This window comes from Methanogenium marinum (assembly GCF_028912405.1).
GTDB lineage: Archaea > Halobacteriota > Methanomicrobia > Methanomicrobiales > Methanomicrobiaceae > Methanogenium > Methanogenium marinum.
In genome coordinates this window covers 1440799-1671484 of the sequence record NZ_JAKELO010000002.1, presented here as the reverse complement: position 1 = coordinate 1671484, position 230686 = coordinate 1440799, and the positions used below count along the sequence as shown (strand labels likewise).

Below are 230686 nucleotides of genomic sequence, written 5' to 3'. Positions count from 1 at the left end.
ACAATACCACATCATTCCTATCACCTCTTCCGGTGAGAAAAATTCCCGGTATCGGAAAAAAAGCAGAAGAACGACTTGCATCACTGGGCATCACAACCGCAGGAGACCTCGCAAAAGCAGACCCCGGTCTGCTCAGAACAAAACTCGGAAAATGGGGTTTCGTAATGCATGCACGTGCCAATGGTATCGATGATACCCCTGTTGCAGACAGAGGTGAACGGAAATCCATTGGTAAGGAACGAACCTTTCCCAAAGATGTGACAGACGCACAGTACATATGCCAGACCCTTACCTCTCTCACAGCAGAGGTATGCAGGCGCCTCAGGAAGGATGGGAGACGTTGCAGTACGGTAACCGTGAAAATTCGTTACCGGGGATTTATAACCCGGACAAAGGCATCATCTTTCAGCCATGCAACTGACCGCGATGACCAGATTGAACAAACAGCTCAATCACTTATTCTTCCGTTTCTCACCACCACTCCGGTCCGTCTGATTGGTATCTCTGTCTCCGGGCTTGAACGGACAGGTGACGGGCAGATGACACTGGATGCGTTTTCAGAAAACTCAGGATGACCGTAATCCAAAAGAAAACAGCTCATTTCGAACATAAAATAAGATAAAAACAGGTGCTACAGGGACAAATAAGATAAATTGCTACACTCTCCCCAGACACTCTCAGGAACAGACTTCATGAGTAACGCTGGGCACATCATAGGCAATTTCCCTGCAAATACCAATAAAAAGACAAAACGAGATAAAAATATATGGATCGGACAAAATGCTCATGCGAGATCTGTTCCAGCATCACCTCCCGAAGGGGAACCATATCCGACCAGACTGCATCTCCTGCAGTTATCCGAATACATGAAAATTTAAAAATTCATACTGTTTTCATCAATCCAAAGGCCCATCCACAGCCAAAATCATCACATTTTTCGGACATATTAAATACCACATTCACATACCATTGCGATAGTGAAAAACTATGACCGATATCATTGAAAACGAGACAGCAGGAGCAATGGATTTCACCCCTTCATGGTGGACTTTTGTTCTCATGGGAATCATTGCAGTTATATTTGGCATATTCTGTGTGATCATGCCAGGATATGTGACGCTCTTTTTAGGCTACTTCATCGGTGCTTTTGTGGTGGTCTGGGGAATTATTACAGTCGTGCAGGCTTTAAAACCGCACGAAGGCGGAACAGGACGTTCGATTGCACTCATAATTCTGGGTGTGCTTTCAATTATCCTCGGCCTGATGGTATTCACCAGTATCCTCAGTGCATGGTTCCTCATGACCTACCTTATTGCCTTCTGGGCATTCCTGACAGGATTTACGAATATATTCCAGGCATTTACCGGGAAAGACAGTACCTGGTACAAAGTGCTCCTCATCATTGCAGGCATCATCGCAATCCTCCTTGGATTCTATGTAATGATATACCCACTGATGGCAACGGCAACCGTCATCTATGTTATGGGCATATTCCTGATTGCGTGGGGTATCGTTGTTACGATAACCGGCCTTATGGCACAGAAATAATCATACCTTTTTTCGGTTTCCCCTGGTTGTCTCAAATCATCTCTGGCACCGGATGGTGAAATCCGGCGATGAATCCTCCATATTTGTCTGATGGCACTCGTGTGACACATACCTGCACACAATGAATATTGTGCATCTGCCACCGATGAAAACATGCAGGTATTTTAGCGGGCAGCACCATACGTATTATTATTATGGAATGGACTATCAGATCAGAAGAACCGGATGACGCTGCAGGTATTGCTGCGGTTCTCACTGATGCATTCAGCCGGGAGGACGAGGCCGAACTGGTCTCTCTGATCCGTAATTCTGATACCTATGATCCTGAACTCTCACTTGTCTGTATTGAGGATGAAACCATCGTCGGTTACGTGCTCTTCTCGCCGGTGGTTATCCGTGCGAAAGACTGCGATGAGACACCTGCCCTCGCTCTTGCCCCCATGGCAGTGCTTTCAAAATTCCGGAACCAGGGAATCGGCACCGCACTCATTGAAGAAGGCATTCACCGATCCTACCAGAAAGGAACGAAAATCATCGTTGTACTCGGTGAGCCTGGATACTACCGCAGATTCCGGTTTGAATCAGCAAAAGCGCATGAAATAAAACCGCCATGGGAGGTTCCCGAAGGAGCATTCATGGTCCTCAGCCTCGAGACAAATGCCCTCCGTGACGTACATGGGGTTGTACACTATCCGGAAGCGTTCTCACACACGACAAACACACCACAATAAAAATCCGTGAGGAAACACAGACACATGGCACGCATACTCTCTGAGAAAGACCAAAAAATTCTTAAAAAATGTGCACCAGAGTGCGATGACCTGCTCTGTTCAGGGTCAGGAGTCACCTATCGCTCTGTCCTGCCACCTGTTGCAAACCATTATGCGACGAATGCAGATGACTTCAGAGAACGAATAAACCGCCTGACAGCAGATGAGCTTGAATATCTCACTACGCTCATCACCACCGGCGAAGAGAGCCTTTGTTGCCTTCCTCCCGACTACTTTGCCGCCCTTCTCGAACAGGTAACAGAGCAGCTTGGCAAAAGTGTCCGGCGTGAAATGCTGAATGCGTATCGCAGTGGTGATGACTGTTTTATCTAAGCCACAACCACAAATACTCTCCAATCCCGGAATACGTTTCAGGAATGTCCCGGATAAAAGATAGATATGATTCCCTTGAGCAGAAGATACAGATATGAAACCAGAGATATTACACAGGAGAGTAAAATAAAATGAGAATAACAATTCGCAGTTTTGCCCGCTTCCGTGAGATATTCGGAACAGAAAAACTGATTGAAACCGACAGTTTCGCCTCGCCTAAAACCGTGCTTTCACTCCTTTGTAAAGAGAAAGAGTGCAGAGACACACTCTTTACCCCGGATGGCACACTTCATCCACACATTACCATAACCCTTAACGGGAGGCGGTTATCTACCGGAGAGACAGATGAAACAACGCTTGCAGATGGTGATACACTGGTGATCTATCCACCAGTATCAGGAGGATAAAAATACATGATTTCCATACAGAAAGATGATATTGACATTGGAGCACTCATACAACAGTCGCGTAACACCCATATGGGTGCTCAGGTAGTCTTTGTAGGCACCGTGCGTGACGATGGTATTGAGGCAATCGAATTTGAGGCAGACCGAACCACAGCAATCGCTGATCTCACCACAATTGCAGCGGAAGCAACCGAAAAACATGGGCTCATTTCAGTTGATATCATTCACCGGGACGGTCTCCTCCAGACAGGGGAGACAATTTTGGTCATTATCGCAGGTTCCGCTCATCGTGAGGAGGGATTTGCCGGGTGCCGGTATATTATTGAAGAGATTAAACGATATGTGCCGATCTGGAAAAAGGACATCACTGCCAGTGGTGACTCCCGCTGGCATGATTAGGTGCCGGTGAAAAACCAGCAGATATCAGAAGGACTGAATATCCGGAAGATTTCACCTTCTTCTTCGCCCTCAGACTCTTCAATCACAACAGTAGCGGCCACATATATTTTACGGGAGAAAATAGGCGTACCCCGAAAATAGTCCTTTGCATCAGCATATAAATACAGCAAAATCAGGTATTTTTTGAGTGAAATGACTGATTTTCACCACAAAACTCAATAAACAAAATCCGATATACTCCTGTCAGGATGGCAAGTGCCAGCGGCCCGTACAGAAAACCCATCACCCCCATAATAGCAATTCCACCAAACAGGGCAATAAATATCAGGACAGCATTCATTTTTGAGCGTTTTCCCATAAAAACGGGGCGCAGATACCAGTCAGGAATAGCACACAGGAGAGGCCAGCCTATCAGCAGTATCAGTGCCACTCCAAAGTAATCCCCGAGAGATAAGGCATAGACGGCAAGAAATGCTACGATAATAACCGGCCCAAATACGGGAATTAATGCAAATATCGCACAGACAATCGACCAGAAGAGTACATGCCCATATCCGAGGAAGGTGAAGAACGGCAGGGCAGCTATAAAGACAATCAGAGCGATTCCCACGTGGACAATGATAAGGGAGTAGAGTGTGTCTGAGAGGAGCACATTGAGAATAGAGAGTTTTGGTCTCGATTCTTCCGGTACAAGAGCCCATATTTGATGAAAAATCTGTTCCCCGTACAGAATACAGAGATACAGGAAGAGGAAGAGAATCATGAAAATGATTGAGTAATAGGCGGTTGCACCAAGAATTTCACCAATAGAGCCTGTCACTGCAGCGATGATACTATCGACAATTGACTGAATATCCAGGACAAACGGGTTGACAGACATGCCAAATACCCCCCCACCTATGGAAAGCCAGGCAAAGATGCTATTAAAGACCTCCTGAATATACTCCCCGTTTGCAAAGATGACACCAAAGGAGACCAGCAGCATAACCACAATAAAGATGACCACGCCGGTTGTGATGAAAATGGATGAAAGCGACGGTCGGATATGCTTCTTCAGCCCATTGTGAAAGGGTATCAGAACCACTGCAAGTGCTCCTGCAATAATGATGGGATTGAGCAGTTCACGGAACACCAGAGTGATCAGGAGAACCAGAAAAACCAAAATGGCAATGACAAACCAGTCTCTTCTCCTTCTTCCGTCATTCATTGGGGGGCTATACTTCATACCCGGTTATAATACTATCGTCAGCAGGATTACTCACGGGGGAGAGGAGTATAATACTCACACCAGGTTCTCTCTCTCTCTCTCTCTCTCACATAACACGAGTAAAGGCGTCCGCATAATGTGAGAGGCCTCCCTGTGCATTGTCTCTGTATCTGTGGACAGGAGGTATGGATACATTGACGGGTACTATTTTGACGGGACACATGTTCGTATCCAAAATATATCAGAAATCAGGCATGACATATCCAATGCCAGACATTCCGGCATGACATTCTTCTCTTTGATGGTCATTCCCCCTTGTTTTCGGTTATTGCTCACAGATAGAGAGAGAGATACAAAATTGAGAAGTCAGATTCACCAGGACATGACCGAATAGACACAAAATCAGTTCAATTTACAAATGAGCTTATTATATCAGAGGAAAAGTGGTAAAACCATCTATACCCTGCCATATCTTTATTATCCTGACATGCGATTGGGTGATACAAGACAGGATGTTTATATGAAAGATGGATGGCTGGTTACACTGACGGTCGAGATGCGGGTTCGTGGAGCTGATTCAAGGCGGGAAGCCGTATGGAGCGCTGCAGAACATCTTGAAAATGCAATCCGCAACTCTGTTGATGTTACCTACTCTGCAGATGCGAAACGTATCAGCCAGTTCGATGAAGAACCAATATTTGGAACACAATGGGATTAAAAATCAAATTGAGCAGTCCTGACTACTGATAATCACACAAGAATTGTAACTTCATCTATTTTAGCCGGGATCGTTCGGATGACGGTGACAGCAGTACCTACAGGGGGAATAAGAGTGATAGTGATCTTTTCACCTGCCAGTGCCGCATCCGATTCCTGCAAACGGATCACAATAGTCGCCTGTTCATCTGACTGGATGAGATATGAATCCCCGGCAGAAGATACATCAGCTATTGTCCACATCCCTGGAAGAGGTGGCGTACCCGATATAAGAGTGCTGTTTGGCTGGATGGCCAGAATTTTTTCAGACGTCATATATGTAATTGTGCAACCGCTGAGATCTACCGCCCTTCCTCCCCCGACAGACTGACCAACCGTAAAGCGCAGCATATCCACAGCATCCCGGCCGGGTGCCCGGTAGCCATATACATCACCGGCGAGCATCATGGATGATGCAGACTGTTCCACACCTGCATAGATGACCTTCTGTGCCGTATCTGTTGCAAAAAAACCGGAATTCAGAATGATGAACGAAAATACTGAGGCAACAATGACAAAAGCGATCAGGATAATGGCACCCTCAAGTCCGGTAAACCCGGCATCATCACATCGCCTCTTTTGTATCTGCACCTGATTTCCCCCTCAAAAAGAGCACCGTATGCCCTCATCAGTTGATGCATTTCTGCCCATATAGCATATCGCATACCACCCTTCCGGAGATGATAAGTAAGGTATTTCTCATTCGCACACAAGAGAAAAATATGGAATTACAGGAAACAGGATCAGGCATTGCAGGAATGCTTCGTCCGTTCAAGAAATATATGGTCGAATCGGGGATTGCAGACACAGATCAGGTAGTTTTTTACGGTTGCCCTGGAACGTGCACACCATTCGTTGAACTTCTCACGTATGCAGTCCGTGACCTGCCCTTTGAATTTATTTTTGTTCCCCGGCTGGACGAATCGTCAGCGAAAGTCCTCAAACCGGTTGCCCACGTAGGTATGCAGGTTACATCCCATGCCCCGGAAACCTTTGATCCCAAGGTCATTGTGATAATGGGAGGTCTTGCCATGCCAAATGAGCCAGTAACAGCTGAGATGGTTCAGGAAAAAATTGCAGGATATGATGCTAAAATTGTGGGCATCTGTTTCATGGATATGTTCCGGCGTGCCGGATGGCTGGAGAAAATAGCCTTTGAAATGGTCATCAATGCCCAGATGGATCCGGTTGAAGTCTGGAAATGAACTATTATCCAGTCATTTCATCAGAGATCACCGGAGAATACAACCTCTTTTTTTCCATCCGTATATGTCGCTGTGGCAACCACATGCTCAATTGCAGATGGGGTCCCGTTATACGCTTCCCTCGCCATAATAAACGATTCATGGCGTGAAGGATATACCCATTCCATCGTATGAAGGCCGCCCGTGTCTTCAACAGCCACCAGAATCGTTGCAACCTCATTTTCCATGAGACCACCATCAATCTCCACTTTATACCCTCCCCCATATGCAGATACGGAGAGAATCAGATTCTCAGAGGGGGCAAATATGGGGACCAATTCTGTGGTAGAAACGGGTGTTTCATCCGGAAGAACAGTTGGAAGAGGGGTCGGAGTTGCCACCAGAATATCTCCTGAACCTTGTCCTGGCAGGCCATATATGAGAATAGCAAGGCCCAGTACCACAAAAATCATGACTGCCAGCCCGGCAGTCATGGAACGTCTCCGTGACGTGGGTTTGGATTCAGTATATGAAAACGAAGCAGATGGACATGATTTATTTTTGGAATCATCAGGGGATACACTTTCTATCGGAGCAGAAGATTGTCCTGGTGAAGGGACACTACCCGATGAGGAAGCAACGGAAGGACGAATCCGGCCATTCCCTGTGACGGATAGTATCTCATCTTCAGAAGGGGCATTTTCCATATCATTCTCTTTGGATAAATCTTCCTCCCATCTCTCAGACAGGGTGTCTTCATCAGACATAGTCCTGTCCGCCATATCAGTACGTGATGACGTAATTTGACAATCCGGACTCTCATCCGGCAACTCACCTTCCTCTGCCTCAATGATGGCAGGCTGGCTCACATCACCCCCCCACCCTCTGGCACCTTCCCGGACCGGACCAAATGGTGTGTGTGCGTCTCTCGTATCCTCCGCAACAATGAACGGAGTATATTCACTCCCACCATGATTGTGCGACACTGAAATTTCAGTACCACATTCCGGGCAGACATGTAACCCCACCGGAATATTTGCACCGCAGTTCGGACAGAACATATATTTTACCAATGTAATGTGAACACTCTAATTACAATATCTTTCGTTCCTCATGCCATCTGTATTGTGTCAGCCAAAAAAATGCAGGAATAAACCATTAACAGGAGCATATGCAATATTCCACCCCCAGAAGAAACCAAAAAATACCTCCCCTCTTATCTGTTCTTCTCATCCGGGGACATTGTCAGCAAAAACTGCGATATTTTATACAAAATTTTTACTGAGTGCACGTTCCTTCAGCAGGCAACAAAAGGAGACAAAAAAAAGAAAAAATTAGATGTATGGATTGCGCAGACCTTTGTCAACGCCAAAGGTTGCACGCTCATCCAGATGCTTCTGGTTCTTTGTGATCTTCTCAGTTGCGAGTTTGGTCACAAGATCCAGACCTGGCTTGACATCTGCAATAGGCTTGGTCTCGAAGTATCCTGCTTCGATTGCCTTGCCCCAGATTGTTTCACCGGCCTTTGTGCGGGTGAAGACTGTGGACCATCCGTCGGGGCTTCCGACAGATCCGGTTGAGACGTCAGCAAGATTTGCGACATAGTCCAGACAAACATGGCAGCCAGGCTGCTCAAACTTGTGGGTCAGCTTGAGCGGGATCTGTGAGACTGCACCACGTGAGGTGTACACAGAGAATTTACCCTTGCCAATGTCCATTTTAGCAGCGCTCTCCATCTTCACATTACAGAGGTCTTCCACCATGGTCTCGAGACTCTGGTAGGAGAAGTTCTCCATACAGAATATACCAATTGCAAGAGCAACCTTGGATCCGACAGACCGCATACCCATTGGGTAGAGCTGAGCCTTTCTGATAGCCTGAATCTGGCACGGTGTGCCAACGATTCCGACCTTATCAAGACCATACGAACGGGTTGCCTCTTTAATCATTGACATGTTCGGGCAGATGGTGTAGCGAGTGCCGCGTGCTTCCATCAGTTCTGCAACCGTAGTTGCAACAACAGGCTCCGGATTGTATGGCTCATCGCCCTGTCCTGCAACAACAGCACCATCAATGATGCCCTCTTCGAGTGCAAATGCAAAGAGCTGGGTGACAATTCCACCGTCCTGTGAGGCGGAACGAATTGACGGGTCAGCTGCACGTGCGGATACACAGTTCTTGTAATTTCCGAGAACCATTTTACTCATCTCCCTTGCCCATAGCAGCATCAATTGCTTCGCCGATTGCCTCAAACTGGTTCATCACATCAAAGTTGAAGAAACTGCGTGGACACTGTGCGTAGCATGCACCACATTTGATACACAGATCACAGTCAATGTTCGGCTTTCCGTATGACATTGTAATTGCACGAACAGGACAGGTTGCAACACAGGTGCCGCATCCCATGCAGAGACCCTGGTTTATAACATCAAACATCAGGTCACATCCACATGCATCTGTACCTCGCTGTGCGAGATCCATGAGAGGCTTGAGGTATGCTGCTGCAAGTTCCTTCTGTTCATCGCTTCCTCTGAGGAGCAGGTATGCCATCACAGCAACATTCTTGATTGATTCCGGTGAGGGTGGGCATGCCGGCAGGTAGACATCTACGTTGATCAGGTCACCGATCGGAACGTAGTTCTCATGCTGGGGCTGATTCCACTGTCCCCCCCGGGCGAACCGGGTAATGTTACCATATGCGGCACAGGAACCGAGTGCAACAACAATAGTTGCATTCCTGCGTGCCTTTTTAATATCCTCCACAGAGTGTGGGTCGTTTATACAGACTGACCCCTCGACAAGTGCCACATCCATCTTTGGGATGTCACGCACATCTGCGAGAGTCAGACAGTAATTGAGATCTGCATAGTTGTCAAGCAACGTAAACAGACCTTCATAATTATCTGCGAGAGACACGAGACATCCGGTACATCCAGACATGTGCACGTGCCCAATCGTAATTTTTTCAGCCACAGGCTTTTCCTCCATCTCTTGTATTTCAGGCTTTTTTTCAACCTTCACATCGCTGGGTTTCACAACCGGTTTTTCCTCAGGCATGACCTTGGGGACAGTCACTGATTCTGGAACCATAACCGGTTCGGGAACGATGACTGCCTCAGGGGATGCCTCAGATTTTTCCGGTTTGCTCCCCGTGAAGATTTTCTTCAGATTTGATAGTAGTCCCATATTCCACCCCTACTTCGGCAAGTGCCATCTGCACTGCCTTCGGAATGGCCATTGTAACTTGTTCCGTGAGCCAGTAATCGACATCCTCAGATTCATTATCAATATCGGATATCGCGATGCTCGCAGGCTGGCACCCAAGTATTATCACTTCAGTCCGTTTTGAGAGTTCAGTCAGCGGGTCCTTAAACCCTCCCCATGAATGCGGATCAAGATACCTCCCCGTCTCTTCATTGGCCAGAAAGTCAGGAGAGACTTTCGTCATCTGACCAGGGTTACCACCGAAATCAAGAATATCAACGATGACCATCTTCTCGACCGGCTGTTCAGCCTCTGCGACCATGGTGAAAAGGAAATGCGGCCCCGCAAGGCCCACGTCCAGAACTTTCAGGTCACCATTGTCCGGAAGGGACAGTTTTTTGATTTCTGATACCACTGCAGGCCCGAATCCATCATCTGTATAGAGAGGATTACCAACACCCACAATCATCTGTCTCGCATACCAGTCAAGCATCTGACTATCTCACTGGAACAGTTTCTGGGCCACTACCTTCTTTGAATCATCGACCACCATCATGTGGGTTGCACAGGACACACATGGGTCGTAGGCACGCATGATGACTTCAGTGAGCTGCCACGGTGCACCCTCAAGTGCCCGGCTGACAGTCGGGAAGTTCCAGGTGGTCGGGACAAGGAGCGAATACCACTGTACTTTGCCGTCCTTTACCTTGGTAAGGTGGACATCAGTTCCACGTGGTGCTTCATTTGCAGCCCAGCCAAGTGTTCCATCACCCTGCGGGATCTCATCTGCGAGGACTTTCCCGTTGGTGTCAAGTGCTTCAATAGCATCCTGCATGCCGTACAGACAGTCCATATATTCCATCTGTCGTGCAATCTGCAGGCCCATTGCGCCCTTGCGGTCATAGTTCCGGAACATTGCAAGACGTGCACGGGGACCAGTCTCAATGGGAGCTCCATCATAGAGTGGGACACCAGTGCATGCTTCCATTGCCGGCCACACCTTGGTACCAACAGGAGTAGTGCCACCAATTGGGTAGTCAGGATCTTCGAGGGATACTTCGAGTTCACCCTGATACCAGTCCCATGGACGGACTTCTGTCCAGCGCTCAGGATACCACTTCTGGTCCAGATCAAGTGATGAGGAACCATAAAGTGTATCTGACGCCATGTAACCCTGGTCGTGGAAACCAAACTTCTGGGTCTTCTCGACTTCTTTGCCACCGGCAACAGATGCCATGGGGCGGTCATCCCAGTCCTTGAAGACAGAGATCATGAAATCCATGTGGTCACGTGCAAGGGGAATAGCCTCTTTTACAAGATCCTGGATCTTAATCTGTGCACGTGGGGAGATGTTCTTGTACATACCACCAACACGGGGGTTGGACGGGTGAATAGGTTCTCCACCGACGATCTCACCAATAGTCTGAGAAACTTCACGGAGTTTCTGGATTCTGAGTGCCACGCTGCGTACTGGTTCTTCGGGAGTGAACGGGTTGATATGGGTGTCCGTTCCCGGGATGTACATGTCAGGCAGTGACAGGATGTTATGCAGTGCATGACTTGCAACACGGTTTGCACACTGAAGGACGACTCTCAGAAGGTATGCATCATCGGGAATGATACAGCCAATCGAGGCTTCCATTGCTTCAGTACCTGCAAGGGTGTGCGCAATCGGACAGATACCACAGACACGGGAAGAAATCTTCGGTGCCTGGTGCATACTCTTACCGATGGCGAGTTTCTCAATGCCCCGTACAGGTGTAAGACTGAGCCAGTCACCGCGGGTAACGACACCGCTGTCGTCAACCTGCATCGTAAGCTTGGTGTGACCCTCATGTCTTGTGGTTGGGGAAATCTCTACAACTTTCGACATAAATTATCGCCTAATTTTTAAATTTTGTTCTTCTGGCTATTCAAACACATACGCATGCAAGAAATCACATACTGTGTGTTGCAACACACGTACCCGCTAAGAAGTACGTATGAGTTATGTGAATGACTGGTTAAAAATAAGTTTCGTTAATTGCACGGGTTTTGTCAAAAAGGTTATGTTGATAAAGTTCCTTTTTCCGGAAAAATTCTCGATATAATGAACCTCTTATTTGCAAAAAAGTTGGGATTTTTGATTAAATTGAAAAATAAGGATTAACTAGCTTTTATTTCAGCTTTCAGTTCAGCAATGGTTGCCTTGCGCTCTGCATAGGCATCATGCTGATGAATACTTTCCTCATTTGTCTGCTTGATAGTGATGACTGAATCACCCGGCAAATAAGAGAATTTCTCAACCACATGTTTGGCCATCTCACGGACACAGTCTTCCACAAACCGGGCATTGCTGTGTGCCGCAAAGACCACGTGACTCTCATCACCGCGTTTCAGAAGTTCATAGATACGGGCACTCATAGAGTCTTTCAGGATATCTATGATGGTCTCGAGTTCAACACGCTGGTCGTCATCCGTCTCGATTAAGAGGAACCCTTTGCCACGTTGGTTATGAGTGGCCATTGGGATCTCATTTAAAAATTCCTGTATTTTATCCTCACTAATCTCAAGATTACGCAGTTTTGCCGAAGCAAGTTCCTTCATAATATTCTGAGCACAGGGACAGGCAGTGATACCGGTCACTTCGGCACCGATCATCTTTCTGACAATAGGTGTTCCATTGTTTCTGTCAGCAACCGCACTGGCATGCACCTCGACGACCTCGTGACATTCCGTCTTTGTTACCGGCGTCTCACGCTTCACCATATACAGACTCTTCATCTTCACTTCTGTACGGTCTGCATACTCGTGATGGTCAAGGAGTTTGCGGGCAACAGCATTGCATACTTCTTCAATACCATTTACTTCACCCTCAATGGCCTGCTGGAGCACTTCATCAATCACCTCAAAATTACGGGAGAGATTAGCTCCTTTCAGGCTGCTGGGGAGATCCACATATACATTAAATGTTGATATGAAAATGACCGGGCGTTTTCCCGGACGTGCGACTTCAACGAGTTTCTTGACATTTTTGACGCCGACCCGGGTAAGGTTGATTCTGACTTCGGGCTGGGTTGATTGTGTATCAGGCAGTTCCATGTTAACCTCGAATGAAAAAAGCAGATTTCAGGTAAGAATTCTGCTGATAAATATTCCTAGTGTTAGGTTTTTTATTCTATGCTATAATAGTTATGAAGGAAACCTGAAACAGAAAGGGATGAGAAAATGATACAGAAATACTACGAATCCGATGCAAAGCTCGGAGATCTCGGGAATTGCCGGATTGCAGTCATCGGATATGGATCCCAGGGACGGGGTCAGGCACTCAATCTGCGCGATTCAGGACTGGATGTCATCATTGGTCTGCGCCCCGGAAAAAGTTGGGAAAAAGCATCTGAAGACGGCTTTGAGGTCTTTGATGTGGCAACCGCAGTAGATATGGCAAATGTCGTGATGATCCTCGTTCCTGATGAACTTCAGGGCGATGTGTACCGTGCCCAGATCATGCCAAATATCAAAGAAGGGGACTGTGTGATGTTCTCCCACGGTTTCAACATACACTACGGGCAGATAGTTCCCCCACCCACAGTTGATGTCATTATGGTAGCACCGAAAGGACCCGGACATATGGTTCGGAGGGTCTTCACTGAGGGAGGTGGCGTCCCGGCACTCATTGCAATCCATCAGGATGCAACCGGAAAGGCCAGACAAATTGCTCTTGCGTATGCAAAAGGAATCGGTGCCACACGGGCAGTTGTCCTTGAGACAACATTCCAGGAAGAGACAGAGACTGATCTCTTTGGTGAACAGGCAGTTCTCTGCGGTGGCATGACTGCACTCATTCAGGCAGGATTTGAGACCCTTGTGGATGGAGGATATGCACCTGAGATGGCATACCTCGAGGTGCTACATGAGTGTAAACTCATCATTGACCTCATCCATGAAGGTGGATTTACAAAGATGCGTGATTCCATCTCCAACACTGCTGAATATGGCGACCTCACCCGTGGCCCGCGTGTCATCGGCCCGGAGGCATATGAAGCAATGGAAGAAATACTCACAGAAATACAGAACGGAGAGTTCGCTCGTGAATGGTTGCTTGAAAATCAGATCAATCGACCGGTATTCACTGCACTGAAACGGCAGGGTGAAGAACTTATGATTGAATCGGTTGGCCGTGAAGTCCGCGGACTTATGCCACAGTTCCGGAATTTATCTAAATAACCCTTTTTTTCCCTGAAAAACTTCGTGGTTTATCCTTACACAATATCTGAAACAAAACGTTTCATGCACAATTTTCAAAAAAAATATGGTGACCGGCTTCACCCCTGTACCATGCCGGTTCTGTTTACTCAACAGGTGTTGACTTGAAAAACCCGGATCCAACCTCTGCCTGTGCAAGCATCTCTTCTACCCAGATACGGGCAATGGCATTGCCAACCTGGTAGGCAATAACCTCTAAAGACATCAGACTTGAATCCGGAATGATATCAGTATAGTTCGACCCCAGCAGGATAAACCCGATAGAGGCGTTGTTGTAGATAATGGGAATGATGAGAATTACCTGTACCCGCTCCTTTTCGGGTGTAAAACCGAGCATATCCGGAAGATCAGAATAGCGGGCGTAGATATATTCCCCCGCTGCAACACGGCGGGCCAGAGGGGCATCCTTCCCTATTACATGCACTGAGGAAAGGAATGCATCAGAAAAACCGGTGGCACATGAAAGGACATAACTCTCAGTATGGGCGTCCTCAAGATAGAGTGCCCCAAATCCCATCTCTGCCACCCGTGATGCAGTATCAAGGCAAAGGGATACCGCATCATCAAGAGACCGGGCCGCTGCAAGAGAGAGCCCCAGGTCACGCTGAGCGATGAGCTGTTCCTCCATCTGCTTCCGGTCAGTGATGTCATAGAGCGTCCCATGCACTGATGCAATCTTACCGCTCTTTTTTCGGACATAATTGCATGATTCCTGTACCCAATGAACATCCCCTTCTCGTGTGATAATGCGATATTCACTCACACTCACAACCGACGGATCTGCCCGTGCATCTTCTACTGCCTGAGAAAGGATCGGCAGGTCATCCGGGTGTACAATGGTGTCCCAGCTGAAATCACCAGACATGAACATCTCAGCCGGATAACCGGTGATCCTCTCCACTGCACCATTCGCATAGATGATACGATTATCCGCACGCCGCTGCAGGATGATGCCGGTAAAATTCTCGATAATGAGGCGATAGCGTTCCTCACTCTCATTAAGATCCCGTTCAAGATTTTTGTTCTTCACCATTCGCCTGACCTGCAGGGCCAGTTCAGCAAACTCCGCCTTTGGATCATCACCTTTTGGCAGATAATAATCACACCCGTTTCTCAGGGCTGAGATCACAACATCTTCCTGCCCTTTTCCGGTGTACATCATAAACGGCATCTCCGGATACCGGATACGCACCTTCTGCAGAAATGCAATGCCGTTCATGCCAGGCATCTGGTAGTCTGATATGATACCATCTATCTTTGTGGTGCGGAGGATCTCCATAGCCTCCTCTGCTCCCAGCGCGGTGATCACCTTCAGATCGCCTGTCCGCTCGAGAAAGACCTGACCCAATTCAAGAAGACTTGGTTCATCATCCGCGAGAAGTATTGTCATCATTGTGTGGTATCCCCCTATTTTTTAGTAAATTACTGTGTGTATTCTGCCCCTTCTACTCAGCATACATTACTGATGTCAGCGCGTCCAGTGCTGCTTCTGTTTCCTGAAGTGTGAACCTAATAGTCATTCCACTTACAGATATGATAAGTCCATCCCCACCTACAGCACCGATTTCAACTGCGTCAAGTCCTTCTGCAAGAGATTTATCGGCATAAGCAATCAGGAACCTGCCCGAAGATTCATCAAAGAGAGCAGATATTGCATCACCCGCAAGGCTGACTGTGGCAGCAGGTGCACACTCCGCAAGGGCTGCGATTAACCCCCCTGCCGAGATGTCTGCTGCAAATCCACCATTTTGTACAAACAAGCGTATTTTTTCAAGGATCGAGGGGTCAGCCATTTCCGGAGCCTCGCCACCGCAACCGGTCACGATATCCAGTACTGAACCACCCAGAGCAGGAGCAGACGTCCCGGCAATGGCAAGCGTGGCCCCATCTGCCGGCAGTGTGTACCGGATTACCGGTCCCTTTCCTGCCATCCCAATGGAGGGAGTCGGAAGAATCCGTGTTCCAAACTCATCACTCTCGTTATAGAGTGAGACATTGCCACCCACCACCGGAGCGCCGATGGCAATTGCCATGTCGCCCATACCCCGGACTGCCTCACCCAGCTGCCAGTAGATCTCCGGGTGAACAGGGCTTGCAAAGTTCAGGCAGTTCACCACGCAGAGAGGATTACTGCCAACACAGGCAAGATTTGCAGCATTTTCATACACCGTGTTTGCAGCCCCTTCATATGGTTTCAGTTCAATATGACGCGGGGAACAGCCACAGGAAAGAGCGAGAGCGCTATCACCAAGACGGAGAAGGCCGGCCCCGCCTGCAACAGACACCGTACGCAGCTGCACATCGTGGTCATACTGGCGGGAGATCCAGTCTTTGCGGGCCACATCAGGATGGGAAAGAACCGAAAGGCAGAGATCTTTGAGATCCCCTCCCGGTGCCTGGTAAGGACGTTCATGTGAATATGGTTCAGCATGCCATGCCTCACCGGGCGCCCCTTCAACCAGCAGATCAATCGGCAGGTCACATACCATGTTTCCTTCAAAGGTGACAATATAGCGTGCCTCTTCTATAACTTCACCAATATCACGCCATTGGAGACTGTACTTCTCCATGATAACGGCAAGTGCCGGAATATCATCTTTTGCGACCTCCATGAGCATCCGCTCCTGGGATTCGGCAAGCATAATTTCAACCTCATTCATGCCATTCTCCCGCAGATGAACACAATCTGCCTCAATGCGGGCCCCATAACTGGAGGACATCTCAGATGATGCACCCGCAAGTCCTGCCGCACCCAGGTCACGACATGCCACTATCTTCCCGGTGGCTGTCATCTCAAGTGTGGCATCGATGAGCAGTTTTTCTGTGTAAGGGTCGCCAACCTGAACACAGGGCCGGTCTTCAGCCTCTGCATCCTCTGAGAGGTCACGGGAGGCAAACGATGCCCCGCCGAGGCCATCTCTCCCTGTTGCTGCACCATAAAGAACCAGCCGGTTGCCCGGCTTCTTTACACGGGCGGTGAGGTATTTATCCGGATCAACAATTCCCACACAAACAACGTTGACAAGGGGATTGCCGGAATAACCTCTGTCAAATGTCACTTCTCCCCGGACGACCGGGACACCGATACAGTTACCGTAGTCACCAATTCCCTGCACTACATGCTCAAGCAGGTACCGGTTCTTCTCTTCGGTGATCTGGCCAAAGTAAAGGAGATCCATAAGGGCAATTGGTTTGGCCCCCATGGAAATGATATCCCTTACAATACCACCAACGCCAGTTGCGGCCCCGTCAAAGGGGTCCACATAGCTGGGATGGTTATGAGATTCCATGCCGATTGCAAGTGCAATATCGTCAGAATATTTTACAATGGCTGCATCATCCCCAGGCCCCAGAAGGACATTTTCACCGGTAGTTGGCAGAGTCTTCAGGAATGCTTTTGTTGAACGATAACTGCAGTGTTCACTCCAGAGATTTTCAAAACAGGCGTATTCGAGCGGAGTTATTGGCCGCTTCAGTTTTTCTTCAAGATAGGCAAGGTCACCGGCAGATACCATGATGCAAAATGGTTTGACACCTGCGCTAATAATGATGCGCATACGGCATCCTACCGATAGGCAGGGACAGAACGTGTGGCCCGGATAGCACGGAGGAAATTTTTTTGCCGGAACACAGGGCGCCAAAAAACACTATTAATACATTACAGTACAAATGGTACCAGCATGCCTGATCCATATGAAGCGCTGCTTGACCATGCCTATGAAAATATCACTGAGACCTCCGGTGATGAGGGACGGTTTACTGTTCCTCCGGCAAGGGTGTTTATTGAGGGGAAAACAACTGTCCTTGAGAACTTCGGAGAGATCGCATCGATTCTTCGCCGTGAACCAGACCATCTGATGAAATTTATGCTGGGTGAACTGGGGACATCCGGCAAGATAGACGGAAACCGGGCGGTCTTCAATGGTAAGTTTGAAATTGACCTGATCAAGAACCTGGTGAAGAAGTACACAGAAGATTACGTCATGTGTTCCGAGTGCGGAAAACCTGACACCCGCCTCGTAAAAGACGGACGTATCACCCTTCTGCGTTGTGATGCATGTGGCAGTCACAGGCCAGTCAGAAAGCGCCGTGCACGTCCGGAATCAGTGGCAAACCAGCTGGAAGAGGGCAAAGAGATGACAGTTGAGATTCAGTCCATATCAAAGCGCGGGGATGGTGTGGTCAGAATCGGCAAGTACACAATGTATGTCAGCGGTGGAAAACCCGGCCAGAAATTAGCAATCCGAATCACCCGTGTGGCCGGATCAATCGTCTTCACCGAACGATTATAAGTTTCTCTCCCTTTTTTTCAGATTTTGAACCTTTCTAAAACAGTATATTTCCCTTAGCCATGCGTTTTGGCTGGTTTGGGTGCTTTAGCTCATTTTCTGCCAGGATGTCTAAAATGATCTGCAGGCATTGCTATCCTGCTGAATCAAAAAAATAAGAGTATTTTATCTAAGACTGTGCAATTGCTTCCAGCAGCTCAGCACAGTCTGCACTGATTCGACGTGCTGCATCGATGATGACAGAAATGGGTTCTACACCATCTTTGGTTGAAACAAATAACTCTGGATCAGTGAAATCGAACTTCGGATTATAGGATGCCATATCCACACGAGTATCTGTGAGAATCTCATGAGTTAGGGCATTCATATATGTGTGGCTCTCACCGACAAAGAGGATCTTCACGCTGTCGGGATTGAGCTCAAGAATTTTGATCTCCATAAGTACGCAATAGTTCTGTGAATGAACGGCTAAATATATATGGGTGACCCCCGGCAGATGGGACAGGAACCACCCTCCATGGAATACAATGAGTGATATCTCTCAGAGCACAAATGTATCCCCATCATACCCGATATGCGGCGCATCCCACCCAATTTTATGGGAGAGATGAACAAGGCGGAAATCCTTTGCATGCAATTCGCCGGCAAGTGATACTGCTTCTGAATAGTTCATGTGCTTCGGGTGTACGATCCCATTCGGAAAGAGCGCGTCAGCAAAGAAAAGATCACATCCATCCAGGAGATCTTTCGTCCGTTGGGGAATGTCAGGGTTTGTATCAGCTGTATACCCGACACGTGTCTCACCATCTTCAATCAGAAGGCCAAAGGTCGGGGCGGGAGGGTGATTCACTTCTCCAAGGGTGATCGTTAACCCACCGAGGGTGAACGGAACATACGGCTCCTGAGGGTGGGCAGTAAACCGAATGAAATGAAACTGATTCTGCATATATTCCACTACCACAGGGGCGCCATACCCGGGCGGATATCTCTGGACACGGTAAAAGTCATTAAACCCTGCAAAGTGATCATAGTGCCCATGTGTCCAGATCACAGCATCAATATGAGGGGAACCTGTCTGGAGCAGCTGGCGGCGGAGATCAGGTGAAGTGTCAATGAGGAGGGTGAACCCCTCATGTTCCACCAGAAGAGAGGTGCGGAGACGTTCCCTCCCCGATGCAGCACCTTCGGTACAGATCGGACAGGTGCACCCGACAAGAGGAGTTCCGGTGGTATCACCGGTTCCGAGAAGTGTGATTTTCACGGTCATATAAACAGACACCCGAAATTCAGATATTGCTCCGGATGATATGACGGTTCTTGAGATTCTGCATCCCGACTTCAATATCCTCAGCAGTTACCTTATGACGGTTGTCTGTGAGGGCAGACATGATCGCTTCTTTGACCATCATCCGCAGGTCTGCACCAGAAAATCCTTCGGTCTCCTCAGCAACGGAATCAAAGTCGCATTCACACTCAATCAGGGACGTGACCGCACGCAGGATGTTCCCCCGCATCACCTGGTCAGGCATTGGGAACTCCACAACATCATCGAAGCGCCGCCATGCCGCTTCGTCCAGCAGGGCAGGATGATTGGTTGCGCCAATGAGAAGGACGCCGTTTTTGACAAAACTGACCATATCAATGTTTTTCAGGAGCATATTTACTGCCCGCTTCATTGCAGCGTTATCATCAGTGAGACGGGACTTTGCAACAAAATCAAACTCATCTATAAAGAGTATACAGGGAGCAAGACGCCGGGCAAGCTCAAATATGCGGTCGATATTCTTGGAGGTCTCTCCCAGATACTGAGATGTGATCATCGCAAGACGGACTTCAAGGAGGGGCATATGCAGTTCACGCGACAGAGCGAGGGCAAGAGATGTCTTACCGGTGCCGGGAGGACCTACAAAGAGAAGTTTTCCAAACTCATATATCCGGTGATCACGTAGGAAATCGCGATTTTTGAGTGCCACATCGATTTTTTTGATCGTGTCCATCTGCCCCCTCGTGCAGACAAGATTATCCATACTAAACTCCATCTCATCCGGTGCGTAGATGATGATCAGGTCACGGGCATTGCGCATCTCCTCAGACTCGGCAACGATTGGGGCAATCTTTGCCTCAATATACTCAACAGAGTCTTCAAAACGGCCTGTCTTCTTCAGTGCATCCTGATAGGAAAACGTCCCTATATTGTTTTTTTCTGCATATTGTGCAAGTGCAGGATTCTGCTCTATTGATTTTTTACCCCCTTTCTTCACAAACCATTGCATCGCAGGTGCAAGCGTGGTGATGGAGAGCCGCTGCCCAAACTCATCATAGTCAACGAAGGGATTTGTGCGCAGGTGCCCATAAGCGCCGCTCACCCCCATCTCCCGTTCAAGGAGACCTTCGCTTATCACCAGCGGTCGTTTGAATTCTGACGCTGCTCCGGACACACCGGTTATTTTCCGTAATTTCTGCGGCAGATCATTCTTCGAGATCTCGGGGTATTCATTGGCGACTGCGGCCGTCAGGAGAATCTCCATGAGATCAAGAACCATTGAATCAGCATCATCAGACATGCGTAACAGGAGATATACTACGCAGGGAACAAAAAAGGTTGGCTAAAGAGTTGTTGCCACACAGCCATCTTCAGTGACAATAAGAGTATGTTCTGTCTGAGAGATAAGTGACCCGGGAATATCGTGAAGGACTGGATAACCCCGCACCACGCCACTCCTCTTCAGGGCGGAGAGTGCTAAGTCAATCTTATCACCCGTCAGCCAGCGTCGGGAAAACGGCAGGGAGCGCCGATCGCGGATCTGGTTCATGACCCGTTTCGCGGATGCAAGGCGAACCCCACGGTTTGCTATCTGGCTGTAGATCATAGTACGGGCACTGTCAGATACCATCCCTGCCCCAGTGGATGCAAATGGTTCAACTGCAAACACCATACCTTCTTCGAAGACTGCCCCCCCTTTCATGGCAACATTGGGGATCATCGGTTCACCGTGGAGATAATATTGAGAGAGGCCGTGACCGGTGAGATTTGCCACTGGCCGGAACCCTCGTGATTCTATTTCATGCTGGATAACTGTGCCCAGTTCCCCTGCAGTGACACCCGGGCGCACCAGTGCAATGGCTGCATTGAGAGCTTCCCGTGATGCTTCGACGAGGAGAGCATTATCTCCAAGGTCAACGGTCTGTGCCGTGTCCGCCACATACCCATCAATATGCACCCCAAGGTCAACTTTTACCACATCTCCTTCAGAGAAGAGACGTTCATCCCCCGGCCCCGCGGTATCATGGGCAGCATCCTCATTTATAGAGATATTAAGCGGAAAGGCAATCCCGGCACCTTCATCGAGGATAGCCTGTTCAATGGTGTCCACAAGTTCCAGAATTGAAGCGCCCGGGACAACCATTGCGGCAGCTTCCTCACGGAATCGCTTCGCAAGTGCTCCGGCTTCCATATATGCAGAGTAAATATCATCGTTCATACGATCAGTCTTCTCTTGTATTTCGTGTAACAGACGAAACCATCTTTGGTTATAACACCAAGATCCTCGATCCGGACACCCCCGGCATTCCGGTAATAGAGACCCGGTTCAACAGTGACCACATTTCCCGCCACAAGCGGGGTGTCAGCCCGTGGGGAGAGGGATGGCCCTTCGTGGATCTGCAGGCCAACTCCGTGGCCCAGACTGTGGATAAACCCTTCATCTCCGGTTGCATATCCCCGTTCAGTAAAAAGGTCAAGTACAGCATTGTGCACCTCTGCACCGGTTACCCCCGGCCTGAGCATCTCTTCTGCGAGGGTCTGCCCGTCACGAACGGTGTCATATATTTCCTGTATCTCAGGGGACGGTTCCCCTTTCACAAATGTCCGGGTCATATCAGCAAAGTAGCCGGTCTTTTCATCCTGTGGGAATACATCAATGAGAATTGGTTCGTCTGCGAGAAGGGTGCCCGACCCGGGATTGTGCGGCTGGGCTGTTTCTTCTCCGCATGAAACAATGGTATCGCGTGCGGTGTATCCATGACGGAGGAGCCAGCAGTGCATCTCCCGTCGAAGGGTATCGGAGGTCAAGGGGGCACCCTCATGCCAGAGAGCACCGTCTTTTACGGTGGCATGCCGGATGATATCTTCAGCAAGTGCCATTACCTCGTTTGTACGTTCCTGGGCTGCCCGGATTGCATCACACTCAAGGGAACTTTTTACTTCCCGCATGTTTTCAACCGTGTTGGTATCAACAGTGACCCTACAGAATGACCGGATATCTTCAGCCATTGCAAGCGGGAAGGTGCCAGGGACGATGATATCTCCGCCTGCATATTCATATGCCATGCGTGCGGCGGCCCGGTAGGGACTGACCTCCTTTTCAAGATAAGTAAAAAATCCTGCATCGCCACGGGTAATCGCATCACAGGATGCTTCGTCCTGCGCCCGCCCGATCTCCATCTGCGGGACAATGATTACTCCTTCTTCTCCTCTTTTTTTAATATAAAACAGGGGATCTGACGTGACAAACTCCGTCAGGTATCTCATATCAGGATCCTGGGAAGAGGCATAGATGGCATAGGCTGCCGCTCCTGCTCTCTCAATGGCCTCATCGAGTGTGTCCATGCCTGAATATAGATGACCAAAGCACAAGTAATTTTATCCTGACGGGTTGATATATGGACAATGGACGAGTCAGCAAAGCAGATATTCAGGATGAAATTTGCAAAGCTCACCATGGTTCTAAACGGTATTTTTCTCCTCGCGGCACTTTCCATCCTTGCTGCATTCAGGGTAATCCCCGTCTACAGTTACCAGATCGCAGGTATTTGCGGTGTGGGAGCGATTGTGCTGGCACTGTATTTCAGGACCGCTTACCAGAGTGACAAGGAATGGCTGATGGCCCAGGATAAAGAAGCCGGGAAACCAGGGGAACCATCCGGTAGTGCAGGGGAACATACAGGCGACAGTGATGCTTGATAAGATCCGGTCTGAAGTTGAACTGGTGGGACGTCACCTCAGGGTAGTGCGCATCGTAGCAGAGAATCAGCCGATTGGTATCATGAAACTTGCGGAACTCACGGGGCTGCCGGCACACCGGGTGCGCTACTCACTAAAGGTGCTCGAGGGCCAAGGGTATATTCAGGCATCGCCTGCGGGCGCAATGGCGACAGAAACAGCCAAACAGCGAATGGAAACGCTTGATTCTGAGATTGATGACATCATTGTCCTTCTTGAAACAATGCGTAAAGAGAACACAACAAATCAATAATCTTAATATCCCTCACTGTGACCTTGTATAGCACACAGGTTGTGCATGCCTCCATAACTCAGTTGGTAGAGTGTCTGGCTGTTAACCAGAATGTCACAGGTTCGAGTCCTGTTGGGGGCGCTTTCGCTATCATATTCTTTTTGCAATAATGATTTGATGTGCATTTTTGAAATTTATTCCGGGCAGTTTAATCGTAATGACTTCCATGGAACGTTATTTAACCCGGATTAACCGCTTCAGGAAAGACAATTTCAGAGATATAATACCATTTTATAAACCGTAGAACAGATATCTCCCTGATGGAAAGTTACCAGGATACACTCACCAACATCCGGGAATATCTTCAGGAGAAACATCCACAAAAAATTTCTATTTCAGCAATCTCAAGGAATCTGGGGATTCACAGAAGTACTGCTTCAAAATATCTGGAAATACTCAGACTGAATGGTCAGGTAACGATGTGCTGCTATGGCAAATCGAAACTCTATACCATATCTGACAGAATACCCACCACATCTCTTTTTGATTGTATTAATGAGATTATCGTCATCATAGATTCGAATTCACGGATTTTAATGGCCAATAAAAGTTTTTTTTCAAAATTCAATATCAAAAATGAGAGAGAACCCATTGGAAAAAATATCCAGGAAACAGGATTGGATATTTTTTCTGACATCGCGATTCAGAAAAATATTGACAGAATGGTTCAGGGAAAAACGTTTCTTGATGATATGTTGCATCTCGATGACAAAACCAACCGGATATATGCAATAAAATTTATCCCAACGGTTTCTCATGATGGAAATCAGAGCATTATGATCTCCCTGAACGACATAACGGATCAAAAACAGACGGAAGAAGCGCTCTCCATCAGTGATGAAAAGCTACGAACAATCTTCAAAAGAGTCCCCAGTGGAATCTTATTCTTCAATGAAGAGGGAAACATCATCAATGCGAATGCGGCAGCCCTCAGTCTCCTGGGAATTGAAGATTACCATGAACTAATAGGGACAAATCTGTTCAACCTCGTCTGCCAGAAAGATAAGATAAAAAAAGGGCTGATGTATGGAAAAGCAGGAGGAACCGAAATCACCTGTGATTTTGATCTCCTGAAGAGGGACAACATCATTTCTTCATCCAGATCGGGGAGAGGCTATTTTGAAGCAGCGTTCACCCATATCGCAAGTGAAACCGGATCGCAGGAATTTGCCCTTTTATTCATGGATGTTACAACAGACAGAATGGCAAAAATTGAACTCAAATTTAATGAATCGCGCTATCGCTCATTCTTTAATGGTACCTGCACCGGTGTTCTAATTTACCAGCCTGCTGATAAGGGAGATGATTTCATCATCAAAGATGTCAACAATGCCCTTGAAATCATACTGCAGGTGAAAAAAGAAGAATTAATCGGGAAAAAACTCTTTGAAGAATTCCCCGATCTCCCGATTAATAGTGTCCGTGAAGCACTTAACAGGGTTGATAATACAGAGATTCCGGAGATTGTCCCCCCTCTCCAGTACATCAAAAATGAAAATTCCCCTTGGCTGACTCACTTTATTTTTAAACTGCCAACAGGTGAAATTGCTTCATTTATGATGGACATTTCAAAAGAACTGAGCAAAGAAGTGACATCTCAAAAAGTTCACGTCAATTGTTTTACATAATTACAAATTTGCCCATATCATTTTGTGAAATACTGGTATTTTCAATCAAAAGCTGAGAATTGATGTTTTTTGCTCATTTCGGAAAAATATTTAGATATATAAAAATAACCATTATTGACCACCATTAGAACCTCCAATAATCCATTAAAATCTCTCACACTGGTTTTTTTTGTCAATAAATCCCAAAAAACGATTATATCTGTTAAAAAAAGACATATTTGAGTTAAACAGAGCGTAACCAGAAGGAGCTCGTCAGAGATATAATTCTATTGACCATCAATAAAAGAGATAAATATATACAAGATACTTCAATCATAAAACGTGTAGGTTTGTACCTGCACAGAAAGATGGCACGGAAGGCTTTAGCTTTCGCATGGACAGGGAATATCTGAAATTCGCTCTTGAGAACTAGCATAATCGCAAGCAAATATCAGTATCCACCCTTATCCAGACATGGTTTGGAGACAACCACTATTTATAAATTTGGTTCAGGATCCATGCATTGAGACTCATCCTCCGTGCGGGAGTCGATAAACATGGAAACAAAAGTAGGTTATTTTGCATCACTGGAGCAGTACACTCCAAGGGACGCACTTGAACAAGCTGTCAGAGCAGAGAATGTCGGATTTGACTCAATCTGGGCGGATGACCATTTCCACCCATGGTATCACACAAATGCCCAGTCAGCACAGGCATGGGCATGGATGGGAGCAGCACTCGAAGCGACGAAGGATATTTTCTTTTCAACCTGCATAACCTGCCCGATTATGCGATACAACCCGGCAATTGTTGCACAGACATTCGCAACACTGCGCCAGATGTATCCGGAAAGAGTCGGGGTTGCTGTTGGTGCCGGTGAAGCGATGAATGAAGTACCGGTCACTGGCGAATGGCCAAGTGTACCCGTGCGCCAGGCTATGACGGTTGAGGCTGTCGGTGTGATGCGGCAACTCTGGGGAGGCAAAGAACCCGTCAACTTTAAAGGCGAGTATTTCACTCTGGACAAGGCATTTTTGTACACCAAACCAGAAAATGAAGTCCCACTATACTTCAGTGGGATGGGCCCAAAAGGAGCACGACTGGCCGGGAAATATGGGGACCACCTGATGACAGTTGCGGCAGACCCGTCTGTCCTGAAAAATGTTACCATTCCGAACTTTGAGAAAGGGGCAGCCGATGCAGGAAAAGATCCAAGCAAGATGGAGCGTGCAATGCTGATATGGTATTCTGCGGATCCTGACTATGACAAAGCAATTGAAGGATTGCGCTTCTGGGCAGGCTGTCTGGTGCCTGCAATGTTCAAGTACAAGGTCTATGACTCAAAGGAGGTTGAAGCACACGCCAATCTTGTCGGACATGACACCATAAAAGAAAACTACATGGTAGCAACCGACGCAGAAGAGCTGATCAAGGAAATCGAGAGATTCAAAGAAGCCGGCATCACCCACTTCTGTCTTGGAAACTCCAGTCCGGACAAAAACCTTGGCATTGATATATTCAAAGATGTCATTCCGAACGTTAAGGACTGATCGGAAGTGGGAACAACAACTTTCACATATTTTTTTAGTTTTATCCGGAGGTAATTCTTATGGAAAGAACACAAATCGTCAAACAATTCGATGAAGGAACGATCATATCGCCCCAGACAGAAATTCAGTCAGGCAGTCTGGAATGGTATGAACATCCTGCATTCAAAGGAGTATATCTCAAGGATCTCATCCCGGGATCAGATACCAATGGGCAGTTCAGCTGCCATATCGTCAGGATTGAAAAAGGATGTGAAGTCGGCGACCACTCTCATGAAACCCAATGGGAATTCAATGAATCACTCCAGGGAAACGGGGTATTTGTCCTTGGAGGCAAAAGGATTCCCTTTGGCTCTAATTATTCGTTTGTCACCCCACCAGGTGTGGAACACACAGTCATTGCAGAAGACGAAGATCTCTATATATTAGCTAAATTTATCCCGGCTCTCTGAAGAGTTTCCAGAGAGCCATATATTTTCCAGTATAGTACAGAATCACCGAAACACCTCTTATCAGACAATAACCAGATTCAACATTTTTGATAGTCCATTTTTGAACAAAGCGGTTTTTGTACGATATGTGTTTTTTGAATGTTAATTGATGGCAAAAATCGTACAGACAGCCCGTTCACCGGGATGATGGACAAAGTGAGAAATACTCCAATATGAATAATTTTGGTGATACAGTCAGTTTCATCTGGTCGGTTGCAAATCTCCTCCGGGGACCTACCACCCGAACCAGTACAGGGATGTCATGCTCCCGATGATTGTGCTACGACAGATGACGGAATCGCCGTCATTATGAGTTCACACTTCCCGGAACACAGTTTCATTATCCCCCAGCGGGTGGCAATCATGAAAGACCGCCGGTTCATCGCAGTCGGTGATGCAGATGGATGTTATCACCCCGGCAATTCTGCAGCAGGCATACGGCATTGATATGACGGTAACCCATGTTGAGGAAGTGGGACGGCGATCTGTGTCCCGTCTGCGATGGCGGCGAGGGAGAAAAATACAATTAGGCATGTATAGGGGGAGAAAAGGAATCGGCACCTCCTGTATTATAGGAATTCATCACCTGTCAGACACCAATTCCGGCACCCGCCTAAGAGGCACAGACAGCCAAAAAAAGCAGATTATTTACTCTTGTATACAAACATAGGATTGTGATCAGATGGATGAACCTGAATTAGAGAAAATCATCGCATTTCTTGATCTTGGTACCAATTCTGTACGACTTCTTGTTGTCCGACTCAATACAAACTACTCCTACACTATCCTCACCCAGCAAAAGGAGCAGATTCGTCTTGGTGAAGGGGGATTTACTGATGGACTTCTCACACCAGAAGCAGTCGAACGCACGGTGAATATCTGCGGAAAACTCGTCTCACTGGCACGGGGGTTTGGGGCAACAGATATCATCGGAGTTGCCACCTCAGCAACACGGGATGCCAGAAACCGTGGCATGTTTCTCCAAAGGCTTTTTGATGAGGCAGATATTGAAGTAAAGGTAATCTCAGGCGAAGAAGAGGCACGCCTCATCTATCTCGGGGTGGCGGGCGGAATAGAACTCACAGACCGAAGAGCCCTCTTCATTGATATCGGGGGTGGAAGCACTGAGGTAAGTGTAGGTGATGCCAGGAACTGTTACCTGCTGAAAAGTCATAAACTGGGTGCGATACGCCTTAAAAACCTCTTCTTTCCCAATGGTGCAGACAGTCCTGTCGAACCAGAACGGTATGCCGAGATCTGCACCTATATCGGGGATACCATGGATCACACAATCCAGAAGGTAAAAAAAGAACAGATTGACCTTTCCATCGGGAGCTCCGGAACAATCGAAAATCTTCAGCAGATCGCACACAATCTCTATCACCGCGATGAAAAAAGACAGGTTATGCCAATACTCCTCTTAAAAGATCTCAAACGGCTCACCTCCACACTCTGCCTTCTCCCCCTTGCCGAACGGCGGCACCTTCCAGGGATCAATCCAGAACGGGCAGATATCATCATCGCTGGTGCTGCAATCCTTGAAACCATTATGGAAGAAATGGGGATTCAGGAGATACAGGTGAGTGACCAAAGTCTGGGAAATGGTCTTCTTGCCGATTATCTATCAAATATTCCGGGATTTCCAGACGCAGAGGAAAGCTCGGTCCGGCGGCGAAGTGTTACTCAGCTTGGCCGGGCATGCCAAATCGATGAAATTCATGCAGAGACAGTCACACGGCTTGCCCTGGCACTCTTTGATTCTGCGAAGAAAACAGGCCTGCATACCTTCGGCGCCTCCGAACGCGAACTCCTGGACTACGCCGCGTTCCTGCATGATGTCGGCAATTTCATCTCCTTCTCCGGCCACCACAATCACTCACGCTATATCATCTCACACGCGCCGCTCCCCGGGTTTGACCGGCACGAAATCGCAATCATCGCAAATATCTGCCGGTATCACCGGAAGAAGATACCAAAAAACCATGACAATGTTATGCAGGATCTCGACCCTATGGCAAAGTCTATCGTCAAAGTCCTTTCCACTCTGCTCCGGATTGCAGAACATCTTGACCGGAGCCATTTGGGTCTTGTAAAGAAGGCAGTATTTACGCCGGCAGACAAATACACAATTCAACTTGAGATTACCTGCAGGGGTGACTGCAGTCTCGAAAGGTGGGCAGTTGAGGCGGATACAAAGGCATTTTCAAAGGTTTTCAGGCGGGACATTCTGGTCTCAGTCACATCAACTGAGGACTAAATCACACCCCCTCTTCACTGATATATCTTTTATCATGACTCTTTTTCCACTACCCCTGTATAACACGTCCCACCAAACCGCCCGTTTTTTGTCCCATAGCCACAAAACACTCTCCTGAGCAGGAATACCTTATGCAACCACCATACACAGAACTCATCAGTCTCCCCGTCTATCCCTGGGGCCGCAGTATTTTCGGGGGGGGATGGGAAAATGTAGCGGAATTCTGCCGAAAAGAAGGACTGAACGGCGTGGAAGTCTATACCGGTTATGAGGAGGTTTCACCCAAAGAACTCCCGGAGGAACTGGTAAAAAGTGTCCATCTTCCCTTCCACTCCGGCTGGCTTGAGATGCTGGAAGAAAATGAACAAAATACCAGAGATAAGATAAAATCCGGAAAAAAACCCGGTCACAATGTCACGCGGTTTCAGACACCGTTCTTTGCCTGCAGCACACATCAGGATTTCATTGCCGCCCTCAGGCTCCAGCTCGAGCGGGCCGCCTGCATTCGTGCGGATTATGCAGTATACCACATCGGATATTATCACACTGCAGAGATGTTCACACAGACCTACGCAAGGGATGATGGTGAGGTGCTGGAACGTTCCGCAGATTTTCTCAATGAACTGGTCTCCGCTTTCCCAAGCGGGGAACCACCCGTACGCCTCCAGTTTGAGAACCTCTGGTATCCAGGCCTTACCTACACCGATCCAGACGCCATCCTCTCTTTTATGGACCTCCTGGAGTTCTCGAACTATGGGTTATTGCTTGATACCGGACACCTTATGAACCGTATCACCACCTCTGACGCAGAGGCGGACTGTATCACCGCCGTCTGTGAATGCATCGAAACCCTGCCTCCGGAGATAATCAACAAAATTGATGTACTCCACCTTCACTGGAGCGGTTCATACTCCCTCCGGCAGGAACGCATACGCCGGGGAATCCCAAACGGGTTTCATTCGATGCAACGCCATGAACAGGAGGCGTTCGCATTCCAGCATGCGATCCTCACCGACCAGCACCGGCCCCTCTCACTCCCGGAAGCACAGGCGATGGTAGAGATGATTGCACCCTCGGTGGTCGTCCACGAATGTATCCCAAAGACCCTTGACGAACTAAAGGAATTTCTTACAATGCAGCGTGGTGCACTGCAACAAAAGAAATAGGAAACCGGGATATCCCCAAATCTTTGGACCATGAGAACACAGTAGCAATGATACAAAAAAAGAAGAGGGATTATCGGGAATCATCCTCAACCATCCATCTCTTTCTTATGCCACTTTTTTTCTGAAAATAATGATGGCAGAGGTTCCCTTACCCTATGGACGCCCGGGAAAAATCACGATTCTGCACGATTTCATCAGACGTAATGCCATAGAATCTGCGATAAAATTCCCGTTCCTCCTGCTCCAGATCAAATGAAAATATCTCCGGATGAATGGTATTTGCGATATACATGAATCCAAGAATCCAGCGGGGGCTGCCAAAATCCCAACCCGCCGGGACATTATAGATAGTGCCGGAACGGGTGGCCTCTGTCACAATTCCATGAGTTGCACAATAGTGGATATAATCCGATACGGGTGAAGAGAGGAATCCGGATATAAACATATAGTCAGGATTAAACAAATTGAGTTCTTCTGCCGGGATATTCACGCCCGGTTTTCCCTTCCGCTCTATGCGTTTATTCACACAGGTGCCACCTGCCGCTTCAACAAGATTGGTTTCAAACCGCTCGGCATTGAGAGCAAAGAGAGGATACCCCATCGAGTAGTAGACAGTCGGGCGGCTGGACACACGGGCAGCGCCTTCAGTGATTATCTCCACCCGTTCCTGAATGTATGAAATTAGTGTCCGGCCCTCTTCCTCTCTGCCTGCCCGGCTCGCAAGGTCTTCAATGAGCCCAATCCAGGAATCAATCTGCTGGATGCGGTCATGCATGCCACGGATGAAATCCTCCCGTATAATGTCACCAAGAACATCACCCAGTTCCCCGTCATCCCGAATCCCAAGGGTGACAAGAATGGCATGGGCCATCTCAATTGCCCGGGTGGTTCTATACCCGCCAAGCATGCCGAATTCGGTGTACTGCTCTCTTGATATCGGGCCGCGGATGGGTGCCTGCCACCCACAGGTACATCTGCCGTCATCAGAAATGGAGTCCGTCCTGCATCCCATGGGACCATAGAATTCCCGTGCAATGACAGTCTTTCCACAGGCAGGACATATGGTGTTGAGATACTCCGTTCCTGGCGAATTAAAGAGATATACATGATTCATCACCTCCCTGAGACGAACAGATATATTCTCTGATGCAGCAATGGTTGGTTCAAGATCGGGTGCCGCTTCTCCGAACGGCACAAACCGCATCACCTGTATCGGGATGTCCGGGGATACCGCCGCCACACGCTTTGCGGCACTGGTGATCTCGTCATCCGCACCATTGATGTACATGGCCGAAACTTCCACATGCACACCGGCATCATGCAGAATGCCAATATTGCGGTACACCGGATCTGAGGACGCAGCACCACATTCACGGTACCGATCATCGGAGGAGCCCTTCAGGCCAATATTGACAAAGTCAAGATATGGTATCAGCCCCCTCAGGGCCGATTCAGTAAAGTATCCGTTTGTTGAGCACCCAACATAGATTCCTGCCTCCTTTGCTTTCTGTGCAAGAGCGAGGAACGAATAGTACGAGACTGTCGGGTCATTCAGACAGAATACAATCCCAATGCATTCCTGCTTTTTGGCACGCTGTACCACCATCTCCGGTGTTGCTGACTGAAGAGCACCTGCAACCGCATCAGCATGTGATGTAAGGGTTTCTGAGATGCACCCCGGGCAGGTAAAGTTGCACCCGACGGTGCTCACCTGAAAGAACTTTGATTTCGGGGCAAAATGCACCATCGGCATCGTCTCGATGGTGATGGGGAGCATCGTCAGATAGGATTCCGGAAACCGTTCCACAATGGTGTCATTCCGGTTGATGTACATCTTACACCTCCCACTCCTCCCTTCAGCAATTTCACAGCAATTTTCGCATATCGTGCATTTCATAAGAGTGCCCCGGGTTCTGTCTTTGAGATCACAATCCAGAAGCCTTCGTCCCCAAGAATTATTTCATACCCGGGTATACCGATTTCATCGAGCATGGCACGGAACCGCCCCACATTCCCCGGTGATATATTTTTTTTGTTGAATTTTTCCCAGTCCGGATTCTTTTTTATCATGGCAAGAGAGATCTCATCCCGCAGTTCCTTGTTGCCAAAACCGCCTCCAATGTAGGTCTTCCCACCAGGTTTTAAGATACGGTATACCTCCCGGAAAGCGGTGTGTATATCATCCCAGAAGAACATTGAACCCCGGCTGATGATGAGGTCGGCAGAGTCATCATCGAGCGGCATCGCATGGACATCTCCGCAGAGGAGACGAATCCGCTCAGAAAGACCTGCTTCATTGATATTGCGTGAGGCAGCCTCATGCATGTCATCAGAATAGTCCAGTCCGATAACAAAGAGATCTGACTGCCGTGCAACAGCAATTGAAAGACTGGCCGGACCGCTGCCAAGGTCGACACAGGTGCCGGTCGTAATCCCAAATCTTCGGATGATATTTTCTGCAATGACAGGATATATCGGCGCAAATATAGTTTTTGCGATTTCATCCATACCACTGGCTCCTTTTTTTTCAAATTTTTTCTTTGTTTCTGACATAAGAATAGTCCTATAGTATATGTGTTCAACAGAGGAATGACACTCAAACAGCAATACAGGTTAACTTTCTGATTTGGTAAATGACAAATTGTTGTGGACTTAGCATAAACATGACGATTCAGACAGTGAACACCGGTTAATGCATCTTTTGCAGGATTCAATTGAAATCTTCAGCAATACTGAATCATCTTCAACGAGCAAAATGCCTCTGCTGGATATACAGTGGCAGAAAATACGGGGATTAAGCATTCAGAATACACTTATTCAGAATACATTGAGATCATACGATTTTCTCTCATTTTTCGGGAAATGTCCGTATGAATCGACATCAAACTCCCCGATAACCATATAGTAAAATTATCCGCCCACAAAAAATGCAACGAGAATATCCAAATTCTGCCTTCGGAAACTCATTTGATATTTGCCACACTGCCCCAATGCCTCAAACGAGTCTGAATATAAAATTGCAATTCTAAATCCAAAAAATCTGCATTAATTTAATCCACATATGAAAACTGCAGAGGAATCCTAAAACTATGTTAATTTAATATAATTATAATTTCGCGCAATTGAGTAAAAACACTTATCCTATTTAAAAATAAAAACCGTTCAAGCCATTTCTGGCAGACGTTATTCATTGAAATAAATGAGAGGAATTATATGGAAAAATCAGTTTTATCAATCATTCTTGCAGTCGGCGTGGCTGTTGTGGTAGTTGCCGGTGCTGCTGTACTATTAGGTACTGGCAGCAGCGATTCAGCAGAAATGCCACATGTAGAGATGCCCAGTGCATCGGATTCATCCGGCAGTGCCGGAGCAGGAGCACCATCCCAGGGAAACGTAGCCCCTGAGGCCACACAGGCTCAGACAGAATCCAACGCAGCGGATACTGACACGGAAAAACCTACTGCAACATCTGCGACAGAAGAGCCAACAGAAGAACCCACACCTGAAGAGACTGTGGAACCAGAGGCTACCGTTTCAGTTGGGATGGCGGCATATGAGGCGGATGACGATGACAGTTCCAACACACCAACATCACGGACGGTCACTGACATGAACGGCAACACGGTCACGATCCCCTATAATGTGAAACGGGTTGTCTGCCTGTATGCCCCGGCAGCAGCGATGGTCATGGCCATGGACGATGGTCAGGCCAGATTCCTTGTCGGTGTTGACGGCGATGCACGGGATGACGAAGGATTTAACACCATTGACCCCACCATGGCAAAGAAAACCGTCGTTGTCGAGGCAGACGGCAGTCTCAACAAAGAGACCCTGCTTTCCCTTGACCCCGATGTCATCATCGCAAAGACCTGTGGGCCGGCACCGGACTTTGAAGGGATTGGCGTCCCCGTCGTATGGATCAATACTGCAAGTCTCGCCAATGTCGACACCGCCCTGACCCTCATTGGTGACGTGCTTAACAGACATGACCGGGCAGCAGAACTTGTTTCATATCTGGACACAAAGAGAAACGCTGTGCTTGACGCCACCTGTGACATCCCCGCCTGTGAACATGAAGGACTTTACCTCTCCGGCAGTGCACCCCTGAAGACCTTTGCCGGAGGCAAGTTCCATGAAGAGTGGACAAACGGCGCCGGTTGTGATCTGGTATCATCTGAACTCGTTGGAAATTACAAACCAACCGTCAGCATAGAGACTATCATTGGCTGGAATCCTGATCTCATCATCCTCTCAAACAGCCTGTGCACGGACGATGTGTTAGATGATCCCGCATGGAAGGACATCAGTGCTGTTGAACATCACCGTGTCTACTGTGTCCCACGATTCGTTGGCGACTGGGCAAGCCCCGTTCCGGAGTCCGTTCTCGGTATGATGTGGATTGCAAACGGCACATACCATGACTGCATCGACTTAGACATGGTGCAGGAGACAGAGGACTTCTACAAAGAGTTCTACAACTACGACATGAGTGACGACGATGCATGTGAACTGATGGGTGCATTCCCGGCATGCCGGACGAAAACCATCACTGACATGGCGGGCAATACGGTCACAATCCCATACGATGTCCAGAAGGTAGTCGCTGTCTATGCACCGGCGGCTGCGATGATTATGGCAATCGATGAAGGCAGTGCGGAAAGGCTGGTCGGTATCGACAGTTGTGCACAGGTCGACGAAGGATTCAACGCAATTGACCCCACTATTGCAAGTAAAGCCGTTGTCGTTGCAGCCGGCAGCAGCGACGCCAATAAAGAGATGATACTCTCACTGAACCCCGATGTCATCATCGCAAAGACCTGCTTACCCATTACCGGCCTGGACGATATCGGTGTTCCGGTAGTAAAGATAGACCCTTCAAGCCTCACCAATGTCGACAGTGCGATAACTCTCCTCGGCAACGTGCTTAACAAACCAGACCGTGCAGCAGACCTGGTCTCATACCTCGACGACAAGCGTGCATCGGTCACTGATCTTACCGATGGTATCGCAATGGATGACCGCAAGGGACTGTACCTCTCCGGCAGTGCTCCCCTGAAGACTTTTGCTGGTGGAAAGTTCCATCAGGAATGGACTGAGGGTGCAGGATGCCGACTGGTCTCAGCCGATCTTGTCGGCAATTACAAACCGACCGTCAGTATCGAGACCATCATCGGATGGAACCCAGATATTGTCCTGCTCTCAAACACGCTGGACCCGTCAGTTGTACTGAACGACGCCACCTGGCAGGACATCAGTGCTGTTGAGAATGACACAGTATACCGCGTACCACGCTTCGTCGGTGACTGGGCAAGCCCTGTCCCGGAGTCTGTGCTTGGTATGATGTGGGTTGCAGATGGTGCCTGCCCTGATGTTGTTGACCTTGATATCATCGAAGAAACAGAGGCATTCTATAATGAATTCTACTTCTATGAAATGGATGACGCAGAGGCAAAGGAAATTATCGGCCCATTCGTGCAGATACCCGCAGCAGCCTGAATTATCAGGTCAAAAAGAACAAAAAACGGGTTATTACCCCACCATTTTTTAAAATCATCTGAAATAGCGTTTGCACAGGAATAATCAAATGAAAAAAAGCCTGATACAAAAATAGCAGGGATGTCTTATGGAGAAAACAGAAATTTCAATGAAAATACGACAGCCCCTCTTTCCATTCGAAAAAACCGTGTTGGACTGTTTCCAATAATATCCAACCAATTCTGTTCCAACACCCTTTTTCTCAGAAAATGTGACAGAATCAAAAGGAGTCCAAAAACCATGGTATCGATGAAATATCACCAGTATCCAACAGACGGAAGGGAAAAACCAGAATGACCTCACACATAAAACCGGACTAAAAAAGATGAACACAGAAGAAGCACGTCAGTTCAACTCCATTTTAAAAACCGCTTTCGCACCGGTAAATCCAGCTGTCGCCCACCAAATCACAGAGAATTGTGGCATAACCAAAGGCACAGCAATTGATATCGGAAGTGGGCCCGGACATCTGGCCATTGAACTTGCCCGGCTCACCTCACTTACCATCTATGCCCTGGACATCTCAGAGGCAATGTTTCCGATAGCCACAGAGAACATCCAAAAAGCAGGACTTTCTGACCGGATAATTCCGGTAACAGGAAATGTCATGGAGATGCCCTTTGCCGATGCATCAGCAGACCTGATCATAAGCAAGGGATCCGTCTTCTTCTGGGAGGATACAGCAACGGCATTCCAGGAGATACAGCGGGTGCTGACACCCGGCGGAAAAGCATTTATCGGCGGTGGATTTGGGACGGAAGAAATCCTTTCCAGAGTGAAACAGACGATGGACACCATTGACCCCATATGGATAGTTGGCGTCAGAAAACGGCTTGGAAAAGAGACTGCAGACCGTTTCAGGTATGCACTTGAGACAGCAGGGATACAGGACTACAAAATCATCCACGACTCATGGCAACTCTGGATTATATTCGGAAAGGAGAATGCCCAATGAAACTGAATGAGAGAGCACGGGGGCTGGGAGTTGGCATATCCCTTTTTGCCCTCGTAATACTGGTCTTCTTTGTCTCACTTTTTATGGGCCGATATGCAATTGAACCTGCAACAGTCATTACGATCCTTCTTTCTGCCGTGAATGATGCGTTGCCATTTTCTCTGGTCGACATCCCACAGACATGGCCCGATGTGATGAACACGGTCATCCTCAGGATCCGCCTTCCCCGCATCTGTGCCGCAATGCTCGTCGGTGCGGGCCTTGCAGTCTCAGGCGCCTCGTTTCAGGGACTCTTCCGCAACCCGCTTGTCTCACCCAGCATCCTTGGTGTGGCGGCAGGGGCTGGATTCGGTGCCGCACTGGGCATTCTTCTCTCAGATTCAACGGTGGCCGTTCAGTTCCTGGCCTTCGTATTCGGTATTATCTCAGTCACCGCCACCTACATGCTCTCCCGTGTCTACAAGACCACAACTACCACACTCGTCCTCGTCCTCTCAGGTATTATTGTTGGTGCCTTCTTTACCGCACTCATATCACTTGCAAAATATGTGGCAGATCCGGATGAAGAACTCCCTGCCATCGTCTTCTGGCTGATGGGGAGCCTTGCAGATGTGAGTACAGGCGACCTCTTTTGGGTGGCAACAACGATCATCGCAGGCAGCATTGTCCTGCTCCTTATCCGGTGGCGGATCAATATCCTTGCGATGGGTGAAGACGAAGCAAAGTCCCTTGGCGTTAACACCCGCATGATGACCGGGGTGATCATTGTTTCCGCAACATTCATCACCGCTGCTGCAGTCTGTATCGCAGGGCTTGTCGGGTGGGTCGGCCTTGTCGTGCCCCATATCGCCCGGATGCTTGTCGGCCCGGACTACAAAAAGATCCTGCCGGTATCAATAATGATCGGTGCCGCCTATCTTCTCGCGGTCGATGATATTGCACGGACACTGACAACAGCAGAAATTCCCCTTGGCATTCTTACGGCCATCATCGGGGCACCGGTCTTTGCCTATCTGCTGCGGTTCCGGAAGGTGGGATGGGAATGATTCTTGAAGTCAGCGATGCAGCATTCTCCTATGACGGCGAACGCATGATCTTTGAAGATATCTCGCTTACCATCGGGAAGAACGAGTGCCTTTGCATCCTTGGTCCGAACGGCACTGGCAAGTCAACCCTCATCAAATGTCTTGTCGGCCTGATGCCACTGTTACACGGGAGCATTCTTTTAAACGGGCATGAAATTGGAGAACTCAGCAGAGCGGATATCGCAAAGCAAATTGCTTATGTCCCCCAGGGCCATCAGGTCGTATTCCCGTTCCCCGTGCAGGAATATGTGTTGATGGGACGTTCCCCTCACATCTCTCTTTTCAGTTCCCCAGGTGAAGAAGACCGCAAAATCGCAGAGGATGCCATCGACACTGTCGGCATCACTCATCTCGCTAAACGACCCGTTTCTGAGATCAGCGGCGGCGAACTCCAGCTGGTTCTCATCGCCCGGGCCCTCGCCCAGCAGCCTGAGGTGATGATACTTGATGAACCGACTTCACACCTTGATTTCGGCAATCAGGTCCGGGTGCTCCGTCTCATCGAAAAACTGGCACACGAAGGGATTGCCATCATAATGAGCTCCCACTTCCCGGATCACAGTTTTATTATCCCCCAGCGGGTGGCAATCATGAAGGACTGCCGGTTCATCGCAGTCGGTGACGCTGACATGGTCATCACCCCGGCAAATCTGCAGCGGGCATACGGCATTGATGTAACGGTCACCCACGTTGAAGAAGTGGGTCGGCTGATCTGTGTGCCATCTGCATGCAGACAAGAGAAGTGAAAACGTTCAGGTGGACTCTCCACTCCTCATACAAAAGATGAACAGGCGAGTGCTAAAACAGTCTGGAGAATCTCTCAATAAACTGGTCGCAACCTTCTCCGGTGGTGAACCACCAGTCCGCCTCCAGTTTGAAAACCTCTGATATCCAGGTCTCACCTACACTGACCCTGACTCCATCCTTTCTTTCATGAACTTCTTAGAGTTTTCGAACTATGGATTTCTGCTGGATACCGGCCACCCCATAAACCTCATCACCACTTCAGATACAGAAGCGGACTCCATCACGGCCATGCGCCAATGTATCAATACCCTGCCCCCGGAAATAATCAACCAAATTGATGTCGTTCACCTCCACTGGAGCGGCTCATACTCCCTCCGGCAGAAACGCATCCGTCGGGGTATCCCGAACGGATTTGACACGATGCTGCGCCACGACCAGGAGAAATTCGCATTCCAGCATGCCATCATCACCGACCAGCACCAGCCGGTTTCCCTCCCGGAGGCACGGATGATGGTGGAGATAATCACCCCCTCGGTGGTCATCCATAAATGCATCCCGAAAACATTGGATGAGCTGAAGGAGTTTCTTGTGATGCAGCGTGGTGCGCTTGAACAAAGATAGGAAAAAATTGATTTGTGTATCTGATTACCTGCTGGATGCGGTCATGCAAGTGCCCCGGGTTTTGTCTTTGAGAGCACAATCCATAACCCTTCATCCCCAAGAATGATCTCGTACTCCGGCACCCCGATTTCATCGAGCATGGTGCGGAACCGTTCCACATTCTCAGGTGAGAACGTTTTTCTGCTAAATTCCTTCCAGTCTGGATTCGCTTTGTTCTTTGTGATGTATATTTCGTCTCGCAACTCTTTGTTGCCAAATCCGGCCCCGATATAGGTCTTGCCGCCGGGTTTTAATATGCGGTATATTTCCCGGAAGGCAGTGCGGATGTCGTCCCAGAAGTGCATAGAGCCCCTGCTGATGATGAGGTCTGCAGAGTCATCATCAAGCGGTATGGCATGCACATCACCGCAGAGGAGATGAATCCGATCAGAAAGGCCTGCTTCATTGATATTGCGTGCTGCTGCATCATGCATGTCATCAGAGTAGTCCAGCGCGATAATTGAGAGATTGCTCTGGCGTGCGACAGCAATTGCAAGGGATGCCGGACCACTTCCAATGTCAACGCAGGTGCCTGTTGTAATCCCAAGTCTTCGGATGATATTCTCTGCGATGACCGGATATACCGGGGCAAAGAGAGTCTTTGCAATCTCATCCATATCGCGTGAACCTTTTTTATCGACATTTTTCTTTGTCTCTGACATAGGAATGGTCCTTTTGTTATGCATACTCACCACAGGAACTAAATGCAGTATCAATTGATGTTACCATCTAACATAAATAAATGATATAATTTTGAATGGTTGCCGGAAAAATGACGATTTAATAACGTAATTAACGGAGACCATGAAGAACCAATTTCCCGTTTTCACTTCTCATGATGAGATAAAAGGATATAAACAGGGTGAATTTCCATGCAAAATTTTCGTCAATACGCCATTCACACATCATAAGAGAAAGCATCTGGTCATTTTACCCGTCATTCCCCGCACAAACCTTTATACGCTTCCCACCTGAGTAAGGGGCATATGGCAGAAGAGAGACAGGCACACCCCCCACCGAATGGTTAGAAACGGGCCAGCATATCCGTCCGACACGTTGTATTAATCCTCTCCGGCAAAGGGGGTGTCGGCAAAACAACCGTTGCCGCCAATCTCGCGTTTGCCTTTGCAAACCACGGCTTTATAACAGGGCTTCTGGACATCGACATCCACGGGCCGGACATCCCTAAGATGCTTGGGATTGAAAGGCGAAAGATGGCTTCATATGATCAGAAGCATATGGAACCAGTGCCAGTGACAGGCAATCTGGGAGTGGTCTCGATGGCTTTTTTTTGCCCGAAACAAGTGCCCCTGTCATCTGGCGGGGGCCGATGAAGACCGCAGCCATTCGGCAGTTTCTCGAAGATGTCCACTGGGGAGAACTCGATTATCTGGTTGTCGACCTCCCGCCGGGGACGGGAGACGAGGCCCTGACGATCGCCCAGTTTGCCCCAAACATTGCAGGAGCAGTCATTGGCACCACCCCGCAGGACGTGGCCATTCTGGACATCACAAAGGTGGTGAAGTTCGTCCAGACAATCGGGCTGCCTGTTATAGGCATCATCGAAAATATGAGCGGCATGGTCTGCCCCCACTGTGGCAAAGACATTGACCTCTTCGGGAGGGGCGGTGGTGAACGTGCTGCAAAGGAGATGGACGTCCCCTTCCTCGGCGCCATCCCGTTGGATCCTGCGATTCGCAAAGCGGCCGATGAAGGACGGCCGTTTCTTATCCGCACCCCCGGTATGCCAGCAGATAATCCCACCTGGGTGCAGGTCGATTCTGTAATGGAAAACCTTGTGCGGGTCATCGAAGAAGGTGATGCGGGGGGCCGTCGCGAGGAGATGCCCCTGCATCCCGCATGGAAAAAACAGCCGGGATAAACAATAGTATCCAGTGGCCAGTCGCCCTGACCTGACATCCATATCAAAACCACCTCGCAACCCATGCCACAGGAACAGGCTGATAGACTGTCAATATATTATTCGGAAGAACAGACCAGACCGAATGAAACATTAGAATTGACATAAAATATCAATTAAACTGAAAATTTGCAAAATAAGAGAAACAAGAGGTTTATTACCCTCCACAAGCATCTCTCAATAGATATTTCAGGGGAGTTTCAATTGAAGGAAGTTGCGTATCAATGCCCAAAATGCGGAAAAGATCAACTGCATGCAGAAGAACCTGATGAATACGAGATCTGGCTCAAGTGCCATTCATGTGATTTCTTTATGGGCATGAGCAAAGACGACTGGCACCGGATGGAAAACAGTCCCAACGTCAACCAAAAGATCAAAAAGGCAGCTGAAAAATACGCCTGAGTCCGACAAAAATCACCCATATTTTTCAGGAGCAAAGGCTGTAAATGGTGGTCCATTCAGTTGTAACATTATTTTTCTCATCCCAGCAGATAGTGCACCGTCCACTGGGTATAGCGAAACAGACTGATCTGCGAAAAAATCTTCAACCAGCCGAGTTTCTTCTCATCCGAATCAAAATACGACCACTCATCAAGCAGCCGAATCCCCGGATGCCACTCCTCCATTTCTTCACTTCGGCGAATACCGGACCGAAAAACTGCATCCTTCCCAATGTGCAGGCGGCGTCGCATCTTATACTCCGCCAGTGTGTTCAGCGGTTTTGTGATCCATATCGAATTCACAACCTCACAGACAAGTTCGGAGCCGGAAAAGTGTTCCCGGAGCCTGAGCACCAGGGACTTCACCGCCTCTCCTTCGAGGTACATAAAGACACCTTCTGCCAGAAAGAGGAACGGGCCTGCATGTGCAGAAACAACAGACATCCATGCATCATCCAGGACTGACGATGCAATCAGGTGATATCTCTTGGTCTCCGTAAAAAACCGCTTTTTGAGTGAGATGACCTCAGGAAGGTCAAGATCATAGAAGTCCACCAACCCGTTATCAATACGTAGAAAGCGGGAGTCAAGCCCGCACCCAATGTTTACCACCACCCCGTCAGGATATTTCACCAGGAAATCCAATACATACTGATCGTATTTTCTGGCACGGATGGCAATATGCACCACCAGTTTCGGGTCTACCATACCTTTAGCCAGCGTCCGTTCCAGCGGGCTTTTGGAACGGGACAGAATAGGATCAAGAACCGTAGAGATTTCTACGGATTTCGGGTCATACAATATCGGGTCTTCTGACCGGGTTTCAATGGCATGGCAATAGAGAGTAATAAGCGAAGTCGCAGCCACATCCCCCAACTCAATCTCCGGCACCATCATCCCCCACAGGGAATGCATCCGCGGGAAATAAAAAATGCTGTGCTTCAGGCACGCCTTCTCGGGACCATGCCCATAAAACAAATTATTCCCCTGAATATTCCGGCATGAGTATTCCCCGGCATTCAGATGGGGAAGAAACAGTGCACACTACCGGTTTCCAAACGCAATAAACGGACGGAGTTGTTCTGCACACTGCGTCAGTTCTGCAATAATCTCATCCTGATCCAGTGACAGGATATCAGATAACGGAATCAGATACTCAAACCGAAGCGCCATAAATGCATCCGGTTCCGGCGTTTTCTTCGCATCCCTGCCCTGATAGAATGATTTGTAATAGGCAGTCGCGTCCTCACCATACCGGGGGTCAATCTCCATTGTGGTAAGCCCTTTTCGCATTGCCTTATCAAATCCGGTTCGTACCCCATCGATGCGTTTCATGACTGAGGCAGCAGATGTCTGACTCTGACTGAATTTGACCACCAGCTGAAAGTAATATTCATCCCATCCAACAGGGCCAAGAGGTATTTTCGTATAGAGGCGGGAAGTGAACCGCCGGTCAGGAGGGAGGGACGCAATAAGGTCATTAAATTCTTCAGGATTTTCTTTCAGATTTTGATAAAATGCACCAATACTTGTCGGGTATTCAGTATTGGTAATAATCTGAACATTACGCTTCCCGATAAAAAAATTCAGGAATGTATCCTTCTCTTCTGCCGGCGTATCAAAGAACGCGATATGGACATAATTGAAGTCCCGTTCATCATACCCGATTCTTGATGTACGAAATCCCAGTTCATCCCTCAAAACCTTATACAGAGGTTTTATTTTTTCTTCCACAAACCGTTCTGAACGCTCTGCATGAGTGCGTTTTTCGTATTCATTCATCTCCGGAAGATGGCAGAACACATCAAAATCCTCCAGTGAAAAGTATTCGGTTTGTCCGCTCGTCATAACGCATCCGTTGTGCTGAGTGCATATCATTATTTCGAACGATGAAACAGAAAAACGCTGTTTTCAGGAGAGTTCTCAATGAATCTGAAAAACAGGATATCGTATATTCATTGACACCAGCGCTGACAATGTGCAGAATAAAACTATAAACAAAGATAAACAGCACTCCTGCCGCAAAAAAAAGAGAGGAAGAGGAGGGGGACTAAGAGATAAGAACCCGTAAAGGTTCATTTCAGATTAGTTCTGTATTCCGTAAACAATATTCACCGTTGCGGTGACATCAAGGGTACCTGCCTCAATGGGTGTGGGTGCATATGCCTTTGCAGACTCCATGCCACCAAATGACATCGTATCCGCCGCATAGTTCATCGGTGTTGAACTGCCGTAGGTTGTGACATCCTGCACGCCGATGATGGTCACACCAAGGGCGCCCGCGAGAGTATCTGCATCGCCCCGTGCCTGGGCAACTGCGGCAATCAATGCCTGTGCACGCAGGGACTGCGCCTTCTCGTCACTGATAGTAAACCGGACAGAGTTCACATTGTTTGCGCCGCTCATCACCGCAGTGTCGATTATTTCACCGGCACGGCTGACATCGCCGGAGGTGACAGTCACCGTGTTTGAGACCACATATACCTCTTTTTTGCCGGCAAAGATGCTGTCATCATCCGGTGTCCGGGAGTACATACTGTACCCGGATGTTTTGATATCCTCTGAAGCAATACCCAGTCCTTTCAGGGCGCTAATGACAGCACTTGTCTTCTGTGCATTCTCCTGCTGAGCAGTGACGGGGTCGGTGTGAGTCGTCTGGACACCAGCAGAGATGATTACTTCATCAGGAGCAGTAGTTATCGATCCAGTGCCTGACACGGTAATTGATGGCATATCCCCACTTTCTGCAGCGGCAACCGGGATTACCAGGCAGCATACCGCGAGGAGGCAGATGCTGAACCATTTCATCTTCATTGTCATATTTGTCATATCCACTAATAGGCAGGATTTGAATATAATCATGTCTTTGACTTCGAAATAGTTCGCACATACGAGAAGCCCACACACGCCTTATTATCTCAGACGTCATATCACTTCCACATCAGAATGATAGATCCAACTCTCATCATCGTCGTCATCGGTGTCGCCGCCTTTGCCATATCCGGTGTTATCGCAGGCGCCCGGCAGGATGCAAACATTCTCACCGTTCTTGTGCTTGGTGTAGTTACCGCAATCGGCGGAGGGACGGTCCGAGATATTATCCTAAATATCCCGGTATTCTGGGTGAAAGACTTTACAATCGTCTGGATTGCCATTCTCTCGTCCCTTTTGGCATTCCTCTTTTCATCATTCTTCCGGGAAAGGATATGGAAGATACTGCGTTACGCGGATGCAATCGGTGTCGCCTTCTTCACTGTTGCTGCGATAAACAAAACTCTGGCACTTGGCCATACCGGAGAAGTTGCGGTTATTATGGGGTTTATCACTGCCTGCACGGGGGGTATTCTCCGGGATCTCCTCACTGGAAGACCTCCTCTGGTGATTGCATCAGACGAACTCTTTGTTACCCCTGCACTGCTGGGAGCGATCCTATATGTACTCCTGCTTGACATTGCCCCGCAGTACACCACACAATGGTCAGTCATCTCCATCTGCTTCATAATTGGATTCAGAATCATTGCTATTGAAACAGGACTTCAGTTTCCCAAATGGTTGCAGATGCGACCTGGAAAACAGGCAAAAAAATGAGGTGAAGAGACATTTTAGTCCTCTTCCCTACAAAAATATCATTACACCAACTCCGTATCCAGGTGCGTTACCTGCATTCACCGACATACGCAGTGTAAAAACATGTATCCTGTTCCTCCATGCAGAGATATCCTGACAAAGAAAGAAAAAATTGTGTCCCAGTGCCTGACACAAAGAAAATACGTCTCCAGATTATTGCATACTGTCCATGTTAACGGCGGATTTCCCGCTCAGCTGCACGGCAGACCACTTCAATATCGCGAAATAACGGTTCGTCCATACCGGATTTTACCACCCCGCAGTCAGTTGCCACCACATGGCAGGCAGGCACAAGGCCACACAATTCTGCTTTTTTTCTTCCACAGAAATCTTCACACCCGTCAATGACAATGACTTGCAGGGAACCAGGATCCAGTCCTTCCGGCACCGCCAGGGACTCTGCCCCTGCTGTGGAAATGTGGTAATCAACCAATTCCGGATTGCGCTGACGCAGCATCACTGCCGCACGTGTTGTGCATTTGCCGGTATTTGACAGACCGGAACAGGTGACAAGGACAACCGGACTCTCCGCGTTATCCATTCCGACCACCATTCCCCGAACCTTCAACAACCTTCGCATTCATGGAAGAGCAGAATTCACCAGATTCAGTCAGGCCATAGACAATCCATGTCCCTTTTGCAGTACCGGAAATCATCCCCGCCTCCTGGAGAATCTTCAGGTGATAGGAGAGTTTTGACTTGGTAATTCCCAGCGTTTCCCGGATGATACAGGCACAGAGAGGCTGAACCCGAAGCAATTCAAGGATTTTGATACGATACACATCTGCACAGGCATGATGAAATGTCCGTACACGCACAATACTCATATCATCCGGCAGGGCTGCAAGGAGACCTTCCAACCCCCCCTTTCCGCCAATCGTCTCCAGTGCCTCAGCCGGTATTTCACTACAGCATGATGGTTTCATTGTATATTCCCGCAGTATGTCAGTCAGCCGGCAGATGTATGCGCAGGTGCATCACCTCATCCACCTACAACCTATTGTTCAAGATTTTTTGAATTACTTTTATATATTATCATCGCTTAGTTTAGTTCAACAAAACTTGAACAACTGGAGAATAACCATGACAGACTATATCACCGGAGCACTGATCTCCGGCCTGAATGCAGTTATCGAGTATCTCGCCGCTCATACGATAACCTGCCTTGTTCCGGCATTCTTTATTGCAGGTGCAATTGCTGCATTTGTCAAAAAAGACGCTATACTCAAGTATTTCAGTCCGGATGCAAAAAAATCAGTATCATACGGTATCGCATCGATATCGGGTATTGTGCTCGCCGTATGTTCCTGTACGATTCTCCCGATGTTTGCAGGAATAATGAAGAAAGGCAGTGGTATCGGGCCTGCCATCGCCTTTCTGTATGCCGGCCCTGCGATAAACATTCTCGCGATCATCTACACCGCAACCGTGCTGGGGGTGGATATCGGTATTGCGCGTGCGGTCTTTGCTGTTGCGATGGCCATCGCCATCGGCCTTATCATGGCGGCCATATTCAAAGACCACGACAAAGAAGCGAGAGCTGCCGCAGCACAGATGGCTGGGGTGGTGACAGGGGGAGAAGAGCGCCCACGCTGGGTGAACCCTGCATTCTTCGTGATGCTGGTGCTTGTACTCATCATCGGTGCTTCACAGCTCGACATTGTTCTGCGTCTTGCGGTGGTCTACCTCCTTACCCTTGCAATTGCCGTTCTCCTCATCTACAACTTTGAACGTGATGAAGTGACGGAGTGGGGATATGAGATATGGGATCTCGTGAAGAAAATTTTCCCAATCCTTGTTGGAGGAACGTTCGTTGTCGGAGTAATCGCATTCTTCCTCCCTCCTGAGACCTTCCAGCCGTTCTTCGGAACCAATTCTGTTGGCTCAGTCTTTTTAGGAGCAGTCGTTGGAGCGATTCTCTACATGCCGACCCTGCTTGAAGTGCCCATCATCGGCGGAACATTCGGCTACACTCAGGGACTGATGGCAGGCGGCCCGGCACTGGCCCTGCTCCTCGCAGGCCCGACCATCAGTCTGCCCTCCATGCTCGTACTCACGCGGATTATGGGTGCAAAGAAGACGGCAGCCTACGTCACACTGGTGATTGCATTCTCAACAGCAGCCGGAGTACTCTACGGGGCGCTCATTGGATAAGGTAAAAAAATAGGAAAATAGGAAGAAAGAGAGAGTAAATGAACAGGGACAAACCATGCTGTGCGGCCGAAGCGATGCGAAGAATCAGACGGATATCTGTCGGAGGTACCGTCGTCGGCCTTTCCATGCTTGAACAGATATTTCAAGATGTTGCAGGTGCAGACCTTAGCCGGGACACAGATATCCGCAGTGAACTTATTCGGCAGGTAAAAGTCTACAACTATGTGCCGAAACCTGCTGAAAAATCCTATGCGGATGCAGTATTTGAAGAATATCAAAAGGAAAAAAAGAGAGGAGTAAAAATGGTCAAAATTGAAGTACTGGGAACCGGATGCATGAAATGCAAACGCCTCCTGAAAAACGTTGAAAAAGCAGTGAAAGAGACCGGAATTGAATCAGAGATTGTCAAAATCGAGGATATAAACACGATCATGGATCGCGGGGTGATGCTCACACCGGCACTCATCATCGATGGTGAACTAAAGGTATCCGGCCGTGTGGCTGACGTGAAGGAAATTTCAGGCTATCTCACGGAGTGAAGGAAAAATGGCAGATAAACCAACCTGTTCCTGCGGCTGTTCATGTGGAGAGGCACAGCAAACAGAGAAAACCGTTAACCGCATCATCTTCCCCTGTGCAGGGGTGGCAAACACCGGACAAATTACCAACTGTGCCGCAATACAACTCACAGAAGAAGGCTATGGCGGGGCAGCATGTACTGCTCTTCTTGCCACCGGCGCAAAGGGAATTGTTGACGCTGCAAAGGATGCAGACGAAGTAATCATCCTTGACGGATGTCCTGCCCGGTGTGTGGGGAAGATTGCTGAAGCACAGGGAATTTGTGTTGCACAAAATATTGTGGTCACAGAACTGGGCATCGAGAAGAAAGGGTCACGGGAATACACTGAAGACGACATTGAAACGGTGGTCTCCGCCGTTTGGGAAGGGAAAGGGCGGACAGAATAACCAATCATTTTTTCGTACCAATCAGGTAATACAGAATTATCTCTCACAATTGCATTACATCCCTCAATTCGGGACACCAATTGGGAAAGGGCCCATCTGGCCGGATATGAATTTCAGGAGAATCATCCCCCGGTCTCTGAAATACCGGGTCACTCAAAAAGGAAAAACGACATCCCCCTTTCACCTGCCCACATTCGCCATGCCCATTCTCCTCAAAAAAAGGGGAGGAAACCCAGGGATTGATGTCAGGATTTCGCAATACCAGTGCTGAAAAACAGATTAATCAAAGGATCTCATACCATCCCATAAAGGATTTATCAGACCTGAGAGCGACTGTCAGGAGGAGGAACTCCCCCGAATCGGAAGAGATTCCGGAATATTTTGAAAACAATGAAACAATAGTCCTCCCTGACGCAGAAAAAATCCCATAATCAAAAAGAGAAGCACACATCACGCAAAAAGAAAGATAATTTTCCCCTGTCAATCCTACCGATATGAACGATTCAGAACGACGGGGACAGAGAAGGGGAGAGACAGTCATCCGCGGTGACATGAACCGCAGAAGGATTGAACGAAACAGAGACTGCCTGTCCCAATACAAGACCCTTCTCTTTGATCTCCTGTTCGGTGGCAAGGGCATACAGACTGATTCCACAGGAAATCCCCAGCAGATAATACGATTCCCGAGGAGTTATTTTCTCAATTTTTGCCGGGAAACAATTGTATTCATCATCAGCAGTCATACCAGCCCGGCGGACAGACACATCAGCCGCACGGATAAAGACACAGACACGGCACCCATCGGGAATCACATCAGCCGTCCGTATGTTGCATCCACCAACCATGATTACCGAACCACCGGCACCGGTGCCAGACACTGTCCCGTCAAATACATTTTCAATGCCCACAAACCTGCCAACTCTCCGGTTCGGGGGTTTTCTGAAGACTTCGTCACGCTCACCCTCCTGCTCCAGGGTACCATCAATGATAACTGCCACACGGGTGGCAAGCGAGAGAGCCTCCTCGCGGGAATGGGTAACATGCACAATTGTTAGATCGTTTTCCTTGTGGATGGCACGCAAATCTGCAACAAATTTGTCCCGATTCACCTGATCCATCGCAGAGAGCGGTTCATCAAGCAGCAGAATATCAGGTTCTGTCACCAGAGCCCGTGCAAGCGCCACACGCTGCTGTTCACCCCCACTCATCGTATAGGGAGCACGGTCTTTGAGATGCGCAATACCAAAACGACTGAGAACCGCATCCACACGCTTCGCGATCTCCGCTTTCGGCATTTTCTGCAGCTTCAACCCGAATGCGACATTCTCACCGACCGACATATGAGGGAAGAGAGAATAATCCTGATAGACCAGCGCAATCTTTCTTTTCTCCGGTGGGATACCACTCACATCCTCACCATCAATGAGTACTCTCCCGGAATCCGGGTGGTGAAGGCCTGCTATTGCTTCGAGGATGATGGTCTTTCCTGCACCGGACGGGCCGATAATGAAGTAATAATCACCTTTTTTAATCCTGATACTCAGTTCATTCAACCGGAATACTCCCAGCGTCACCGAGACGTTATCAAACTCTATCATCGTATTTTCCCACCCTCTTCATCAGACCACGCAGAATGGCAAAGACCACAAGACAGACCAGAATCATTGCAAATGCCACTGCGGTACTTTCCCTGAGACCTGCTGTCGTGAATTTGTAGTAAATTAGTGTTGAAATGACCATCGGATAGTAGGCGATCATGATGATTGCCGCGAATTCACCGATACCCCGCCCCCATGCAAGAATACTGCCACTAAAGATATGCCGCAATGAAAGCGGAAGGACAACCAGGCGGAATGCCTGAAAACGTGACGCCCCAAGAGTCCTGGCTGCGTTCTCCAGGTGCACCGGGACTTTCTCAAACCCGTCACGCACTGCGTTCACAAAATATGGAGAGGAAACAAAGAACATCGCTGCAACGATACCAGGATATGCACCCTCAAATATGATGCCTATCTGTGAGAATGGTTCACCGATGATACCGCGGCGCATGAAGAGAATATAGACCATAATACCAGCAATAGTGTGAGGCAGCATCACAGGGATATCAACGATGCTCTCTACCACACCTTTCCCTCTGAACTCTGTGCGTGCCAGAATATAGGCAAGAGGAATGCCAAAGATGAGGAGCAACAGAACAGCATTCAGACCCGCCACCATCGTCAGCAGGATGGCATCCACAACCTTTGATTCCGTTGCAACAGAGATGAAGTATGGAAGGTCGGTTATCTGCCTGAGAGTAATAGTGAGGAGGGCAAGAACAGTTAGGATCACAATCATGCTGCCAATAAGGGCAAACGACAGCAGACAGGAATCAGGAACCTTCGATAGTCTCTTCATTCATCTGCTCCGAATAAAAAAAAGGAAAAGAGATTCAGGCGTTCATCTCAACCAGGCTGTCCAGTGCTGCGGGAATGTCAACAAACCCGACCGGAGGATTGATTGGAGGCTGGCCTGCATCTGCCATGATCTGCTGACCGGTTGGACCGATAAGCATGGAGACAAACTCAACACCTGTTTCAGGGTTGTCTGCAGTCTTTGGAACAGTTACGCCGTAGACAATCGGTTTGCCCTTCATCATGCCACCCTCGGTGTCAATCAGCACCTTTGCATAGGTGTCCTTGTAGGCAATGGCTGAGAGATCAATACCCTCAGGCATTTCAATGTATTTCACACCGGATTCAGCATTCTGCTCGGCGACACTGCGGTATTCCCATGCATAGTCAAGGTTTCCGGATTCAAGACCTGCGATTAACTCCACACTCTTGGGTGTAATCGTGACAGGGTAGACAGGTGCGGTTTCATTTGCGTGGACAGTGACAACACCATCTTCAATGGTCTGGTATATCTGTGAATATTCGCCAACGAGATTGTCAAAGATCATATCGTCATTATACTCCATCTCAGCGAGGGTGATAACCATCAGTGAGCGGTATCCGCATGGGTCAAGGTTCGGGTCTGAGAAGCCCCAGGTAACACCATCACGGGCGAGAATCTCGTACCAGTTGTCCGCGGTGACTTCATCAGCAAACGTACTCTCGTCTGTGTAGCAAAGCACCATCTGGTTCTTTGCAAAGGTCACATACCATGATGCGTAATCAGGGATCATCATGTTGGGAATGAGTGAGTAGTCTGCAGATGCATACACATCAGCAACTGCGTCAAGTTCAGTGATCTCTTTAGCGAGTTTTGTGGAACCTGCCGGGTGGAGCTGAACATCAACATTCGAGTGTTCTGCCTCAAATGCAGCTTCCATTTTCTCCATCGGGCTTGTCAGACTGCCAGCCTGATAGACTGTCAGGACAATTTTTTCTTCCGCTGCTGCTGTCTGTTCAGGTGTCTGATCGGCTGCAGGTGTTACAGGTGTTTCACCGCTTCCTGTACAGCCACAAATGAACACAGTCGCACACACCACTGCGACTGCCATAAGAAGTACCAAATTCTTTTTCATCAAATAATAAATACTGTTCAGAAATGTTTAAGTCTTTATACTCAGAACGGACAAAAAACCAAATGGTCAATTTATTTAGTTTAATTTGTTAATTAAATCCAGTATCACACAAAAAACAGGTATTCTTCCGGCAATACGAATCTGGATAAAACGTCACAGAATAATTTCTCCCGGATTCATCAGGACAGCAATACCGCCTACCAGTTCTCTCCTCCAAGAGTCACAGCAGGTTTTATCAGAGCCAGGACAAAGAGTTACATATCATCCGGACATACCGGCGAAAAGATGAGGTCAAAGACAGGTTATGCCAGAACGAAGACGAGAACGCTACACACACCTACGTGCGGCAATCAGGGACAAAAAATCACTGCTGATATCATACTCCGGCGGCATCGACAGCACTGTTCTTGCGGTTGTCGCACGCGATGTACTTGGCAATAATTCCGCCTGCTGCCTGATAACAAGCCCCCTGCTTCCTCCATGTGAAGAAGAAGCCGCCCGTGCCATTGCCGCACGTGAAGAACTGCAACTCTTCGTCAGGGATTCGGATATTCTCAACAATCCCGAATTCAGGATGAACCCAAAGAACCGGTGTGCCATCTGCAAACAGGAGAGTGCCCTAATTCTCCATGGGGTGGCAGATGAAAATGGCCTGAAATGCATTGCAGATGGGACGAATGCCGATGATATAACCAGATACCGGCCTGGTTACCAGACGGGTCTTTCGGCAGGCATCACCCACCCCTTTGTTGAGGCAGGCATCACAAAGGATGACATACGGGCTATTGCAAAGATGCACTCAATACCGGAATATGCGAAGCCATCCTCTTCCTGCCTTGCAACAAGACTGCCCTATGGTGAACCCCTCGAAACACAGCTTCTCACTCGTATTGCACGGGCAGAGGACGTAATCCGTGCTGCCGGGGCACAGCAGGTACGAGTCCGTGTCCATGGAGATGTGGCTCGCATCGAGACCGATCCCGAATCCACAGAACGGATCTTTGTACTCCGTGATGTCGTAAGAAAGGCATTTCATACGCTGGGATTCCGACATGTGGCACTTGACCTTGACGGATTTGAGAGTGGAAGCATGGACTAAAAAAGGGAACAGAACACCCCACGGCAACCATCCATATCAGAATTAATCCCTTCACGAATTGACAAAGCCACAATTATAACTACCTGAATTCCAGCATCAATTGGCCTCCTCGGGGGTCTTCAAAAGTAAAAAACCCAAGTACCTCCACCACCCAGTTTTATTCATGCCCGGAGTGATTGTTCATATTTTTGCCATCCTTCACATTTTTGACCACTCATACACCAATACCTGAGCGCTTGTCAAACCAACGGCATTCTCTGGTGTGAGCATATCTTCCATGTCAAAAGGAACGATGGAATGAGCATGATTGAGGCACAGACAGAGTAAAAATGATTGAGGAAGATAATTAAAATTGCTATTCCCGGTCACTTTTTTTCTCTTCATCAAAAAAGAGCATGTATGTCATGGCAGTCCAACGTTCTTTCAGGACGGCAGTATCAGTCCCGAAGAATAACGCGTGCTTGAGTCCCCCAAGAGAATACATCACAACCTCTGCAAGGCACCGGGGGTCTCCACGGGCAGAAATATTTCCGGCCTTCTGTTCTTCCTGGATGCGTTCAGAGAGGAAAAACAGTCCGTCATCAAAGGCTGTCTGCATTGACCGCTGAATCTCAGGAGTTCGGGATGCGATGCTGAAGAGTTCGGCTTCAACTGAAGGCAGCGCCTCTGATGAGAGCACCATCAGTTCAAACATTAAAGAAAGGCTTTCTTTAAAGGATTTTTCCAGAAACGTATCTTTGAAAATGGCCTTTCCGTCCTCTTCCATTTCGTGAAGAATGGCTTTGAGAAGGGCTTCTTTGTCACTGAAATAGTTGTAGAGTGCAGCACGGGAGATACCAACACGGGCAGCCACATCCTCCATCCTAAGTGCCTGCAGTCCACAGGCATTGACTTCTTCCAGTGCTGATTTCAGAATGCGGCGCCGTACGTCCTCTTTGTATCCTGGTGCAACACGTGGCATAGTAACGAATCTATATGTCGTCCTCACCCATAAATGACACGCACGTCAGCAATGAATATATATTGGTGACACCAATGTCATAATAATGACAACAAAGTCATTAATGAATGGCACACACACTACCGGGTACCTGATAACAAATACGGAACGGTTCCGGGAACGAGTTCGCTCATCCAAAAATCCTCTCCCCGATGAGCCGGATGAAATGACCGCGGTTCGTCTGACAACAGAGATCATCCGTGAGTACATGGGCGAGAAAACAGACGGCCTGATGAATTCATCCGGTCGGCCTCTCGAAACAGAAGCCCTCTGGGACGAAGCCGGATATGAACCACCGCATGACGTGAAGATGCTCGTCGAAATTCTTCACCGTCTCCATGCAGGCACCTGACACACACACTATTTTTTCACCTGCACCATATGCCCGGTTTTTACCAAAACCGGGCTCGAACTCATACAGAAGCCCACATAATTGTGGCAAAAAATAATTTTTTTATAGGTTTAAAACGGATTCAGACGATTTTATTGCCAGCGCCGGGCCCTGCAACACAGGTATAAATATCAGTTATTTTGATGACAAGCATCCCTTTTGCAGGCACATGTGGCATCCGTGCGAGAGTTTCTTTGCGGAATGCCTCAAACTGTTCACCCTCATCTTCATACGTGACGTCACCATGGATCTGGAAACAGCCTTTCACACCTTCTCCCCAGACATAGATAGCAGCTTTCGGGTTTTCCCGGATGTTTGCAACAGTCTTTTGCATGAAGTTGTCCATCACAAGAATCGTTTCCGGGTCCGCGATCGACTTTGCACCCATAGGTGCGACATTGGGGACACCGTCTTTGTCTGCTGTTGCAAGGGGAATTATGCGTAATGCATTGAACGCTTCAATCAGGTCATCCGTTAGTTGTACCATAGTATTACTACTCCAACAGACTATTTGTAGCAGGATACGAAAAAATCTGCGGGAATAATCCCAGGGGATGGCAGGTGTCTGCATGTGTTATGCAAATATTATGCAAATCATTTCATGATTTCAACATTTAACCATGCAAAACCGGACAATATCATGCTAATTTTTTGGGAAATGTCAATACCCAGGTGGTACCCTCGCCACGAACAAGCTCAATCGTTCCGCCCAGCTGGCCGGTCACCACACTCTGCACAATATTCATCCCAAGGGATCGCTGGCGGAAGGGATCTACATTATCGGGAATCCCCACACCGTCATCAGAGATGATTAGAACCTTTTCTTCACCATTGCAATCCATTACAATGGATATTTTTCCGGCATCCCGCCCATCAAATGCATATTTTATGGAATTGGTGATGAGTTCATTGACAATCAGGGAGTAGAGTATACCGGAATTCAGGTCAAGGGTGCAGCCATGCGCATCAACAGAAACCTCAATTGCTTTTCCAACGGAGAAGTTCGGGATGACCTCATTCACCAGTGACATCAGGTGCTCTTGAGCATCAATAGTGGTAATGTTTCGTGAGCGGTAGATGCTCTCGTGAACCATTGCCATAGAAATAATTCGGTTTGCCGTCTCAGTCAGTGAAGATATTGCCTGTTCATCGTCCAGAGTACGCATCTGCATCTGAATCATCGATGAAATTAGGGCAAGGTTATTTTTTACACGGTGATGGACCTCCTGCAGGAGCATCGTCTTCTCTGCAAGCGACTGCTTGAGGGCATCTTCAGCCTCTCTGCGAAGGGAGATGTCAGTCACAAATATACAGGCAAACTCCATTTCGCCAAGATGCACATAATCCACCGTTATCTCAGCAGGGAATGAAGTACCATCTCCACGTTTCTGTACTGTTTCAAACTGCTGATTTTCTCCAACAAATATTCTCTCCCAGAATTCCTCCCACCGGAGGGGAGTGAGGGAAGAATGAATCTCCCAGATTTTCTTCCCGAGGAGGGTTTCTGCAGGGATGCGCAACATTTCAGCAGCCTGAGCATTGACATAGATAAATTCTCCTGTACGGTTGAACCATCCGACACCAATGGTCGCCTGATCCACGGTAAGTCGGGTGACGGTGAGCATCTCCTCATACGCTTTACGTTCTGTAATATCGATGATTGTGCCGATGACAGCCGGCTTCCCGCCATATTCACCAGATGAACCAAATATTTCAACAGGGAATGCAATCCCTGTCAGGGTAAATCCCTGCACCTCCAGATGGATCTCATCCCGAACACCTGCAGTGCACTCTCTGAAGATATCATCCAGCTCACCACGCACTTCAGGTGCGATTATAACCGCAGCTTCCATTCCAATCATCCCTTCAATCGAATACCCAAAGAACCGTGCACAGGTATCATTGACATAGACAAACCTGTTTTCCTGGATAATATAGGTGCCAATACTGGGATTTTCTGCCACGAGCCGGAACTTTCTTTCGCTCTCCTGCAGGGCATTTACTGTCTTAACACGCTCTGTGATATCAATGATAGTCCCAAGGGAACGGAGATAGGTTCCATTGGTGCGGTAGTAGTGACTGCCCCGGCAGAAGAGATGCAGGAGATCACCATTCTCTTCCAGAACAGCACGGAATTCCTCTGAAAATTCACGTTTATTTTCGACAGATTCACGAAACTTCACTGTCAGCCATTCACAATCATTCGGATGTACTTTAAGACCGTCACGTTCAAGGAATGTGAGTTGACAGAGGGGGGCACCCTCATCAGTCCGGGAAAATGTCATAAACGAACTGTCACATTCCCAAAACCTGATATGGGTAATTCGCTGTGCCTCATTCACCTTCCATTCACGTTCGAGGAGTGCGTTTTCGGCTTCCTTTAACCCGGTGACCTCCTGAACAATGCCCACACTCTTCTGTGGCACACCGTTGGAATCAAATATTGTCTGACATCGGCTGTGGAGATACCGTATTCTCCCGTCCGGCAGACGTGCACGATAAACCATATCGAACGGTACATACTCTTTCAGGTGTTGGGAATATGCCTCTTCCACCACTGCACTGTCTTCTGGATATACAAACCCATGGAAAAATTCCCCCAGCGTAGTCGGTGCAACCGTCTCACCAAATCCAATAGTATCCAGAGTGCCACGGTCAAAGGAATAACGGTCTTCAGGGATCTCATACCTCCAGCCCCCAACACGGGCAATGTCCTGAGTCTCCCGCAACTGCTCTTCCCGCTCCGCCAGGGCATCCATTGCCTCACGCTGTTCATTGATATCCATAATAGTGCCGATCATCCGCCGGCCAGTGCCTGAAGGATCGTGCGATACAATAACACCCCGCCCCCTCACCCATCTCCAGGTACCATCTCTGTGACGCATCCTGAATTCACTGAGAAATGGCAACCCTTTTTCAGCAATATAATCCTCCAGAACCTTCCGGAATACTCTACGTTCACGTGGGTGAACCAATGCCATCAGATCTCCAAATGTGCCTGCCTCCATCTCTTTCGGAGCTACTCCCATGATCTCTGCAAACCGTGCATCAAAGACCATATGATCAGACGTCATATCCCAGTCCCAGATGCCCAGATTTGCCCCCAAAACCGCAAGAGAGAGACGTTGTTCACTTTCACGGAGAGCATTCTCCACTATCCGGCGATCGGTGATATCACGATAATAGACACAGGAGAATTCACGGGTGCCCACCTTCACATAGTTTTCTACGACTTCAACAGGGAAAACAGAACCATCGTTCTTCCTGTGCCAGGACTCACGAATCCGGAATTTATTCACTCTGAGATCTGCCCAATGAAGCTGCCACTTCTTTTGAGTATACACAGGATCAATATCACCAACCGTGAGACCGGCAAGGGAACCATCTATCCCGTAGGCATTCACTGCCTGCTGATTGCCATAAATAATCTCCCCATTGGGGGAAATATAAAGGACTTCATCACGTGATGTCTCCACGGCGATCTGGGTCCGGAGAAGTTCCTCTTCTGTTTGCCGTACATCAGTTATGTCCTGCATCGCACCAAATACCGGCGAATAATTTCCATCTTTAATAGTACCCGGCTCAATCCATGCTCTTACCCAAATCTCAGGCCCCCCACGGGCAATAATCCGATATATATTACTGTAAGAACGATTATCCCGTACGGCAGCAGTAATTCCTTTTTCCACCTGCTCACGCTCATCCGGATGGATAAACCCACAGAATTCATGAAATGTGTAGACCGGTTCTTCATCTGAAATGTTCAGGATTTCATAAATTCCGGCATCAGGAAGGATGAGGTCATTTCCCACATCATATTCATAGTATCCAAGGCGGGCAACCTTCTGGGCATCCCGGAGAAGACGATTTGTCCTCCGGAACGCAGTTTCGGCACGCCTACGACGGGTTATATCAGAATGAGTACCTATTAACCGGCCAGGCTTTCCGTCCGGAAGCACACTAATAACCTTTCCATGACTCTTAATCCATCGCCAGGTCCCATCGGCTGCCCGCATCCGGTATTCATTGAAATATTCTTCGCCGGACTGAAAAGTCATATCTGCCAGAATCAGCACAGAATCCCGATCATCGGGATGGAGATGCTCAATCCAGAACGAATAAACTTCACCCGGCAGATCACCATCATACCCCAGCATCGTATACCATTCTGGTGAAACAGTCATAGTCATTTCCGGAAGTCGGATGTCAAACACACCAAGGTTTAGTGCCTCAATCACCAGACGATATCTCCGTTCTGTTTCCAGAAGTGCGGCTTCGGCCTCCTTCAGGGGAGAGATATCAGTAGAAAGCATTCCAACCGCCCGGACAGTGCCATCAGAGGAAAGGACCGGATAAAGGATGGTATCAAAAAAGCGACCTTCGCCCTCATCCTCAAAACGCACTGCCTGCCCACTCTTCAACACTTCAGAAAATGAATCACGCAGAAACGACTGAAATTCATCTGCCCTTCCAGTGAGACTAATGATATTATTCCCCGGAAGAAAATCAAGACCAATACCGGATGCAGCAGCAAAAGAACGATTCGCGGCAATTAATTTCTCATCCGGCCCAGCAAGTGCCTGGTATGCATCAAGTGAATCTACAAGCGAGCAGAGGTCCTGTCTGCTCTGCCGTAGTGCACGAACTGCATTCAGCCGGTCAATGCCGGCACCAGCCTGCGCAACCAGTGCTTCGATAAGGCGGCGTTCAGTATCTGGGATCTCTGGAGTTCCATAAGAAGAAAGCAAAAAAAGGCCCAATACCCCATTACTCCCCATTACAGGCAGAATTCCGATCATCTTTGGATATTCTCCAGACCCCCTGATAACCCCTGCACGGACAAGGTCCTCCACAGATCCATAAACTGGATTCCATCCCGGTATTGCCGAAATACCTTTTGGTGATGCCTTTATTTTTTCATTTTCACTCATGAATCTACCAGAAAAACCGGTACTATAACGATGAGAAAATGACAAACAATCCTTATCAGCAAAATAATATGCCCCAGCATCAAGGGTACTGATCTCCAGTGCAAACCCAATAACAAGTCGAACCGCTTCCTCACTGTCTCTTGCATGGTTTAGAGAAATAGCAACATCCCGCTGAGCTTTTAGTATTCGGTTCCGGTGATATCTTTCAGTCATATCAATTGCAGTAGCAAGAATAATCGGCCCGGACTCAATATCAAAAAGATGGACCTTCACCTCCACCGGAACTTCCCTTCCATCTTTTGCGAGATGAAATGACTCAAGTTCACCATACGTATCAAGATTCTGTCCTTCCAGTCTGGAATGCAGCCACTGGGCGTACGCATCAGGAACAATGTCATAAAGGCTCATTGAGAACATTTCATCCCGAGTGTATCCAACCGCAGCACACATCATGGCATTGACATCCATAAACCTGCCCAGAGTACCATCGGGATTTATTTTTATGGTGAATGCAGCATTGGAAAGATTATCAAAGAGGTTGCGGTAGGTATCCTCACTATTTCTGAGACGGTAGGAGAGATAGGAGACGGTAGCTCCTATAACAAGGAATATCAGCACACGTCCGGCAGCTTCAGAGAGACCAACCCCCGGCACGGTGGGATTGATAATTATCCCATACAACACCAGATACAGAACAGATACAAATACCGCAAACCATACGCCCCGTCGGGGATAACGGTAGGCGAAAAGGATAATGGGAATGTCTATAAGGTGCGGAAAAACGGATTCATACCCTGCATACAGGCTAAATGTGATAACCAGCCCTATGAAAAGTGAAGTTATAACGATCAGGATGTCCCATAAAGATGAATCGTCCGGGATCTTTGCACTGATAAACGACATGAAACTCCTCTGGCTGTTTCTCTCTTGCGCACCATGCAACAGATATCAGTCATTTACAGAAAGACCGAAAGAGCAGGTACAAAACAGCAGCTAAGAGGTAATTTATATCAGGAATATGTTATTCTTTCGGGTTGGCTAATTTCGGATAATTTATCGATTTTTATAAAAATATACCCAGCTTATTGAAATTTTCTGATTAAATCACATAACTCAATACTCTGTGAATATATCATGCAGACCAAAAAGCAGGTATCATCCGGATGGTTTTCAAAACAGATTCGTCGCATTAATTCATAACAGAGTTTGTTATGGTCATAATTATTTATAGCCACACATATGCGGTACACCACCTTCGCCACCGGAATGGCATCCTGGCACCCCTGCAGGGGAACAGAGAAAGAGATACATTGCTTCCGATGATTCCCAACCCATTGAGTTGCCATTCTTTTCACAAAAGGTGAATACGTAAGAACAAAGAATGTGGCAGATAATGTGGTCAGGAAATTTTTGTATCGGCCAAACCCCAGACTTTAAAGAAAATTGAAGAAAAACAGCAACAATCCAGATATGGGAGGAAGCTGTTGTAGGAATGGATTTTATTGGCTATTAAAGGCAATAAGTCACACATCGGTATGACAACGAAACATAAAATAAAGGTCGTTTTGTAGTCCAATTGCCCTCACATCATCTACAGCAAACAGTTCATGCAACACCCCATGAGAGGACTTATATTAATGCATACATCTCCTCATCAGGCAAGAATTACATCGATATAAACGAATATATACAAAACACAGTGACTATTCTCTATATGTGGTTGTTCGCCCCGGAACAGGATAGCAACTCCTAGTAGTGGTTAAATGCGGGTAAATACCAGAAATATCCTCATCATCTGTGCGATAATACTCGCAACCAGCGTTGGATTCATCATCAGTGCTCAGTATTATCTCATTGGTGGAATACAGGAAATAGAGACAGAAGAGATCACCAAAGATCTCAACACAGCCCAGAGAGCTATTGACAAGCAGGGAGATAATCTCGCAGTCACGGTAGAAGACTATGCAGGATGGGACGACACCTATGCTTTTGCATCCGACCTGAATCAGGCATATATCAAGAGTAATCTGGTTCCCTCAACCTTCTACAATGTTGAAATTGAAGCAATCCTGTACTTTGACACTGCAGGGAATCTGCTCCATGGAGATTCGTATGATCCTGAAACTGAAGAGATTCTGCCAATCTCAGCCCAACTGAAAGAGACACTCCAGTCCCTTCCTCTCATCTCCTCACCTGAATATGCCGGAGATGACCTTTCCGGAATACTGAACACACCTGACGGTATCTGGATAATTGCGGTTGAACCCATCCTCACATCATATTATGAAGGACCATCACGGGGCCACCTGGTGATGGCATCCCGGTTTACACCCGATACGGCAGCAGAAATTGCCGCAGATACAAACATCGATGTCAGGGCAGAGCCCCTGCAAAGAGGAAACATCGGAGATGCCTTTGTGGCAGGACAGGATGGCACACTGAATACCACCACACATGTGGTCACTTCAGAAGAAGATATCACAGCAAGTGCTCTGATGTATGATATAGCAGGCACACCAGCCTTTATACTCAGTGTCAACAACCCCCGCGATACATACATGTTCGGCAAAAAGGCAGTTCAGAATTCTGCCATCCTGTTTATTGTCACCCTTATTATCAGTGGAGGGTTTGCCTACCTCTATCTGGGACACCATCTCACCAGAAGAATCGAGGGCATTTCCCAGGGAGTTCGCAAAATTGCAGAGTCAACCATATATCAGGCAAGGCTCGTTGATGACGGGAATGATGAACTGACCGCCATTGTCAGGTCGGTTAACAGCCTACTTGACACCATTCAGGACAATATGACAGAGATTGAAGGAGCAGGAACAGCACTGGAGGACTCCGAACGCAAATACCGTCACCTCTTTGAAGCAGCCAATGAGGCAATATTCATTCTGGATAACAGAGGAATCCTTGAATGCAACAGGGCGGCAGAAGATATGACCGGATCCGACAGGAGTGACCTCACCGGGAAACAACTTCGTGAGATTATGGGCACCTGTTCAACAGATCCGGATGGTAGTATTCTCAAAGAACGCATACACGCTGCGTACGCAGGTGAGCCACAGCACTTCACGTGCGAACGGCATCCGGACACCAATTCTGTCAGGCATTTCAGTGTCTCAGTCTCACGGTTTACGGGGACAGAAACTGAATATCTGATTGCAATTGTGCGTGACATCACCACTTTCGTGAAGAATAAAGAGAGACTGTGTATCACCCAGTTCTCGGTCGATAATGCTGATGATGCAATATACTGGGTAAAAAAAGATGGAACGGTCACATATGGAAACACAGTCGCATCACAAACCCTTGGTTACACTCCTGAAGAACTCACCAGCCTGAAGACATGGGACATAAACCCAACCATTACACCGGATACCTGGCCGTCTGTTTGGAAGCAGATTGCAGATGGCACTCTGGTACATATGGAATCACATCTGATGCGCTCTGACAATTCTGTCTTCCCCATTGCACAGACCAGCAGTTTCCTCTCCACACAGGGTGAGGAGTTTACCTGTTTATTTACCCGTGACATCACAGAAACCGTGGAGATGCGGGAACATGAGAAGGAGGCACTCGGACAGATAGAAGAGAACCTACTCTCTCTTGCCATTCTCAATGACCATATCAGAAATCCTCTGACCATAATAGCTGCAATTGCTGACCTGCAGGAGGGAGAATCACGGGAGAAGATCCTCACCCAGGTTGACGAGATTGATGCAATTGTCCGAAAACTCGATCAGGGATGGCTGGAATCTGCAAAAATCCGCGAATTTCTGGTCAAACACCATGAATTTGAACAGAACAGTGACACAGAAGACCCGGGCAACGATACAGTTGATAAAAATAAATGAAGATGGTCAGGTGACCATCACAGATGAGTCAGGGTCAAAGGGATTGGTCCGCAGTGCAAGAGAGAAGAGATATGGGTAGTTTCTCTTCAGATAGTGCATGTATGAGATCCACTCATGAATCAGGAGCCCGTAGACACGTTTGACATCACCGCCGAGATGAGAAACATCAGAGAGGGGGCACTCGACAATAGCCCCACGACGACTCAGTTCTTCGGTGAGATGAAAGGTAGCCCGCAGGAGTTCGGTGAATTCTTCATGTTCCAGAAGCACCGGGTTCTCCAGCATCCTGATGAGAAAATCCTCCCGGTCAAGAAGGAATGCACGGAGACGTTCGAGGTCAATGGTGCAGGTATCGATATCATATTGGTATGTCTTCATCCGGGCCAACACTGCACTGAAATTTTCCTCATTCCATGCATCAGTCACCACCAATTCAGACCGGATGGACTCAATGTTCGGGTCATGACTCGCAAAACAGGTGATAAGCGTTGTTCCCACACGTGAAAAAAACGTGCCGATGACCATATTCATCTTTTCAAGTTTCTGTTTTCTTTCACGTTCCTCCAGAAGACGATGAATGACAAGGGTGACAATAAGCACCTCAATGGGGAGAAATGCAAGTTCATGCAATCCAAAGACACCGATGTGATGCAGGTCATGAAACAGCAGGAAATGAACAAAATAGAGCATTGCTGAGGCAAAGATTAGGGTGGCAGCAATGCCAATTAACCATTTTTTATCTTTCATACAATTCAGCAACCCGGTTACCAGGTTCCTCCAACACTCCTGTTCTGATACAGGACAGCAATAAAACAAACCCTGCATGGACAGGGAAACATAACTGCAGACTATGCTTCTTCTCTGTCCTCTGTTCTCACGAATCGATACCCGTTTTTCGGGATACGGAGCTCAAACCGGGCTCCTGCACCCACTTCACCAGCCTCATATAGTTCAATGCCGGTCACACCAGCGATTTCACGGGCGATAAAAAGCCCCCCCCCAGACCCTTTTGAAAAACTATGAGAAAATATTTTTTCTTTATCTTTGAGGGGGATCCCGCACCCGTCATCCTCAATAATAAAAATCCCGCTGTCATCTGTCTCTGCGAACCGTACAACAAGTGTTGTTGCCCCTTGTGCGTGCCGGGTATTTTCAACAATGGTCCTGAGAACTTCTACAAAGAGATAGTCTGCATATACCTCCACCATCGGGGATTCATTCCGGTAAATAAGTCTCAGGTTATCCATACCAGTGACGATTTCATCAGCGAGATAGTGGAGGTTCTGCCATTCAGGAGGTTCTGTGCCGAGCATATCATAATTACGGGTTCGGATAATCTGGCGGTTGATAGTCTCTGTCATCTCATTGATCTTCCCTGCCATCACCACCACTTCATCCATTGTGTATTCACCAGTCTTCATCTCCTCTGAATAGAAGAGCAGACCCTGAATCTGGTTGAGAATATCATGCCGGGTGATACCCGCTAAAAGACTTAGTTTCCGGTTAGCCTCCCGGATGGCAAATTCTGCCTGTTTTTTGCCCTGCACATCACGGATAATGCCAACAACCCGTTGAGGACGTCCGGTGTTGTCATACTCCACCACCTTTCCTTCCAGGGCAAACCAGTTCCAGGCATCATCGACAGTTTGTAGTCTCAGTTCTGTTTCAAACTCAATGATACTTCCACTCATAATAGAAAGGCTGATACTTTCAGAAGTGAGGATGTCATCCGGATGAATACTATTGCGACATATATCCGCAGAGATACCTGATGCAGAAGAATGGACACCACCGAAAGATAGCAGTGCAAAAACATCCTCACTCACCGTGAAGCTACTCTCTTCTATATCATAATCCCAGATACCAACCCGGGCGGCATCAATTGCAAAACGCAGAAATTCTTCACTTTCTGTCAGCGATTCAATGAACTGATGCCGTTCGGTATTGTCCCGTATGATGAGCAGAAAGTGGGGGTTTCCCTGATGCATAAACCGGGATACCGATGCCTCTGTGTGAATAGCACCACCCTCTTTTGTGCTGAGAGAGAGTTCTGCAGGAGTGCCCCCGGAAAAAGTTGCACCCGGTTCCAGAAACCGCTGAAAGATCCGTTGGCCGTCTTCCGGTTCACGGGAAAAAAGGAGTGGGAAGATATTTTTCCCTTTGACCTCCACAGCACTGTACCCAAACATCTCTTCTGCAGCAGTATTCCACATCTGAATGTCATACCCACCATTCAGTAAAACAAAAGCCTCACACCCCGATGAGAAGAGTTTTTCAAACATCTCCTCGCGGTTAGAGAGTTCTCCAGTTTTCTCATCCTGCGATGAAATATCCTGAACAGATACAATATACAGGGATGATCCGGGTATTGAACGGACAGAAATAATGGCAGGAATTTTACCTGATTTTTTGGTTTTGAGGGTAATTTCATGGTTTTTTATTCGGAATGCATCAAATCCTCCCGACACATCTTCCCCCTTGGAAATGGCCGGAAGCATGGGATCGTCAATAAACTCCATCCATGTAAAATGTCTCATTTCATCCACAGATACACCCATTATCCTCGCAATTTCTGAATTAGCAAAGATGATACGGGTATCCCGGTCAATTATAACAAGACCGGTTCCTGACATCTCAAAGGCGGTATGGTAGAGATCTGATGAACCGTTCTGTTCATTCTCCGGAATGGCCCTCTCAGGAATTTCACCAGCGACAACACGAATACACTGCTCACCCTGCAAAACAATAGGACAGTATTCCAGTTCCAGCACCGCTCCACTACCGGACACAACTCCTGCTTCAAACCGGACACAACCGTTTTCAATGGCAGACTGGATCAGTGAATCAGGCGTATATGCATTGTTAAAATCAATAAATGAACATAAAGTATGACCAATCACAGAACGTTTTGGCTTTCCAAGCAGAACAGCAAAGCGTTCATTGATATCAAGCACCACGCCATCACTGTCAAGAACAATGAACCCATCACTGGCTGCCTCAAAAAATGAACGATATTTTTTCTCCATTTCACTCAGTGCTTCAGAAGTCTGGTCTGTCCGTCGAACCTCTCTGATGGCCTGTGAAATTGAGAGGAGAGCAGGCATCCCCCGGTACTTTATTACTATGGCATGCACCTCAACCGGAAATACCTGTCCGTCTCGTGTGACATGCAGAGTTTCATATATTCCTCCCCCTTTTTTTAGAAGTGAAGCATGTCGCACCGGAGTCGAATCACGACACTTCGGTGCAACAATGTCGTCAATCCTGAGTCTGAGCATCTCTTCTCTGGTATATCCAAACCTCAGGGGGGCCGGAACATTCACTTCCAGTATCCTGCGGGCCTCATCTGCAATCAGGACATACCCATCTCCTGTTGTATAATCGTTCACTGAGGCTGTCTTCAGTGGAGCACCGTTGCCGCTCCATCCCCTTCCAGGGATCGCAACGGTCAGTGCAAACGGACCGGATGTATCAGATGAGGGAAACAGGGAAAAAAAAGTCCTGAATCCAGATGGTCCCAGTCTCACCTGCAGTGAACAGGCAGTCCCATTGCAGGTCTTTTTGACTGCTACAAGAAACTTCTCACGATCCCCTGCAGAGAGACCAGGAGGAACACCTGTCTCCGGTGCAATACCCACAATATTACGATAGGCCTCATTGGAAAAGAGCAGGCTGCCTTCGGAAGAAAAACCTGCTACCGGGATCGTTTCCCCTCCTATTGTCTCACCAGAATAATCAGGATGCATTCACTGATAACCCCCTGTCAATCAGTTAATAAGATCCGTATTCAGGATACCATAAACGTTCTGTTCGGAAAGGCAACCTGTTATCATAAATAATTCCTGAAATTAAGGACGTATATTTAGTTTACTAAATTCTATCCAAATTTACTGTTAAAATAGAGATTTAAGACCCATAATGCAAAATCATAATGATTTTGAAATTCACCTGCCCTAAACCGTTACACATTACCCGGAGACATTCCATTCACCACGATGATCAACCATCCACTGCTGTGCATCACACGGCGAATTCTTCTCTGATTTCATCCTGACATACAAACCGTCTGTACCCTGCATCCGGGCATTCTCAGTGTCTGAACAATGAACACGGAGAATGGAGAGAAAACGGTCTTTCATCTCCGGACGGGTAACCGGATAAAGCACCTCCACACGACGTTCCAGGTTCCGGGGCATGAGATCCGCACTCCCCGAGAGAACAATATCCTTACCACCCTGATGGAAATAGTATATTCGGGAATGTTCCAAAAACCTCCCAACGATGGAGGAATTCATAATATTCTCAGAAACACCGGGGACACCGGGAACCAGACTGCATAAGCCCCTCACCTGAAGAGTGACCTTCACACCGGCTGCAGAGGCACGGTACAGTGCAGAGATACAGTCGGGGTCAGACAACTGGTTAATCTTAATGATGATATGTCCATTCCCACTCATTTCATGACAGGCAATCTCCTCATCAATCAGGTCAATAATTGCCTCTTTCATGGTGGAATTTTTTCCGAATGATACCAGAAGGCTTCGATACTGACGAATTCCCGGTGGTCCGGTAAGTGCATTGAAGAGATCCCGTACATCTGATGCGATATCAGGATCGGATGTGAAATACCCGATATCGGTGTAGATGCGGGCGGTCGCACTATTGTAATTTCCACTTCCAAGGTGCACATACGTCCGTATCTTCCCCTTCTCACGCCGGACTATCATGCACATCTTCACATGAACCTTCAGGCCGACAATGCCATAAACCACATGCACACCCGCTTCTTCCAGTGCCCGTGCCCAGATGATGTTATTCTTCTCGTCAAACCTCGCCTTCAGTTCAACGACAACAGAAACCTGTTTTCCGGCATTGCGGGCATCGATCAGCGTATCAATGATAGGAGAGTCCTCTCCAATCCGGTAGAGCGTCAGTTTGATTGCAAGCACATCCGGGTCTGCCGCTGCCTGCCGGAGAAAGGTGATGACGGGAGTAAAACTCTCATACGGATGACAGAGCATGACATCACGGGACCGAATAACCTGAAACATATCGGCCCCGTCCTCAAAGAAAGACGGCACCGACGGCATGAATGGCTTGTCCTTCAGGTCAGGACGGTCAATTGAACAGAGCTCTGAAAGGTCAGACGCCCTCAGCGGATCGCAGAGGGAATACAGGTCTTCCGAGGGAACGTTCATATGGGATGCAAGGACAGTCCGCACCCAGGACGGAGTTGATTCACGCATTTCCAGACGAACAACACGCCCCACCCGACGGTTGACGACATTGCGTTCAATCGCAGTCAGGAGGTCAGATGCTTCATCTACTTCAATCTCAAAATCAGCGTCACGTGTCACAGAGAAAGGATACGTAGTGATAGCATCTTCTTCCGGAAAGAGCAGCCTGATGTTCGCTGCGATGAGGTCTTCTAAGAAAACAAAATGATATTCCTTTCCGGCATCGGGATTGCCAGAGTCGGCCACTGCACCGGGTGGGATACGGATCAGGCGGGAGAGCGTCTCTACCGGAACTTTGACGCGGGAGAAAATATGGTTTTCACCATCCCGGTGCAGGACGACAGCCAGATTGAGACTGAGATTTGATATCCGTGGAAAGGGATGACCGGCATCCAGTGCCATCGGTGTCAGAACGGGAAATATCTGCTCTTCAAAGATAGTCGAAAGGACAGCCGCTTCTTCCGGACGGAGGTCATCACAGCTCCTGATAAAGATACCTTCCTGATTAAGCCCTGGCAGGAGATCATCAGTCCAGCAGGCGTGTGCCTCGTCCATCAGGGCACCGGTGGATGTACGGATGGCGGCAAGTTGTTCAGATGGAGTCATGCCGTCCGGCGGTGCTTCCAGTACACCACCCCGCGTCTGACGTCTCAGGCCGGCAACCCGAATCATCACAAATTCATCAAAATTACTGGAAAATATGGAGAGAAATTTAACCCGTTCAAGAAGAGGGTGGCGGTTGTCCCACGCCTCTTCGAGCACCCGCCGGTTGAACTCCACCCACGAGAGTTCACGGTTGAAAAAGAGCCGATGGCTGTTGTTTTCAGTACCATCAGATATTGCTCTCTCTTCCATATTACCTCCAACCGTTACCGGATCTCAACACGGGCGCCTTCCACCATGAAGTATATTTTCTCTGCCATAATACAGGCATAGTCTCCGCATCGTTCCAGATGGCGTGAGACGGTAATACACATAATACCACGGTGAATATTACGGGGGTCTTCCATCATATAGGTAAGGCATTCACGGAATATACCGGTCCTCATCGCATCAACCTTATCATCCCGCCGCCCCAGTGAATCAAGGTCCATCACGGTGGATATACGAAATGCCCTGATGATATCCTCAAGCATGCCCACAACCATATCAGACATCACCCAGAGACTTTGTATCGATACATTCAGGCCGTCATTCAGGTCTTCGAGCACATTCTTTGCAATGTCCTTGCCCATTCTCCCGATACGGTACAGAGAATAGTTCATCACATTATAACAGACAATCCTCCTGAGGTCATCTGCCACAGGATGATAGAGCGTAAATACCCGCATAATCCGCTCTTCTATCTCCTCATGCATTTCAGACAGGATATTTTTTCTATCCATGATATCATTTCCAAGCACGATGTCCGTTGTTTTCAGGCATGTCATCCCATCGGTGAGCATGCCCAGCGAATGCTCTGCCATTGTCAGAATGCGTGCCTGTATTGAATCCAGTTCCGCGTGAAACGCCTCAAAAGTCATATTATCCAAACCTCCCGGTAATGTAGTTATTTGTCAGTTCCTTCTCCGGATTCTCAAAGATTTTTGCAGTCTCCCCGGTCTCAATGAGCTCTCCCATGTACATGAACCCGGTATAATCACTCACCCGTGCCGCCTGCTGCATGGAATGTGTTACAATGATTACGGTATATTGGCTTTTTAGCTCCTCCATGAGAGATTCAATCTTTGCTGTCGCGATCGGGTCCAATGCAGAACAGGGCTCATCCATTAAGATAACATCCGGATTCACCGCGAGGGTACGAGCTATACAGAGACGCTGTTGCTGTCCACCGGAAAGGCCCATTGCAGATGCACTGAGGCGATCTTTGACCTCGTCCCAGAGAGCGGCTTTCCTGAGACTCTCTTCGACAATTTGTTCAAGGGTTTTCCTGTCACGGATGCCATGCATCCGCGGGCCATAGGTGATATTGTCATAGATGGACTTGGGAAACGGATTCGGGCGCTGGAATACCATGCCAACCTGTTTTCTGAGATGCACCGGGTCGATTGCCGGGCCATACAGATCCGTTCCGTGATAGGATATTCCCCCTTCTATTCTACAGGAGGGGATAAGGTCATTCATGCGGTTTAAACACCGCAGAAGAGTGGATTTACCACATCCTGAGGGTCCGATAAGGGATGTGATTGTCTTTTCCGGGAAACTGATTGTGACATTGGTTAATGCCTGATTGTCTCCATACCAGAGATTGACTCCCTGTGTTTCAATTACTGCTGAGGTGTCCATTGTTTACCACCGGATACTTTTCTGATAATGTGTTCTGACTGCGATTGCAACGAGATAAATGCCTACCACCATTGTTATGAGCACCAGTGCAGTGCCATACTGATTGGTCTCTGCACCCGGCACATTGGTCGCAAGGATGTAGAGATGATAGGGAAGAGCCATCACCGGATCAGATAGTGACGACGGAAGGTAGCGTGATGAGAAGACAACTGCGGTGAACATGATAGGTGCTGTTTCACCTGCGGCACGCCCGATTGAAAGAATGGCACCAGTGATAATGCCAGGTATCGCGGGCGGAATGACCACCCGCGAGATGGTCTGCCACTGGGTGGCGCCCAAGGCAAGACTGCCTTCCCGGAAGGATGTGGGGACGCTCCTGAGCGCTTCTTCGGTCGTCCGGATTACTGTCGGAAGAACCATCAGGGCGAGGGTGATTTGTCCCGCAATAAGGCTGATACCTAAGTTCAGGTATAACACCAGAAACGAGAACCCGAACAGACCGAATACAATGGAAGGAGTACCATTCAGGAGGTCCACTCCGGTCCGGATTAATTTCGTGAGGATATTTTCCCGGGTGTACTCGATGAGATAGATGGCCGCACCAACCCCAATAGGGAGCGCAATTGCGATTGCACCCGTTACCAGGTAGAGTGTACCGATGATCGCGGGGAAGATACCGCCCTCACGCCCGAGTGCACGTGGTGCGGTGGTTAAAAATTCCCAGTTTATTGCAGGCAGACCGTTTATCACAATATACCCGAGAATGATGGCAAGCGCTGCAAGCACCACAGCGATAGCCACATACAGCAGAGAAAACGCTATATTCTGCTGGTGCCGCGGCTGAATATGTGATGGAATATACCACAATGCAGCACCGATAAGAGCGAAGACCAACGCCACCAGTGGCGATACAAAAAAAGCCACCAAAAGAAGGATAAAGGCCACCGCTGCAATTTTCAGGTTTTGCTGATAACGGGCGAGGAGTGCAGACAATCTGCCTGGGCCTTTGCCTGACCCGGTCTGTTTTGCATGAATGTGCCCAAGGATTACCGTTGCCGAGAGATTGACTGCGAGGGTAATGAGAAGGAGGAGCAGGGCAACACCAAAGAGGGCATGATAATGGGCACTGCCGATGGCAGTCTCTCCCATTTCTATTCCCAGTGTGCCGGTGAGGGTGCGTATGGGAGAGAGAACATTATAGATGGGGTCAGGAATGATGGCTGCATTGCCGGTCACCATTAAAACAGCCATCGTCTCACCGACCGCACGACCGATTCCGAGGATGAGTGCTGCGGTGATGCCGGAAAGAGCAGAGGGGACAATCACCTGTGAGATGGTCTGCCAGCGGGTGGTTCCTAACGCAAGAGAACCTTCGCGATACTCTTTCGGAACTGCTGAGATGGCATCCTCCGAGACACTGATGATCGTTGGGAGGGCCATAATCCCCAGAAGGACTGAACCTGCAAGCCATGTCTCACCGGTAGGGATGTCAAAGTTCACCCGGATGAAATCGGTGAGGACAATCAGGCCGAAAAAACCATACACAACAGACGGGATACCAGCCAGAAGCTCAGTTGCAGGCTTGAATACTGCCTTTAAACGAGGTGAGGCCAGTTCTGCGATGACAATCGCACATGCTATTCCCAGAGGGGCTGCGATGACCATTGCACCGATGGTCACAAGAACGGTTCCAATCCACAACGGAAGAGTCCCATATGCCGGTATCGCGCCGGTCGGATTCCAGGTCGTGCCAAAGAGAAACTCCACGGGGGAAACCGTTGCAAATATCGGAATACCATCAATGACCAGAAATGCCAGAATAAAGAATACGGTGAGCACACCGAAGACTGCTGTCATAAACCAGACAGAACGGATGAAGCGTTCTTTCAGGTATGAACTGCGGCCTGAGAAGAGCTCAGCTGATACTGCAGGAGTATCGTTTACCACGTGTTCGTTTTCCATAATACACCAAAAAAATGACTGGGAAGGGTGCCAGGTTTATTCAGACTACCGGAACAAAGCCTTCTTTGAGGACAAGTGCCTGAACTTCAGAGCTCATGATGAATGCAAGGTAATCTGCAGAAAGACCTTCAGCTTCACCCATTGTGAACATGTTGAGGCCACGTGCGATGGGGTAAACACCTGATATGACAGTTTCAACGCTTGCATCGACGTTGGTGCTACCAATATTGACAGGAACTGCCTTCACGGTTGCATCAATGTAGCCAAGTCCCACGTAGCCGATTGCGCCGGGGGTCTGTGCAACGGTCTGGCGGACAGCACCATTCGAGTTCTTCTCAAGCTGCCCCATGGTGAAGTCTTCCTCGTCCATTACCGCTTCATGGAAGTATTCCCGGGTTCCTGAGGCACTGTCACGGCCGACAACGACGATTGTCTCATCGGGGCCCCCAACATCTTTCCAGTTAGTGGAATCTCCAAGATAGATGGACTTTATTTGTGCAACGCTGAGATCAGAAACCGTGTTAGACGGGTTGACGATGATTGCGATGGCATCCTTTGCAACGACATGCTGAACCAGTTCAGGGTACGCCTCAGATTCTGAAGATTTCAGGTCACGTGATGCCATACCAATGTCTGCCGTGCCTGCTCCAACAGCTTTCACACCAACGGATGAACCACCGCCGGAGACCTGAATGTCAGCCTCGGGGTGTGTGTCCATGTATGCTTCAGCCGCAAGTTGTGCAATCGGAAGAACGGTTGTTGAACCGGTCACAGAGATAGTCTTAGTCTCTGTCGGGGCAGGACCGGAGTCAGTACATCCGCAGACAAACGCTGTTAGAAGCAGAATTGCTGCCAGTGCAAATGCAATAGATGATTTCGAACGCATATTCATGATGGGTTTCCTCCACACCTAAAAGGTAAAAGAGCATATATAGTTTTGACCGACATTCAACATATAAAGAATATTCAAGTAATTACCCGAATATACAAAAAATACTAAATATATCCAATCGAGAAAAACAATATATCTAATACAGCCAAATACAGATGCAATGGCAGATATGGATATCCGTAAGGTTCAACGGAGTGGCGGGTCCTCGTTTATTGTTTCTCTTCCAAAAAAATGGGTTGATGCAACCAACATTCAGAAAAATGACCCGTTGGGCCTGATTATTCAGAATGACGGCACACTGCTTGTGACACCAAATACCACCGGTGTGCAGGTACAGAGAAAAAAGGTATTTACTGCTGATGCAGGGACTGACCAGACGCTCATTCTCCGCGAACTGGTGGGCGCATATATCTCAGGGTACACTGAAATTATGGTCCGTTCCCAACACCGTCTGCCCGCAGATATTATTGAACAGGTGCGGAATTTCACGGCAATGTCCATCGGGCAGGAGATTGTGGAGGAGACAGATACAGAAATTACCGTAAAAGATCTCCTCAACCCAACAGAGATGCCAATTGAAAACAGCCTGCGCAGAATGGCCATTATCGCAACCAAGATGAGTGAGGACGCAATCACTGCTCTGAAAGACCGGGATCAAACCCTTGCCAGTTCAGTCATTGAACGGGACGGGGATGTAGACCGCCTCCAGTGGCTGGTGGCCCGTCAGGTGAATCTGATTTTTTCTGACGTGAATCTCTCCCGGCGAATGGACATACCGGTTGAAACTGCATCCGTCTACATTCAGATCGCAAAAATAATTGAACGGATTGCAGACCATGCAACCAAAATAGCACGAAATGCTATTGAACTCACGGAATTTACAAATGAAAGTGGTATTAATGAAGCCATCCAGCGTGCAGAACATAATGCTATGGCAATCTTCCGGGCTACAATGGAGGCATTCCATTCCGGTGACCTTGAGAAAGCAAACGCAACCATCGGCCAGACGAAAAAACTTGAGGAACGCTGCCGGGAGGTAAGTCAGATGGCGCTCTCGTTTGATGCCATAAATGCCATTCATTTTGTCTATATCGCAGATTCACTCAGAAGAATGGGAGATTACTCGGCAGATATCTGTGAACATACCATCAACCACATTGTCGGAACCAGCGTCTGATAGCGAGGAAAAAGACAATATCCGGATCTTTCGGTTCTGTTTTTTAGGTTTTCACACCTGCATTGATGTGAAACCCACCAGACAAAAGAGAAGAATGGAAGCATAAACCAACCAAATCCAGTACCAAAATGACAAAAATTCTCAATACATTTTTACCCATTCATGACATAGAGAATATGCACATTTAATTTGGGGCCTGTAGCTTAGTGGTGGAGCGTCCGGCTCATAACCGGACGGTCATGCGTTCGAATCGCATCAGGCCCATTCATTTTTTTGGTTTTACCCGGTATGTGACACTGGTTTTTCCTTTCTCAAAATTCCTAAAACAGCACGGCACGAAATACCGTTTCGGAAAGATTCATACCAGCACAGATGCCAAAAAGAGAGTCGGGTCTGACAAAAATCAGTAAAACTAATTCATTTAAACCGATCCATTGAAAGTGAAAACAGAAAATATTATATTTGGATCATGGTGCGAACCAATCACTCTTCTTTGGTATTCCCGTTCAGTGATTCAATGACTTCATTTGCATTCAGTGATCCAACGACATCGGTTTTCTGGTGGTGACGGAAGTAAAAAACACCCAGAATGGCAACAATGACAGAGCCTGCAAGGACAAACATCATGTCAAGCATTGTGTCATTCAGACCATTCTGCATCAGACCACCAAGGGACCCGCCAAAGAAGGTGTCCATCAGAAACTCAAACATTTCCCAGAATGATCCAAAGGCAACCCCAAACATGATCATAAACCCGACAATGAACGGGGGAGTGAGGTTCATATTCCAGTAGCGGTCAAGGAAGATGACACCTAAAAAGCCGAGCAAGGCAACGGTGATGCCGGAGACCAGATGGGCAATCTTGTCATAATACGGGTAAAACAGATTATAATAACCCTGGACATAGCCGGCATTATGGAACCAGAGAGAAAGGGCAATCAGGAAAAAGACAAACCATGGAAAGTGAATATGCATTCGATGAACGATGATGAAAGGAATCATGGTCCCGATAAACATGATGAGTGCATTGAGAAACCCGCTGATATTCCCCATGAAAAAGGCATAGACACAGTTCAGACCAATGAGGACCTGAAAGAAGTATGCCAGATACATACCATACGGCGTGTCCATAACCGCCTATTACTACCAACGACCATAAATTCATTCCGTCAAAATAAATTTGTCATTCCTTCTTCGTTTAACGTCCAATTCCACAGATATTTCATACAAGCCGGGTAAAGGATCAATCTTCCCTCCCATACGTTTCTCCAAATGGGTTTTTCCTTCCATCACCGGTTTCACCCTTCCCCAAAATTCCCCTAAGGTTTTTGGGTCCATTTCCAGCCATGTGATGAAAAAAATGAAATCACGGATATAATATTCGAATCGGAAGAATTGGTTGCATGGTTCCCTTATCGGACATGAGGAGAACAGTTTCCTGCTTATTCGACTATACAGGGAAACGGTCTCCGGATGTTTCACAGCCGCGTAGCAAATCCGCAATTACCCGGGGTGTGCACCACTGCACGGAGAAAAAAGGATTCTTTGTAAGACCTCATTTTTTGAAATCGAACAGAAAAAAAGATTATTGTATCGTGTCATAGCAGAGAACAGACTTCATTCTTCTTTGACGTCCCCGTTCTTCAGTGAACTAAGGAGTTCATCTCCGTTCATTGACCCCACGATGTCCTCTTTGCGGTGGTGACGGAAGTAAAAAACACCCATAATGGCAACAATGACGGAGCCTGCAAGGACAAACATCATATCAAGCATGGTGTCATTCAGGCCGTTCTGCATCGGCCCGGCAAGGGATCCACCGAAAAATGTGTCCACCAAAAACTCGTATATCTCCCAGAATGCACCGAGTGCTACCCCAAACATAATGGTAAACCCAACGATGAAAGGGGCCGTGAGATTCATGTTCCAGTAGCGGTCAAGGAAGATAACACCCATAAAGCCAATAAGGGCGACCGTGGTGCCGGATACCAAATGGGCAATCTTGTCATAATATGGGTAGAACATCTCATAATAGCCCTGAATATAGCCGGCCGTATGGAACCACAGGGCGAGGGCAATCAGGAAGAAGACGAACCAGGGAAATTGAATGTTCATCCGATGGGCGATGAAGAAGGGAATCAGGGTTACGGCAAACATGATGAGTGCCGAGAAGAACCCCGCCATATTGCCGATAAAGAAGGCATAGATACAGTTCAGACCAATGAGGATCTGGAAGAAGTATGCCAGATACATACCGTATTGCTTTTCCATAGTATTCTATTTACTATCTACGGCTATAAATGCATACCACCATAGAAATTACACTCGTATTTCTCCCTTAAAGTCCAATTCCCCAGATTTTCAGACGAACGGGTAAACAGTAGAAATTATAGGGATGAGAGACCATCTCTGTGCAGATGCTTCCCGCCATTGGCCTGACACTGCCGCTTGAACTCTCCATTTATCTCTTTTTAGTGGCGACGATGTTTTCTATGGGCCTTAGCCTTACGATGCGAAAAATCGTTGAACCCCTTCAGCATCACCGCCGGCTGATGGGGATTGCCCTTTTTATCAACCTCATCCTCATCCCTCTCGCAGGCATCGCAGTTGTACGGCTTCTCCCAATGGACATAAATGTCGCTGCAGGCCTTCTTATTGTTGCCTGTGCACCGGGTTCAACGATTGGGCCAAAACTTGCGGAGTTTTCGAAGAGCAGTATATCACTTGCAATCAGCATCATGTTCTTTCTGAGTGTGTTAGCAATATTTACCACACCTGTCACTCTTACCCTCATCCTTCCGGGTGCCATCACAGAGCAAATTGACTTTTATTCGGTTATGACAACTCTTGTTATCCTTATTTTTCTGCCTATGGTCGCAGGGATGGCAATCACCTCCCGGTGCCGGAATTTCGCCGACCGAATACGAAAAAATGTGTTTTTATTCGCGAATCTCACAATTGTCATATTCGGCATTCTGTTTATCTGGGTACAGGTGACAGGAGAGGTCAGGTTCGTTGATTCATTTTATTCCGTCGGTATCAATGCCACACTGGCAGTCCTCATTTTGGTCGCATTCTCGATGCTGGGAGGCTATCTCCTTGGTGGCCCGGATAAATCCAACCGGCAGATGCTAGCCACCAGTTCTGCCAACAGAAATCTCGGCATATCCCTCCTCGTTGGAGCAAGTGCTCTTGCGGGCCATGGAGAGGCATTTCTAATAATCATTGTCTATGCAATTGTCCAGACGTTGGTATCTGGCTTGATTGCCGTGAAGTGGGGCCAGAAAGTGAGAAAAGAGGAGAGAAGGAAGCGAAAAGAGATGAAATTGAATGGAGAATGAGACAAATTAAAAACTATATTATCTTTTCCTTACAGCTTTTCCAGTTAAAGGATCAATCTCCCCCCTCATTAGTTTCTCCAAATGGGTTTTTTTTCTACCATCACCTGTTTCACCCTTCCTCATAACTCCTCTAAGAGTTTTTGGTTCTCTTGAAGCCATATGATAAAAAAAGAAATCCCAACATATAAATCAATCGGTTCATTCCTTACCAACCATTTGTAAAATTCCTTCTGGATTCTCAACAATAACCACAACATCTGAAAATTCACGTTTGATACCTGTAATAAATTCACAGAAATATTGCGATTCCAAATCAAATTTTGGATAAAAAAGCACAACAATTATTCTAGGATCGTAATGTATCCGATACCTTATTAATTTTTGACCTATATCGCGAACTTCTTTTTTTCGAGTTGGACCCTTAATTTCAATACATATATCCCCAATGACGATATCTGGCCGTGAAGAGCCCCTTTGATCCATATCATTTATTGCATTTGGATAAACACTTTTAAGCCATTGATGCAACTGATTATGATAATCCTCCTCTAATTCACGATTGTCACTAAATTGTCTTCTTCTGTTTTTATTATATCTAAATTGAAGAATTTTTTCAACAATTCCATTAAAATTATCCCAGTCATCATCATCTCCTTCATTAGAAAACAGCGATTCATTATTATTACCATTTAAATCCTTGAAAGGAGTCTTTGCAAAGTGATGCTTCTCATTTTTACTAAGAATTTCAAACTGATAAATCGAATTTCCACCATTAAAATAACAAAATAATCCTGCCAATACTAAAATCGCTATTGCAGCAATAAAAATCCAAGCCAAATTTAAAACAATAATGTTTATTGCACCATCAACAATAAAGGCAAATGGTGAATGCGGTATAAATGTGATTAAGGAACCCCAAAATATTGAGAATACTCCTGCAATTGGAATATTATTAAATTCCTCATAGATTCTTGCAGTTGGAATAATAATTATGAGGACCCAAAACACTATATAAATTGAATTCATCAATGGATTAATATCTATCATTTACTCTCATCCATACAATGCATATATTAAATATGGCATTATAATTTTCTAATTGAATTTCTTCATAATATCTGATTAGTTAATGAAATAGTGGGACAATAACCCAAAACAGGAACCGTCACACATTGGAGAGTTGTCGGAGGGAATAACTCCTCCCTTGCAAACAGACAATACCAAAATTTACCAAACCTTTTTTTCCATTCCTGCAAACACCAATAACAGATGCAGACCACCTGGACTTCGCCCTCCCTCACGTTCTCATACGTCACACTTGAAGACCTCACACCCATATCTGAGATGCTCACAAAGGAGACCGTCTGCCGCTGGCTCTTCTTTGGCCCGAACCTGCCGGAAGTCACCCATGCCTACTTCCTGCCCTTTTTGGATGAAAACGCTCTTGCACTGGCAGAAGACAGACTGCCCTCCAACTTTGTATTCACCATCCGGAACAGGAAAACGAAAGCCTTCATCGGCCAGTGTGCCCTCATTGCAGATGAATTTTCACCCGGAGCATACCTCGTCGGTTACCAGATAGACGACCCCTTCTGGAACAAAGGTATTGGGTCTGAAGCGGTCACATTTCTGATATGGTTTGCCTTCCGCATTGCAGGTGCTTACCGCCTGAACGCCGATACCGCCGCCGGAAATCAGGGTTCGGCGAGGGTGCTTGAGAAGGGAGGATTTGTCCCTGAGGGGCGACAGCGAAAATACTGGCATGCTCGGGGTGGGTACCATGACCGCCTTCTCTTCGGCCTTCTAACTGAAGAGGTCAAAGAAGATGTGCTTGCCACCCTTGACCGTTTGTTTTCCTGAGGTTTGGGACAAATAGAACAATCGAATCCGCCAGATGTTCATATAATTCCTGCACTTCATTCCTACGAATCTCACACAAAACAGGGCATTTTTTAAAAACTACGAAAAAATTCAGCATATTTTGAAATACGTATGGAAATTACGATTCCTTTCTCAGACCCTGCATTAATCGCCGCCCTCCTTCAAAACCTCCCGTCTGCAAAACTTTTAAATTGAAATACATTTACTACACAGCAGAAGTGACAGTATGAAATCCGGGGGGAATTTCAAATGGGGGGTACTCATCGTCATCTGCATGGCGGTCTTCATCATGGTCATCGATACGACCATTATGAATGTTTCAATCACAGCCCTTGTTCAGGATCTGAACACGACGGTGCCTGTTATTCAGGCAATAATCGCGATTTATGCTCTGGTGATGGCATCTTTCATGCTCATTGGTGGCAAACTTCAGGACGTTCTCGGACGCAAAAAGGCATTTCTTATTGGAGTTGCCATCTATGGCATTGGTACATTCACCGCCTCAATGAGCTGGAACGCAACCAGTCTTCTCATTGGCTGGGCCATCTTCGAAGGGTTGGGTGCAATCCTGATGATGCCTGCAACCACCACATTTCTGACCAGCACATACAGCGGGAAGGATCTGGCCTTCTCTTTCGGTATGTGGGGTGGCATCGGCGCCGCCGGTGCTGCGTTCGGTCCCATCCTCGGTGGATATCTAACTACCTTCTACAGCTGGCGCTGGGCCTTCCGAATCGAGCTCGTCATCGTCATTCTTATCCTCATTTTATCTTACCTCCTCACAGAGTCCCGCCCTACTCTCAAATGGCACGACCTTGACGTCATCGGCACCCTTCTCTCATTTTCCGGGCTCTTTGCCATTGTGATGGGAATCCTTCTCATGCGTAACTACGAGCTCTGGCAGTACATATCGACCCTTATCGGGGGGGGCCTTCTTATCATGGGAATCTTCTTCCTCTGGCAGAAGCGGCGTAAAAATAAGGGTCGTGTCCCCCTTGTCGATATCAGTATCTTCCGTAACCGGAGCTTTGTCCTTGGCAACACCATCGGCATCGTCCAGAACATCGCTTTCGCAGGATTCCTCTTCATCATCCCGGTATTCTACCAACAGGTAACCGGCATCAGCGCATTTGAAACAGGCATTCTCCTCCTCCCGATGTCAATTGCAGTCTTCATTTTCTCTTTAGGCGGTGCCCGCCTTTCCACCTTCATCAGCCCGAAACACCTCCTCATAACAGGCCTCATCCTGGGGATGGCAGGGTCATTCATGCTCAGGGGAATCTTTGGAATCGAAACAGGTTCCACTGAATTCATCCCTGGATCCATCGTATTCGGGATAGGTCTCGGAATCATCCTCTCACAGGTGACAAACCTCACCCTCTCTGCGGTACCGGACGAGCACTCCACAGATGCCGCAGGGGTTCTGAACACCCTTCGCCAGCTGGGCACCTCCCTTGGGACAGCCATCATCGGGGTAATTCTGCTCATCTTTATCTACACCGGGATTGCAGATGAGGTCGAACAGCAGGCGACGATCAGCGGGATCCCCGCCGAACAACTGACAACCGGGCTTCAGGGATGGGTCAATAAAATGCAGACCGGCAGCCCTGACCTCATTGTCCCGGACACGGTCCTTGCACAACTGGCAGAAATCGCCGACTCCGCTATCAGCGCCGGGATGCTTCACTGCTTTGATGTCATAACGTTCTCCCTTGGCATTGCGCTTATCGCTGCCCTCTTCCTCCCCCGAAAGGCACTCCAGTCAGAACCGGAAAAACAGACCTGACGGCATGGCGCTGTAGAAAGTACACACTCTTTTTGAGGTGGATGCCGGTACCGACAAACAGTTACCTGAATACATCCGTGAGCAACCTGCCTCACCACCTTTCCATCCGGTCATGTTCAGATCCGGTATGAGCACACGGATCTCATACCTGTAGAGTATGAACAACCAACAGAATAGTAAAAAAAAGAAAGATTACCCGAACTACCCGATTTGAATGAAACACGGCCGTTCATCACAGCAACCGCAGATACTCCTCATACCGTTCCAGCTCGGCATTGACCTGCAGATCATCCATGACACCTACATTAAATACATAGAACGTCGGCACAACCTCCATTCCACAGAACTCGATGGTATTGTGCCAAAGACTCATCAGGTGATGATTAATGTCACCGTGCGGCCCTCCTTCGCTGTAGAATTCCGGTGGTGACCCGGCTGTCGTTGATATCAGCGCCTTTTTTCCTGATAACAGACCTTCCTGGTAGAGTTTTCCCTCCGCCAGATTCACTGCAAAACCCTGTGCTAAAACACGGTCAATCCAGCCTTTCAGGATGGCGGGCGTTGAACTCCACCAGATGGGAAACTGGAAGATTAAGAGATCAGCCCACTTGACCTTGTGCATCTCCGCCTGGATATCCGGTGCCAGGGTGCCGTTTCTAACCCCTGCCATCTGTTCTCCCGGAACTGAGAAATAATCCCTGTTACAGGGTTTAAGAAAGTCATTCTGGTCAAGGACTGCCTTGAACTTCATTGCATAGAGATCTGAGACCTTCACCATATGGCCCGCATCCTGCAAAACGGAAACTGCCCGATCCTTCAATGCCGCATTCAGTGATGCGGGATAGGGATGGGCATAGATTATGAGAACATTCATTCACAACACCTCCATGTTCGATACGTCCCATTAATGAAACACAGGATGATGAAGGTTTCGCAGGGGAACAATTCCATTCCATCCAAATATTATTCACGGATTCAGTGCAAAGATAGGGCATGACTCAATCGTTCAGTGACCGCATCCGAACTTGTCTCTTCTCATTTGATCAGGGATTTGGCGAGTACCGGAACGAATCATTCAAAGATGCCTTTGTATTCTACCTGACACTTCTCTTTGCCTTCTCTGTCCTCATAACAATCGTTATTGCCGCTGGTCTCATAGCCTTTGGGCCCGAACTGGAGATACCCAATGCTGCCCTTCTCTTCATCATCCCGGCAGTATTTTTCGGGTCTCTGGTGGGAGGGATTATCTCTCTGTTTATCAGTGCTGCTGTCACCCACATATTCATTCTCCTCTTTAAGGGAACCGGCGGATACCTGGAGACAGTGCGGGCGGCGTGCTACTCCATGGTCCCGACTCTCTTAATTGGCTGGACCATCATCGGAGCATTCCTTACTCCCTACTGGGGAATGGCCATACAGGTTTTTGCCCTCCATGAATTCCATGGAGTATCAAAGTTAGAGGCAGTTCTTGCCGTATTCATCCCAGTTGCAGTCTTTGTCGCACTTTATTATATGTTCATCTTTGCGTTGGTGTTCAGCGCCATGATATTCAACACACTATAACCATTTTTCTGCTGCATAATGTGAGTAAGACCTGTGTTCATGCCAGCGTTCCGGACCATATCAGGCTGAAAAAACTGAATCGGGATGACATGCACCGGTTGCATGTCATCGTGATGAAAAGAGAAGGGGTGAAAAAGGTGTATCATCCACATAATTAAACCCATTTTGTGAGGACGTAGCTGAGGGGTCTCACTTTTTTGCACCAGACCTGGTGTCATTCGTGCCGGTGATGCCATTCTCGATACAGAAATTTGAGATGATGGTGGTGAAAATATCGCCATAAGAATTCCATTTCGCGACACCAACACCCTTTATATTCAGGAAATCGGCCTTTGTCTGAGGATAATATGCTGCCATCTCAATTAAGGACGGGTCGGTAAAGATCATATATTTGGGAAGTCCTGCACGCCGTGCGATATCATCCCTCTGCACACGGAGCAATGAAAACAGGGACTGATTATACCTGACATCAGAAAGATTACACTTCTCTCCACCATGAGATTTACCTCCTGTCTTCTTTGGTTTGCTGAGGAATATCGGGGCACCCGTTTGCCCGTTCAGATATGTTTTCCCTTCTTTAGAGAGTGAAACGACAGGATACCTCCTGCCGGAGCGGGTAAGATACCCCTGGAACACAAGTTCATCAACCCACTGCTCCAACTGTTTTTCAGATATCTCCACAACCGTTCCAAACGATTTCAATTTGCGAAATCTTAGGGATTCCATCTCTTTGGCAGATGAGCCGGAGAGAATCTGAACGATCTTTCCCCGCCCAAGTTGACCGTTCAGTTCACTGACACAGGCCAGAACCTTCCATGCATATTCTTTCGCATCAACTCTCGGATTTTCCTTCCGGCAATTGTCGCACATCTCACAGTTCTTCTGTTCATATTCCTCTCCAAAATAGGTCAGAAGGGCATGTCTTCTGCATACCGGAGACTCACAAAATCGTGTCAGTGAAAAGAGCTTTTTCTTCTGCACCTCCTTGTAATCCTTGTCAGAATCACCCTTATCGATGAGCCAGATCTGTTTTGCGGAGTCTCCTCGATTATAAAATAAAATACATTCGCTGTGCAGACCATCTCTCCCTGCCCGTCCGGTCTCCTGATAGTAGGATTCAATGTCTTTGGGCAGTTCATAATGAATGACAAACCGGATATCAGGTTTATTGATACCCATCCCGAAGGCAACCGTCGCACAGATAATCTGCGTTTTATCACGGACGAATGATTCCTGGTTTTTCCTCCGGACATTGTCCTTCAAACCGGCATGATACGGGAGAGACGATATTCCATTTTCTCGTAAGCATTGAGACAGTTCCTCTGTACTCTTCCGGGAAAAACAGTAGATGATTCCTGACTCATCCCGATGATTGTTCAGAAATGCAATTATTTCCCCTTTCGCATTTCCGGATTCACGAATTTCATAATTCAGGTTTGTCCGGTTGAAGGATCCAATAAGCACACACGGGTCTTTCAGATTCAGTTGCCGCACGATATCGTCTTTTACCTCACGGGTGGCAGTGGCTGTTACCGCGATGACCGGCACATCCGGCCAGGTCTTTTTTATCATCCGAAGTTTTCGGTAATCCGGGCGGAAATCATGGCCCCATCGGGAGATGCAGTGCGCTTCATCGATGGCAATGAGGGAGAGGGGAATGTTTTTCAGAAGACGGACAAACCGTTCGCTGACAAATCGTTCAGGTGAGACATATAAGAGGTGTATTTTGCCTTCCCGAATGGCAGTTTCCGTTCTCCTCTTCTCATCGGGAGTTGAATCACTGTTTAACGTCACTGCACGGATGCCTTTCTGGCAGAGATCATCCACCTGATCCTTCATAAGGGAGATTAAAGGGGAGACTACAATACCCAGTTTTTTCTCGTGAACCGGAAGGATCTGGTAGCAGAGAGATTTGCCACCTCCGGTCGCTTTCAGCAGCAGTACATCCTGCTTCAGGTAAATCGCTGATATTGCCTCAGTCTGCTGAGGAAGAAACGAGGAGTAACCCCAGTAATCTCTGAGGGTATCATACAGTGACATAACAAGTAGCAGGATATTATTTCATTTTCAGCAATAACATATCGGATTTGATCTGATCGATTGGTAAAGGATGGGTATACACGCCAGATCAGCACTGGGTTGACAGTGTTAAATCACCAACATTGTTCCCCACAATACCTTTTTCTCCCACAAATGAAAACGCATCAGCAGGTGAAACATTACCATGTCAAACGGATTTATCAATAAAGTGAAAGGATTCCTCCTTGATCCTACAGAGACACTGATTGCACACAGAGAAGAAAGTCTGGGGGATGCACTGCAGTATTTCATCACCTTCCTTGTAATCTACGGGGTACTGACCGGAATTATGCTCGGACTGCTTATGGGTATGGCAGGAGGAATGGCCGGTGCTGAAGCTGGAATGGGAGCCCTCGGCGTGGGCAGTCTTGCCGCATTAGGCACCCTCGGGATGGTCATTGCATCCATCATATTCGTCATCATATTCGGCGTCATCGCACTCTTCATCGGAAGTATCATCCTTCATATCTTCGTCTGGATAGCGGGCGGAAGAAAGGGTCTTACGACCACCATACGGGCTTTCATCTACTCCCTCACTCCGAACCTGATCTTCGGTTGGATTCCCTTTATTGGCCTTCTCGCAGGATTCTGGACACTTGCTCTTGAGATTCTCGCAATAAAAGAACTGCACGAAATATCCACCACACGGGCATTTATCGCAGTATTTTTACCAGCAATACTCCTCACAGTTCTTTCATTCTTCTTCCTTGCAGCACTCGTGGCTGCAACACCCGCCACCGCATATTATTATTAGAACGAATCAGGGATGTGACAGGAATCTCATCCTGCCCCACCAATATTTCCACAATTTAAGAATAAAGACAATTTATTCACTTAATTTCACTTTTTTGATCGTACCATGCAGCGTCAGTTTTCACCTCGTCTGCCTCTCAGGCTGGGTATATCCGCACGACCAAAGAGGCCCATCTCCGGATGATCCGGTCCCCCTCACTTCACCGCATTTGCTTTGAAAAAAGAATAAAACAACGTCCCACCCGGCTCTTTTGTCCGCCGGAGTGCGGAAATCCCTGCCTCCCAGCGAACTGGATCAGATATCCCTGCACGGAATGACGCCTCCCGCGAGGCCTCTACCATTGCAATGAATATTTTTTCGATAAATCCTTCCACCAGTTCCGGATGACCCGCATCCACATATACAGGGGCGGGTGTCACGGTGACCTCTGAAAAACCGGCATCTTTGAGCAGGGGATAGAGCCGCCGGCCAATATTTCCGTCCCCGCCGCTTCGGTGCTGGAGTTCAATCAGGCAGTCCACCACATGCCGGGCATCCGGACTCTCGGGATGGAAAATGGCAGACCCGTGATCCCCTTCAATGACCGTCACCGAACCACCCGGACGGAGGGCACGGCAGAGATTTTTGAGCGCTGCCTCCGGTTCGGGGATATGCTCCAGCACAAAACAGACAAAGATATGGTCCGCACTCTCCGGTGGCAGGTCAGTTGCTGCAAGATCGGCCTGGCGGAAGGTGACATTTCTATAACCAAAGGATTTCACCCGCTCCTCAGCCTGTGCGAGATAGGTCTCAGAGATATCTACCGAGAGAATCTCTGCCTCAGGAAACCGATGGGCAAGAATCACCGTCTGGGCACCGACACCGCACCCCGCCTCAAGGATCTGCGTGCCTGCCGGAAAATCCTCATCTGCGTGCAGAATTTCTTCCAGGGCAACTGATTGTTTAACGAGGCGGGAAGAGTCCTCTTCGCCATATCCATGGACATATGGATTTTTTGTCATATGTAAAACCTACTCCGGAGAGACTTTCGGACAATTTTTTCTTTCCGGGCAGCTCTTCCTGACACTACTATATTCCCCTCATCCTTTCAATCTTCCGCGAGATACACGAATTCCTACACTATCTTTTTTTACTCTGACAACGTGACTGAGACCCCATACCACTCTTGGGGGGGTGGAGCATATGGAAAAGAACAGAATATCATACCATGAATCGGTCGTGCAGATGTACAAACATCTACAGGAAGACGGGATGAGTAATGTATGGGACCGCTATGAAGCACAGGGATTCGGGGACCCTGACACACGGTGTGCCTTCTGCACCGCAGGGGCACGCTGTGACCTTTGCTCAAACGGGCCCTGCCGGGCAGATGCAGAGAAAGATAAGCGGGGTGTCTGCGGCATCAGTGCAGACGCGATGGCAATGCGGATGATGCTCTTACGCAATGTCATGGGAACAACCACCTATCATTACCACACCGATAAAACTGTACATACTCTCCGGGAGACGGCGAAAGGGAATACATCATTTACCATTATATCCCCGGAAAAACTCAGGAATTTCGCAGGACGCCTTGGGGTGTCGCCGGACGGAACTGACGAAGAGGTGGCACTCAGGGTCTGTGACATGGTCGAAAAGGACTTCTCCCGCCCGGTCACCGAACCAAGTGAAGTCGTCCGCCGCCTGGCACCACCAGAACGGCAGGAGACCTGGGCAAAACTCGGCATCTTTCCGGGCGGTATCCACCCGGAGATTATGAACGCCACCGGATCATGCCTCACAAATGTGGACAGTTCGTATGTGAGCCTCGCTCTCAAGGCGATGCGCCTCTCCGTTGCAATGGCATATCAGAGCCAGATTGTCTGTGAATATCTGCAGGATGTGCTCTTCGGGATTCCCGAACCGCATACAGTGAACGTTGACCTTGGGGTGCTTGACCCGGATTATGTGAACATTCTCCCGAACGGGCATGAACCATTCCTCGGGTTTGCCCTTATCGAAGCGGCACGCAACCCGACATGGCAGAAAAAAGCACAGGATGCAGGGGCAAAAGGCATCCGTATCATCGCAAATATTGAGACCGGACAGGAGATGATCCAGCGCTGGAAGACCGATGACGTATTCTGGGGCTATACCGGCAACTGGATCATGCAGGAGGCAATCCTTGCAACAGGTACAATTGACGTCTTTGTCGCGGACATGAACTGTTCCCTGCCCCTTGATCCCCTGTATGCTGAAAAATACCGGTTCCACCTGCTGCCGGTCTCCGATCTTGTGGCCTTTGAAGGCATTGACGAACGCCTGAATTATGTACCTGCAGAGGCACACGAACAGGCTGAAAAAATTCTCGCCATGGGAATTGAGAACTATCCCATCCGACGGCGGGACGTGACGCCTGTCACCGGCCTTCCCACCCGTGAGGCAGTGGTCGGGTTCTCACCGGAGAGTATTACCGCAGCCCTCGGAGGATCGCTTGACCCGCTCCTTAACCTCATCAAAGACGGCACCATCCGGGGCATTGTTGGCCTTGTATCCTGCACCACCCTGCGTGACTCCGGCCAGGATGTGCACTCAGTCGCTGTCGCAGAGGCACTTATTAAACGAAACCTGCTCGTTCTTTCGATGGGTTGCGGCAATGCGGCAATGCAGGTTGCCGGTCTTTGCGTACCGGAGGCTGCCACAAAGGCAGGGGACGGACTCCGGGGTGTATGTGAGTCACTGGGCATTCCGCCGGTTCTTTCGTACGGAACCTGCACTGACACCGGCAGATGTGCTGACCTTGTATTTGCGGTCTCCGAGGCCCTTGGCGGGGTGCCGATTCCCGACCTGCCTGTCGCTGTGGCAGCACCGGAATACATGGAGCAGAAAGCTACCATCGATGCCATCTTTGCGCTGGCATTCGGTCTCTATACCTACGTCAACCCTATCCCCACCGTCACTGGTGGCCCGAAACTGGTGAAGCTACTGACCGAAGATTTGAAGGATGTGACGGGAGGCCTCCTCAGTGTCGAACCGGATGCAGAAAAGGCAGCAGATGGCATTCTTGCACACATCGAAGGGAACCGGACAAAATTAGGGATCTAATCCTTACTCAGTCACAAATTCATTCACGAATCCCCCTTTTTTCTACGAACTGGTGACAAAACGTTATGCCTCCCGACCCCGCAAAGAAGAATAATGGATATCACAATCATCGGCACCGAATCCCTCGGGGTGAGGGGCCTCTCCTGCATGGTTGAAACCGGTGCGAGACGCATTCTGATCGATCCGGGAGTGGCACTCGGGTATCTTCGCCACGGCCATCTGCCGCATCCCTGCCAGGTTGCGGTGGGAGCCGCCATCCGGGAGAATATTCTCGCTGCCATAGGTGAGGCAACTGATATTGTTATTAGTCATTACCACGGGGATCATGTCCCGCTTGCGGACGCAAATCCCTATCAACTCTCCCTCGCACGCATCCCACCACTCGAAGATGTACGGTTCTGGTGCCGGGGAACAACATCCCTCTCGTTTCATTCACTCAGGAGACGGGAGGCAATCGAAGAGCACCTCGGCCACCCGCTCCCGGAATCGGACGGCACGGAAGAGGGCATCCTCTCGTTCTCTGTTCCTGTGCCCCACGGATCGCCACAATCTCATCTGGGGAGGGTGATGATGACCTGCATCCGGGACGAAGAACGGACTTTCGTGCATGCCTCCGACATCCAGATGCTCAACCGGGAAGCGGTGGCCATCATCCGGGCATGGGAACCTGATGTGGTGTTTGCCGCCGGCCCACCACTCTACCTCCTGCGTCTGACTGAAAAGGAACGGCTCTCTGCATGGGAGAATGCGCTCTCTGTTGCTGAAGGCTGTGGGACACTCATCCTTGACCATCACGTCCGGCGGTCACTCAACGGGTGCCGGTGGGCAGAAAAACTCTCTGAAGAGGCCGGAGGAAATGTGGTATCTGCGGCAGACTTTATGGGACGGGAACCACTTTTGCTGGAGGCCAGGCGGGAGGAACTCTACCAGGAGTATTCCGTGCCAGAGGGATGGCATGATGCGTATGCGAAAGGAGAAGCGGGGCTTGAAAATTTTATGAATTTTGTCGAGATGGTGGGGTGAAGAATATTCACCTGATGTGACGAAGAGAGGGAGGTCCCTTGGCAGGTCATTCCCCGTATATCACCAGTTCATCGTGATGGATGGCACCCGCAAGATAGGGGCTGACCGATTTTTCCGTGATGAGATCAACCTTTATACTGAGAACAGATTTGAGCTCTTCTTCAATCCGGACCAGATCAAAGAGGCTTTTTTGGGATGAGAAACGGACGAGGATATCGATGTCACTCTCTTTTGTTGCCTCTCCCCGGGCATATGAGCCAAATATCGCAATCCTTTCTGCACCGTATTTTTCCAGAACGGAGATGATAGTTTCACGGACAATTTTGTCCAATCCTTCTTCACTCATGCTTACATAACCCCCCACCCCATGGGCATGAAAAACATCCATCATTCTGTCGTGCCCAAATGGAATTATTCACCAGGATTCTGAGAATACTCTTCTCACCTGCCCCATCACAGATCTTCCTTCAATCCTACATGTACATAACACGTTTCACATATCACTTCACGTCACGGTACACCGCCACCCCATCGCCGCAAAGCATGCAGTGCCCCAGAGAGACGGATGAGCGCTCAAATTCGTGGTGGTCAAGGATACCGGGGAGGGGGAGAGAACAGTTCCTCCCTTTTTTGTTCCTATGTTCCACTCATTTCCCCTATGTTCCACTTTGTATTCCACTTGTTTTGAGCCGGTTTTGTTGATGTAATTGGAATCTGCAGCCAATAAGACATTTTTCCATATTAGTTCCACTTTTCTCAGGGTCATAGATACCCCCACAACCATCCGCACAGGAAACCAGATTGCTGTATGTTATGGGAATTGAGTGGAAGACTCCGTTATTATCTGTACATATATCTCTATTAATATCCTCTTTACCGAAATAGTCGCCAATATGCGTATCATTCAGAGTTCCACTTTTGGCCGGATTTTGGTGGAACATTGGTGGAAGAGTGGAACTCTTCCTGTCACTGTCATCTCCTGTATAGCTGTCATCATCAGAATTTTCATCCGAATCATCGGGTTTCAGCCAGGCATCCGACCCGACCGTCCAGGCATGACACATGATATAATCAAAAGAGAACAAGTCATTTTTCCGGCGGGTTTCCATCCCATAGAATGGTTCTGCCACCGTTGCGGGAAGGTTTACAGCAGATCATTTTTCGAGGATACCCTGACGAGGATACCAGTGTAGGTTGCCATGCTGTTAGTGTATTTATGGAGCAGCCGTTCGTTTTTGGTCAGATTTGCCTCCTGGCCACAAAAAATGCGATTTTAGAGATATCCAGATAGAATTAAGAATGCTTTCCTGCAGAACCAGGTATTCTGCCTAAAAAAGAACAAAAATAATATTCCACATTTAAAGGAGGGAGGGAGGGAGAGAAAGAGCAACCGGCGGGTTTGGTTTTCATCACGCCCACACAATATCTGCCCCTTCAATCGGGACAGAGGGATTAATCACCACAATTTCGGGTGGCACATCGAACCGGAGGTCCTGTTCAATCAGACTCGATGATCCAATACCACGAGTGATGAAGGCAGGCGTTTCACCCTGTGAACAAAAACCCTGCAAATCAATTATTTTCAGTTCCTTAATGACATCCAGCCCCGGTGCACTGAACTGTCCGCCATGCAGGTGGCCGGAGAGAATGAGATCAGCATCCCATTCTGCACGGGCACCCGGCTCATGGATCATATATATCGTGAAAGCATCTGTCTCCGGGAGATCCGGCGGGCTGGATTTACCTGCCCATGCATCATCAACACCGACAAGCATGAGATCTGTCCCACCGAGATTCAGCAGTTCATACTCATTCTTCATCACATGGACACCAGCTCCTTCAAGGGCCGCGGTGATATCCTCTGCCAGTCCCCAGTCAATCAGCGGGTCGTCCTGTAGCATCGAGACATCGTATCCCTCCACCGAGAGATTGGCTTCCTCCATTGCAAGCATCTTCGCAGGCCCGTTCAGGCCTTTGACCCCTGCATTATAATCATGATTTCCAAGAACAGCATAAACCGGTGCATCAATCTCAGCCCACACCTGCTGGTAACTAAGATTATCATCCTCGCCCGTCACAAAATCCCCCCCGATAAGAACCACCGAGGCATTCATGGCATTGATCTCCTCGGCCACTGAATGCATAAATTCCAGATTCCCGCTTTTCAGATGTGGGTCTGCGATAAAAACGATATCACTGGGTGCTCCATCCATCTCAATGACCGTTATCTCTGCCGACTGAGCTTCGTATACCATGTATCCTCCCATTCCTGTGAGGAGAACAAGGCCAAACACCGTTGCATAGATATGTGGGGTATATGTTTTGAGCCTGTCTTTCATGAAATCTGAATAAATGTTTGTTAACAGAATATAAAGGGATCGGTTTCGTACCCAAAAATTATACCACCAACCATTATCAGGAACGCCAGACTAATACCTGAATAATGAAATGCCCGGTTTGTGGCGGCCCATGCCTTGAAAACACAGCAGATGTCGTCCAACAGCGCGAAGGACGCTTTCTCCCCTGCTCTTCATGCAGAACCACCATTCTTGATAAACAATCACCACCCTCATTTCGCAGAAAAGCACCATGCCCGGCATGTGGTAAACGGCCACTTGATGAGGTGGTCGCAGACTGCTGGACCATCATGGCAGAGGAGGGTGACCTTGCTCCCACAGCCCCTGTCATGGCAGCGGGCATCCCCCTCATCCATCCTGGGTTGGCACTTATGGCACCACCCCATCTCGGTGACGCATCCATGATTTTTCTCTCTCGTTCGGTTACCCAGAAAGCAGCAGACCGCATCGTTGCAGAGATCCCCGAGGTCAAAGGAGTTGTACACGATGGTGGAGAGGTGCCGGGAATTGCAGAGATAGACGGCACCACACCCGAATACCATACCAATACCCTGCTTGCCGGGTGCGATGTCAGGGCCAATATCTTTGAAACAGAGGAAGCACCGGTCATCGTCTTCATGCAACAGTCCTATGCTCATATCGAATATCCCCGTGGGTTTGATCCGAAACTGGTTGCAACAGCGACAGAAATAATCCGGTACCAACCTGAGGTCTTCGTTGACGCAGCCTGTGGTGTGGGGACGCTCGGTATCACCGCAGGGCAACATGGCATTCCACGGGTAATCATGAACGATGCATGGGGATATGCGGCATACTGGGCAGCCGTCAATCTGGATGTCAACCGCAGAACACTGGGCCTTGATAACGTGGATATTCACATTACCTATGGAAACATACAGGAGAATCCTGTCAGAAAAGAACCCCTGAAAGTGGCTGATGCCTTCGGTGACGGGAAACACTACGAGGTATGGTGGGGAGATCTGCACAACCTCAAAGAGGTACTCCCAAAGAAAGTTGATCTAACAGTAATCGACCTTTTTGGCAAAGAAAACAGGGTCAAAATGGCAGATGCTGTCCGTCGGTGGAAGAGAGAAACTGGCGGCGAGGTTTTTATTCCATAAGAGCAACACTATATGGGGACTAGCCCGGGTGGTTAGGCGTCACCTGTTGCCCGAAACCGCCGATACGCGGGGGGCGATAGTCCGGAGATGGCTTTGGCGATCTGTCTGAAGCTGTCATTTCCTGACTGCGAAGCCTTGTCCCATGAGGTCAATGGAGGGGATTCTGGATATTCCGGAGGGAATATCCTGCCCCTTGTCGCGGAGACTGGCCCAGGCCCGGAAGGGAGCAGGCTTACCGTGAACATTCGGCGCCCATGGGGGTGCGGGGTGGAGGATGGAGTGGCAGAATATGGCAGGCACGTATTGTCTACCCCGGATATGTCCCTATTTTGGTGTTCTCTATGGCAAAAGTCGCAATCATCGGAGCAAGCGGCAACGTCGGCCGTTACACTGCACATGCAGTTTCCTATATTCCCCATGTCAGTGAACTATTGCTTTTTGGACGACCCGGCAGAGAAGAAGTTCTGCACGGCCTCGCCTGTGATCTCCATGACTCGTTTGCCGCACGCGGCAGCCAGTCTGATGTGAAATTTTCCTGTACCCCGAAGGACCTCGAAGGGTCTGACATTATCATCGTGACATCCGGTGTTCCGCGAAAGGAAGGCCAGAACAGAATTGACCTTGCCCACGAGAATGCACGGATGATATCTGAAATTGCTGCCATGGTCGGCTGGTATGCACCTAACGCCATTTTATTCATCGTCTCAAATCCAGTCGACGTTATGACCGCTGTAGCACTGAAATACTCAGGAATGAAACCAAATCAGGTCATCGGCCTCGGAACGCACCTGGACTCCATGCGTCTGAAATGGAATATTGCCAAGTACTTTGATGTTCATGTAAGTGAAGTCCATACCCGTATCATTGGTGAACACGGCGATTCTATGGTTCCGTTATGGTCAGCGACCACCATCGGTGGAATCTCCATCCAGAACCTCCCTAAATTCAAAGATCTCCCGGAAGAACAGATCATGCACAATGTCATGAACGCCGGGTCGGCCATCATCCGACGCATTGGTTCAACAATATACGGGCCGGGAGATGCAATCGCAACCATAGTAAGCACAATTCTCGGGAATGAAAAACGGATTCTCACGGTATCTACCTTTATCAGCAGCGAAATACACAACATCGGTGATGTCTGCATCGGCACGCCTGTCCGGCTGGACAGAAACGGCGCCACAACCCTCACAATTACCATCAGTGAGCATGAGGTGGAGGGATTCCGGAAATCGGTGGATAAAATTCGAGCCATCACCCAGGAAGTTATTGAACGGCTGGATGAAAGTTGCTAAATCACCAATTTTTTTATTCATTCCATTTCCCTGCAAAACCATACATCCCTTCTCTGGTGCCGGCGCTTTTTTCAGGACAGGCTGTATGCTTTGCAAAGAATAACCGATTACGGCCATATGGGTGCACTATGTATTCAAAAATTGTTTTTCTGTATGTCATCGGTATGCCACCGTCTGTATAAAATTTCATCTCTCACACGGTTACTCCATCCGGCAAATACAGAAATACCACACCATTTGTGAAGGAATAATGGTAGAATATTTTGCCATATTATCTTCAATGAATCTAAAAATTCATTCTTTTGAAAAGAACGAAGAAGAATTGTACAAAAATACGCTGGTAAAACATACCTCTGTACTCCCGACAATCAGACCCCCATGAAGTTACGTACGGGTTGAGGGAAGGCATTATTATGGGTTAGGAGACAAGGGAGCAACAGGAACATCAGGGCATCGCTTCCTACAACTGTACCCGGACAGAAGAACATCAATTTACTCAAAAAACATAATTTAAACCACAATTTTCAAATGGGGGTTGAAAATGACGGAAAAATATATTCTCAAATGCCCGGACTGTGGAAGGCGAATCCCTGACCGGTATACCAATGTCTGTCCGGAAGGGTGCACTGGCCTTATACGTGCATATTACCAGAAAACACACCTGCAGATTCAAAATTATCTCGGAGTGTTCAGATTCTCTGACTGGCTCCCGATAGAAGGAAACCTGCCATCAGATGCAGGACCTGTCACATACAAAAGCGAAACATTCGCAAAAGAACTGGGACTTTCCAATCTATACATCAGTTTTTCAGGATATTGGCCGGAGCGTGGCGCACACATTGAATCATGCTCGTTTAAAGAACTGGAAGCACTTCCAACCACTGTCCGGATGAGAGAAAAAGGGAACGGAATTCTTCAGATATCATCCGCCGGAAACACCGGAAGGGCATTCTGTCAGGTTTCGGCCCTCACCGGTGCCCCTGTGGTTGTTGTTGTGCCGGAATCATCTGTGGACAGACTCTGGACAACCGCACCAACAAAAAATGTCTGCCTGATAACAGTAGAGGGCGACTATACTGATTCAATCGAATTTGGAAACACCGTCTGCACCATACCAGACATTGTCGCAGAAGGCGGTGCACGGAATGTCGCCCGCAGGGACGGCATGGGAACCGTTATGTTGGACGGGGCGATTACAGCAGGACGCCTCCCTGACTCTTATTTTCAGGCAGTAGGGAGTGGAACGGGAGGCATTGCAGCATGGGAAGCAGCAATGCGTCTTATCGGTGACGGGAGGTTTGGGGCAATCCTGCCACGCCTGCATCTCGCACAAAACGAACCCTTTGCCCCGATGACAAACGCCTGGAAGGACGGCAGGCGGGAAATAATTCCTGACAAAGATATGCCGGATGCCAGCCGTACAGTGAATCAGGTCTATTCCAATGTCCTGACAAACCGCCACCCTCCATACTCCGTCAGAGGAGGTGTGTATGATGCCCTGTCTGCAACGGGAGGGACAATGGACAGCATCACCAATGCTCAGGCAGCAGAAGCAGAACAACATTTTGTTGATGCAGAAGATATTGACATTGACCCGGCGGCATCAGTCTGCGTTGCATCCCTTATAAAGGCAGTTGAGGCAGATGCCGTTGGAAAGGATGACTGCATTCTTCTCAACATCACCGGCGGGGGATACAAACGTGTTGCTGAAGATAAAAACCAGTATCCTGTGGAACCGTCATTCAGGGTGAAGGGAGGCGCTCCCATTGATGAAATCAGACGCGATATTGAGAGCTGGGCGAATACTCATGCACGGAGAAATTATGCCTGAAACACCCATATCCGGTAAATACGACCCCCAGAGGGTCAAAAAGAGTGGGATTACCCCGTACAGGATAATCAATTTAACATCAAAAGGTAACAACATTCTATTTCAACAGATTCGGTTCTGCCTTATGTATCTCTGAAATATAAGGAGGACTCATTTTCATATTCCTCCAGGAGAGCTGAGAAATATAAACCAGCGCCAAAAAGCGATTTTCCCCATCGCACCTATATCTGAGCACATTTTTATGTATACATTTCCCAAACCGATATTATTCCCTGATTCGAGGGAGTTATGTATAAATATTACAGTAATGAATTCAGGTCATGCTCCGGAATTATATTATTCCCATTGTTCTTTTTTCCAGCTCCGCACTATTCTGGTTTCTCAACGACTATTATCAGGAGCAGATTTACTTTAATTTATTTTTATCATTCCTCATCACCGGAATTATCTTTATTTGTTATGGAATTATAACCGGAAGGATAGCCAAAACATTGATAAAAGACAGAAAAACGCAAATTACATTTAATAAAGGGATTCTGGTAATTTCGTTCATCCTTTTTTTGTTTCTGATAATTCAGATCTGGGTTAAAAATACAGAATCACTGGTAATATCATATGGAATTATTGCCGCCGGAATCGCAATTGCTCTTCAGGATTTGTTCCGAAATTTTGTGGGAGGGATTATCATTACTCTAACCAGTGTCTATAAAATCGGAGACCGCGTGGAAGTTGAGGGATCGTTTGGGGACATTATGGACATTGGAATTATGAACACGACAATGATGGAGATTAAAGGCTGGATTGATGCCGAACAGCCAACAGGCCGCCTGATAATTATGCCCAACTCGATTGTAATCTCCGGGATGATATACAATTACACAAAGGACCACAACTTTATCTGGGACGAAATCAGGATTCCATTAACATATGACAGCGACTGGAAATCAGCAATATCCAATATCATGCAAATAGTGAAAACAGAAACCGGGGAGATGACCCTACAGGCAGAAGCTGAAGTTGAAAGGCTTGGAGAAAAGTATTACCTTCCAAAAAAAGTCACCGACCCGGCAATATATGTAAAACTGACTGACAACTGGGTAGAACTTGGCATACGATATGTAACTGACTCAAAGAGCAGAAGAATTCATAACGATAAATTAAACAGGGAAATTCTGGAAAATATTGCGGCTTCAGATACATACCATATCGCTAGTGAAACGATGGATATCACAGGAAAACATACGGTTGAGGTTATCAGAAACTAATCTGTCCGGATTTCAACCTCATACTCATTTTCAAAAGAAGCCGGATCTAAAACACATTCCGGAATCAAATGTGACGAATACGATTATTGAACAATCTCCATTACAGTACCGTGTTTCAGCTTATAGGTAAGAAGATCCATCAGTTCCTCAAGATCTTTTGATAATCCAATTTCTCCGGCGGTTATCAGCAGATTCAGTGATTGACCCGATTTTATAAACACAGCCGGAAGGCGAACAGCTAAAGCAGGGTATTTTTTGGTCATCTCATCACGATGTAAAAATTCAACACTGACATCAAGTTCTTTTAGAAAATTCTTCCATCTCTTTTTCATACCTGTGCTTCCGTAGGTCAGTGCACACAGGGAACAGTCATATGTGGACGGTAAAACAGCCTTATGAACATAATCCTTCAGTTCCCTGAAAACACCGCTGTCTGCATTGTAAACAAACAACAGAATTTCTTCTTCATCCCTGTTCTCTTCCATGACACACATAGGATGTCACAAAAAACATATAAATTGATCCTGAAATGATATCCAAAGAACAAATTTATCCTCTGATTTCAATAGTATTTCACCGAGTACCCGGATGCGAACAAACAGAAAGTGTATCAAAATAGTATTACAAACCGAAATGTGAATTCCAAAATTCATTTCTTAATGCAAATTGGTGGCAATCTGTGTTGGCCGGAATTTTGGAAATCCCTGCTTTTGTAAATCACTTCATATTTTCATCAAAACATATGAGGATGATGCCTGATAGATATCTACTCCTAAATCAAAAACGATGGATTCTTTTTGCAAATCTGCAATCTTAAACATATCCGGAAATGCGTGTAATTCACATCGTTCATTCTGAATTAATTCCCAAAAAATCCGTCCAGATAGAATTGGTAACGATGCAATGATAAAATGATTGGCCAATAGTTATCGTATTAGAATCTATAAAAAGATGGCAATGGATGGCAAGAGCATATACACATCACTGAAAATTGAAAATATTGTTGCTTCCGGAAGTGTTGCGGAGGCTATGGATATTGAATATCTTTCAAACGTACTGGATGGGTGTGTCCTCAATAAAAAGAAATTTCCCGGTGCCATTTACCATATGAAAAAGCCTGAGATAGCACTCCTCCTCTTCTCATCCGGAAAAATAGTCATGACCGGAATATCAAATAAAGAAGAATTCAAAGAAGGCCTTACCACGATTATCAGTCAGTTGAATAAATGTGGGGTAAAGACAATAGAGTCTCCGAATGTTGTTATTTCAAATATGGTCTGTTCCTATGACAGTGGGACTTTTATCAACCTCAACAAAGTAATGCTTACGCTCAGTCATGAGAGTGTTGAATACGAACCCGAACAGTTTCCCGGTCTTGTGTACAGAATGACAGACCCAAAAGTCGTGGCACTGCTCTTTTCATCCGGGAAATATATTCTCACAGGGGCAAAGAATCTGGATGACGTTAAACTCTCTATTGATTATCTTACGAGTAAATTAGGACAGATTTAGTAATCCACCTGACTGAGGTAAATACTCTTGATAAAATTGCCTGGGGTGTTCATATCATACCGGTATGAACCAATGAAGCAATTTAATTTAACAAATGGGTTTCATCTATTATCGGTTAAGCCATTAGGCAACCGATAAGACGGGTCCAGCCCATCGAAGATCGTTCTGAATTTTTCTTGCACATACTGAAAAAATCGTCACCGATATATCTCTTGTGTCAAAGCCACCATGCTTTCTAAACAAAGCACGGAATGGCAGTATCTTAAGGAGCTGTTGCTTGGTTCAAACAACAGCCTCCTGTGGGACAAATTGTTACGCAATTTCTCCCCATATTCTATGGAAACCAATTCGTAATGTCTTTCCTAAACGGTGTCTGGCTATTCGTTTTAGATGCGATTTTCAGCAGAATATATACCATTGCATGCCACAACCGTCAATAATATGAATTTTCCTCTTATTGAACCAGACTCTTTTCCCTTCTTCACACCACCCCCTCACTCCTGTTCCACTCCCTGACCGGCCATGAATAGCACGCTTCACAGATACTCGCCCGATGCTCTTCAGAATGATACACCGCCGCCCCTTCACCGCAGAGATGACAATGACCCAGGATGACTGTAGAACGCTCAAAGTCCCGATGATCAAGAATGCCAGGGAGCGGGTTTACGATTCCCTTCGAGCGATTTGTTTGCATCTTTTCATATGTTTTTTTGCTTTGTTTTCAGCTTTGCATGAGTAAATATCGTTTTTGCTGTCACGAAATGCCAATTGTTCATTGCATTTATATATTGACTCTTTGTTTGCACCCATTCCAGATTCACAGAAGTCCCTACCGGAATCATCCCCTCCGTCAGGTGTGCTGTGTGTTTCCCCGAAAACATGCAAACTTCTTTTACTATCTGTACATATTTCTCCATATTGTACTTTTTTAGAAGAATACACATCATTCTGAGCATTTTGGGAATCCGTTATGTTTCCATTTCTTGAGTGCAAAGCAGTTGAAGAAGTGCAAACGTCGGCGGGGTCGGGATGCTCATCCTCATCGCCACCATCATCTGAATCATCTATCCAGAGATCGGACATCTCCATCCACTCCCAGTATATCTCACGGGTGAAGCCAGATTATTTCAATAGTAAAAAGGAATGACAAATACGTCTATTTTACCTCAAAATACCCCAAAACAAGGGAAAAAATGGTCACAAAAGTACGGACGGAGAAAATCTCAATTACCCACATTCAGTCTTCAGTATATACGGCAGAACATAAACGTCACCATACCAAAAAGGCACACACCAACTCAAAGGAAAAAATTGATAAGAACAGAAAATACTGCTCTTAGGTCAGGGTAACAGAGATAATCTCTGCAGACTCGACACCCTCAAGACCGCGGAGTGTTGCCTCAGCCTCTTCGGTGCTCCCTTCAGCGTCAGGGACAACGATTGCAGCTTTCAGACTGGAGAGACCAAAGCCGATAGGCTCGACAACCAAGTCCTGTGTTCCGGGAAGCTTTTCCTTGATTAATGCCTGCAGTGCCACGAGGTCAACGTCAGGTGACTTGGGCATAATCTTGATAATTACTGCTACGTCACCCATACTTCAGGGTCCCATGAATCCGCATTTCTTGCATTCGTAGGGGATACTCTGGTGCCGGCAGTCATGGCACCGGTATATGGTTTCTCCGCACTTGGGGCAGGAGAACTTTGTCCAGCCCTCTGATGCGAGCGGGACATTACAGGAGGTACACTTCTCTATTGCCATAATTAACTTATTAGTTCGGCATCAAAACAATTAAAGATGTGGATTAGAATAGGTACCAAGGGGCTTTTCACCCTGCAGAAAAAGACGTAATCGTTCCGGTTCACGGCCGTTGATGATGGCCCATCTGACACCTGATGCATGGGCGAAAGGAAGAAATAACGGATCTACCACATCCGTTTCTATTGTTCCCGGCCCCATCTCCCCAGAAACAAATTCACATAGTTCCCCCTCACACAATATTCCATCCACTGATTTCAGGAGCAAAAGCGGGGCATCCCGTGCCGATGCAACCCATGCCGCAATAGTATCTGACGTCACATCCCAGGAATGGGGCAGCGGATCGGCTTCCCGCATCGCCCGGTAGGGTAGTAGCACCGAAACGCCCTCTACCGGGTCATGCACCCCTTCCACAGGAACAGCCCCTGCCGCCACCAAAAGCCATGCAGTCTGTTCCATCGCACAGACAGCCATCCAGTGTGCCGGTGTTCCTTCAGCACCTGCATCCCTGACAGCATCGGCAAAGCGACCGCCGCCCGGAACGATCAGAATGTCACGGCCGGATGATACGAGAATCTCATATAGTTCCGGAATCTCTGCTGTCAGGCTACCGCCGACCTTAACAACCAGAGGGCCATTTCTCTTTTCTGCTCCCGTATCCATTTCAGTACTCTGATAAACCATCATCATTCTGAGACATAAATAATTCGTCAAAAAGAGGTCCGGATTCAATTCGAAAAACGTATATTTTTCCGGACATATCTCTCAGATATGCACATCCTCCCCCTCTTCCTGGCACTCTGTCTCCTCTGCTGTGGCACGGTGACCGCTGCATTCACCATCACCGAAGTTTGTCCGGATACCTGGTACAAGGGGGAGGCCGACGAATACCTCGTCATCTCCGGCAGTGGCAGTCTCACCGGTGTCTCAATATCAGACGGGGAGGGCAGTGCCCGGTTCCCGGACGGTGACAGGGCAGAGGGGAGAATTGTTGTGGCACAGCAGGCAGAGGCATATCGCACGGTGCACGGGGCATACCCAGACTATGAATGGTATGATTCCGCACCCGGCGTACCTGATCTAATTCGTACGGGGACCTTAAAACTGGGAAACAAAGGGGACGAGGTCATCCTGCGGGAAGGTGGACAGGAAACCTGCCGCGTCACCTGGCCAGGAGACATTGTCTGCCGTGAGGGACAGGTACACTTTCAAAAAGATGGCATCTGGGATCCCCGCCCGCTGATGATTGGCCAGTCACAGTTTGTTCCTGTCTCCTTCTCCGGCGTCTCCGGAACGGTGTTTGCAGCACCGGATGCATCACGGGAGATGCTCGAGAGCGCCATTGCTCTCGCAGACACAGAGCTGCTCATCAATGTCTATGAGTTCGCAGACTCGGGCCTTGCAACAGACGTTGTCGCCGCACTGGACGATGGCGTCAGTGTCACCCTCCTCTTAGAAGGCGGGCCGGTCGGCGGTATCAGCAGCGAAGAGAAGGGGACGGCCACATATCTCCGTGATAACGGTGCCAAAGTATACACGATGGAGACCACAGATAACGCTCATGCCCGCTATCGCTATGACCATGCCAAATATATCATCGCCGACCGTGAAGCAGTCCTTGTGACATCCGAAAACTTCAAGGGGAGCGGATTCCCTCAGAGAGGAAGTACAGGAAACAGGGGATGGGGCATCCTTATCACCGACCCCCGGGTGGCAGACTATTTTGCAGACGTTTTCACGGCTGATATGACAGGGAATGATATTGTTCCATTTTCCGGCACAGGCACCCTGCCGGAGGAGAGTTCAGGGTATCCATACAAACCGGCATTTGGTACACATTCCTTTGAGGGCGCTACCGTGACTCCGGTCCTTGCCCCGGATACTGCATACCTTATTCCGGAACTCATCAAAGATGCAGAGAATACGGTTGACATACAGCAGGCCTACATCAGCAACTGGACAAAAGACACACCAAATCCATATCTCGAAGCGGCGGTTGGCGCTGCCCGCCAGGGGGTTACCGTACGTATCATTCTCGACAGTTACTGGTTCAATATCGAAGGGGAAAACGACAATGATGAAATGGCAGCACAGATAAATGCCCTTGCGACAGCAGAAGGACTTTCAATGGAGGCACGCCTTGCTCACCTCGGCCCCGGATACCCGGAGAAAGTGCACAACAAAGGGGTCATCGTAGATGGCGATGCCGTGCTCATCTCATCGGTCAACTGGAATGAAAATTCCCCTTCCTTCAACCGTGAAGCAGGTGTCATCATTGAAAGTACGGATGCAGGAGCCTACTTCAGTGATGTCTTTACCGCAGACTGGGAAGATGCCGGTCCCCTGCCGGATGACGCATCAACACCAGCTAATGATAACCTCCTCAGACAGGAAATTGCCGCGGGGGTAATCATGCTGCTTTTTATCGGTTACATCATCCGACGCCGCCATTACTAAGACATGGTTTTAACACCAGAAGACTACAGAAGAGATATTATGAATCCCTCCCGTGAAGATGCCGTCACCGGTGCAGATATTGTCATTGGCATCATTGCCATCATCGGTCTTTTGATCGTAGTCCATTACCTGCTTGGATCCCCCCTGACCTCTAACCACGATGGAGGTATCATTCCGAACTTCATAGAATCATCCGCTGACAAACTCGTACCAAAAGGGGACATCTACGGGTTTGCTGACAATGGCGGCCCGTATGAAGGCGTCACGGTTGCTGAAGGCCCCACCCATCCGGAAAAAATGGGAGCAGTATCGCTCCCCCTGCGTCTGATGGGGGGGGAGACGGGAGGAATCAACATGGAAACCGCAGACATCAGAATATCTACTGAAGGGCACATTGAAGGGCTCCGGTATTCCGGAAACATGCCGCTGGAACGCCCAAACTGGACGGTTGCATCACGAAGCCACGTCAATGCAGGGGAGCAGGCGGATAACGATCTTATCATCGAGCCAGGGGAAATATTCACCATTCTCGTCTACCCCGCAGAAGGTCTGTCCCCGGGGACAGAATTCTCCATTCAGATTCAGAACGGGAAAGGGGGGCCCAGTACCATTACCCGGAAAGTCCCGGGTACCATCAAAACAGTGATGGACTTAAACGCTCTCTGATCCCTCTCTATTTTTTTCCTGTGCCCGCAGCACAACCGGGATGAATAAATCTGTTCAGATATGACTCCCAAAGACGCTGTCAGATAAAAACAGTACAGAACGAAAATACAACACATGCCGGAGACCATCGGCAGGAATATCCCCGAAATATAAAAAAAGAAAATCCGGATTTGGATTGAACACTATGTTTCAGAATACGGCCGCGGCCAGGCATCATATCCGGCTTCCATCGACTGAAGAACAAACTGTGCAAACTGTTCTCCCTCTTCCGGATGGGTGGCTGTTGTCGGCACGGTAATGCCGTATACAATGGGTCGTCCCGTCCTTTCACTCCCGATTGAACTGAACCGCTGGTATCCGAGGGTTACACTGACATCATCGTACTGATCAGCATAGACTGGTGTACTAAGATCAATTTCCGGCGGGAGGGAGATGTACCGTAATCCGTGTTCTTCTGCTACACTTCTGTATTCAAAGGCATAATCAATCCCTCCCGCCTCCAGAAGGGAGAGCAGATACACACTGCCATCACGGATGACAAGCCCCGGCCCTGACGTCTTCATCATCTCCGGGAGGATGACCTTTGCTGTTGTGCCATTCCGCACCACAACAGGTTCCTGTGCAAGATTGCGGGAGATGATTGTGTCAAAGAGACCTTCTGTATCATAGTAATTTTCTGCTAAGAGCAGCACCATCAGACCACGGTAACCAGATGCGTCAAGCATCGGGTTTGAGATACCGGTCCGCACATCGGGGCGGCGGAGAATTTCCATCCAGTTTTCCTTTGTGAACTCATCTGCATACTGACTCAGGTTGGTATAGGCAATGACCATTTCATTGCGGGCGAGAGGAGTGTATGACGTGGCATAGGTGCCGTTTCCATCCTCACGGGGGACATACATCATATCAGGAATAAGAGATTCATCTGCAACAATGACCACATCAAAGTCACGGTGCAGGTCAGTTACCTGTCGTATACACTGGATACTGCCATGTCCTTCACTCCGGATATCAATCTCCGGGTGCAGGGCTTCGTACTCAGCCTCCATCGTCTCCATCGGGCCTAAGAGACTACCTGCCGGAACCACATTAATGACCGTTTTCCCGGTTGTGTCACTACATCCGGCCGCAGTTATCAGAGTGACTACAACAATACAGATAGCCAAAAAAAGAAAGAAAGAAGTTTTGGAATTACTTGATTTCAATGGTATCAACCCACTTCACCCAGGAACTTCCTTCGGTTATAACATCAGGAGTATCAGTTGCCACCACCATCCGGAATGGACCTCCGTCCTCATTGGTGAGGGGCATCCCATCCTGTTCATACATGATGATGATAGTCAGTGGCGGTGCGGGCACTTCTTTGAGATTTGCATCAAAAGTGATGAATCCCTCACCCAGTGCCTGGTCATAGTCAAATACCCAGAGATACCCATCAGGGGCCGAAACCCAGACCTGGTTCTCCAGCCCAAATTCACCTACAACAGCGATGAGATCTGTGAGACGCACCCCTTTCACACCATAGGGACCGTATTTGATCCCGACAGTGGAGACGGCATAACCATACCCAACAAATGCCGGCAGGTCCCTGATCATATCCCCGTCCAGAACAACCTCAAGATCACCGTTTTTTATCGTGAGATTCCCCGGCAGGATGTCAGTTGCAGACGGATCTGTTACCACCGGGTCAGCATTACCGGTGCATCCACAGATACAGGCGGTTGCAAGAAGACAGAGACAAAGAATCGGAATGAACCGTTTCATCAGATCCTCCGGCGCAGCGGCACAAGGGCAAGGGCAAATCCTGCAGCGATAAGCACCAAAGGAGCAGGCGTCGGGGTTGTGTCCGGCACTGCAGCAGCACCGGTTTCGGTAGCTTCAGCCTGCAGAGATTTAACCGGTGCTGAAGTATCGCCGGTAAAGCCGTCCTCATAGATTCGCACTTCATCTATCCACTTTGCGGTGAAACCATTGGTTGATGGCATCAGTTCAAAGAAATGCTGCGCTGACCCAGGCATTGTCTCATGCATATCCCAGTTTCCATAGACATGTTTCCCATCCACATTGGTGGAGTCGTCTGCAAAGAAGACAAGGCGCATACCACTGTAGTAATCCTCAGGAGTATAACCAACACCGGCACGTTCCCCGCTCACCGCGTCATCGCCATTATACCAAGTGACAACTATCGGCCCCTGACGGGAATCGGGAGTGCAGACATTCTCATACGGGAATTCCACATGATACCCGTCGGAAGACCGAATCATGATCTCATCTCCTGGTTCAGCACCGCCAACCAGACTGCAGAGGTCAGCCACATCAGTTCCCATCACTGCACCATGATCCTTGTAGTTTTTTGTTTCATTATGATCCCAGGCCACATCTTTGTCTTTAGAGAATACCGGACCCTGGTGGTAGTAGTGGGTGACACCATCACCCTGCACCGGCAGATTCTCCTGCATCCAGAGATAATCCACCGTCTTCTCAGCAATGATGTCACCAGTGCCTGCTGCAATTTTTGTCACGGTAATGTTTGTCGTCGGTCCTGCAGCAGCCCCTGCACAGAGGAGGAGTGCTGCTATAATTACTGCCACTGTGATGCGGCAGAAAGTCGTGCGTCCTGAAGGACGAATATTTCCAGAATTCATTGAAATCATACTCATTTTCATGCTTTTTGCATCTCTTTTTATTCATCTCCTAACCGGAATTCATACGTCACCGCAGTTTCCGGAAGGACAGTCACTCCCTGGACAGTAGTTTCATCGTCCAAAGAAAGACCAATTTCATAGGTACCAATCGGAAGGCCGTGAATCGTTGCAGGCGTTACCAAACCGGTGTAGTGGCCATAGAGGTATATTTTTGCACCCGCAGGTTTTGATGTCACAAGGAGGTCTCCGTTTGAATACGGTTCGAGAGTAAATCCAGCCTCTGCATCCAGGGTTCCGGGAAGATTATTCACCACCATTACCTGTGCATCCGGGTTATATCCCACCAGGGAACAGGCTATCAGGTGACGACCTGCGGAGAGACCGGATATTTCAGATGGAGTAGTTTCACCTGTTCTTTTGCCATCCACAAAGATCTCAGCACCTGCCGGTTCGGATGTAACAGAGACCGTGCAGGGTCCGGGTTTGGCCAGGGAAAGTGATAATGCACCGCCCTCACGCCGGTAATCCAAAGGATACGTCTGATATCCATCATCTGAGTGGACTGCAACGAATGAATCGGTATCTGTGATGGTCACCACTGCAGGCGTTGTCTGCTCCGGCAGGTTTCCGTTCACCGTAAAAATCATCGGTTCATCTGTTGCACTCTCCACCTGTACGGACGCCTCCGGGAGACTGCTGGAGAAGTCAAAGGTTGCAGGAATAAGCGCCCCCGGATAGACCCATGCCGTATTGGACTGTGAATCACCGGTGAGGGCCGATGAAACACTAATACGATGTGTTCCTTCTTTGAGACCGGCAAAGAGGGAAGGGGTCTTTTTCCCGGTCGATTTACCATCCAGACTTATCCACGCACCCGATGGCACAGATTTCACCAGTATCCCTCCCGTAGGAGAATCAGTTCTGCCATCTTCTGCAGACCCCGCGGGTGCTGCGTACGTAGGATTCAGATCAGGGGCAGGAACTGCAGAAACCGGTGTCGGCGTCACATCCGACAGAGGGACGTCAACAGGCGGATATATATTTTTTTCACCAGTACATTCCCCATCTGAAGGAGAAGAGAAGAGTGAGGACAAAAACCTGAAAATGCCTGCAAAAAACCCATTATCATCAACAGGAATATCTGCACCGCATTCTCTTTCTTCCCCGTTTTCTGTTTCTGCTCCACCAGAAACAGCGTCGGCCTCCGTTGTTGCAGTCGCCACCACAACCCTGACTATACATCCGGGAGGAGCATCAGTTGCGGCAACTCTATATGCACCACCACCGGGCGGCAGGGGCACCCTGATATGCACAAGACCCGGAACAGGAGCAAAATATTCACCTTTCAGTGGAAACCCGTTCACTGAGACAGACGGCCCATCTGCTCCTGCCCCGGTGCAGATCAGATTGAGAGTTTTTGTCCCGTTTTCCGGCAGAGTATCTGCGGGAACGATACAAATATCTCCTTCCGCCGGGACGCATCCTTCATACACCGCATATGAAAATGTATCAGGACCGGGAAGAGCACACAGGGATACGACACCCAATAGAGAGAATACATCCTCTGCCCCTCCAGCGCCACCAAGTGTGAGGGCTTTTGATGCGGAGGGGAAAAGAGAACAGATCTGATCAACCGTGCCTGCGGGAGCGAGGGAATTTGCAATATGCCGGGGAATCAGTCGTACATCCCCGGACGTAATCACAGGTTGTGGTTCAGCAGGAAGACCCGATGCCGTGTCATAGCCATGGGAAAAAAGGAGATATGACGTGATCTCTTCCCCACTTATGTCAGGCAGAATCACCGGTATCGATTCACCCCCGGCAATAAAACCGGGGTATCCAGGTGCCGTAGCCACCAGAAAAGATCCAGGGAGAGTGCCATGTGGCCCGGCGGTGAGGAGAGGGTTATCTATGCCACTGCAAAGGGGAACAAGCACACCTTCCACACGGTTCTCCCCGTCTTTCGTGATGTGTACCGGTATTTCCAGTAGCACATACCCATCCATGGTGAGGGTGAGGGTATGATTTCCGGTAATGAGAAACAGAGGGTCAGTGTCTGCTGCCCCACTATATGTTCCGTCCACAGCGACAGTAGCACCCGCCGGATGAGAAACCACTGTGCATGGGGCGGTGATCCCGGTAAGTGCAAAGGAAACCGTGGCATTGGAACCGTCTGCCACCCAGACCCATTCCTTATCCGGAGTCTCATATCCCTCCCGCTGCACCGTGACTCCATAATATCCCACCGGCATTTCCGGGATGGATACATTGGTCAGATACTCACTTACCGCACCGTCAATCACCACTGCGGCATCCACCGGTGCAGAGAGAACAGTCAGTGTACCAAGTGCAGGCGCCCAGACATCTACTCCTCCATCATTATCACCGGACGGAACCTCCGGGGGTTGTCCACCGCTTGATTCATATATTTCGATGCGTGAAACAGACTGTACAGACAATCCGGTGCTGGCGGGCAGACCCTCCTGGAAAAAGTGCCAGTATTCCTCCGGGAGAGCAGCCCGCATATCACTGTTGCCAAAAATATGCTTGCCCCCCAGATTAACCGAAGTGTCTGCAAAAAACTGGAGCCGCATTCCGTCAGAGTATCCCGCACCGGCCTTCTGACCGTCTTTTTCCCAGGCAAGAACCATTCTGCCCTGCCGGGCTGGTGGTGTATACACATTTGCGTAGGGAAAGGACTTCCTGAACCCGTCATCGGCACGGATGAGAATCACGTCCCCCTTATGTGCACCGCCTGCGAGATCACAGAGTGCGGCCACATCCGTGCCCCTGACAGCACCCATGTCTTTATTCGGATAACAATTGATGTCCTCATCTGGATTCCATGGGTCTTCTGATTCATCAAAAACTGGTCCCTGCAGATAATAATGAGTAGTGCCATCTCCCATTACGGGGAGATTCTCTTCCATCCATACAATGGTGAACGATTCCTCATATTCCGGCTCGCTGTCTCCTGAGGCATAGCGCGCCACGGTAACCGTATCTGTGGCCATAACGGGGAGAATGAAAAGCCCGAGGAGCAATATAAGCAGAATACCAGAACGGCAGATACGAATGACCACAATAACACCAGATTCGAAAAGGTCTGCTTCCTGGGTTTAAAACACTAATGATTTATTAAGAGCAATATTAACTAAACATGATTTACACCCATCAAATAATCCCCCCACCCCTTCGCATATCTGCCGCCACATTTACGGTGCAGGACGGCAACATTCACACATATGCTCCATCCTCAGGAACGGACTGCCATCATCCTTATCACAGGGGTTCTCATTTTGCTGGCAGTGATGTCATTTCTGATTGAATCAGCAGGAGAAGAACCATTTGCAATACCATTCTCAGAGACACTTGAGGACGGAACCCTTGCTGTGCTCACAGGTAGTGTTACAGTAGCAGCCAATACCCGAACAGGAGGCCACCTCATGTTCACCATAAACAATACATCCGTCTTTGTACCAGGTGGCGCTCTGGATGAACCTGAAAATATCATAGGAGAAACGGCCAGGGTAATCGGCATAGTTCAGACGTATCGCGAAAAAAAAGAGATAATCGTTGAGCACCCGGAAGACGTTATCCTCCAGCCTCAGTGAATCCGGCACATTTTACCAGAATATATTTGCGTTATGTCATTCTTTAATCGAGAGGCGATCAAATGACTTTCCTTTTTTTGCCTTTTCCTTTGAGTTCTGGTCCCGTTCACCAGGGACAGGCCGTCCCTCAGATGTGAGAGGGCTGGCTGACACCTCATCAACACTGGCCTTTGTATCATGAGCCCGCTTTCCTTCTACGCCCAGTCCCTCATCAAGATCCGATTTTATGAAGCGTTCCCGTGCCATACTGAAAACGTTGACCCGGAAGGCAATAACGTTACTACCTTCGGCATATGATTCATGCCGGGAAAAAAACTGCAAAGAGAAAAAAAGAGGAAAATATATGCTCTCTTTTTCAGGGACCAAGCACTGGTTCCAGTGCCCACGTTGGGATCTCAGAACCAATACCAAGAGCCCAGGTGATGATGGTGAACATCATCACGGTCAGAATACCAATACCAATGAAGTTAAGCACCCACCCGGAGCGCATCATATCATGCATAGTGATGTAGCCCGAACCATAGGCTACCGCATTCGGCGGGGTCGCAACCGGCAGCATAAATGCCATCGATGCAGCAAAGGTTGCGGTGAGCATCAGGATCCACGGATGAATACCCATCGAAAGGGAGGTTACAGCCATGATCGGGATCATCACCGATGCCATCGCAGTGTTTGATGTCACCTCGGTCAAAAAGGAGACGATAACCGCCACAGCAACCACTGCCACTACGATCGGGAGACCATGGAATATCGTGAACGTGTTGATTATTTCCTGAGCAAGCCCAGAGGCAATAAATGCCTTAGAAAGGGCAATTCCACCACCAAAGAGAATCAGAATACCCCAGGGGATTTTCTTTGCCCATTCCCAGTTCATAGTATATATGCCCTGTTTCCGGTCAACCGGCAACAGGAAGAGCAGGAGAGCCCCTGCGATTGCAATGGTGGAATCATGCACCCACGGCATATACGTATTGATACCGGGAATAATAAATCCACCAATATCCTTCTCAGAACGCATAATCCAGGCAACCGCGGTTAGTACAAAGACCATCAGGGTCCACCGTTCACCTTTGCTCATCGGGCCCAGTTCAGAAATACGCTGCTGGATAATATCATGCCCGTGGGAAATCTTCTTCGGCATATTTCGGTACGGCCCGTAGGTGAGCCATGCCCATGCGATCGGGAGGAAGACTATGGCAAGTGGCAGCCCGAACTTCATCCAGGTGAAGAAATCAATGGTCGGCGCAGTGGGAAATATCGTCTCCATCTGTGCGAGGAATATGCCGTTAGGCGGAGTACCGATGATCGTTGCAAGACCACCAATACTGGCTGCATAGGCGATGGAAATAACAATACATTCTGCAAAGTCACGCTGTGGCTTGTCCATATCTTCAAGTTTCAGGTCATTTTTCGGTAGAATCGTGGCGATGATGGCAATTGCAATGGGGACCATCATCATCGCAGTTGCCGTATTTGATATCCACATCGAGAGAAACGCAGTTGCAACCATAAACCCAAAAATAAGCATACGTGAATTAGAGCCCGCCTTATTCAGAATCGCGAGTGCAATTCGTTCATGCAGGCCCCAGCGCTGCATGGACATCGCAATGATAAAACCCCCCATAAAAAGGAAGATGACCTTGTCAGCATACGGAGCTGTCGCCTCAGTGGCTGTCAGCACACCCAGGGCGGGAAAGAGTACGATGGGCAAAAGAGCTGTCGCCTGGATGGGAATTGCCTCTGTGATCCACCATATAACCATGAGGAGTGTGGAGGCGGCGGTCGCCTGCACCGGGAAAAAGGCGGGGTCCATGGGCCAAAGAAGAATGATAAAGAATACCAGAACCCCAACGATTTTTCCGATTGTCTTTTTCATACGGTAAAAGTTACGGTTCGTATGATATAAATCACATATCTTTTAAAAAAGTCGCACAAATCAGGTTGTTTTTAAGAAATAAAGACAATTTATCCATTTTTCAATAAATACGCCCATCCAACACGGGATTTTATGAAATATCCACTAAATTCAACTGAATAACCAAAAGATGCCTGTATTTTTGGTATTACCATAGCCCGACATACGTTCCATCAGAAAAAAAGCATAAACCCAAAGACCTTTTTCTTTGCGCGGACATATCCACATTCAGGAAGTGATTCGGTGGTACCTGCACTTGAATGGAATCGGTATGAGAAAGAAAAGCCCGTCATCTGGGTGGCTCTTGTAGTTATAGCTGTATTATTGGAATTTTACTGCCATCTGATTCTGGGCATCTCTATTGTCTACACCTCATTTTCATATCTTTTGATCGCCATTGGCGGTTTTTGGTACAGAAACGGAGTCATCTATATGGGTGCAGCACTGGGAACGCTCCACATCGTTGACGGATATCTGCTGACAGGCATCTTTGAGCCAGCCATTGTCATGCGTGGCCTGATGTACTTCGTAGTAGCAGTCATCATCTGGGTAATCTCCGGGATGGCAGAAAAGGAGCACTTTGCTCTCGTCGGGTATATCACTGAGACAGCTCTGCGCCTGAAGGAGCCCTTACATGACATCAGCAAAAATCTCGAGGGATTAGCAGACGAAGTCGCTGACGAAGAGATACGTGATCAGATTCTGATTCAGGCGTCCCACGCTGCACAGGCATCTGAAACTATCCGGGAACTGAACCGCGACATTCTATCCCAGACAAAAGATATTCCTGACGCATACCGAGAGTACCTCTCAAAATAACAGGGCACCCTGCCCAACCCTTTTTTCTGATACAGAACATATATTTTGTAAAGGCCAATACCGGCCACCGATACGCATGAACGAACATACACTTATTCATATCACGCAAGGCAGTCTGCGGCACATGAACCCGGTGACAGACTCGGCAATCCTTGAGGCAGGACGGGTTGCAGGCATCGGGAAAGAGAGTCTCATCATCGACGCCGGGGCTGGCAACGGAACAGCACTCATTCTGCTTGCAGATACCTACGGTTGTGCCGGATCCGGCATCGACATCCGGGAGGATGCCTGTAAGGCGGCCACGGCTGCCGCAGCCCGTGCAGGTCTCTCAGACCGCCTGGAATTTATCTGCGGAGACGCGGCAACAGCAGCAATCCCAGAGGAACCCGACCTTGTCATCGCCCTTGGATCTGTTGACTGCTGGGGCGGGCCTGATGAGGCAATCAGTGCCTGTGCTGAAATCGCCGGAAAGAACGGTTCCATCCTCTTTGGGGATCGGGTCTGGAAGGGGACATGCACACCCCCTGAATTTGCCCGCGAATGGCCAGAGGTGCGAACCTTATATGAACTAATCACTGCAGGCCGCGAAGCTGGCCTGAAGCCTGTATGGCTATGGCATGCAACACCTGCAGACTGGGACCGGTACGAGTCCGGCATCTGGACCCACACAGCCGCATGGTTGCGGGAACAACCCGAGGCTCCGGAATCAGACGAACTTGCAGCATATTTTGAGGCCATACAGGACGAATATATCCTCTTTGGACGGGATTCCATCGGTTGGGCAATGATTTTGTTTAGTCCGGCCTGAATTCACAGAAAAACAGTATAAATGGAATAAAACCATGAACCAATATGCATTTGTCACCACCATACCCATTCAGACCGGCGGCCTTCAGCGTGGTGTCACCATCATTACTGACCATAACGGCAATATCAACAGAATTCATTTCGACCGGGGCATCGACCCGCACACAGCTTTCTTTGAAGTAACTGCCACCCCGGAAGAGTACGAGAAGATCCGCCAGGGACTCGCAGATATCGGATATCTGCAAACTTCCCTTGAGACCTTCGCGTCCCTGAAGATTCATATTCACCTGCCACATGAATCAGGAGCACTCAATGATTTTCTGACGATGACCACCGGAGCGGGGGCTCAGATCACCTCCATCACCTTCGATGACGCAGGCATTCACCCTGACCGGGTCACCATCAGCATGAACGTACGTGAAAGCAACCCTGCTGAAGAACTCCTTGATGCACTCAAGTCACGTTACCCGATTGAGGTGCTGGAGTTCGACAAAACGGGTAAAAGCCTCGATGACACGGTTTTTTATCTACGTTTTGCCCAGAAGATGCGCACACTCATTGATACCAGAGACGACGATTTCCTATTGCGGTTCCTTGGTGACATAAATCATACTGCACAGGATCTGACAGCACGCGGAGAAGACCCAAAGACGGTGTTCCGGAATGTCCTGGAGGCAGGTGAGTATATCGCAGCCACTTGTGGAGATGGATTCTATGCAGATGTCCAGATACTGACCCTCTCCGAAGAGGTAACTCTCTATGCCATCCAGCTTCCCAGCGGTGGAAATATCTACCTGTTCCGGGCACTGGATGGATTCCAAATGCTGGATACCGGCTATGCTGTTTATAACCCGGACGTGATGCAGCTCTTTGCAACATACGGTCTCCCGGTTGCAGAAGAGTTGACCCGCATCATCACCTCCCACGGGGATGCAGATCACTGCGGAGCAGGAGGATTTTTCGACGTCCCCACCCTAATGCACCCTGCCACCCAAGAGATCATCCGAACCGGCAACCGTGCATGGGGATCGCGAAATGAGGGCATGGTGCTCGAAGAGATATACACCACCATGATTGCCCTCTACTCACGATGGAATCCTCCGGCAGAGAAGAATATCCATCTCATCAAACCGGAAACAGAAGAGAAACGCTCCATATTTCCTGTCATATGCCGCCTCACCATCGGCGATCTCGTCTTTGAAGTACTGGAGACACCGGGCGGTCACCAGGTAGGCGAACTCGTGCTCTACTGCCCGGAGGAAGGATATCTCTTCACCTCCGACAGTCTCATGAACTTTTCAAGCCTCACAGAAGAACGGCGCCGCTACAACTCCTATGCTGACTATCTCGTTACATCCGTAAACGTCGATTCTGATCTTGCACGGGCCGAGCGGCGTGCCCTCTCCTGGATTGCACAGGAGTTCACAGAAAAAACCGGCAAAGTGTGCACCATTTTCGGTGGACATGGGGCAGTATCAGAGTACCGGGACGGCACACTTACGGTGAAAGGCACCATCGAGCACTACACCCATGCCAGGGGCAGGGTAATTCCGGAGGAACGGGCCTGATGCGCAGCGTCGCCGACCCGGTGATGGAGATCCGCCGGATTGCAGCGGGTATGGCGGCAGCAAAGACAAAGGGGGATCTTGGTGAATTTCTCGCCCGCGAGGTGAGACGGTTCGGGCACTATGACCTTGCGGTACTCAGCGCACGGGTCAGGCAGGAAACAGACATCCTGCCCAACCCCTACCGTGAACAGTTCCGCCCGTATGCGGATAAGTGGTTCTTCGGTCGGTACCATGAACTCCTGAAATGTGACCGGACATATGGATGGACACAGATGCAGGTTCCTGTCACTGACCGTGAGACCTTTGAAAAATTCTGCCACATGATCCCGGATGCCTGCTTCCGGAACGAAGATGACACACCCTATCCCGGAGATAACGAGGCAATGGTGCCGTTTTACCACCTTTTTTATTACCTCCTCTGTGCGTTTGCAATGTATGTATGTGATGAACCAGGTCACCCGGAGGGAACACCATTTCCCGGCGGATTTACGGTGCACAAAAAAAACGGTGCTTTTTATTGTGCTATCCGGGACAAGGAAGAGGAAATATGGCATTCGATCTGCAACTTCTGTCCGGCCCTGCAGGACCCGGAAAACCCCTAAATAACGGATTTCGTGGACCTGCAGGATATATCAACCTGCAAAAAACGGATGTGACACATCACAAATATCACAGCATAAAGCGCGAAGACAAGGTCACAACACATATTCGTGGGAGAACTCCTTTGTCTCTGTAAGGATCACCAAAATATTATTTCAGGGAACGGAGCATCACCATCAGGGCAAAGAAGAATGTAATATAAATGTCTGTTGCGCCACCCATCCACTGCAATATAAAAGGCCAATCTCAGAGCAGAACATATATTTGTCGTGATTTGAATGATGAGGATGCGGTAACCTTAACACGTACGGGAATATATCTAAGGCTGGTGATAATTAGATGTCAGGAGAAGACTTCTTTAAACTTGCAACCGATGAACTTGACAGCCTCATCAATGCCAATACCATAATGGGCGATGCGATCGATACCGGGGACAAAATGATCATTCCCATCGCCTCATTCGGATTTGGATTCGGTGGCGGTATGGCAAAAGGAAACGGAAAAGAGGCATCAAAGGGTGAAGCCAGCGGCGAAGGGGCCGGAGCCGGAGCCGGTGGCGGCGTCTCACCCGTGGCACTTATCATCCTGCACAAGAAACTGACAGGAATTGAGAGCGTTCAGGTGATCTCCCTCAAAAAGCACACTGCCATATCAGAGGCCATTGCCACCATCGGTGAGAACGTCCTCCCGCAGGTGACAGAAACCCTGAAAGCGATGACAAAAAAGGGTGAGCCGGCAGAAAAGACTGAAGAGTCCGAAGCACCGGCTGAAGTACCGGAAGAGACAGACAAAGCATAAACGGGATATTCCCTACTCTTCTTTTTATGATATACGGGATTCTTCTCACCACAGCGGCGCTTCTCATCGTCTTTATTGCAGCCCTGCTCATCATTCTCTGGGCAGTGCCGGTAACCATCAGCGGCAGGGGTAAACTCTGCCAGGACACACCGACACTCTTCTTTGGACTTTGTGCAAAGTGGGGAATTATTACCCTGCATGCGAATGCTCTGGATGAATCCACCATCAATGTGTCTCTCTTCGGGCGAACATTTCAAAAAATCCTGCCAGATATCACTCTGAATGAATCGCCGGAGAAAGAAGAGCAGGAATCTCCACAAGAGGGGGAGGGAGAAAACGGCGAAGAGAAAACTGCACCTGATATCGTAGGCATAGCGGATGCTGTGCTGCCACAGATTGGTCCTCTTCTGCACCAAATAGCAATTGATCATCTTCGGGCCAGAGTCCGATTCGGACTGGGCGATGCCGCCCTGACAGGAGAGGCATTTGGCCTTCTGATGGCCATCCGTGGCATGCTGATGGCGACAGGGGGGAAAGTATCCCTTGCAGCCGAGGCAGAATTCCATGATAATGTGGTGGAAGGGGATGCGGATGGGGCCATCCGGGTTGCCCATCCCCTCGCCCTTGTGCCGCCTGTAGTCAGAATCATCCGCCATCCGGCGGTATGGAAAATGGTGAGGAGCCAATGAAAGAGACAATCGGAATTGATAGTCCTTACACACAGGGTAACATGACCATCTTCCCGGTATTTCAAAGCCGGACAACGGTGTTTACAGGAGGAGGTATGGGTGAAAAAAAACCGCTTGGTCTCCTGATACACGCGGGCACCAACCTCTCCATCGTCTCGTTCACCGGATCATATGCATGGTGGACGGATCTCACACATAACTATCCGGATTTACAGACACTGTACCCTGTTTTTCCAGAAGAAGTAAATATACCATAAAATTCTGAAAAAACCCAGAAAAAATAAGATAAATTATTTTACTCAAACCGGAGTGCTTCAATCGGGTTGAGATTCGCTGCTTTCCACGCCGGATAAAGACCGGATGCAAGCGTTACGATAAGCCCGATACCCATCCCGTATGGGATATAGAAGAGCGTTTCTGCATTGAAAAGGTAGGACGTGTCCTGCAACATGACGGAAATAGCAATGTAGCCACCTGCAAAAGAAAGGATGCCGCCAATACCTGACCCTATAAGTCCCAGAATAAACGCCTCGTAAAGGAACATCCGCATCACTTCAAACCGTTTTGTCCCGATACTCCGGATAATGCCGATCTCTTTTATCCGCTCGGTCACTGACATCATCTGGACATTGAAGATGGAGACACCGGCGACAACAAGAGAGATGCCACCGATTGCCGTTGTAAAGACCGAGATCTGGTTAAAAGTCTCGACAATCATCTCAAGGATCATCCGGGTATCGTAGACAGTCACCTCATCGTCCCGCCGGTTGAGTGTCCGCTCCACTGCCAGTTTGACCGCATCAATGTCATTGATGTCACGCACCTTGACGATCACCTGGTCATAGTTTTCCTGATTGTAGGCTGAAGAGTACCACCGGTCAGATACAATGAGTGCGTTGTCCGGGTTGATATCAAAGCCCATACCCTGTTCTTCAAGAATGCCTGTGATGCGCACAGTCTCATTGCCGACTTTGACCCGGCTGCCCGTCTTCAGGTCATACTCATCTGCAAGCGTGGCACCGGCAAGGGCCCCGCTGGTACTTCGGGGGACGATGCCGTCGGCAATATCGACCATTAAGGGAATTTTGTCCGGGCTGATGCCATAGAGAGATGCCACTGTCTTATCAGGCCCAATCTCTATTCTGTCTGCGCCGGCATAGATGGGCACTGCATCATTGGGGGCGACCACACGGATTATCTGCTGGAGTTGCCTGTCTGTTATAAGGGCATCCGTTGCCACCATATTCTGGCCCGGCTGACCTACGACAGGAACAATAATAACAGAGTCTCCCACCGAAGAGAGAGAATCAGTAACAGAAAGCGTAAGCGAACTGCCGAGCATGCCCATGGAAGAGATCGCAACCACACCTATAACAATGCCTGCTGCTGCCAGAAATGAACGCAGCATGTTGAGGCGTATGTTGCGTTTGGCGATTTCAAAGAATATCATGCAACCTTCCCGTCCACAATGGTTATCCTCCGACTCGCATAGGCTGCGACGTCGGCATCATGTGTGACCATGATGATGGTTTTCCCCCGGCGATTCACCTCTAAAAGCATGTCCATGATCAACCGTCCGGTTGCCTGATCCAGATTTCCTGTCGGTTCATCACAGAGCAGAATCGCCGGGTCATTAATGAGTGCCCGGGCGATGGCCACCCGCTGCTGTTGTCCACCTGAGAGCTCCTTTGGCTTGTGTGCGAGCATCTGTTCGGTAAGGCCGACCTTCAGCAGGAGATCCCGTGCACGGGAATTGCCCTTCACTGCCTGCCGGCTCTTGAGAATCATGGGATATTCCACATTCTCAAGGACGGTCAAAAGCGGAATTAAATTGAACTGCTGAAAGATGAAGCCGATACGATCCCGCCGCAGTTCAGTGAGATCATCATCCGACAATGTGCGGGTATCACGACCATCAATATAGAGGTCTCCTGACGTTGGAACATCCAGGCTGCCAATGAGATTTAGAAGGGTGGATTTCCCGGATCCCGAAGGACCCATGATTGCAATAAACTCACCCGGCATCACAGCAACGCAGACCCTGTCCAGTGCCACTACATCACCAAAGGGGAGGGAGTAGACCTTTGTTGCCTCCTCCAGCCGGATGACTGCGTCTTCAGGAAGTTTTTCAGCACATACCGGTCTTTTCACTTCTTCTTCCATGAGTAGTAGATGACGCCGGCAACAGCCGCCGCACATATGATAACGATCACAATCCAGACAACAGGCAACTCATCGCCCGCTCCAGAGCTGCTTTTGCCAGGAAGCACAGCGGAGGAGAGCGGGAGGGTAAGCTGGGACGAGTAAAGGTTTCCGTCCTTATCCTTATAATCCGTGATCAGCAGGACATTCTCTGTGCCCGTTTCAGCTGAGAAGGTCACTTCAAAGCTCGCAAAGTCATCCGGTTCAAGCGCACCGACCACATAGGACCGATACGGGTCCACAGGAACAGCAGGCGATCCGGTGGTGACCTGAACTGATTTCGCATCTTCCAGTCCCGCGTTGGTGACATCACCGGTGATGATATAGTAATCCCCTTCCGGTGTGACCACAATATTGTTGAGAACAATCTCTGCCTGTTTGCGGTCGGTACCGAAGGTGACCGGCACTGCTGTGGTGACCTCATGGTCATTCATCCCGTTACGGTAATGAACCGTAAACTCCATCGGAGTCTCTGAATAGGGGGTAACCGAAAAGGTTGCATCAGCTGCCTGATCAGGGGAGAGGGTGCCAATGAAATGCGATGTTTCAGTTGTATCATACCCATTCAGCATCGGGGTGATAACAACCCCGTTCACGGTGTTTTCCCGTGGGTTTCCAACCATGATAGTGACGTCTTCCTTTTTGCCTGAGGTAAAGGCATCCGGACGGTCATTCACTGAAACCGAGAGTCCGGTGTTCTCCACTTTAACCGGAACCCGGTAGCGCAGACTTGAGGCGTCCCGCAGATCGAGGTAGAAGAGGGGATAGTAGATGCCATCCGCTGCATCTGCCACTATCGTAAAAGTGAACTGCAGGCTATTACCCGGCCCGATGGAGCCTACTGAGCCGTAATTCTCGTCCCCCATGACATCCAGTTCATTGGAATAAAGTTTTGCCCGTGCTATTGCAACGGGCATTGTGCCGGTGTTTGTTACGGTGACCTTCACCGTCCCGCTGTCACCATACATGAACACACCAGGGTCAATGGCCACATCAGTGACTCCAAGCTGGCCCTCAACGGTTGTTGAGGAATCAGCTGCCATTGCCGGGACAATACAGAGTCCCAGCATAATACAAAAAACAGATATCAGATATCGAAATTTCATTTCAATCACCCTATATATGGAAGGAATGTTATCAGACAGTAGATCACGACCGGAATACCGACGGTAATTAATGCATCTTTTCCTGAGATACTTCGTGCCTCCTGCATCCCGAACACCCAGATGTTAGCACTCCAGAGAACAAAAATGAGCGATACGACACCCGCTATTGTCATGGAAGGGCTGGACATAATTTCTGTTAAGGCTGCACTTATCTGCATCGGGTCAGATACCGGACGTATGGTCACATCCGAGAGCGCGAAGTAGATGATGATTCCAGAGAGGATGCTCCCGAATACCATCGGCAGGGTGCCATAACCGGTCACCGCAAGGGTGCGCTGGAAATCCCCCTTCCCTCCCCGCAGAGCGGAAATACCATGGAAAATGGCGGCAATAATGACCCAGAATAACAGAGCGCCGATGAACGCTGAGAAAACACCGATGCCAATCATCAGTGATTCCATCCCTGCAATTTCAGTTGGCATCATTCCCATTGTGACGGATGATACATTCGCAGCTGATAAAGCGGCCACAATTCCATACAGCAGTACAATCAGAAGAGGCATTTTCAGGTCCGGTTTATCCCCTTCAAAACGGCCGTTAAAGAAGGCCGCCGGCCGAAGTAAAATATCGGCAATATTCGTCATGATACTCATTGATACTCCATACTAACTAATATATTCACAGGTTGAAAATGACCATTATGAACCGCAGACGGGATGCAGGGTTCGCGGGCATCGGAATCTGCATAATCATTCTTTTCACCATTTTTGCACCGGTAGTCCTTGCAATCATCGCAGGCTGCATCATTGGTGCTTTTCTTGTATATGCCATACTTCTCACGACACCCGCCGCATACAGTGACGAAGAGCAGGAAATCACTGAAGACGAGATCCTCTTTGTGTACGATGACATCTGACATGGATACAGCACAGATCATTTGTCTTCATCTCCGAACAGGAACAGTTCATCAATTGACGTTTCAAGCGCACACGCAACCTGCCAGGCAAGCCTGAGTGATGGGTTGTACTTTCCCTTCTCGAGAAAGACAATCGTCTCACGACGGACACCGACCGCATCTGCAAGGGCTGCCTGTGTCATGTTCGTCCGCGCCCGAAACTCCTTCATGCGTGTCTGCATCCACTCGCCCTCCGGGTATTCATCAGTAAACGTCACCCCGCCGGTTGTAATACCACTGGAAGAAGAGGGCGGACCCAATCATCAGAAACAGCAGACTGCCGAGGATAGTTGATACCTGCACCTTAAGGAGATCCAGCATATCCAGCCAGAAGAAAAGGATGACTGCCATGAAGGTGATATACCATGAGTACGCTGTCCCGTAACTGCCAATTTTCTGTGAGCGTTCGTCAACGATCCGTTTGTCTTCAGAACGTGCAAGCCAGATACCGCCAACGAATGCCATGATCAGACCACAGGTGATAAGAATTCCTCCCTCATCGGGGATGGTACCTGAGATAACCCCAAGAAGACCTGCCACCACCATCACCACACCCACCAGAGCCATGCCCATGAAATAGTGATGTCCTGCATGGACTTTCACCACAGTCAATACAATCATTAGAATTCCGAGGGCTACCAGGATGGCAAGGCCCTGAGTATCGACTGTACCTCCTGAGATAAACCAGGCTGCAACCGCAGCCGCGATAGCCAGAAGGCCAAATGCAATGCCCCACCACAATTTTTTCATTTCGTTTTTTTCATCCATATGAGATCTACCCAACATAATGTTATATTGTTCTAACATATTGTTTGCTATACCTCACATATATAGATAACTGCCATCAGTGCCCACCGTCACGAACGGGTGAGAGAGAGAGGAAAAACCAAAATTCAGCGGGCATTCCAAATCCGGAAAGCCCTAATAGGCAGATGGTGATTTTTTCGGACAGTCCTAACATGCAATCGCGCAGGTAAAGACAGAGACCGAAACAGTTCGAAGGTTCCTGATGGGAAGACAAATTCACCACCATCACATTATTTCCCGGCACATCCCAATTCGCATCCATCACACGGGTTGCCTCCCCCTACAGACAGGAGTAGGATAACAACAAACCAGGCGCGAAAGATGAGGGATAAACTAATTCAGTGATGATACCATGGCAAAAAGCCCCCACTGGTGGGATACTGCCATCCTAAATTATGAAGTGAATATTCAGACACATACGCTGAGAAGGCTGAATTCTTCCAAAATTTATGCGAAGGTAAAACCGTGCGGGCCAGACACCGACAGACAACCCCTCCTGCAAGACATCGACTGAAAAAAGGGAAAAATTCGGAGAAAGATGAGACAAAAAGCCTATATCAGTTATTTCAGGCCGCCGGCTTTCATCGCAGCAAGGCGCACCACCGACTCGGGGATACCTTCGTAGCGTCTGCCCCCAGAACATTCTCCCTCTGACCCGTCACAGGTCCCACACATCGAACATGTCTTCGGCACGTAGATAGGAACAATTTTTTCAAAAGGTACATTATTGAATAAAAGCTGCACCGGGCCGTCTTCTTCTGTGATGGTGCAGGGAATACCCTGCCTCTCCAACAGAGAACATATGTCACGAATGACCTCCTGCAGAGGGCGGCTGGTATCAGAACAGAGAACAACGGAGGGTATCGGCCCGTCCGGTCGTTGCCAGGTGATGGTGACCCCTGCCGCTGCGGCTCCAAAAGTCTCATCCACCCATGCAAAGACAAGGTCACGCACACGCCGAAATCCCTCCAGGACATCCCCGCCACTCCCCTCTATTTGTGAGGGATCGGAGATCGGATGGTCAATCACCCTGCGGGCAGGCGGTAATACCAGGCACGTACCTGAACAGTCACAGAGCCGTGCAATGGTGTCAAACTGCCGGCCCATAAACTCCTCCAGTGATTTTGGTGCATGCCCCGCCATTGGAATACCCACCTCTTCCATCACACGGATGGTATATGCATTCATTGACGAACTCGGATAGTTGCCCGCCGAGAATGCAGTATACTGTTCCCCATACCGGGCGTTCAGGTATGCCTCGGCTATTTGTGATCTCCCTGCATTGTGATTGCAGACAAAAAGAATGTCCTGTGTCATAGTTCCGTATCTCTCACACTATTTTGAATGCAGGGCATCCTTATCACTATCTTTCTCAACATCAGGTGGTCTCACACCATTATTGTACGGATCGATATGCACCACAACATCCACCATACCATCCAATTCCGTTTTCAGACGATCGCGGACCCGGTTGCCAATGATATGACCTTCACGAACGGTTATCTCCGGGTCAACCACCACATGCAGATCACAGAAAATCTCGCCTGGTTTCCCCCGGCACCGGAAATCATGATAGCTGCGTACGCCTTCCGTTGTATTCATAATTGCATCAATTTTGTCATAATCAACCGGAGCGGATGCGTCAGCGAGCACCTCAACGGCATTATAGAGAATCTCCACTCCCATCTTTCCAATGAGTACGGCAATCCCAAGTGCAATGATGGCATCTGCAACCGGATACCCCAGACTGACAAAGACAAAGCCAGCCAGAACAGAGAGTGAAACGAAGATGTCGCTTGCGGTGTGTTGTGAATCAGCCAGCAGAAATGAACTCTCCTCCTCTCTGCCCACGCGGCGTTCATAGAGGGTGATGGTGATATTCACACAGATGGTTCCAACCATCACTGCAACCGTGAGTGGAGTTATATCAGGAACATCTCCGGAAAAGAAGCGTCCAAACCCCTCATATCCGACAAAAGTTGCAGTGATAAGAAGGAGTATTCCAACGACCAGTGTCCCGATGGTCTCAAACTTGCCGTGGCCATACTGGTGTTGGGAATCCGGTGGGGCATCGGCGACATAAATACTGATGAGCCCAACGATGTTTGAGACAGAATCAAAGAGCGAATGGACTGCATCAGCCACCATACTCACAGAGCCTGCAAGTGCTCCGACAATTCCTTTTGCAATAGATACACAAAGGTTTAGGAAAAAGGTGAGGATGAGAGTCTTACGGACACGCGAGTAATTCACAGATTATCAGAATGATTCTAAATCGGCATAAAATAAGGCTTTCTTACGGTGCAACACAGGAATACCTGTACAGCCAAACACAGGCCGTTTTTTATGGGATTCAACCCTGCCCATCCCCTGAACGCCGGTGTGGCGGCAGGTTTGTTGGTATGCATGTACCATCATCAGGGTCTGTGTGAATGATCACATCCACAATGCCTGCAGATTCATCTATGAGGCGATCATGCACCAGATCCACAATATCGTGACCTTCCCGTACCGTGATACCGGCATCAACGATGACGTGGAGATCACAATAAATTTCTCCGGGTTTCCCACGGCACCGGATCTCATGATACCCGACAACTCCCGGAGTGTTCATAATTATCGCAGAGAACGCTTCATAATCAACATCAGGCGGTAGATCAGTGAGAACACCCGTTGCATCTCTCACAACTTCCACGCCCATCCTCCCGATTACCGCAGCGATGATGAGCCCGACCACGGCATCAGCCACCGGATATCCCAGACGGATAAAAAGAAAACCGACGAGAACCGATACCGAGACTCCTACATCACTGAAGGTGTGCTTCGCGTCAGCAAGAAGAAAGGAACTTCCCTCTTTTTTCCCAACCCTGCGTTCATACCAGGTAACACCAAGGTTGACGAAGATAGTAGCAAGCATCACCTCTACAGTAAGAAGAGTGATCTGTGGCACAGATCCTGAAAAAAACCGCCCCAATGCTTCCCAGGCAACGATACCTGTCGTGAGGAAGAGAAGCCCACCAACAAACAGTGCTCCCATGGTCTCATATTTCCCATGGCCATATGGGTGTTCAAAATCAGGGGGCATTCCGGATATGCGTACAGCAATCAGGCCAACGATGTTGGATACGGAATCAAAGAGTGAATGGACTGCATCTGCAACCATACTCACAGAACCAGCCCATGCACCCACTACCCCCTTCGCCACTGAAACAGAGATGTTCAGGACAAGGGTGATGAGGAGTGTTTTCCGTACATTCCGGTAATCCACTGATTATCAGGATACCTTAGCAATCCAGCACTCCATAATGCTTTCTTAGAAAATCCCGAACCTTCTCAGACTCGATATAACCACAATCAAGCCGCTTTATCAGATGGTCTATCTCTTCTACCTGACTGCGGATCAGTGGCAGGTTTTGCATCCCCTCCAGTTCACATATGCCAAGAATTCCCTGCAGTGGGTTTCGGATGTGATCATTGAGAATGGCAAGCTGCTCCATGTTCCTCTCGATCTGAACAAAGGCCTCTTTTTTCAGGACCTCAACATCATATTCTGCAGTGATGTCACGCAGCAGAATGACTGCCTGCACGACAACACCCCGGCGGAAAACCGGAACAAGCGTGACCTCTGCCCGTATCGGCACACTGCCCAGCACCAGGAATTTTGTATCTTTGATAAGCACCCCTTTCTCAAATACACGATGAATTGAAGCTGATTCACCCTTCGTGAGGGCTGGATAAAGCTCAGGGAGCAATTTACCTGTGGCATCTCCCGGGAATCCAATGCCTTCATAGAACAGACGGAAGGCCCGGTTTACCAGAACCACGGTGAGGTCAGGATCAATGGTAAGCATCGGTTCAGCGATGGCATCCGTCATATTACGATAACGTTCCTGAGATTCGGTAATCTCTGCTTCAAACCGAACCCGCTCTGTTTCGTCCCGCACAATGAGCATCACATACAGTCCTTTACCCCGTGGATCGGCAATCGCTGCTGAGTCCCATTTTAGGTTTCGGGACTCTCCACCGTCCAGATGACATTCAGTCCGTATCGTCTGCGGTTCGCCAGTGGATTGTGTCCGTCCAATGAGAATGGCAAGCGCTTCAACAGGGGCATCGTCCGGTGACAGGTCCTCCACCATTGTACCGACAACCTCATCTTTTCTCCACCCCGAGAGTATCTCCATCTCCGGATTCCACTCCACAATCCGTGTACAGTCAGAGGATAGATACAGGAGAACCATTCCCAGGGGATTATTCTCAAATCCTGCGGTAAACAGATAATTTTTGAACTGCACCTCATTTTCGGCTTCACGGGCCCGATAGGCATCAGAAATATCCTGGATAATGGCCATCGCACCGTTAACTCTCCCGTTCCCGTACATGCGGTTGGCATTAATGCTCAGATGGAGGGTCTGTCCATTGGAACCGGTGAAAATGAACTGGCGTCCGTTTATCACTTCACCCTCCAGAACAGAATGGAGAAGGGCCATTGCCTGTTCCTGATCCTCTGTGTCTGCATAAAGCTTCGTAAAACAGGTGCCGGAAATTTCTGACGGGGTAAATCCAAGCACCCGGGCAACAGAGGGAGAAGCATAGGTGATGAACCCTTTTGTGTCACAGGTGACGATTGCATTGAAACTTGATTCTGCTACCTGACGGAACCGTTCTTCTGATGCGAGGATCGCTGCATCAGAACGTTTCCGTTCGGATATGTCACGAACAACGGCGTAAAGATACACTTCGCTTCCTATGAATACACGGGAGAGGGAAATATCCGCATCAAAGAACCGGCCGTTTAGTCCACGGCATGCCCACTCAAAAGGAAAGATATTCCCCTCTTCTGCCTCACGTATCACCTCGCGTGCAAGGCTCCGGGAATCAATACCTTCGAGTCCATCCGGCTGATGACCGGGACTGAGATGGCCAGGAGTCAAATCGACAAGGTTTTCAACCGATTCAGCCCCGTAGAGCTCAACAGCTTTAGGGTTGGCATCTATTATACGTCCGTCCTTTAGGAAGAGGACGGCATCAACCGATGCTGTAAAGAGAGCCTGATATTTATCTTTATTTTCCTTGAGAGCCGCTTCTGCCTCATGACGCCTGAGTATACCTGCCGCCAGACGGCCGAATGCGATAAGAACCTCATCGGGAGGCAGAACAAAACCTTTGGGACATATTACCGGGCTCGCACCGTAACATGTGTCACCACGAAGATACGGAACAACCACAATTTCTTCAATCCCCATTTCATCTGAGACACGGGTGCAGAATCCTGGTTCCCTGGTTCCAACAAAGATTTCATTAATGTCCCCCGGGAGATGAATGACTTCAGCGGATCGAATACACGAAAGTCTGGCATCATCCAGAGGCATCTGATACGGCAACTTGATATTCAGCGATTCCATGACTGCTTCTGTAACATCGTCTGCATTCCCTACCCCCTCCATGATGAGGAACCTTTTTTTCAGGTCAATGCGGGAATATATCGGATAACATCCAGGGCAGAGTTTCGTAAGGCACCTCACAATCAGCTGACCGGGATACTCACCAGACGGAAAATCGAGGAAATGAGCGGCAATATCTGATATCAGGGCAAAATACCCATCATATTCCTGTTTACTGTGACTGTCCGTCATTTATTCCCCGTTGGTGTCCCCTATAAAATACCGTCACCTGCAGAGAAAAAGGATGCCTGAATTTAAATATCGTCTGAATAGTGCAGGTCACCAATTTCGGCATCCGGGAAGCACGCTGCAATGGCATCAGCAAGTGTCCGGCAGAGTTGCCGGTATCCGTCCAGTCCGTCGGCCCCCGACATACCAGGAACAGGAATATTCAGGGTGATTACCTCCCCCGCTGGTGGGAGACGATAGGCATGCACATGCACGGAGGGCGAGAGAAAGACAACAGTTCCATATAGAGTATCTGAACAGGAACCGAGAGATCGGGGATGGTGCCTGGAGAGGTCAATTCCTTTCTCTTTCATAACAGCTACCACACCTAAATCCACGGGGGACGGGAAGATACCTGCACTCTCTGCCTGGTAGTGATCACCTGTGGCTGCATTTAGAATGGCAGCCGCCATCGGGGAGCGGACTGAGTTGTAGGTGCAGACGAAGAGCACACGGTGCAGTTCAGGAGTCATCACAGGCACCAAAAAAATGATATTAGTCTGAGAGAGCAGCGATGCGTTGCATTGCCTCTTTCAGCCGGCCAAGGGATGCCGCATAGGAGAGACGGACCCATCCGGGGGTGCCGAATGCCGTTCCTGGTGTCACGGCGACATTGGCTTCAGCAAGCCACCGGGCAGACACCGCCATATCGTCTCCTCCTGTCTTCACGTAGGCATAGAAGGCACCCTCTGCGGGTGCTGTTTCATAGCCCATCTCATGCAGAGCACCGATGAGATACTGCCGGCGGGTGTCAAACTCACACCTCATATCACAAACGCACTGTTGATCACCAGTGAGGGCAGCTACTGCCCCGTGCATCGCAAAGGTGGCCGGGTGACTAATCGTGTGCTGTTGCACTTTGATCATCTGTTTTGCCACGGGTTCGGGTGCTGCTGCATATCCAATACGCCAGCCGGTCATTGCATAGGCCTTGGAAAAGCCGTTCACCGTTATTGTCCGGTCCGCCATGCCATCATATGACCCAATGGAGACATGGGTCTTTGTGTAAATGAGCTTCTCGTATATCTCATCAGAGAGGACATAGCAGTCATTGTCTACAGCAGCATCGGCAATCAGCCTGAGGGACGCATCATTCATCACCGCACCCGATGGGTTGGACGGGCTGTTGCAGATGATCATCTTCGTCTTTGGGGTGATGGCTTCAAGGAAGCTATCGTCAACCTGGAAGTCCGTTTCGCGGACACCACAGTGAACCGGTGTTCCTCCGGCAAGCTGCACGCAGGGTTCATAGCTGACCCACGAAGGGTCGATGATAACAACCTCGTCACCGGGGTTCAGAACGGCCTCCATCGCTTCGTAGATGGAGTCCTTTGCCCCACAGGCGACGATGACCTGTCCTGGTGTGCAGGGGACGTTGTTTTCGGTCTCCAGTTTTCGGGCAATCGCTTCCCTGAGTGCCGGGATGCCGGGGGACGGGGCATAGTGGGTCTCCCCACGTTCCAGTGCGTCGATGCATGCCCGGGTGATGTGAGCGGGAGTAGGGAAGTCAGGCTCACCAATGGAGAGACCGATGACATCGATGCCTGCCGCCCGCATCTGCCCTGCCCGGTCAGATATCTCTATGGTGGCAGACGGTGCGATGTCTGCCACTTTCCGGGAAAGGGGTCTCATGCCAACCGCTGGACAAGCTTGATTGCCGACTCAACCGCACGACGGGCGTAATCAATTCTCTGATGTGCCTCGAGGCGGGACATGCCAGGGCCGGAGATACCGAGGGTGACCGGTTTGTTGTATTCGAGGGAAAGGTCGATTATTTTCCGGGCTGCGTGCTGGACAACGATTTCGTCGTGCTGGGTGGCACCCTCAATCACGCATCCAATGGTCACAACAGCATCGACATTGCCGTCTTCAAGCATCTTTTTGATGGCAAGCGGCATGTCATAGGCGCCGGGAACATAGAACTTCTCAATCACTTCTGCACCGAGGAACTTTGCATGTTCTTCGCCTTCTATTTCCATCATATAGGTCAGGTCGCGGTTGAATTCAGCGACGACAAATCCAAGTTTAATTGCCATTTTTTCTTCAGCTCCGTATTGTAAATTTCAGGTAAATACAGATTGGCACTTATCCCATAAAAGTGATGCTTCCCGAAAGTGGGGAGGGAACTGCTGACAGGAGGAGATGGGATGAATACCATGGATAAATACAGATGGATAACACCAAACCATTTTCAAATGGAATTCGGTTTGAACAGTCGAATTTCAGTGAAAAAATAGGGAATGATGCTAAAAAAAGGTATTAGTGCCGGGCAGGACCAGCGTCCTCAAATCCCTGGCGCTGGCCGGTACCGGCCTCTTTGATGAGAGCATCGGGTCGGAGAATCAGTTTCACCGTGTTCTCCGCATGTTCCCGTGCCCGCTGTTCAGCAAGCCAGGCTAGCTCTTTGTCGTCTTTTGCCTCGTCCTCATGGACAAAGACCTCGATGATGTGATGATTGGTCATCAGCTGACACTGAATGAGTCCCTGGGACGCCTCATGAGCACAGAGGCGGTCCTTCTCCTTGCCGCCTGGCATCCCGAGGGCCATGACGATATCACAACCCCGCTCCTCGATGAGAATTTTTGCTGCAACCGGGAGGTCTTTGACACCGGGAACGGTGTAACGTTCTATGGCAACGGACGCATGGCGCCTGAGTTCGTCCACCGCGACAGCGCCCATATTTACGCGGGCAAATGTGGTGTCAGCGACCCCGACTTTCATGCGATAAGCACCTCGCAGGCGGCAGAGACACCGTCGCCCTTGAGGGGATATCCTGCTGCTTTGAATGCGCCCTGCACCATTGCGAGGACGGCGAGGATTTCAGGAGCACCGGTGGCACCCATGGTACCAATACGGAATATCTTCCCCTTTATGTGGTCCTGCCCACCGGAAACCTCAATGCCGAGATTTTTGACTTTTCCGCGGATTGCATCATCTGTGATACCCTCAGGGTAGCAGATCGCTGTTGCGGTATTGGAATAGGAATGCAGGGCATCCGGCTGTGCAAAGAGTGAAAGACCCCACACGTCTGCTGCCGTGCGGACGGCTTGTGCCATCATGCGGTGGCGTGCAATCCGGGCCTCCATGCCTTCCTCCAATGCAATGGCACAGGCCTCACGCAGGGCGAGGTAGAGCGGCACGGCAGGAGTGAAGGGAGTCTGGTTCTTGGCGGCGCTCTTTTTGTATGCCGGAAGGTCAAAGTAGAACGGCGGGTTCTCGCACTGTGCGTCCCATGCCTTCTGTGAGACCGAGAGGGCCGCAAGTCCTGCAGGTGCGGCGAGACACTTCTGTGAACCAGTGATTGCCACATCTACGCCCCATTTGTCCGGATATACCTCATCCGCGCCGATAGAGGTGATACCGTCCATGATGAAGAGTGCACCATGCTTCTGTGCGAGACGTCCAATTTCCTCTGCCGGGTTCAGGATTGCAGCAGATGTTTCGTTGTGAACGAGAGTTACTACCTCTGCTCCTTCCTCGAGCGCCTGTTCCAGTGCTTCCAGAGGCAGGGGAGTACCCCAGTCAGAGGCGAGTGACATCGGGTTTCCATAGCGCTGGCTCACCTGATAGAGACGGTCACCAAACTTACCATTGACAAGGCAAGCAATCTTTTTGCCTTGGCAAAAGTTTGAGATGGCAGCCTCCATACCTGCGGTACCTGAGCCGGTAATGGTCAGGAGATCGTTCTTTGTGCAGAATATCTCTTTAAGCATCGTGGTCGTCTCTTCAACAACCTGGCCAAATTCTGCACCGCGGTGATTCATTGCCTGACGAGCCATAGCGAACCGTACCCGTTCCGGCATTGGGACAGGACCCGGCATCATAAGAAGTGATTCATTTTGCATATTGATCAGTGGGATAATTTTTAGTGTTTATGCCATATGGAGGTTATGCAGGATAGGCCCGACAAAAGCATGATCCTGACTACCCGGACAAATAAAAAACACAGGCAGATTACACTGGCGCCACCTGTGTCATACAATATTCCTGAATACATCTATATCACATCTGACAGGAGGGAGGGACACATTATCTCACCATCATTTCCCGCACCAGGACGGGCATGGAACCATTCAGGGGATTCAATGCAGGACGAATGATGCATTCACCCATTCATACTAATAATTAATTTAATAAATTACCCCGTTTCGCAGTCCGGATGTGCAGCACAACATCTGCATATCCTGTGCTGCCAGGCATACGCGATGAAATACACATTTCAGGGAACCGCACAACACACCCCTGTATACCATTTGCAGGACCGGGATTTCACGGCAAACGGTGCCCTAAAGTCTACCTGCGCTCTTCTCCATATTTCTAAACCCCAAAGTCAATCTCTTTATGCAGAGACTTCGATACACTCTGCCAATGGTAGATGTAGCTGTGATCGCCGGTTCGGCATCAGACGGAGAAATTGTGAGCAAAGCAACAAGTATACTCGAAGAAGAGGGCATCACCTATGACTTCCAGGTAATTTCCGCACACCGGAACCCGGAGGAACTGACCGCATACGTGAAGAATTCAGAGGCACGGGTCTTCATCACAGTTGCAGGACTTTCTGCGGCACTCCCGGGGGTTGTTGCATCTCTGACCGAAAAACCGGTAATAGGCGTCCCTGTTGCGGCAGGCACCCTTGGTGGTCTTGATGCACTCCTTGCAATCGTCCAGATGCCCCGTGGCATTCCGGTAGCCTGCGTTGGAATCGGAAACGGAGCCAACGCCGCTCACCTTGCAGTGCGCATCCTGAAGGCATAATCTAACGATCATCAATACAAACCCACCCCCATATCCACAGAGATGTTAAATGAAGATCATTTATACCTCTTAAGCACGTTATTTTTCACAGATGCGATTGGAACCCCGGATCCTGGCAGCAGGAATTCTGCTTATTTATCTCATATTGCTGCCTGTTGCGGCTGATACGGGGGGGCATGACCAGATCATCTACATCAGCTCATACGGGCCAAGTTACATCTGGAACCAGGAGATTGAAGCAGGCATTCAGGCGGCCATTACAGACTCAGAACGTACCCGTATTCAGCTTTCCATCGAATATCTGGATGCAAAAGTCATCGATGATGCTACTCATTTTGAAAACCTGTATCAGACCTTTGCCCACAAATACGAAAATGCCAACCCGAATGTAATCATCACTTCTGACGACAACGCCCTTCTTTTCATGGACACATATGGGGATCGGCTCTTTCCGGGTGTCCCTGTTGTCTTTACCGGAGTGAACAATGCATCCATTCTGCCGGAGGGAGGAGAGGATGCCACGTTCTATATCGGGACACTGGAGATACTGCCCATAAAGGAGACAATTGATGTCATACAAAAAATTAACCAGGATACTGACACCATCTATGTCATCCTTGACAATACCTACGCTGGCCGCTCCATCCGGGACCAGATTAACGAACAGACAGCCGATGATACAGATATCAGCTTCCACTACCCGGAAGCAGGGGCCAATATCAGTACCATCAGTGCTGATCTGGCCAGTCTGCCGGATACAGCAGCCGCCCTCATAATCACCTACTACCTCGCCGACCAGGACCTCACTCCTTACCATATCGATGAAATCTCTGCTGAACTTTCTGCAGCAAGCCCGGTTCCCATCTATTCTGTGGTGAGCATGTTCAATAATAAGGGAGTGGTAGGCGGAGTTCAGATATCTCCCTACAACCTGGGATATGATGCAGGAAATCAGGCCATATGGGTGCTTGAAGAGAAACCACTGAAAGGCACCGGGCCCGTTGTCTACGCACCTGAAACGTCTCCCATCTTCGACTACACAGAGATGCAGCGCTTTGGAATCCCTGAATCTGTCCTGCCGGAAGGAACCACCATTATCAATCAACCATCCAACTCAATAACCATCAACCGTGGGGTTGCATTGGCGATCATGTCAGTTGCAATCATCCTCTGTTTCCTTGTGGTCATCCTCATTGGCCAGAATGTAGCACTTGGCAAGACCCGGGCATTGCTCACGAAAAGCGAACATCTATACCGCTCAGTGGTTGAAGGACAGACCGAGATGATCACCCGGTTCCGGACGGATGGCACAATTATCTTCATCAATTCTGCCTATGCACGATACTTTGGTCTGGACCAGGATGAAGCCAAAGGGACGAATTTCCGTGCCCGTATATTTGAAAAAGACCGGGAACGGGTTGCAGCGCACTTTGCCACACTCCGTGCCGGCACGGCACACAAATCAATTGAACAACGCATTGTCTTAGACGATGGCAGTATCCGCTGGCAGCGCTGGGATGATCACTCCATTTTTGATGAAAACGGGACCGTTGTAGAGTACCAGTCGGTTGGCATGGACATCACAGAACAAAAAGAGGCAGAACAAAAAATTAAGGACTCCCTTCAGGAGAAGACCGTGCTCCTACAGGAAGTCCATCACCGGGTCAAAAACAATCTTGCGGTTGTTTCCTCTATGCTTGAGATGCAGGCAGTAAAAGAAGAGGGTGCAGACCCATACGTGGCAACCCAAATTCGTGAAGCTGAACGTCGCATACGCTCAATGGCTGCAGTCCACGAAGAACTCTACCAATCAGAGACCTTTGGTTCGATTGACATACAGTCCCACTTCAGACGCCTGGCACATGATATCATCAACACGTTCCCGGATGCAGAAAAAGTCAGTCTGGAGGTGGAAGCGAGAGGGGGGTGCATGCTCTCACTACAGAATGCAATTCCTGTGAGTCTCATCATCAATGAACTTCTCACAAACGCGATGAAGTATGCCTTTATAGGCCAAACAGAAGGTATAATTTCCATTCAGATGTACTGTGATAACGCAAATGCGGTTCTCACTGTCAGTGACAACGGGGTCGGATTCCCCAATGGATTTGAACCTGAAAAGGCAACATCTCTCGGAATACGAATGGTAAAAACATTTGTTGAGTATCAGCTTGACGGCACCTATGAGATAACATCTGGCCCCGACGGGACTATATGGACACTGCGATTTCCACCAGATCTAAATTAATTTCGGAAACAGCCAGGGAGAAAACAGATTTAAAATGGAAGGTAATGAGAAGCGCTCCGTCGGCATTGTTGAAGACGAAGGAATGATTGCAATGCTCCTGCGGGAAATGCTGACACGGGAGGGGTTTGACGTAGTCTGCACCGTAAAGACCGGGAAAGAAGCAGTGGACTGTGTCCGTGATAATGCCCCAGGAGCCATGCTGATGGATATCAATTTGAACGGTGACATGGATGGTATTGAGGCAGCAATCCACATCAGAGAATTTTCAGATATCCCTATCATCTTCCTCTCTGCTTACACTGACCCCTCTACAAAAGAACGTGCGAAAGGTATCAGGCCATATGCCTTCCTTCCAAAACCCATCAATAAACAACTGCTTATCTCCACCCTTAGTGCGGGTATTACCGGATAACGAGGCGATAAAGCAGCCGCACCTTTTTTTAACAGCGCCACGTCAGCAGATGGAATCGAGGTATTTCTTCCGGCAGAATTCAGCAGGACGAATATTTCTGCCTATCCAAATTGCATCACACGCATACACACATGAGCCCTCGTCACCTCCAAAGAGTAACATCCACAGGTGTTCAACCAGATATACCAAATATATTACACCACCAGACACCATGGTGCCCGATTCACAAAAAAGGAGGGAGTATTTGTCAAAAAGGATCAGGATTCTCTTACTTATTACTTTTATACACGTTCAAACCAATTTTTACGTCTTCAGCATCAGGCACAGATATGTTACCCTCAGTTGACGCAATTGTAATGGATTTTCCTGATTTGGATGGCCCAAAATTCTTAGATATATCAATTTTCATCGTAAGAATGGTGCCTTCAAGAGTCATCTCTATGTTTTTCATGATGCGAGTTACGACCCTTTGATACATCTTCTTTTCTGTTGGAAGGAGAGGTAAATAGAACATATTGACCAAAATAACAGACAATTGATTTATAAATCACATTATAGAGGATTATTATCCCATTTTTTGAAATACCCAATATGAATACAAAGGTAAACTCAGTGAAATCAGTTAATTCCAGCTGAGAATAATGAAAATGGTGTCATATTTAACGGATTGGGCAAAGCCAGAGCTTGTGCCAATATTTGGTTTTCAAAAATCTGGATAATGGTAATTTTCGAGGAATTACCACACTGTCTGCAGCCCGGTACCGGTCTCTTTCAGAGGCAACGTCCGGGAGAAGGTGTGCAATGCCGTAAACCCGGTGCAGTGGCAGGCATGCAGTGATTCAAGGTTCAGATTTTCAAGGAACCGGGTCGTCCGGTCAATCCGGTTCTGATCAGAGTACATCAGATGAAGGCCACCAATGACAGACCGGATACGATCATCGCCACATACTGTCTTTGCATGGTCGATGATGTTTGCGATACCGGAGTGCGAACAGCCGCTGATGATTACAAGACCTGTGTCACTTTTGTACGCAAGGGCAGAGTCATCAGTCAGGTGATCCGGTGCGGTGGTGCCGTCTTTCAGTGTCACCTCTGCATTCGGAGTGAAAGACTCCCACTCATGTACCCGGGGAATTTCACCCAGGAATACCAACCGGTCAGTAATCCATACCGGCTCTTTTGAGAGCTGAACCGTACCAAAACGACCCAGAATATCTGCACTATAGAGAGTGCCAATTTCAGAATTCCCGGGACGCCTGCGGGGCAGATATGCCCCCGGGTGGGAAAGAAAGACTGGCGGTACATGCCCATCACCTTCGGTTGTCTCATTTCCCAGTTCGGGAAGCAGTGCCTTCATACCCCATGTATGGTCAAGGTGCCCGTGGGAAAAGACCACATGGGTGGCATCCGCCGGTTCTATCCCCATCCGCCGTGCATTATCAAGAAAAACACCGGAAAAACCGGTATCAAAGATAACCCGGACATCCCCATCATGGATGAATGCGGAAAAACCGGATTCGGAAAGGAGATAACGATCAGTAAAAGCCGTATTGTCAGTCAGTATTGTACATTCCATCGCCATTGCCCTGATATATGCCGGTCAGCATCTTAAAAGAAGGGTTTGGACTAAAACCGGTCAACCAGACATGGGATACATGATCCCACATACTTTTCCCATACATTTCTGAGTGCAGCAGATATCCGGAAATATCCTGTTGCGTATCCCCTATAGAGAGAAATGCTAATATCTCAAATCGCAGGAATTTCGGAAACCGGAATACAGGATTTCCTCACGACATCATGAATATCGAGGAAACGGACATCGCACCAAAGCAGACGAGAACGAAGACAAGGACATACAGCACAACATGATATATATGCATTTCACGGAACGGCAGGGTGCCGGCGTTCTGTCGCTGAGCAGTCCGGTAAGCATCATATACCCCTGCACCAAGAATAACAAGCCCTGGTACAAGGAAGAAGAAAAGGCCAAATATCGTTGCCACAAGCACAAAGAGACCTTTTTTGTACTCACCGTTATAGACCTGCCCAAACCCAGGGAAAAAGAACGAAAGCACCACCGCTGCATGCACATTCTTATGTGGGGGTGCAAGTGCGGACTCCTTCCATTCCCTGCAGGAAGGACAGAGCCCGGTCACTCCTTCAGGAAGCGGATTCCCACATTCCGGGCATACCGGTATCTTCTCTGCCATCTGTTCTCCTTCCCCCCCTATCTGACATTCTTCTATCGTCTTCCCGGAAGATTATATCTTTCTCTTAAAAAATCTCAGACTCCGTTCAGACAAAACGATAGCCGGAATGAGGGACCAATATCTCAAACCGGGCCCCCGCGTCAGGCACCCCACATTCACGGATTGAAATTCCGGTAATCTCCAAAATTTCACGAGATAGAAATAGGCCAAAACCGGTGTTTTTTCCATACCCTCTGGCGAATATGCGCTCTTTGAGATCAGCAGGGACACCTTTGCCATCGTCTTCGACGATAAGTATGCAACCATCCTCACCATCCTCAAACCCGATGGAAACCGTCGTCGTACCAACTCCGTGACGGACCGCATTATCAATGAGATTAAAGATGACGTTACCAAACATCGGATCTGCATAAATGTCCAGTCCCTCACATGCACAGACAACAGCAACGTTATTTTTCACAAACTCTTTTGCTGCCTTTTCAGCAAGGAAAGAGACACTCTGCCACTCCGGATTGGACTCCCCCAGACCCTGGTACTCCCGGGTGAAGAGGATCTGACGCTCGATGGTGCCGGCAGAAGACATTATCTGCCCGATGGTTTCTGCAAGCCCACTGTCCCCGTCCAGGTAGCCATCCATCTCCAACAGTTCACCTGCAAGCATAATGATACTCACCTGGTTGAGGATATCATGCCGGGTTATTGATGAGAGCAGATTGAGTTTCTTATTTGCCTTGTGGATGGCAGCCTGGTAGTTGGTAAGATCCGTAATATCAATATTAACACCAGCAATGAAAACGGCTTTCCCATCTGAATCGGTCTCAATGACTTTTCCCATCTCCCGAACCCATCGCCATCCACCCCCCGGAACAACGATACGGAACCGTCCCTCCCTTATGGCCTCTTCCCCCAGGACAAGGGACTCCACAATCTCATGGAATGCCGGGAAATCATCGGGATGCACCCTATTCTGAAGGTACCCAAACATCTCCCCCAAGTCGGAGAAATAACTATCAGGGGCAAAGACCACACCTCCGTCCGCTCCGATTTCGATCCCGTCCGGACCTTCACGGTAGTACCAGGTCTCAATATCCGCACCTTCAACCGCAACATGCAGGCGGTCCTGGTGTTCACGAAGTTCCCGTTCCAGTTCACGTTCACGGGTGACATCAATTGCTGACTCTATCACCCCAAGGACTTTACCGTTTCCCCATCTGACAGGATGACACTGCACCTGCCAGATACGGCTTTTATTATCGATAATTTCTGATGTTCGCACCGGTCTTTCAGGAGAAGGGCCGGAGAGGGTGAGAGGACAACCATGACAGGGAGTAGAACTGCCATGCAGGAGCTCATAGCAGTGCACCGGGCCAGGTTCACCTGCAACATCAACATCCTCCGGCTGTCTGTTGATCCAGAGAACCTCCATATTCTGGTCAAGAAACATCATGGTTCCGTACATCCCGGATAAGTCCTGCAAAATTGCGTTCATGTCACTTGCAAACCCGAGCACATCACGTGCAGTCACAATACCTGCTGCCCGCCCATCTTTTAACACCACAATCCGACGGATACTGTGCCGGATCATTAGATCGGCTGCATCACCCACCGTCCCATCAGCACCGATGGTAATAACAGGTGAGGACATAACATCGGATACCAGAATTTTCGTCGGATCTCTTCCAGCCGCCACAACCTTACGGGTGAGATCCTGTTCTGTTATGACACCTTGGAGAATCTCTCCATCCATAACAAGACAACTCCCGATACGACGTTTGGTCATCAGTCCAGCCGCTCCGGCAACAGTAATATCTGACGGGACGCATACCAGTTCCCGGGTCATGACGGCAGTAATCTCTACACATGAGGCAATGGTGATTGGCTGGGGATGTTCTTCTGATGACATGACAGACTCTGTGTTCTATATGATGTCCTATATGATCAACCATTAACCACCCCTCTGATATATACCGTTGCGTAACGGAAACACAAAATCTGAGAGAAATTGAGGGTTTTATTCAGACATGCCGGATACGGGTATACTCCGATATCTCAGAATTGACAGTGCAGAGATCATGCACTGACAGATCATGTACATCATGATGACCACACAGGCGGGAAAAATATTCAATTTCGGCCCGTGTTGCAGCAAAGAACCGGGCAACACCATCTGCCGCATGGGCAGTATCCACCCGTGCACGAAGGACAGGATCCTGTGTCGTCACCCCTGTTGGGCAATCGCCGGTATGACAGATGCGGTACTGGTCACACCCGGCAGCAATGAGGGGGGCCGTTCCCAGCGCAATGGCATCGGCACCGAGCGCGAGACCTTTGGCAATATCTGCCGAGATTCGGAACCCGCCGGTCATCACAAGAGAGATGCCGCGCACCCCGTGATCATCCATATACCGGCGGGCCCGGTCCAGAGCATACATCGTCGGGACGGCAGTCGCATCCTTCACCGCCTTCGGTGCTGCCGCTGTTGAACCCGGCCGGCCATCAATAGTGATAAAATCAGGATCCGCCGCAATAGCCACTTCAAGGTCTCCTTCAATATCTCCTGCAGCAAATTTGATGCCGACAGGACGACCACCTGAAAGGTCCCGCAGGTCACCCACCTTAACTATTAGATCCTCTGGAGAGCGGATGTCATCAAACCGGGCAGGGCTGTGGATATCATGTCCCTGTGGAAATCCCCGGATTTTAGCTATCTCTTCTGTTACCTTTGCACCGGGCAGAAAGCCCCCCATCCCGGGTTTGGCAGACTGACTTATTTTGATCTCTATAGCATCGGCCGCCTGCATATATTCCGGGGTTGCGCTATAGCGATTTGGCACATATTCAAATATATAACGATGAGACTGCTCAAATTCGGCAGGAAGAATCCCCCCTTCACCAGAACAACATGCAGTCTCAGCACGGGCACTGCCCATTGCAAGTGCAATCTTTATTTCACGGGATAATGCCCCGAATGACATATGAGTCACATAGAACGGGATAGACAGAACCATCGGCTGTTTTGCATCCGGCCCGATAACCGTCTCCATGTTCACCGCTTCATCCGTGTTGAGGGGGAGACGACGGAGGGCCGCGGCAATGATGAGAATCTCATCCCATGTAACCATAAGCCGGGCAGTTCTCATTGGTTCAATGACCGGTTGACCAGTCTGTGCCATCGTCTTGATCTGGACAAAATGTGGTTCAATATAGTCAGGGGCACGACAGATATGAGTCGCTGGATCCGCCTCTACCGGAGGAGTGCTTACCTCCTTTGTCGCGGCACCGGGTTTCTTTTTCAGGTGAGTCCTGTCAGACATGCATACCGGACATGTCCAGTCGTTCCCCAGTGCCTCAGGTGACACACCGGCAGGTATCCCTCCCTCAACAGATCCCACTTCATCATCATACTCAAACGAATGACAGACATCACACATATACCACGACATATCCTCCCTCCAAAACCCGCATAACAGATCTGGGGTACTATTCCTTTTACCCTATTAGTCTTGTGGCGATTCAGCTCTCCAGGGTACACACACCCTCCGGGCGGAAAAAAGAGAAACACCACAGGCCAATAAACACCACCTTTCAGAACCCAAGATATTCCAGGACATACAGGACAAACACAATCATCACAACCATGACAACGGTAGCGGCCCAGCCGGGTATACCCAGCATTTCACCGACGGTTGTATGTTTTATTGGCCACCGGCTCATGAGACCATCTTTCAGGGACGGATACCATGCAGCAAAGATTGCCGCACCAATAACCATCCCCACCATTCCGCCGAGGAGGGCATCCATGGCACCCTGCCCAATGGCACCTGCAACGGTTCCGGGGCAAAGACCCAGAAGGCCAAACCCGACGCCAAAGATGAGCCCGCCTATGATCGCTGTGCCATAGGTACGTTTTGCAATATGGGCATTGACCCATTCAAAATGCCGGGAGATACCAAAGAGCACCATCCCAACTGCCACAGCAGTCCCCATCACCTTCACTACCGTGAAATCTGTCAACATAAGCTGGGAAATGATCACATCATACTGCGTCACACCTCCTTTCTGGAGACAAAAACCAAATCCAATACCAATACAAAGGCCCAGCACCAGCTGAGCTCCTTTGTTCTTTCTCAGAGCGGCAAATACCATAGTATTCACCTCACCCAAAGAGGGCGAATGTCACCATCGCCGTTGCAATCCCCCCCACAAAGAAGAATGCGGAGGTAACCATACTGGTAAGAGAAAGCTGCATCGACCCGGATATCCCGTGCCCGCTGGTACATCCCCCGGCCCAACGGGCCCCAAATCCCAGAAAAATACCACCCACAAGAGCAATAACCCACCGTATCACAGCAGAATCTGAAAACGTCGAAGCAAAGAGCGGCGGCACCCAGCTTATGGCAAACGTCCCGGATAATGATGACGAAATGAAGGCACCGATGATGATGCCGATGACAATCAGCCAGGACCAGTCAATTTTCGGAGTATATTTTTGATAATACTCGTTCTTCTCCACATGGGAAGGATACACACGTGAGAGAAGCATACCTGCCGTCTTTACATACGACGTCGAACACCCCATCGGCCGATCGGATACCAGAAATGAGAGCCATGCAAGGACACCAATGCCTGCGCCTGCGATATAGGGTGACCAGAGAGGAAGGGTTAAAAGTCCAGTCAATGACAACACCTGAGCCCTCAATCTGCGTACACAGTAATAAACATATTCCCAGCCGGTTCCAAAAACACCGACAGGAATTGTGGAAAATGATTGGGATAATTGACTGAAAAATATGAACTGAGTTATCAGGTATTTCGATCACTCAGTGTTCTTTTTATCACTCAGGATGTCACTGACCAGTTTCACGGCACAGAGATCCCCACACATCGAACAGGTATCAATTTCCCCGTCCCGTTCATGTATCCGTCTCGCATGCTCCGGGAACATTGCAATAGAGAACTGACGGTCCCAGTCAAGGGCACGGCGGGCATCGGCCATCTGCCGCTCCCCTTCTGTGTACCATTTTTCAGGCCGGCGGGTAGTATCACCGATGTGTGCGGCAAGTTTTGCCACCCGCGTCCCTTCTTCAATATCTGCCAAATCCGGCAGGGCAAGGTGTTCTGCAGGGGACACCATGCAGAGGAAGTCTGCACCGGCCATCGCCGCAATTGATCCACCAATAGCAGCAGATACATGATCATAGCCAGGGACGATATCGGTGACAAGCGGCCCCAAAAGGTAGAGAGGTGCCTGATCGGTGAGTTCTTTGATCATCTTCACATTGTAGGTAATCTGGTCAACCGGCATGTGGCCTGGCCCCTCAATCATCCGCTGGACACCCAGTTCCTGTGACCGTGCGGCAAGGGTGCCAAGGGTGAGATATTCCACCGTCTTTGCCTGGCGGCCGGCATCGACAACCGCACCGGGCCGCATCCCGTCTCCAAGGGATATACATACATCTTCTTCCCGTAGGATCTCCATCAGGTAGTCATACTCTGCATAGAGAGGATTCTCCTCACCGGTCGCATCCATCATCGCCAGATGAAAGGAACCGCCCCGTGAAACAACACCCATCACCCGCGGGTCACGCCGCAGAGAGGCGAATGCCTCACGGTTGACCCCGCAGTGGAGGGTAAGAAAGTCCACCCCGTCATGGCAATGATCACGGATGGTGTTGAAGAGTATGTCTGCGGTGATATCAGAGGCACTCCCGGCACGACGCACCGCATCATAGATAGGCACTGTCCCAACGGTGGTATCCAGCCCCAGAATACTTTTCCGTATCGCATGGAGGTCCCCCCCGGTTGAGAGGTCCATGAGGGCGTCTGCACCGTTTGCAAGCGCGGCCCCCCCCTTCTTCAGTTCAAGATCCGGATCACAGCGGACACCGGAGGTTCCGATGTTCACATTTACTTTTACCCGACATCCGGACCCAATGGCACACAGACGGTGTTCACGTCGTGGATTTGCCGGAACAACAATACGTCCCCGCACGACATCACGTGCCATCTTTCGCCCATCGAGCCCTTCTCTTCGGGCGAGTGCTTCAATCTCATCCGGCACACCGGAGAGGCACTCCCTGACAAGGGTCTGCATAAAAGACATTTGGTGGTACATCCTTATTACCTGTATGCAGGTGAGATGGATTCCTGGAGAAGGATACTGGGCAAACGCCTATATCTGTGGAGAGGTACTCATAGACGCGGGGGTCACCCCTATGCAGGTGGAAGCCTATGCTCCAGATATAACAACGATTGTACTAACTCACTGCCATTATGACCACATCGCCCATGCCCACCATATCGCGTATATGTGTGATGCAAAAGTTTTCATACATGAAGCAGATGAACCGGCCCTAACCCATGGGCGTTCTGAAGTGACACTCTCAGCGATGTTTGGGGAGCGGACACCGGCAGTGCCGCTTGCAGGCACCCTGGAGGACGGAGACACCATAGGAGGTCTGAAGGTGATACACACGCCCGGCCACACACCGGGGTCAATCTGCCTCTGGGATCAGGAGGATGAAAACCTCATCTCCGGCGACACGGTCTTTGCCGACGGCGGCGTAGGCAGGACTGATTTCCCCGGTGGATCGCAGGAGGAACTGGTGCACTCCCTCGACCGGTTGGCAGGGTATGATGTGCAGGCAATCTGGCCAGGCCACGGGATGCCCGCAAAAGAGAATGGGTTCCGACATATCGAGGCAGCACGCCGGATGATAGGGTATTACTGAAGAGAGAAAATAGGAAATAGGACATATTCAATGGCGGAGAAAGGCATATACTGCCTCATCCTGAAAACCACCGGGGTAATGCTTCCTATTGGTGCACTCGGCGAAACAACGTTTCCTGCCGGGTGGTACATCTATGTTGGTTCCGCCCTCGGACCAGGAGGGCTTGCACGGGCAGACCGCCATATTCGTGTGTTCCATGCAGGAGGAGAGCACCCACCACGGTGGCACATCGACCACCTGCTTTCAGATAACCGATTTATACTCACAGCTGCTGTCTGTGGGGAGACCGAAGATCGGCTGGAGTGCACTCTTGCCCACTATCTCGGAGGGGATGAGATCGGGGGATTTGGATGCAGCGACTGCCGGTGCACCTCCCATCTTTTTTACCGTAATAACAACCCACAGCAAGAGTGTTGCAAGGCCCTCAATGCCTGCGGGTGCAAACCAGTTATGATCAGCGTGACCCCGGGTCAGGGACATATTTAGTACAGCCATAACGCTCAAATAGGTTGAATCCGACCTACCAGTATGAATGTCCTGGGAATCTCAGGGAGCATGCAACCAAACGGAAATACAGCATATCTCGTGAAGAAAATCCTTGAAGCAGCAACAGAAGCAAACGCAGAGGCAACCTGTGAATTTGTCTCACTTGGGGGCCACCACATCTACCCGTGCACCGGGTGCCTCCAGTGCAGGGAGAAAAAAGAGTGTGTTATCACCAATGATGACTGGGGGAAAGTTGCGGAGAAGGTTGTGGAGTGTGATGTCCTTGTTATCGGCACGCCGGTCTATTACTACGATGTCTGCGGGCAGATGAAGAACTTCATCGACCGGACATATTCACTCTGGCATGACCGAAAACTCTCCGGGAAATATGTAGTCACTGTGGCGGTGAATGGGGATTGTGGGGCAGACCGTGCCCTTGAAACCCTCGAAGGTTTTGCAAATGCCCATGAATTCATCTATGCTGGATCGGTGACCGGCAAGGCATTTTTGCCGGGCGATATCGCAAACGACAAAGCAGCACTTGAGGCTGCAGATAAAATCGGCCAGAAGATTGCCACCCTGGGATAACATTCCACCTGGTAACATCTGTCGATCTTTTTTTGCCACATACACATCGTGAGAGGTAAAACCCCGAAGCGCTAAAATAATGTCATGTACAACCAGGGGGGCCTGAGATGACCGCAGATAAACGAACGGAAATATCTGTTTTACCAGGGGATAAACAAGAGGAATGTCTCCATTTCTTCGCTGAATGTGCAGCAGAAGACCCGTTTTCTGCAGTCCTCTGTCTGCCGACAATCCGTCTTGCATCCACCCTGCGTAACCTGATGGGCAGCCGCGGCATCCCCCATATCCCCACACTTACCGGTACCCCCACTGATGTGGCAAAGGTTGTCCTCGCCCGGGCTGCACCGAACCTGACTATCATTCCTGCAGAGAAGGCACGAGTCATCATGCACCAGGCAATCCGTGCCCACCCAAACCGGGGCATCCTCACTCCAAACGGAAAGGAAGGAGGACAACGTCTGGTTCAGGACCTTTCCCGCCTCTTTGGAGTAATAACCGAACGCGGAATTGACTATCCTACCTGCCTCGGCACCATCGCAGGAGAGAAGAACCGGGTTATAGGCAATATATTTGCAGATTACCGGGCACGCCTGGACGCAGAGGGGGCGGTGGACAACCCTTCAATATGCAGCGCTGCGGCAGATGCACTCGCCCATTATCCGGTTCATTTTTCCGGGTGCATCTATGGCATCCACGCACCCCTGCCGGAGGCAGAACGCTTTCTCCGGGCACTCACCGACGCAGGGGGACAGTGGATGATATTCACACCAGCCGGGGCAAATCCGGCAATCTTTGGTCAGACTACACCAGGGTCAGCAGAAACCAGAGACGGGCCAGAGTGGCTTTTCTCCGAAACCACCGCACTCACTCCGCCAGTGCCACTCTCCTGCGGCAGATTTCCCAACCGGAGGGCGGAGTTGCGGGCAGTGGCCCAGCAGATTACTGATCTCATCCATAATGGCACTCCACCTGGAAATATCGCGGTCGCCCTGCCGGACATCCGGGCAGAAGAAGGACGTATTTCAGCAATTTTTTCCGACTTTGGTATCCCAATGGCCTCATCTGCCACTCTGCCGCTTGCACAGGAACCACTTGTCCAGGCCCTCATTCTTCCACTACGGGTGATCGCAGAAGGCTATGAACGACAGACCATCGTGAACCTCTTCTCTCAGCCATTCTTCCGTTTCAGTGACGGAGAAGGAAATACCATCTCCGGGAGTGAAGTGAACCATCGGGCCTGTGAGGCTGGTATCAGGGGAGGGGTGGCTCGCTGGGAAGAAGGATTTGCCCACCTCAGGAAACGGCTGAAAGAAACGGCTGAAAACCCTGCGATACCACCCTATCGCCAGAAAGCCGCGGCAAATGATCTTGCAGCGACAGAACAGACAGAGCGGGCGGTCTTTGTCCTCATCCATGACCTGCAACTGTTAGAGAAGCCCAAACCGATAGCAGACCACATCCAGGCACTCAGGGATCTCTATATCAAATGGGATGCCCCACACTTCCCGCCCGTCCAGGATGCAACGGTTGAAGAACGCGAAAAATCAGCCTTGCATGAATTCAGCCATCTGTTGGACAGGATGGCAGGTACTCCCGGAGAGGAGGAACCGGCAGTGACCATCCGTGAGGCAACTGCGGTCCTCATGGCAGCAGCCACAGATGCACGCCCCGAACATGAACCAAATCCTGATGCCGTGCAGATTTGTGGAATCCGGGAACTTCAGGGACTCCATCTGCCGGTCGTCTTCATCGCCGATCTCACAGACGGACGGTTGCCGGATATACCCCCCCTTCTACCCTATACCACCGAACAGGAGGAGCGTGCAATGGGTACGATGCGCCGGCGTGAAAAACTGCAGGAAGAACGATACTATTTCCTTGCAGCCCTCCTGAGTGCCAAAGAAAAAATCTGGCTCAGTCACGCAGAGAGTGACGGCGGGGTGCTCATTCCCTCACCATTTTATGCTGCAGCAAAAGGTGCCTTAGTCCACGATGAGTGGGAATGCACAGAGATGCCGGCATCAGGAGAGAGCCGAATGGAACGGGCCGGACAGAGCGTGAGAGCTGGATTTTACCCGCCTTCACTCTGGTTGCCGGAGGGTGTCACCGCCGATTCAGTGGCCGCCCGCATCACAACAGAGGAGTATCATCGCCATGGAATGTGTGATTCCTCCTTTGACGGTATGCTTGACGCAGACACGGATATTTCCCGGATGCTTGCTGAGCGTTACCCTGAAGATACCATCTGGTCGGCAACCACACTGGAGGACTACGTCACCTGTCCGTTCCGTTTTTATCTTCGACATGTGCTGGGCATAAAGCCCCTTCCGGAAGAGGAACGAGACATCTCAGCCACTGCGTACGGAACCATCGTTCACGAAGTCTGCCAGCACTTTTACCATGACTGGATGCAAAACCACAACGCCGGCCCCGGACAGGAAGAACAAAAAGAGGCGACGGCCAGCATTCTGGCAGAGGCAGAGACGGTGCTGGACCGTTATGCCCGCCGCGGTGCTGCATGGGAGGCCGGGGTTGAGGCCTTCCTCGGCACAGACGGATTAGGACCAGGACTCTTTGAAGAGTTCATCAACCGGGAGGGAGAAACACAGGCATCTCTTTTTGTACCATCCCTCTTTGAGGCCGGATTCGGGACCCCCAACCGTCCGGGCAGTATCCAGGATGCCCCCGCTGCCCTGCCGGTTCCGGAACAGGAATATCCACTTCTCCTTCAGGGATTTATCGACAGGGTAGACATGATGGCAGACGGAACATTTCTTATCACAGACTATAAGACCGGATATCACCCAAAACAGAAGGACATTCTTGCAGGAGAAGCCCTCCAGCTGGCCCTCTATGTAAGGGCCCTCGAAGTGATCACCGGGGCTGCCGGAGCAGGTGCGTCCTATTATGAGATGAAACGACGGGGAGTAGTGAACAGTGTGGTCGTTCATGACGACCGCTACGCAGGCTCCCTTGACCCCTACCAAGTGAAACGGATGAAAAAAGGCGCACCCCCTTTTCCGGAAATTATTGCCAATGCAGTGACTGCAGCAGTCCATGCCACCGCAGGCATTCGCACCGGCCGTTTCCCCCTTGCACAGGATGCAGACAAATGCCCCGGATACTGCGAATATACCCATATCTGCCGGAACAGCATCCTCAGAACTCTTGAAGCAGACCGCACCAGGGAGGATGCATAGATGCCACCACAACGCACCCCTGTCCAGGAGACCGCAATCACCTGCCCAGGCAGCCTTTGTGTAACAGCAGGAGCAGGAACCGGAAAGACCTATGTCCTCGTCAGCCGGTATCTGGACCTTCTCGAACGTGAGGGAGACGAACAGGCAGATGTACAGGAAATTTTAGCTCTCACCTTCACCGAGAAGGCGGCAGCCGAGATGAAGGACCGAGTCCGCCAGGCCCTTGCAACAGCAGAAGGAGAAGATGCCGCCCGCTTCCGTGATGACCTTATGTGGGCCGGCATCTCAACCATCCATTCCTTCTGCACAAAAATTCTACGGGAATATGCACTCGAGGCCGGCCTGGAACCCGGATTTGCCGTCATTGAAAGTTATGAACTCGCAGAGATGACAGAAGAAACACTTTACCGCCTCCTCTACACCCCGTTGCCTGAACCAGTCAGAACAGCAGTCCTCACCTGTCTGCGAACCTTCGGGATCCAGCAGATGCAGGAGATGATCATAAGCCTCTATGACCAGCGATGGAATGCAGACCGGTTTTTTGACTGTGTAAGAGATACACCAGAGGCCCTGACTGATGTCTGGATGAAGGAGATCGAGGCAGAACAGGCAAATATCTGTACACAGTTCTTTGCCTCCCCTGTAGGGGAAGCCGCAAATGTGCTCATGGATCTGGCCACAGTATTTGCAGGAGAGGAAGATACAGGGACTCGCTACCTCGCCACGGCAGTCCCCGGACTGAAGAGCCTTGACCCCACCCGTCCGAAAGAGACCTGTCAGGCCCTTGCCAGGATCCTCTCCTGCAAGGGAAGTAAAAATATGGGGAGTGCAAAGGTCTTCGGGAAGGATGGGAAGAGAAGTCTGATCACAGCATACAGCGCCCTGAAGGAGTGGGAAAACGACAACTCATTGGGACTGCTGACACTCACCGTTTCTCCGGAAGACCCGAAGACAGCAGAGACTATCCACACACTGCAGGCCCTCGGAACCGCATTTTCCTGGTTTTCTGATTCCATCGGAAGGATGAAAACGCAGCGGGGGGCTATTGATTTTGGCGATATGCTCATCCGCACCCAGGCCCTGCTTGCAGAGAATCCGACGGCACGGGACAGCATCGCGGCAAAGTACCGTGCCATCATGGTGGACGAATTCCAGGACACCGACCCCCTGCAGGCAGCCATCATCTCGGATATCCTCACTGCCGCAGGGAAAGAACGTTCCCTCTTTGTTGTCGGTGACCCGAAGCAGTCCATTTATCTCTTTAGAAACGCTGATGTGACACAGTTCAAGGCAACCCGCGACCGTATACTTGCAGAACGGGGAGGACGGGAAGTGGCACTGGACACAAGTTTCCGCAGCGCACCGGAAATCATCGGGCTCGTCAACACCCTCTTCTCTGCAATACTTGGCGCTGACCAACAGCCATGGGAATTTGGATATAATTCTCTCGCGGTGACAGATAGCAGAAAGGAGCATTCCGGTTCAGCTGAGATTCTTATAACTCCTTCTATGAAAAAAAGTAGCGAAAGCCACCTCGCTGAGGCTGAGGCTGTCGCTGCATGGCTCGTGGATATGGTTCGCAAAGAGAAAAAGACCGTCTATGATAAAAATAGTGAAGGCAAGACAAACAAGAGGCCAGCCACATTCGGAGACTGTGCGGTTCTCATCGAGACACGAAGCCGGCTTCATCTCATAGAAGATGCCTTTTGCAGGATCGGAGTGCCCTACCAAATCCACGGGGGCACAGCCTTCTATGAACGGCAGGAAGTGCGGGACTGTGCGGCAGTGATTGCCTTCCTTGCTGATAATAACGACGACATCGCCCTATACGGGGCCCTCCGCTCTCCTTTCTTTGGCCTCTCCGATGCGGATATATTCCATACCACCGGGGGACATGGCCGGGGACTCTTCTCCCGCATCCAGGAGAACACAACCGGCCCTGCCGCGGATGCCTGCCGGATGCTTGGGCACTGGCAGACATATGTACGCCGGGAACCGCCTTCAGCACTTGTCACCCGCATTTTCCGGGAGTCCGGCATGTACGCTGTCTGTGCCGGGCAGAATAATGGTGACCAAAAAACAGCCAATCTCAGGAAAATTTCCGAAATCGCCCGTTCACGAGAATCTGCAGGATACTACGGGTTCGATGACTTTGCAACAGACCTTACGAAATCAGTACGGAATGCACCAAAAGAGGAGGATGCACCACTGCCAACGGCAAATGATGATACAGTCTCCGTGATGACCGTCCATGCCTCGAAGGGGCTGGAATTTCCGGTTATTGTCCTGCCCTTTGCAAATGCAGACGGTGGTGGACGGAAGAACGGGATGGTCTTTGAAGAGGGGCTGGGCCTTGCCACAAAGATAGCGGAGACGGGCGGACCTGTTGACGCACCTATATCTCTTCTGATCCGCCACCGGCGCAAACAGAAGGAAGCAGCAGAAGCACGTCGTCTCTTTTATGTGGCTGCCACCCGGGCCCGTGATCATATCCTTATATCCGGGACACTGCCGGATATGGAGATGGTTGCCCTCGGGCCGGACGCCGGGAAGACACGAATGCACCGGACGTTTGCCGCCCTCGGCATCACCCCGGATGCCATTGAGAAAGGGGGTACAGGTTGCACCACGCCGGGCGGACGGAAATGGTGGATTCCAATCATCACAACTGAGACAAATGGCGTGGCAATGGAGAATTCACCTCCGCCTGTGCCGGTAACGATCACCAAACCCCTGCCTGCTGACAGGAGAGATGCAGCATGGACGGCACCTCCCCTGCCTGCAGTCGCACCGCCATGTCCGCCCCTCCCGGTGACCGCCATCTCCCGGTATGCCTTCGGAAATGCTGGTGCGGGACAGGATCCTGTCGGTACCCTACAGTCTGGAAAGAAAGACAATGCTGCAGCACGGGAAGGAGACCTCCTCCATGCTGTTTTTGCCGGCATGTCCCCTGCCCGTGCCTGTATTCTCCATGGATTCACAGCGGATGCAGAACGGACAGCCTCTTTGGAGACTGCAAAACGGCATTTCTTGTCCCAACCGCTCATTCGTGAAAGTATCTGGCACCAGTGCGAGGTTGCATTTGTCCACCGGTTCGGTGATGGGATGGTCCGGGGTGCCATAGACCAGATCATACGTACGAAGGACGACCACTATGTGGTAATTGATTACAAAACTGGACCCGACCCGGGGGAGTGTCCCTGTAAAAAGGAGCACCTCATCCAGCTCTCCATCTATGCTGATGCAGTTTGTTCCCTGACAGGAATAATGCCTGACACATACATTTACTACACCCGTACAGACAGAATGGTGAATATTATTCCCGATATTGTGATGGCACAGAAAGTTGCGGCACAGGCCGAAGCTGAGGTGAAGTCACATCATCTGTAAGAGAGGAGATTCATTAAAAAGGATCTTCTGCTACCCATATCATGCCGTAAAACCATTTCAAATACAAATAATTTCAAATATCCATTCGTTTTTAAATTTAGTAAAATATACAGTATTTGATATCAAAAAATACGTCATTTTCTCAAGAAATCCGGAATTCAGGTATCTGAATAACTAGAATTTGAATATAATATTTTGCCATCTTTCACCAAAAAATATTTAAATTATTTTTTTAAACTATTTATTCTTTTGCATTCCACACAAAAAGTATATAATATTTCCACCCTCACATAATCCCAGAGGCTCTATGCTGACAAATCCAGATCTTTTTACTGACCGAATATATCACTCCGTCCACCATTATACTGAGGATGAGTATGACGTCCTGCGGTGCCAGCTTTCAAAAGAGTGTGATGCAGTATTCTCTGACCCGAAATTCATGCGAAAACTCAATTTGGTGTTTCCGGAATAACCAGGAACAGAGAATGCGGCGCTTGTCTTCTCTACCTACTGCTAATATTCTTCGGCCAGAAAATAGTTTCATTCATGAGCACCGCCCTTATCTCATCTCTCGTGTAAATGATACCATAGCGAGAATGCAAAGAGAGGAGGAGTGAATGAGTACCCGGTTTGCATACAATACAATATCAGTAGCAGGAAAACGGCCCAAAAACGAAGATGCCTGGGCGGTACACTGGCATGGCAAAACGCTGTTTTGCGCGGTTGCAGATGGAATTGGCGGCCAGCCAGCAGGTGATGTCGCCTCATCCTGTGCAGTAAAAGCAGCAGAAGATGTAGTCACCCAGGCCTTTGCCACAGGCAATTATCCTGATTACCCTGCAATTCTCCTGGCAGCACATGTCCATGCGGATGCGGCTGTGAAAGCAGAAGCCACCGGCCCGCAAACAGGCATGGGCACCACTCTCACAACGGCACTCCTCTACAACGGTTGCCTCACCGTCTGCAATACCGGAGACTCACGATGTACTGTGGTACGGAACGGTGGTCTCATCAGAGTGACACGGGATCATTCCCTCGTGCAGGAACTGATTGACGCAGGCACCACCCATCCTGATGATGCATTTGGCCACCCACAGAAACATATCATCACCCGATCCATTGGCTCTCTCTTTGCAGCCGATGTCACAGAGACACCTATTTTTCCAGGTGATTGTGTGATTCTATCGACAGACGGCATGCACGATGCCCTGACCCCGGAACGTATCGTCCATGAAGTGCAGGGCAAAAAGGCTCATGCGGCAGCAACCGCACTACTCACTGCAGCAATTCCCCTATCTGATGATAATATCACTGTGTGTGTGGTTACAGTCTCTGATGGTTAACATAATTCCATTATTCTGATTACAAATTCATCTGTTTTCCAACATTATTATCACCAAAGAAGGAGTATTCTTCTTCAGGAGGGAGGGGCATGAAGACAACATTATATTACTTTACCGGCACCGGGAATTCCCTTTGGGCAGCACGGGAACTCGCCCGACATATCCCAGATGCTGAGCTGGCACCCATGGCACGACTGATACATGATGGGGGGGCTATTACCGCACCAGAAGGAAGAATTGGATTTATATTCCCGGTGTACATCGGAGGGCCACCTCTTCTTGTCTCAGAATTTGCCAAAACAATAAACCTGGATGCCGCAGACGAGATATTTGCTCTTGTGACGATGGGGGGCTGTGGTGACGGAGCATGGAAACGGATTAAAAGCACCCTCAAAAAGCGATCATATCAGATGGATGCGGCATATAGTGTAAAAACACCCACAAATTACATGCTCCTGGGAGACGTGCTCCCCGAAGCACAGGAGATTGCCGTGATTGCAGCCGCACGGTCTGATCTCGAGAGGATTGCAGGGAAAATATCACGGGGAGCCAAGGGATTTGAGAAGGGGCCCTTTGTGATGAATACATTCAATAGTGCCCTTTATCCTCTTCTAAAGGGCCAACTACAGGCGCAAGGAAGTCGGTTCAGTGCAGATAAAAAATGCAATAACTGCGGAACATGCGAACTGGTCTGCCCGACCTACAATATCACAGTAAAAGGCGTGAACCTACCTGAATGGGGAAATGCATGTGAATCATGCTTTGCCTGCATAAATTACTGTCCCCGAAGCGCCATTCAGTCAGGAAAGAAGACAACGTCACGTGGACGATATCATCACCCGGATGTCAGTATCAAAGATCTCATGATCCAGAACGGCAGGGAATAACCGAAGGTATGGTCACGGCAATCTTTTTGTGGATGCACACTATATTCCGGATAGAGAGAAGAGGGAGATAATATGCCGGAAACAACTGTGCAGGAATTAGTTGGAACTGACTGGGAGAAAACAGTGGAAAAGAGCACGATCCCGGTTGCCGTGATGTTTTACAGCCCGACCTGTCCACACTGCAAAACCATGGAGCCATATTTCCGTGATTATGCAAAGGAATATTCAGGAAAGATGCTCTTTGTAAGGCTAAACCTTGCAGAGAATCAATGGATAGGTGAACGATACGGGGTGATGGCGACACCGACCTTTGGATTCTTCTGCGCCGGAAAACCAGTACAGAGTTTTTCAGGTGCCGTATACCCAACGATTCTCAAACAGAGGACAGAAGATGTACTGCTGCATGGAGAAGAATGTGCTGAGATGTCTTCTGCGATTGACTATGAGGTCAGCGGGTATGCATAACCAGCATCCTGCCGCACTACCAAAACCAGGATAAAAAACCATTTGAGTCAGTAAAAGAACACCCATATATGGAGGATAAATGCCCCTGCCGGTGTAGGTTCTCTGCAGCCACATCATGGCTGCATACCCACTGGCAGTATGGGACACCGTTCCTTGCCATATATACCACTTTTTTCCTGCTACTCTTCGTCTACCCAACGGAAACACCACTCTTCTGGATATGGATATGCCTGCCGGTCTATTTTGTGCACCAGTGCGAAGAGTATCTCTGGCCAGGAGGATTTATGACGATGCTCACGCACAGGTTTACCAAAAAAAACGGGTCAGACCCAAATACACTGGTCCTCTCCGCACGAGAGGCATACTGGATCAATGTTGGTATCGTCTGGGCGCTCTTCCCCGCCTCGGCTTTAGCTGCAATGGTTGTAGATCCAATCTGGGGACTCTGGATACCCTGTTTTACAGTATTAAACGGACTGTCACATATCATCGCATGGATGCAGGACCGCTCCTACAATCCCGGCCTTGTGGCTAGCCTTGCCCTGAATATACCGGTCGGAACAGCAGCCATTCTTATCCTCACATCTTCAGATATCGCCGGTTTCGTGGCATGGGCGGCAGCAATACTTATCGCGGTGGGGTTCATGGCATTCATTGCAGGATACGTAACATATCAGAGTCACAACCGCCATCCCGTCCTACATTAAAATACCATCTGCCGGAACCACCACAATTATGCGCACATGAGTAAATATATCTTTATTGTATTACAGGAGACAGTGTAACAGTTATGAAACTCTGCATACCAATCAACGAAAATAATGGACTTGAGAGCATCCCATACGGCCATTTTGGATCTGCATCGGCATTTCTTCTGGTCGACACGGAGACGAAAGAATGCTCACAGATACCACCCACAAGTTCAACCCATGGTAGTGGGGGCTGCGCACCAGCAGAGGAACTGGCAGAACATTCAGTAGAGGCAGTTCTTGTCGGCGGAATCGGCAGGGGGGCCATTATGAGCCTCAATGGTGCAGGAATCAAAGTATTCTGCGCCATACCCGGCACCGTCGGAGATAATGTTCAGGCACTGAACGACGGCAAACTCGGAGAGATGGATCCCGCAGGGGCCTGTGCTGGCCACAGCCAGGGCAACAGCGGCTGTTAAGGCCCTGAGTCCTGAGTCCCAATCACACATATATACTGCACATCCCTTCATCAGGATGAGGAGTCCCTCATCCTGATTATCTCTCAGGCACCTGACCTGCATCACAACCCATAACCCGCTCTTCTGCTAAACTTATTCGGAATATATTCCATGCCGATTTCTGATGTCACCACCGTTCTGAGGCAGTACTTCGGATATGAATCTCTGTACCCGTATCAGGAAGAGATCATCCGTGCTCTTACAGACGGGGAGGATGTGTTGGGGGTGATTGCCACCGGCGGTGGAAAATCCCTCTGTTACCAGATACCAGCACTGATCTCCGGCGGGATGACAGTCGTCATATCACCGCTGATTGCCCTGATGAAGGATCAGGTGGATACTCTCCGGGAATGTGGAGTACCTGCCGCATGCATCACCTCACTACAGGATTACCGCGAACGCCGGGAGACAGAGGAAGCAATTTACCACGGGGATCTTCGAATACTTTATGTCTCACCCGAACGGGCGGTGAAGACAGAGTTCTTCTCTCTTTTGAAGAAGGCACACGTAACCCTCATAGCTGTTGACGAGGCGCACTGCATTTCACAGTGGGGACATGAATTCCGGCCGGAATACCGCGAAATCTCCCGTCTCATCCGTGAGTTTTCACATGCACCGGTGGTGGCACTGACGGCCACCGCGACCCCTGCCGTACAGAACGATATCATCGCACAACTCCACCTCCGCCACCCCCATCGGGTAACGGGTAGTTTCTATCGCAAAAACCTCCGCTATGAGGTCAGACCGAAGAAGGATACGAAAGGGGCAATTCTCTCCTATCTCCGGAATCACCAGGGGCAGGCGGGGATTATCTACTGCCTCAGCCGCAAAGGAGTAGAAGAACTATCTAACACACTCCGCCGCACCGGCATCCGTGCCCTGCCTTATCACGCCGGCCTCACCCGGAAGGCACGGGAGGAGGCACAGGAGGCATTTGTCCGTGACCGCGTGCAGGTCATCGTCGCAACGGTCGCCTTCGGGATGGGCATTGACAAGCCGGATGTGCGATTTGTTATCCACCATGACTTACCCCGCTCGCCGGAACATTACTATCAGGAGACAGGAAGGGCTGGACGGGACGGGGACCCGGCAGACTGCATTCTCTTCTATTCTGCAGGAGACCTACACCGACATGCATTTTTTATCCAGCAGGAGTCATCTGTTGCCCGGCAGCGGGCAGAGTATACAAAACTTGAGGAGATGGCCACCTATTGTGAGGAACACCGTTGCCGGCAGGCAATGATCCTGCAATATTTCGGGGAAGAAACCCCGGTGGGAGGGTGTGGCACCTGTGATATCTGTCGTTCTCCACGGGAACGCTTCGATGGCACAGCGGTTGCACAGATGGCTATCACCTGTGTGCGGGATCTTACCGTTCCCTGCGGCAGTAGCCACCTTATCGATCTGCTCCGCGGGGCGAATACAAAGAAGATACGTGAGATGGGTCAGAAAGAAACCCCCGGTTACGGTGCAGGGAAGGCATATTCAAAGGATGAATGGCGCTCATTTATCCGAGAACTTATCCGCCTCGGCTATCTCGAACGTGAGAGCGGCGTCTATCCGGTGCTCACCGTTGGAGAGACAGGTAGAGAGCTTTTAGCCGCCGGTGAAACGGTGGAAGGCGTATTTTTAACCCGAATGAAGAAGACGCCCAACATCAGACAGGAAAAACCAACGGACCCACTCTTCATCAGGCTAAAGACACTCAGACGGGAGATTGCAGACCGTGAGGGAATTGCCCCATACATGATCTTCTCTGATGTAACACTCCGGGAAATGGTAAATTCGCGGCCGTTAACTGATGCTGCATTTCTCGCCATCAGAGGGGTAGGTGCGACCAAATTGAACCGGTTTGGCCCAGAATTTATGGCAGCGCTGATACCAACAGAAAAAGAGGGAGACAATTCAGCGGCAGAGACCCTGCGCCTCTATCGTGCCGGATGCACGATGGCAGAAATTGCAGAGAAGCGTTCCCTAACCCCTGATATCTGTGGCGCCCATCTTGCAGAAGCCATAGAGAACGGTGAGAACGTGGAGATAGATGACCTCATCTCTCCCCACCGGCAGGCAGCCATCCGAGAGGCAGTGGCACAGGAAGGGACACACGATCTCCGGCGACTGAAAACAGTTCTTGGCGAGCGGTTCACCTACACTGATATCCGGCTCACCTGTGCGGTGGACCGACAAAATAATCCGAAATAATACAGAGTGGCCCCTGGGTGGGATATATTTTGTCCGATGTATGTGTACCAAAACCACCTGAGAAAAAAGAAACCGGCCATCATATTTTTACCGGAGTGGAGGCATAATGTCTTCCATGACAGACGAGAAGATCAACATTGGAGTGAAAGAATTTGTCTGCTCCATAATCCCCGCAGGCCCGGTCAATATTGTCTTTGCCGCAAACGAACATGGCCTCGTTGGTTGTGGTGCAATTGATGTGGCAGCTCTTGCCAGTTTCGGTTATGCAGCGGCCCGTATCCGCCCGCCAGAAGGGCAGACATCGATTGCAACCGCAGAATACCTCCTGCGGGGAAACATTAAAGAGGCAAATGCCCCCGCAGAAGAGAAAGGTGTCCGGGTGGGAATGACCGGAGAAGAGGCACTTGCAGTGCTGGGATAAGAGAGAAACACAGATTCACACAGGCATGCCGGCACGGAGTATCTAATACAATCCAGAAAAAAGGGAGGATAATTTCTATAAACTCCCTTTACCAAAAAACCCTATGTCACTTTTTTCTGAAAAAAAAGTATCATACCATCAGCGCCTCTAAAATGACTCCCAGCCAGCCATTTTCATTTCCTCACCACAAAAACATTCAGCGAATGGCCCGTTTCAGTTCTGCCTCAATCCTTTCCCATTCATTCTTCGTCATTGTTTTGGTAGCCTCCTGCAGGACGTCACGACCCGACATATACATATTTTCTTTCCTGTATGACAACTCTCTTCTGACGTCCTCCCTAACATCCATACTATCCCCACCTCTACGGTGTCCCTAAGTGACGACACTATATATATATTGAGACAGGGAAATGGAAAGAATTTGCATTTTATAAATGAATGTGCTGTCAATTTCCCGATTATTCTAATTTGTCTCTGTCAATAATATTTTATTATATTATTGGAGTATTTGTCAAATATTTGGAGCTTCAATTAAAATATATAAAATATATAAGGTTTTTTATCTTATTTGTGCAAGTTCGAAATGCTCTGCTACCAGAATTGAGGATAAAACTGATTGCTGCCTGCCCATAACGTTCGATAACTCCACTCTTTATCTGTTCACAAACACGTTTCGTGACCATCCATTCTCGATGATTTTACAAATGTAGTATTCATGCTGGACCAGATCCTTCACCATATCAACAATGTGACTGTATGATTCCACATAATATTATGCAGGATCTCCCACCCAGTCTACGAGGAGGAAGGGGCAATTTCCCGTTAAAACAGGAGAACTGTAAACTTGCGCAAAGCGGATACACAACTCCATAATGGAAATAATTGCAGGATGGATGTCAGGAAGATTAACAGAATAACTCATATCCCGGACTCCACAGATTATCCGGATTCCCTCACAAAAATCAGGGACTCTGACTGTGCTGACACTGTCCACACCTTCTGTGAATAAACACGCTAAAACCAAAGAAAATCACATCAATTGTGCGGATTATAATCGTTGATATGAAGTGTGGCCAGATGTTCATCACCCTCATGATTACTCTGGTATTTGTTTCCTTTTCACACACGAAATTCAATTGTGATCCGGTCCGATCCACATCAAAATACTCTATCAATTCAATACATTTTGATAGATTCGGGAAATGAATATCATAGCACAGTATTTTTCCATCTTATCCGAAAACACAAGATGCATTTAAACCTCAAAAACGGCCAGAATTATCAATAAACAGCAGAATTTCACAATTCGAACCCAATTCAATGGTCACCCCCGCACCAGGTCAAAAAACACACACAGATGTCCACACAATTCCTCTGCCTTCTGCCTCAGCCGTGTCGTTCGCGGGGAATACTCCCGCATGCCACAGTGGGCAAAGTCATTTCTTATGGTTGAAAGTTCTGCCCAGAGATGTGTTGCTTGCTCCTCACAGGGGAGCAGTGTGTACCAGTCAGTGAATACCGTCGGATTGTATGGTGAACCTTTCAGGTTCAGGATCGCAGCCCCAAAGGTCTGTGACATCTCATACCGGGTATCGGAATTCAGCCAGCCGCGATACCCGTCTCCATAATGTGTCAGGAGCATGACATTTACCATCCACTCCCGGGAAAAAGTCACCCCCTGGAGCAGGAGTCCGTGTTCAACCATAAACCCGATAAGAGCAAGTTCTTTTTCGACATGACCCCACGTCAGTCCCTCTTCCTCTTCCGGCCTGCGGATCCCAAGGTCGCCCACCATGCGAATTTCATCGAGGACCTCCACAAGGGGCGGGGTGAAAACCTCCATCTCATGTGCTACCTCATCAATGTCTCGCGAAATGCCGGATGCAAAGTTCAGGGCATCAACCGGGCGTGCCATCCTTGTGGCAACCGCAAACCCCTCCAAAGTCTGGGCAAAACGGGAGAGTTTTTCCGGGACATCCGGTCGCCCGGAGAGATAGGCTTCTTTTACCGTCTGATTTGCAAGACGGTTTATGCCAGATGCATCCATGGACCGTAAAAAAGCGTGCACCCCAGTAGTCCAGTCCAGAATAGAAAGAAAGGGCGTCAGGTCCAGAAGGGGAGATGGTTGCCCATTGTCCCGGTGCTGGCCATAAAAGACATGGGAAATCTTTGCTTTTCCTGTTGTTCGCAGAAAGGCTGCTGAAAGAAACCCAACCAGAAGAAGAGAGCGAAACCCGTGGGTGATATCAAAAGCGATCTCATCTTCTTCATCAATGCAGTTTTCGAGCACTCGAAATATTTCCCACAGTTCATTTTCGGTCTCCCCGTTAGGGATAACAATCAATTCCGAATTAATCCCGCAGCCGGAAAGGGCAGCTGAAACCTGATTCCATGCAACCTCACGGGCATCTTCAGTCGCAAAAAGGACAGCATGGTCTACTGTTCCAAACAGGCGGCAGATTGCCTCCTGCACAAACAGGGTTTTACAGGATGAACCACCGCAGGTATACAACGTAGTCCCGTCCTCTCGCCCTCCCAAAAATGATATCAGTTTCATTAATGCCACCTGTCAACTACCCACGACTACAGTCATGTACTTCCTGCCAGTTTAATTGTGAATAACAAACAGGACACCTGTGTTGCAGAAAGATACCAAAACACAAGGTTTGAATGCAGTATACAAATCATCCACACTGCACTCTTCTTGTTCACAACTGATATCTACGTTTGTCTTGAGAGAAATAGGTTACATGAGATAGGTGAATCTCTGTGAAATTTGTCACATGGGGAGAGATACCAGAGGATCCTATCCTGATGTTATCATCAATTGCCAATGGGATGAATATGCAACACCAATAATTACCGTTGAAAAATAAGTATATACTATGAACCGGCATGAAATCCTGCCTATATCGATACTACTTCTCATTGCTGCGATAGCATGCATTCTTCTTGCAGCACCATACTTTTTTCCAACTGAACAAGGTAAAGAAGAGAACACGAGTATGAGTGACCTCGAATATATGAACTCAAATATCGAAACTGTTCTTACCTCTATTGGAGATTCTGCAGAGAATGCCGCCCAGGCACTCTCTTCAGCCGATTTAATGTCTACACCGGAGGTACAACCAGTTCTGAATGATCTGCTTTCTGGATCCGAATATGCTCTCTCGTATGCTACTATTGACCAAAATGGCACAATTACCGCCGTTGCACCAGATACATATTCCAATTCAGTCGGAATTAACATTGGCGGAAGTGAACCGGGGAAGACTATTATCAAGAAACGTGAACCATTTCTCTCAGATGCATTCACCGCAGAAGAAGGATTTACGGGAATAGAAATAGCCTGGCCTGTTTATTCAGAAGATGGAGAATACAAAGGTAGTGTCCTTGTAATGGCCGAACCTTCAATATTTGTTGGAAAAATTGTTAATCCAGTTGAAGAAGAGAAGGGCATAACAGTAACAATCATGCAGCCGGATGGATTTATTCTCTATGATCAGGATGCAGCCCAGATAGGAAAGAATCTCTTTAATGACATTCCTTTTACAAACTATCGGAGCCTTCAGGCATTGGGAAAGGATATTTCTGCAAATACTGCAGGAACCGGTGAATACACATTCTACAAATCTCCAACAGATACCACAGATTTGGTAAAAAAGCATGCTGAATGGGATACTGTGTCATACCTGAATAAAGAGTGGAGAATTATCCTGTTTTCTGGATGGTAATACAACATAATCTCCCGAAGGAGAGAAATTTTTTACCAATCTGACGGGCATAATACCAACACCCCATTTTTATCAGGGATTGGGAAGAAATACATCCTTACTCATTCATGCTACCTGTATTAACCAGATGAAGCTGTATGCCATGGTATAGGAGTGATTTACTCAATGCAGTTCATGAAAATGAGAAGTCATTCCTGCATGAACCAACCCTTCTGCATATACTTACAAGACACACATTTACCATTCTAAACTGAGTAGAGAACAATCATCCACTGTAGCTATCGCTACGAAGTATATCACAGATACAAAACAAAAAAATTCATTCATCACAACCATTCATAGCGAAATATCATTTCAAACACTCACGCTCTTTTGTATAGTATATACAGAACAGAATGCTATACATTTCACTACCAAGAATGTGCAGGAACGAGTCAGAATCAACACAAGAGCTCACGCTCTTTTGTATAATACAGTTACAGAACAGATTTTAATTTGCTTTTCAGAGCATTTGCAGCGAAGTATGGTTCCCGAGCGCTCGCGCAACTCAGTACAGCATACTACGTGAACGGGCTTAACTTCCGGGTTCGGTATGGGTCCGGGTGTTGCCCCGCTGCTATGGCCGCAAATACATGACACTGTATATGTTTGTGGTGTGCACACAGAATTTCGTCTGAGTTTTAACGGACGTTTTCAGTGTTAGCTGATTTGGGCGTTAGTACTCGTGGACTGAACACGTCGTTACCTTCGTGCGTACATCCCGAGCCTATCAAACGGATCTTTTATCCGTGCCCTCAAACGAGGTCTCTTTTCAGGTCTGGTTTCAAGCTTAGATGCTTTCAGCTTTTATCCATTATCGCGTAGCCACTCGGCACTGCCCTGTCGGACAACCGATATACCAGTGGCGACGACGGAAAGTTCCTCTCGTACTATTTCCGTCTTACCCTCAGACCTCTAACACTCCAAATAGATAGTAACCGACCTGTCTCACGACGGTCTAAACCCAGCTCACGATCCCCTTTAATAGGCGAACAACCTCACCCTTGGCTGCTGCTGCACAGCCAGGATGGAAAGAACCGACATCGAGGTAGCAAGCCGCCGGGTCGATATGTGCTCTTGCCGGCGACGACTCAATTATCCCCGGGGTAGCTTTTCTGTCGTCAATAGCACTCATCAAAAGCGCGTATTGGTTCGTTAGACCCGAGTTTCCTCTCGTGAACACTTGCTTTGCGTGTTCACGTCAGGCCAACTTTTGCTCTTGACACTCTTCTGTGAGTTTCTGACTCACATGAGTTGACCTTGGGGCACCCTTGATACCTTTTCGAGGGTGTGGCGCCCCACCCAAACTGCCTACCTACCGATGTCCTCACAAGGAGTTAGTGTTACAGTAATCAAAGGATGGTGTCTCATTGGTGACTAACCAACCCCCACGAGGGTTGGATCGACATCTCCCATCTACACTGCGCAATGAATACCGTAACACAACGACAGGCTGCAGTAAAGCTCCACGGGGTCTTCACTTCCCATTTGGAGTCACTGGCCTTTGCACCAGGATAAAATGTTCAACGGACTTGTGTTTGGGACAGTAGGGCTCTCGTTAATCCATTCATGCAAGTCGCCAATTAAGCGACAAGGTACTACGCTACCTTAAGAGGGTCATAGTTACCCCCGCCGTTTACAGGTCCTTCGTCCGGTTGAACCCGGTTTTCAGATACCTGCACTGGGCAGGAATCACAGACTATACTAGTCCTTACGGAGTTGCAGTCTGCTATGTTGTTATTAGACAGTCGGAGCCCCCTGGTCACTGCGACCTGCCCGATCACCGGGCAGGCACCCCTTCTTCCAAAGTTACGGGGCCATTTTGCCGAATTCCCTAAACACAATTAAACCGACACGCCTTAGCCTTCTCAGCTAGGGGCACCTGTGTCAGATCTCGGTACGGACATCTGATTCCCTTTTCACGGGTTCCAGGAGTTTGCTTTATTTCTCCATCACGCTTTCACTCAATTCTCACCATTACGGTTCTCCAAGAGCTTATACGATTAGACAGGGCGACAGCCCTGCAAAACATATCCAGAAACGTCAGGGTTAACCGAAGTTAACTACAACCAGATGGTACAGGAATATTAACCTGTTTCCCTTTCGCTGTACTCGAATTACGGTACAACTTAGGACCGACTAACCCTCGGCTGACGAACATTGCCGAGGAAACCTAGCCCCTTCGGCGGTTAGGATTCTCACCTAACTATGCTTCTACTAGTGCCAGAATTCTCAATTCTACACGGTCCACAGGAGCTTACACCCCTGCTTCCACCCATGCAGAGCGCCTCTCTACGCCATCACCTTGCGGTGGTCTGTGGTATCTGTGGTAGGTTTTAGCCCCGTCCATTTTCAGCGCCCTAAACCTCGACTGGTAAGCTGTTACGCACTTTTTAAAGGGTAGCTGCTTCTAAGCTCACCTTCCAGTTGTCTTTGGCCTAGGACATCTTTTAGTATTGACACTTAACCTACACTGAGGGACATTAACCACAGTCTGGGTTCTTTCCCTTACGCACTACAAGCTTACCCCGTAGTGCGGACTTCCAGCCTTCTTCGACGACGGGGAATTCGGAGTTTGACAGGAAGGTGAGGAATTTCTCCCCCAACTCCTCCAGTCAGTGCTCTACCTCACCGTCTATCTCCAGCCAGGTCATGCTACGGCATGTTTCGAGAGGAACCAGCTGATGCCCAGTTCGATTGGCCTTTCACCCCTATACGCAGGTCACACGAATGATTTGCATATCAATACCGCTTCGGCCCTCCACGCAACTTTCGTCACCCTTCAGCCTGCCCACGCATAGATCACTGGGCTTCGGGTCTTATCCTGTCGACTACACGCACTATTAATACGTCGTCCCATGGCCGAAACCTACGGACTTGTCGCTTTCGCTTCGGCTTCCCTTACCGGTTAACCTCGCCAACAGAATAAACTCTCTGGCCCGTTCTTCCAAACGTAAGTTATGACACCGGCAATACATCCCATACTACCGCCTCGCGACGGGTTCTTTCGATGTAAAGATCCTTTTATGCCATAACACACTATCACCTATCAGTTTCAGGCACTTTTAACCACCTTTCCAGGGTTACTTTTCAGCTTTCGCTCACGCTACTATTTCGCTATCGGTTTCGAGGAGTATTTAGTTTTGGAGGTTGATGACCCCCAGGTTCATGCGAGAATTCCAACCCGCACTACTCGAGACACTTCCTCGCCAAACATCGGTATGCGTACGGGGCTATCACCCTCTGTGGCAAACCGTTCCAGAAATATTTCCGCTTATGATGTTTGGGTAAACGGAAGGCTCACAACACCACATGTCCCCGAAGGGATTCGGTTTGAACTCTGTCGCTTTCGATCGCTTTTACTAACGACATCTCGTTTGATTTCTCTTCCTCCCCCTACTGAGATGTTTCAATTCGGGGGGTTCCCAATCCTTACGGATCGCTTCTTAAAAAAGAAGCAGGAGGTCCCATTAGGGAATCTCCGGATCATAGGCTCCTTGCGCCTACCCGGAGCTTATCGCAGCTTGGCACGCCCTTCATCGGCACTCGAACCGAGCCATCCACTGACAGGCTTGTATCAGCTTGTCTTTATGATTGTGTCCGTTAAAACTCATTTAACGTCCTATGTGCACACCTATACACAGCCTCAATGAGTCGGTTAGACTCTCGGCCCTTCCCCGATGACTCACGTCGCCGGGTGCATTGGGAGGCCTGGTGTTCAGAAGAATATGTCACGAATGACAGCTCTGAAAACCAGGCAATGGACTTAAGGGGATTTGAACCCCTGGCCTCGGCGTTGCAAACGCCGCGCTCTTCCAACTGAGCTATAAGCCCAAGTTCCCATATTATGTCGACATCAGCAATTTTACGTTTTATTTAGTAACCGCATCAACCCAATCTTTAGGAGGTGATCCAGCCGCAGATTCCCCTACGGCTACCTTGTTACGACTTAACCCTCCTTGCGAAACCTAGATTCGACTGCGGCAAAAACCACAGGCTCATCCAGACCTCACTCGGATGGTTTGACGGGCGGTGTGTGCAAGGAGCAGGGACGCATTCACCGCGCTATGTTGAAACGCGATTACTACGGATTCCAGCTTCATGTGGGCGAGTTACAGCCCACAATCCGAACTTAGGACAGGTTTAAGAGATTGCCTTCACCTTTCGGTGTCGATACCCATTGTCCTGCCCATTGTAGCCCGCGTGTAGCCCGGATAATTCGGGGCATGCTGACCTACCGTTGCCCATTCCTTCCTCCTCTTTAGCAGAGGCGGTCCCAACAGTGTCCTCTTCATTCCGGAGAACAAGCTAGCAACTGTTGGCGTGGGTCTCGCTCGTTGCCTGACTTAACAGGATGCTTCACAGTACGAACTGACGACGGCCATGCACCTCCTCTCAGCTGGTCAAACAGAGTCTTCAGCCCGGTTATCATTCCGCTGTCTTATCCGGTGAGATTTCCGGCGTTGAGTCCAATTAAACCGCAGGCTCCACCCGTTGTGGTGCTCCCCCGCCAATTCCTTTAAGTTTCAGCCTTGCGACCGTACTTCCCAGGCGGCACGTTTCACGGTTTCCCTTCGGCACCCCAGTGACTCGTGGTCACCGGTACACCTAACGCGCATAGTTTACGGCTGGGACTACCCGGGTATCTAATCCGGTTCGCTCCCCCAGCTTTCGTCCCTCACTGTCGGAGCCGTTCTGGTGAGATGCCTTCGCCATCGGTGGTCCCCCGGGGATTACAGGATTTCACTCCTACCCCCGGAGTACCTCTCACCTCTCCCGGTCCCTAGACCAACAGTATCTCCTGGACGCCCGCCGGTTAAGCCGGCGGATTTCCCAAGAGACTTATCGGTCCAGCTACGGACGCTTTAAGCCCAATAATAGTGGCCACCACTCGAGCCGCCGGTATTACCGCGGCGGCTGGCACCGGTCTTGCCCGGCCCTTTCTTCAGATGCGTTTTAAACACCTGGACAGCCCGCGTATACGGGCACTCGGGGTTCCCTTATCACAGTTTCCTGCATTGTAAAGTTTTCGCGCCTGCTGCGCCCCGTAGGGCCTGGAATCGTGTCTCAGATTCCATCTCCGGGCTCTTGCTCCCACAACCCGTATCGATTACAGGCTTGTTGGGCCGTTACCCCAACAACAACCTAATCGACCGCAGATCCATCCTAAGGCGCCGGAGCTTTCGACTAAAGAACATTCCAGTATCTCTAGTCTATGGAGTATTATCCCCAGTTTCCCGGGGTTATTCTCCACCTTAGGGCAGGTTATCCACGTGTTACTGAGCAGTCCGCTGAGGGTCTAAACCCTCTCAACTCGCATGGCTTAATCGAACCCCGATAGCAGTGACCTCTGGCAGGATCAACCAGAATTAATTTCTTGAAGTAGGCAAACTGATTCTTACAGTTTTGCTTTTCAAAGCACACTTACGTTCGACTTATTTTTTAAAGGATATTAGCGGTTACTAAATAAATTTCCGCATTGCCAATGCCAACGTCAGAACCGACACTCCCATCTGAGCGATTTCGGTTCTCCATCAAAATCTCGGACTCTAATATAGATGCTAAAGGATGATAAACCCTCGCATTTCCGTTTCGAGTCCGGAGATTATTCCCTGCGATCGTCCGAAAAATTTCGGGAGGATCACAGAGAGTCATATTTCTATGATATCTTGTTGTCTGCAGAGCAAACGAAGGCTATTGTGCCCGTTCGTCCCAAACAATCGACCTAACTAAGTTGTAACTTCCAGATTATAAAGATTGTGTATTCATCTCGTATTTTGCCCATTATTTCACCCATGACAGCCAGCATTATTGCCACAAACATACAGAATTATGCAAAATCTGCAACCTCGCGCAGATCGGGATAACACTAAAGTGGAAACACGAGAAGAACAAGCAATGTTGATGAAATATTTCCTCCAGGGTACTTGTTTCAGCATATGGCTCTGTTTTTACCAAAAAAAGAGCAAAAACGGCATGATGTGAAGCAGCAAACAGGCCGTACCTTTTTCACCTTACTATTCTAACAACATTATTACCAAAAAACTACATTTAGTCAATCCGTCTCAAAATTTTTCACAGTCAACCACCCTGTTCTTCCAGAGTAAACATCCCAAAATAGTCAACCAACAGATTATGCCTCCATCTCAGGAGATGCCAGAAATACCACGATTTTGTTCCTGTCATATAATCTTCAGAGAAAGCAGCCGTTCCTCATTTTTTCAGGTTACGATACCTGTGGGAAAAATAAACACTGGGGAATCTGAATCATGGATATCTTGATGGAATTACCCCCCATTTTTTTAGAGAAAAAATCACTCACCCCCCATATTCCATATGTTCTCCAAATACCAACAAAAAACGCAAGAATCCTGCTAAGATAGGTACCTGCAATGGTTATCCCTTACACCAGGATTCTGTTTCGTTTCAGATTTAGATCATTCAGGAAACAAAGTAAGGAGAATTTCTATAAACCTCCTTTACCGGAAGTACTTTTATGAACACGATCTATCACTAATTCTTGAGCACTTTCATTAATTTTGCAATTAAGTCTGAATACGAACATATTGCTGAGTTAGGCGATAAATTAGTTGAAGTAGGTAAACTAATAGACTGGGAACTATTTCGCCCAATTCTCAGGAGACCTGTATTCAAATAAAACCGATAAATGTGGCCCTCCGAATCTGGATGAAATCCTCATGATCAAGATACTTATTTTTCAGCAATGGCATGGCCTCTCTGATCCTGAATTTGAAAGACAGGCAAATGACTAAATCTCATTCAGGCAGTTTCTTGGATTACCCGATAAAATACCAGACCAATCCACGATTTGGCTCTTTTAGTGAAATAATATCCGAATCCGGAAAAGATAGTGCGATTTGGGATGAACTCCAGCGTCAGTTGGATACGAAAGGTCTTACTATCAAGGAGGGCATGATCCAGGATGCAACATTCATCCATTCCGATCCGGGTCATGCTTCTTCCAATACCCCTCGGGGAGGTGAGGCAAAGACAAGAAGAAGCAAAGATGGGACATGGACAAAGAAAGGTGAAAAATCCCATTTTGGTTACAAATTCCATGCAATTATGGATCGGGACTATGATCTGATACGAAGAATTACTACAACAACTGCATCAGTTCATGACAGCCAGATAAATCTCTCCGAAATGGGAGAGGTTGTTTATCGTGACAGAGGATACCAAGGAGCGGAATACAAAGGATACAATGCCACCATGAAAAGGGGGGCAAGAAACCATCCAATTGGAATCCGGGATAAACTTCGTAACGAAAGAATCACCCAGAAGAGGTTCAAAGGAGAAAGGCCATTTGCTGTTATGAAAACGGTATTTAAGTCAGGAACGATGAAAGTGACTGAACTTGGCAGAGCAAGGGTAAAGAATACATTCTCTGCATTTTGCTATAACCTCTACCAAATGAGAACGATTGAAAAACAGAGAGCTTAGAGCGATAGCTATCTGAAAAAGATTGAAATATTGTCTGAAATGAGTGATTAGGCAAAGTTAGAATTTGTATCCATATTTTTGGTCTTCAAAAAATTGGAAAATAGTAATCCTCTAAGATATCTACCATACGCGAAATAGATGTACACTACAAACAGGCACAAAATCCTGCCTTTATTGGCACTTATTGTAATTATTGCAGTATCTTGCATAATCCCCATAGCACAATATATCCCATCCATCCGAACCAAATAACGATGATAACACCTCTATAGGAAATCCCAAATACAATACATCAATATTGATACAATCATGACTTCTATTGCTGACAAAACACAGCCCACCTCTGGGGAACTCTCATCTTCAAATCAATGGAATTACCAGAATAACAGGAGGTTTTAAACGAATTCCTATCCATGCTAGATAATACATTTTCATATGCTACAATCAACCCAGACAGCATCATAACTGCAGTTTTACAGGATATTCCAAGTCTGTTTGTTGATGTGAACTTATCCAGAAGCAAGTCAGGAGATGTCATACTACGAACACAGGAACCATTCCTCTCTATGCATTCATCCCGAAGAAAAATTTCAGGATATGAAAATAGCAAGCCGATATTTTTCAAATCGGTGATTTACATAGGCAACATCCTTGGAATGTCTATCCTTCAAATTTATCGGACAATTATCAGCCCAATTGAAAAAGATACGAACATAATGCTACTGTCATGCAGCTAGATGGATTAATTCTCTATGAAAGGGTTGAAGCCCGGATCAAGAAAAATTTCTCTAAGCTAAAGCCCTTCACATGCTATGAAACTCTCAACACCTGGAGAGACCAAAACAAGCGATTGCAGTGAACAATCATTCCCGAGCGCTTTCGCTCTTCATATCCAAAATACAGATCAAAATTTCATCATCCCCTGCAGGTATACAGATACATAAAATATCCAGGCACTCACGCTCTTTTGTATACCATATACAGAACAGAATGTCTCCTTTCCGGTCTTTGCAACCGAAGAATCATTTTCGAAAGCTTACACTCTTTAGCATATTAGTTACAGAGCAGAATCTCTTCTTCACAAGCCTTTGCAATAAAGTATCGTATCCAAGAACTCACGCTCATTAGTGTACCCGTTACAATAACTGGAATCTCATCATCACGAAAACAGGTAGCGAAATATCATTTCAAACACTCACGCTCTTTTGCATAGTATATACAGAACAGAATGCTATACATTTCACTACCAAGAATGTGCAGGAACGAGTCAGAATCAACACAAGAGCTCACGCTCTTTTGTATAATACAGTTACAGAACAGATTTTAATTTGCTTTTCAGAGCATTTGCAGCGAAGTATGGTTCCCGAGCGCTCGCGCAACTCAGTACAGCATACTACGTGAACGGGCTTAACTTCCGGGTTCGGTATGGGTCCGGGTGTTGCCCCGCTGCTATGGCCGCAAATACATGACACTGTATATGTTTGTGGTGTGCACACAGAATTTCGTCTGAGTTTTAACGGACGTTTTCAGTGTTAGCTGATTTGGGCGTTAGTACTCGTGGACTGAACACGTCGTTACCTTCGTGCGTACATCCCGAGCCTATCAAACGGATCTTTTATCCGTGCCCTCAAACGAGGTCTCTTTTCAGGTCTGGTTTCAAGCTTAGATGCTTTCAGCTTTTATCCATTATCGCGTAGCCACTCGGCACTGCCCTGTCGGACAACCGATATACCAGTGGCGACGACGGAAAGTTCCTCTCGTACTATTTCCGTCTTACCCTCAGACCTCTAACACTCCAAATAGATAGTAACCGACCTGTCTCACGACGGTCTAAACCCAGCTCACGATCCCCTTTAATAGGCGAACAACCTCACCCTTGGCTGCTGCTGCACAGCCAGGATGGAAAGAACCGACATCGAGGTAGCAAGCCGCCGGGTCGATATGTGCTCTTGCCGGCGACGACTCAATTATCCCCGGGGTAGCTTTTCTGTCGTCAATAGCACTCATCAAAAGCGCGTATTGGTTCGTTAGACCCGAGTTTCCTCTCGTGAACACTTGCTTTGCGTGTTCACGTCAGGCCAACTTTTGCTCTTGACACTCTTCTGTGAGTTTCTGACTCACATGAGTTGACCTTGGGGCACCCTTGATACCTTTTCGAGGGTGTGGCGCCCCACCCAAACTGCCTACCTACCGATGTCCTCACAAGGAGTTAGTGTTACAGTAATCAAAGGATGGTGTCTCATTGGTGACTAACCAACCCCCACGAGGGTTGGATCGACATCTCCCATCTACACTGCGCAATGAATACCGTAACACAACGACAGGCTGCAGTAAAGCTCCACGGGGTCTTCACTTCCCATTTGGAGTCACTGGCCTTTGCACCAGGATAAAATGTTCAACGGACTTGTGTTTGGGACAGTAGGGCTCTCGTTAATCCATTCATGCAAGTCGCCAATTAAGCGACAAGGTACTACGCTACCTTAAGAGGGTCATAGTTACCCCCGCCGTTTACAGGTCCTTCGTCCGGTTGAACCCGGTTTTCAGATACCTGCACTGGGCAGGAATCACAGACTATACTAGTCCTTACGGAGTTGCAGTCTGCTATGTTGTTATTAGACAGTCGGAGCCCCCTGGTCACTGCGACCTGCCCGATCACCGGGCAGGCACCCCTTCTTCCAAAGTTACGGGGCCATTTTGCCGAATTCCCTAAACACAATTAAACCGACACGCCTTAGCCTTCTCAGCTAGGGGCACCTGTGTCAGATCTCGGTACGGACATCTGATTCCCTTTTCACGGGTTCCAGGAGTTTGCTTTATTTCTCCATCACGCTTTCACTCAATTCTCACCATTACGGTTCTCCAAGAGCTTATACGATTAGACAGGGCGACAGCCCTGCAAAACATATCCAGAAACGTCAGGGTTAACCGAAGTTAACTACAACCAGATGGTACAGGAATATTAACCTGTTTCCCTTTCGCTGTACTCGAATTACGGTACAACTTAGGACCGACTAACCCTCGGCTGACGAACATTGCCGAGGAAACCTAGCCCCTTCGGCGGTTAGGATTCTCACCTAACTATGCTTCTACTAGTGCCAGAATTCTCAATTCTACACGGTCCACAGGAGCTTACACCCCTGCTTCCACCCATGCAGAGCGCCTCTCTACGCCATCACCTTGCGGTGGTCTGTGGTATCTGTGGTAGGTTTTAGCCCCGTCCATTTTCAGCGCCCTAAACCTCGACTGGTAAGCTGTTACGCACTTTTTAAAGGGTAGCTGCTTCTAAGCTCACCTTCCAGTTGTCTTTGGCCTAGGACATCTTTTAGTATTGACACTTAACCTACACTGAGGGACATTAACCACAGTCTGGGTTCTTTCCCTTACGCACTACAAGCTTACCCCGTAGTGCGGACTTCCAGCCTTCTTCGACGACGGGGAATTCGGAGTTTGACAGGAAGGTGAGGAATTTCTCCCCCAACTCCTCCAGTCAGTGCTCTACCTCACCGTCTATCTCCAGCCAGGTCATGCTACGGCATGTTTCGAGAGGAACCAGCTGATGCCCAGTTCGATTGGCCTTTCACCCCTATACGCAGGTCACACGAATGATTTGCATATCAATACCGCTTCGGCCCTCCACGCAACTTTCGTCACCCTTCAGCCTGCCCACGCATAGATCACTGGGCTTCGGGTCTTATCCTGTCGACTACACGCACTATTAATACGTCGTCCCATGGCCGAAACCTACGGACTTGTCGCTTTCGCTTCGGCTTCCCTTACCGGTTAACCTCGCCAACAGAATAAACTCTCTGGCCCGTTCTTCCAAACGTAAGTTATGACACCGGCAATACATCCCATACTACCGCCTCGCGACGGGTTCTTTCGATGTAAAGATCCTTTTATGCCATAACACACTATCACCTATCAGTTTCAGGCACTTTTAACCACCTTTCCAGGGTTACTTTTCAGCTTTCGCTCACGCTACTATTTCGCTATCGGTTTCGAGGAGTATTTAGTTTTGGAGGTTGATGACCCCCAGGTTCATGCGAGAATTCCAACCCGCACTACTCGAGACACTTCCTCGCCAAACATCGGTATGCGTACGGGGCTATCACCCTCTGTGGCAAACCGTTCCAGAAATATTTCCGCTTATGATGTTTGGGTAAACGGAAGGCTCACAACACCACATGTCCCCGAAGGGATTCGGTTTGAACTCTGTCGCTTTCGATCGCTTTTACTCACGACATCTCGTTTGATTTCTCTTCCTCCCCCTACTGAGATGTTTCAATTCGGGGGGTTCCCAATCCTTACGGATCGCTTCTTAAAAAAGAAGCAGGAGGTCCCATTAGGGTATCTCCGGATCATAGGCTCCTTGCGCCTACCCGGAGCTTATCGCAGCTTGGCACGCCCTTCATCGGCACTCGAACCGAGCCATCCACTGACAGGCTTGTATCAGCTTGTCTTTATGATTGTGTCCGTTAAAACTCATTTAACGTCCTATGTGCACACCTATACACAGCCTCAATGAGTCGGTTAGACTCTCGGCCCTTCCCCGATGACTCACGTCGCCGGGTGCATTGGGAGGCCTGGTGTTCAGAAGAATATGTCACGAATGACAGCTCTGAAAACCAGGCAATGGACTTAAGGGGATTTGAACCCCTGGCCTCGGCGTTGCAAACGCCGCGCTCTTCCAACTGAGCTATAAGCCCAAGTTCCCATATTATGTCGACATCAGCAATTTTACGTTTTATTTAGTAACCGCATCAACCCAATCTTTAGGAGGTGATCCAGCCGCAGATTCCCCTACGGCTACCTTGTTACGACTTAACCCTCCTTGCGAAACCTAGATTCGACTGCGGCAAAAACCACAGGCTCATCCAGACCTCACTCGGATGGTTTGACGGGCGGTGTGTGCAAGGAGCAGGGACGCATTCACCGCGCTATGTTGAAACGCGATTACTACGGATTCCAGCTTCATGTGGGCGAGTTACAGCCCACAATCCGAACTTAGGACAGGTTTAAGAGATTGCCTTCACCTTTCGGTGTCGATACCCATTGTCCTGCCCATTGTAGCCCGCGTGTAGCCCGGATAATTCGGGGCATGCTGACCTACCGTTGCCCATTCCTTCCTCCTCTTTAGCAGAGGCGGTCCCAACAGTGTCCTCTTCATTCCGGAGAACAAGCTAGCAACTGTTGGCGTGGGTCTCGCTCGTTGCCTGACTTAACAGGATGCTTCACAGTACGAACTGACGACGGCCATGCACCTCCTCTCAGCTGGTCAAACAGAGTCTTCAGCCCGGTTATCATTCCGCTGTCTTATCCGGTGAGATTTCCGGCGTTGAGTCCAATTAAACCGCAGGCTCCACCCGTTGTGGTGCTCCCCCGCCAATTCCTTTAAGTTTCAGCCTTGCGACCGTACTTCCCAGGCGGCACGTTTCACGGTTTCCCTTCGGCACCCCAGTGACTCGTGGTCACCGGTACACCTAACGCGCATAGTTTACGGCTGGGACTACCCGGGTATCTAATCCGGTTCGCTCCCCCAGCTTTCGTCCCTCACTGTCGGAGCCGTTCTGGTGAGATGCCTTCGCCATCGGTGGTCCCCCAGGGATTACAGGATTTCACTCCTACCCCCGGAGTACCTCTCACCTCTCCCGGTCCCTAGACCAACAGTATCTCCTGGACGCCCGCCGGTTAAGCCGGCGGATTTCCCAAGAGACTTATCGGTCCAGCTACGGACGCTTTAAGCCCAATAATAGTGGCCACCACTCGAGCCGCCGGTATTACCGCGGCGGCTGGCACCGGTCTTGCCCGGCCCTTTCTTCAGATGCGTTTTAAACACCTGGACAGCCCGCGTATACGGGCACTCGGGGTTCCCTTATCACAGTTTCCTGCATTGTAAAGTTTTCGCGCCTGCTGCGCCCCGTAGGGCCTGGAATCGTGTCTCAGATTCCATCTCCGGGCTCTTGCTCCCACAACCCGTATCGATTACAGGCTTGTTGGGCCGTTACCCCAACAACAACCTAATCGACCGCAGATCCATCCTAAGGCGCCGGAGCTTTCGACTAAAGAACATTCCAGTATCTCTAGTCTATGGAGTATTATCCCCAGTTTCCCGGGGTTATTCTCCACCTTAGGGCAGGTTATCCACGTGTTACTGAGCAGTCCGCTGAGGGTCTAAACCCTCTCAACTCGCATGGCTTAATCGAACCCCGATAGCAGTGACCTCTGGCAGGATCAACCAGAATTAATTTCTTGAAGTAGGCAAACTGATTCTTACAGTTTTGCTTTTCAAAGCACACTTACGTTCGACTTATTTTTTAAAGGATATTAGCGGTTACTAAATAAATTTCCGCATTGCCAATGCCAACGTCAGAACCGACACTCCCATCTGAGCGATTTCGGTTCTCCATCAAAATCTCGGACTCTAATATAGATGCTAAAGGATGATAAACCCTCGCATTTCCGTTTCGAGTCCGGAGATTATCCCCTGCAACCGTCCGAAAAATTTCGGAGGAACACAGAGAGTCATATTTCTATGATATCTTGTTGTCTGCAGAGCAAACGAAGGCTATTGTGCCCGTTCGTCCCAAACAATCGACCTAACTAAGTTGTAACTTCCAACACATAAACTATTCCATTTGATTGTGAAAACCAACACCCGGAACACCATACAATGTATCAAAAAACATCATAGGCATGCTATCCACACCCATAAATGGAAGGAAATGCGTTCATTTGTTCACCCAAATACCTCATAACAGGCAGGGAAAGGGCACGCCCACTAAAACGCGCAAAGGACAGAACAGCCACTATTACACAAAATATTCCCAAAACAATCAGATATTACACTCACACAAACACGAAAACACCCCTTAAAAACACAAAATGTCATGTGGTAATGATCATAATTGAGATTTTGAATTAAAACACGCACAAAAAATAGGAACAGAAAATATGAGACGCCCTCATGCCGCAGCGGAGTTCTGCCCGGCCCCTCTGTCCTGCCAATATCAGGTTTCAGCCAAACATCCAACTACGTTGTCTGCTCCCGGCAGATGCTCACATGCTATGCACAGGAGAAAAAAAAGCAAATGTAGAGGATATAATATGAGCATGCAATGTGAAAGATAGGGATTAAAAAACGAGAAAAACCATTATTCAGTTCCTGTTCAGCAAAAAAGCAAAGAAATAGCTAACAATACCATCTATTCTATCAACAAATCAGAGGCTGTTCACAGCTAAATCTCAAAATGAGTATCAAAAGTCAATCAAAAAATAATATTGTGAGTAATCAGCCTCACAACACTGCCCATTCACCTCTAACACTCCCGAACTTCTCCAATCAATTCCAGCATCATCCTCGCCGCAGCCGCCACATCATCCTGTGCCACCACAGCAGAAATAACAGCCGCCGAATCAGCACCAGCCCGGAAAACGTCCTGCACATTCGCGGGGCCAATGCCACCTATGGCAACGAGCGGCACAGAAACTGCCTCACGAATCTCCTGCAAAAGAAGGAGACCGCGGGCTGCACCGGCATCCGCCTTAGAGTTTGTCGGGAAGACCGGGCCAAGTGCGACATAATCAGCTCCCTCATCCACTGCCTGGCAGGCTTCATCAACTGAGCCAACGGAGACACCAATGAGAAATCCATCACCATAATCTGTCTCTGCAGCATCCCGGGCCTCCGTTACTGACCCGTCGCTCTGGCCCAAGTGTACACCGTCTGCACCGGACGCAATGGCCACATCAAGGGAATCGTTCACCACAAAAAGGGCATCATACCCAACCATTGCCTCACGAATGGCAACGGCTTCCCTGAGAAGGGCCACCGGTGCCAGATATTTGTCCCGCAACTGAATGATGCCTGCCCCACCTGCCACAGCAGAGGCGGCAATCTCCACATGAGATCGGCCCCGGCCAATCACTGTATCAGTGACAACATAGAGTGCCGGGATACAATTACGCTCCGGGAAATCTGCCGGTTTTGGTATATTCCTGTGTTTCATCATATTTTCCAGTCCGGACCTATTATTTCGTTCAGAAATTGCCCTGTTCAGATAGTATCTGCTTTTTTCACGTCAGCATGGGCCGCGAGGTCCTCTTCCATCAGGTTTGCCATCTCGTCAAAGAGCGCCGTCCTGAACGAATACGGGCCGCGGGCCTGGGCAGCTGCCCGTTCCCCGGCACGGCCGAAGGCAGCACAGGCAGCAACAGACGAGACCACCAGATCGGTCCCTGCTGCTGCAAACGCACCCACAACAGACGCCGTCATGCACCCGGTTCCCGAGAGGCGGGCCATCAGGGGGTTGCCATTTCCGACCACAAACGTCCGTTCGCCGTCAGATATATAGTCCTCAGGACCGGTCATCACCACCACCGTCCCATACTTCCGGGCACAGGCAGCCGCAACCGCTGCGAGATCACCGGCACATCCGGCAGAGTCCACCCCACGGACTTCCCCGCCGGCACCGGCAAGGACACCAATTTCACCGGCATTGCCCTTCAAAACCGCAATATTTAGTTCTGCAAGCAGCCGTTCACACGCTTCTGTCCGCATCGCCGTTGCACCGGCCCCCACCGGGTCAAGAATGATAGGGATGCCACAGGCATTGGCCGCCTTTCCGGCAATGAGCATCGACTCCACCTGAGCAGAAGAAAGAGTACCTATATTGAGCACGAGGGCACCTGCCATCGCCGCCATCTCGCCGGCTTCCTCCAGTGCTGCCGCCATCACCGGTGCAGCACCGGTGCAGAGCGTGATATTGGCACAGTCATTGATTGTTACCGTATTCGTGATGTGGTGTACAAGCGGGTGGCAGGACCTGACCGCCGAAAGTTCGTCAGCTATTTTCTGAGAATCCATTGGTATTCACCGATGTACGTATACTATTGGTATTCAGACGTAAGAAGCGTTTTCACCCTGACAAAAACGCAGAACAACCGGGACCATATTCATTGAATCCCATGCCAAACGCTTCAACACCCGTGGCCGGGGGGGACGAGGAGGAGGGTGGAGAATCATATCGGAAATATTATCCTTGTTTTCACATACATGAACACAGGGGTTAAACAACATATGTTCCGGGGGAAAACAGAATCATTACAGTACAATAGCATACATGTTCGCGATCGTTCAGGAATCTTCAGGGGAGAATTTTCATGAACACAGATCTGCTCTCAAAACTAACCATATACTCGCCGGTAATGGCGATGATGGCCTATCCAATCATCTATACCGTAATTGGCGGTTCATACATCTCTATTGCACTTGCAGCCATCGCATCCCTGGGTGCATTTCTGTTTCTGGATTACCTGAAGGAAAAAAGCGTGAGATGGTGGATAGGAGTGTTCTATCCCATTCTTCTTGTCCTGATAATCGTCACAGAAATCTACTCCCTTAGATCCCCGGAATTATTCCGACTGGTCGCGGATGGGATGACACCAGCGAGACTGAGAGGAATGATGTATTATCTCATTGTCCCGGTTTCGCTCCTGTTCTTTGCTGTGATGACACCGGAGTTCAGAAAGATTATGAGAATTCCAATTGTGATTGCCGTATTCATCAGCATTCTCATGCTCGTCCCCATGTATGAGACCCTGTCCTATGCATTTTTCCCTCCGGATGGGGGCATGATTACCGATGTAACAAACGGATTTATCATATTGATACTCGTTGGATTCTGCGGCATTCCCCCTCTTGTGGTTTTTGGACTGATCAACAGCCTTCAGATTTCCAAAAGGATACGCACTGGACTGTCGGATGAACATGAATGAGAGGGGAGCTTCCTCCGCTGCTCTGTACTCAGTTCGATATTTTGAGACAGTGTATGGATTGATCTAAATCAGGGGAGGATTCCATCCCCCCGAAAGCCCCCCTCATATGAGATGGGCCATGTGTCTGAACAGATGCAGAATTTCCAATATGTTCTGTCTCTGTCCGCTGGTTGCCATGAACCGGAATAAAACGGAAGAGTCTGCATCCCCGTCATCCCGTCCATCCCACGGACCACCTCCCCCTGCGAAAGCCGGGCGGGAGAGAGGGGCTTTCTCTGCAAAACTGCCATAAATGTCCAGAAAGTGCCCCGCAAGTAAAGAATCAGAGAGGATTCCATTCCCCGACAGCCCCCCTCTCACATTGGATGCACCCTGTTAGGGGAAGTGAGAAAATCTCCACATTATTCTGAAACCCGTTACGATATTGCCACGGGCCGATATCCCTGCAAAAATGAATACTTCTGAAAAAAAGTTAATGCTGGTGTTCAGCGTGCCCGCCTTTCTCTTCCCACGCCTCAAGTCCATGCTTTACACGATAATCATTAATCGCTGCATGAATCGACTCTTCTGCAAGCACAGAACAGTGCAGTTTCTGAGGTGGCAGGCCCTCCAGCGCTTCTGCAACCGCCTTATTGGAGAGATCCCATGCCTCTGCAAGCGTCTTGCCCTTGATCATCTCAGTCGCCATGCTGGATGATGCCACCGCCGCCCCGCACCCGAAAGTCTGGAAACGCACGTCTGTGATGACATCATCTTCCACCTTCAGATATATCTTCATAATATCCCCGCACTGGGCATTCCCGACCTCGCCAGTGCCATTCGCATCCTCAATAACACCCTGATTTCTCGGGTGTTCGAAATGGTCCATCACCTTCTCGTTATACATATCCAAACTCCTCTTGTCTCATTTGCTCCTCAATTCCGTAGGTGTCAGAGGAGACATGTCCCGCAGCCGCTGAACGACCCCTGCCACCGCCGCCACCACATAATCAACATCAGCCTCCGTCGTCTCTTCCCCTAATGTCAGGCGTAACGAACCGTGCACCACATCATGCGGCAGACCACAGGCCATCAGCACATGCGACGCCTCAAGAGATGCCGAACTGCAGGCACTCCCCGTTGAGGCTGCAATCCCTTTGCGGTTTAAGAGCAAAAGAATCGATTCCCCTTCGATATACGCGAAGACCACATTCACATTGTTCGGCAGACGCTTCTGCGGGTGGCCGTTCAGATAGGTCTCAGGGATTGCAAGTAGTCCTGCCGCAAGCCGGTCACGAAGTGCCGTCACCCGCTCTGCATTCTCCACCATCTCTGCCACCGCAAGGGAGAGCGCCATCCCCATCCCGACGATACCGGGCACATTCTCGGTTCCCGCACGCCGTCCCCGCTCCTGTGCACCGCCGTGCATCAGGGGGTCGAGACGCACACCGGGCCCGACATAGAGAGCACCCGTTCCCTTCGGCCCGTGGAACTTGTGGCCGGAGAGTGAGAGGAGGTCGATATTCATCTCCTGCACATCAATTGGAATATGTCCCGCCGCCTGCACCGCATCCGTGTGGAAGAGGACACCATGCTTTCGGGCAACCGTACCGATCTCTGCAATCGGCATGATGGTCCCGATCTCGTTGTTTGCCATCATCACACTTATGAGAATTGTCTCCGGCGTAATCGCTGCCTCAACTGCTTCCGGATCCACCATCCCATAGCGGTCAACCGGGAGATACGTCACCGAAAAGCCCTGCTTCTCCAGCCACGCACAGGTATGCGAGATGGCATGGTGCTCCACAGCAGTTGTAATGATGTGATTCCCCTTAGATCTCTTTGCAAAGGCCACTCCTTTGAGTGCCCAGTTGTCAGACTCCGTCCCGCCGCTCGTAAAATAGATCTCCTTTGGCGCCGCACCGATGGCCGCTGCCACCTGAACCCGTGCTGCGTCCACTGCCTCGCGTGAGTCCTTTGCAAGGTCATACAGGGAGGAGGGGTTGCCAAAATGTCCGGTCATATAGGGGACCATCGCCTCCGCCACTTCCACTCGGGTGGCGGTCGTTGCTGCATGGTCCATGTAAACGAGGCGTTTCTCTGTATTCATATTGTATTCCTTCCAGGATAAATGTCCAAACGCAATATTCCCGTCAGGCACAATAAACGTATCCAACCTGTTGCACAGGAAAAAAGAGAGAGAAAAAGAGAGAAACACCACTCTCTGGTGCCTAATCGATAAGTCCGTATACCGTTGAGCGTTGGCGCAGCGTCCGTCCGAGGTCATTTGTGATCCGCTGCATATCTGCCGGATCAAAGTAGTCGGCCGCCGCAGCACCGGCCTCCACCGAGACCTCGTCTGTGAACATCGTCCCGCCAAAGTCATTCCCACCGGCCATAAGCCCGAGCGAGGCCATCCGTTCACCAACCTTCCCCCACGATATCTGAATATTGCGGATATTATCAAAGAAGAGCCGCGAAACCGCAAACATCAGGATGTCCTCCCGGCCGATGGACCCGCCAAAGACCAGTCCTGCCTTTGCAAGTGGCGTATTCTCATGGATGAACGGTAAAGGAATAAACTCTGTAAAACCTCCGGTCTCATCCTGTATGTCCCGTATAACCCCGAAATGTTCAGCCCTGTCATCTGCCGTATCAAGCGAACCATACATAATGGTCGCGGTTGATTTCAGCCCCTTATTGTGTGCCTCGGTGATAATACGCGACCATTCAGCGGTTAGGATCTTGTTCGGGCAGAACTGTTGGCGGACAGAATCCACCAGTATTTCAGCTCCGGTACCCTGCATCGTCCCAAGGCCCGCGTCTCTGACCATCTCAATTACCTCACCAGTCGATATTCCACTCTTTGTTGCCGCCCACGTGATCTCATCCGGACTCATCGTGTGGATATCAGCCTCAGGCATAATGCCATGGGCGATGCCAATCATCTCCGCATAGCGCTCAGCACTGAAATCAGGATTCACCCCGGAGAGAAAACAGAGTTCCGTTACCTTTCGCTCCTTTGCAAGAGTAACCTGTGCCCTGATGCCTGCATCCCCCACATTATAGGCGTCCGGTGCACCGGGTGGTCTCCCGAATGCACAGAACCGGCAGAGATTCCGGCATATATTGGTGATATGAATATTCTGATTACGCACATAGGTGACCACATCACCCACGGTCTGTTCACGGATGAGATCTGCTGCTGCAGTAATCTCCCATACATCAGATCCGCGTGCCTTCAGAAGCCCTGCTGCCTCAGCAGAAGTGAGCCGGTGCCCTTCGAGGACATCTTCAAGTAGCTCTTTCATCTGGATCAATTCCTATGATGACGTGTGAGTGTAGAGGTAAAAAAGAGTTGTGAATGGCCCCTGTGAACAGGAACCGGATTATGGAATTCAGCGTTTTTTTGCGGATTTTTCAGCACTTTTTTTGGAAGAACCCACTTTTTTTCCATTCTTTTTGGTGGAAGATGCTTTTTTTGCCTGATCTTTACCCCCCTCATCCTTCTGCTCTTTTCTTCGGGAATACCACTCCCATACGATGAGAAGTGCAATAATCAGCACCGCAAACTCGATAATATGCAGGGGGAGATACCCAACAAGTGGCACAGCGAAGAGTGCCTTGCCAACAATCCATTCCTTTCTCACCGGCTGGATGGAACCAATGCCCTGATAGTAGGCATCCTGATCGCTGATCTGATTATTGTCCCCCTTGGTGATGTAACCAGGCACCGTAGTATTCTCATACCATACGACAGCACGGTGGATAATTGGGTGCACCGATGTGTCCCCGTTTGGCTTATAGATGATTACATCACCATAGACCTCGTTGCCCTGTCGATCAGGGGACGTTGCAAACTTCGCATACCCGGTTTGTTGTCCTTCTGCCCATGAGGTGAGCATCCCATACCGATCCGGGGCGACCACAAAGACAAGATCCCCCACATTCATATTCGGGACCATGCTCTCTGACTCCACCGCTACAACAGCAGGCCAGGTGCCGGAGACTAAAAAGAGGAGAAGTGCAACCCCGCCAACCACACACAGCACCCAGAGAATATCGCGGGCCATGCCTGCTTTCGGGTCTTCACTCTTCATAAACCGCTGCACCTGGGTAACCACCCCAAGGTTCCGGCGCTGTTCTTTCATATATATTACCATACCCCTTCAGAACATATGAAAGATAGGGAAAACACGCCACTTCATATGGGTTTTTACCGCCTGAACTCCAACCTGTTTGTATGCTGCGTCCACAGGAGATCGTGCTCGGGTTTTTGGACTGTGGAATGCAGGTTCACCCCGATGTTGTTTCATATATCGCTGAACAGGGAGACCTCTCACTCATCCCTGCCATAGCTGATTCTGTGCCATCTGATGTTTCCGTCATCATGACCGAACACATCCCGGGTTTTACACGAGAACGAGACGGGACGCGATTTCTGACTGAAGCGCCAGTTGATGTCATATATGGCGTCGGAACCCAGGAAAATAACGGTGTTGACTTCACTGACTTCGTCCACTACTTCCGGGATCGCTACAACCGCCTCTCCACCATACTGCGGACACACAAAGTCTATGCCGGTGCCATGCCCATCGGTGGGATTGCCAAAAATAGTCGCTACTACAATATGGAGATCGTCCTTATTGGAATGGTAATGGAGGTCAGAAATACAAAAAATGGTCACCGGATGGCATTACTTGAGGATCCGACCGGCATGATCAATATCCTCTTTAATAAAGACCGTGAGGAATTTACTGAAGCAGAACGCCTCATCCCCGACGAGGTCATTGCAGTCACCGGCCAGCTCTCCAGTGACGGCAGCCTCTTCTTTGCAAACTCTCTTGCACGCCCCGACATACCCATTAACCACGCTCCCTTCCTGAGTGAAACACCGGGAAAGGCCGTATTCATCTCTGATGTGCATGTCGGCTCCAACACCTTCCTTGGGGAGGCATGGGAAAAGTTCACCGCATGGCTGCACGAACAACCGGATATCGGTTATCTCATAATCGCAGGGGACGTGGTGGATGGCATTGGTATCTATCCTGACCAGGATAAGGAGCTCACGATCCAGAATATCTACGGGCAATACGAAGTATTCGCGGAAATGCTCTGTAAACTCCCTTCTCACCTCCAGATTGTGGTTTCGCCCGGCAACCACGATGCTGTCCGCGGTGCAGAACCCCAACCCAGCCTTCCCCCTCAATTTTGCCAGAAATTCCCGGACAATGTCATTTTGGTCGAAAACCCTGCTGTTGTGAGACTGCAGGGAGTGTCAGTCCTGATGTACCACGGCAGGTCCTTTGATGATATGATCGGTCTTCTCCCCGGTGCCTCCTATACACGACCAGATGAAGTGATGATTGAGATGCTCAAACGCCGGCATCTCACCTGCACATATGGAGAACGTACCCCCATCTATGCTTGTCGGGAAGACCGGCTCGTCATCGACCCTATCCCCGAGATCTTCCATACCGGCCACGTACATATCTCAGGCATAACAAAATACCGGGGAGTCCTTGCAATTAATGCCGGAACATGGCAATCACAGACTGCATTCCAGAAACAAATGAATCTCCAGCCAACACCGGCCCGTGCAATCATCGTCGATCTCCAGACCCTGGAACCGGAAGTAATTGACTTTCAGGAATAATTTCCCACATCAAATTATCAGGCAGGATTGCCACTCTTCCGGATATGCTGCCGGGGAATAACCATGCGAAAGAGAGCCCCTGTCCCCTCGGTTCCACACTCGGTAATTGAAATTCCCGTTATCCCAAGCATCTCACGGGAGAGGTAAAGACCCAGGCCGGTATTTGTCCCATATCCCCGTTCAAATATTCGTTCTTTTTTCTCCTGAGGCACACCTATTCCGTCATCGGATATCGTAAGTATCCCCCCATCCTCACCATCTGCAAAGGCAATTTCCACCATATTTGCCCCTTCGGAATGGCGCCTCACATTTTCAAGCAGATTATATATCACCTTCTCAAAGAGAGGATCGGCAAAGACCTCCAACTCCCTGCAGATGAGATTGACTGGCACCCCATTTCCATGGAGCAGGATCTCAGCATTGCGCACCACACGGGCAAGGCTCTGCCAAATGGGTTGCTCCATTCCAAGTGCATCGTAGTCGCGGGTAAACGATATCAGCCGTTCGATGGTATGTGCCGCAGCATTTGCCATATCCCAGTAATGGTCGGCCTTCTCCGGCGTCGGTGCGACACCCGTATCACCCCGTACCAGTTCATCACACATCAAAATTACCGATACCTGATTTAAAATGTCATGCCGGGTAACAGAAGAGAGTAGAATAATCTTCTTTTTTGCTTCAGCAAGGGCTTCAAGTGTTTCATGCTCCTGAGTGATATCCATATGCAGACCCGCCACCCGCACCGGGGTATCATCATCGTCATATGCAATTACACGGCAGACAGACCGAATCCAAATCCACCTCCCATCCCGATGCCACATCCGAAATTCAGCTCGCCCTGAGGCCGCCGTCCCCTCATAAAGACGTTTGAAGTATGCCACTACCTCTGACCGGTCCTTCGGATGAATCCGATCCACAAATATTTCATCAAACGATATTCCCAGCTCCTCTGACTCATATCCGATGAGATGAGCCCATCCGCTGTCAACCGATAATGTGTTCTCTTTCACAAAGGAATCCCAGAAACCAATTCCAGCACCTTCCTCTGCCACCCGGATCTGATCCAGTGCCCTGCGTAATCGGGCAGACTCAGTTGCATGGCCGGTCACATCCACAGCGGCAAGAAGGCGGGCACCACCTCCCTGCCAGCTGACCGGCACTACATCGGTTGCAACCAACACCGGCGCCCCGTCTGAGGTGTTGCCAACGGAGGTATTTCCCCCCCCGGCACCCCAGGAAAAGAGCCAGGATATCTCGTCCGGGTCAGGCGGAGCACCCCGAAAATAGTCTGTTGCAGCCCGGTTAACGGAGCGTAGCTTCCCGTCATCATCAATAATACACATCGGCACAGCATTGTTCAGAAATACTGCCCGGTAATCCGGAATATTTTCCCCCATGAATACACCCCTTCAGCCCTGCAAACACCCAATAAGGCAATTCCGAGGATATTTCTACAAAAACCGCAGAATAAACCATCTCAGTCGCAGGATACTAAACCATCACCGTATGACCCCCCCAGGTCATGCATGGCAGATGTTAGATGGAAGCCCGAATACATATATCTTTCACCACCCCCAACCAGAAATTTCGGGATGTACTTCTGCAGACCTCCATACAAGAATAGTTTTAACCAAACCTTAAACGGAATTTTGATGGAAGGGTTAACAAAAAAGAAATGTCATATCTTTCAGTAAAAATTGGAAATACCACCACTATATGCCCATGTATTATGTCTGTTCCGACCCGCCGGATTCATCAGTTTCCGCTAAAAAAACTTCATCCGGGTCTCCATAATACCGTCTTTTTTGGTATATCCAGGCATATGCAGCAATAATGGCAAATACAACAGCATACCAGAAGGTTGCATTCAGGGAGAGTGATACCGGAACCTGCACTGTGGTCCCGGATGCCGTAATGCTCCCCACCGCATCTCCGGTGATAACAGGAAGGGAAATGGAAACACCAGACTCCCGAAGGGAATACTCGATTCCAAAGCCGCTAATTACGATGGAAAATACAAAGAACAAAACCAGCCATATCGGTTTTTTGGCTGCCATCCCAACCAATTGATCAGACTGCTGCCTGTACTGCCGACTACACCGGAGCACAGAACCGATGAAGAGGAGGGCACCAAATAAGACAATGCTAATGAGAATCGCTGTATTCACTGCGGTGAGAAGTGGGGAGAAGAACTCTTTTCCAAACCCGTACATCCCCAGCGTAAACGGTGAGACTTCCAGAACAAATGCACCATCCCCGAACCGCACCGACCACCAGTATCCAATGAACGGGAGCCCAATAAGGCAGATGCCTGCGATGAGACCAGGAATGTTACAGTCTGCAGCTGTCCACTCCTTTCCGGTGTATGTCATACTTCAACCTCCCATGCCCGGGGGATCTCCGTTGAGATACGGATGCCCATAATCTCAATTTCAAAAGAGAGAATTCCTTGTGCACTGCCGGATTTCAGGGCGATGACAGTATCCGGCGTCGCAGGTCCAGACAGTTCAACTGCTGCACTCTCTCCGGAAGGGACAGTCACCGGTGCTGCAAGGGAAGCAGTAAGTTCCCCGGATTCCCCAGGGATCCAGTATTCGATGTACTGTACAGTCATTGGGTATGCAGTTGGATTTTCCACAATTGCTTTCAGAGTGACTGTCCCTGCATTCAGATCACTCTCCACTCCACTCGCGGTTACAAGCGGCCGGTCTGCCTGCAGGAGTGATGTCAGGGTCTCATTCAGTGGCCCGGTGGGATTTTCCGGAAGGGTTGCCGCATCCATATCAAATCCTACATTATAGAGGGCAATTATGAGAGCAACAATAAGAATCAGCAGCGGGAGTGCCATAATCAACATGCCAATCCGGGAATTCTCCATACCCATTCCTGGAGAGCATCCCACATAAACCTGTCTCCCGGAATAAAAAGAAAGAAACTACCCGGAGAGGGAGCATAGCTCTCAGTCACATTCATTCAGAATATATCTCCTGTTTCATAGACATCCCCAAAAAATAACTTCTTCTGATACATAAATCTGGAATCAAACACCCGATCTGAATTTGATACCCAGCCAGGATCAAAATGACGGGAACGTTTCACTACAGAAACCGACCTATTCCTTACCTGAAGGGAGCCCTCCTCCGGGTTACTGTATCAAGGGCATCCGGCGGGCCATCGCATATCCACAAATAACCTGTAATGAATCAGGGAATTTTGAGCTTATTTCAGGATTACCAGCATCCAGATACAGAGCAGGAGTACGGGACAGTTTGGCCTCGGTTGCAATGACAATGAAATTCTCCGGACCGATACGTTCAACCACCGCAGGAGAGAACTGTTGGGTTCCCCTGCCCAGCACAAAACCCTGTGCCCCGATGGGTGAGACAACAGCCTGCACCCGGGGATACCGGTTTAGAAGATGAAGAATTCCCTCTTCATTGAGATCACGGGCGATGATGTCGCCATCAAAAACTGCGTCAATGCCCAGTAATGTACCATCTTCCCCCAATGCTTGTATAACAGCAGCAGTAGTACTCCCGGCGCCGATCAGGTACAATGTATCTCTTCGCATTATGTCTATGATAAACCGGGCAATCTCTGCCTGTGCCCGCCCCTCATGCATCGCGTCCGTCGCCCATTTCGAAGAGGGAAGATGACCGGTGAGGGCAGGCGAACGGGCAATCCCGGTGAGGGTTACTGCAAGTCTGCCATCCCGATAGGCCGACTCATCGATATCCATCACCTCTGCATCTGTCATCACCGCCTCTTCAAGCCGGTTCACGCAGTCAGCCGCTGCGGCAGGAGTCGCCGCAAAAATTCCGGAATACATCTTCACACCAGATGGCACGCCAAGAAGAGGAATAGTATCACCGACAACAGCGAAGACATCACGGGCAGTCCCGTCCCCCCCACAGAAGAGGATAAGGTCGCACCCCCGGTCCGTAAACACCTGACACGCCTTTCGGGTATCCTCTCCTGTGGTCTCGGTTCCATCAGGTACATACACCACATCTGCCGGGTGCCCGTTCTCAGCCAGCAGTGACTCACCCATCGGGCCGCCTGCAGTAAGAAACGTATGAACACCCGGCACGATGAGGGAGAGAAGTATACGGGCACGGCCCGGTGAAACAGGCACCGCTCCCCGCAACTTTGCCTCCTCCACTGCTCCGTCAGTCCCTTTCAGTCCGACAGCACCGCCCATCCCCGCAACCGGGTTTACTACAAAGCCAATCAACATCACTGAATCTTCGGCAGATCTTTGAGTGAAGCTGCAATAAGGTCTGCGGGATACTCATAATCCGGCAGGGCACCCGCGAAGTATGCTTCATATGAAGACAGATCAAAGTGGCCATGCCCGGAACAGTTGAAGACAATCGTCTTCTCTTCACCAGTACGCCGGCACTCTTCTGCCACATCCATCACTGTCTTAATTGCATGGGCAGACTCCGGCGCCACAATGATGCCCTCTGAGCGGCAGAACGCAACCGCTGCAGCAAATACTTCATTCTGGTGACAGGATACCGCATCAATAAGACCTTCGTGGTGCAGGATGGAGACAAGCGGTGCCATACCATGATATCGCAGCCCGCCCGCATGAATGGAAGGCGGGACGAACCCATGCCCAAGCGTATACATCTGCATTATAGGTGTGTAGCCTGACACGTCACCAAAGTCATAGGCATAGAGACCCTTCGTGAGCGTCGGACAGGCCGATGGTTCGGTGGCAATAAACTGACAGTCAGGCATTCGCCCTGCAATCCTTTCCCGCATAAACGGGAACGCCAGCCCTGCAAAGTTGGAACCGCCGCCGGCACAGCCGATGACAACATCTGCCGTCTCCTCACCAGCCATCTTCAGTTGCTCCAGAGTCTCCAGACCAATCACCGACTGGTGCAGGCAGACATGGTTCAGGACAGACCCAAGGGAATAATTAGTGTTCGCGTGTGAGGCCGCATCCTCAACCGCTTCAGATATCGCCATCCCCAGAGAACCGGAGGTATCAGGATCTTTCTCCAGCATTGCCCGCCCGGCATTAGTCTCCTTTGACGGAGATGCAATGCATTCCGCCCCCCAGCACTGCATCATCATCTTGCGATAGGGTTTCTGGTCATAACTGCCCCGCACCATGTAGACCTTGCACTCCATGTCAAAGAGCTGGGTCGCAAAGGCGAGAGAAGAACCCCACTGCCCGGCACCCGTCTCTGTTGCTATTCGCTCGATGCCATCTTTCATATTGTAGTAGGCCTGTGCAATCGCCGTGTTCGGTTTGTGTGAGCCCGGGGGACTTACTCCTTCATACTTATAGAATATCTTTGCAGGCGTCTTCAGGAGTTTTTCCAGCCGGCGGGCACGGTAGAGAGGAGATGGTCTCCAGAGGGTGAGAATGTCACGCACCTCAGACGGGATATCGATGTAACGTTCAGTTGATACCTCCTGTCGGATCAGTTCTGATGCAAAGATCGGTGCGAGATCTTCCGGACCAATGGGCTCCTTTGTCTGTGGATTATAGGACGGCGAAAGGGGCACCGGTAGATCCGCCTGGATATTATACCACTGTCTCGGCAGGTCATTCTCATCGAGAATATACTTGGTTTCCATACAGCACATGTGGGCCATTGTACATATATATACGTTGCTGCACATGCCCTACGATGGTGCCCGAAAAAAAAGAAGGGAATGATTACCGGCGGCGGATGACCGCAAGGGCACCGAGGATACCCAGTGCACCAATAACCGGAACAACGCCCGCCGGGGTGGTGGTGGGTACCGGGGTGGTGGCCACTGCAGTTGCGGTGGCTGTCACACCGGGAGCTCCTGCCTGACCAGAGGCAGAACCGTCACCGTCTGCACCGGACTGCTGTGGTGCACCCGTGTCATCGCCGGAATCGTCACCGGTATCATCACCAGTACCGTCTCCGGCGCCATCGCCTGTACCGTCACCTATCTCTCCCACAGGAGCATCCGGCGTTGTATACGGGATAAAGACACCATCAGGCCCGATATACCCGGCCTCATCATTCTCTGAGAGGGACTTCATGAAGATATCATGGCCCGGGTCGTCACTGCTTTGCTCTTCCACCCAGAACGGCGCAATGAACATCAAATCGGTAAATTCACCATACGGAACAGAGGCTGAGGGAGTTATTGGCACTACCATTGTTCCGACTGTTTTCGCAGACTTGTCATTGGTTACAGTATTGAATCCCCAGTATTCCCAGGGGGTCGTGGAATTCACTGCCCACTGTGGATACAAGGCTTCACCTTCAACCTCAGAGTATCCATAGCTGTAGTCATAGGTGATGTTCACAGTCGTGTTAAACCCACCCAGACCGGAAACACCGATTCCACATCCACCCATATGTGCCAGCCGCTGTGGGTCCGGCAGTACCGGAGCCCAGTACCCGGACGTGCTGTAGAGAACAAAGGGTCCGTCACCTGAGATATCGGCTGCTATCTCCGCAGCTTCATCAAAGAAGGTATTGTCAAATACATTGCCGGAGGAGTTCGGATAAACCACAATGCCCCCGTCAACTGCAGTACCGACAAATGCATTGTTGCATGAACCGGTCAGGTCAGTGAGTGCCCCGTCCGGCATGACCGGGCCAATAGGGGTGAGACTGTTGAACTTACTGCCGCCACACAATACCGACGCAGCCCAGTTTGTTTCAAACATAGTATCTGAGACCATGAGGTTGTCTGAATCAGCAAGGAGGATGCCCACATAATTATCAGAGCCATAGACATCCATCACATCTCCACCATTCGCTCCGGCGACCGCAAGACCTGCACCTTCGTTACTCACGGCATAAATCCCCCGGACACTCAGGCGTTCGGCTCCAACAGGTTCTGCGGGGTGCACCCACCCGAAAGCATCAACCGCTTTCCACGGACTGATAACAGAAACACCGTGATACCCATTGCCCTCTGCTGCAACATCTTCAATTACAACGGACGGGGAAAGAATCACGACACCCTGCCAGCCGTTATTGTCTACACTTACATCAGAGACAGACATTCCGGCATTGGTCAGGTAGTGGGTAAGGACAAGGTCGAGAATCTCAGTTTCATTCAGTTCAGTGATGTCTCCTTCATACGAAGAGACGTGTTCAACCGCCCACTCAATGAGTGTCCATGCAGTTTTAGTTTCAGTTTCAACATCGCCACTCACGGACGATACACTGTTAGTGCTGCCGGAGAGCTGGCACAGAAGTGCAAGCGTCTCAGGGGAGACAGTTTCTGCATCATCAGCGCCTGCCGACATGACAGGTACCAGGTACATGAGAACGGTTGCCACCGGGTCAACACAGACAATACCAGGGCCGGCATTTTCTATGGCAACAGAATCGGTGAGCGTACCATTGATTCCGGCGAGGACAATACCGGGGCCGGCATTTTCATCTGCCATAATTTCCGTGCAGTCACCAACAATAAAGAGAGAGACCACACCGACGCCGTTTTCATCTGCATCACAGGCGGTCATATCGGTGACGACGCCTGCAGTGGCGATTCCGGCACCGGTGTTACCGGATGCCGCGATATCCTCATAGTCACCAACGATGGAAAGACCAATAACACCACTGCCTGCGGCAAGGGAAATGATTCCACTCTCGTCATCGTTTGCAGCACCGTTGTCATCTGCCGTGACGCCGTCCATCACCACGTTCGGAGCGATGGCGACAAAACCAGGGTAACCGTTCCCGGATGCAGATACATCGTATGCATAGACACCCGCATTTTCAAAGTAAAGTTCAATGTGTTCGAGAAGGATATCCATCCCATCCTCAGGGATGCTGACACCATCAATGGTGGCATCCACAGACGATGTGCCGGTGTAGTAGGTAGAGACAATCTCCTGCACGACCGCACTCTCTGCAATATCTGCATGCATCTCAAGATCGGTCGTCTCTGCGGAATCTTCTGCTGCCATAGTCACCTGGGCACCGGTGTCGTCCAGCACCACAAAGTATGCGCCGAGCGCTGCTGCGGCAAGGGTGACAGGGTCGATGGTGACAATGCCTGCGTAGCCGTTGTCATCTGCAATGACACCATCATACTCTGACACCACACCAACAGTGACCATCCCTGCCCCGGTATTTTCAGATACTGAGGTTTCCATGAAATCACCGTTCAGATAGAGACCGACAATACCCGTTCCTGCAATGGCCAGAAGGGGGCTCCCGCCGTCATACCCGTTCCCATCGGCAGAAAATCCATTCGTTATCACATTCGGGGAGACGACTGCCATGCCAAAGAGTCCGTTCTCGTCTGCCGCGGAGTTCATCATATAGCACCCGGTTGTGGCCATATACTGGTGCAGCACGTCAATGATAAATGCCACATCATCTTCGGTGATATTATCGAGATCAATGCCGGACACAGAGGACGGAAGAACCGCATCTGTCGTGCCGTAGCAGGTCACGACATCCTGCATGGCAGGCGTGGAGAGACTTTCCAGATAGAACCGGTCTTCTTCAGAGAGAGCCGTTGTATCCATGATACTGTCCAGTCCGCCATGTACAAGAACAGCAGCGATGCCCAGACTCAGAGGGTCTGCAGCGACAATGCCACCATACGCATTCCCGGATGCCGAACATTCGTCACATAACGTAATGACTGAGGTCATGAGAATACCGGAACCGGCATTCTCGTCAGACTGAACACCGGAGAAGAAGTTTACCAGAGATACCGTGAGAAGTCCGGTCTGGAAGTGCGGGCCATGCGTATCACTGTACGCCTCTGCACCGTTGCCGGTGAACGTGGCATCATCAATATACAGGGCAAGCGAGGCTGCAGCCATACCGGCACCGCCATTATCTGCAGCCGCAATGTCAGAGAATTCACCAACGAAGGATGCCCCGACAATACCGGCACCAGAGAGGGTGCCTACAACATCTGTCGGGCTCGCTCCGTTTTCATCTGCACTGATATCCGTTGCATTGATATACGAGGCAATAACCCCGATTCCGGCATAGCCGTTATTATTCGCCTCAACAGAGGAGAGTGTCACATCCGGGCCCTCTTCGAAAACGTCTCCTATAAGGATGCTCACATTTTCCCAGAGGATGAATTCATCTTCAGAGACGACTGTTGCATCCGCCACAGATGCACTCATCCGGGTAAACGCAGTTTCAATCACTGCTTTTGTTTCAGCAGATTCCGTGTCCATGCCGGTATCCGACAGTACCTGACCCAAAAGCTGTTCGGATTCGTCAGACATAGACGCCGTGAGAATACCCAGATACCCGTTCTCATCTGCGGTACAGTCGGAGATGACCACATCGCCGGTCGCATCCACGAGGATACCAACAGACGGGTTGTTCGTGGCGTCCACATTCTCGATGGTGCCATTCCCGCTATTCATAACAAAGAGACCGTTCCCTTCACCGCGAAGGTCACAGAATATGCCACTATTTACCACATCCACATTCTCAGTCGCTGCAGCATCAACGTCTGCAGAGAAGAGGAAGTCGTTATTCCGGTCCATTTTATTGCACAGGGAAACACCATTCACGGAGTCTGCACAGGACAGGGACATACCACTTTCACCGTCTGCAAGGAGAATTGACGTAAGCGCCTCTCCCACCCCATTCCCATCAAGAAACAGGTCGCTTGCGGTGAAATCATCAAATCCTTTCAGGACCACGCCGTCTCCGCCGTTGCCGGTCGATTCAATGCGGGAAATCTCCGCATCTGAGGGACCAGATCCCTCGACAAAGAGCCCATCCCACCCATTATCCGCAACATATATTCCGGTGAGGAGAGTCGCGGGACAAGCATCACACCACGTGTGGACAGAAACACCGCGGTATCCGTTCTGGAAGGCATCCACGTATGTAAGTGAAACGTCACCAGCCCAGACACTCAGACCATGCCTGCCATTATCAGTACAGAGCAGGTCAGTCCCTTCAAGAGAATCAGAATATACATTGATACCGTGCCTTCCGTTGTTATATGCCTCAATCCCAGACAGCACAACCTTGTCACACCAGAGGACATTGACACCGTGATTGCCGTTATCTGCGGCCTCAATATCTGTGAGGGAGACAGTATTCTCATCTCCAGAGGGGTTTACCACCAGTCCGTTCCTCGAGGCATTTGTCACACATAGAGACGAAACGGCGAAATCGCCGTTATAGAGGAACATTGAACACTCCCCACAGCCCAAAAAACCGTCAACAAGACCGGGCAATTCAATCGCACCGTTCATGCCGTCTATTACCGGCAGGTCACCCGCCGGAGAGGGCACACCTGTGATCGTGAGTCCCCCACCGTCCGCGTCCACCGCGACCGGTTCCTTATAGATTGCATATTCAATCTCTATTGTGTCGCCACTTGTCCATTCGCTATCCAGTGCCGTCTGAATGGTGGTAAAGTCACCTGTTCCATCAGGATTTACCACCCAGGTTGTAGCCATCGCCGGTGCTGCCAGGCACAGCACTGCAATTATTATCGTAAGGACAGATAATGTCCCAGCCCATGTTTTAGATACCACAATTTTTAACCTCAATAATAGATACTTAAGATTTGGTTGTACCGGATATATCCCCATATCGGGCATAAAACATACATTAAAATAGTAATTTTGTTTTTTTAAGCACGGACTATAATACATATACCTGAAGCGCACAATCAGACCAGTTTTTTCCTCATGCTGTCACGGATAAAAGAAACTGCGATTATCACATAAAAAACCTGAAAAAATACATCACAAAAAAACATCCCCGAACCACCCTATACAAAAGATGATGCCCCTGACAAATCTGCCCTTCAGGATGCATTGCAGAGCACAGTCTTCAACAAAATGACACACTTGATTATAATTCTCCATATTTTTCAAGTATTTACAGACAGACGTACACCCGCCAGACATCACTGGTAAGTATGAGCCACGACAACCGAATAATACCTGAGAAGAATGATTATGAATAGCACATTTCCACAAGTCATATTCAGTGAACCCGACATCCATGATATCCGCAAAAGCGGTCTTGCCGGAGTGGACATGCACTTTCACACCAACCATTCTGATTCTCCCACCCGCGTCCGCGACGCCCTCGCACTTGCAAAAAAGAAAGGAATTGGCCTTGCCATAACCGATCACAACGCGGTGAGCGGCGTAACTGAATCTGAACGGCAGGATGCATCTGTCCTCCTCATCCCGGGGATTGAGATCAGTGCCTGGGACGGCCCACATATCCTCCTCTACTTCTTCTCGGTACAGGACCTCACGGAATGCTACGAAAAACACATCAAAGATACAAAGAGTGCCAGCCCGTGTCTTGCAACCACCCTCACAACACCGGATATTGCTGCACTCGCAGACGACTACAACTGCGTCATGGTCGCCGCCCACCCTTTTGGCTACTTACTCTTCAACAAGGGCCTTGCAAAATGCATCGAACGACAGTACCTCCCCCCCCGGATGTACAATGCATTCGACGGGCTGGAAGTGATCAGCGGCGGCATGTCACGGAAACTCAACAAAAAGGCTGCAGAAGTGGCAAAATCACGCGGGATGTGCATCACCGGCGGAACAGATGGCCACATACTCCCTGACCTTGGCCATGTCCTAACCTGTGCCCATGCTGAGACAACAGAAGAGTTTCTGGAAGCAGTGATGCAACAGGAAAACTGTGTTATTGGCCGGGAAAAAAATCTTATTGAGAAATGTGTGATGGCATCGGCCATGTTGCCACAGTACCTACCCTATACCATACCATCCCTGGAAGTACACTACCGTCAGAATATTCCACGGGTTAGGCATTTTTTCGAGAAATACCCGAAAAAAACCGACAAAAAACAATAAAATTCAAACATCAGAAATAGGGAGAAGAGTTAAAATTAAAATATCAGGATCATCACGAAAGGGGATACATTAAATCCCCACCAAAAAGACTCATAAAATCCCGGAAAACAGACGGGAAAACGATTCTTTTAAACGCACCACAAAAGTCCGGTTTCCATACATATCCAACGTCACTTCAGTACAGGATGCAATATCATCTGCAAAAATCTGTTTCAGGGCCGGGGGGACGTCTCCCTTGTACAGGAAGGCATTTGCTTCAAAATTAAGGGAGAAACTCCTGATATCCCAGTTAGCACTCCCGACGGATGCCGCAAAACCATCTACAACAACCGTTTTTGCATGGATAAACCCGTTGTCATAGCTATATACCCGCACACCAGACTCCATAAGCTCCCAGAGATAAGAAAAACCTGCCCAGTAGACAAACGGATGGTCCGGTTTACAGGGGAACATAATACGCACGTCCACACCTGATTCTGCGGCAATCTTCAGAGCATCCATGATGCTCCCGTCCGGGATGAAATACGGCGTCTGTATCCAGACACTCTCCCGGGCATTGCTGATAAGGTTCAGATATCCCTTTTTTATCGCCTCGCCATGGGAGTCCGGACCGCTGGAAACAATCTGCACCAACGTTCCCTCACGCTCCTCCGGGGTCGGGAAGTACCGCTCTTCAAAACCCAGATCACCATTCGCGGCATGGTTCCAGTCCATGAAAAACCGAACCTGCAGGGAATGCACTGCAGAGCCGGTGATCTTCAGGTGGGTATCACGCCAGTTTCCCAGCGGGCCTTTGCCCAGGTATTCGTCCCCGATATTATACCCCCCGATAAATCCGATTTTTCCGTCAATCACAGCAATCTTCCGGTGATTTCGGTAGTTGACCCGCATATTGATGTGGAGATATTTTGACCGGAAGAACCAGGCAACCTCCCCCCCTGCATCCGTGAGCTCACGGTAAAAATCATTCGGCAGACTGTGACACCCAACGGCATCCCCCAGCACCCGGACAGTCACTCCTTCCCGTGCCTTTCGTGCAAGAGCAGTTGCAATCTGCCGGGAAAGGGTATCGTTTCTGATTATGTAATACTCAAGGTGGATGAAGTCATCTGCATTGTCGATTGCCTCCAGCAGTGCATCGAATTTGGCATTTCCGTCAGTGAATACCTCTACAATATTGTCATTTGAGATAACCGCCTGATCATTTTTCAGCAGCATCGCAATCATATTGAGATAATCGCCTGCCTTATCCTCCAATGGCACATGGATACCCTCCAGCCTTTCCTCCTGCCGTGCAATCACCTCTTTTGCGATACGGTCATCCTCTTCTTTGAGCCGAAATATTCGTTCTTTGTATATTGTCTGCCCAAATACAAGGTACAAAAGGAACCCAAAGAGGGGCAAAAAGAAGAGAACAGCCACCCACAACAAAGCTGCAGAGGGTTTTTTCCTTTCAACAAAGACCACAGAGATGGCAAATATGATGTTTATAATAAAGAGAATACCCACCAGACTGAAACCAAATATTTCAATACCTAAACGCAAAAAAACCATAGATAAACCACTCCTTCCTGTTCAGATAGATTTCCAGACCCTGAACAGATATATCTGCCTGTTTCTGCCTCTGAACGGGAACGGATACCAATCACCCCACCAAAATATCGCAGTTACTCATGAAAAATACGCCCGGAATAGATAAAATACGACAAAACCCGCCACTCCGGCAGCAGGAGAGAGCGGCACAGATGTGGGCGATGTGGCCAGCGGTAGAGGTGATGATTCAGGCGTATCCGATGGAGACACCGTCGGGAGCGACGAGACAGCCATTTCCGATACATTCCCAGCAGGGAGAAGAGAAAAAGAGCCCGACACTACTGTCCCGGTCTTTGGTACTTCGATGATGACCAGATATTCACCAGGTTCCCATCCCCGGGTAGTGAAAGAAAATGACCAGAAAGAAGGGATGCCATCCTGCACCACCACCATTCCTGATGTGCCGGAAAGTGCCCCAATCCCACCCTTTTCTGAAGGACGAAATTCTGCCCCCTCTATCGTTATCAGAATCTTCGTGCCGGGAGCAAGATTCGTCTCACCTCCAAGTGTGATCTCTTCCCCTACACCATAGACATCAGATATCCCCGGGAGTTCAGGAACAATTGATTCTGCAGATACCACACCAGACATAAAGATAAATCCGAAAAACAGGATGGATAAAAATACCAGAGAGAACCGGGATTTTTTTCGACATGACCGGAATGGGAAAAAACACATATGGGGTATCCCGCATGTCAGGAAGAAAAAGGTTGCGGCAGCGACGTGAAGTTTCCTGTAATCATGGCACTTCCGGCAGTGGTTCAGCAGAGGTGACTACCCCCGCCGGTTCCCCATCCTCACCCGGCAGAATTGCATTCTGCCATGCAACCGGGATCAATGTATCATCAGCATGAAGGAGATAGCCTGTTTCAGAGACTGCAGAAAAACTGCCTATTGTAAGGACATTATTGAACCGCTCCTTCAAAATGGCATGTGAATGCGGGGGCACAACGGTATCAAACCAATTCTTCCCAATAAGCCCATCCATTGGGTAGCCGAGCATTTCACAGCCCCTGCGATTCATCGTTCTTATAGTACCATCCGGGGCGATTACGGCAATCAGGACACCGGCCGCATCAAGCGACTGCTGCGCCTGGTCACGTTCAGCACAAATGCGTTGTTCATTCCGGACTTTATCAGTCACATCTTCATAAATACCAAGAATATAACGGAGATGCCCTTTGCTGGAGAAGACCGGGATCTTTTTGACCCAGAGAATCCGTTCCCCGACACCCGGGACAAACGCCACAACCTCCGGCACATCCACCTCCTCAGCAGACATCACAGTTTCTTCATCCCCACAAAGAAGCACACGGCAAAGATCCAGAGAAAATATATCTCTGCACTGCCTGCCTGCCACCTCATCAGAAGAGATGCAAAACATCTCCTCAAATGATCGGTTCACAAACACCAGCGACCGGTCTTCCACATTTGTCACCATCACCTTTGCGGGAATATTTTGAACGATGGAAAAAAGAAATGACTTCCACTGCAGAATCCTGCGCTCCTGCACCCGCCGTTCACTTACATTTCGACAGACCGCACGATACCCGGTGAAGTCTCCCAGGAGATCAAACTGGGGGGATGCACTCACTTCCACATCAACAGAATAGCCATCTATATGACGCATGGAAATGGGAACAACCGAACATCCCCGGACAGATTTACGGCATTCCTCAAGGGCTGCCTCCACCCCTTCATGATCATTGTCAGGGATGTACGAGAAGATTGACTCCCCCTCCATGCGTGCCGGCAGGTACCCAAGGATATCCTCAGTGCGGGGGCTCACATAGGAGAATATCCAGTCATCCCCAATGATCCATATTGCGTCACTGATGTCCTCAACGAGGGTGCGGAATTTCAGTTCACTCGCACGGAGTGCCTCTTCTGCCACCTTCTTCCCGGTGATATCTTCCATAACAACAGCCACGCCGGGTAAACCGGAATTGAGCACAGTCGGAATAGTTTTTACCCGGAAAAATACCTCACCGTCCACTCGCATATATCGAAGTTCATCTGTTGAACCCTTCCCCTCCATTGCATCACTGATGCGCCCTACGATCAGGGGGTGGTCAAAAGCCCCAAGTGCTGATTCCCGCATCGGGTGACCTACGATACCATCACGGCATCCCCCCAGAAAGGTGCATATGGTATCATTTGCCTCTACAACCGTAAGCGACGGGTCCAAAACAAAGACCATGTCAACCGCACAGTCCATCATCGCAGAGATGGGCATTCGCTGTGAAATGTAGAAGACCTTCGCCTTGCCATAGGTCTTCATCTCCACCTGACCTGCCACACGAAGCATATCCAGATAGCGTGAGGCTGTGTTACGGTTCATCCCAATGGCATCGGCAATGTCACGGACTGCCATCCCCTTGGGGTTCTCCCTGAGAACCTCACAGATCCGGGTTAATTCCTGAGGAAAGGCACCAAGCATGTATGATTAGAATCTTTTCGCATCATAGCATATAGCTTTCGCTAATGCACGAGTCAATGCACGGCCTAATGCTTGGCATTAGGCAAAAGGTATATATGCAGCCACATCGAATAGATAACTAGTACCAGCTTGGCACAAGTTGGGAACCAATACATAACTCCCGCAGTGGTCTTTCACCAGATATCCACAGCGGCTGCATCCCGCCTTATCCGAATAGGGATACCGGATAAGGCACGGAAGCACAAACCAGGGAGAAAAAACGAGATACCAGAGAAAAGGGGCGCAACACACACACCTTACCATATCATACCTCTCAACACACGTACCACCAACAAAAACAATACCAAACCTCGCGCCCCCAACACCAACTCTTAACGATCTCACTTTTTGATTTCTTTAATAAAATGCAGAATATTTTTGTTTATTTCATTCTCTTCACTCATCACAGACAACGTTCTGCGGATCCATTGCCTGAAACAGGCCGGCAGAAAGGGTGATACATACATCAATATTCATAAAACGAGGAATTATGAAAAACAGTCAGTAATTTCTGACATGCATATCCGGACGCAAAAATGTGCCCCCCTCCCGAAGTTTTGATTAACCGAAATCTGTCAGGACATTCAGGCCAATAAAATGGAAAAAAGGTGGTTCGAGAGTCTTCCTGGAATATCCAAACAAGGATTCACTCCCACTGCACATGCTCTGCAGGACTATCCAGAATCAGGGAGCAACGTTCCAGCCCCCCCATAGCCTCACCAATAGCGCTGTCCACCCTGATCCGCATTGCAATCCATTCATGTTCCTCCGCATTTTCGATACAGTCAATCTCAACCTCTGCCTGGCTGATTAGCCGGTCAATATCCAGATTACAGGCACTAATATTTTCCTGCACTGCCTGCGGCGCATCCCCAATCCGTTCACGGACATGCGCTTCAATCTCCCGGACTTCATCCAGCCGGGCGCGTGACTGCTCAATAAACACTTCCCGCGCCGTGTCTCTGTGTATTAATTCACTCTCTGACATTTTCCAGCACCCCCATGGGTTGCCATCCCCTTTGATGTCATACCATAAAATAACTTCCAAGCCACTATAGGACCAGAATCTAAAAAATACCCCAAAAAACCCCATTAAATCATTAAATTCTTAAAGAAAAAGATCATTTGAGAGATCGGCGCCTGAGGGATAGCCCCTGCCTGCAATGTGGATCATTCCGTCTTAGACCTGACGGTTCTTTTCAATCTCAATGAGCCGGAAGTCAATATCACCAATGATCCGATTCACCTCATCAAGCTGCTCATTTGCTGCATCACGAAATGCAGGCCCTTTTTCATATGCCCATGACATCGCAAGGACGGACTCTTTAAGAGCAGAACAAAGATCCCCAATCTTCTCTATCGCATCATCTGTCTTTTGTGCCCCCTCACGTGTGAGTTCACACTGCCGTACTGCCAATGTCTCTGCAGTGACATCCCGAATTTGCAAGACTAAATTCCTTGATCCCCCATCCACATTCCGGGCTACCGGAAGATACCGAATGAGATAGACAATACTTCCGGTTGAATATTTCACCACTTTTTCACGGGTGACCAAATGGTTGTCGGCAAGGATTTCATGGAAAAAGGAAGGCCCCCCAATAAACGACTCCGGCAGTGCCATAGCAATATGGGGGGTCATGCCGCTGATATCATTTCCCAACCGTTTGCAGAGTGCGGAGAATGGATCATTGAACAGGATCACATCACCATCTTCTGCCACACAGGCAAATGGGTCAGGCATCGCATCAAGAATTGCTGCCAGATCGGGGCACACAACTGCTGCACCCCCCCCTGTTTCCGGAGCGAATGGCTCAATCAGGAAGGCGATATTCTGTATCCTCGAACTTCCCTTCTCCTGGATGATAGTAGTGTTCAGGTGGGCCATACTATACCCCCCGGACTTCACCCTGACACGTATCGTAGAGGGAAGAGAGAGCATGGAACCAGCAGCATACTCTGAGGAGGACAGGAGTTTCTCCATCATGAGGTCACGACCAGGAACAGTAACACTGAAAGCAGTGAAAAACGGTGCGCCTTCCACATCAGAAAGACAGTAACCGGTCACCCGTTCTGCCTCCAGGTTGAGGCGTTCAATGCGGCCTTTCGCGTCGGTTATAATCACAGCCCCTGCAACCATATTGAGGGCAGAATCCACCATCTCCGGGCTGCCCTCCAACCGGCTTTTCACGCGGTGCTTGTGCATGGCCATCTCAATATTTGAGTAGAGATCATGCTCATTAAACGGTTTTACAATATATCCATAGGGCTGAGTGCGGATGGCGCGGGAAAGGGTTTTTCGATCAGAATGGGCGGTAGTGTAGATAACTGGGATATCATAACGGCGGGCAATCCGATCAGATGCTTCAATGCCATCCATATCCCCCTTCAGGTGAATATCCATCAGTACGACATCAGGCCGAAGTTTCCCGGCGGCAAGAATCGCATCTTCGCCCCGGAGTTCATTCCCGACGACCGAATAGCCCAGGTGCTCAAGCGTCTCCCTAAGCTCCATTGCAATGATCGCCTCATCTTCCACAATCAGGATGCGCCGTCGAGCCATTTGTCATGTCCCCGGAACCAGCGTTGAGATGCTGCCAATCCCGTATATATGAACTGTCGGTTAGCGGGACAATAATAATTGGCATTAGATGTTGTCAACACAAATATCATCACGCAATGGGCATATACGGGGGGAAAAAAGAAGACGGGGCAGATGCTCTGCCTTGCTGGTCACACGAGCAGCCTCCTCAAGCATCAGATTCACCCGTTCTGATACACCTGCCTTGCGGAAATCTGTGCGCAGGGCAATGACCGGGATGCCCTGTGCATAAGCATACCCCATCTCCCAGGCCGTCCCGGAATCCGCATCTGCACCGTCGATGATTGCCACCACCACATCCGCCTCACTAAGAGCTGCCAGATTCTCCGTAAATATTGCTGCTGTGTGATCATCTGAGCGTTCAGCAGATGAGTCCCCACATTCCTGTGGGAGATGCACATCAAAGAAATGCTCTTTGAGGAGAGCTGCCACCGATTGATTATATCTCCGTTCAGCTTCTGAAAAGAGCGGGGCTGCGAGATACACCCGATAACAGGCAAAATCATAGACATCCACTGCAGGGATCTCCGGAAAACGGGAGAGAAATACTCCTCTACCCGGTTGACGGTCATCTGTTCTGTACCACTGGTTCACCCCACACACCGGTGATGAGTCAACCCCCACAATACAGAGAGGATCCCCCCGTTCCTGAATGATAGTGCGGACTGCTTCCTCCGAACGGTTAAGGATTGCTGCAAATTCCGGGGTATCAAGCCGACCTTCATATGGCCCGGGCGGATGGTCAGCACCCAGATATTGCGTTTCAGAACAGGGCATCATCACTGTATCGATGCCAAATGCACGGCAACGGTCCTTCGCCTGAGAAAAGGCAATGAGGTCCTCGTCTTTCGTGATCCCCACCGCACGAAGGGATGGCGTTGCGATGCAGGGGCACATAAGTACATACATTGATTATTCACTATGGAAACATCCATTAGATAAAGGATGATTCCCCTCTTTGCCTACCGCGACAATTCCTGCGATCCCCGGCGTTGTTCTGTTAAAAAACTCGAGCGACGCGGATGCGTGCGTGTTTATGCCCGTGTGGACAGAATACCCCATTCAAGCCTGATACTCGACCCCTCAGCACCGCAGGCACTTTCCCCTGCTGACCGAAAACCGAAGTCCATTACCGCTCTGGACTGTTCATGGGAAGTCTTCGAGAATATTCAGGTATCACGCTGGCCCCTGCGCCGGGCACTGCCATTTCTCGTTGCTGCAAATCCCGGCCACTTTGGCCGACCGTTTATGCTCAACTCGGTGGAGGCGTTTGCAGCGGCCCTCGTCATTCTGGGAGAAAAAGAGCAGGCAGAGGAAATTCTCTCGGCCTTCAGCTGGGGCATCCGGTTTCTTGAGGTGAACCATGACCCCCTCACCGAGTATGCCGCCGCAAAAGACTCCGCAGAGGTTGTTGAAATTCAGTCCTGTTATCTCTGATTCCTGCCGGGCTGGAATACCTGCCATGCATTCCATACCAGGATGAGCCCCCAGATGAGGGCAATCCACACTACCCAGAGAGAATCAGGAGCGGTCCTGAGGTTCACCGCCAAAAGAGAAAGCACCACTCCGAGGTAGAGCACGGCGTGATAGACAAGTCCCCGTACTGGCGGATCTGCTAACATACCCTGACCGCTACCCTTTTTGATATCTTTGCTGTTTTCTATCTCTCCCATTTCTTCCTGCATAGATACTTCCCCGTTCGTAGGCAGGGGTAAAAGAACCTGTGGCATAAGAGAGGAACTCTCCTTACACCTCATAAAAAACAGGCCTTCCCACAACACGGATATGGAGTGTAGAGAAACCCATATACCACACTACTGCCTGCAGACATTCTCCATCAGATATTACACCTCCGGGCAGGAAAGGAGAAACACACAGAAAATGGAAGCATGGGAAAATAATTACCGACAGAGAGGCGCCCTCTGGCAGGGAACAAACAGTGGTATCCCGTCCTTTTCCCTGGGAACACGAGTGCTTGAAGTGGGATGTGGCAATGGCAAGACCCTCTCCACACTCTGCCGGAGTGGATGTGATGCAACTGGCATCGATATTGCTGCATCCGCCCTCCGGCTTGCGCGGGTAACCGTGCCCACCGCCCACCTCGTGCAGGCAGATGTCCGATCCCTCCCTTTTTGCAATGCCACATTTGACGCCGTCATTGCCGTCCACATCACCGGTGCACTCAGGGAGACCGACCGTTACCGGGCGGCAGCAGAGTACTGGAGAGTGCTCGTTCCTGGCGGCACTCTCTTCTTCCGCGAATTCACGGTATCCGATTTTCGCTGCGGGAAAGGCAGACCTACAGAAAAAAACAGTTTTCTCCGTGGGGATGGGGTAATGACCCACTACTTCACCACCCCTGAGGTCAGTTCCCTTTTTTCAGAGGAAAAGTGGAGAGGAGATATACAGACCAATAGATGGGAGATGCGGGTACGTGGCACCCGTTACCCACGCGAAGTCCTCTCCGCCCTCTTCCGGAAAAACATACAGAAAGACGGGTGCTGACCGCTCACAGGTTACCATCCGGATCTTCTGGTATATCTTCTATCATCCCCTTGTTTCGCCGTCTTTTCAACGACAGATACTCAGAATGTTCCAGCATATCATAGCCACGTTCCCGAAGAATGATAAGGAAAAGAACCAGACCGAGGGCATTTGCAACAGCCATCGGCAGATAGGTCTCCCGGATGATATGCCACATCTCAAGCGAATCCCAGCCCCCGGCAAAGAGGGGAATGAAAACGAATACATGGAGGAATTCAACCCCGCATGCAAGGCCAATCAGTCGCCAGTGCGTAAGATGATTCCGGAACATCCGGGCAGCATATGCTGCGATGATACCGGCACAGATGGCAGATGCCGCACCGCCTGCAGCCCCCAACCCACCTTCACTCAGTCGGAAGAGAGCTGCAATGAGGCCGACACACCCTCCAACAACCGGACCCCCGAGAATGCCTGCCACCATCGGACCAAGGTCGGCGAAATCTATGATTACTCCGTTATAGAGAATTCCCCGATAAATCCCATAGAGAGAAAGTGCACCAAAGGTGAGAATCATCCACCCCCGATCCTCAAGCGTCCCCATCCCGGTGACGAGGCGTTCAAAAAGAGAGGTCTTGGTGAAGGCATAGAGGAGAATAGCAACCACTGCCACATGTTCCATTAACGGCAGACCAAAGGTGAGAATGGATTGTTCGGTTATAAGGGCAATACCAAGAAAGAGAATACTTCCACTACCAACGGTGAGCACCCAGAGAGATGAACCCCGGGCATAGGCAGGGAGACGACGGTCGATGTAAATGAGCATAAAACCAAGCATACCAAACATCACCGATGATACGGCTGCCACCGCCCGGATAAGAGACGTTGTCTCCCCGGAGAGAATACCCACGGTGATGATGCCTGCAAAGATAATGAGCACAATCCGGTACAGGGCCCGCTCATCAAACCGGGTAGCCGATGCACGTGATACCACGGATGAGACTGCCCGTGCACGACCGTCCATACCCGAGATGAGGGAACCTGTAAGGATAATAAAGGCAAGAAACAGCACCGTATTCATCCCGCCCGGAACCTTCGAGAACGTTGTGCTGAGAGTCTCGGTGAGCGCTACCGCACCAACCTCCGTGAGATGCTCATGTACAAATCCCCAGAAGCCGAGGGTCATGAAAATGAGAGCAACCACACCAACTATCAGGAAGGCCAGACCGAGGTCAAGGTTCACACTCTTCATGTGGCTGGCAAAGTATGCTTCACCATGGCGGTCACCCACCTTTTCATGCAGCCATAGCGAGTACAGGAGAAGGTTCAGACCTGATCCCACCACGCCAAGGAGAGCCATCGTCTCGATGAGAGCACCATCCGGAATGGAAGGAATACAACCATGAGCAATAGAGTCCAGAGGGAACGGCATCGCAAAGATGAGCACTGCAAGCCCCACAAACATCACCACTGAGATGATGATGATCACATGTTCAAGACGTTCATATGAGTTTTTCCAGAGTACAAGGAGAATAAAGATGAGGAGTGCAAAAGCATACGCCGCCGGTTCCACTACCGGGACAACCTTTGCAAACAGACCCCCTGCAAAAAGTGCAATACCCCCAAATCCCACCATCTCAAATAAATAGATAATTGCAATGAAACTAACTTCCCAGTTTTTGGGGCCCGGAATGGTACGCAGGCCATCAAAGATGGAGGTGCCGGTTGCTACCGTGTAACGGGCGATACCATTTGTGAATGCAAACTTGAAGATGAGAGCTGCCACAATGACCCAGAAGAGAGCAAAGCCATACTCAAACCCCACCCCAATGAGTTCTGTAATGCCACTCTCACCTGATGCCTCAACAGCGAGAATCAGGCCGGGGCCAATAAAAAAGAGCGATTCTGCAATCCCTGGCGGGATGCGACGCCTGAGTCCGGATATCATGATATTTTACCAGGTATATACCAATAAAACGAGAAGGAAGCGATATGATTTTCCATTTTTAAAGAAGTAATTACGGGGTAATTTCCAGATTATATACGTTCAGGAGAGACACAATACTCTTTTGGGTTTATTCTGTGTACGGAAAGACGATACTAAAGGTGAGATCGCCCTCTTCTGATACAGTGTATTTCCCGTCAATCTGGATTGTCAGATTTTTCACAAGCTGCATACCCAGCGTCTCCCCACCCTCCATATTAACATCAAATTTTTTTGCAGACCCGCCACTCTCTGAAACACGCAGACGTGCGAGACCCCTCCTGTATGGATCAATGGAGACAATAATCTCACCACTTTCTCCCTGGGCAAACCCATATTTCAGGGCATTTGTGATGAGTTCATTGATGATAATACCACAGGGAATACAGGTATCGATGTCCAGAGATATTGCCGGATCACAACGGGCGGTTATCTTAACATTCTCCATCCCACACGGTTTCTGGGATGACAGATTCTGGGCAAGACGGGGCACATATTCAGCCATCCGTATCGTTACGAGATTATCAGATCGATAGAGATATTCATGAATTAATGCCATTGAAGCGATACGGTTTCTGCAGTCCTCCAGAATTTCCCGCGTCTCCGGATCTGAGGTACGATAACTGTGCATCTTGAGAATGCTTGAGATTAGCTGGAGATTGTTTTTTACCCGGTGATGTACTTCCTGAATGAGAATATCCTTTTCATCCGCCGCACCCTTTGGCGACGGGAAAACTGACATATGCGATCGCCGCTGTCCCTCCTCCTGCTGCTGTCGTGCAGAAGCATCGTACTTCCGGGCAGCCCTCTTGATGGTGAGGCTGAGTTCAACATAGAACTGAAAACGGTTCTCCCCACGGTTCAGGAAGAAATCAGCACCCCGGTTGATGGCCTCAATGATTACCCCTTCGGTGTCATCCCCCACAATGATGAACGGAATCCGCTCCCCCTGCGAACGGAGATCGTCCAGGAACGAGACACCATCTGTCCCATTTAGGTGATATTCACAGACGATGACATGATATTCATTTTTATAGAGCATCTCCTTTGCTTCCTCTGTGGAGAAAGCATAATCAAGAGACATCTCACCCGATTTCTGCAGAAAATGGTAGGCACCTTCGCATGCCCTGAGGTCATCAACAACATAGAGCACAGGGATCTGACGTTTCACCATCATTCGTATCTACAACCAGGCACGCCTCTTTTAGGCAGGTTATTGAATACTTTGCATCCCCATCGGATAAAGATATGGAAATCTGCTACAATACAGGCATAGATCCTCATATGGAGCGGACTTTTTCCTATTTTTTACAACAAATAATAGGTAACCGGTAAACGATCACAAAAAACAAAGAATGGTATAATTATAAGCATAAATGAACGGTCCGCTCTCATATCAGAACAGGGGTTTTTCATACCGATTTCTCAGTTTCTCATAGTACTGCTGGTGGTAATCCTCAGCAGGCCAGAACACCCCTGCAGGGTGCACAACCGGCACAATCGGACGTGTATACTTCCCTGATGCCTCCTCTTCCCGGATGAATGCACGTGCCGTCCGGCAGTCCTCTTCAGTATGGCAGAAAATAAACGAACGGTACTGTGAACCATCAACCCCTGGTGTTCCCTCCTCTGATGTTGGATCAAACAGACCAAAAAAACGGGTGAAAATAGCCTGAAGAGATATGATAGCCGGATCAAAGGCAATCCGGACCCCTTCTACATGGCCGGTTGTCCCGGTGCTGACTAGTCCATAGTCCGGATTTTCAACATCCCCTCCTGTATACCCAACCACAGTGGCAAGGATACCGGGCAAATCACGAAATCCTGCCTCAATTTCCCAGAAACAGCCCCCTGAGAGGGTGATCTGGGAAACAGCCGAACCGGATTCGTCACTCGGATTTTCCATATCACCTAAGGTTGGAGGTATTCGCTATAAAGGGTAATGCCCTAAGAAACACTATCAGGTTAAACCCTGGTGAACAAAACCCACATCATGATGTTTACGCAGGAACTCCCGAATTTTTTCAGATTCAAGAAATCCCCGATCCAGCGTGTTAATGATACCCTCAATCTCCTGTATCTGATTCATAATGACCGGAGTATGTTCACTTTCACCCATCTCAGTATAGGCACTGATGACCATCAGCGGATTTCTGATTTGGTCATTTAAGGTGGCAAGATTTACAAGATTCTCTTCAATCTGATCCAGTGCTTCATTCTGACGCTGTTTCAGGTGGATCAGTTCTGTGACATTACGCCCGACAAGAATCACCATCGTCTTCCCGAGAATATTCACATAACTTGCATGGACATCAAAGAGTACCCCATTCTCATCACAGGAGAGGCTCTTTTCCACAAAACGTTTATTCGCCTGCCTCCGTAAATCTCCTTCAACACCTCATCCCTTCGGTCAGAAGAGAGGATACCGTCTTCCTGAAATTTCGGAGCGAAATCAAGAATAGAACGTCCTTTCATCTCTTCAGTCAGGTATCCAAGTGCCCCCGCAAATGCCGGGTTGACCTCACTGATTGACTTCATATCGGTGATGAGAATGGCATCGAAATAATAGGGACCCTTAATCCAATCCGTTTTCCTGGACGTGATAGGTATTCTGCAGATAACAATAATCATTACCAGAATCAGAAATTATGTGTTTCCTAAAATCGTGATAAAAAGGAACTCAGGATTATTGAATCAAAACTGCGGTGTAATTAAAATGATTGATAATATGGGTTCAGTCTATGACCGCATATTGGGATTTTATTGACGAAACGATCAGATGACAATAATCAGGAAATAATCTGGTCAAGGACCTTCTGCATGTCCACCCAGATTATGAGACGCATTGTGTCTGATGCATCCTCTTTTACCTTAATGATGCCCTTCACATAATCGGTTACATCACTGGAAAGGCTTTCACTGAGCGCCTCCACGTCCTCCTCATTCACCTGCATCACACTGCGCACATCATCGACAATAATACCAACGTTTGAACCCTGTGATGCATCAGGCATGATGACGATAATTCTCTGTGTCTCAGACGCAACCGATTCCGGAAGCCCGATAAGTTTGCTTATATTGATGATATTGGTGACCTCTCCCCTGAGGTTGGTTACACCGGTGATATAATCCGGAGAACGGGGAATGGGGGTGATCTCCATCATCTCGACAATCTCCCGTGCAATCTGGACATCAATTGCGTAATATCCGTTTGCAATCCTAAATTCCACTACATCAGTAAGCTTTGACATTTACTGCCTCCTCTTACTCTGTCCGGAATACGCTGACCATCGCCCGGAGTTTTTCTGTCATCCGCGTCACTTCATAGGTACCACTGCCAACCTCCTCAGTAGATGCCGCCACTTCTTCGGTTACTGCTGCGACATCATCGATGCGACCCATATTCTCCTTGGTAAGGGTCGTTGCCTCTTCCATTTTCTCCATCACACGGTTTGTTGCATTTGCCTGATCATCGGTGGCACGGGCAATCTCATGGATACCCTCTGAAGCCTCCTGTGCACCGGTGACGATCTCATTTAAGGAGGTAATTGCCCGATGGACACTCTCCAGACTGGCCTGAATTTCTGAGTATGCGGACTTCATGGAAACTGCTGTGGTATTGGAATCTCGCTGAATGCCTTCAATAAGCTCCTCAATTGAGTCTGTTGCAGCTTTGGACTCAGCAGCCAGGTTTTTCACCTCACCTGCCACTACAGCAAACCCACGACCGTGTTCACCAGCTCGCGCAGCTTCAATGGCTGCATTCAGGGCAAGGAGATTTGTCTGGCTGGAGATATCATTGATAAGTTTGACAATCTTTGAGATCTCAGCCATCTTCTTATTGAGCTGCTCAATCTGGGTAACGCTCTCTTCTGAGATCTTCTCCACCGCATTCATCTTAGTATTGGCTTCTTTGCCCATGCGAGAGGCTTCATTGCCCATTTTGGAGACATGGTCCGCCTGTGCCATCACTTCCTGTGATGTGGAGGCAATCTCCTCAATTGAGGCAGACAGATCTGAAATCTCCCGTGCAACAGATTCTACTGCCTCTATCTGGCGACGGGAAGCCTCTGATGACTGTTGACTGTTGACCGCCACATCCTCCATCGCCTTTGCAATTTCCTCAACACCACGGGCGGCATCCGCCATGTTTGCGTCCACATTATCGACAGCAATCTTTACTTCACCAAGGGCACTGCCCACATTGACACCCACATTATTGATGGCAGTCTTGAGTTTGAGGAAGTCTCCTTCAACCATAATACCCCCATCAAAACGTCTGGAGAAGTCCTTATCCGCATATGACTTCATGACACGGTACGACTCATTGAGTGGGCCCATTACCGTTTCAATGACATTATTTAACCCTTCAATTATGACAGCATAAACACCTTCAAACTGGTCCTGGTGAGCACGTGCCTTGCTGTCGCCTCCCTGCATCGCCTTCATGGTACCGACAAAATCCTCTACCATCTCCTCAATCGCTTTTTGTACCGCGGTGAGATTTGCATTCATCTCCCCAAAGAGGACACCCGCTTCAGCGGTATACTCGTTGGTCTTTCCGACCGTCAGGTCAAACCCGCTGGTGTCGCCATGCGCTAAGAGAGCCAGATTTGCCCCCTGACGGGTGATCTCCTGGTCAAGGAACTGTGAGAGGGCCCGTTCCGGAGTGAGGTCCTGGTAGATATAGTAATTGACGTCAATATCGCCGTTTTGATCAAGAATAGGCGTCTGGAAAAGACGCAGATAGCTCTTCTCATCGCCACCCCACGAAATTTCCATGTCGGTGACTGCCTTCTTCTTCGTCTCGTATGAGGCGTAGAAATCGTCACCACCAACGATGTTGATATTAAAGTCATAAAGTTTCTTCGCCATCAGATCATTGTAGCCGCCGTGCCAGATGCGCTGGTATTCCTCGTTCAGATCGAGGCGGTGCTTGTCTGCGGCAAGCACAGTAATACCCTGTGGATTCTGCTGGAGAAAAGCGTCGGCACGCCTTTGGAGCGTTTTAATCTCCTCCATCTCCTCATGCTGCTCGGTCAGATCCTGATAAATATAGTAGTTTACATCAATCTCGCCGTTTTCATCCAGAATGGGCGTCTGGAAGAGACGCAAGTAGCTCTTCTCTCCGTTTTCCCAACCAATCTCCATATCGGTTACGGCCTTCTTCTTCGTCTCGTACGAGGCATAGAAGTCATCGCCACCGACAATATTGATGTTAAAATCGTAGAGTTTCTTTGCCATCAGATCGTTGTAACCGCCACGCCAGATGCGCTGATATTCCTCGTTCAGATCGAGGCGGTGCTTGTCTGCGGCAAGCACAGTGATACCCTGTGGATTCTGCATGAGGAAAGCGTCTGCACGCTTCTGCAACTTTTTTAGCTCTTCCTGTTCCCCAATAACCGCTGTCTGATCCAGATAGATATGATAGACCACACTGATGTCCCCTGTACTATCAGTGATGGGTATCTGGTAGAGTTTCAGGTAGTTTTTGGTTCCATCATTCCATGCAACCTGCAGATCAGTCTCAGAATTTTTCTTGGTATCATGGGAAGCAAAAAGACTGTCCCCGCCAAGAACGGTGATATCAAAGTCGGAAAAAGACTTTTTCATCAGAGAATCACATGAATCACGGAAGAGGTCACAATAATGATCATTGAGCATCAGACAGGCACCGTCTGCAGCATATATACCCAGAGGATAAGGATAGTTTGCAATAAACTCATCAACTCCCCGGAGCATCTCCTGGTACTCAGCAGACTTCTGCATCTTTCCTATTGCTGTCTCAACAAGTCCGACAAGTTCCTGTGTTTCAGGGTCTGCGGCCGCCTGACTGAGGGACACCGTAAAGTCCCCGTCCAGTGCACGCCGTAGTGCATCTTCTATTATTTTTACAGACATGGGAATCACATATATCACTGGCACCTGTATGAAACACGGAACGGATTATCATCCACCGGGGGGGCATACGGGTGCATTAAAGTATATTTAACCTCTCTTTCAATCCTTCAAAAACCCTTCCATTCGGGCCACTAAACGGATAAACATGGAATAGACAATTGTTTAGATCAGAAATAAGTAAACGGCCCGGCCCTGCCTATGAAAATCGATTATCAAATCAGATAAATCACAAATTATAAAAAAAGCATGAGGGATGGGAAAGAAAGGAAAAATAGGGAAAATTATTATCGCTGCCGGTAAATGAGGTATCCAGCAAGGATTCCCGCAAGGATGACAAATATAAACATCCACACGTTAGAGAAATCAGTTTCCTTTCCAGCCTCATGGAACGTAAAAAGTGATATATCCCCATTCTCTCCTGCGGCGGCAAACCCATCATCAGTAGGGACAAATGCCCGGATGGAGGTGTCTCCAAACCAGTGCATCCACTCTTCCTCTCCATCAGGGGAGATTCCCATCACAAGATACTGAGGTTCACCATTCACCAGGCTGGCGTCATAGCCCAGCAGATAATACCCCCCGCCCAGGGCCGCATCTGCATAGTATACCAGTTCCATCCGCTTGGGGTAGAAAAACACCTCATTCAATGTCCCGGTCTCGTTTAATATGAGCACGGCTGCCTCATCTGCCGTGGTAAGGGCAGGAGCAATATACCCACCCCCTGGGAGGGAGTTGATATTCACCACATACCCAATACCCTCCTCACCATACCGTTCTTCCCAGATTACATTTCCATCTTCGTCCAGGTACATCACCAGTCCCGCCGAATCTGAAGATGCCACCAATGGTGAGGCATAACCTGCCACAATGTAACCACCATCAACTGCCTTTACAGACTGAATACGCCCAATACCAGCACCCGAGGTGTCAGCATAGGTCTTATTCCACAGAGGAGTTCCATCTGCATCCAGACGGTAAATGGTCGGGTAAAGATAATTTGCACCAATAATTACACCACCTGCGGGGACAGCATCCACCGTTGAAACTTCGCCAAAGGGCACATGCCATGTCCATTGTGTCTCACCTTCCGGGCTGACTCCTGCAAAGTCATGGGTTTCGGTGAAGACGATATACCCATCCCCTTCTTCCTGAACATAGCGGATAACCGAAGCATTTCCTATTGCAATCGTCATATTGCCGGTAACCGTCCCGTCTTTGGCAACAAACCAGACAGCAGGCCCATCTTCGGAGGTGCCTGAGGCTATAAACTTCCCTCCATCGGATGATTCAATAAAAGCTGCTACTTCAGAGGCACCGTCAATCGTGACTGTCCGGTTCAAATCCGGCGGCTGAATGGCCATAGCCGCCCCGGAGAAAAGGAGCAGAGTCATACAGAAAAGCACTGCCAGTTTCACATATATTCTCATTATGAGAATGGTTGTCCGCCGGGGCTAATAGTATTCTCCCTTTCCTGTTTTCTTCCTCCATAGCCACAAAGGCACCCCTTTTCGGTCAGACCCGGAACACAAAGAGGGAAAGAGGGAAGCAGTTTTCACCCGCATACTGAAAAATTACGTCTGAATACAGGAGGTAAAGGACGGCATGGCACCCACGAGGCTTGCAGGCAACACACATTCTGAGGCCACAAAAAGGCATCCCGGAAAGAAACAAAACGGCAACTGCAAAAGGACCCCCTGAATGTTTACCAAAACATTTTGAAAGCTATAATGCGAGTTATTCTGGGATTGGGCATCAAATATCAACAAGAAGTGCTCATTCAAAAAGGGGAAAATTATTTCATCTGTTCACTGCATCTTCTCTTCTATTCTTTTCAGGACAACGCCAATCTCCCGAAGTTCCACAAGCATAGCAGCATCTGCTGCCTGCCCTGCCTGAGATGGCCCGGAGGCAGGGGTTGCTGCAACATCTGCACCGGTGACGGCTGCAACCGGATGGCCGGATCGCACAAAGTCCATTATTACAGCACGGAGAGGTTCCGGGTCATTGATACCCTGCAATTTTATCTCTGCGAGTTGGTTTGCTGAGTAGCCGGCGGTCTGAATACGCAGATTTGATATCCCAAAGATCCGCATGACAGGGCCCTGGATGATATCTACGTTTGTGATCCGGTTGTAGGGGACAATACCTGTCTGTCTCCAGAGGACACCACGACCCCAGGTCATCTCAGTCGGTGTGAGAAGATAATGGACAGTACCGTAATAAAGATAGGCCCAGATACCACCTGCAAAAGCAAGCATTACAAAAATTCCGGCCATCACTGCAAGGGCACCACCCATACCATCTGTTATCGCAAATACCATGAATGCAAAGAAAAACGTGGGAATCAACATCCCAAATGCAGTCACGAGAATCAGATAAGACCGGAAAGACGGGGCAGGGGTGAATGGAACATCAATCTGAACGGACATAGATACCCTTTCTGTGAGACATCAGTAATCACTGTTCCTCCCCTGAAAGGAAAGGGGTAATCGCGGGATGGCATCTCCCCCCACATTATTGTCCAAAGGAGGGACATGGTCACCACATCTGCGTGATCCTCTCCAGAACTCAAGGACCGAACGGATACCAAAATTTGTCTGTTCACTCTCACCAATACATGCAGATCATCTGAAAAACTCATCCATTCAGATTCGGGGAATCTAAAAGCGAATACTGCAGTCTCACCACCATCATATGATACTGCCAACGTTACATGGCCACCATTCGGCACGGATAAAATAGAGGTCTGCCTGAAACAAAGCAATCATCATCTGCCGGTGCAGAAAAGAAATAGAGTATGGCAGGTATTTTCTCACGCTTACAAGCACGGATATTCGGGAACAACAGGCCGGAGGACACCACCTACCGGCCGGAGATTGACTGTATCGTAGATACCGCATCGGTGACATGCAGGGACACATTACCTTCCGGACAGGTGCTCCCTGCATACCGGGACAGTCTCGTTCATATTCAGACATTCTGGAAAACCGCGGAAACATCCCGGGACAAAGAGGCACTTCTCCCTCTTCTTTCAGACCACGTCAGGGAATATCCGCAGGAAACCCTTCGACAGATGATGGTAAATTTCGAACGAAAAACCCGTGACATTCCCACTGATTACCGTGATCCACTTCTCACCGCAGTCCATGAGGAGATCTTTGATACCCATCATCGCCTGATGACGGAGGGGTCATACGAGGGGGAACGGCACTGGAGAAAGACATCTCTGCGAGAGGGTTTTACCGAATACTGCATAATGGTCCAGCGGGCGACCACACGAAAGGCAGAGGAAAAAGATCCATCCATCCTCTCACTCCACTATGCACTCGCCTGCTATGCAATGTATATAGAAGACGGCCCCGGTCATCCTGTTGAAACACCCTTTCCAGGCGGACTTTCCGTTGAGCAGGATGGACGGATATATTACTGTCCCGTACGGGATCATGCAGACGATGTACCCTTCGCCCTCTGCCCTTTTTGCCCGGCAGTCCAGACAACGGGAGTGCACCTCATCCGTGACCCACAGGAAAGAGCCCGGATACAAAAACAGGCATATATTGACAATTATTTTACCAATTTCAAGGGATAATGATGGACATTTCAGGCAAAGGAGACAAGATATACACCTAACACAACGAGTGAAATCCCTATCCAGGCAGAAATGGGAAGAATACCAAAGATTCCTCCTGCTATAAGCACCAGACCGGCACCTGATATAAGATACCCTGCCCGCCGCATCTGCATCGGATCTTTCACTGCCTTATTGGGAGTAATGCAATGATTCTGTTCACCGCCTTCCTCCCTGACCTGTGAACGGTTCATCCACGGTAATGGTCCGGAACCACCACCAAAAGAAGAACCATGCCATTTGCTGTAGAAGGGAGACCCTTCACTCCCACGATCCTCTTCCATGAGACTGATACGGACAAACAAGTCTCCTTTCTTTGACCCATTCCGAAAACCAAGCCCTTTCAAGCGCAACACAGCATGTCCTTCAATCTGTTCAGGAATTTTGAAGGTGATCCTCTTCCCTTCGAGGTGAATCTCCTTTTTTTCCCCCAGTTCATCCCGGTTCACCCAGATTGCATATTCACGGTCAAGGCCCTCTGTCATCCTCTCCATTCTCCTTCACCATACGTTTCACCATACCATCAAATGACGATAGTATTGCTTATTTCCGTGCCATCGACATAGACAGCAACATAATAGATACCGACTGGTTTCCCAACGACGCCTGTCTCAACCGGACCGAGAATAGTTCCCGGCTCAGGATTTGCAAAGGAGAATATCTGCGATGAACGGCCCCCTTCTGCAAGAACCGCGATCTGCAGGTCTGCCACATAACTGCCATCAGCGGTACCGCTGTACTGAACGGACAGGTCCCCATCTGAAAGGGATACTTCAAACATTACATTTCCAGTGCTTGTAGCCATTGTCGGACCAAAAAAAACCGGATAAAGAATATATGCCAGTATAATCGCTATCACTGCAAAAATAACAGCAGCATAATGTTCTTTTTTTATGGTGCGCGGCTTTTTCAGGGACTGCCCACAGATCATGCAGATGGTGCCCCCCTCAGGCACCGGTTCACCACACCGTGGGCAGACGTTCTGTTTTATTCCCATAACCCCTCCTGTTACCGAATAAGTGGTTATTATGAGCACAGGGTAATTGAATATTGTTATTCCCGGATAGTCCGTTTGATTCACACATTCAAAGAGAACCTTTTTTTGTATTCCCGCTGTATCAGTTCCATAATCAGGTGAGAGGGACAGAAGGGTGCAAACTTATCCCCTGCAAACGGGGGCAGGAGAGGCCCGGAGTACCATCTGAAGGTGTGCAGCTATGATCAAAGTGGCAATTAACGGATATGGAACAATTGGCAAACGGGTAGCTGACGCGGTGGCAGCTCAGCCGGACATGGAAATTGTAGGGGTCTCAAAGACACGACCCTCAGGAGAGGCATACATCGCAAATGAACGGGGATATCCTCTCTATATTGCAGATATTACAAAGAAGGGGGCCTTTGATGAGGCAGGTATCGCAGTCGCAGGTGATGTGGAAGGCATGCTGCGCCAGTGTGATGTCGTTGTTGATGCAACTCCAGGGGGCGTTGGAAAGGCGAACAAAGCACTCTATGAACTCTACAACGTCAAAGCCATCTGGCAGGGCGGGGAAAAGCATGAGATAGCAGGCATCTCATTTAATTCATCATGCAATTACCAGGACGCCTACGGCGCTGACTTTGTGCGGGTGGTATCCTGCAACACAACCGGTCTCTGCCGTATCATCAAACTGGCAGACGAGGCATATGGTGTGAAATCAGTCTTTGCAACAATGGTACGCCGTGGATCTGATCCCGGCGGGATTAAGAAGGGTCCGGTTGACGCAATCGTCCTCAACCCGGTCTCCATCCCGTCTCACCACGGGCCGGATTTGAACACCGTTCTTCCGTCAATTGATATCGTAACAACCGCGATGATCGTACCGACGACCTTCATGCACATGCACGTTATCCGGATGGAGCTGGCACAGGAGGCCACCCGTGAAGGTGTTCTGGACCTCATTCGCAAACACCCGAGAATTGGCATTGTAAAAGGTTCCACCGGCATCACTTCGACAGCAGAATTAAGGGAACTGGCCTCAGATATGGGCCGCCCCCGTGGTGATCTCTGGGAATCCTGTGTATTCGAGGATTCGGTTGCGGTAGGCAAAAACAATGAGCTCTATCTCTTCCAGGCAATCCACCAGGAAGCAGATGTTGTCGTAGAAAACGTCGATGCCATCCGTGCAATGATGAAGGCGGCAGACAGCGCAGAAGAGTCAATTCGGATGACGAATGAGGCACTCGGGCTGAAGGCTATCTAAGATTCATTCTCAATTTTTAAGAAACTGAGAGAGGAAAGAAACGGATGTGGATGCAGGTGTGAGTGTTTGTCACATTCTGGCGTGAGGGGAACAGAGAATCACGATTCACCCCACACTGCCAAATTATATTTTGTACTGGCTGGATTTCCCCCGAACACCGGGTTACCGTTCATCCATTTCAAGCATATACTTTACAATCTCTGGCGGCATGGTGGTGGATGTTGCAATCTCATCCGCTGACATGCCGGATGATGCCAACCTTTTCACACAGACATCCATTCTCTCACCAACCTCAATCATATGTCCATCGGGATCAAGGAACCGCACGGTGAGTTGGCACCAGGGCTGAGCAGTCACCCCATGCACAAACTCAACACCGGCAGTATTCAGGTTCTCAAATGTCTTCTCCATATCCTCTGTTTCATAGTAAAGCTCGATCATCCGCTTTGATGAAAAATCTCCATCTCCAGCGTTTTCATCACCGAATATCACATTTCTGCCGTAATTGCCATCCCAGATTGCAAGTGCACTTTTAAACCCGATATTTTTGCCGAGATCAAGTTCAATCTCCTCGCCCATCACTTCAGTATAGAATTTCTTTGATATTTCTACATCCTGCACAAACAGAACCGTTGAATGGAAGGAGAAAAGGCTGTTTTCTGCCATACTTTACAGGTTCCTGCAGACGGGAATAATACTTTTGTGGGGGATATGAAAGTGTCAGGGACATACCATTTCAATTCCTGATATTCTTCCTAAATCAATTTCGGCATACAAATCAGGTCATTTTTGGGATAAATCCACACATATGACAAAGCAACGCATAAATAACATCTAAAATGACCATCATCCTTGGAAAAATACATCCACTCAAAAGCCCGGAGTGAGCATTTCTCAGTCGAGACAGCCCATACGTCCTCCCAAAAATATCCGACAATAGCGACCTCTTAATACTCTACAATTAGTCTCCATTTTAGCAAATAAATGGCATTAAAGCCTTATTTTTTCGGCAATAAAAAACGTGAAAAATATGCCTAATTTATCCCCAAATTCCCAAAAAAGGGGATCAAAGAGGGTAACCTCAAGGTAAGAAAAACAATGGATGGGGCAGGACCCCTATTCTTGTCATTCATCCGGCCATTCCGGGCACGTATGAATGTTTTCTTTCACTTTGTAACATTTCTGCAGAGCTACAATAAGCTATTAGAATGGATTTATTGAAAATAAATGGATATTTTATCCCTGATTTACTCTTCTGAATCATCCTTCGTATTGGCATCGTCACCCTTCCCCTCCTCATACAAATCATCAGTTCCGAAGTGCGTTTCTTCCGGAACAATAATGTCATCGCCATTTATCTCAGGAGCACGATGCACCTGCACTGTTGGCTCAACAATGAAAGTCTCCTCCACCTTCTTCTCAGATTTGCCATATCGCTCCTTTGCAACCTGAAGATGCACCATAAGGCGGTGAACACCCGGACTCCTTCCAGAGAGCATCACATCATATTTTCCCGGGTTCGTGAAGTGGTCAACGGAAATACCATCGATATAGACAGTGCAGACAAAACCACGGTACGGCCCTCCGGGTGCATTTACCGTAATTTCAGCCCGTGCAAGCATATCGTCCTCCCGTATGGTCACCGGAAGGTGTAAATCGATTTCAGGATTAACTCTGTGCCGCAACATGTCCTTTCCCAGAAACACCAGAACGAGAAAAAGAAGAATAAACGGAGATATGTATATCACGATATTGTGAAGATTCGGACTTATGTCAAACGGATTTGAAACCCCGTCCCCGTCAACATCCCGGGCAATAATAATTGCAGACTCCGCATAGGTAATCGCACTCTGTGAATCACCTTCCTCATACTTTTTTTGGGCATCTAGAAGCGCTTCCTGTGCTTTTTTCGGACGGTATTCAAGATTTTCGGATACCACCTGTTTAGCCTCTGCTATTGCCTGCGGGGCCATTGAAATAAGATTATACGAAAAAGAGGCACCTTCTGCTCCGACGTCCACCTCCGTTTCAATACGCTCATACCCAAACTTTTCAATACGAATTGTGTGCAATCCCTGTTCAGAAGGGATTTCGAGAGGAGTCGTGCCGGAATAAACCCCGTCAATTGAAACACTGACTTCTTCCGGCACAGTATTCACCAAAATAAGTACCTTTGAGGGGGAAAGCTCTGCAATTACTTCCGATATCTTTCCAGCCGCAACATCAACCCTGCCTGTCCAGTCATCATATCCGTTTTTTTTAATGACAACATCGTACGTCCCCGGCACAACCTCTTGAAGCGTCTTTCGGGTAGTACCTTCAAACTCCCCGTTCAGATAAATTTCAGCATTGGACGGGACAGACGCAACCGTTATCCTTCCTGTCGTAGGTATTGTCTCAAACGTATGGACAACCGATTGTGAAATCCCTTCGTTTATTGTAACTGTTGCTGCATAGTCTGAGTAATTATAAAGCACCAGGAGAACGCGGTGTTGTCCCTCAGGAAGATCGTACAGGATGGTATTCGATATGCCAAAAAAGTCCCCGTCAATATATATCTGTGCACCCTCCGGCTTTGTCGATACCGTGAACGGACCCCCCACGACAGGTTCCATCCCATGGCTCACGTAGGTGATTTCCCCCTCCCTTACTTCAAATATCTGCTCCCATGTCCGATAGCCCTCCAACTCAAGTCGCACATAATGAATTCCCGGAAAAACGTCCTGAATAAACGTGTTTGTCTGAATACCAAGGTATTCATCATTGAGATAAATTTCCGCCCCCTGCGGTTCTGATGATACAGATATCGTCCCTTTTTGTGTCTGTGCATCTGCAGATGAGATTCCTGCCTGTATGAGCAGAAGAAAAATGACAACGGAAATAATTCTCATTGCAGGATTTTTTTTCATGGCGGATACCTGTTTTTTCTATCCGGTATGACACAAACCAGTCATTTAACGGGAATTAAAACTGCTTTCCCTGTCAGACTGAAGATGCGATATATTCCTGAATCAGAGATGAGTGCTGTTGCAGATTCATTCGATATTACAAGCGTGGTGTTTATGGGAACCCACGAAGATACCGACTGGTTGTATCTCATCAGGTAGTACAAAACGTCCGGGTTATAATCCACATTTAAGGCTATTGTCACGTTTTGAGGTCTGGATACCGTTACTTCGTATGCACTCCCTATTCCCGAAAGGCCAGCAGGACTATTGCCTGGTGTTGTGTTCAGCCGTGTAATAATTCGGGACTCATCAACAGGAGCAATCGTAGCTGAAGGGGTTATATACGGCATCTCGGTTGCATTATGGCCAGGATTTACAAATTCCGGCTGGATTACAAAAAAAAACACTACGACTGCAAGAAGGATTACAAAAATTCCCAGAATAGCAAGCAGGCGAACCCTGCCCTTTTTTTTCTGCTCCATGTGCACCTCATACTCACGTTTAAGGTCCTCCCTGTCAAGATCGTTAATACTCCACTTTCCGTAATCTGACTCCTTCGGGTGTTCCAGTCCCTCTTTGTTCTGAGGTTCATATGCAGAGGATGAGAACTCCCCATGTTGGGCAATAAAGGTGCCAATATCTTCCTCATTCAGAAATTCCCCAAAGAGGCGTAATCTGCCAGGAAGCATCTTTTTGGTGGTTTTGTACTCAGAAACAAGCTGTTCTGCAAGGTTTCTGCGGGATTGTTCCTTCGACAGTTTTAGCCGGATTGTGGAATTTTGGGCGAAAATTCCCACGTCCTGGTATATCTCCTCCCACTTCGAACCATCTGTCCGCTCAGTATCCAGATTGATATGAACCTTTCCGGAATACTTCTCTGTGACCAGCAGATCAGCATCCCTGAAAGTCCTTTTTGCAACAACGATGGTAAACCCCGGAGATAAAAATGAATGAATTTTTTCGGTTACAGAAACGACAAAATCAACAGACATTGAGAGGTTTCCTGACACGCAGACAACCTCCTTTCCAAGGAGCATTCTTCCCACAGAGTAATTCGCAGCAGCAGAACTCATAAGGCCGGTAATTACCCTCTTTTGGCGTTCATCAAAGAACTCACTGTCTGAAGCGAGATCACGCACCACATATTCTATTTCAGTGAGTCTCTGTTCGACTCGACTGTAAAACGCATGGATGTATGCAAGATCAATTTTCGGTGGAAGTTCCCGGTTCCATCCGACCTTCTCAAGATAGATGAATGTGTCGGGCCTTCTCCCCTTCTTTTGCACGTTTACAGCAGTTCCGAGCAGAAAAACACCGTTTTTTGTACTGATATACAAAGACGCTGTACTCTCGTCAAGCCGTTCTGCAAGATGGAGTGCATACTCGTCATGCAGGGTGCCTGCCACAGCCTCACCATCTGTTGTGAATATTCCGTATGCATCATTCATTCTTCAAAAACCCCCTGACTATGTACCACCATTACAGGCCAAATTTGAATATCTCCGTAAACCTCCATGGTGCAAGGGATGTCGGTGAAATTTCCTCTTCAAATCCTTCCTCTGTGGGAAATGGTTCTGCTGATGCATCGACAGAAACGGCGACAAAATACATCGAAATGTCATTCATCATGTTAACCAGATTTTTAAAAACCGTGTTTGAACTGAGAATCTCAAAAAGAGTGGTTTCTATGTTCAGTGCCTCTTTGGATTTTTCCGGAATGTCAGATAATTTCCCGGCATTCATTGAGTGTAGAAGGTTTTGTATCTCCTTATTCTTCCAGAATACGAGATCTGTTTTGGTGACAACGAGAGCATATTTTTTGTTCGACCCGAAAAACCCGAAGTAATTTTTTCCTTCCAGGTCAATCAGAGTCTTCATATATCCCCCAAATTCCCGTGCAAGCTGTGCATGACCCTTTCTGTTGTCAGTGATTTTTTCACCGTCAATAAGAAAGATGACTTTTCCTGCCCGGAGAAAGTTGCCATACATGGTCGAGATTATCACACTTTTGGTGAATTCCGGATCGAGGAGATCATCAAAATGGTTCAACTTTATGTACTTGACAAAATCTATTGTCCCCGCACTCTTTCTGACCTCCCCCGGAGGCATATTGAGTCGTTCACTCAAAAGGGAGAGCGCCTTTTTGAAATTGATCTCATTTAACTCATCATAATACTCACCAGCATAATCTACAACTGTCCATTTGACTGGAATTATACCAAATTTCATTCCGGTAAGCTGGTACATCACCATCTGGTAACGGTATGTCCGTGAGAGGATCTTTCCGTCGAGAATATTTGCATACAGACTTGATATGCGCAGATCGTCGCCTTCGTCATTTGGATCTCCGGTTAAGACAACACCCTCGTTTGAGTGTCCCTTATCGAAATGTTCTGAAATATAGCTCCACAGACCAAGAACAAAATATGTCTTCCCGGATGATCGCGGGCCGAATATGAATATCTCTGAAGCCCTCACGCCGACGGTGATCTTAATTGCAAGCCAGTAGAGAATAAGAGAAAGAACAATTCCCGCACCAAAAAAGAAGATACTTTGTGTCGCATATGCCTCACCAACTGCTGAATCCGGTGCGATAGCAGTCCGATACATCTCATACGCAAGAAATCCGATGATGAGCGCGAAGAACAGGGTGAAGAGACCTTTGGCAAACTTTGCAAGATTGTCATACCGGTTTGTGATGACCGTTTTTACGACAAACACAGCACCACAGATGATACCCACTGAGTATGTGAGAATCAGGAGATCTATGTCAGCCCACGGAGAAGAATAAACATAAAATATTGGTATTGCAGCAAATATACCAGTGTAGATGACACCATTTATTCTCGAATCCTCGTTGAAAATCATACCCACAGCAATGATAAAAAACAGACCACATAAAAATTCAACGAGAACAGTCAACCCATACGATGGTGGATGAAGCTTAAAGGCGGGCGCTATGGTTGTGAATATATAAGCGACAATAATGCTCAGGGGAAGAGCTAAAAGAAGATAGGTTTTTCTTCTTTTATTGTTGATTATCATTCCCTGACTGCCTCTTTGATATCCTTTACCGTATATAAATCCAGAACCCTCTTCTTTGCCTCTTCAATCTGTGTTTTACTACCCGATTCAAGGTCAGCGATCTCTGCTGCCTCGGTTAAGAGCAACGTTTTTTCACGGACAATATACTTTCCCTCGTGAAGATACAGGGCATGGTGCAGGATATTGTCCTTTGACTTCTCATACTTCTCCCAATATCCTCCGCCTGTCGTCAGAGGGGAGATGTTGTCAAGGAAACTTGCCGCTGCAAAGAATGTGAGTGATATCTCCCAGGGTTTTGTGTAGTTATGTGAGTTTACCTTGGCACTGTCAACCCCTTTTAAGTCAAGGGATTTCACCAGATTTCGCCTGAAATCACTGCCTTTGTTGTCGATTAACTGTGAGAGCCATCTGGACGGTGACGATGCGACAAGGGCGGCTTTGTCAAAGCTCCATCTTTCTGTGCCTGCACTTCCATATCCAATTGATATGTTGTTTATACCAAGTTTGTGCGCATCGACAAGCTCCTTGTATTTCCACTGCACAATGTTGTAGAGCTTTTCAATCTCACGTTTTCCTTCTTCATCATAGTCGAGGACAGAGAGATCAGAGTCGTCACGTAAAAGGGAAAGAACGTTCGGGTTAATCTCCCCAAACCACGTCCGGTACATTCCTTCGATAGTGGTGTTTCCACTCTTTCTCTTCTCGTCAATGGTTCTCAGTCCGGACTCATATGAATCCAGGCCTGTATTGAATTTTTTTCTTGGATCAAAGGTTGAACTTACCAGATTGTCGATTTTTTTCAAAAATTCAATCTTCTGCTGCATCATCTTCTGTGAATGAATCAGGAGGTCTATCTCCGTGTTTGTATTCCCAATATTTGAGGAATATCCTTCGCGGGTATTTACTATCCCTGTAAGCGTCTCCCTGATACTCGCCAGAATAGAGGCTGTGTCCCTTCCGGAAAAGGAACGGACCAGTTCTGCCTTCTCTTCGGATTCAAGGTTGAACTGTGATAAAATAGGCGCAATTGTTGCCTCCCTTAAAGATACAAGCCGTGTATCAAACTCCCGGGTAAGGAATTTGTCCTGTATAAAAACCTCGAAGGGATCGCGTATTGATATCTTTCCCGGATGCATCTGCGAAATTTTTCGTATCCTCTCCTCCTTTGTCGCCTTTTCGCTTCTGAACATCTCAAAATTGAGTTTTCGCCCCAGGATACTGTCAGTAAAACCTTGTTTTTTGGATACCCTGACCATATAATCGTTGTAGAAGTAAAGAGAAACAGACTCCGCGAGATCCCTCAGGTATGAAAAATCGGTTGAAGTCGCCTTCTCAAGATTCTCTATATCTCCCTGAAGGTCTCCAAGTGGAAGGGAAGCAAGCCATGCATCACGTTTGACAGGCTTTGCCTTCTTCTTCTCCGACTGGTTCAGTTTCTCCTTCAGTGCAAAGAGAAGCGCCGAAAATTTGTCCAGAAATGCCCGCTCCAGAATTTCTATTGAGTCCTGCCCGGCGCCAGTGGCCGTCCCATGGCCGAGTGCAACGTAATCATCTATTGGTTTTGCAAGTGCATTGACCTCAGAACGTATCAGATCAAGCATCCGGTTCTGTTCTTTGGTAATATCCTCAAGTTCCAGGCGCTTCTTTTTAACCCTGACATCTGCCTCACTTATTTCACCTCTTAGTGCAGACTCACGGCTGGATAATTCTCCTGATACTTTCCCAAAGTTTTCTTCGCCACGTATTACGTTTACAAGCGCAATTCTCGCAGATTTTCCGTCTACCAAAAGGGTCTTTTTCAGGAGAACGGACATCTCCTCCAAAAGCTGGAGATTCTTCTTGATTACTTCGTATAATTCCTGGTCTTTCGCATTTTCATGCGGTTTGCTCTCATTTTCAAGGGATTTCTTGAGTCGTGACACATACTCTGAAAGTTTGTCAAAATCTGTTACCAGAGAGATCTCTTTTAGCTCCTCCGGCATGTTGTTCGTGACCGCCGATTCGATAATGGACTGTGTTTTGAAGTTTAAGAGATCGGTTATATCGTTCTCCCATACTTTTTTTATCTTTTCTATCTCTTTTCTGTAGAGATTTACATCATCATGGGTAATTTCCGTGTCAGTCTTTGAAAATTCTTCAGGGTAGAGGCTTTCATTGGTGGCGATAAAGTCAGAAACCTCTTTTAAGATTTTTTCCCTGTTCTGTCCGATTCCCGATAGGCTTTCAATTACATCCTCAAATCCTTTCTTCAGGGACCGCAGATTTTCAACAGGGTATTCTATCACATGCGAATCTGCGAATATAAAACCGGAATAGTCTTTTTTTGCGTCCACTATTGCGGATATGTCGGCAGTCGGGAGATAGAACGAATTTATGAACATATAGGGAAATGCGGAGTCAAACTCAACCACTTCCTGCTTTCTGTCTCCTCCGTCCACATATCCTGTAGGGCTTAAGGATGAGATGATAATGTAGTTGAAGAGCTTGTCGTCCTTCATGTTGAGATATTCTATCTCTGAAAGCGCGATAGCAGCGTTTAACTGCTCTTTTTCACCCTCACTTGCCGCCGGGAGCACAACAAAGAGCCAGATTTTCGATTCCTGGCCACGTTTTTCCTTGATATATCGGGCAAGATCGATAAACATCCCCGAACCTGTACCACCCCCAAGTCCGACAACGATTGCAACTGGTCCATGACCCTGAAACGAAGGAAATTGCTCTCCGCCCTGGGTGATTGCCTTGTAGAATACCGCCTTTGATATCGCACGTCTGCGATGCACCCCACCTCCGAAGTCATCTACGATGTTTTTGTCAATCTGTTTGAGCATCTGGTAGTCGAATCCATATTCGGGATCGTTCATCCACCATACGTCAACAAGAGGGCGTTCGCGTCTGTTTTTTATCTGTTCTGATATTTCCTTTGAAGTCAGGGATGACACACGCTCTACATTTGCAAGGTCGGGAAGGTGGTAATGGTAACTTTTGACGCTGCCCCCCATCTGATTGTTTGTCCTCTGAATTTCACCAACCTTTGCCTCAATCCGCTCTGAGCGTTTTATGTCATCCTTTCTCTGGTTGGAATCGGTGTCTATCGTATAGAGCGTGAGACGTTTTCCATCTGAAAGGTAGTGCTCTAAGAACCATTCATGATCATAAAGGTTGTTTATGAGTTTTTTTCCACACCCACCTATTGCAACAACGGTCAGTTCATCAGGCATCTGGAATGCTTTTCCCTCAATAATATCATCATGGGCCATTCAATTATTCCCCCTTGTAATCATTCTGGAATTCCTGCATATTTTTCGCCCGTATCCGACCGAATACCATCCCTACTGCAAACCCTGCGACAAGAAGGACAATTGCAATCAGAGCCGCTGTTGTAACCGGAATTGTCGGATCTTTAGGAGATTCTGCGTATTTTAAGAGTTCGTTTGCTTCATCCCTGAGTCCTCTGGAATAGAGATCGTCTATCAGAGTTCTCATGTCAGTGTCACTAACAGCGTTCAGCCGCGACCTGAACTGTTCGTCATCGGGAATTTTCACGGAAAATGTATCGGTTGTGCCTGTTCCAAGAATATCCCCGTTTTCATCAAGTGCCTGGATGTGATAGTAGACATACCCTGTCGTCTGCGTGATCCGTTTTGTGACAACAACACCGTCTACAATCTCAACCGATGTCAGAACAG

Annotated in this window: 201 protein-coding genes, 4 tRNA genes, 6 rRNA genes, 1 other RNA gene and 2 pseudogenes (2 of these 214 running past the window's edge); 85 read left to right on the top strand and 129 right to left on the bottom strand. The window is 48.9% G+C overall.

The window, feature by feature from the left end:
* From dinB to L0665_RS08350, 6 genes are all read left to right on the top strand, one after another.
* Positions 1 to 575 carry the 3' portion of a DNA polymerase IV gene (gene dinB / locus L0665_RS08375; RefSeq protein WP_274925233.1) on the top strand. 523 nt of this gene lie to the left of the window's left edge, so 575 of the gene's 1098 nt are visible here — the last part of the coding sequence; its start codon lies off the left edge, out of view; the stop codon is at positions 573 to 575.
* A 412-nt stretch (positions 576 to 987) separates the two neighbouring features.
* The gene (locus tag L0665_RS08370; protein ID WP_274925232.1) at positions 988 to 1548 is read left to right on the top strand and encodes an HdeD family acid-resistance protein; all 561 of its coding nucleotides are present in this window, start codon (positions 988 to 990) and stop codon (positions 1546 to 1548) included.
* 194 nt (positions 1549 to 1742) lie between these two features.
* Positions 1743 to 2279, top strand: a complete 537-nt coding sequence (locus L0665_RS08365; RefSeq protein ID WP_274925231.1) for a GNAT family N-acetyltransferase — start codon at positions 1743 to 1745, stop codon at positions 2277 to 2279.
* A 24-nt stretch (positions 2280 to 2303) separates the two neighbouring features.
* Positions 2304 to 2651 (top strand): hypothetical protein, encoded by a 348-nt coding sequence (locus L0665_RS08360; protein ID WP_274925230.1) that lies wholly within the window; start codon positions 2304 to 2306, stop codon positions 2649 to 2651.
* A gap of 131 nt (positions 2652 to 2782) precedes the next feature.
* Positions 2783 to 3058, top strand: a complete 276-nt coding sequence (locus L0665_RS08355; RefSeq protein ID WP_274925229.1) for a MoaD/ThiS family protein — start codon at positions 2783 to 2785, stop codon at positions 3056 to 3058.
* A 6-nt stretch (positions 3059 to 3064) separates the two neighbouring features.
* Positions 3065 to 3457 (top strand): molybdenum cofactor biosynthesis protein MoaE, encoded by a 393-nt coding sequence (locus L0665_RS08350; RefSeq protein ID WP_274925228.1) that lies wholly within the window; start codon positions 3065 to 3067, stop codon positions 3455 to 3457.
* On the opposite strand, the gene L0665_RS08345 is transcribed toward L0665_RS08350, so the two are convergent.
* Both L0665_RS08345 and L0665_RS08340 read right to left on the bottom strand, forming a co-directional pair.
* Positions 3454 to 3627 carry a hypothetical protein gene (locus L0665_RS08345; protein ID WP_274925227.1) on the bottom strand — a complete coding sequence of 58 codons (174 nt, stop codon included), beginning with the start codon at positions 3625 to 3627 and terminating at the stop codon, positions 3454 to 3456. The two genes, L0665_RS08350 and L0665_RS08345, sit on opposite strands and share 4 nt — an antisense overlap.
* A 2-nt stretch (positions 3628 to 3629) precedes the next feature.
* Entirely contained in the window at positions 3630 to 4664 is a 1035-nt protein-coding gene (locus tag L0665_RS08340; RefSeq protein ID WP_274925226.1) for an AI-2E family transporter, read from the bottom strand.
* Positions 4665 to 5184: 520 nt separating this feature from the next.
* Between L0665_RS08340 and L0665_RS08335 the strand changes: the two genes are divergently transcribed.
* Positions 5185 to 5382, top strand: coding sequence for a hypothetical protein (locus L0665_RS08335; protein ID WP_274925225.1), 198 nt, complete (start codon positions 5185 to 5187; stop codon positions 5380 to 5382).
* A 32-nt stretch (positions 5383 to 5414) separates the two neighbouring features.
* Here L0665_RS08335 and L0665_RS08330 read toward each other — a convergent pair whose 3' ends face one another.
* Positions 5415 to 6011, bottom strand: a complete 597-nt coding sequence (locus tag L0665_RS08330; RefSeq protein WP_274925224.1) for an archaellin/type IV pilin N-terminal domain-containing protein — start codon at positions 6009 to 6011, stop codon at positions 5415 to 5417.
* 131 nt (positions 6012 to 6142) lie between these two features.
* Between L0665_RS08330 and L0665_RS08325 the strand changes: the two genes are divergently transcribed.
* Positions 6143 to 6625, top strand: coding sequence for a DUF2124 family protein (locus tag L0665_RS08325; protein WP_274925223.1), 483 nt, complete (start codon positions 6143 to 6145; stop codon positions 6623 to 6625).
* A 20-nt stretch (positions 6626 to 6645) separates the two neighbouring features.
* Here the strand turns inward: L0665_RS08325 and L0665_RS08320 are convergent, their stop codons facing one another.
* The 6 genes from L0665_RS08320 to mptA all read right to left on the bottom strand — a co-directional run bounded on the left by L0665_RS08320 (position 6646) and on the right by mptA (position 12889).
* Positions 6646 to 7677, bottom strand: coding sequence for a zinc ribbon domain-containing protein (locus L0665_RS08320; RefSeq protein ID WP_274925222.1), 1032 nt, complete (start codon positions 7675 to 7677; stop codon positions 6646 to 6648).
* Positions 7678 to 7938: 261 nt separating this feature from the next.
* Positions 7939 to 8802 carry a coenzyme F420 hydrogenase subunit beta gene (gene frhB / locus L0665_RS08315; protein ID WP_274925742.1) on the bottom strand — a complete coding sequence of 288 codons (864 nt, stop codon included), beginning with the start codon at positions 8800 to 8802 and terminating at the stop codon, positions 7939 to 7941.
* 1 nt (position 8803) lies between these two features.
* Positions 8804 to 9790: a coenzyme F420 hydrogenase subunit gamma gene (gene frhG / locus L0665_RS08310; RefSeq protein WP_274925221.1), complete on the bottom strand. Its 987-nt coding sequence runs from the start codon at positions 9788 to 9790 to the stop codon at positions 8804 to 8806.
* Positions 9732 to 10301, bottom strand: coding sequence for a hydrogenase maturation protease (locus tag L0665_RS08305; protein WP_274925220.1), 570 nt, complete (start codon positions 10299 to 10301; stop codon positions 9732 to 9734). The genes frhG and L0665_RS08305 overlap by 59 nt, the downstream gene beginning before the upstream one ends.
* Before the next feature lie 9 nt (positions 10302 to 10310).
* A complete protein-coding gene (frhA, locus tag L0665_RS08300; protein WP_274925219.1) occupies positions 10311 to 11681 on the bottom strand; it encodes a coenzyme F420 hydrogenase subunit alpha in 1371 nt (456 codons plus the stop codon).
* A 272-nt stretch (positions 11682 to 11953) separates the two neighbouring features.
* Positions 11954 to 12889, bottom strand: a complete 936-nt coding sequence (gene mptA, locus L0665_RS08295) for a GTP cyclohydrolase MptA (protein WP_274925218.1) — start codon at positions 12887 to 12889, stop codon at positions 11954 to 11956.
* Between the two features lie 126 nt (positions 12890 to 13015).
* On the opposite strand from mptA, the gene ilvC reads away from it, so the two are divergent.
* A complete protein-coding gene (gene ilvC, locus L0665_RS08290) occupies positions 13016 to 14014 on the top strand; it encodes a ketol-acid reductoisomerase (protein WP_274925217.1) in 999 nt (332 codons plus the stop codon).
* A gap of 124 nt (positions 14015 to 14138) precedes the next feature.
* Here ilvC and L0665_RS08285 read toward each other — a convergent pair whose 3' ends face one another.
* Together L0665_RS08285 and purL are read right to left on the bottom strand one after the other, a co-directional pair.
* Positions 14139 to 15446, bottom strand: a complete 1308-nt coding sequence (locus L0665_RS08285) for a PAS domain S-box protein (RefSeq protein WP_274925216.1) — start codon at positions 15444 to 15446, stop codon at positions 14139 to 14141.
* A gap of 52 nt (positions 15447 to 15498) precedes the next feature.
* Complete coding sequence (purL, locus tag L0665_RS08280; RefSeq protein WP_338036430.1) at positions 15499 to 17610, bottom strand: phosphoribosylformylglycinamidine synthase subunit PurL; 2112 nt, start codon at positions 17608 to 17610, stop codon at positions 15499 to 15501.
* Between the two features lie 123 nt (positions 17611 to 17733).
* Here purL and L0665_RS08275 point away from each other — a divergent pair, with 123 nt between their 5' ends.
* Positions 17734 to 18345, top strand: coding sequence for a translation initiation factor IF-2 subunit beta (locus L0665_RS08275; RefSeq protein ID WP_274925215.1), 612 nt, complete (start codon positions 17734 to 17736; stop codon positions 18343 to 18345).
* A 166-nt stretch (positions 18346 to 18511) separates the two neighbouring features.
* Here the strand turns inward: L0665_RS08275 and L0665_RS08270 are convergent, their stop codons facing one another.
* The 5 genes from L0665_RS08270 to L0665_RS08250 form a co-directional block, all read right to left on the bottom strand.
* A complete protein-coding gene (locus L0665_RS08270; protein ID WP_274925214.1) occupies positions 18512 to 18781 on the bottom strand; it encodes a DNA-directed RNA polymerase subunit L in 270 nt (89 codons plus the stop codon).
* 102 nt (positions 18782 to 18883) lie between these two features.
* Entirely contained in the window at positions 18884 to 19609 is a 726-nt protein-coding gene (locus L0665_RS08265; RefSeq protein WP_338036429.1) for an MBL fold metallo-hydrolase, read from the bottom strand.
* A 19-nt stretch (positions 19610 to 19628) separates the two neighbouring features.
* Complete coding sequence (locus L0665_RS08260) at positions 19629 to 20906, bottom strand: ATP-binding protein (RefSeq protein WP_274925213.1); 1278 nt, start codon at positions 20904 to 20906, stop codon at positions 19629 to 19631.
* A 42-nt stretch (positions 20907 to 20948) separates the two neighbouring features.
* Entirely contained in the window at positions 20949 to 21824 is an 876-nt protein-coding gene (gene map, locus L0665_RS08255) for a type II methionyl aminopeptidase (RefSeq protein ID WP_274925212.1), read from the bottom strand.
* Positions 21821 to 22951 (bottom strand): M24 family metallopeptidase, encoded by a 1131-nt coding sequence (locus L0665_RS08250; RefSeq protein ID WP_274925211.1) that lies wholly within the window; start codon positions 22949 to 22951, stop codon positions 21821 to 21823. The genes map and L0665_RS08250 overlap by 4 nt, the downstream gene beginning before the upstream one ends.
* A 60-nt stretch (positions 22952 to 23011) precedes the next feature.
* Here L0665_RS08250 and L0665_RS08245 point away from each other — a divergent pair, with 60 nt between their 5' ends.
* The 9 genes from L0665_RS08245 to L0665_RS08205 all read left to right on the top strand — a co-directional run bounded on the left by L0665_RS08245 (position 23012) and on the right by L0665_RS08205 (position 30704).
* Positions 23012 to 23305, top strand: coding sequence for a hypothetical protein (locus tag L0665_RS08245; RefSeq protein ID WP_274925210.1), 294 nt, complete (start codon positions 23012 to 23014; stop codon positions 23303 to 23305).
* A complete protein-coding gene (locus L0665_RS08240) occupies positions 23298 to 23597 on the top strand; it encodes a hypothetical protein (RefSeq protein WP_274925209.1) in 300 nt (99 codons plus the stop codon). Before L0665_RS08245 ends, L0665_RS08240 begins: the two co-directional genes overlap by 8 nt.
* Positions 23598 to 23644: 47 nt before the next feature.
* Positions 23645 to 23717, top strand: a tRNA-Asn gene (locus L0665_RS08235).
* Positions 23718 to 23896: 179 nt separating this feature from the next.
* Entirely contained in the window at positions 23897 to 25264 is a 1368-nt protein-coding gene (locus tag L0665_RS08230) for a PAS domain-containing protein (RefSeq protein WP_274925208.1), read from the top strand.
* A gap of 536 nt (positions 25265 to 25800) precedes the next feature.
* Positions 25801 to 26793, top strand: a complete 993-nt coding sequence (locus L0665_RS08225) for a TIGR03557 family F420-dependent LLM class oxidoreductase (protein WP_274925207.1) — start codon at positions 25801 to 25803, stop codon at positions 26791 to 26793.
* A gap of 59 nt (positions 26794 to 26852) precedes the next feature.
* Positions 26853 to 27242, top strand: coding sequence for a cupin domain-containing protein (locus tag L0665_RS08220; protein WP_274925206.1), 390 nt, complete (start codon positions 26853 to 26855; stop codon positions 27240 to 27242).
* A 348-nt stretch (positions 27243 to 27590) separates the two neighbouring features.
* Positions 27591 to 27728 (top strand): hypothetical protein, encoded by a 138-nt coding sequence (locus tag L0665_RS08215; RefSeq protein ID WP_274925205.1) that lies wholly within the window; start codon positions 27591 to 27593, stop codon positions 27726 to 27728.
* Between the two features lie 235 nt (positions 27729 to 27963).
* Positions 27964 to 29538 (top strand): Ppx/GppA phosphatase family protein, encoded by a 1575-nt coding sequence (locus L0665_RS08210; protein ID WP_274925204.1) that lies wholly within the window; start codon positions 27964 to 27966, stop codon positions 29536 to 29538.
* Between the two features lie 131 nt (positions 29539 to 29669).
* Positions 29670 to 30704, top strand: coding sequence for a TIM barrel protein (locus tag L0665_RS08205; protein WP_274925203.1), 1035 nt, complete (start codon positions 29670 to 29672; stop codon positions 30702 to 30704).
* 148 nt (positions 30705 to 30852) lie between these two features.
* Here L0665_RS08205 and L0665_RS08200 read toward each other — a convergent pair whose 3' ends face one another.
* Positions 30853 to 32538, bottom strand: coding sequence for a radical SAM protein (locus tag L0665_RS08200; RefSeq protein WP_274925202.1), 1686 nt, complete (start codon positions 32536 to 32538; stop codon positions 30853 to 30855).
* 59 nt (positions 32539 to 32597) lie between these two features.
* The gene (locus L0665_RS08195; RefSeq protein ID WP_274925201.1) at positions 32598 to 33212 is read right to left on the bottom strand and encodes a class I SAM-dependent methyltransferase; all 615 of its coding nucleotides are present in this window, start codon (positions 33210 to 33212) and stop codon (positions 32598 to 32600) included.
* 705 nt (positions 33213 to 33917) lie between these two features.
* On the opposite strand from L0665_RS08195, the gene L0665_RS08190 reads away from it, so the two are divergent.
* The 5 genes from L0665_RS08190 to L0665_RS08170 all read left to right on the top strand — a co-directional run bounded on the left by L0665_RS08190 (position 33918) and on the right by L0665_RS08170 (position 39647).
* The gene (locus tag L0665_RS08190; protein WP_274925200.1) at positions 33918 to 36200 is read left to right on the top strand and encodes an ABC transporter substrate-binding protein; all 2283 of its coding nucleotides are present in this window, start codon (positions 33918 to 33920) and stop codon (positions 36198 to 36200) included.
* A 364-nt stretch (positions 36201 to 36564) separates the two neighbouring features.
* Complete coding sequence (locus L0665_RS08185) at positions 36565 to 37194, top strand: class I SAM-dependent methyltransferase (protein WP_274925199.1); 630 nt, start codon at positions 36565 to 36567, stop codon at positions 37192 to 37194.
* Positions 37191 to 38240, top strand: coding sequence for a FecCD family ABC transporter permease (locus tag L0665_RS08180; RefSeq protein ID WP_274925198.1), 1050 nt, complete (start codon positions 37191 to 37193; stop codon positions 38238 to 38240). Before L0665_RS08185 ends, L0665_RS08180 begins: the two co-directional genes overlap by 4 nt.
* Positions 38237 to 39025: an ABC transporter ATP-binding protein gene (locus L0665_RS08175; RefSeq protein WP_274925197.1), complete on the top strand. Its 789-nt coding sequence runs from the start codon at positions 38237 to 38239 to the stop codon at positions 39023 to 39025. The genes L0665_RS08180 and L0665_RS08175 overlap by 4 nt, the downstream gene beginning before the upstream one ends.
* A gap of 187 nt (positions 39026 to 39212) precedes the next feature.
* The gene (locus L0665_RS08170) at positions 39213 to 39647 is read left to right on the top strand and encodes a hypothetical protein (RefSeq protein ID WP_274925196.1); all 435 of its coding nucleotides are present in this window, start codon (positions 39213 to 39215) and stop codon (positions 39645 to 39647) included.
* A gap of 41 nt (positions 39648 to 39688) precedes the next feature.
* On the opposite strand, the gene L0665_RS08165 is transcribed toward L0665_RS08170, so the two are convergent.
* The gene (locus L0665_RS08165) at positions 39689 to 40348 is read right to left on the bottom strand and encodes a class I SAM-dependent methyltransferase (protein ID WP_274925195.1); all 660 of its coding nucleotides are present in this window, start codon (positions 40346 to 40348) and stop codon (positions 39689 to 39691) included.
* Positions 40349 to 40717: 369 nt separating this feature from the next.
* Between L0665_RS08165 and L0665_RS08160 the strand changes: the two are divergent.
* Positions 40718 to 41568: pseudogene (locus tag L0665_RS08160) on the top strand (Mrp/NBP35 family ATP-binding protein); the annotation flags it as partial.
* Between the two features lie 243 nt (positions 41569 to 41811).
* Entirely contained in the window at positions 41812 to 42009 is a 198-nt protein-coding gene (locus tag L0665_RS08155; protein WP_274925194.1) for a hypothetical protein, read from the top strand.
* A 77-nt stretch (positions 42010 to 42086) separates the two neighbouring features.
* Here L0665_RS08155 and L0665_RS08150 read toward each other — a convergent pair whose 3' ends face one another.
* The 3 genes from L0665_RS08150 to L0665_RS08140 all read right to left on the bottom strand — a co-directional run bounded on the left by L0665_RS08150 (position 42087) and on the right by L0665_RS08140 (position 44876).
* Complete coding sequence (locus L0665_RS08150) at positions 42087 to 42962, bottom strand: class I SAM-dependent methyltransferase (protein ID WP_274925193.1); 876 nt, start codon at positions 42960 to 42962, stop codon at positions 42087 to 42089.
* Positions 42963 to 43091: 129 nt separating this feature from the next.
* Positions 43092 to 43895, bottom strand: coding sequence for a hypothetical protein (locus tag L0665_RS08145; RefSeq protein ID WP_274925192.1), 804 nt, complete (start codon positions 43893 to 43895; stop codon positions 43092 to 43094).
* A gap of 237 nt (positions 43896 to 44132) precedes the next feature.
* Positions 44133 to 44876, bottom strand: a complete 744-nt coding sequence (locus L0665_RS08140) for an SIMPL domain-containing protein (protein ID WP_274925191.1) — start codon at positions 44874 to 44876, stop codon at positions 44133 to 44135.
* A gap of 117 nt (positions 44877 to 44993) precedes the next feature.
* On the opposite strand from L0665_RS08140, the gene L0665_RS08135 reads away from it, so the two are divergent.
* Entirely contained in the window at positions 44994 to 45635 is a 642-nt protein-coding gene (locus tag L0665_RS08135; RefSeq protein WP_274925190.1) for a trimeric intracellular cation channel family protein, read from the top strand.
* Between the two features lie 211 nt (positions 45636 to 45846).
* Here L0665_RS08135 and L0665_RS08130 read toward each other — a convergent pair whose 3' ends face one another.
* On the bottom strand, positions 45847 to 46215 hold the full coding sequence (locus tag L0665_RS08130) for a putative zinc-binding protein (protein ID WP_274925189.1): 369 nt from the start codon (positions 46213 to 46215) through the stop codon (positions 45847 to 45849).
* Complete coding sequence (locus tag L0665_RS08125) at positions 46208 to 46600, bottom strand: ArsR/SmtB family transcription factor (protein ID WP_274925188.1); 393 nt, start codon at positions 46598 to 46600, stop codon at positions 46208 to 46210. Before L0665_RS08125 ends, L0665_RS08130 begins: the two co-directional genes overlap by 8 nt.
* A gap of 157 nt (positions 46601 to 46757) precedes the next feature.
* Here L0665_RS08125 and L0665_RS08120 point away from each other — a divergent pair, with 157 nt between their 5' ends.
* From L0665_RS08120 to L0665_RS08105, 4 genes are all read left to right on the top strand, one after another.
* The gene (locus L0665_RS08120) at positions 46758 to 47828 is read left to right on the top strand and encodes a permease (RefSeq protein WP_274925187.1); all 1071 of its coding nucleotides are present in this window, start codon (positions 46758 to 46760) and stop codon (positions 47826 to 47828) included.
* Between the two features lie 302 nt (positions 47829 to 48130).
* Entirely contained in the window at positions 48131 to 48367 is a 237-nt protein-coding gene (locus L0665_RS08115) for a thioredoxin family protein (protein WP_274925739.1), read from the top strand.
* 7 nt (positions 48368 to 48374) lie between these two features.
* Positions 48375 to 48794: a putative zinc-binding protein gene (locus L0665_RS08110; protein WP_274925186.1), complete on the top strand. Its 420-nt coding sequence runs from the start codon at positions 48375 to 48377 to the stop codon at positions 48792 to 48794.
* Positions 48795 to 49036: 242 nt separating this feature from the next.
* On the top strand, positions 49037 to 49225 hold the full coding sequence (locus tag L0665_RS08105) for a hypothetical protein (RefSeq protein WP_274925185.1): 189 nt from the start codon (positions 49037 to 49039) through the stop codon (positions 49223 to 49225).
* A 72-nt stretch (positions 49226 to 49297) separates the two neighbouring features.
* Here L0665_RS08105 and L0665_RS08100 read toward each other — a convergent pair whose 3' ends face one another.
* From L0665_RS08100 to wtpA (L0665_RS08090), 3 genes are read right to left on the bottom strand one after another with little or no spacing between them, the layout of a single operon-like run.
* A complete protein-coding gene (locus tag L0665_RS08100; RefSeq protein WP_274925184.1) occupies positions 49298 to 50392 on the bottom strand; it encodes an ABC transporter ATP-binding protein in 1095 nt (364 codons plus the stop codon).
* Entirely contained in the window at positions 50379 to 51191 is an 813-nt protein-coding gene (locus L0665_RS08095; RefSeq protein WP_274925183.1) for an ABC transporter permease, read from the bottom strand. The genes L0665_RS08100 and L0665_RS08095 overlap by 14 nt, the downstream gene beginning before the upstream one ends.
* A gap of 34 nt (positions 51192 to 51225) precedes the next feature.
* Entirely contained in the window at positions 51226 to 52302 is a 1077-nt protein-coding gene (gene wtpA / locus L0665_RS08090; protein ID WP_274925182.1) for a tungstate ABC transporter substrate-binding protein WtpA, read from the bottom strand.
* Between the two features lie 304 nt (positions 52303 to 52606).
* Between wtpA (L0665_RS08090) and larE the strand changes: the two genes are divergently transcribed.
* Positions 52607 to 53401, top strand: a complete 795-nt coding sequence (gene larE / locus L0665_RS08085; RefSeq protein WP_274925181.1) for an ATP-dependent sacrificial sulfur transferase LarE — start codon at positions 52607 to 52609, stop codon at positions 53399 to 53401.
* A gap of 355 nt (positions 53402 to 53756) precedes the next feature.
* Here larE and L0665_RS08080 read toward each other — a convergent pair whose 3' ends face one another.
* Positions 53757 to 54362 (bottom strand): TetR/AcrR family transcriptional regulator, encoded by a 606-nt coding sequence (locus L0665_RS08080; protein WP_274925180.1) that lies wholly within the window; start codon positions 54360 to 54362, stop codon positions 53757 to 53759.
* Positions 54363 to 54447: 85 nt separating this feature from the next.
* Here L0665_RS08080 and L0665_RS08075 point away from each other — a divergent pair, with 85 nt between their 5' ends.
* A complete protein-coding gene (locus tag L0665_RS08075) occupies positions 54448 to 54753 on the top strand; it encodes a hypothetical protein (protein WP_274925179.1) in 306 nt (101 codons plus the stop codon).
* A gap of 121 nt (positions 54754 to 54874) precedes the next feature.
* On the opposite strand, the gene L0665_RS08070 is transcribed toward L0665_RS08075, so the two are convergent.
* Together L0665_RS08070 and L0665_RS08065 are read right to left on the bottom strand one after the other, a co-directional pair.
* Complete coding sequence (locus L0665_RS08070) at positions 54875 to 55279, bottom strand: pyridoxamine 5'-phosphate oxidase family protein (RefSeq protein ID WP_274925178.1); 405 nt, start codon at positions 55277 to 55279, stop codon at positions 54875 to 54877.
* A 151-nt stretch (positions 55280 to 55430) separates the two neighbouring features.
* Positions 55431 to 60626 carry a PAS domain S-box protein gene (locus L0665_RS08065; protein ID WP_274925177.1) on the bottom strand — a complete coding sequence of 1732 codons (5196 nt, stop codon included), beginning with the start codon at positions 60624 to 60626 and terminating at the stop codon, positions 55431 to 55433.
* An 860-nt stretch (positions 60627 to 61486) separates the two neighbouring features.
* On the opposite strand from L0665_RS08065, the gene L0665_RS08060 reads away from it, so the two are divergent.
* Positions 61487 to 63583 carry a CHASE4 domain-containing protein gene (locus L0665_RS08060; RefSeq protein WP_274925176.1) on the top strand — a complete coding sequence of 699 codons (2097 nt, stop codon included), beginning with the start codon at positions 61487 to 61489 and terminating at the stop codon, positions 63581 to 63583.
* 6 nt (positions 63584 to 63589) lie between these two features.
* Here L0665_RS08060 and L0665_RS08055 read toward each other — a convergent pair whose 3' ends face one another.
* The 7 genes from L0665_RS08055 to L0665_RS08025 form a co-directional block, all read right to left on the bottom strand.
* Positions 63590 to 64330, bottom strand: a complete 741-nt coding sequence (locus L0665_RS08055; RefSeq protein ID WP_274925175.1) for a hypothetical protein — start codon at positions 64328 to 64330, stop codon at positions 63590 to 63592.
* 101 nt (positions 64331 to 64431) lie between these two features.
* The gene (locus L0665_RS08050; protein ID WP_274925174.1) at positions 64432 to 67329 is read right to left on the bottom strand and encodes a PAS domain S-box protein; all 2898 of its coding nucleotides are present in this window, start codon (positions 67327 to 67329) and stop codon (positions 64432 to 64434) included.
* Between the two features lie 222 nt (positions 67330 to 67551).
* Positions 67552 to 69675, bottom strand: a complete 2124-nt coding sequence (gene ppk1, locus L0665_RS08045) for a polyphosphate kinase 1 (RefSeq protein ID WP_274925173.1) — start codon at positions 69673 to 69675, stop codon at positions 67552 to 67554.
* 14 nt (positions 69676 to 69689) lie between these two features.
* On the bottom strand, positions 69690 to 70343 hold the full coding sequence (gene phoU, locus L0665_RS08040) for a phosphate signaling complex protein PhoU (RefSeq protein WP_274925172.1): 654 nt from the start codon (positions 70341 to 70343) through the stop codon (positions 69690 to 69692).
* Position 70344: 1 nt separating this feature from the next.
* Complete coding sequence (pstB, locus tag L0665_RS08035; protein ID WP_274925171.1) at positions 70345 to 71106, bottom strand: phosphate ABC transporter ATP-binding protein PstB; 762 nt, start codon at positions 71104 to 71106, stop codon at positions 70345 to 70347.
* A 3-nt stretch (positions 71107 to 71109) separates the two neighbouring features.
* Positions 71110 to 72963, bottom strand: coding sequence for a phosphate ABC transporter permease PstA (gene pstA, locus L0665_RS08030; RefSeq protein ID WP_420847049.1), 1854 nt, complete (start codon positions 72961 to 72963; stop codon positions 71110 to 71112).
* Positions 72964 to 73108: 145 nt separating this feature from the next.
* The gene (locus L0665_RS08025) at positions 73109 to 73954 is read right to left on the bottom strand and encodes a phosphate ABC transporter substrate-binding protein (protein ID WP_338036428.1); all 846 of its coding nucleotides are present in this window, start codon (positions 73952 to 73954) and stop codon (positions 73109 to 73111) included.
* A 166-nt stretch (positions 73955 to 74120) separates the two neighbouring features.
* On the opposite strand from L0665_RS08025, the gene L0665_RS08020 reads away from it, so the two are divergent.
* Both L0665_RS08020 and L0665_RS08015 read left to right on the top strand, forming a co-directional pair.
* Positions 74121 to 75137 carry a phosphate uptake regulator PhoU gene (locus L0665_RS08020; RefSeq protein WP_274925168.1) on the top strand — a complete coding sequence of 339 codons (1017 nt, stop codon included), beginning with the start codon at positions 74121 to 74123 and terminating at the stop codon, positions 75135 to 75137.
* A gap of 192 nt (positions 75138 to 75329) precedes the next feature.
* A tRNA-Ile gene (locus tag L0665_RS08015) sits at positions 75330 to 75401 on the top strand.
* A gap of 219 nt (positions 75402 to 75620) precedes the next feature.
* Here L0665_RS08015 and L0665_RS08010 read toward each other — a convergent pair.
* Together L0665_RS08010 and L0665_RS08005 are read right to left on the bottom strand one after the other, a co-directional pair.
* Positions 75621 to 76268, bottom strand: a complete 648-nt coding sequence (locus L0665_RS08010) for a DUF2238 domain-containing protein (RefSeq protein ID WP_274925167.1) — start codon at positions 76266 to 76268, stop codon at positions 75621 to 75623.
* Positions 76269 to 76754: 486 nt separating this feature from the next.
* Entirely contained in the window at positions 76755 to 77405 is a 651-nt protein-coding gene (locus L0665_RS08005) for a DUF2238 domain-containing protein (protein ID WP_274925166.1), read from the bottom strand.
* A 146-nt stretch (positions 77406 to 77551) separates the two neighbouring features.
* On the opposite strand from L0665_RS08005, the gene L0665_RS08000 reads away from it, so the two are divergent.
* On the top strand, positions 77552 to 78475 hold the full coding sequence (locus L0665_RS08000; protein WP_274925738.1) for a bile acid:sodium symporter family protein: 924 nt from the start codon (positions 77552 to 77554) through the stop codon (positions 78473 to 78475).
* Positions 78476 to 78493: 18 nt separating this feature from the next.
* Here the strand turns inward: L0665_RS08000 and L0665_RS07995 are convergent, their stop codons facing one another.
* Together L0665_RS07995 and L0665_RS07990 are read right to left on the bottom strand one after the other, a co-directional pair.
* Entirely contained in the window at positions 78494 to 78634 is a 141-nt protein-coding gene (locus tag L0665_RS07995; RefSeq protein WP_274925165.1) for a hypothetical protein, read from the bottom strand.
* A gap of 39 nt (positions 78635 to 78673) precedes the next feature.
* The gene (locus L0665_RS07990) at positions 78674 to 79522 is read right to left on the bottom strand and encodes a hypothetical protein (protein ID WP_274925164.1); all 849 of its coding nucleotides are present in this window, start codon (positions 79520 to 79522) and stop codon (positions 78674 to 78676) included.
* 222 nt (positions 79523 to 79744) lie between these two features.
* Here L0665_RS07990 and L0665_RS07985 point away from each other — a divergent pair, with 222 nt between their 5' ends.
* Positions 79745 to 80335: a GNAT family N-acetyltransferase gene (locus L0665_RS07985; protein ID WP_274925163.1), complete on the top strand. Its 591-nt coding sequence runs from the start codon at positions 79745 to 79747 to the stop codon at positions 80333 to 80335.
* A 247-nt stretch (positions 80336 to 80582) separates the two neighbouring features.
* Positions 80583 to 82142: an MFS transporter gene (locus L0665_RS07980; protein WP_274925162.1), complete on the top strand. Its 1560-nt coding sequence runs from the start codon at positions 80583 to 80585 to the stop codon at positions 82140 to 82142.
* A 232-nt stretch (positions 82143 to 82374) separates the two neighbouring features.
* On the opposite strand, the gene L0665_RS07975 is transcribed toward L0665_RS07980, so the two are convergent.
* Complete coding sequence (locus L0665_RS07975) at positions 82375 to 83016, bottom strand: NAD(P)H-dependent oxidoreductase (protein WP_274925161.1); 642 nt, start codon at positions 83014 to 83016, stop codon at positions 82375 to 82377.
* 119 nt (positions 83017 to 83135) lie between these two features.
* On the opposite strand from L0665_RS07975, the gene L0665_RS07970 reads away from it, so the two are divergent.
* Positions 83136 to 83705: a Yip1 family protein gene (locus L0665_RS07970; RefSeq protein WP_274925160.1), complete on the top strand. Its 570-nt coding sequence runs from the start codon at positions 83136 to 83138 to the stop codon at positions 83703 to 83705.
* 189 nt (positions 83706 to 83894) lie between these two features.
* Here the strand turns inward: L0665_RS07970 and recQ (L0665_RS07965) are convergent, their stop codons facing one another.
* Complete coding sequence (recQ, locus tag L0665_RS07965) at positions 83895 to 85745, bottom strand: DNA helicase RecQ (RefSeq protein WP_274925159.1); 1851 nt, start codon at positions 85743 to 85745, stop codon at positions 83895 to 83897.
* Positions 85746 to 85929: 184 nt separating this feature from the next.
* Between recQ (L0665_RS07965) and L0665_RS07960 the strand changes: the two genes are divergently transcribed.
* A complete protein-coding gene (locus tag L0665_RS07960; protein ID WP_274925158.1) occupies positions 85930 to 86538 on the top strand; it encodes a YIP1 family protein in 609 nt (202 codons plus the stop codon).
* Between the two features lie 194 nt (positions 86539 to 86732).
* Here L0665_RS07960 and L0665_RS07955 read toward each other — a convergent pair whose 3' ends face one another.
* Positions 86733 to 87539 (bottom strand): methyltransferase domain-containing protein, encoded by an 807-nt coding sequence (locus L0665_RS07955; RefSeq protein WP_274925157.1) that lies wholly within the window; start codon positions 87537 to 87539, stop codon positions 86733 to 86735.
* A gap of 181 nt (positions 87540 to 87720) precedes the next feature.
* Between L0665_RS07955 and cooS the strand changes: the two genes are divergently transcribed.
* Entirely contained in the window at positions 87721 to 89622 is a 1902-nt protein-coding gene (cooS, locus tag L0665_RS07950; protein WP_274925156.1) for an anaerobic carbon-monoxide dehydrogenase catalytic subunit, read from the top strand.
* 93 nt (positions 89623 to 89715) lie between these two features.
* Positions 89716 to 90645, top strand: a complete 930-nt coding sequence (locus tag L0665_RS07945) for an MBL fold metallo-hydrolase (RefSeq protein WP_274925155.1) — start codon at positions 89716 to 89718, stop codon at positions 90643 to 90645.
* Positions 90646 to 90691: 46 nt separating this feature from the next.
* On the opposite strand, the gene L0665_RS07940 is transcribed toward L0665_RS07945, so the two are convergent.
* The 4 genes from L0665_RS07940 to L0665_RS07925 form a co-directional block, all read right to left on the bottom strand.
* On the bottom strand, positions 90692 to 90991 hold the full coding sequence (locus L0665_RS07940; protein WP_274925154.1) for a nucleotidyltransferase family protein: 300 nt from the start codon (positions 90989 to 90991) through the stop codon (positions 90692 to 90694).
* Between the two features lie 154 nt (positions 90992 to 91145).
* Positions 91146 to 91292, bottom strand: coding sequence for a hypothetical protein (locus L0665_RS07935; RefSeq protein WP_274925153.1), 147 nt, complete (start codon positions 91290 to 91292; stop codon positions 91146 to 91148).
* 9 nt (positions 91293 to 91301) lie between these two features.
* Positions 91302 to 91775, bottom strand: coding sequence for a hypothetical protein (locus L0665_RS07930; RefSeq protein WP_274925152.1), 474 nt, complete (start codon positions 91773 to 91775; stop codon positions 91302 to 91304).
* Between the two features lie 279 nt (positions 91776 to 92054).
* Positions 92055 to 92984 (bottom strand): metallophosphoesterase, encoded by a 930-nt coding sequence (locus tag L0665_RS07925; RefSeq protein WP_274925151.1) that lies wholly within the window; start codon positions 92982 to 92984, stop codon positions 92055 to 92057.
* Between the two features lie 104 nt (positions 92985 to 93088).
* Between L0665_RS07925 and L0665_RS07920 the strand changes: the two genes are divergently transcribed.
* From L0665_RS07920 to L0665_RS07900, 5 genes are all read left to right on the top strand, one after another.
* Positions 93089 to 94123: a hypothetical protein gene (locus L0665_RS07920; protein ID WP_274925150.1), complete on the top strand. Its 1035-nt coding sequence runs from the start codon at positions 93089 to 93091 to the stop codon at positions 94121 to 94123.
* 12 nt (positions 94124 to 94135) lie between these two features.
* An RNA gene (ffs, locus tag L0665_RS07915) (signal recognition particle sRNA) lies at positions 94136 to 94451 on the top strand.
* Between the two features lie 13 nt (positions 94452 to 94464).
* Positions 94465 to 95418 carry a malate dehydrogenase gene (locus L0665_RS07910; protein WP_274925149.1) on the top strand — a complete coding sequence of 318 codons (954 nt, stop codon included), beginning with the start codon at positions 94465 to 94467 and terminating at the stop codon, positions 95416 to 95418.
* A 541-nt stretch (positions 95419 to 95959) separates the two neighbouring features.
* Positions 95960 to 97249, top strand: coding sequence for a cysteate synthase (locus L0665_RS07905; RefSeq protein ID WP_274925148.1), 1290 nt, complete (start codon positions 95960 to 95962; stop codon positions 97247 to 97249).
* 320 nt (positions 97250 to 97569) lie between these two features.
* The gene (locus tag L0665_RS07900) at positions 97570 to 98514 is read left to right on the top strand and encodes a mechanosensitive ion channel domain-containing protein (protein WP_274925147.1); all 945 of its coding nucleotides are present in this window, start codon (positions 97570 to 97572) and stop codon (positions 98512 to 98514) included.
* 83 nt (positions 98515 to 98597) lie between these two features.
* Here the strand turns inward: L0665_RS07900 and L0665_RS07895 are convergent, their stop codons facing one another.
* Positions 98598 to 98999 carry a hypothetical protein gene (locus tag L0665_RS07895; RefSeq protein ID WP_274925146.1) on the bottom strand — a complete coding sequence of 134 codons (402 nt, stop codon included), beginning with the start codon at positions 98997 to 98999 and terminating at the stop codon, positions 98598 to 98600.
* A gap of 472 nt (positions 99000 to 99471) precedes the next feature.
* Here L0665_RS07895 and L0665_RS07890 point away from each other — a divergent pair, with 472 nt between their 5' ends.
* Positions 99472 to 100026, top strand: coding sequence for a TATA-box-binding protein (locus L0665_RS07890; RefSeq protein ID WP_274925737.1), 555 nt, complete (start codon positions 99472 to 99474; stop codon positions 100024 to 100026).
* 481 nt (positions 100027 to 100507) lie between these two features.
* Here the strand turns inward: L0665_RS07890 and L0665_RS07885 are convergent, their stop codons facing one another.
* The 5 genes from L0665_RS07885 to L0665_RS07865 all read right to left on the bottom strand — a co-directional run bounded on the left by L0665_RS07885 (position 100508) and on the right by L0665_RS07865 (position 102472).
* Complete coding sequence (locus tag L0665_RS07885) at positions 100508 to 100720, bottom strand: hypothetical protein (RefSeq protein WP_274925145.1); 213 nt, start codon at positions 100718 to 100720, stop codon at positions 100508 to 100510.
* Positions 100690 to 101109 carry a hypothetical protein gene (locus tag L0665_RS07880; RefSeq protein ID WP_274925144.1) on the bottom strand — a complete coding sequence of 140 codons (420 nt, stop codon included), beginning with the start codon at positions 101107 to 101109 and terminating at the stop codon, positions 100690 to 100692. Before L0665_RS07880 ends, L0665_RS07885 begins: the two co-directional genes overlap by 31 nt.
* 253 nt (positions 101110 to 101362) lie before the next feature.
* Complete coding sequence (locus tag L0665_RS07875; protein ID WP_274925143.1) at positions 101363 to 101620, bottom strand: elongation factor 1-beta; 258 nt, start codon at positions 101618 to 101620, stop codon at positions 101363 to 101365.
* A 3-nt stretch (positions 101621 to 101623) separates the two neighbouring features.
* Entirely contained in the window at positions 101624 to 101785 is a 162-nt protein-coding gene (locus tag L0665_RS07870) for a zinc finger domain-containing protein (protein ID WP_274925142.1), read from the bottom strand.
* A 30-nt stretch (positions 101786 to 101815) separates the two neighbouring features.
* Positions 101816 to 102472 carry an amino acid kinase family protein gene (locus L0665_RS07865; RefSeq protein WP_274925141.1) on the bottom strand — a complete coding sequence of 219 codons (657 nt, stop codon included), beginning with the start codon at positions 102470 to 102472 and terminating at the stop codon, positions 101816 to 101818.
* Between the two features lie 81 nt (positions 102473 to 102553).
* Here L0665_RS07865 and L0665_RS07860 point away from each other — a divergent pair, with 81 nt between their 5' ends.
* On the top strand, positions 102554 to 104239 hold the full coding sequence (locus L0665_RS07860; RefSeq protein WP_274925140.1) for a phospholipase D-like domain-containing protein: 1686 nt from the start codon (positions 102554 to 102556) through the stop codon (positions 104237 to 104239).
* 39 nt (positions 104240 to 104278) lie between these two features.
* Positions 104279 to 104905, top strand: coding sequence for a hypothetical protein (locus L0665_RS07855; RefSeq protein WP_274925139.1), 627 nt, complete (start codon positions 104279 to 104281; stop codon positions 104903 to 104905).
* A 182-nt stretch (positions 104906 to 105087) separates the two neighbouring features.
* Here the strand turns inward: L0665_RS07855 and wtpA (L0665_RS07850) are convergent, their stop codons facing one another.
* From wtpA (L0665_RS07850) to L0665_RS07835, 4 genes are read right to left on the bottom strand one after another with little or no spacing between them, the layout of a single operon-like run.
* On the bottom strand, positions 105088 to 106071 hold the full coding sequence (gene wtpA / locus L0665_RS07850) for a tungstate ABC transporter substrate-binding protein WtpA (protein WP_274925138.1): 984 nt from the start codon (positions 106069 to 106071) through the stop codon (positions 105088 to 105090).
* 25 nt (positions 106072 to 106096) lie between these two features.
* A complete protein-coding gene (locus L0665_RS07845) occupies positions 106097 to 106669 on the bottom strand; it encodes a molybdopterin-dependent oxidoreductase (protein WP_274925137.1) in 573 nt (190 codons plus the stop codon).
* Positions 106669 to 107550: an argininosuccinate synthase gene (locus tag L0665_RS07840; protein ID WP_274925136.1), complete on the bottom strand. Its 882-nt coding sequence runs from the start codon at positions 107548 to 107550 to the stop codon at positions 106669 to 106671. Before L0665_RS07840 ends, L0665_RS07845 begins: the two co-directional genes overlap by 1 nt.
* Positions 107551 to 107588: 38 nt before the next feature.
* Positions 107589 to 110633 carry a PEGA domain-containing protein gene (locus tag L0665_RS07835; protein ID WP_274925135.1) on the bottom strand — a complete coding sequence of 1015 codons (3045 nt, stop codon included), beginning with the start codon at positions 110631 to 110633 and terminating at the stop codon, positions 107589 to 107591.
* 162 nt (positions 110634 to 110795) lie between these two features.
* On the opposite strand from L0665_RS07835, the gene L0665_RS07830 reads away from it, so the two are divergent.
* Entirely contained in the window at positions 110796 to 111164 is a 369-nt protein-coding gene (locus L0665_RS07830) for a hypothetical protein (RefSeq protein ID WP_274925134.1), read from the top strand.
* 36 nt (positions 111165 to 111200) lie between these two features.
* On the opposite strand, the gene L0665_RS07825 is transcribed toward L0665_RS07830, so the two are convergent.
* Both L0665_RS07825 and L0665_RS07820 read right to left on the bottom strand, forming a co-directional pair.
* Complete coding sequence (locus tag L0665_RS07825; RefSeq protein ID WP_274925133.1) at positions 111201 to 111410, bottom strand: hypothetical protein; 210 nt, start codon at positions 111408 to 111410, stop codon at positions 111201 to 111203.
* 109 nt (positions 111411 to 111519) lie between these two features.
* The gene (locus L0665_RS07820) at positions 111520 to 113040 is read right to left on the bottom strand and encodes an SLC13 family permease (RefSeq protein ID WP_274925132.1); all 1521 of its coding nucleotides are present in this window, start codon (positions 113038 to 113040) and stop codon (positions 111520 to 111522) included.
* A 282-nt stretch (positions 113041 to 113322) separates the two neighbouring features.
* On the opposite strand from L0665_RS07820, the gene L0665_RS07815 reads away from it, so the two are divergent.
* The 7 genes from L0665_RS07815 to L0665_RS07785 all read left to right on the top strand — a co-directional run bounded on the left by L0665_RS07815 (position 113323) and on the right by L0665_RS07785 (position 118617).
* A complete protein-coding gene (locus L0665_RS07815; RefSeq protein ID WP_274925131.1) occupies positions 113323 to 113898 on the top strand; it encodes a hypothetical protein in 576 nt (191 codons plus the stop codon).
* Positions 113899 to 114022: 124 nt separating this feature from the next.
* Positions 114023 to 114706 carry a class I SAM-dependent methyltransferase gene (locus L0665_RS07810; protein ID WP_274925130.1) on the top strand — a complete coding sequence of 228 codons (684 nt, stop codon included), beginning with the start codon at positions 114023 to 114025 and terminating at the stop codon, positions 114704 to 114706.
* 34 nt (positions 114707 to 114740) lie between these two features.
* On the top strand, positions 114741 to 116273 hold the full coding sequence (locus L0665_RS07805) for an MBL fold metallo-hydrolase (protein ID WP_274925129.1): 1533 nt from the start codon (positions 114741 to 114743) through the stop codon (positions 116271 to 116273).
* Positions 116273 to 116875 carry a DUF2115 domain-containing protein gene (locus tag L0665_RS07800; protein WP_274925128.1) on the top strand — a complete coding sequence of 201 codons (603 nt, stop codon included), beginning with the start codon at positions 116273 to 116275 and terminating at the stop codon, positions 116873 to 116875. Before L0665_RS07805 ends, L0665_RS07800 begins: the two co-directional genes overlap by 1 nt.
* A gap of 337 nt (positions 116876 to 117212) precedes the next feature.
* Complete coding sequence (locus L0665_RS07795) at positions 117213 to 117671, top strand: GerW family sporulation protein (protein WP_274925127.1); 459 nt, start codon at positions 117213 to 117215, stop codon at positions 117669 to 117671.
* Between the two features lie 26 nt (positions 117672 to 117697).
* Positions 117698 to 118360 (top strand): DUF2953 domain-containing protein, encoded by a 663-nt coding sequence (locus L0665_RS07790; protein ID WP_274925126.1) that lies wholly within the window; start codon positions 117698 to 117700, stop codon positions 118358 to 118360.
* Positions 118357 to 118617: a hypothetical protein gene (locus tag L0665_RS07785; RefSeq protein ID WP_274925125.1), complete on the top strand. Its 261-nt coding sequence runs from the start codon at positions 118357 to 118359 to the stop codon at positions 118615 to 118617. The genes L0665_RS07790 and L0665_RS07785 overlap by 4 nt, the downstream gene beginning before the upstream one ends.
* Before the next feature lie 38 nt (positions 118618 to 118655).
* Here L0665_RS07785 and L0665_RS07780 read toward each other — a convergent pair whose 3' ends face one another.
* Genes L0665_RS07780 through L0665_RS07765 form a run of 4 tightly spaced genes read right to left on the bottom strand, consistent with a single transcriptional unit; the run spans position 118656 to position 122321 of the window.
* Complete coding sequence (locus L0665_RS07780) at positions 118656 to 119810, bottom strand: ABC transporter permease (protein ID WP_274925124.1); 1155 nt, start codon at positions 119808 to 119810, stop codon at positions 118656 to 118658.
* A complete protein-coding gene (locus L0665_RS07775) occupies positions 119807 to 120523 on the bottom strand; it encodes an ABC transporter ATP-binding protein (protein ID WP_274925123.1) in 717 nt (238 codons plus the stop codon). The genes L0665_RS07780 and L0665_RS07775 overlap by 4 nt, the downstream gene beginning before the upstream one ends.
* Positions 120508 to 121632, bottom strand: coding sequence for a COG1361 S-layer family protein (locus L0665_RS07770; RefSeq protein WP_274925122.1), 1125 nt, complete (start codon positions 121630 to 121632; stop codon positions 120508 to 120510). The genes L0665_RS07775 and L0665_RS07770 overlap by 16 nt, the downstream gene beginning before the upstream one ends.
* Positions 121633 to 121673: 41 nt before the next feature.
* Positions 121674 to 122321 (bottom strand): YIP1 family protein, encoded by a 648-nt coding sequence (locus L0665_RS07765; RefSeq protein ID WP_274925121.1) that lies wholly within the window; start codon positions 122319 to 122321, stop codon positions 121674 to 121676.
* A 38-nt stretch (positions 122322 to 122359) separates the two neighbouring features.
* On the opposite strand from L0665_RS07765, the gene L0665_RS07760 reads away from it, so the two are divergent.
* On the top strand, positions 122360 to 122584 hold the full coding sequence (locus L0665_RS07760; protein WP_274925120.1) for a hypothetical protein: 225 nt from the start codon (positions 122360 to 122362) through the stop codon (positions 122582 to 122584).
* Positions 122585 to 122601: 17 nt separating this feature from the next.
* Here the strand turns inward: L0665_RS07760 and L0665_RS07755 are convergent, their stop codons facing one another.
* From L0665_RS07755 to L0665_RS07705, 11 genes are all read right to left on the bottom strand, one after another.
* Positions 122602 to 122805 carry a helix-turn-helix transcriptional regulator gene (locus tag L0665_RS07755; RefSeq protein ID WP_274925119.1) on the bottom strand — a complete coding sequence of 68 codons (204 nt, stop codon included), beginning with the start codon at positions 122803 to 122805 and terminating at the stop codon, positions 122602 to 122604.
* 22 nt (positions 122806 to 122827) lie between these two features.
* Positions 122828 to 123391: a DUF2178 domain-containing protein gene (locus L0665_RS07750; protein WP_274925118.1), complete on the bottom strand. Its 564-nt coding sequence runs from the start codon at positions 123389 to 123391 to the stop codon at positions 122828 to 122830.
* Between the two features lie 600 nt (positions 123392 to 123991).
* Complete coding sequence (locus L0665_RS07745; RefSeq protein WP_274925117.1) at positions 123992 to 124747, bottom strand: arsenate reductase/protein-tyrosine-phosphatase family protein; 756 nt, start codon at positions 124745 to 124747, stop codon at positions 123992 to 123994.
* An 18-nt stretch (positions 124748 to 124765) separates the two neighbouring features.
* Positions 124766 to 125683 carry a cation diffusion facilitator family transporter gene (locus L0665_RS07740; protein WP_274925116.1) on the bottom strand — a complete coding sequence of 306 codons (918 nt, stop codon included), beginning with the start codon at positions 125681 to 125683 and terminating at the stop codon, positions 124766 to 124768.
* 100 nt (positions 125684 to 125783) lie between these two features.
* Complete coding sequence (locus L0665_RS07735; protein ID WP_274925115.1) at positions 125784 to 126698, bottom strand: cation diffusion facilitator family transporter; 915 nt, start codon at positions 126696 to 126698, stop codon at positions 125784 to 125786.
* Positions 126699 to 126714: 16 nt separating this feature from the next.
* A complete protein-coding gene (locus L0665_RS07730; RefSeq protein WP_274925114.1) occupies positions 126715 to 129066 on the bottom strand; it encodes a PAS domain-containing protein in 2352 nt (783 codons plus the stop codon).
* A gap of 62 nt (positions 129067 to 129128) precedes the next feature.
* A complete protein-coding gene (locus tag L0665_RS07725) occupies positions 129129 to 129575 on the bottom strand; it encodes an arsenate-mycothiol transferase ArsC (protein ID WP_274925113.1) in 447 nt (148 codons plus the stop codon).
* A gap of 22 nt (positions 129576 to 129597) precedes the next feature.
* On the bottom strand, positions 129598 to 130734 hold the full coding sequence (locus tag L0665_RS07720) for a pyridoxal phosphate-dependent aminotransferase (protein WP_274925112.1): 1137 nt from the start codon (positions 130732 to 130734) through the stop codon (positions 129598 to 129600).
* The gene (gene ribH, locus L0665_RS07715) at positions 130731 to 131138 is read right to left on the bottom strand and encodes a 6,7-dimethyl-8-ribityllumazine synthase (protein ID WP_274925111.1); all 408 of its coding nucleotides are present in this window, start codon (positions 131136 to 131138) and stop codon (positions 130731 to 130733) included. The genes L0665_RS07720 and ribH overlap by 4 nt, the downstream gene beginning before the upstream one ends.
* A gap of 223 nt (positions 131139 to 131361) precedes the next feature.
* On the bottom strand, positions 131362 to 131823 hold the full coding sequence (gene ribC, locus L0665_RS07710) for a riboflavin synthase (protein ID WP_274925110.1): 462 nt from the start codon (positions 131821 to 131823) through the stop codon (positions 131362 to 131364).
* Positions 131820 to 132947, bottom strand: coding sequence for a pyridoxal-phosphate-dependent aminotransferase family protein (locus L0665_RS07705; RefSeq protein ID WP_274925109.1), 1128 nt, complete (start codon positions 132945 to 132947; stop codon positions 131820 to 131822). Before L0665_RS07705 ends, ribC begins: the two co-directional genes overlap by 4 nt.
* A 523-nt stretch (positions 132948 to 133470) precedes the next feature.
* On the opposite strand from L0665_RS07705, the gene purE reads away from it, so the two are divergent.
* The 3 genes from purE (at position 133471) to L0665_RS07690 (ending at position 136517) form a co-directional block, all read left to right on the top strand.
* Entirely contained in the window at positions 133471 to 133857 is a 387-nt protein-coding gene (gene purE / locus L0665_RS07700; protein WP_274925108.1) for a 5-(carboxyamino)imidazole ribonucleotide mutase, read from the top strand.
* A gap of 91 nt (positions 133858 to 133948) precedes the next feature.
* Positions 133949 to 136105, top strand: coding sequence for a histidine kinase dimerization/phosphoacceptor domain -containing protein (locus tag L0665_RS07695; protein ID WP_274925107.1), 2157 nt, complete (start codon positions 133949 to 133951; stop codon positions 136103 to 136105).
* Between the two features lie 34 nt (positions 136106 to 136139).
* Complete coding sequence (locus tag L0665_RS07690) at positions 136140 to 136517, top strand: response regulator (RefSeq protein WP_274925106.1); 378 nt, start codon at positions 136140 to 136142, stop codon at positions 136515 to 136517.
* Between the two features lie 268 nt (positions 136518 to 136785).
* On the opposite strand, the gene L0665_RS07685 is transcribed toward L0665_RS07690, so the two are convergent.
* From L0665_RS07685 to thiC, 8 genes are all read right to left on the bottom strand, one after another.
* Entirely contained in the window at positions 136786 to 136968 is a 183-nt protein-coding gene (locus L0665_RS07685; protein ID WP_274925105.1) for a hypothetical protein, read from the bottom strand.
* A gap of 285 nt (positions 136969 to 137253) precedes the next feature.
* Positions 137254 to 138093 carry an MBL fold metallo-hydrolase gene (locus L0665_RS07680; protein WP_274925104.1) on the bottom strand — a complete coding sequence of 280 codons (840 nt, stop codon included), beginning with the start codon at positions 138091 to 138093 and terminating at the stop codon, positions 137254 to 137256.
* A 214-nt stretch (positions 138094 to 138307) separates the two neighbouring features.
* Positions 138308 to 138730, bottom strand: coding sequence for a DUF5683 domain-containing protein (locus tag L0665_RS07675; RefSeq protein ID WP_274925103.1), 423 nt, complete (start codon positions 138728 to 138730; stop codon positions 138308 to 138310).
* A gap of 85 nt (positions 138731 to 138815) precedes the next feature.
* Positions 138816 to 140633: a CBS domain-containing protein gene (locus tag L0665_RS07670; protein ID WP_274925102.1), complete on the bottom strand. Its 1818-nt coding sequence runs from the start codon at positions 140631 to 140633 to the stop codon at positions 138816 to 138818.
* A 112-nt stretch (positions 140634 to 140745) separates the two neighbouring features.
* Complete coding sequence (locus tag L0665_RS07665; protein ID WP_274925101.1) at positions 140746 to 142173, bottom strand: glutamate synthase-related protein; 1428 nt, start codon at positions 142171 to 142173, stop codon at positions 140746 to 140748.
* Between the two features lie 142 nt (positions 142174 to 142315).
* Complete coding sequence (locus tag L0665_RS07660) at positions 142316 to 142876, bottom strand: YeeE/YedE thiosulfate transporter family protein (protein WP_274925100.1); 561 nt, start codon at positions 142874 to 142876, stop codon at positions 142316 to 142318.
* Between the two features lie 10 nt (positions 142877 to 142886).
* On the bottom strand, positions 142887 to 143408 hold the full coding sequence (locus tag L0665_RS07655) for a YeeE/YedE thiosulfate transporter family protein (protein WP_274925099.1): 522 nt from the start codon (positions 143406 to 143408) through the stop codon (positions 142887 to 142889).
* A gap of 138 nt (positions 143409 to 143546) precedes the next feature.
* Positions 143547 to 144833: a phosphomethylpyrimidine synthase ThiC gene (gene thiC / locus L0665_RS07650; protein WP_274925098.1), complete on the bottom strand. Its 1287-nt coding sequence runs from the start codon at positions 144831 to 144833 to the stop codon at positions 143547 to 143549.
* Between the two features lie 25 nt (positions 144834 to 144858).
* Between thiC and L0665_RS07645 the strand changes: the two genes are divergently transcribed.
* The 13 genes from L0665_RS07645 to L0665_RS07585 all read left to right on the top strand — a co-directional run bounded on the left by L0665_RS07645 (position 144859) and on the right by L0665_RS07585 (position 159650).
* Entirely contained in the window at positions 144859 to 145461 is a 603-nt protein-coding gene (locus tag L0665_RS07645) for an MBL fold metallo-hydrolase (RefSeq protein ID WP_274925097.1), read from the top strand.
* Between the two features lie 78 nt (positions 145462 to 145539).
* Positions 145540 to 145947: a GIY-YIG nuclease family protein gene (locus L0665_RS07640; protein ID WP_274925096.1), complete on the top strand. Its 408-nt coding sequence runs from the start codon at positions 145540 to 145542 to the stop codon at positions 145945 to 145947.
* 42 nt (positions 145948 to 145989) lie between these two features.
* On the top strand, positions 145990 to 146535 hold the full coding sequence (locus tag L0665_RS07635) for a flavodoxin family protein (RefSeq protein ID WP_274925095.1): 546 nt from the start codon (positions 145990 to 145992) through the stop codon (positions 146533 to 146535).
* 107 nt (positions 146536 to 146642) lie between these two features.
* A complete protein-coding gene (locus tag L0665_RS07630; protein ID WP_274925094.1) occupies positions 146643 to 149735 on the top strand; it encodes a PD-(D/E)XK nuclease family protein in 3093 nt (1030 codons plus the stop codon).
* A complete protein-coding gene (locus L0665_RS07625; protein WP_274925093.1) occupies positions 149736 to 153125 on the top strand; it encodes a UvrD-helicase domain-containing protein in 3390 nt (1129 codons plus the stop codon).
* A 307-nt stretch (positions 153126 to 153432) separates the two neighbouring features.
* On the top strand, positions 153433 to 153597 hold the full coding sequence (locus L0665_RS07620) for a hypothetical protein (protein WP_274925092.1): 165 nt from the start codon (positions 153433 to 153435) through the stop codon (positions 153595 to 153597).
* Between the two features lie 145 nt (positions 153598 to 153742).
* The gene (locus L0665_RS07615; protein WP_274925091.1) at positions 153743 to 154468 is read left to right on the top strand and encodes a PP2C family protein-serine/threonine phosphatase; all 726 of its coding nucleotides are present in this window, start codon (positions 153743 to 153745) and stop codon (positions 154466 to 154468) included.
* A gap of 89 nt (positions 154469 to 154557) precedes the next feature.
* Positions 154558 to 155355: an EFR1 family ferrodoxin gene (locus L0665_RS07610; protein ID WP_274925090.1), complete on the top strand. Its 798-nt coding sequence runs from the start codon at positions 154558 to 154560 to the stop codon at positions 155353 to 155355.
* Positions 155356 to 155427: 72 nt separating this feature from the next.
* On the top strand, positions 155428 to 155820 hold the full coding sequence (locus L0665_RS07605; protein WP_274925089.1) for a thioredoxin family protein: 393 nt from the start codon (positions 155428 to 155430) through the stop codon (positions 155818 to 155820).
* A gap of 68 nt (positions 155821 to 155888) precedes the next feature.
* Positions 155889 to 156527 (top strand): HXXEE domain-containing protein, encoded by a 639-nt coding sequence (locus L0665_RS07600; RefSeq protein ID WP_274925088.1) that lies wholly within the window; start codon positions 155889 to 155891, stop codon positions 156525 to 156527.
* 83 nt (positions 156528 to 156610) lie between these two features.
* Positions 156611 to 156988 carry a NifB/NifX family molybdenum-iron cluster-binding protein gene (locus tag L0665_RS07595; protein WP_274925087.1) on the top strand — a complete coding sequence of 126 codons (378 nt, stop codon included), beginning with the start codon at positions 156611 to 156613 and terminating at the stop codon, positions 156986 to 156988.
* A gap of 150 nt (positions 156989 to 157138) precedes the next feature.
* On the top strand, positions 157139 to 159229 hold the full coding sequence (gene recQ / locus L0665_RS07590) for a DNA helicase RecQ (RefSeq protein ID WP_274925086.1): 2091 nt from the start codon (positions 157139 to 157141) through the stop codon (positions 159227 to 159229).
* Positions 159230 to 159335: 106 nt separating this feature from the next.
* On the top strand, positions 159336 to 159650 hold the full coding sequence (locus L0665_RS07585) for a YunC family protein (RefSeq protein WP_274925085.1): 315 nt from the start codon (positions 159336 to 159338) through the stop codon (positions 159648 to 159650).
* A 196-nt stretch (positions 159651 to 159846) separates the two neighbouring features.
* On the opposite strand, the gene L0665_RS07580 is transcribed toward L0665_RS07585, so the two are convergent.
* Together L0665_RS07580 and csx2 are read right to left on the bottom strand one after the other, a co-directional pair.
* On the bottom strand, positions 159847 to 159999 hold the full coding sequence (locus L0665_RS07580; RefSeq protein WP_274925084.1) for a hypothetical protein: 153 nt from the start codon (positions 159997 to 159999) through the stop codon (positions 159847 to 159849).
* A 975-nt stretch (positions 160000 to 160974) separates the two neighbouring features.
* Positions 160975 to 162207: a TIGR02221 family CRISPR-associated protein gene (gene csx2, locus L0665_RS07575; protein ID WP_274925083.1), complete on the bottom strand. Its 1233-nt coding sequence runs from the start codon at positions 162205 to 162207 to the stop codon at positions 160975 to 160977.
* A 328-nt stretch (positions 162208 to 162535) separates the two neighbouring features.
* Between csx2 and L0665_RS07570 the strand changes: the two genes are divergently transcribed.
* Positions 162536 to 163384 (top strand): cache domain-containing protein, encoded by an 849-nt coding sequence (locus L0665_RS07570; protein ID WP_274925082.1) that lies wholly within the window; start codon positions 162536 to 162538, stop codon positions 163382 to 163384.
* 508 nt (positions 163385 to 163892) lie between these two features.
* Here L0665_RS07570 and rrf (L0665_RS07565) read toward each other — a convergent pair.
* The 4 genes from rrf (L0665_RS07565) to L0665_RS07550 form a co-directional block, all read right to left on the bottom strand.
* Positions 163893 to 164014, bottom strand: a 5S ribosomal RNA gene (gene rrf / locus L0665_RS07565).
* Positions 164015 to 164080: 66 nt separating this feature from the next.
* Positions 164081 to 167011, bottom strand: a 23S ribosomal RNA gene (locus L0665_RS07560).
* 173 nt (positions 167012 to 167184) lie between these two features.
* Positions 167185 to 167257: transfer RNA gene (locus tag L0665_RS07555), tRNA-Ala, on the bottom strand.
* Positions 167258 to 167325: 68 nt separating this feature from the next.
* A 16S ribosomal RNA gene (locus tag L0665_RS07550) occupies positions 167326 to 168793 on the bottom strand.
* Together the 16S, 23S and 5S rRNA genes with 1 tRNA gene alongside form the textbook arrangement of a ribosomal RNA operon.
* 1150 nt (positions 168794 to 169943) lie before the next feature.
* Between L0665_RS07550 and L0665_RS07545 the strand changes: the two are divergent.
* Positions 169944 to 170887: pseudogene (locus tag L0665_RS07545) on the top strand (IS5 family transposase).
* 1341 nt (positions 170888 to 172228) lie between these two features.
* On the opposite strand, the gene rrf (L0665_RS07540) reads toward L0665_RS07545, so the two are convergent.
* The 6 genes from rrf (L0665_RS07540) to thiM form a co-directional block, all read right to left on the bottom strand.
* Positions 172229 to 172350: ribosomal RNA gene (gene rrf / locus L0665_RS07540) — 5S ribosomal RNA — on the bottom strand.
* A 66-nt stretch (positions 172351 to 172416) separates the two neighbouring features.
* Positions 172417 to 175347: ribosomal RNA gene (locus L0665_RS07535) — 23S ribosomal RNA — on the bottom strand.
* A gap of 173 nt (positions 175348 to 175520) precedes the next feature.
* Positions 175521 to 175593 (bottom strand) — tRNA-Ala (locus tag L0665_RS07530).
* A gap of 68 nt (positions 175594 to 175661) precedes the next feature.
* Positions 175662 to 177129 (bottom strand): 16S ribosomal RNA (locus L0665_RS07525).
* Positions 177130 to 178203: 1074 nt separating this feature from the next.
* A complete protein-coding gene (thiE, locus tag L0665_RS07520) occupies positions 178204 to 178896 on the bottom strand; it encodes a thiamine phosphate synthase (protein WP_420847030.1) in 693 nt (230 codons plus the stop codon).
* A 44-nt stretch (positions 178897 to 178940) separates the two neighbouring features.
* A complete protein-coding gene (thiM, locus tag L0665_RS07515; RefSeq protein ID WP_274925081.1) occupies positions 178941 to 179750 on the bottom strand; it encodes a hydroxyethylthiazole kinase in 810 nt (269 codons plus the stop codon).
* A gap of 296 nt (positions 179751 to 180046) precedes the next feature.
* Here thiM and L0665_RS07510 point away from each other — a divergent pair, with 296 nt between their 5' ends.
* Entirely contained in the window at positions 180047 to 180661 is a 615-nt protein-coding gene (locus L0665_RS07510) for a hypothetical protein (RefSeq protein ID WP_274925080.1), read from the top strand.
* A gap of 472 nt (positions 180662 to 181133) precedes the next feature.
* On the opposite strand, the gene nifU is transcribed toward L0665_RS07510, so the two are convergent.
* The 4 genes from nifU to L0665_RS07490 form a co-directional block, all read right to left on the bottom strand.
* Complete coding sequence (nifU, locus tag L0665_RS07505; protein WP_274925079.1) at positions 181134 to 181547, bottom strand: Fe-S cluster assembly scaffold protein NifU; 414 nt, start codon at positions 181545 to 181547, stop codon at positions 181134 to 181136.
* Between the two features lie 18 nt (positions 181548 to 181565).
* Positions 181566 to 182750, bottom strand: a complete 1185-nt coding sequence (nifS, locus tag L0665_RS07500) for a cysteine desulfurase NifS (RefSeq protein WP_274925078.1) — start codon at positions 182748 to 182750, stop codon at positions 181566 to 181568.
* Positions 182751 to 182871: 121 nt separating this feature from the next.
* The gene (gene cofH, locus L0665_RS07495; RefSeq protein WP_274925077.1) at positions 182872 to 183951 is read right to left on the bottom strand and encodes a 5-amino-6-(D-ribitylamino)uracil--L-tyrosine 4-hydroxyphenyl transferase CofH; all 1080 of its coding nucleotides are present in this window, start codon (positions 183949 to 183951) and stop codon (positions 182872 to 182874) included.
* Between the two features lie 87 nt (positions 183952 to 184038).
* Entirely contained in the window at positions 184039 to 184791 is a 753-nt protein-coding gene (locus L0665_RS07490; protein ID WP_274925076.1) for a S24/S26 family peptidase, read from the bottom strand.
* Positions 184792 to 184883: 92 nt separating this feature from the next.
* On the opposite strand from L0665_RS07490, the gene L0665_RS07485 reads away from it, so the two are divergent.
* Positions 184884 to 186296, top strand: a complete 1413-nt coding sequence (locus L0665_RS07485; protein ID WP_274925075.1) for a DNA-directed DNA polymerase II small subunit — start codon at positions 184884 to 184886, stop codon at positions 186294 to 186296.
* Positions 186297 to 186313: 17 nt separating this feature from the next.
* Here the strand turns inward: L0665_RS07485 and L0665_RS07480 are convergent, their stop codons facing one another.
* From L0665_RS07480 to L0665_RS07455, 6 genes are all read right to left on the bottom strand, one after another.
* Positions 186314 to 187693, bottom strand: a complete 1380-nt coding sequence (locus L0665_RS07480) for a PAS domain-containing sensor histidine kinase (RefSeq protein WP_274925074.1) — start codon at positions 187691 to 187693, stop codon at positions 186314 to 186316.
* 330 nt (positions 187694 to 188023) lie between these two features.
* Complete coding sequence (locus L0665_RS07475) at positions 188024 to 188668, bottom strand: hypothetical protein (RefSeq protein ID WP_274925073.1); 645 nt, start codon at positions 188666 to 188668, stop codon at positions 188024 to 188026.
* Positions 188665 to 189174, bottom strand: coding sequence for a hypothetical protein (locus L0665_RS07470; RefSeq protein WP_274925072.1), 510 nt, complete (start codon positions 189172 to 189174; stop codon positions 188665 to 188667). Before L0665_RS07470 ends, L0665_RS07475 begins: the two co-directional genes overlap by 4 nt.
* Before the next feature lie 267 nt (positions 189175 to 189441).
* Positions 189442 to 190533 (bottom strand): ATP-NAD kinase family protein, encoded by a 1092-nt coding sequence (locus tag L0665_RS07465; RefSeq protein WP_338036426.1) that lies wholly within the window; start codon positions 190531 to 190533, stop codon positions 189442 to 189444.
* The gene (locus L0665_RS07460) at positions 190533 to 191894 is read right to left on the bottom strand and encodes a TrpB-like pyridoxal phosphate-dependent enzyme (protein WP_274925070.1); all 1362 of its coding nucleotides are present in this window, start codon (positions 191892 to 191894) and stop codon (positions 190533 to 190535) included. Before L0665_RS07460 ends, L0665_RS07465 begins: the two co-directional genes overlap by 1 nt.
* 82 nt (positions 191895 to 191976) lie before the next feature.
* Positions 191977 to 196788, bottom strand: coding sequence for a right-handed parallel beta-helix repeat-containing protein (locus tag L0665_RS07455; RefSeq protein WP_274925069.1), 4812 nt, complete (start codon positions 196786 to 196788; stop codon positions 191977 to 191979).
* Between the two features lie 429 nt (positions 196789 to 197217).
* On the opposite strand from L0665_RS07455, the gene L0665_RS07450 reads away from it, so the two are divergent.
* A complete protein-coding gene (locus tag L0665_RS07450; protein ID WP_274925068.1) occupies positions 197218 to 198102 on the top strand; it encodes a PHP-associated domain-containing protein in 885 nt (294 codons plus the stop codon).
* Between the two features lie 90 nt (positions 198103 to 198192).
* Here L0665_RS07450 and cls read toward each other — a convergent pair whose 3' ends face one another.
* The 6 genes from cls to L0665_RS07420 all read right to left on the bottom strand — a co-directional run bounded on the left by cls (position 198193) and on the right by L0665_RS07420 (position 205682).
* Entirely contained in the window at positions 198193 to 199656 is a 1464-nt protein-coding gene (cls, locus tag L0665_RS07445) for a cardiolipin synthase (RefSeq protein WP_274925067.1), read from the bottom strand.
* A gap of 117 nt (positions 199657 to 199773) precedes the next feature.
* Positions 199774 to 200286, bottom strand: coding sequence for a hypothetical protein (locus L0665_RS07440; RefSeq protein ID WP_274925066.1), 513 nt, complete (start codon positions 200284 to 200286; stop codon positions 199774 to 199776).
* A gap of 148 nt (positions 200287 to 200434) precedes the next feature.
* On the bottom strand, positions 200435 to 202135 hold the full coding sequence (locus L0665_RS07435; RefSeq protein ID WP_274925065.1) for a PAS domain S-box protein: 1701 nt from the start codon (positions 202133 to 202135) through the stop codon (positions 200435 to 200437).
* Positions 202136 to 202820: 685 nt separating this feature from the next.
* Positions 202821 to 203162: a hypothetical protein gene (locus tag L0665_RS07430; protein ID WP_274925064.1), complete on the bottom strand. Its 342-nt coding sequence runs from the start codon at positions 203160 to 203162 to the stop codon at positions 202821 to 202823.
* Positions 203163 to 203354: 192 nt separating this feature from the next.
* Positions 203355 to 204734, bottom strand: a complete 1380-nt coding sequence (locus L0665_RS07425) for a response regulator (RefSeq protein WP_274925063.1) — start codon at positions 204732 to 204734, stop codon at positions 203355 to 203357.
* An 84-nt stretch (positions 204735 to 204818) separates the two neighbouring features.
* The gene (locus tag L0665_RS07420) at positions 204819 to 205682 is read right to left on the bottom strand and encodes a nucleoside 2-deoxyribosyltransferase (protein ID WP_274925062.1); all 864 of its coding nucleotides are present in this window, start codon (positions 205680 to 205682) and stop codon (positions 204819 to 204821) included.
* Between the two features lie 36 nt (positions 205683 to 205718).
* Between L0665_RS07420 and L0665_RS07415 the strand changes: the two genes are divergently transcribed.
* A complete protein-coding gene (locus L0665_RS07415; protein ID WP_274925061.1) occupies positions 205719 to 206210 on the top strand; it encodes a DUF367 family protein in 492 nt (163 codons plus the stop codon).
* On the opposite strand, the gene L0665_RS07410 is transcribed toward L0665_RS07415, so the two are convergent.
* Positions 206201 to 206530, bottom strand: a complete 330-nt coding sequence (locus L0665_RS07410; protein ID WP_274925060.1) for a 2TM domain-containing protein — start codon at positions 206528 to 206530, stop codon at positions 206201 to 206203. The genes L0665_RS07415 and L0665_RS07410 overlap by 10 nt on opposite strands.
* A 124-nt stretch (positions 206531 to 206654) precedes the next feature.
* On the opposite strand from L0665_RS07410, the gene L0665_RS07405 reads away from it, so the two are divergent.
* The gene (locus L0665_RS07405) at positions 206655 to 207278 is read left to right on the top strand and encodes a class I SAM-dependent methyltransferase (RefSeq protein WP_274925059.1); all 624 of its coding nucleotides are present in this window, start codon (positions 206655 to 206657) and stop codon (positions 207276 to 207278) included.
* 4 nt (positions 207279 to 207282) lie between these two features.
* On the opposite strand, the gene L0665_RS07400 is transcribed toward L0665_RS07405, so the two are convergent.
* The 9 genes from L0665_RS07400 to L0665_RS07360 form a co-directional block, all read right to left on the bottom strand.
* Positions 207283 to 209202 carry an Nramp family divalent metal transporter gene (locus tag L0665_RS07400; RefSeq protein ID WP_274925058.1) on the bottom strand — a complete coding sequence of 640 codons (1920 nt, stop codon included), beginning with the start codon at positions 209200 to 209202 and terminating at the stop codon, positions 207283 to 207285.
* 127 nt (positions 209203 to 209329) lie between these two features.
* Complete coding sequence (locus L0665_RS07395; RefSeq protein WP_274925057.1) at positions 209330 to 210415, bottom strand: histidine kinase dimerization/phosphoacceptor domain -containing protein; 1086 nt, start codon at positions 210413 to 210415, stop codon at positions 209330 to 209332.
* Between the two features lie 219 nt (positions 210416 to 210634).
* On the bottom strand, positions 210635 to 211144 hold the full coding sequence (gene msrA / locus L0665_RS07390; protein ID WP_274925056.1) for a peptide-methionine (S)-S-oxide reductase MsrA: 510 nt from the start codon (positions 211142 to 211144) through the stop codon (positions 210635 to 210637).
* A 54-nt stretch (positions 211145 to 211198) separates the two neighbouring features.
* Entirely contained in the window at positions 211199 to 211594 is a 396-nt protein-coding gene (locus L0665_RS07385; RefSeq protein WP_274925055.1) for a hypothetical protein, read from the bottom strand.
* Positions 211531 to 211869: a PAS domain-containing protein gene (locus L0665_RS07380; RefSeq protein ID WP_274925054.1), complete on the bottom strand. Its 339-nt coding sequence runs from the start codon at positions 211867 to 211869 to the stop codon at positions 211531 to 211533. The genes L0665_RS07385 and L0665_RS07380 overlap by 64 nt, the downstream gene beginning before the upstream one ends.
* 158 nt (positions 211870 to 212027) lie before the next feature.
* On the bottom strand, positions 212028 to 212489 hold the full coding sequence (locus L0665_RS07375) for a chemotaxis protein CheW (protein ID WP_274925053.1): 462 nt from the start codon (positions 212487 to 212489) through the stop codon (positions 212028 to 212030).
* A gap of 13 nt (positions 212490 to 212502) precedes the next feature.
* Positions 212503 to 215139, bottom strand: a complete 2637-nt coding sequence (locus L0665_RS07370) for a methyl-accepting chemotaxis protein (protein WP_274925052.1) — start codon at positions 215137 to 215139, stop codon at positions 212503 to 212505.
* Positions 215140 to 215423: 284 nt separating this feature from the next.
* Positions 215424 to 216530, bottom strand: a complete 1107-nt coding sequence (locus L0665_RS07365) for a hypothetical protein (protein WP_274925051.1) — start codon at positions 216528 to 216530, stop codon at positions 215424 to 215426.
* A gap of 414 nt (positions 216531 to 216944) precedes the next feature.
* Complete coding sequence (locus tag L0665_RS07360; protein ID WP_274925050.1) at positions 216945 to 217568, bottom strand: PH domain-containing protein; 624 nt, start codon at positions 217566 to 217568, stop codon at positions 216945 to 216947.
* A gap of 368 nt (positions 217569 to 217936) precedes the next feature.
* Between L0665_RS07360 and L0665_RS07355 the strand changes: the two genes are divergently transcribed.
* Positions 217937 to 218728 (top strand): DUF2115 domain-containing protein, encoded by a 792-nt coding sequence (locus L0665_RS07355; RefSeq protein ID WP_274925049.1) that lies wholly within the window; start codon positions 217937 to 217939, stop codon positions 218726 to 218728.
* A gap of 11 nt (positions 218729 to 218739) precedes the next feature.
* On the opposite strand, the gene L0665_RS07350 is transcribed toward L0665_RS07355, so the two are convergent.
* Together L0665_RS07350 and L0665_RS07345 are read right to left on the bottom strand one after the other, a co-directional pair.
* Positions 218740 to 219261: a hypothetical protein gene (locus L0665_RS07350; RefSeq protein WP_274925048.1), complete on the bottom strand. Its 522-nt coding sequence runs from the start codon at positions 219259 to 219261 to the stop codon at positions 218740 to 218742.
* Between the two features lie 29 nt (positions 219262 to 219290).
* Positions 219291 to 219764, bottom strand: a complete 474-nt coding sequence (locus tag L0665_RS07345) for a zinc ribbon domain-containing protein (protein ID WP_274925047.1) — start codon at positions 219762 to 219764, stop codon at positions 219291 to 219293.
* Between the two features lie 220 nt (positions 219765 to 219984).
* Between L0665_RS07345 and L0665_RS07340 the strand changes: the two genes are divergently transcribed.
* A complete protein-coding gene (locus L0665_RS07340) occupies positions 219985 to 221007 on the top strand; it encodes a type II glyceraldehyde-3-phosphate dehydrogenase (RefSeq protein WP_274925046.1) in 1023 nt (340 codons plus the stop codon).
* Between the two features lie 162 nt (positions 221008 to 221169).
* On the opposite strand, the gene L0665_RS07335 is transcribed toward L0665_RS07340, so the two are convergent.
* The 6 genes from L0665_RS07335 to L0665_RS07310 form a co-directional block, all read right to left on the bottom strand.
* Positions 221170 to 221673 (bottom strand): VOC family protein, encoded by a 504-nt coding sequence (locus tag L0665_RS07335; protein ID WP_274925045.1) that lies wholly within the window; start codon positions 221671 to 221673, stop codon positions 221170 to 221172.
* A 581-nt stretch (positions 221674 to 222254) separates the two neighbouring features.
* Positions 222255 to 223916: a PEGA domain-containing protein gene (locus L0665_RS07330; protein WP_274925044.1), complete on the bottom strand. Its 1662-nt coding sequence runs from the start codon at positions 223914 to 223916 to the stop codon at positions 222255 to 222257.
* A gap of 41 nt (positions 223917 to 223957) precedes the next feature.
* Entirely contained in the window at positions 223958 to 225403 is a 1446-nt protein-coding gene (locus L0665_RS07325; RefSeq protein WP_274925043.1) for a hypothetical protein, read from the bottom strand.
* A gap of 31 nt (positions 225404 to 225434) precedes the next feature.
* Entirely contained in the window at positions 225435 to 226823 is a 1389-nt protein-coding gene (locus L0665_RS07320; protein WP_274925042.1) for a hypothetical protein, read from the bottom strand.
* A gap of 173 nt (positions 226824 to 226996) precedes the next feature.
* Complete coding sequence (locus L0665_RS07315) at positions 226997 to 230257, bottom strand: tubulin-like doman-containing protein (protein WP_274925041.1); 3261 nt, start codon at positions 230255 to 230257, stop codon at positions 226997 to 226999.
* 4 nt (positions 230258 to 230261) lie between these two features.
* Positions 230262 to 230686: the 3' portion of a hypothetical protein gene (locus L0665_RS07310; protein ID WP_274925040.1), read on the bottom strand. It continues 361 nt past the right edge of the window; the window shows 425 of its 786 coding nt (coding positions 362-786); the start codon falls outside the window, past its right edge; the stop codon is at positions 230262 to 230264.

Excerpts from the sequence above, each read along its gene's own strand:
- L0665_RS08370 (WP_274925232.1), top strand. The coding sequence starts at position 988 with ATGACCGATATCATTGAAAACGAGACAGCAGGAGCAATGGATTTCACC.
- L0665_RS08365 (WP_274925231.1), top strand. The coding sequence starts at position 1,743 with ATGGAATGGACTATCAGATCAGAAGAACCGGATGACGCTGCAGGTATT.
- L0665_RS08360 (WP_274925230.1), top strand. The coding sequence starts at position 2,304 with ATGGCACGCATACTCTCTGAGAAAGACCAAAAAATTCTTAAAAAATGT.
- L0665_RS08355 (WP_274925229.1), top strand. The coding sequence starts at position 2,783 with ATGAGAATAACAATTCGCAGTTTTGCCCGCTTCCGTGAGATATTCGGA.
- L0665_RS08350 (WP_274925228.1), top strand. The coding sequence starts at position 3,065 with ATGATTTCCATACAGAAAGATGATATTGACATTGGAGCACTCATACAA.
- L0665_RS08340 (WP_274925226.1), bottom strand. The coding sequence starts at position 4,664 with ATGAATGACGGAAGAAGGAGAAGAGACTGGTTTGTCATTGCCATTTTG.
- L0665_RS08335 (WP_274925225.1), top strand. The coding sequence starts at position 5,185 with ATGAAAGATGGATGGCTGGTTACACTGACGGTCGAGATGCGGGTTCGT.
- L0665_RS08325 (WP_274925223.1), top strand. The coding sequence starts at position 6,143 with ATGGAATTACAGGAAACAGGATCAGGCATTGCAGGAATGCTTCGTCCG.
- frhB (WP_274925742.1), bottom strand. The coding sequence starts at position 8,802 with ATGGTTCTCGGAAATTACAAGAACTGTGTATCCGCACGTGCAGCTGAC.
- frhG (WP_274925221.1), bottom strand. The coding sequence starts at position 9,790 with ATGGGACTACTATCAAATCTGAAGAAAATCTTCACGGGGAGCAAACCG.
- L0665_RS08305 (WP_274925220.1), bottom strand. The coding sequence starts at position 10,301 with ATGCTTGACTGGTATGCGAGACAGATGATTGTGGGTGTTGGTAATCCT.
- frhA (WP_274925219.1), bottom strand. The coding sequence starts at position 11,681 with ATGTCGAAAGTTGTAGAGATTTCCCCAACCACAAGACATGAGGGTCAC.
- mptA (WP_274925218.1), bottom strand. The coding sequence starts at position 12,889 with ATGGAACTGCCTGATACACAATCAACCCAGCCCGAAGTCAGAATCAAC.
- ilvC (WP_274925217.1), top strand. The coding sequence starts at position 13,016 with ATGATACAGAAATACTACGAATCCGATGCAAAGCTCGGAGATCTCGGG.
- L0665_RS08285 (WP_274925216.1), bottom strand. The coding sequence starts at position 15,446 with ATGATGACAATACTTCTCGCGGATGATGAACCAAGTCTTCTTGAATTG.
- purL (WP_338036430.1), bottom strand. The coding sequence starts at position 17,610 with ATGCGCATCATTATTAGCGCAGGTGTCAAACCATTTTGCATCATGGTA.
- L0665_RS08275 (WP_274925215.1), top strand. The coding sequence starts at position 17,734 with ATGCCTGATCCATATGAAGCGCTGCTTGACCATGCCTATGAAAATATC.
- L0665_RS08270 (WP_274925214.1), bottom strand. The coding sequence starts at position 18,781 with ATGGAGATCAAAATTCTTGAGCTCAATCCCGACAGCGTGAAGATCCTC.
- L0665_RS08265 (WP_338036429.1), bottom strand. The coding sequence starts at position 19,609 with ATGACCGTGAAAATCACACTTCTCGGAACCGGTGATACCACCGGAACT.
- L0665_RS08260 (WP_274925213.1), bottom strand. The coding sequence starts at position 20,906 with ATGTCTGATGATGCTGATTCAATGGTTCTTGATCTCATGGAGATTCTC.
- map (WP_274925212.1), bottom strand. The coding sequence starts at position 21,824 with ATGAACGATGATATTTACTCTGCATATATGGAAGCCGGAGCACTTGCG.
- L0665_RS08250 (WP_274925211.1), bottom strand. The coding sequence starts at position 22,951 with ATGGACACACTCGATGAGGCCATTGAGAGAGCAGGAGCGGCAGCCTAT.
- L0665_RS08245 (WP_274925210.1), top strand. The coding sequence starts at position 23,012 with ATGGACGAGTCAGCAAAGCAGATATTCAGGATGAAATTTGCAAAGCTC.
- L0665_RS08240 (WP_274925209.1), top strand. The coding sequence starts at position 23,298 with ATGCTTGATAAGATCCGGTCTGAAGTTGAACTGGTGGGACGTCACCTC.
- L0665_RS08230 (WP_274925208.1), top strand. The coding sequence starts at position 23,897 with ATGGAAAGTTACCAGGATACACTCACCAACATCCGGGAATATCTTCAG.
- L0665_RS08225 (WP_274925207.1), top strand. The coding sequence starts at position 25,801 with ATGGAAACAAAAGTAGGTTATTTTGCATCACTGGAGCAGTACACTCCA.
- L0665_RS08220 (WP_274925206.1), top strand. The coding sequence starts at position 26,853 with ATGGAAAGAACACAAATCGTCAAACAATTCGATGAAGGAACGATCATA.
- L0665_RS08215 (WP_274925205.1), top strand. The coding sequence starts at position 27,591 with ATGAGTTCACACTTCCCGGAACACAGTTTCATTATCCCCCAGCGGGTG.
- L0665_RS08210 (WP_274925204.1), top strand. The coding sequence starts at position 27,964 with ATGGATGAACCTGAATTAGAGAAAATCATCGCATTTCTTGATCTTGGT.
- L0665_RS08205 (WP_274925203.1), top strand. The coding sequence starts at position 29,670 with ATGCAACCACCATACACAGAACTCATCAGTCTCCCCGTCTATCCCTGG.
- L0665_RS08200 (WP_274925202.1), bottom strand. The coding sequence starts at position 32,538 with ATGTACATCAACCGGAATGACACCATTGTGGAACGGTTTCCGGAATCC.
- L0665_RS08195 (WP_274925201.1), bottom strand. The coding sequence starts at position 33,212 with ATGGATGAAATCGCAAAAACTATATTTGCGCCGATATATCCTGTCATT.
- L0665_RS08190 (WP_274925200.1), top strand. The coding sequence starts at position 33,918 with ATGGAAAAATCAGTTTTATCAATCATTCTTGCAGTCGGCGTGGCTGTT.
- L0665_RS08185 (WP_274925199.1), top strand. The coding sequence starts at position 36,565 with ATGAACACAGAAGAAGCACGTCAGTTCAACTCCATTTTAAAAACCGCT.
- L0665_RS08180 (WP_274925198.1), top strand. The coding sequence starts at position 37,191 with ATGAAACTGAATGAGAGAGCACGGGGGCTGGGAGTTGGCATATCCCTT.
- L0665_RS08175 (WP_274925197.1), top strand. The coding sequence starts at position 38,237 with ATGATTCTTGAAGTCAGCGATGCAGCATTCTCCTATGACGGCGAACGC.
- L0665_RS08170 (WP_274925196.1), top strand. The coding sequence starts at position 39,213 with ATGAACTTCTTAGAGTTTTCGAACTATGGATTTCTGCTGGATACCGGC.
- L0665_RS08165 (WP_274925195.1), bottom strand. The coding sequence starts at position 40,348 with ATGTCAGAGACAAAGAAAAATGTCGATAAAAAAGGTTCACGCGATATG.
- L0665_RS08150 (WP_274925193.1), bottom strand. The coding sequence starts at position 42,962 with ATGCATTCCCTGTGGGGGATGATGGTGCCGGAGATTGAGTTGGGGGAT.
- L0665_RS08145 (WP_274925192.1), bottom strand. The coding sequence starts at position 43,895 with ATGACGAGCGGACAAACCGAATACTTTTCACTGGAGGATTTTGATGTG.
- L0665_RS08140 (WP_274925191.1), bottom strand. The coding sequence starts at position 44,876 with ATGACAAATATGACAATGAAGATGAAATGGTTCAGCATCTGCCTCCTC.
- L0665_RS08135 (WP_274925190.1), top strand. The coding sequence starts at position 44,994 with ATGATAGATCCAACTCTCATCATCGTCGTCATCGGTGTCGCCGCCTTT.
- L0665_RS08130 (WP_274925189.1), bottom strand. The coding sequence starts at position 46,215 with ATGGATAACGCGGAGAGTCCGGTTGTCCTTGTCACCTGTTCCGGTCTG.
- L0665_RS08125 (WP_274925188.1), bottom strand. The coding sequence starts at position 46,600 with ATGAAACCATCATGCTGTAGTGAAATACCGGCTGAGGCACTGGAGACG.
- L0665_RS08120 (WP_274925187.1), top strand. The coding sequence starts at position 46,758 with ATGACAGACTATATCACCGGAGCACTGATCTCCGGCCTGAATGCAGTT.
- L0665_RS08115 (WP_274925739.1), top strand. The coding sequence starts at position 48,131 with ATGGTCAAAATTGAAGTACTGGGAACCGGATGCATGAAATGCAAACGC.
- L0665_RS08110 (WP_274925186.1), top strand. The coding sequence starts at position 48,375 with ATGGCAGATAAACCAACCTGTTCCTGCGGCTGTTCATGTGGAGAGGCA.
- L0665_RS08105 (WP_274925185.1), top strand. The coding sequence starts at position 49,037 with ATGTCAGGATTTCGCAATACCAGTGCTGAAAAACAGATTAATCAAAGG.
- L0665_RS08100 (WP_274925184.1), bottom strand. The coding sequence starts at position 50,392 with ATGATAGAGTTTGATAACGTCTCGGTGACGCTGGGAGTATTCCGGTTG.
- L0665_RS08095 (WP_274925183.1), bottom strand. The coding sequence starts at position 51,191 with ATGAAGAGACTATCGAAGGTTCCTGATTCCTGTCTGCTGTCGTTTGCC.
- wtpA (WP_274925182.1), bottom strand. The coding sequence starts at position 52,302 with ATGAAAAAGAATTTGGTACTTCTTATGGCAGTCGCAGTGGTGTGTGCG.
- larE (WP_274925181.1), top strand. The coding sequence starts at position 52,607 with ATGCCAGAACGAAGACGAGAACGCTACACACACCTACGTGCGGCAATC.
- L0665_RS08080 (WP_274925180.1), bottom strand. The coding sequence starts at position 54,362 with ATGCCACGTGTTGCACCAGGATACAAAGAGGACGTACGGCGCCGCATT.
- L0665_RS08075 (WP_274925179.1), top strand. The coding sequence starts at position 54,448 with ATGACAACAAAGTCATTAATGAATGGCACACACACTACCGGGTACCTG.
- L0665_RS08070 (WP_274925178.1), bottom strand. The coding sequence starts at position 55,279 with ATGGTACAACTAACGGATGACCTGATTGAAGCGTTCAATGCATTACGC.
- L0665_RS08065 (WP_274925177.1), bottom strand. The coding sequence starts at position 60,626 with ATGTCGTTTATCAGTGCAAAGATCCCGGACGATTCATCTTTATGGGAC.
- L0665_RS08060 (WP_274925176.1), top strand. The coding sequence starts at position 61,487 with ATGCGGGTAAATACCAGAAATATCCTCATCATCTGTGCGATAATACTC.
- L0665_RS08055 (WP_274925175.1), bottom strand. The coding sequence starts at position 64,330 with ATGAAAGATAAAAAATGGTTAATTGGCATTGCTGCCACCCTAATCTTT.
- L0665_RS08050 (WP_274925174.1), bottom strand. The coding sequence starts at position 67,329 with ATGCATCCTGATTATTCTGGTGAGACAATAGGAGGGGAAACGATCCCG.
- ppk1 (WP_274925173.1), bottom strand. The coding sequence starts at position 69,675 with ATGGAAGAGAGAGCAATATCTGATGGTACTGAAAACAACAGCCATCGG.
- phoU (WP_274925172.1), bottom strand. The coding sequence starts at position 70,343 with ATGACTTTTGAGGCGTTTCACGCGGAACTGGATTCAATACAGGCACGC.
- pstB (WP_274925171.1), bottom strand. The coding sequence starts at position 71,106 with ATGGACACCTCAGCAGTAATTGAAACACAGGGAGTCAATCTCTGGTAT.
- pstA (WP_420847049.1), bottom strand. The coding sequence starts at position 72,963 with ATGACAGCAGTCTTCGGTGTGCTCACCGTATTCTTTATTCTGGCATTT.
- L0665_RS08025 (WP_338036428.1), bottom strand. The coding sequence starts at position 73,954 with ATGCGTTCGAAATCATCTATTGCATTTGCACTGGCAGCAATTCTGCTT.
- L0665_RS08020 (WP_274925168.1), top strand. The coding sequence starts at position 74,121 with ATGGCAGATATGGATATCCGTAAGGTTCAACGGAGTGGCGGGTCCTCG.
- L0665_RS08010 (WP_274925167.1), bottom strand. The coding sequence starts at position 76,268 with ATGGACACGCCGTATGGTATGTATCTGGCATACTTCTTTCAGGTCCTC.
- L0665_RS08005 (WP_274925166.1), bottom strand. The coding sequence starts at position 77,405 with ATGGAAAAGCAATACGGTATGTATCTGGCATACTTCTTCCAGATCCTC.
- L0665_RS08000 (WP_274925738.1), top strand. The coding sequence starts at position 77,552 with ATGCTTCCCGCCATTGGCCTGACACTGCCGCTTGAACTCTCCATTTAT.
- L0665_RS07995 (WP_274925165.1), bottom strand. The coding sequence starts at position 78,634 with ATGGCTTCAAGAGAACCAAAAACTCTTAGAGGAGTTATGAGGAAGGGT.
- L0665_RS07990 (WP_274925164.1), bottom strand. The coding sequence starts at position 79,522 with ATGATAGATATTAATCCATTGATGAATTCAATTTATATAGTGTTTTGG.
- L0665_RS07985 (WP_274925163.1), top strand. The coding sequence starts at position 79,745 with ATGCAGACCACCTGGACTTCGCCCTCCCTCACGTTCTCATACGTCACA.
- L0665_RS07980 (WP_274925162.1), top strand. The coding sequence starts at position 80,583 with ATGAAATCCGGGGGGAATTTCAAATGGGGGGTACTCATCGTCATCTGC.
- L0665_RS07975 (WP_274925161.1), bottom strand. The coding sequence starts at position 83,016 with ATGAATGTTCTCATAATCTATGCCCATCCCTATCCCGCATCACTGAAT.
- L0665_RS07970 (WP_274925160.1), top strand. The coding sequence starts at position 83,136 with ATGACTCAATCGTTCAGTGACCGCATCCGAACTTGTCTCTTCTCATTT.
- recQ (WP_274925159.1), bottom strand. The coding sequence starts at position 85,745 with ATGTCACTGTATGATACCCTCAGAGATTACTGGGGTTACTCCTCGTTT.
- L0665_RS07960 (WP_274925158.1), top strand. The coding sequence starts at position 85,930 with ATGTCAAACGGATTTATCAATAAAGTGAAAGGATTCCTCCTTGATCCT.
- L0665_RS07955 (WP_274925157.1), bottom strand. The coding sequence starts at position 87,539 with ATGACAAAAAATCCATATGTCCATGGATATGGCGAAGAGGACTCTTCC.
- cooS (WP_274925156.1), top strand. The coding sequence starts at position 87,721 with ATGGAAAAGAACAGAATATCATACCATGAATCGGTCGTGCAGATGTAC.
- L0665_RS07945 (WP_274925155.1), top strand. The coding sequence starts at position 89,716 with ATGGATATCACAATCATCGGCACCGAATCCCTCGGGGTGAGGGGCCTC.
- L0665_RS07940 (WP_274925154.1), bottom strand. The coding sequence starts at position 90,991 with ATGAGTGAAGAAGGATTGGACAAAATTGTCCGTGAAACTATCATCTCC.
- L0665_RS07925 (WP_274925151.1), bottom strand. The coding sequence starts at position 92,984 with ATGAAAGACAGGCTCAAAACATATACCCCACATATCTATGCAACGGTG.
- L0665_RS07920 (WP_274925150.1), top strand. The coding sequence starts at position 93,089 with ATGAAATGCCCGGTTTGTGGCGGCCCATGCCTTGAAAACACAGCAGAT.
- L0665_RS07910 (WP_274925149.1), top strand. The coding sequence starts at position 94,465 with ATGGCAAAAGTCGCAATCATCGGAGCAAGCGGCAACGTCGGCCGTTAC.
- L0665_RS07905 (WP_274925148.1), top strand. The coding sequence starts at position 95,960 with ATGACGGAAAAATATATTCTCAAATGCCCGGACTGTGGAAGGCGAATC.
- L0665_RS07900 (WP_274925147.1), top strand. The coding sequence starts at position 97,570 with ATGCTCCGGAATTATATTATTCCCATTGTTCTTTTTTCCAGCTCCGCA.
- L0665_RS07895 (WP_274925146.1), bottom strand. The coding sequence starts at position 98,999 with ATGGAAGAGAACAGGGATGAAGAAGAAATTCTGTTGTTTGTTTACAAT.
- L0665_RS07890 (WP_274925737.1), top strand. The coding sequence starts at position 99,472 with ATGGATGGCAAGAGCATATACACATCACTGAAAATTGAAAATATTGTT.
- L0665_RS07885 (WP_274925145.1), bottom strand. The coding sequence starts at position 100,720 with ATGCAAACAAATCGCTCGAAGGGAATCGTAAACCCGCTCCCTGGCATT.
- L0665_RS07880 (WP_274925144.1), bottom strand. The coding sequence starts at position 101,109 with ATGTCCGATCTCTGGATAGATGATTCAGATGATGGTGGCGATGAGGAT.
- L0665_RS07875 (WP_274925143.1), bottom strand. The coding sequence starts at position 101,620 with ATGGGTGACGTAGCAGTAATTATCAAGATTATGCCCAAGTCACCTGAC.
- L0665_RS07870 (WP_274925142.1), bottom strand. The coding sequence starts at position 101,785 with ATGGCAATAGAGAAGTGTACCTCCTGTAATGTCCCGCTCGCATCAGAG.
- L0665_RS07865 (WP_274925141.1), bottom strand. The coding sequence starts at position 102,472 with ATGATGATGGTTTATCAGAGTACTGAAATGGATACGGGAGCAGAAAAG.
- L0665_RS07860 (WP_274925140.1), top strand. The coding sequence starts at position 102,554 with ATGCACATCCTCCCCCTCTTCCTGGCACTCTGTCTCCTCTGCTGTGGC.
- L0665_RS07855 (WP_274925139.1), top strand. The coding sequence starts at position 104,279 with ATGAATCCCTCCCGTGAAGATGCCGTCACCGGTGCAGATATTGTCATT.
- L0665_RS07845 (WP_274925137.1), bottom strand. The coding sequence starts at position 106,669 with ATGAAACGGTTCATTCCGATTCTTTGTCTCTGTCTTCTTGCAACCGCC.
- L0665_RS07840 (WP_274925136.1), bottom strand. The coding sequence starts at position 107,550 with ATGAATTCTGGAAATATTCGTCCTTCAGGACGCACGACTTTCTGCCGC.
- L0665_RS07830 (WP_274925134.1), top strand. The coding sequence starts at position 110,796 with ATGCTCCATCCTCAGGAACGGACTGCCATCATCCTTATCACAGGGGTT.
- L0665_RS07825 (WP_274925133.1), bottom strand. The coding sequence starts at position 111,410 with ATGGCACGGGAACGCTTCATAAAATCGGATCTTGATGAGGGACTGGGC.
- L0665_RS07820 (WP_274925132.1), bottom strand. The coding sequence starts at position 113,040 with ATGAAAAAGACAATCGGAAAAATCGTTGGGGTTCTGGTATTCTTTATC.
- L0665_RS07810 (WP_274925130.1), top strand. The coding sequence starts at position 114,023 with ATGAACCCGGTGACAGACTCGGCAATCCTTGAGGCAGGACGGGTTGCA.
- L0665_RS07805 (WP_274925129.1), top strand. The coding sequence starts at position 114,741 with ATGAACCAATATGCATTTGTCACCACCATACCCATTCAGACCGGCGGC.
- L0665_RS07800 (WP_274925128.1), top strand. The coding sequence starts at position 116,273 with ATGCGCAGCGTCGCCGACCCGGTGATGGAGATCCGCCGGATTGCAGCG.
- L0665_RS07795 (WP_274925127.1), top strand. The coding sequence starts at position 117,213 with ATGTCAGGAGAAGACTTCTTTAAACTTGCAACCGATGAACTTGACAGC.
- L0665_RS07790 (WP_274925126.1), top strand. The coding sequence starts at position 117,698 with ATGATATACGGGATTCTTCTCACCACAGCGGCGCTTCTCATCGTCTTT.
- L0665_RS07785 (WP_274925125.1), top strand. The coding sequence starts at position 118,357 with ATGAAAGAGACAATCGGAATTGATAGTCCTTACACACAGGGTAACATG.
- L0665_RS07780 (WP_274925124.1), bottom strand. The coding sequence starts at position 119,810 with ATGATATTCTTTGAAATCGCCAAACGCAACATACGCCTCAACATGCTG.
- L0665_RS07775 (WP_274925123.1), bottom strand. The coding sequence starts at position 120,523 with ATGGAAGAAGAAGTGAAAAGACCGGTATGTGCTGAAAAACTTCCTGAA.
- L0665_RS07770 (WP_274925122.1), bottom strand. The coding sequence starts at position 121,632 with ATGCTGGGACTCTGTATTGTCCCGGCAATGGCAGCTGATTCCTCAACA.
- L0665_RS07765 (WP_274925121.1), bottom strand. The coding sequence starts at position 122,321 with ATGAGTATCATGACGAATATTGCCGATATTTTACTTCGGCCGGCGGCC.
- L0665_RS07760 (WP_274925120.1), top strand. The coding sequence starts at position 122,360 with ATGACCATTATGAACCGCAGACGGGATGCAGGGTTCGCGGGCATCGGA.
- L0665_RS07755 (WP_274925119.1), bottom strand. The coding sequence starts at position 122,805 with ATGCAGACACGCATGAAGGAGTTTCGGGCGCGGACGAACATGACACAG.
- L0665_RS07750 (WP_274925118.1), bottom strand. The coding sequence starts at position 123,391 with ATGGATGAAAAAAACGAAATGAAAAAATTGTGGTGGGGCATTGCATTT.
- L0665_RS07745 (WP_274925117.1), bottom strand. The coding sequence starts at position 124,747 with ATGACACAGGACATTCTTTTTGTCTGCAATCACAATGCAGGGAGATCA.
- L0665_RS07730 (WP_274925114.1), bottom strand. The coding sequence starts at position 129,066 with ATGACGGACAGTCACAGTAAACAGGAATATGATGGGTATTTTGCCCTG.
- L0665_RS07725 (WP_274925113.1), bottom strand. The coding sequence starts at position 129,575 with ATGACTCCTGAACTGCACCGTGTGCTCTTCGTCTGCACCTACAACTCA.
- L0665_RS07720 (WP_274925112.1), bottom strand. The coding sequence starts at position 130,734 with ATGAGACCCCTTTCCCGGAAAGTGGCAGACATCGCACCGTCTGCCACC.
- ribH (WP_274925111.1), bottom strand. The coding sequence starts at position 131,138 with ATGGCAATTAAACTTGGATTTGTCGTCGCTGAATTCAACCGCGACCTG.
- ribC (WP_274925110.1), bottom strand. The coding sequence starts at position 131,823 with ATGAAAGTCGGGGTCGCTGACACCACATTTGCCCGCGTAAATATGGGC.
- L0665_RS07705 (WP_274925109.1), bottom strand. The coding sequence starts at position 132,947 with ATGCAAAATGAATCACTTCTTATGATGCCGGGTCCTGTCCCAATGCCG.
- purE (WP_274925108.1), top strand. The coding sequence starts at position 133,471 with ATGGTAGATGTAGCTGTGATCGCCGGTTCGGCATCAGACGGAGAAATT.
- L0665_RS07695 (WP_274925107.1), top strand. The coding sequence starts at position 133,949 with ATGCGATTGGAACCCCGGATCCTGGCAGCAGGAATTCTGCTTATTTAT.
- L0665_RS07690 (WP_274925106.1), top strand. The coding sequence starts at position 136,140 with ATGGAAGGTAATGAGAAGCGCTCCGTCGGCATTGTTGAAGACGAAGGA.
- L0665_RS07685 (WP_274925105.1), bottom strand. The coding sequence starts at position 136,968 with ATGAAAAACATAGAGATGACTCTTGAAGGCACCATTCTTACGATGAAA.
- L0665_RS07680 (WP_274925104.1), bottom strand. The coding sequence starts at position 138,093 with ATGGAATGTACAATACTGACTGACAATACGGCTTTTACTGATCGTTAT.
- L0665_RS07675 (WP_274925103.1), bottom strand. The coding sequence starts at position 138,730 with ATGGCAGAGAAGATACCGGTATGCCCGGAATGTGGGAATCCGCTTCCT.
- L0665_RS07670 (WP_274925102.1), bottom strand. The coding sequence starts at position 140,633 with ATGTCATCAGAAGAACATCCCCAGCCAATCACCATTGCCTCATGTGTA.
- L0665_RS07665 (WP_274925101.1), bottom strand. The coding sequence starts at position 142,173 with ATGTCGTGGTATATGTGTGATGTCTGTCATTCGTTTGAGTATGATGAT.
- L0665_RS07660 (WP_274925100.1), bottom strand. The coding sequence starts at position 142,876 with ATGGTATTTGCCGCTCTGAGAAAGAACAAAGGAGCTCAGCTGGTGCTG.
- thiC (WP_274925098.1), bottom strand. The coding sequence starts at position 144,833 with ATGTCTTTTATGCAGACCCTTGTCAGGGAGTGCCTCTCCGGTGTGCCG.
- L0665_RS07645 (WP_274925097.1), top strand. The coding sequence starts at position 144,859 with ATGCAGGTGAGATGGATTCCTGGAGAAGGATACTGGGCAAACGCCTAT.
- L0665_RS07640 (WP_274925096.1), top strand. The coding sequence starts at position 145,540 with ATGCTTCCTATTGGTGCACTCGGCGAAACAACGTTTCCTGCCGGGTGG.
- L0665_RS07635 (WP_274925095.1), top strand. The coding sequence starts at position 145,990 with ATGAATGTCCTGGGAATCTCAGGGAGCATGCAACCAAACGGAAATACA.
- L0665_RS07630 (WP_274925094.1), top strand. The coding sequence starts at position 146,643 with ATGACCGCAGATAAACGAACGGAAATATCTGTTTTACCAGGGGATAAA.
- L0665_RS07625 (WP_274925093.1), top strand. The coding sequence starts at position 149,736 with ATGCCACCACAACGCACCCCTGTCCAGGAGACCGCAATCACCTGCCCA.
- L0665_RS07620 (WP_274925092.1), top strand. The coding sequence starts at position 153,433 with ATGCTGACAAATCCAGATCTTTTTACTGACCGAATATATCACTCCGTC.
- L0665_RS07615 (WP_274925091.1), top strand. The coding sequence starts at position 153,743 with ATGAGTACCCGGTTTGCATACAATACAATATCAGTAGCAGGAAAACGG.
- L0665_RS07610 (WP_274925090.1), top strand. The coding sequence starts at position 154,558 with ATGAAGACAACATTATATTACTTTACCGGCACCGGGAATTCCCTTTGG.
- L0665_RS07605 (WP_274925089.1), top strand. The coding sequence starts at position 155,428 with ATGCCGGAAACAACTGTGCAGGAATTAGTTGGAACTGACTGGGAGAAA.
- L0665_RS07600 (WP_274925088.1), top strand. The coding sequence starts at position 155,889 with ATGGAGGATAAATGCCCCTGCCGGTGTAGGTTCTCTGCAGCCACATCA.
- L0665_RS07595 (WP_274925087.1), top strand. The coding sequence starts at position 156,611 with ATGAAACTCTGCATACCAATCAACGAAAATAATGGACTTGAGAGCATC.
- recQ (WP_274925086.1), top strand. The coding sequence starts at position 157,139 with ATGCCGATTTCTGATGTCACCACCGTTCTGAGGCAGTACTTCGGATAT.
- L0665_RS07585 (WP_274925085.1), top strand. The coding sequence starts at position 159,336 with ATGTCTTCCATGACAGACGAGAAGATCAACATTGGAGTGAAAGAATTT.
- L0665_RS07580 (WP_274925084.1), bottom strand. The coding sequence starts at position 159,999 with ATGGATGTTAGGGAGGACGTCAGAAGAGAGTTGTCATACAGGAAAGAA.
- csx2 (WP_274925083.1), bottom strand. The coding sequence starts at position 162,207 with ATGAAACTGATATCATTTTTGGGAGGGCGAGAGGACGGGACTACGTTG.
- L0665_RS07570 (WP_274925082.1), top strand. The coding sequence starts at position 162,536 with ATGAACCGGCATGAAATCCTGCCTATATCGATACTACTTCTCATTGCT.
- thiE (WP_420847030.1), bottom strand. The coding sequence starts at position 178,896 with ATGATGAAACACAGGAATATACCAAAACCGGCAGATTTCCCGGAGCGT.
- thiM (WP_274925081.1), bottom strand. The coding sequence starts at position 179,750 with ATGGATTCTCAGAAAATAGCTGACGAACTTTCGGCGGTCAGGTCCTGC.
- L0665_RS07510 (WP_274925080.1), top strand. The coding sequence starts at position 180,047 with ATGAACACAGATCTGCTCTCAAAACTAACCATATACTCGCCGGTAATG.
- nifU (WP_274925079.1), bottom strand. The coding sequence starts at position 181,547 with ATGTATAACGAGAAGGTGATGGACCATTTCGAACACCCGAGAAATCAG.
- nifS (WP_274925078.1), bottom strand. The coding sequence starts at position 182,750 with ATGAATACAGAGAAACGCCTCGTTTACATGGACCATGCAGCAACGACC.
- cofH (WP_274925077.1), bottom strand. The coding sequence starts at position 183,951 with ATGAAAGAGCTACTTGAAGATGTCCTCGAAGGGCACCGGCTCACTTCT.
- L0665_RS07490 (WP_274925076.1), bottom strand. The coding sequence starts at position 184,791 with ATGAAAGAACAGCGCCGGAACCTTGGGGTGGTTACCCAGGTGCAGCGG.
- L0665_RS07485 (WP_274925075.1), top strand. The coding sequence starts at position 184,884 with ATGCTGCGTCCACAGGAGATCGTGCTCGGGTTTTTGGACTGTGGAATG.
- L0665_RS07480 (WP_274925074.1), bottom strand. The coding sequence starts at position 187,693 with ATGGGGGAAAATATTCCGGATTACCGGGCAGTATTTCTGAACAATGCT.
- L0665_RS07475 (WP_274925073.1), bottom strand. The coding sequence starts at position 188,668 with ATGACATACACCGGAAAGGAGTGGACAGCTGCAGACTGTAACATTCCT.
- L0665_RS07470 (WP_274925072.1), bottom strand. The coding sequence starts at position 189,174 with ATGGAGAATTCCCGGATTGGCATGTTGATTATGGCACTCCCGCTGCTG.
- L0665_RS07465 (WP_338036426.1), bottom strand. The coding sequence starts at position 190,533 with ATGTTGATTGGCTTTGTAGTAAACCCGGTTGCGGGGATGGGCGGTGCT.
- L0665_RS07460 (WP_274925070.1), bottom strand. The coding sequence starts at position 191,894 with ATGGAAACCAAGTATATTCTCGATGAGAATGACCTGCCGAGACAGTGG.
- L0665_RS07450 (WP_274925068.1), top strand. The coding sequence starts at position 197,218 with ATGAATAGCACATTTCCACAAGTCATATTCAGTGAACCCGACATCCAT.
- cls (WP_274925067.1), bottom strand. The coding sequence starts at position 199,656 with ATGGTTTTTTTGCGTTTAGGTATTGAAATATTTGGTTTCAGTCTGGTG.
- L0665_RS07440 (WP_274925066.1), bottom strand. The coding sequence starts at position 200,286 with ATGTCTGGTGTGGTATCTGCAGAATCAATTGTTCCTGAACTCCCGGGG.
- L0665_RS07435 (WP_274925065.1), bottom strand. The coding sequence starts at position 202,135 with ATGCTTGGTGCCTTTCCTCAGGAATTAACCCGGATCTGTGAGGTTCTC.
- L0665_RS07430 (WP_274925064.1), bottom strand. The coding sequence starts at position 203,162 with ATGTCAGAGAGTGAATTAATACACAGAGACACGGCGCGGGAAGTGTTT.
- L0665_RS07425 (WP_274925063.1), bottom strand. The coding sequence starts at position 204,734 with ATGGCTCGACGGCGCATCCTGATTGTGGAAGATGAGGCGATCATTGCA.
- L0665_RS07420 (WP_274925062.1), bottom strand. The coding sequence starts at position 205,682 with ATGTATGTACTTATGTGCCCCTGCATCGCAACGCCATCCCTTCGTGCG.
- L0665_RS07415 (WP_274925061.1), top strand. The coding sequence starts at position 205,719 with ATGATTCCCCTCTTTGCCTACCGCGACAATTCCTGCGATCCCCGGCGT.
- L0665_RS07410 (WP_274925060.1), bottom strand. The coding sequence starts at position 206,530 with ATGAGGTGTAAGGAGAGTTCCTCTCTTATGCCACAGGTTCTTTTACCC.
- L0665_RS07405 (WP_274925059.1), top strand. The coding sequence starts at position 206,655 with ATGGAAGCATGGGAAAATAATTACCGACAGAGAGGCGCCCTCTGGCAG.
- L0665_RS07400 (WP_274925058.1), bottom strand. The coding sequence starts at position 209,202 with ATGATATCCGGACTCAGGCGTCGCATCCCGCCAGGGATTGCAGAATCG.
- L0665_RS07395 (WP_274925057.1), bottom strand. The coding sequence starts at position 210,415 with ATGATGGTGAAACGTCAGATCCCTGTGCTCTATGTTGTTGATGACCTC.
- msrA (WP_274925056.1), bottom strand. The coding sequence starts at position 211,144 with ATGGAAAATCCGAGTGACGAATCCGGTTCGGCTGTTTCCCAGATCACC.
- L0665_RS07380 (WP_274925054.1), bottom strand. The coding sequence starts at position 211,869 with ATGATTATTGTTATCTGCAGAATACCTATCACGTCCAGGAAAACGGAT.
- L0665_RS07375 (WP_274925053.1), bottom strand. The coding sequence starts at position 212,489 with ATGTCAAAGCTTACTGATGTAGTGGAATTTAGGATTGCAAACGGATAT.
- L0665_RS07370 (WP_274925052.1), bottom strand. The coding sequence starts at position 215,139 with ATGTCTGTAAAAATAATAGAAGATGCACTACGGCGTGCACTGGACGGG.
- L0665_RS07365 (WP_274925051.1), bottom strand. The coding sequence starts at position 216,530 with ATGACTCTGCTCCTTTTCTCCGGGGCGGCTATGGCCATTCAGCCGCCG.
- L0665_RS07360 (WP_274925050.1), bottom strand. The coding sequence starts at position 217,568 with ATGTCCGTTCAGATTGATGTTCCATTCACCCCTGCCCCGTCTTTCCGG.
- L0665_RS07355 (WP_274925049.1), top strand. The coding sequence starts at position 217,937 with ATGGCAGGTATTTTCTCACGCTTACAAGCACGGATATTCGGGAACAAC.
- L0665_RS07350 (WP_274925048.1), bottom strand. The coding sequence starts at position 219,261 with ATGGAGAGGATGACAGAGGGCCTTGACCGTGAATATGCAATCTGGGTG.
- L0665_RS07345 (WP_274925047.1), bottom strand. The coding sequence starts at position 219,764 with ATGGGAATAAAACAGAACGTCTGCCCACGGTGTGGTGAACCGGTGCCT.
- L0665_RS07340 (WP_274925046.1), top strand. The coding sequence starts at position 219,985 with ATGATCAAAGTGGCAATTAACGGATATGGAACAATTGGCAAACGGGTA.
- L0665_RS07335 (WP_274925045.1), bottom strand. The coding sequence starts at position 221,673 with ATGGCAGAAAACAGCCTTTTCTCCTTCCATTCAACGGTTCTGTTTGTG.
- L0665_RS07330 (WP_274925044.1), bottom strand. The coding sequence starts at position 223,916 with ATGAAAAAAAATCCTGCAATGAGAATTATTTCCGTTGTCATTTTTCTT.
- L0665_RS07325 (WP_274925043.1), bottom strand. The coding sequence starts at position 225,403 with ATGAATGATGCATACGGAATATTCACAACAGATGGTGAGGCTGTGGCA.
- L0665_RS07320 (WP_274925042.1), bottom strand. The coding sequence starts at position 226,823 with ATGATTTTCAACGAGGATTCGAGAATAAATGGTGTCATCTACACTGGT.
- L0665_RS07315 (WP_274925041.1), bottom strand. The coding sequence starts at position 230,257 with ATGGCCCATGATGATATTATTGAGGGAAAAGCATTCCAGATGCCTGAT.